General features: G+C 72.6%; 166 protein-coding genes and 7 pseudogenes. 71 read left to right on the forward strand and 102 right to left on the reverse strand.

The annotated features are described in order from the left end of the window. Positions 1-210: 210 nt before the first annotated feature. A complete protein-coding gene (locus tag J7F03_RS28195) occupies positions 211-1,095 on the reverse strand; it encodes a winged helix-turn-helix transcriptional regulator (RefSeq protein WP_214954363.1) in 885 nt (294 codons plus the stop codon). Positions 1,096-1,225: 130 nt separating this feature from the next. Here J7F03_RS28195 and J7F03_RS28200 point away from each other — a divergent pair, with 130 nt between their 5' ends. After that, a complete protein-coding gene (locus J7F03_RS28200) occupies positions 1,226-2,482 on the forward strand; it encodes an MFS transporter (protein ID WP_214954365.1) in 1,257 nt (418 codons plus the stop codon). 262 nt (positions 2,483-2,744) lie between these two features. Here the strand turns inward: J7F03_RS28200 and J7F03_RS28205 are convergent, their stop codons facing one another. The 4 genes from J7F03_RS28205 to J7F03_RS28220 form a co-directional block, all read right to left on the reverse strand. Further along, a complete protein-coding gene (locus J7F03_RS28205; RefSeq protein ID WP_251072622.1) occupies positions 2,745-3,323 on the reverse strand; it encodes a maleylpyruvate isomerase N-terminal domain-containing protein in 579 nt (192 codons plus the stop codon). 35 nt (positions 3,324-3,358) lie between these two features. Beyond that, on the reverse strand, positions 3,359-4,483 hold the full coding sequence (locus J7F03_RS28210; protein ID WP_308380001.1) for an IS630 family transposase: 1,125 nt from the start codon (positions 4,481-4,483) through the stop codon (positions 3,359-3,361). A gap of 94 nt (positions 4,484-4,577) precedes the next feature. After that, on the reverse strand, positions 4,578-4,862 hold the full coding sequence (locus J7F03_RS28215) for a hypothetical protein (RefSeq protein ID WP_214954370.1): 285 nt from the start codon (positions 4,860-4,862) through the stop codon (positions 4,578-4,580). Positions 4,863-5,321: 459 nt separating this feature from the next. Further along, positions 5,322-5,615 (reverse strand): hypothetical protein, encoded by a 294-nt coding sequence (locus tag J7F03_RS28220; protein ID WP_214954372.1) that lies wholly within the window; start codon positions 5,613-5,615, stop codon positions 5,322-5,324. 289 nt (positions 5,616-5,904) lie between these two features. Between J7F03_RS28220 and J7F03_RS28225 the strand changes: the two genes are divergently transcribed. The 3 genes from J7F03_RS28225 (at position 5,905) to J7F03_RS28235 (ending at position 9,454) form a co-directional block, all read left to right on the forward strand. After that, positions 5,905-6,057, forward strand: coding sequence for a DUF2191 domain-containing protein (locus J7F03_RS28225; RefSeq protein WP_214954632.1), 153 nt, complete (start codon positions 5,905-5,907; stop codon positions 6,055-6,057). Positions 6,058-6,188: 131 nt separating this feature from the next. Then, complete coding sequence (locus J7F03_RS28230; RefSeq protein ID WP_214954374.1) at positions 6,189-8,699, forward strand: glycoside hydrolase family 3 C-terminal domain-containing protein; 2,511 nt, start codon at positions 6,189-6,191, stop codon at positions 8,697-8,699. Between the two features lie 59 nt (positions 8,700-8,758). Continuing rightward, on the forward strand, positions 8,759-9,454 hold the full coding sequence (locus J7F03_RS28235; protein ID WP_214954376.1) for a DedA family protein: 696 nt from the start codon (positions 8,759-8,761) through the stop codon (positions 9,452-9,454). A 43-nt stretch (positions 9,455-9,497) separates the two neighbouring features. On the opposite strand, the gene J7F03_RS28240 is transcribed toward J7F03_RS28235, so the two are convergent. Continuing rightward, entirely contained in the window at positions 9,498-10,043 is a 546-nt protein-coding gene (locus J7F03_RS28240) for a gamma carbonic anhydrase family protein (RefSeq protein ID WP_214954378.1), read from the reverse strand. Positions 10,044-10,168: 125 nt separating this feature from the next. On the opposite strand from J7F03_RS28240, the gene J7F03_RS28245 reads away from it, so the two are divergent. Continuing rightward, positions 10,169-10,909: a DapH/DapD/GlmU-related protein gene (locus J7F03_RS28245; protein WP_214954380.1), complete on the forward strand. Its 741-nt coding sequence runs from the start codon at positions 10,169-10,171 to the stop codon at positions 10,907-10,909. Continuing rightward, complete coding sequence (locus J7F03_RS28250; RefSeq protein ID WP_308380002.1) at positions 10,906-11,532, forward strand: GNAT family N-acetyltransferase; 627 nt, start codon at positions 10,906-10,908, stop codon at positions 11,530-11,532. Before J7F03_RS28245 ends, J7F03_RS28250 begins: the two co-directional genes overlap by 4 nt. Here J7F03_RS28250 and J7F03_RS28255 read toward each other — a convergent pair. Continuing rightward, positions 11,529-12,398 carry a DMT family transporter gene (locus tag J7F03_RS28255; RefSeq protein WP_214954382.1) on the reverse strand — a complete coding sequence of 290 codons (870 nt, stop codon included), beginning with the start codon at positions 12,396-12,398 and terminating at the stop codon, positions 11,529-11,531. The genes J7F03_RS28250 and J7F03_RS28255 overlap by 4 nt on opposite strands. A 106-nt stretch (positions 12,399-12,504) precedes the next feature. Here J7F03_RS28255 and J7F03_RS28260 point away from each other — a divergent pair, with 106 nt between their 5' ends. After that, positions 12,505-13,086, forward strand: a complete 582-nt coding sequence (locus J7F03_RS28260) for a helix-turn-helix domain-containing protein (RefSeq protein WP_214954636.1) — start codon at positions 12,505-12,507, stop codon at positions 13,084-13,086. A 1-nt stretch (position 13,087) separates the two neighbouring features. Here J7F03_RS28260 and J7F03_RS28265 read toward each other — a convergent pair whose 3' ends face one another. Beyond that, positions 13,088-13,492, reverse strand: coding sequence for a CoA-binding protein (locus J7F03_RS28265; protein WP_214954384.1), 405 nt, complete (start codon positions 13,490-13,492; stop codon positions 13,088-13,090). Positions 13,493-13,585: 93 nt separating this feature from the next. On the opposite strand from J7F03_RS28265, the gene J7F03_RS28270 reads away from it, so the two are divergent. The 3 genes from J7F03_RS28270 to J7F03_RS28280 all read left to right on the forward strand — a co-directional run bounded on the left by J7F03_RS28270 (position 13,586) and on the right by J7F03_RS28280 (position 18,492). Beyond that, on the forward strand, positions 13,586-14,212 hold the full coding sequence (locus J7F03_RS28270; RefSeq protein WP_214954386.1) for a YigZ family protein: 627 nt from the start codon (positions 13,586-13,588) through the stop codon (positions 14,210-14,212). Positions 14,213-14,311: 99 nt separating this feature from the next. Further along, positions 14,312-15,484 carry an exonuclease SbcCD subunit D gene (locus J7F03_RS28275; protein WP_214954388.1) on the forward strand — a complete coding sequence of 391 codons (1,173 nt, stop codon included), beginning with the start codon at positions 14,312-14,314 and terminating at the stop codon, positions 15,482-15,484. Further along, positions 15,481-18,492: an AAA family ATPase gene (locus J7F03_RS28280; RefSeq protein WP_214954390.1), complete on the forward strand. Its 3,012-nt coding sequence runs from the start codon at positions 15,481-15,483 to the stop codon at positions 18,490-18,492. Before J7F03_RS28275 ends, J7F03_RS28280 begins: the two co-directional genes overlap by 4 nt. A gap of 183 nt (positions 18,493-18,675) precedes the next feature. Here the strand turns inward: J7F03_RS28280 and J7F03_RS28285 are convergent, their stop codons facing one another. From J7F03_RS28285 to J7F03_RS28300, 4 genes are all read right to left on the reverse strand, one after another. Then, entirely contained in the window at positions 18,676-20,400 is a 1,725-nt protein-coding gene (locus J7F03_RS28285) for a DUF885 domain-containing protein (RefSeq protein WP_214954392.1), read from the reverse strand. Positions 20,401-20,805: 405 nt separating this feature from the next. Further along, the gene (locus J7F03_RS28290; protein ID WP_214954393.1) at positions 20,806-22,278 is read right to left on the reverse strand and encodes a GNAT family N-acetyltransferase; all 1,473 of its coding nucleotides are present in this window, start codon (positions 22,276-22,278) and stop codon (positions 20,806-20,808) included. 1,230 nt (positions 22,279-23,508) lie between these two features. Further along, entirely contained in the window at positions 23,509-24,513 is a 1,005-nt protein-coding gene (locus tag J7F03_RS28295; protein ID WP_214954395.1) for an HNH endonuclease signature motif containing protein, read from the reverse strand. Between the two features lie 100 nt (positions 24,514-24,613). After that, a complete protein-coding gene (locus tag J7F03_RS28300) occupies positions 24,614-25,180 on the reverse strand; it encodes a Uma2 family endonuclease (protein WP_214954397.1) in 567 nt (188 codons plus the stop codon). Between the two features lie 84 nt (positions 25,181-25,264). Here J7F03_RS28300 and J7F03_RS28305 point away from each other — a divergent pair, with 84 nt between their 5' ends. Beyond that, positions 25,265-25,441 (forward strand): hypothetical protein, encoded by a 177-nt coding sequence (locus tag J7F03_RS28305; RefSeq protein ID WP_214954399.1) that lies wholly within the window; start codon positions 25,265-25,267, stop codon positions 25,439-25,441. Positions 25,442-25,486: 45 nt separating this feature from the next. Here the strand turns inward: J7F03_RS28305 and J7F03_RS28310 are convergent. Together J7F03_RS28310 and J7F03_RS28315 are read right to left on the reverse strand one after the other, a co-directional pair. Next, positions 25,487-25,882, reverse strand: a pseudogene (locus tag J7F03_RS28310) (PhoD-like phosphatase N-terminal domain-containing protein); the annotation flags it as partial. Positions 25,883-26,077: 195 nt separating this feature from the next. Then, complete coding sequence (locus J7F03_RS28315; protein ID WP_214954400.1) at positions 26,078-26,917, reverse strand: alpha/beta fold hydrolase; 840 nt, start codon at positions 26,915-26,917, stop codon at positions 26,078-26,080. 299 nt (positions 26,918-27,216) lie between these two features. Between J7F03_RS28315 and J7F03_RS28320 the strand changes: the two genes are divergently transcribed. Next, positions 27,217-27,975: a GntR family transcriptional regulator gene (locus tag J7F03_RS28320; protein WP_214954401.1), complete on the forward strand. Its 759-nt coding sequence runs from the start codon at positions 27,217-27,219 to the stop codon at positions 27,973-27,975. 1,116 nt (positions 27,976-29,091) lie between these two features. Here J7F03_RS28320 and J7F03_RS28325 read toward each other — a convergent pair. The 3 genes from J7F03_RS28325 to J7F03_RS28335 form a co-directional block, all read right to left on the reverse strand. After that, entirely contained in the window at positions 29,092-30,249 is a 1,158-nt protein-coding gene (locus J7F03_RS28325) for an ROK family transcriptional regulator (RefSeq protein ID WP_214954402.1), read from the reverse strand. Between the two features lie 120 nt (positions 30,250-30,369). After that, positions 30,370-31,020 carry a response regulator transcription factor gene (locus tag J7F03_RS28330; protein WP_214954403.1) on the reverse strand — a complete coding sequence of 217 codons (651 nt, stop codon included), beginning with the start codon at positions 31,018-31,020 and terminating at the stop codon, positions 30,370-30,372. Between the two features lie 4 nt (positions 31,021-31,024). Beyond that, positions 31,025-32,200 carry a sensor histidine kinase gene (locus J7F03_RS28335; protein ID WP_214954404.1) on the reverse strand — a complete coding sequence of 392 codons (1,176 nt, stop codon included), beginning with the start codon at positions 32,198-32,200 and terminating at the stop codon, positions 31,025-31,027. Between the two features lie 108 nt (positions 32,201-32,308). Here J7F03_RS28335 and J7F03_RS28340 point away from each other — a divergent pair, with 108 nt between their 5' ends. Then, the gene (locus tag J7F03_RS28340) at positions 32,309-33,220 is read left to right on the forward strand and encodes an ABC transporter ATP-binding protein (protein WP_214954406.1); all 912 of its coding nucleotides are present in this window, start codon (positions 32,309-32,311) and stop codon (positions 33,218-33,220) included. Between the two features lie 24 nt (positions 33,221-33,244). Further along, on the forward strand, positions 33,245-33,994 hold the full coding sequence (locus J7F03_RS28345; RefSeq protein ID WP_214954408.1) for an ABC transporter permease: 750 nt from the start codon (positions 33,245-33,247) through the stop codon (positions 33,992-33,994). A gap of 99 nt (positions 33,995-34,093) precedes the next feature. Here the strand turns inward: J7F03_RS28345 and J7F03_RS28350 are convergent, their stop codons facing one another. The 3 genes from J7F03_RS28350 to purB form a co-directional block, all read right to left on the reverse strand. Then, the gene (locus J7F03_RS28350) at positions 34,094-34,744 is read right to left on the reverse strand and encodes an HAD family phosphatase (protein WP_214954410.1); all 651 of its coding nucleotides are present in this window, start codon (positions 34,742-34,744) and stop codon (positions 34,094-34,096) included. A gap of 73 nt (positions 34,745-34,817) precedes the next feature. Beyond that, positions 34,818-35,366 (reverse strand): G/U mismatch-specific DNA glycosylase, encoded by a 549-nt coding sequence (gene mug / locus J7F03_RS28355; protein WP_214954638.1) that lies wholly within the window; start codon positions 35,364-35,366, stop codon positions 34,818-34,820. Next, positions 35,363-36,796, reverse strand: a complete 1,434-nt coding sequence (purB, locus tag J7F03_RS28360) for an adenylosuccinate lyase (protein ID WP_214954412.1) — start codon at positions 36,794-36,796, stop codon at positions 35,363-35,365. Before purB ends, mug begins: the two co-directional genes overlap by 4 nt. A gap of 198 nt (positions 36,797-36,994) precedes the next feature. On the opposite strand from purB, the gene J7F03_RS28365 reads away from it, so the two are divergent. The 4 genes from J7F03_RS28365 to J7F03_RS28380 are packed head-to-tail and all read left to right on the forward strand — an operon-like array spanning position 36,995 to position 38,119. Next, positions 36,995-37,270, forward strand: a complete 276-nt coding sequence (locus J7F03_RS28365) for a hypothetical protein (RefSeq protein WP_214954415.1) — start codon at positions 36,995-36,997, stop codon at positions 37,268-37,270. Beyond that, positions 37,267-37,485: a hypothetical protein gene (locus J7F03_RS28370; RefSeq protein ID WP_214954417.1), complete on the forward strand. Its 219-nt coding sequence runs from the start codon at positions 37,267-37,269 to the stop codon at positions 37,483-37,485. The genes J7F03_RS28365 and J7F03_RS28370 overlap by 4 nt, the downstream gene beginning before the upstream one ends. Next, on the forward strand, positions 37,482-37,847 hold the full coding sequence (locus J7F03_RS28375; protein WP_214954420.1) for a hypothetical protein: 366 nt from the start codon (positions 37,482-37,484) through the stop codon (positions 37,845-37,847). The genes J7F03_RS28370 and J7F03_RS28375 overlap by 4 nt, the downstream gene beginning before the upstream one ends. Continuing rightward, positions 37,844-38,119: a hypothetical protein gene (locus tag J7F03_RS28380; RefSeq protein WP_214954422.1), complete on the forward strand. Its 276-nt coding sequence runs from the start codon at positions 37,844-37,846 to the stop codon at positions 38,117-38,119. Before J7F03_RS28375 ends, J7F03_RS28380 begins: the two co-directional genes overlap by 4 nt. Before the next feature lie 338 nt (positions 38,120-38,457). On the opposite strand, the gene J7F03_RS41415 is transcribed toward J7F03_RS28380, so the two are convergent. From J7F03_RS41415 to J7F03_RS28460, 16 genes are all read right to left on the reverse strand, one after another. Continuing rightward, positions 38,458-38,868: a hypothetical protein gene (locus J7F03_RS41415; protein WP_251072624.1), complete on the reverse strand. Its 411-nt coding sequence runs from the start codon at positions 38,866-38,868 to the stop codon at positions 38,458-38,460. Between the two features lie 87 nt (positions 38,869-38,955). Further along, complete coding sequence (locus J7F03_RS28390) at positions 38,956-39,798, reverse strand: helix-turn-helix transcriptional regulator (RefSeq protein ID WP_214954424.1); 843 nt, start codon at positions 39,796-39,798, stop codon at positions 38,956-38,958. Next, the gene (locus J7F03_RS28395; RefSeq protein ID WP_214954426.1) at positions 39,795-40,331 is read right to left on the reverse strand and encodes a DUF6879 family protein; all 537 of its coding nucleotides are present in this window, start codon (positions 40,329-40,331) and stop codon (positions 39,795-39,797) included. The genes J7F03_RS28390 and J7F03_RS28395 overlap by 4 nt, the downstream gene beginning before the upstream one ends. A 2-nt stretch (positions 40,332-40,333) precedes the next feature. Then, positions 40,334-40,537: a hypothetical protein gene (locus tag J7F03_RS28400; protein WP_214954428.1), complete on the reverse strand. Its 204-nt coding sequence runs from the start codon at positions 40,535-40,537 to the stop codon at positions 40,334-40,336. A gap of 125 nt (positions 40,538-40,662) precedes the next feature. After that, on the reverse strand, positions 40,663-41,013 hold the full coding sequence (locus tag J7F03_RS28405) for a hypothetical protein (RefSeq protein WP_214954430.1): 351 nt from the start codon (positions 41,011-41,013) through the stop codon (positions 40,663-40,665). A 9-nt stretch (positions 41,014-41,022) separates the two neighbouring features. Beyond that, positions 41,023-43,518 (reverse strand): hypothetical protein, encoded by a 2,496-nt coding sequence (locus tag J7F03_RS28410; protein WP_214954432.1) that lies wholly within the window; start codon positions 43,516-43,518, stop codon positions 41,023-41,025. A gap of 73 nt (positions 43,519-43,591) precedes the next feature. Further along, entirely contained in the window at positions 43,592-44,398 is an 807-nt protein-coding gene (locus tag J7F03_RS28415) for a hypothetical protein (protein WP_214954434.1), read from the reverse strand. Then, positions 44,395-44,613: a hypothetical protein gene (locus J7F03_RS28420; protein WP_214954436.1), complete on the reverse strand. Its 219-nt coding sequence runs from the start codon at positions 44,611-44,613 to the stop codon at positions 44,395-44,397. The genes J7F03_RS28415 and J7F03_RS28420 overlap by 4 nt, the downstream gene beginning before the upstream one ends. Before the next feature lie 9 nt (positions 44,614-44,622). Continuing rightward, complete coding sequence (locus J7F03_RS28425) at positions 44,623-44,922, reverse strand: hypothetical protein (RefSeq protein WP_214954438.1); 300 nt, start codon at positions 44,920-44,922, stop codon at positions 44,623-44,625. Then, positions 44,919-45,323, reverse strand: a complete 405-nt coding sequence (locus J7F03_RS28430; RefSeq protein WP_214954440.1) for a helix-turn-helix domain-containing protein — start codon at positions 45,321-45,323, stop codon at positions 44,919-44,921. Before J7F03_RS28430 ends, J7F03_RS28425 begins: the two co-directional genes overlap by 4 nt. Further along, a complete protein-coding gene (locus J7F03_RS28435; protein WP_214954442.1) occupies positions 45,307-45,684 on the reverse strand; it encodes a hypothetical protein in 378 nt (125 codons plus the stop codon). The genes J7F03_RS28430 and J7F03_RS28435 overlap by 17 nt, the downstream gene beginning before the upstream one ends. A gap of 57 nt (positions 45,685-45,741) precedes the next feature. Then, positions 45,742-45,975, reverse strand: coding sequence for a hypothetical protein (locus J7F03_RS28440; RefSeq protein ID WP_214954444.1), 234 nt, complete (start codon positions 45,973-45,975; stop codon positions 45,742-45,744). A 190-nt stretch (positions 45,976-46,165) separates the two neighbouring features. Continuing rightward, positions 46,166-48,211 carry a bifunctional DNA primase/polymerase gene (locus tag J7F03_RS28445; RefSeq protein ID WP_214954446.1) on the reverse strand — a complete coding sequence of 682 codons (2,046 nt, stop codon included), beginning with the start codon at positions 48,209-48,211 and terminating at the stop codon, positions 46,166-46,168. Then, a complete protein-coding gene (locus J7F03_RS28450; RefSeq protein ID WP_214954448.1) occupies positions 48,192-48,485 on the reverse strand; it encodes a hypothetical protein in 294 nt (97 codons plus the stop codon). The genes J7F03_RS28445 and J7F03_RS28450 overlap by 20 nt, the downstream gene beginning before the upstream one ends. Next, the gene (locus J7F03_RS28455; RefSeq protein WP_214954450.1) at positions 48,482-49,021 is read right to left on the reverse strand and encodes a hypothetical protein; all 540 of its coding nucleotides are present in this window, start codon (positions 49,019-49,021) and stop codon (positions 48,482-48,484) included. The genes J7F03_RS28450 and J7F03_RS28455 overlap by 4 nt, the downstream gene beginning before the upstream one ends. A 143-nt stretch (positions 49,022-49,164) precedes the next feature. After that, the gene (locus J7F03_RS28460; protein ID WP_214954452.1) at positions 49,165-49,380 is read right to left on the reverse strand and encodes a DNA-binding protein; all 216 of its coding nucleotides are present in this window, start codon (positions 49,378-49,380) and stop codon (positions 49,165-49,167) included. Between the two features lie 139 nt (positions 49,381-49,519). On the opposite strand from J7F03_RS28460, the gene J7F03_RS28465 reads away from it, so the two are divergent. Beyond that, complete coding sequence (locus tag J7F03_RS28465) at positions 49,520-50,050, forward strand: helix-turn-helix domain-containing protein (protein WP_214954454.1); 531 nt, start codon at positions 49,520-49,522, stop codon at positions 50,048-50,050. 27 nt (positions 50,051-50,077) lie between these two features. After that, positions 50,078-51,265 carry a tyrosine recombinase XerC gene (gene xerC / locus J7F03_RS28470; protein WP_214954456.1) on the forward strand — a complete coding sequence of 396 codons (1,188 nt, stop codon included), beginning with the start codon at positions 50,078-50,080 and terminating at the stop codon, positions 51,263-51,265. A 186-nt stretch (positions 51,266-51,451) separates the two neighbouring features. Here the strand turns inward: xerC and J7F03_RS28475 are convergent, their stop codons facing one another. The 3 genes from J7F03_RS28475 to J7F03_RS28485 form a co-directional block, all read right to left on the reverse strand. Continuing rightward, entirely contained in the window at positions 51,452-52,243 is a 792-nt protein-coding gene (locus J7F03_RS28475; protein WP_214954457.1) for an SGNH/GDSL hydrolase family protein, read from the reverse strand. 153 nt (positions 52,244-52,396) lie between these two features. Continuing rightward, the gene (locus tag J7F03_RS28480; protein WP_214954460.1) at positions 52,397-53,416 is read right to left on the reverse strand and encodes a hemolysin family protein; all 1,020 of its coding nucleotides are present in this window, start codon (positions 53,414-53,416) and stop codon (positions 52,397-52,399) included. Beyond that, complete coding sequence (locus tag J7F03_RS28485; RefSeq protein ID WP_214954462.1) at positions 53,413-54,753, reverse strand: hemolysin family protein; 1,341 nt, start codon at positions 54,751-54,753, stop codon at positions 53,413-53,415. Before J7F03_RS28485 ends, J7F03_RS28480 begins: the two co-directional genes overlap by 4 nt. A gap of 208 nt (positions 54,754-54,961) precedes the next feature. Between J7F03_RS28485 and J7F03_RS28490 the strand changes: the two genes are divergently transcribed. Beyond that, positions 54,962-55,387 (forward strand): GNAT family N-acetyltransferase, encoded by a 426-nt coding sequence (locus J7F03_RS28490; RefSeq protein WP_214954464.1) that lies wholly within the window; start codon positions 54,962-54,964, stop codon positions 55,385-55,387. Between the two features lie 19 nt (positions 55,388-55,406). Here J7F03_RS28490 and bioD read toward each other — a convergent pair whose 3' ends face one another. From bioD to bioB, 3 genes are read right to left on the reverse strand one after another with little or no spacing between them, the layout of a single operon-like run. Continuing rightward, complete coding sequence (gene bioD, locus J7F03_RS28495) at positions 55,407-56,135, reverse strand: dethiobiotin synthase (RefSeq protein WP_214954466.1); 729 nt, start codon at positions 56,133-56,135, stop codon at positions 55,407-55,409. Between the two features lies 1 nt (position 56,136). Continuing rightward, on the reverse strand, positions 56,137-57,459 hold the full coding sequence (locus J7F03_RS28500; RefSeq protein ID WP_214954468.1) for an adenosylmethionine--8-amino-7-oxononanoate transaminase: 1,323 nt from the start codon (positions 57,457-57,459) through the stop codon (positions 56,137-56,139). Further along, a complete protein-coding gene (gene bioB, locus J7F03_RS28505) occupies positions 57,452-58,687 on the reverse strand; it encodes a biotin synthase BioB (RefSeq protein WP_214954470.1) in 1,236 nt (411 codons plus the stop codon). Before bioB ends, J7F03_RS28500 begins: the two co-directional genes overlap by 8 nt. Positions 58,688-58,841: 154 nt before the next feature. On the opposite strand from bioB, the gene J7F03_RS28510 reads away from it, so the two are divergent. Then, complete coding sequence (locus J7F03_RS28510; protein ID WP_214954472.1) at positions 58,842-60,014, forward strand: 8-amino-7-oxononanoate synthase; 1,173 nt, start codon at positions 58,842-58,844, stop codon at positions 60,012-60,014. A gap of 63 nt (positions 60,015-60,077) precedes the next feature. Here the strand turns inward: J7F03_RS28510 and J7F03_RS28515 are convergent, their stop codons facing one another. Continuing rightward, on the reverse strand, positions 60,078-60,299 hold the full coding sequence (locus J7F03_RS28515) for a DUF397 domain-containing protein (RefSeq protein ID WP_214954474.1): 222 nt from the start codon (positions 60,297-60,299) through the stop codon (positions 60,078-60,080). Positions 60,300-60,311: 12 nt separating this feature from the next. Further along, entirely contained in the window at positions 60,312-61,196 is an 885-nt protein-coding gene (locus tag J7F03_RS28520) for a helix-turn-helix transcriptional regulator (protein ID WP_214954476.1), read from the reverse strand. A 196-nt stretch (positions 61,197-61,392) separates the two neighbouring features. Between J7F03_RS28520 and J7F03_RS28525 the strand changes: the two genes are divergently transcribed. Then, positions 61,393-61,848 (forward strand): ATP-binding protein, encoded by a 456-nt coding sequence (locus J7F03_RS28525; RefSeq protein WP_214954479.1) that lies wholly within the window; start codon positions 61,393-61,395, stop codon positions 61,846-61,848. Positions 61,849-61,878: 30 nt separating this feature from the next. Here J7F03_RS28525 and J7F03_RS28530 read toward each other — a convergent pair whose 3' ends face one another. Further along, positions 61,879-62,271, reverse strand: a complete 393-nt coding sequence (locus J7F03_RS28530) for a VOC family protein (protein WP_214954481.1) — start codon at positions 62,269-62,271, stop codon at positions 61,879-61,881. Positions 62,272-62,587: 316 nt separating this feature from the next. Between J7F03_RS28530 and J7F03_RS28535 the strand changes: the two genes are divergently transcribed. From J7F03_RS28535 to J7F03_RS28565, 7 genes are all read left to right on the forward strand, one after another. Then, positions 62,588-62,890: an urease subunit gamma gene (locus J7F03_RS28535; RefSeq protein WP_214954483.1), complete on the forward strand. Its 303-nt coding sequence runs from the start codon at positions 62,588-62,590 to the stop codon at positions 62,888-62,890. A gap of 14 nt (positions 62,891-62,904) precedes the next feature. Further along, positions 62,905-63,216, forward strand: a complete 312-nt coding sequence (locus tag J7F03_RS28540) for an urease subunit beta (protein WP_214954485.1) — start codon at positions 62,905-62,907, stop codon at positions 63,214-63,216. Next, positions 63,209-64,930, forward strand: coding sequence for an urease subunit alpha (locus J7F03_RS28545; RefSeq protein WP_214954487.1), 1,722 nt, complete (start codon positions 63,209-63,211; stop codon positions 64,928-64,930). Before J7F03_RS28540 ends, J7F03_RS28545 begins: the two co-directional genes overlap by 8 nt. A gap of 32 nt (positions 64,931-64,962) precedes the next feature. After that, entirely contained in the window at positions 64,963-65,637 is a 675-nt protein-coding gene (locus J7F03_RS28550; protein ID WP_214954489.1) for an urease accessory protein UreF, read from the forward strand. Positions 65,638-65,765: 128 nt separating this feature from the next. Further along, a complete protein-coding gene (gene ureG, locus J7F03_RS28555; RefSeq protein WP_214954491.1) occupies positions 65,766-66,461 on the forward strand; it encodes an urease accessory protein UreG in 696 nt (231 codons plus the stop codon). After that, positions 66,458-67,303 carry an urease accessory protein UreD gene (locus J7F03_RS28560; protein WP_214954493.1) on the forward strand — a complete coding sequence of 282 codons (846 nt, stop codon included), beginning with the start codon at positions 66,458-66,460 and terminating at the stop codon, positions 67,301-67,303. The genes ureG and J7F03_RS28560 overlap by 4 nt, the downstream gene beginning before the upstream one ends. Before the next feature lie 206 nt (positions 67,304-67,509). Then, complete coding sequence (locus J7F03_RS28565; RefSeq protein WP_214954495.1) at positions 67,510-69,189, forward strand: alpha/beta hydrolase; 1,680 nt, start codon at positions 67,510-67,512, stop codon at positions 69,187-69,189. Between the two features lie 44 nt (positions 69,190-69,233). Here J7F03_RS28565 and J7F03_RS28570 read toward each other — a convergent pair whose 3' ends face one another. The 6 genes from J7F03_RS28570 to J7F03_RS28595 all read right to left on the reverse strand — a co-directional run bounded on the left by J7F03_RS28570 (position 69,234) and on the right by J7F03_RS28595 (position 74,492). Then, positions 69,234-69,944: a 1-acyl-sn-glycerol-3-phosphate acyltransferase gene (locus J7F03_RS28570; RefSeq protein ID WP_214954497.1), complete on the reverse strand. Its 711-nt coding sequence runs from the start codon at positions 69,942-69,944 to the stop codon at positions 69,234-69,236. Between the two features lie 71 nt (positions 69,945-70,015). Further along, entirely contained in the window at positions 70,016-70,174 is a 159-nt protein-coding gene (locus tag J7F03_RS28575) for a hypothetical protein (RefSeq protein WP_214954499.1), read from the reverse strand. A gap of 32 nt (positions 70,175-70,206) precedes the next feature. Next, a complete protein-coding gene (locus tag J7F03_RS28580; RefSeq protein WP_214954642.1) occupies positions 70,207-71,136 on the reverse strand; it encodes a cytochrome c oxidase assembly protein in 930 nt (309 codons plus the stop codon). Positions 71,137-71,275: 139 nt separating this feature from the next. After that, positions 71,276-72,304, reverse strand: a complete 1,029-nt coding sequence (locus J7F03_RS28585) for a 6-phosphofructokinase (protein WP_214954501.1) — start codon at positions 72,302-72,304, stop codon at positions 71,276-71,278. Between the two features lie 190 nt (positions 72,305-72,494). Then, on the reverse strand, positions 72,495-73,223 hold the full coding sequence (locus tag J7F03_RS28590) for a type 1 glutamine amidotransferase (RefSeq protein WP_214954503.1): 729 nt from the start codon (positions 73,221-73,223) through the stop codon (positions 72,495-72,497). A gap of 30 nt (positions 73,224-73,253) precedes the next feature. Then, positions 73,254-74,492 (reverse strand): MurT ligase domain-containing protein, encoded by a 1,239-nt coding sequence (locus tag J7F03_RS28595; RefSeq protein WP_214954505.1) that lies wholly within the window; start codon positions 74,490-74,492, stop codon positions 73,254-73,256. A 123-nt stretch (positions 74,493-74,615) separates the two neighbouring features. Here J7F03_RS28595 and def point away from each other — a divergent pair, with 123 nt between their 5' ends. Next, the gene (gene def / locus J7F03_RS28600) at positions 74,616-75,179 is read left to right on the forward strand and encodes a peptide deformylase (RefSeq protein WP_214954507.1); all 564 of its coding nucleotides are present in this window, start codon (positions 74,616-74,618) and stop codon (positions 75,177-75,179) included. A gap of 12 nt (positions 75,180-75,191) precedes the next feature. On the opposite strand, the gene J7F03_RS28605 is transcribed toward def, so the two are convergent. After that, a complete protein-coding gene (locus tag J7F03_RS28605) occupies positions 75,192-75,836 on the reverse strand; it encodes a TetR family transcriptional regulator (RefSeq protein WP_214954509.1) in 645 nt (214 codons plus the stop codon). A gap of 183 nt (positions 75,837-76,019) precedes the next feature. Between J7F03_RS28605 and J7F03_RS28610 the strand changes: the two genes are divergently transcribed. After that, a complete protein-coding gene (locus tag J7F03_RS28610) occupies positions 76,020-77,249 on the forward strand; it encodes an acyl-CoA dehydrogenase family protein (RefSeq protein WP_214954511.1) in 1,230 nt (409 codons plus the stop codon). A gap of 90 nt (positions 77,250-77,339) precedes the next feature. Here J7F03_RS28610 and J7F03_RS28615 read toward each other — a convergent pair whose 3' ends face one another. Beyond that, complete coding sequence (locus J7F03_RS28615) at positions 77,340-77,777, reverse strand: SRPBCC family protein (protein ID WP_214954513.1); 438 nt, start codon at positions 77,775-77,777, stop codon at positions 77,340-77,342. A gap of 155 nt (positions 77,778-77,932) precedes the next feature. Between J7F03_RS28615 and J7F03_RS28620 the strand changes: the two genes are divergently transcribed. After that, on the forward strand, positions 77,933-78,118 hold the full coding sequence (locus J7F03_RS28620; RefSeq protein ID WP_112449366.1) for a DUF5999 family protein: 186 nt from the start codon (positions 77,933-77,935) through the stop codon (positions 78,116-78,118). A gap of 147 nt (positions 78,119-78,265) precedes the next feature. Here J7F03_RS28620 and J7F03_RS28625 read toward each other — a convergent pair whose 3' ends face one another. After that, positions 78,266-80,287: an NB-ARC domain-containing protein gene (locus J7F03_RS28625; protein ID WP_214954514.1), complete on the reverse strand. Its 2,022-nt coding sequence runs from the start codon at positions 80,285-80,287 to the stop codon at positions 78,266-78,268. A 168-nt stretch (positions 80,288-80,455) separates the two neighbouring features. Further along, positions 80,456-81,463 carry a fibronectin type III domain-containing protein gene (locus J7F03_RS28630; RefSeq protein ID WP_308380003.1) on the reverse strand — a complete coding sequence of 336 codons (1,008 nt, stop codon included), beginning with the start codon at positions 81,461-81,463 and terminating at the stop codon, positions 80,456-80,458. A 295-nt stretch (positions 81,464-81,758) separates the two neighbouring features. Between J7F03_RS28630 and J7F03_RS28635 the strand changes: the two genes are divergently transcribed. Both J7F03_RS28635 and J7F03_RS28640 read left to right on the forward strand, forming a co-directional pair. Then, positions 81,759-81,953, forward strand: a complete 195-nt coding sequence (locus tag J7F03_RS28635; protein WP_214954515.1) for a hypothetical protein — start codon at positions 81,759-81,761, stop codon at positions 81,951-81,953. A 170-nt stretch (positions 81,954-82,123) separates the two neighbouring features. Next, the gene (locus J7F03_RS28640; RefSeq protein ID WP_214954516.1) at positions 82,124-83,692 is read left to right on the forward strand and encodes a hypothetical protein; all 1,569 of its coding nucleotides are present in this window, start codon (positions 82,124-82,126) and stop codon (positions 83,690-83,692) included. Between the two features lie 33 nt (positions 83,693-83,725). Here J7F03_RS28640 and J7F03_RS28645 read toward each other — a convergent pair whose 3' ends face one another. Beyond that, the gene (locus J7F03_RS28645) at positions 83,726-84,835 is read right to left on the reverse strand and encodes a PP2C family protein-serine/threonine phosphatase (protein WP_214954517.1); all 1,110 of its coding nucleotides are present in this window, start codon (positions 84,833-84,835) and stop codon (positions 83,726-83,728) included. A gap of 95 nt (positions 84,836-84,930) precedes the next feature. Beyond that, a complete protein-coding gene (locus J7F03_RS28650; RefSeq protein WP_374104405.1) occupies positions 84,931-88,425 on the reverse strand; it encodes a M28 family peptidase in 3,495 nt (1,164 codons plus the stop codon). 175 nt (positions 88,426-88,600) lie between these two features. On the opposite strand from J7F03_RS28650, the gene J7F03_RS28655 reads away from it, so the two are divergent. Further along, positions 88,601-89,560 (forward strand): LysR family transcriptional regulator, encoded by a 960-nt coding sequence (locus J7F03_RS28655; RefSeq protein ID WP_214954518.1) that lies wholly within the window; start codon positions 88,601-88,603, stop codon positions 89,558-89,560. Positions 89,561-89,615: 55 nt separating this feature from the next. On the opposite strand, the gene J7F03_RS28660 is transcribed toward J7F03_RS28655, so the two are convergent. The 4 genes from J7F03_RS28660 to J7F03_RS28675 all read right to left on the reverse strand — a co-directional run bounded on the left by J7F03_RS28660 (position 89,616) and on the right by J7F03_RS28675 (position 94,056). After that, entirely contained in the window at positions 89,616-90,212 is a 597-nt protein-coding gene (locus J7F03_RS28660) for a TetR/AcrR family transcriptional regulator (RefSeq protein ID WP_214954520.1), read from the reverse strand. Positions 90,213-90,292: 80 nt separating this feature from the next. Next, entirely contained in the window at positions 90,293-92,302 is a 2,010-nt protein-coding gene (locus J7F03_RS28665; RefSeq protein ID WP_251072626.1) for a discoidin domain-containing protein, read from the reverse strand. A 243-nt stretch (positions 92,303-92,545) separates the two neighbouring features. Beyond that, positions 92,546-93,322, reverse strand: a complete 777-nt coding sequence (locus tag J7F03_RS28670; RefSeq protein WP_308380007.1) for an alpha/beta hydrolase — start codon at positions 93,320-93,322, stop codon at positions 92,546-92,548. Beyond that, positions 93,244-94,056: an AraC family transcriptional regulator gene (locus J7F03_RS28675; protein ID WP_214954526.1), complete on the reverse strand. Its 813-nt coding sequence runs from the start codon at positions 94,054-94,056 to the stop codon at positions 93,244-93,246. Before J7F03_RS28675 ends, J7F03_RS28670 begins: the two co-directional genes overlap by 79 nt. Before the next feature lie 49 nt (positions 94,057-94,105). Here J7F03_RS28675 and J7F03_RS28680 point away from each other — a divergent pair, with 49 nt between their 5' ends. Next, positions 94,106-94,585: a DUF2000 domain-containing protein gene (locus J7F03_RS28680; RefSeq protein WP_214954529.1), complete on the forward strand. Its 480-nt coding sequence runs from the start codon at positions 94,106-94,108 to the stop codon at positions 94,583-94,585. A 143-nt stretch (positions 94,586-94,728) separates the two neighbouring features. Here the strand turns inward: J7F03_RS28680 and J7F03_RS28685 are convergent, their stop codons facing one another. After that, positions 94,729-96,558, reverse strand: a complete 1,830-nt coding sequence (locus J7F03_RS28685) for a serine/threonine-protein kinase (protein WP_214954531.1) — start codon at positions 96,556-96,558, stop codon at positions 94,729-94,731. Between the two features lie 324 nt (positions 96,559-96,882). On the opposite strand from J7F03_RS28685, the gene J7F03_RS28690 reads away from it, so the two are divergent. Continuing rightward, positions 96,883-100,821, forward strand: coding sequence for a Pls/PosA family non-ribosomal peptide synthetase (locus J7F03_RS28690; RefSeq protein ID WP_214954533.1), 3,939 nt, complete (start codon positions 96,883-96,885; stop codon positions 100,819-100,821). 84 nt (positions 100,822-100,905) lie between these two features. Continuing rightward, on the forward strand, positions 100,906-102,228 hold the full coding sequence (locus J7F03_RS28695; RefSeq protein WP_214954535.1) for a M1 family metallopeptidase: 1,323 nt from the start codon (positions 100,906-100,908) through the stop codon (positions 102,226-102,228). A gap of 47 nt (positions 102,229-102,275) precedes the next feature. On the opposite strand, the gene J7F03_RS28700 is transcribed toward J7F03_RS28695, so the two are convergent. Together J7F03_RS28700 and J7F03_RS28705 are read right to left on the reverse strand one after the other, a co-directional pair. Then, on the reverse strand, positions 102,276-105,182 hold the full coding sequence (locus tag J7F03_RS28700; protein ID WP_214954537.1) for an NACHT domain-containing NTPase: 2,907 nt from the start codon (positions 105,180-105,182) through the stop codon (positions 102,276-102,278). A gap of 9 nt (positions 105,183-105,191) precedes the next feature. After that, positions 105,192-105,605 carry a hypothetical protein gene (locus J7F03_RS28705; protein ID WP_251072648.1) on the reverse strand — a complete coding sequence of 138 codons (414 nt, stop codon included), beginning with the start codon at positions 105,603-105,605 and terminating at the stop codon, positions 105,192-105,194. 252 nt (positions 105,606-105,857) lie between these two features. Here J7F03_RS28705 and J7F03_RS28710 point away from each other — a divergent pair, with 252 nt between their 5' ends. The 4 genes and pseudogenes from J7F03_RS28710 to J7F03_RS42770 all read left to right on the forward strand — a co-directional run. Then, complete coding sequence (locus J7F03_RS28710; RefSeq protein WP_214954541.1) at positions 105,858-106,784, forward strand: hypothetical protein; 927 nt, start codon at positions 105,858-105,860, stop codon at positions 106,782-106,784. Further along, positions 106,781-108,253 carry a hypothetical protein gene (locus J7F03_RS28715; protein ID WP_214954543.1) on the forward strand — a complete coding sequence of 491 codons (1,473 nt, stop codon included), beginning with the start codon at positions 106,781-106,783 and terminating at the stop codon, positions 108,251-108,253. Before J7F03_RS28710 ends, J7F03_RS28715 begins: the two co-directional genes overlap by 4 nt. Positions 108,254-108,397: 144 nt before the next feature. Continuing rightward, positions 108,398-109,000 (forward strand): GNAT family N-acetyltransferase, encoded by a 603-nt coding sequence (locus tag J7F03_RS28720; protein WP_214954545.1) that lies wholly within the window; start codon positions 108,398-108,400, stop codon positions 108,998-109,000. Positions 109,001-109,065: 65 nt separating this feature from the next. After that, positions 109,066-111,285, forward strand: a pseudogene (locus J7F03_RS42770) (Rv1355c family protein); the annotation flags it as partial. A 168-nt stretch (positions 111,286-111,453) separates the two neighbouring features. Here J7F03_RS42770 and J7F03_RS28730 read toward each other — a convergent pair. From J7F03_RS28730 to J7F03_RS28775, 10 genes are all read right to left on the reverse strand, one after another. Further along, the gene (locus tag J7F03_RS28730) at positions 111,454-113,139 is read right to left on the reverse strand and encodes a carbohydrate binding domain-containing protein (RefSeq protein WP_374104402.1); all 1,686 of its coding nucleotides are present in this window, start codon (positions 113,137-113,139) and stop codon (positions 111,454-111,456) included. A 279-nt stretch (positions 113,140-113,418) separates the two neighbouring features. After that, positions 113,419-114,792, reverse strand: coding sequence for a pitrilysin family protein (locus J7F03_RS28735; RefSeq protein ID WP_214954547.1), 1,374 nt, complete (start codon positions 114,790-114,792; stop codon positions 113,419-113,421). Beyond that, on the reverse strand, positions 114,789-116,126 hold the full coding sequence (locus J7F03_RS28740; protein WP_214954549.1) for a pitrilysin family protein: 1,338 nt from the start codon (positions 116,124-116,126) through the stop codon (positions 114,789-114,791). The genes J7F03_RS28735 and J7F03_RS28740 overlap by 4 nt, the downstream gene beginning before the upstream one ends. A gap of 15 nt (positions 116,127-116,141) precedes the next feature. After that, complete coding sequence (locus J7F03_RS28745) at positions 116,142-117,494, reverse strand: MFS transporter (RefSeq protein ID WP_214954551.1); 1,353 nt, start codon at positions 117,492-117,494, stop codon at positions 116,142-116,144. After that, a complete protein-coding gene (locus J7F03_RS28750) occupies positions 117,479-118,462 on the reverse strand; it encodes a ThiF family adenylyltransferase (RefSeq protein WP_214954554.1) in 984 nt (327 codons plus the stop codon). The genes J7F03_RS28745 and J7F03_RS28750 overlap by 16 nt, the downstream gene beginning before the upstream one ends. Positions 118,463-118,488: 26 nt before the next feature. Continuing rightward, entirely contained in the window at positions 118,489-119,262 is a 774-nt protein-coding gene (locus J7F03_RS28755) for a 2OG-Fe(II) oxygenase (RefSeq protein WP_214954557.1), read from the reverse strand. Positions 119,263-119,317: 55 nt separating this feature from the next. After that, positions 119,318-121,261 (reverse strand): radical SAM protein, encoded by a 1,944-nt coding sequence (locus J7F03_RS28760; RefSeq protein ID WP_214954559.1) that lies wholly within the window; start codon positions 121,259-121,261, stop codon positions 119,318-119,320. A 1-nt stretch (position 121,262) separates the two neighbouring features. After that, entirely contained in the window at positions 121,263-122,027 is a 765-nt protein-coding gene (locus J7F03_RS28765) for a 2OG-Fe(II) oxygenase (protein ID WP_214954561.1), read from the reverse strand. Further along, the gene (locus tag J7F03_RS28770) at positions 122,024-123,520 is read right to left on the reverse strand and encodes an ABC transporter substrate-binding protein (protein ID WP_214954563.1); all 1,497 of its coding nucleotides are present in this window, start codon (positions 123,518-123,520) and stop codon (positions 122,024-122,026) included. Before J7F03_RS28770 ends, J7F03_RS28765 begins: the two co-directional genes overlap by 4 nt. A gap of 80 nt (positions 123,521-123,600) precedes the next feature. After that, the gene (locus tag J7F03_RS28775) at positions 123,601-123,762 is read right to left on the reverse strand and encodes a hypothetical protein (protein WP_214954564.1); all 162 of its coding nucleotides are present in this window, start codon (positions 123,760-123,762) and stop codon (positions 123,601-123,603) included. A 308-nt stretch (positions 123,763-124,070) separates the two neighbouring features. Between J7F03_RS28775 and J7F03_RS28780 the strand changes: the two genes are divergently transcribed. Then, positions 124,071-125,726 carry an ATP-binding cassette domain-containing protein gene (locus tag J7F03_RS28780; protein WP_214954650.1) on the forward strand — a complete coding sequence of 552 codons (1,656 nt, stop codon included), beginning with the start codon at positions 124,071-124,073 and terminating at the stop codon, positions 125,724-125,726. Between the two features lie 33 nt (positions 125,727-125,759). Here the strand turns inward: J7F03_RS28780 and J7F03_RS28785 are convergent, their stop codons facing one another. Then, positions 125,760-126,116 carry a VOC family protein gene (locus tag J7F03_RS28785; protein WP_214954565.1) on the reverse strand — a complete coding sequence of 119 codons (357 nt, stop codon included), beginning with the start codon at positions 126,114-126,116 and terminating at the stop codon, positions 125,760-125,762. Between the two features lie 146 nt (positions 126,117-126,262). Here J7F03_RS28785 and J7F03_RS28790 point away from each other — a divergent pair, with 146 nt between their 5' ends. Next, complete coding sequence (locus tag J7F03_RS28790; RefSeq protein ID WP_214954566.1) at positions 126,263-126,994, forward strand: intradiol ring-cleavage dioxygenase; 732 nt, start codon at positions 126,263-126,265, stop codon at positions 126,992-126,994. Between the two features lie 61 nt (positions 126,995-127,055). On the opposite strand, the gene katG is transcribed toward J7F03_RS28790, so the two are convergent. Beyond that, on the reverse strand, positions 127,056-129,245 hold the full coding sequence (gene katG, locus J7F03_RS28795) for a catalase/peroxidase HPI (protein ID WP_214954567.1): 2,190 nt from the start codon (positions 129,243-129,245) through the stop codon (positions 127,056-127,058). 334 nt (positions 129,246-129,579) lie between these two features. Here katG and J7F03_RS28800 point away from each other — a divergent pair. Then, positions 129,580-129,987 (forward strand): annotated as a pseudogene (locus tag J7F03_RS28800) (Fur family transcriptional regulator); the annotation flags it as partial. A 41-nt stretch (positions 129,988-130,028) separates the two neighbouring features. Here the strand turns inward: J7F03_RS28800 and J7F03_RS28805 are convergent. From J7F03_RS28805 to J7F03_RS28835, 7 genes are all read right to left on the reverse strand, one after another. Further along, the gene (locus J7F03_RS28805) at positions 130,029-131,591 is read right to left on the reverse strand and encodes a mucoidy inhibitor MuiA family protein (protein WP_214954570.1); all 1,563 of its coding nucleotides are present in this window, start codon (positions 131,589-131,591) and stop codon (positions 130,029-130,031) included. 8 nt (positions 131,592-131,599) lie between these two features. Beyond that, a complete protein-coding gene (locus tag J7F03_RS28810; protein ID WP_214954652.1) occupies positions 131,600-133,711 on the reverse strand; it encodes a DUF4139 domain-containing protein in 2,112 nt (703 codons plus the stop codon). A 137-nt stretch (positions 133,712-133,848) separates the two neighbouring features. Then, on the reverse strand, positions 133,849-134,226 hold the full coding sequence (locus J7F03_RS28815) for an FKBP-type peptidyl-prolyl cis-trans isomerase (protein ID WP_285440506.1): 378 nt from the start codon (positions 134,224-134,226) through the stop codon (positions 133,849-133,851). Between the two features lie 385 nt (positions 134,227-134,611). Beyond that, a complete protein-coding gene (locus tag J7F03_RS28820; RefSeq protein ID WP_214954572.1) occupies positions 134,612-136,135 on the reverse strand; it encodes an aldehyde dehydrogenase family protein in 1,524 nt (507 codons plus the stop codon). Between the two features lie 55 nt (positions 136,136-136,190). After that, entirely contained in the window at positions 136,191-137,561 is a 1,371-nt protein-coding gene (locus tag J7F03_RS28825; RefSeq protein WP_214954574.1) for a helix-turn-helix domain-containing protein, read from the reverse strand. A 128-nt stretch (positions 137,562-137,689) separates the two neighbouring features. Then, a complete protein-coding gene (locus tag J7F03_RS28830; protein WP_214954576.1) occupies positions 137,690-139,051 on the reverse strand; it encodes an SWF or SNF family helicase in 1,362 nt (453 codons plus the stop codon). Beyond that, positions 139,048-142,059, reverse strand: coding sequence for a DEAD/DEAH box helicase (locus J7F03_RS28835; RefSeq protein WP_374104403.1), 3,012 nt, complete (start codon positions 142,057-142,059; stop codon positions 139,048-139,050). Before J7F03_RS28835 ends, J7F03_RS28830 begins: the two co-directional genes overlap by 4 nt. Positions 142,060-142,240: 181 nt before the next feature. On the opposite strand from J7F03_RS28835, the gene J7F03_RS28840 reads away from it, so the two are divergent. Together J7F03_RS28840 and J7F03_RS28845 are read left to right on the forward strand one after the other, a co-directional pair. After that, positions 142,241-142,423: a hypothetical protein gene (locus J7F03_RS28840; RefSeq protein ID WP_112452614.1), complete on the forward strand. Its 183-nt coding sequence runs from the start codon at positions 142,241-142,243 to the stop codon at positions 142,421-142,423. A 23-nt stretch (positions 142,424-142,446) separates the two neighbouring features. After that, positions 142,447-143,001, forward strand: coding sequence for an MOSC domain-containing protein (locus J7F03_RS28845; RefSeq protein WP_214954578.1), 555 nt, complete (start codon positions 142,447-142,449; stop codon positions 142,999-143,001). Between the two features lie 102 nt (positions 143,002-143,103). Here J7F03_RS28845 and J7F03_RS28850 read toward each other — a convergent pair whose 3' ends face one another. Together J7F03_RS28850 and J7F03_RS28855 are read right to left on the reverse strand one after the other, a co-directional pair. Further along, positions 143,104-143,568 carry an SAM-dependent methyltransferase gene (locus J7F03_RS28850; RefSeq protein ID WP_214954658.1) on the reverse strand — a complete coding sequence of 155 codons (465 nt, stop codon included), beginning with the start codon at positions 143,566-143,568 and terminating at the stop codon, positions 143,104-143,106. 37 nt (positions 143,569-143,605) lie between these two features. After that, entirely contained in the window at positions 143,606-144,394 is a 789-nt protein-coding gene (locus J7F03_RS28855; protein ID WP_214954580.1) for a hypothetical protein, read from the reverse strand. A gap of 134 nt (positions 144,395-144,528) precedes the next feature. On the opposite strand from J7F03_RS28855, the gene J7F03_RS28860 reads away from it, so the two are divergent. Further along, positions 144,529-145,443, forward strand: a complete 915-nt coding sequence (locus tag J7F03_RS28860; RefSeq protein ID WP_214954582.1) for an oxygenase MpaB family protein — start codon at positions 144,529-144,531, stop codon at positions 145,441-145,443. A gap of 54 nt (positions 145,444-145,497) precedes the next feature. Here the strand turns inward: J7F03_RS28860 and J7F03_RS28865 are convergent, their stop codons facing one another. Beyond that, entirely contained in the window at positions 145,498-146,109 is a 612-nt protein-coding gene (locus tag J7F03_RS28865) for a class I SAM-dependent methyltransferase (protein WP_214954584.1), read from the reverse strand. A gap of 168 nt (positions 146,110-146,277) precedes the next feature. On the opposite strand from J7F03_RS28865, the gene J7F03_RS28870 reads away from it, so the two are divergent. The 5 genes from J7F03_RS28870 to J7F03_RS28890 all read left to right on the forward strand — a co-directional run bounded on the left by J7F03_RS28870 (position 146,278) and on the right by J7F03_RS28890 (position 151,372). After that, a complete protein-coding gene (locus tag J7F03_RS28870) occupies positions 146,278-147,099 on the forward strand; it encodes an MHYT domain-containing protein (RefSeq protein ID WP_214954586.1) in 822 nt (273 codons plus the stop codon). Between the two features lie 112 nt (positions 147,100-147,211). Continuing rightward, positions 147,212-149,893 (forward strand): nitrate- and nitrite sensing domain-containing protein, encoded by a 2,682-nt coding sequence (locus J7F03_RS28875; protein WP_214954588.1) that lies wholly within the window; start codon positions 147,212-147,214, stop codon positions 149,891-149,893. Beyond that, positions 149,893-150,336 (forward strand): roadblock/LC7 domain-containing protein, encoded by a 444-nt coding sequence (locus J7F03_RS28880; RefSeq protein ID WP_214954590.1) that lies wholly within the window; start codon positions 149,893-149,895, stop codon positions 150,334-150,336. The genes J7F03_RS28875 and J7F03_RS28880 overlap by 1 nt, the downstream gene beginning before the upstream one ends. Before the next feature lie 17 nt (positions 150,337-150,353). Then, positions 150,354-150,734, forward strand: coding sequence for a DUF742 domain-containing protein (locus J7F03_RS28885; protein WP_214954660.1), 381 nt, complete (start codon positions 150,354-150,356; stop codon positions 150,732-150,734). Then, the gene (locus J7F03_RS28890) at positions 150,734-151,372 is read left to right on the forward strand and encodes an ATP/GTP-binding protein (RefSeq protein WP_214954591.1); all 639 of its coding nucleotides are present in this window, start codon (positions 150,734-150,736) and stop codon (positions 151,370-151,372) included. The genes J7F03_RS28885 and J7F03_RS28890 overlap by 1 nt, the downstream gene beginning before the upstream one ends. A 29-nt stretch (positions 151,373-151,401) precedes the next feature. Here the strand turns inward: J7F03_RS28890 and J7F03_RS28895 are convergent. Further along, positions 151,402-151,686, reverse strand: a pseudogene (locus J7F03_RS28895) (PPOX class F420-dependent oxidoreductase); the annotation flags it as partial. A gap of 106 nt (positions 151,687-151,792) precedes the next feature. Between J7F03_RS28895 and J7F03_RS28900 the strand changes: the two are divergent. After that, the gene (locus tag J7F03_RS28900; RefSeq protein ID WP_112449847.1) at positions 151,793-152,191 is read left to right on the forward strand and encodes a roadblock/LC7 domain-containing protein; all 399 of its coding nucleotides are present in this window, start codon (positions 151,793-151,795) and stop codon (positions 152,189-152,191) included. Positions 152,192-152,287: 96 nt separating this feature from the next. Next, positions 152,288-153,277 (forward strand): DUF6397 family protein, encoded by a 990-nt coding sequence (locus tag J7F03_RS28905; protein WP_214954592.1) that lies wholly within the window; start codon positions 152,288-152,290, stop codon positions 153,275-153,277. On the opposite strand, the gene J7F03_RS28910 is transcribed toward J7F03_RS28905, so the two are convergent. The 3 genes from J7F03_RS28910 to J7F03_RS28920 form a co-directional block, all read right to left on the reverse strand. Next, a complete protein-coding gene (locus J7F03_RS28910) occupies positions 153,241-153,642 on the reverse strand; it encodes a YchJ family protein (RefSeq protein ID WP_214954593.1) in 402 nt (133 codons plus the stop codon). The genes J7F03_RS28905 and J7F03_RS28910 overlap by 37 nt on opposite strands. Before the next feature lie 32 nt (positions 153,643-153,674). Next, positions 153,675-154,580: an acyl-CoA thioesterase II gene (locus J7F03_RS28915; RefSeq protein ID WP_214954594.1), complete on the reverse strand. Its 906-nt coding sequence runs from the start codon at positions 154,578-154,580 to the stop codon at positions 153,675-153,677. 88 nt (positions 154,581-154,668) lie between these two features. After that, positions 154,669-157,191 (reverse strand): RNA helicase, encoded by a 2,523-nt coding sequence (locus J7F03_RS28920; protein WP_214954595.1) that lies wholly within the window; start codon positions 157,189-157,191, stop codon positions 154,669-154,671. A gap of 145 nt (positions 157,192-157,336) precedes the next feature. On the opposite strand from J7F03_RS28920, the gene J7F03_RS28925 reads away from it, so the two are divergent. The 3 genes from J7F03_RS28925 (at position 157,337) to J7F03_RS28935 (ending at position 160,058) form a co-directional block, all read left to right on the forward strand. Continuing rightward, a complete protein-coding gene (locus J7F03_RS28925) occupies positions 157,337-158,128 on the forward strand; it encodes a metal-dependent hydrolase (RefSeq protein WP_214954596.1) in 792 nt (263 codons plus the stop codon). Between the two features lie 108 nt (positions 158,129-158,236). Next, positions 158,237-158,584: a transposase gene (locus J7F03_RS28930; protein ID WP_214954598.1), complete on the forward strand. Its 348-nt coding sequence runs from the start codon at positions 158,237-158,239 to the stop codon at positions 158,582-158,584. Between the two features lie 250 nt (positions 158,585-158,834). Continuing rightward, entirely contained in the window at positions 158,835-160,058 is a 1,224-nt protein-coding gene (locus J7F03_RS28935; protein WP_214954600.1) for a hypothetical protein, read from the forward strand. A gap of 276 nt (positions 160,059-160,334) precedes the next feature. On the opposite strand, the gene J7F03_RS28940 is transcribed toward J7F03_RS28935, so the two are convergent. From J7F03_RS28940 to J7F03_RS28955, 4 genes are all read right to left on the reverse strand, one after another. Then, a complete protein-coding gene (locus tag J7F03_RS28940) occupies positions 160,335-162,116 on the reverse strand; it encodes an ABC transporter ATP-binding protein (RefSeq protein ID WP_214954602.1) in 1,782 nt (593 codons plus the stop codon). Beyond that, complete coding sequence (locus J7F03_RS28945) at positions 162,113-163,966, reverse strand: ABC transporter ATP-binding protein (RefSeq protein ID WP_214954604.1); 1,854 nt, start codon at positions 163,964-163,966, stop codon at positions 162,113-162,115. The genes J7F03_RS28940 and J7F03_RS28945 overlap by 4 nt, the downstream gene beginning before the upstream one ends. Positions 163,967-164,076: 110 nt before the next feature. After that, positions 164,077-167,013 carry an FAD-binding and (Fe-S)-binding domain-containing protein gene (locus tag J7F03_RS28950; RefSeq protein WP_214954606.1) on the reverse strand — a complete coding sequence of 979 codons (2,937 nt, stop codon included), beginning with the start codon at positions 167,011-167,013 and terminating at the stop codon, positions 164,077-164,079. A 105-nt stretch (positions 167,014-167,118) separates the two neighbouring features. After that, entirely contained in the window at positions 167,119-167,580 is a 462-nt protein-coding gene (locus J7F03_RS28955) for a MarR family winged helix-turn-helix transcriptional regulator (RefSeq protein WP_214954608.1), read from the reverse strand. A gap of 107 nt (positions 167,581-167,687) precedes the next feature. Between J7F03_RS28955 and J7F03_RS28960 the strand changes: the two are divergent. Further along, positions 167,688-169,517: pseudogene (locus J7F03_RS28960) on the forward strand (ABC transporter ATP-binding protein); the annotation flags it as partial. Positions 169,518-169,727: 210 nt separating this feature from the next. Next, positions 169,728-170,600 (forward strand): endolytic transglycosylase MltG, encoded by an 873-nt coding sequence (mltG, locus tag J7F03_RS28965; protein WP_214954610.1) that lies wholly within the window; start codon positions 169,728-169,730, stop codon positions 170,598-170,600. On the opposite strand, the gene J7F03_RS28970 is transcribed toward mltG, so the two are convergent. The 4 genes from J7F03_RS28970 to J7F03_RS28985 all read right to left on the reverse strand — a co-directional run bounded on the left by J7F03_RS28970 (position 170,597) and on the right by J7F03_RS28985 (position 174,441). Then, positions 170,597-171,691: an FAD-dependent oxidoreductase gene (locus tag J7F03_RS28970; protein ID WP_308380004.1), complete on the reverse strand. Its 1,095-nt coding sequence runs from the start codon at positions 171,689-171,691 to the stop codon at positions 170,597-170,599. The two genes, mltG and J7F03_RS28970, sit on opposite strands and share 4 nt — an antisense overlap. Positions 171,692-171,763: 72 nt before the next feature. Continuing rightward, the gene (locus J7F03_RS28975; protein WP_214954611.1) at positions 171,764-173,128 is read right to left on the reverse strand and encodes a cytochrome P450; all 1,365 of its coding nucleotides are present in this window, start codon (positions 173,126-173,128) and stop codon (positions 171,764-171,766) included. 103 nt (positions 173,129-173,231) lie between these two features. Continuing rightward, a complete protein-coding gene (locus J7F03_RS28980; RefSeq protein ID WP_214954612.1) occupies positions 173,232-173,909 on the reverse strand; it encodes an HAD family phosphatase in 678 nt (225 codons plus the stop codon). Positions 173,910-173,961: 52 nt separating this feature from the next. Then, positions 173,962-174,441, reverse strand: coding sequence for an Lrp/AsnC family transcriptional regulator (locus tag J7F03_RS28985; protein ID WP_214954613.1), 480 nt, complete (start codon positions 174,439-174,441; stop codon positions 173,962-173,964). A 163-nt stretch (positions 174,442-174,604) separates the two neighbouring features. Here J7F03_RS28985 and J7F03_RS28990 point away from each other — a divergent pair, with 163 nt between their 5' ends. Next, a complete protein-coding gene (locus tag J7F03_RS28990) occupies positions 174,605-176,095 on the forward strand; it encodes an SDR family oxidoreductase (RefSeq protein WP_214954614.1) in 1,491 nt (496 codons plus the stop codon). A gap of 43 nt (positions 176,096-176,138) precedes the next feature. Here the strand turns inward: J7F03_RS28990 and J7F03_RS28995 are convergent, their stop codons facing one another. Further along, positions 176,139-176,726 (reverse strand): hypothetical protein, encoded by a 588-nt coding sequence (locus J7F03_RS28995; RefSeq protein WP_214954615.1) that lies wholly within the window; start codon positions 176,724-176,726, stop codon positions 176,139-176,141. A gap of 372 nt (positions 176,727-177,098) precedes the next feature. On the opposite strand from J7F03_RS28995, the pseudogene J7F03_RS29000 reads away from it, so the two are divergent. Together J7F03_RS29000 and J7F03_RS29005 are read left to right on the forward strand one after the other, a co-directional pair. Further along, positions 177,099-177,362 (forward strand): annotated as a pseudogene (locus J7F03_RS29000) (deoxyribodipyrimidine photo-lyase); the annotation flags it as partial. 158 nt (positions 177,363-177,520) lie between these two features. Next, complete coding sequence (locus J7F03_RS29005) at positions 177,521-178,159, forward strand: B12-binding domain-containing protein (protein WP_374104404.1); 639 nt, start codon at positions 177,521-177,523, stop codon at positions 178,157-178,159. On the opposite strand, the gene J7F03_RS29010 is transcribed toward J7F03_RS29005, so the two are convergent. Beyond that, on the reverse strand, positions 178,083-178,766 hold the full coding sequence (locus J7F03_RS29010; protein ID WP_214954617.1) for an RNA polymerase sigma factor: 684 nt from the start codon (positions 178,764-178,766) through the stop codon (positions 178,083-178,085). The genes J7F03_RS29005 and J7F03_RS29010 overlap by 77 nt on opposite strands. A 166-nt stretch (positions 178,767-178,932) precedes the next feature. On the opposite strand from J7F03_RS29010, the gene J7F03_RS29015 reads away from it, so the two are divergent. From J7F03_RS29015 to J7F03_RS29040, 6 genes are all read left to right on the forward strand, one after another. Next, the gene (locus tag J7F03_RS29015; RefSeq protein WP_214954619.1) at positions 178,933-179,526 is read left to right on the forward strand and encodes a histidine phosphatase family protein; all 594 of its coding nucleotides are present in this window, start codon (positions 178,933-178,935) and stop codon (positions 179,524-179,526) included. 45 nt (positions 179,527-179,571) lie between these two features. Next, entirely contained in the window at positions 179,572-181,173 is a 1,602-nt protein-coding gene (locus J7F03_RS29020; protein ID WP_214954620.1) for an APC family permease, read from the forward strand. 36 nt (positions 181,174-181,209) lie between these two features. Continuing rightward, positions 181,210-181,638, forward strand: coding sequence for a universal stress protein (locus tag J7F03_RS29025; protein ID WP_112449695.1), 429 nt, complete (start codon positions 181,210-181,212; stop codon positions 181,636-181,638). 308 nt (positions 181,639-181,946) lie between these two features. Then, a complete protein-coding gene (locus J7F03_RS29030) occupies positions 181,947-183,455 on the forward strand; it encodes an FUSC family protein (RefSeq protein WP_214954666.1) in 1,509 nt (502 codons plus the stop codon). Positions 183,456-183,694: 239 nt separating this feature from the next. Further along, positions 183,695-184,843: a nitric oxide synthase oxygenase gene (locus J7F03_RS29035; RefSeq protein ID WP_214954622.1), complete on the forward strand. Its 1,149-nt coding sequence runs from the start codon at positions 183,695-183,697 to the stop codon at positions 184,841-184,843. A gap of 54 nt (positions 184,844-184,897) precedes the next feature. Then, positions 184,898-185,986 carry a lactonase family protein gene (locus tag J7F03_RS29040; RefSeq protein ID WP_308380006.1) on the forward strand — a complete coding sequence of 363 codons (1,089 nt, stop codon included), beginning with the start codon at positions 184,898-184,900 and terminating at the stop codon, positions 185,984-185,986. 89 nt (positions 185,987-186,075) lie between these two features. Here J7F03_RS29040 and J7F03_RS29045 read toward each other — a convergent pair whose 3' ends face one another. Beyond that, complete coding sequence (locus J7F03_RS29045; protein WP_214954624.1) at positions 186,076-186,990, reverse strand: hypothetical protein; 915 nt, start codon at positions 186,988-186,990, stop codon at positions 186,076-186,078. Positions 186,991-187,132: 142 nt separating this feature from the next. Next, complete coding sequence (locus J7F03_RS29050) at positions 187,133-187,819, reverse strand: uracil-DNA glycosylase (protein WP_214954626.1); 687 nt, start codon at positions 187,817-187,819, stop codon at positions 187,133-187,135. A gap of 179 nt (positions 187,820-187,998) precedes the next feature. Here J7F03_RS29050 and J7F03_RS29055 point away from each other — a divergent pair. Continuing rightward, a pseudogene (locus J7F03_RS29055) lies at positions 187,999-188,649 on the forward strand (von Willebrand factor type A domain-containing protein); the annotation flags it as partial. Positions 188,650-188,705: the final 56 nt, after the last annotated feature.

A 188,705-nucleotide genomic window follows, 5' to 3' on the forward strand; every position in this document is an offset into this window, starting at 1 on the left:
CTTCCGCGGAGCAGCACTAGTGCTGTGACCGGGAACGTTCACCGTGTTCGGAGTTGGGTGTGGCTCCTTTGCAGGGACTGCGGGGACCAGGGTGCACGGCAGGCTCCGTCGGGTACGGAACAACTCCGGGGGGCGGCTGGCGGGTGAGAGTGGCTGTCGCCGTGACGGACGCGGCGGGCATGCCTGGGGCCGTCGCCGCGCCCGCGCCCTTCAGCTCCCCGCCGCCACCCGCCGTACCACCGCCAGCGCCTCGCGCACTGCCCCCGGGATGTCCGTCACCGGGAAGCGCGCCTGGCGCACCACGCGTTCGCGGTCCACCACCAGCACCGCCCGCTTCAGCCGCAGTGCCTGCCCGGCGCGGAACACTGGTAGCCGCAAAGCGGCCGCGAGGCGCAGGTCGACGTCTGAGAGCAGGGTGAAGGGGATGCCCTCCTCGACCGCGAACACCCGCTGCTCGTCCGGGCGTTGAGTACTCACGCCGCGCACCTCGGCGCCCGCCGAGCGGAAGTCGTCGTACACGTCCCGGAACAGCCGGTTTTCCAGCGTGCAGCCGATGGCACCCGGGATGTCGGCCCAGCCGTCCGGCAACGGGCCCGGGCGACCGGCTGCCGGGTAGCAGAACAGGACGGTGGCCGCAGTCTCGGCCACCGGGTCCAGCGGCTCACCGCCCCGGTGCCCCGGCAGTTCGAGGCGCGGCAGCCACTCGCCCACCAGGCCCGCCACCCGCAGCGCCTCCGCACTCTCCTCGTCAGCCGTGCCGCTCAGCGAGCCGTCGCCGAGCAGCCAGCGGTCCGCCCAGTCCTGCATCGAGAGCAGCACGGGCAGCAGCCCCCGCCCGCTCTCCGTCAGCCGGTACTCGTACCGCACCGGGCCACTCTGATACGGAACCTTCTCCAAGACCTCCGCCTCCACCAGGTGCGCAAGGCGTTCGGTCAGCACCTTCCGGGAGATCCCCAACTCCTCCTGAAGCGCGTCGAACCGGTGGTGCCCGCGTGCGGTCTCCCGAACCAGGAGCAGGCTCCACCAGTCGCCGACCACCGCCGCCGCCTGCGCGATCGCGCAGGCGGCGTCCCGCTCGGGCACCGACCTGACCATGGGTCTCCTGTCTTGCGGATACAACGTCCGGTCTTCGAAACCATCTTGCGCCATGTGGTCAGTTCCGGATAGAAACTGAATCGCAACCAAGTAAGTTCCCATATGAGACTCACTGAAGGGTGGGCGTCGCATGAGCGAGACGCCGACGGTCCCGGAGCACGATCGCCGCAGCACCCACCATGCGACCTCGCCTCCGGCCGTCTTCTGGCGCTACTGGGCCGCGGCCACCGTCAGCAACGCGGGCACCGCCGTCACCGCCCTCGCTCTACCCCTGGTCGCCCTCACAGTCCTCGACGCCACCGCGCTCCAGGCCGCCCTGCTCGCCGCCGCCGGACAGATCTCCTGGCTGTTGCTCAGCCTCCCGGCCGGAGTGATCGCCCAGCGCGTCCCGCTCCGCCGCCTCCAGGTCACCCTCGATCTCGTACGGTTCGCCGCCGTCGGATCCCTCCCGCTCGCCTGGTGGCTTGACCGGCTCACCTACCCGCACCTGTTGCTCGCCGCTCTGGTCACCGGCGCCGCGACCGTACTCTTCGACATCGGCAACTCGACCTTTCTGCCCGCCATCGTCCCGGACCGGCAGCTCGCAGCCCGCAACAGCCTGATGTCCGGCACGCACGCTGTCACCGAGACCGGAGGGCCCTCCGGGGGCGGCCTCCTCGTGTACGCCGCGGGCCCGGTCGGCGCGCTCCTCGTGGACGCGGCCAGCTACCTGCTCTCAGCCGTTCTGCTGCGTACCCTTCCCGAGCGCCGTCCCGCCGCCCGCACCGGCGACGGCGCCCTCCGGCTGATCCGCGAGGGCTGGACGTACGTGACGCGGCACCCAGTGATGCTGCCCTGCATGCTCTGGGCTACCGCCACCAACTTCGTCTGCGCCGCCCTGGTCGCCCTCACACCCCTCTACCTGGTCCGTGAGGCCGGGCTGACGCCCGTACAACTCGGCATGGTGCTCGCCATGGACGGAGTCGGCGCGCTCGCCGGATCCGCCGTGGCGGTCCGACTGACCCGGCGGTTCGGCACCGCCCGGGGGCTGGTCGGGACCGCGCTGGCCGGCGGCGCTGCCGCCCTGCTGCCCCCGCTGACCACGTCCGCAGCCGACGCATACTGGTTCGCCCTGGGCAACGCCGGCTTCGCCTTCGGCGTCGTCATCGGGTCGATCACCACCCGCACCCACCGCCAGACCGAGTCCCCGCCTGAGCTCCTCTCCCGTGTCATGGCCACCGTCCGCTTCGTCTCCTGGGGCGCCCAGCCGCTCGGCGCCCTCACCGCCGGCCTGCTCGCCACGTACGCGGGGACGCACGCGGCCCTGTGGACGGTGTGCACGGCCGCGCTCCTGCCGCCGCTGTACCTGCTCGCGGTCCCGGTGGGCCGCCGCCGGGACTTCGCCTGACACGGACTCCCCAGGCTGGGAGGGAGCCCGCCCCCTCTCATCGCTGCCACAGCAACACAAAGGGCCATGAAAATCGCCGAGACGAGCCTGGAACCGGACGCGGACGGCGACGAGGAGAACGAGGCCAGGGGCAGGGCACTACCGCGTCCATGAAAGCTCTGACCGGGACGGATATACCCTCGCGGCTTGACCATCACAGTCCCCGAAGAAGAGCTACACCCTTCGGAGTTCGGGCTCATCTTGGCGAGCCCGTGTGGACCGATCAGTCAGAAACAGCTGCTTGCCAGCTCCACGAGGCGCGGCGGGGGCGGTCATCCAGCTCGCCGCGGCCGGTGCACCAGAGGAGGACCTGGGCCGGGTCGCCGGGCGGGGCGTGGGGAAAGAGACGGTGGAGGACCTTCGTGGACAACGGCGCTGGTGGCAGCCACGGCACGCTCAGCCCTTGGGTGATGTCGTAGGTGTGCAGGAGGACTTCGGCGACACCCATCGCCGCGAAACCCGTCCGGTCGCATGGCCCCCAGTGCCACGCCCGCAGCCCGGGATCGGCTGTGACCAGAGCACTGCTGAGCAGTCCTGCGCAGGCGGTGACCACCTGGAGCACCTCGCGCGGGGCGGTACCTGGGCGGACGGCCAGGTCGAAGGGGAAGTAGGCCCCGGTGGGGCGGCCGGCCACCTGCCCGGCGTAGGCCAGCAGGTCGTGCGCGATGTGGGCGGCCGTTGTCCAGCAGCTCCACTCCAACGAACCCGCCGGCACCGACCAGTCCTGCGTGTCGTGTGTGCCGAGTACCCCCGCCATCTCGGCCACGGCCTTGTCGACGTCTTGGTTGTCCAGGTAGTGCATCCCGAGATGCTAATGCTGTGGCCCGGGGATCGTGGTCAGGCTGCCGAGTCTGCGAGGGGCCGTCCGCCCCAGCGGATGCCTCTCTCGCTGCGGATGCGGGCGCGTTCTTTGCGCTGGGCGGCCAGGACATCGGGGTGACGGGCGTTCACGTTGCGCCAGCGCAAGTAGGCGTGCAGCTCGCGCGTCTGGACGGTGTGGTTCGGGTGGTTGGAGTTCGCCAGGGTGAACTGCCGCAGAGGCCCGAAGTGCGCTTCTATCGGGTTTGCCCAGGAGGCGTTGGTCGGGGTGAAGCACAGCTCGACCTTGTTCTTCTTCGCCCAGGTACGGATCTTGGCTCCTTTGTGGGCGGAGAGGTTGTCCATGATCACGTAGATCGGGGCGCCGTCAGGCCGGGCGGCACGGATCGATTTCAGTGCGGCCAGGGACTGGGCGCCGCCCTTGTGGCGACGGTTGACGCCCCACACAGTGTCGTCACCGACCGAGTAACAGCCGTGGAAGTAAGTGACCCCGTGGGTTCGGTGGTAGGTCGCCGGGACCCGGTCGGGGCGGCCCGGTTTGGCCCAGCAGGAGCCGCCGGTGGGGCGGATACCCAGCGGCCCGAACTCGTCGAAGGCGAAGACCCGGTCGTGGAGGTACTCAAGGACGTGCTCGATCCGGTCGAGTTTGGCATCGCGGTCGGGGTCGGTGGACTCCTTCCACGTTTTCGTGCGCTGGAAGGTGATCCCGTGGCGGGCGAGCAGGCAGCGCAGGGCCTCGCGGCTGATACGGATCGTCCGGCCGTGGACGCGTCGCAGGTAGCCGGCGAGTTTACGGATCGACCAGCGGGTGAAGGGCTGGCCGAGCTTGGTCGGGCGGGTGGTGGCCGTCGCCACGACGAAGTCCTCGTCATCCGGGCTGAGCTGGCGGGGACGGCCTCCCGCCCACCGAGGGTCCAGGCAGGCCAGACCGATCTCGTTGAACCGGTGGATCACGTCGCGCACGGTGTCCTCGTCCGCCTGGACCAAGCGGGCGATGACGGGGACGTTGTTCCCGCCGGCCGAGGCCAGCAGCATCATCGCCCGTCGGTAGCGCACCGTGCTGGTGCTGCCCCGCCGTACGATCCGCTGCAGCTTCTGCCCCTCCTGATCGGTCAGTCTGCGGACCTTGACCGGTTGTGCCACCAAGCCTCCCCACGCCGGTGGGACGTCACCGCGACATCCAACCGGCACCAGCCTGCCCCGCCACCACGACCAGCAACCCGGTGAACCTTCCCGGTCACAGCACTAGCAAGAATTCCTGTCGGTCGGTGGCGTTCTCTTCCTCGTTGGCGAAGTCCACGACGGCCTGGAGTGACTCGGGGAGGGTGGGTGACGCGGTCGGAGTGGGAGGGGTCGGCGTGGCCGCGGTGGGGCTGGGGGCGGGACCCGCACCGGTCGTGGCGCTGGGGCCGGTGGTCGGGGTTCTGGAAGAAGCGGCCGGTTCGCACGCGGAGAGCGCCAGGACGGCGGCTATGACGGTAAGTGCGCTGCTGGAGCGCTTTCTGGTGTGCGGGGTGGCCATGCGGATCTCCTGGTCTGCGTGTGGGAGCGGGGCTAAATTACACAAAGTGTTGAAAGTGTGATGCGCCGATCATGGGTTGAGATGGGCACGACGAAGGCCCCCGCCGGGATCACGGGGGCCGTGTCCGGTATGTGGCTTCGTTGCGTGCGCTACGCCCGGTTCGCTGCCCGCTCGCAGGGGCACGGTTCGGTGTACGGGCTGCCGTCCGCGTTGAGGACCGGACCGGCGAGGCGCCAGTGGGAGCCTTCGCAGACTCTGCGGGCGTGGCAGGGGCACGACGGGCACTCGTCCGGCGCCGGCCGTGCCCAGTGGAAGCCGTCGGCCCCGCCGAGATCCATTCGCCGTCGCCGGCGACCCGCCGGCCGGGCACCACACAGCCGGTGGTGAAGTCGACGACCTCGGAGCCGGCCACTGTGTAGCCCTGGCCGGGGGCAATGCGGCGGGGGTTGGCGGCCTGCTTTAGCGGCGGCCCGGCCCGTGTCGGTGAGCGCGTACGTGTTGCACTCCTTGACCGTCGAACTCGACCCGGTCGAACTGCTCGCGCCACTGCTCCAGGTCCGCGAACGCGGCCTGACGGTCGGGGGACTCGGAGGCCGAACCGACGTACTCGACCGCGCGGGCCCACATCCGGGCCAGGATCTTCTCGCCCTTGCCGGGGCGTGAACGGTCGATGTACTGGTAGTGCCTGCCGAGCTTGACTCCGGGGCAGAACATGACGCGCAGCCAGGCCGCCTCACTCCACCCGCGCGACACCGCGTTGACGGCGGGGCGGATGCTCAGGCGCCACTTAGCGTCCCGGGGTATCCCGCCTGGTCTCCGCCGGCGTCCAAACGACAGTCGTATGGACGCTGCGTCCCAACGCGTGACGCGGACGGCGCGCGCCGTCGAGTGAGGGCGCGCGCCGAGTGTGACGGCGGGCCGCAAGGCACGACGGGGCCCGGCCGGTCCCGCTAGAGTCCCTCCCACGACGGACGGAGGGGGTCCCGTGACAGGCCGAGCCAAGATCAGCATCAGCCTCGACGCCGAGCTCGTGGTGGAGGTGATGGTCCTCGCTGGCGTGGGGTCTCCCCAGGACGCCGTGGAGGCCGTCGTACGCGACTACATCGCGCGCGGCCACCGCACCGAGGTCCGGGTCCAGCGCCAGGACGAGCCCCGGCGGGACGCCGACATCGTGCAGCAGCCGCCGCAGGGCTGAACCTCGGCGGTGCGGTGGCGCGCCTGAGGCGGGCCCGCGCGGCTCGCGGCGCACAGTGGCCTGAGGGAGCGGTCCGGCGCGGGCCGCTCCCGCCGCCCCGCCGCCGATGCCCGCGCCTCAGGGAGCGCCCCGTGAGCGAGGCCGTGTCCAGACGCCGTGCCTTGAGCCTCCTCGGAGCGGTGGGCGCCGCCCTCGGCGCGGCCGGCTGCGTACCGGCGCCGCCGCCCGGCACGCGGCCCCGTAAGGCCGCCGCTGCCGCCGCGCCTCGGGCCGGCGCCGCCGCGCGGATCGACGCCCTCCTGGAACGGCTCACCCTGGAGGAGAAGACCGTCCTGCTGCACGGCGGACCGGACCCGGCCCCGCTCGGCCAGGCCGGCTATGTGCCCGGCATCCCGCACCTGGGCATCCCGGAGCTGCGCCTCGCGGACGGACCGGCCGGGGTACGCGTCGCCGAACGGGCCACCGCGCTGCCCGCGCCCGTCCTGCTCGCCTCCGCCTTCGACCCGGCGCTGGCCCGGGAGTACGGCCGGGTCATCGGCCGCGAGGGCCGCGCGCTCGGCCAGGACGTCCTGCTCTCGCCGATGGCCAACCTCATCCGCACCCCGTACGCCGGGCGGAACTTCGAGACCTTCTCGGAGGACCCGAAGCTCACGGCCGACCTCGTCGGCGAGGTCGTCCGCGGCATCCAGGACGAGGGACTCATCGCCGCCGTCAAGCACTTCGCGCTCAACAACCAGGAGAAGGGCCGCGACACGGTCGATGTGGTCGCGACCGAACAGACCCTCCACGAGACGGAGCTACGCGGCTTCGAGGCCGCGGTGGCCGCCGGCGCGGGCGCGGTGATGGGCGCCTACAACAAGGTCAACGGCGTCTACGCCTGCGAGAACAAACCGCTCCTGGACGAACTGCTGCGCGGGCGCTGGGGGTTCGACGGCTGGGTGATGTCCGACCGGGACGCCGCCCACAGCACCGTCGCCTCGATCGGCGCCGGACTCGACATGGAGATGCCGGGCGGCACCCACTACGGCGCCCCGTTGCGCGAGGCCGTGCGCGGCGGCTCCGTCCACGAGAGCGCCGTGGACCTCGCGGTCCGCCGGATCCTGGTCACGATGGACCGCTTCGGGCTGCTCGCCGAGCACCCCGCCGCCCGGCCGGCCCGGGACGCGGCGGCCGGGGCCAAGGTCGCCCGCCAGGTGGCCGTGGCGGGCGCGGTCCTGCTCCGCAACGAGTACGCGACGCTGCCGCTGACGGGAGCCGCGGCCCGCTCGGTCGCCGTCATCGGCCCGACCGGGCGGACCCCCTTCGTCAGTGGCGGCGGCAGCGCCCACGTGGTCCCGGCCGCGGCCGCCGGCCCCCTCGCCGCGATCCGGCAGCGGGCCGGGAAGGGCTCCACGGTGAGCTACGCGCTCGGCGAGGACCTGTACGGGCGCCCGCTCCCGGTGAAACTGCTGGCCCCCGGCACCGCCCTCGACGACCGCGGCGTGGAGCCCGGACGCACCTGGACCTACGAGGGGGCCTTCCGGCTGGCGGCCGACGACGAGTGGACCCTGCTGATCCACTACACCGGGAAGCGGCCGAGCGTCCGGCTCGACGGGGAGGAGCTGTTCCCCGTGCGGCAGGGCGTGGCCGAGCACTTCGCCGGCGGACTCCTCGGCAGTGCGCCCGACGGGCTCACCGTGCGCCGGCACACGCTCGCGCTCAAGGCGGGCGAGCACCGGCTCGCCGTCAGCGCCGAAGGAGGGCCGAAGGGACAGCGGCTGCGGCTGCGGCACACCACGAAGGCCACCCGGGCCGCCGACCTCGCCGAGGCGGTGAAGGCCGCCAAGGAGGCCCGCAGCGTGGTGCTGTTCGCCTACGAGGACGCCACCGAGGGCAGCGACCGCACCTCGCTGGGGCTCCCGGGCGGCCAGGCCGCGCTGATCCAGGCGGTAGCCGCCGCCAACCCGCGCACCACGGTGGTGCTCAACACCTCCTCCAGTACGACGATGCCGTGGCTGCCCCGTACCGGAGCGGTCCTCCAGATGTACTACCCGGGCCAGGAGGGCGCCGGCGCCACCGCCGACGTGCTCTTCGGCGACGTGGACCCCGGCGGCCGCCTCACCCAGACCTTCCCGGCCGACGAGCGAGTGACCCCGGTCGGCGCGGAGCTGATGCGCTACCCGGGGGTGGGCGGGCGGCAGGAGTATTCCGAGGGCGTCCACGTCGGCCACCGCTGGTACGACGCGCAGCGGGTGGCCCCGCTGTTCCCCTTCGGGCACGGGCTCTCGTACACGACCTGGGAGTACGACAAGCTCGTGGTCCGGCCCGGCGCAGACCATGGACGGCGCGGCGGGCTGCGCGTGGAGTTCACCGTCCGCAACACCGGACGCCGCACGGGCACCGAGGTGGCCCAGGTCTACGTGGGCCCGTCCCCGGACCTGAAACTGGACCAGCCGGTGCGGGCGCTGGCCGGCTACCGGCGGCTCACCCTCGCGCCCGGCCGGGCACAGCGGGTCGTCATGGACATCGACGCGCGCACGCTGTCGTCCTGGGACCCGGAGCGGGACGCGTGGGTGGTGGGAACCGGCCGTCGCGGTGTGTTCGCGGGCCGTTCCTCGCGCGAACTGCCGCTGAGGGCAAAGGCTGTGGTGGCGACCGGATAGGCTGCCCGTTCGGCCTGTCACAGGGGGCGGGCCGGGCGAAGACTCTGGAGGACGTACCGGTGCACATCCAGGAATGGCTGGAGACGATTCCGGCGGTCAGCATCTACCTCCTGGTGGGGCTCGTCATCGGACTGGAAAGCCTCGGGATCCCGCTGCCGGGGGAGATCGTCCTGGTCAGCTCGGCGCTCCTGGCCTCACAGCAGGGGCACATCGACCCCGTGGTGCTGGGCATCTGCGCGACGACCGGGGCGATCGTGGGCGACTCGATCGGCTACGCGATCGGGCGCAGGGGCGGCAAACCGCTGCTGGAGCGGCTGGGACGGCGCTTCCCCAAGCACTTCGGGCCGGACCAGGTGGCCCTCGCGGAGCGCTCCTTCGAGAAGTGGGGCATGTGGGCCGTCTTCTTCGGGCGGTTCGTGGCGCTGCTGCGGATCTTCGCGGGGCCGCTGGCGGGCGTACTGCACATGCCCTACTGGCGGTTCCTGGTCGCCAACGTCCTCGGCGGGATCCTGTGGGCGGGCGGCACGACGGCGGTGATCTACTCGATCGGGATCGTCGCCGAGCCGTGGCTGAAGGGATTCTCCTGGGTGGCGCTCGCGCTGGCGCTGCTCTTCGGACTCGGGGTGACGGTGGTCGTGCGCGGGCGGATGAAGAAGGCGTCGGAGGCGGCGCGCGCCGAGGCCGCGTCTTCGTCTTCGTCTTCGGCTTCGGAGCCTGATTCCGCTTCGGCCGCTCCGGCCGTGCTCGCCGACTGAGAACTCTTCCCCCGCCCCCTGTGGGAGGGCGGGGGAGGGACCGTCACGCGTCCGGGGCCACCGAGGCTCGGTGCTGCTTGGCCAGCTCGGTGTACATGAGGGCGTTGACCTTGATGCCCTCGCGCTCCTCCGCGGTCAGCTCGCGCCGCACCTTCGCCGGGACCCCGGCGACCAGCGAGCCGGGCGGGACCACCATGCCCTGCGGGACCAGCGCCTGGGCCGCCACCAGCGAGCCGGCACCGATCACCGCACCGTTCAGGACGGTGGCGCCCATGCCGATCAGGCAGTCGTCCTCGACCGTGCAGCCGTGCACGACGGCGTTGTGGCCGATGGAGACGCGCTCGCCGATGGAGACCGGGAAGCCGGGGTCCACGTGCACGGTGCAGTTGTCCTGCACGTTGCTGTCGGCGCCGAGGGTGATCGGACCGCAGTCCGCGCGGAGCACGGCCGAGTACCAGATGCTCGCGCCCGCGGCCAGGGTGACGTCGCCGACCACGACGGAGGTGGGAGCGGTGAACGCCGTGGGGTCGATCTCGGGGTTCTTCCCGCCGACACCCGCCACGAGTGCCTGGGCCGCCTGCTGCGTCATGTGTTCTCTTCCTCTGTCGTACGTCGTGTCGCGCTACGGGCACCGTAGGGCACGCCACCCCCGGGCCCGGAGATGGGGTGAAGATCACGGCGCGGTCCGGGCATCCGGCGCGCTACGGTGACCGGGTGGCGAAGAACCAGAACACGTTCTCATCTCTGACGGCCCTGCGCCGTCGGCTCGCCGGCCGCGCCGTCCACGCGGGCTGGCGCTGGATGCAGCGGGCCGGCGCGGTGACCGCGCAGACCCCGGGAGGGCTGCGCTTCGGCGCGATCGGGCACGGCACTCGGCTCGCCTTCCCGCAGGGCACCGTCTTCGGCGAACCCTGGATCCGGCTCGGCGACCACTGCATCATCGGTGAACAGGTCACGCTCACCGCCGGGATGATGCCGGACCTCGACCTCGGCGCCGAGCCGATGCTCGTGCTCGGCAACGGCGTGGTCATCGGCCGGGACAGCCACGTCATCGCCGACACCCGGATCACCATCGGCAACGACACCTTCTGCGGTCCCGGGGTGTACATCACCTCCACCAACCACAGCTACGACGATCCGCACGAGCCCGTCGGCAGGCAGTGGCCGCGCAGCGCGCCGGTGGAGATCGGCCCGGGCTGCTGGCTGGGCACGGGCGCGGTGATCCTGCCCGGGGCGCGGCTGGGCCGCAACGTCGTGGTGGCCGCGGGGGCCGTCGTACGGGGCGAGGTGCCGGACCACGCCGTGGTGGCGGGGGCGCCGGCGCGGATAGTGCGCCGCTGGGAGCCCGAGACGGGCTGGCAGCCGCCCCTGCGCACCCCGGCGCCGGTGCCGATCCCCGACGGGGTGACGCCGGAGCAGCTCCGCGCGCTGGCGGACCTGACGGAAACGGAGTGAATCCCGAGTTGCGCCCCGGGCTCCGCCCCGTGCTCCGGTCGGACGCGACCTCGGCCGCCGCCGGACTCGTCCTGCGGCCGTGGGGCGACGCGGACGCCGAAGCGCTGGTCGAGGCGCACCGGGACCCGGCGATGCGGCACTGGCTGACGCGGCACGTCGACGGAGTCGAGGACGCGCGGCGGTGGCTGGAGGAGCAGCGCCTCGGCTGGGAGAGCGGAGACCGGCTGGGTTTCGCCGTGTACGAGGCCCCGCGCGAAGGCTCGTACGAGGGTCCGCTGGTCGCCGGCGTGGCGCTGAAGCGGACCGGCGCAGGCCCGGCCCCGGTGGAGGCCGGCTACTGGACGGCGGCGCCCGCCCGGGGCCGCGGGGTCGCCTCCAGGGCCCTCGAAACCGTCACGGCCTGGGCGTTCGAGGCCTTCGCGGCCGAGGGGCTGGAGCGGATCGAGCTGCTGCACCAGGTGGACAACGCGGCGTCCTGCCGGGTCGCGGAGAAGACCGGCTTCGGCTTCGACCGCATCCTGCCCGCGACCGCTTCCTGGCCCCTGGACGGCCACCTGCACGTCAGGCGCGCGCCGGCCCGGCGGGCTCGGACCGGGCCTGAGGGTGCCGCGGGCACGACCTAGCCCGCCGCGAGCAGGACCGTGCCCGCCAGGGCCAGGCCCGCGCCCGCCGCCTGGACGGTGCGCAGCCGTTCCTTGAGGACGGCGAAGGCGGCCAGCGCGGTGATCACCGGGTAGAGCGAGGAGAGCACGGCGGCCACCGTGACCGGGCCGTGCTGGGCGGCGATGGAGTACGTGCCGTTCGCCGCGACGTCGGCGAGCCCGACGAAGGCGAGCGCCGGCAGCAGCCCCCACAGGAGCCGCAGTCCGCCCGTGCCCGCCGGGAGGGCCGGGGTGCCGCGCCGGGTCCGGACCCAGAGGGCGGCGCCGCCGACCGCGACGTTGGTGACGCGCTGTACGAAGAGCGCGAGGAACAGGCCGGGGACGGTGGAGGAGGCGGGGGCGATCAGGGCCATCACGGCGCCGAAGCCGAAGGCCGCGACGAGGGTGAGGACGACCGCCTGCCGCTGTACGGGGGCGCCGCGCAGCTCCGGTCCGCCGGCGAGGACGATGCCCGCGACGGCCACCGCGATGCCGGCGAACTGGCCGAGGCCTGGCCGTTCGCCGAGCAGCAGCCCGGCGCTCACCGGTACCACCACGCCGAGGGAGCCGAGCGGGGAGACCACGCCCATCGGGCCGAGGGCGAGCGCCTTGTAGAAGCTGAGCATCGCGACGGGCCCCACCAGGCCCGCTCCCACCGCGAACCAGAGCTGCGGCCCGGCCTCCCGCCAGGCACCCGTGCCCAGCACCACCGCGCCGAGCGCGGCGACGGCGAGGACCTGGGAGGCGACCACCACGGTGAGGGCCGGTATCCGGCGGGTGAGCAGCCCGCCGCCGAAGTCGGCGAGGCCCCAGAGGACGGCCGTGGCCAGGGCGAACAGGGCGGTCATGGCAGGCCTCGCAGTACAGTGCGTTGAACGGTGGAGTACACGGTGGAGTACGGCGCACGATAGTTCAGCCTATTGGACCCTGTCATCTAAAATATTGGACGCAACGGTGTCGGACCTCGAACAGCTCACCCAGGCGCTCGCCCGCAACCTCAAGCGCTGGCGCGGGGAGCGCGGATTCACCCTGGAGGCCCTCGCGGCCCGTGCGGGGGTGAGCCGCGGCATGATCATCCAGATCGAGCAGGCCCGTACGAACCCCAGCGTCGGCACGACGGTCAAGCTGGCCGACGCGCTCGGCGTCAGCATCACCACGCTGCTCGACTACGACCGCGGCCCCCGGGTGCAGGTGGTGCTGCCGGGTCAGGGGGTCCGGATGTGGTCCACCGAGGGCGGCAGTGGCGCGAGCATGCTGCTCGGCGACGACCGGCGCGGGCCGGTGGAGATGTGGACCTACCGCCTGGAGCCCGGCGAGGGCACCGCCTCGGACCCGCACCCCTCCGGCACCTTCGAGATGCTGCACGTCACGGCGGGGGAACTGACGCTGGTGGTCGGCGACGAGAAGTACGCCGTACCGGCCGGCGGGGCCGTCTCCTTCGAGGCGGACGCCCCGCACGCCTACCGCAACGAGGGTCCGGGCCCGATGGAGATGACGATGGCGGTCTCCATCCCCCCGGTGGCCACCCACGCGTGATTCAGAGTGCCGGGATCTCGATCGCCGGGCAGCGGTCCATGACCATGTCCAGTCCGGCCGCGCGGGCGCGGTCGTAGGCGGCCTCGTCGATCACGTTCAGCTGGAACCAGACCGCCTCCGCCCCCTTCGCGACGGCCTCGTCGGCGACGGTGCCGGCCAGGGCGCTGTTCACGAAGACGTCCACCACGTCCACCTTGAACGGGATCGCCTCCAGCGACGGGTACCCCTGCTCGCCGTGGACCGTCTCGGCCTTGGGGTGCACGGGGACCACGCGCTTGCCGTAGCGCTGGAGCACCCGGGCCACGCGGTAGGCGGCCCGGTCCTCGTTGTTGGACAGGCCCACCACGGCCCAGGTGTCGCCGAGCTCGGTGAGGACCTTGCGGATGGTTGCCGGATCGCCGTACACGTGTGCCGCCTCCTGCTGTTTCGCTTGCCTGCCGACTGCTGCCAGGTCGATCAACAGAAAAGAGGCATGTCCGATTCCCCGTAGGGTGGACGGGTGAAGGCAGACCAGTACGTGACGGTGGCCCGCGAGGGCGTGCACGAGTCGGAGATCAACCGCTCGCGGTTCCTGTGCTCGCTCGCGCCCGCCGCGACCGAGCGGGAGGCGCGGGAGTTCGTCGCCCGCGTCCGCAAGGAGCACCCGACCGCCACGCACAACTGCTACGCCTACGTCATCGGCGCCGACGCCTCCGTCCAGAAGGCCAGCGACGACGGCGAGCCCGGCGGCACCGCCGGGGTCCCGATGCTGCAGATGCTGACGCGCCGGGACATCCGCTACGCCGTCGCCGTCGTCACCCGCTACTACGGCGGTGTGAAGCTCGGAGCCGGCGGGCTCATCCGCGCCTACGGGGGAGTCGTCGGCGAAGCCCTCGACGCGCTCGGCACCGTCACCCGCCACCGCTACCGGCTGGCCACCGTCACCGTCGACCACCAGCGGGCCGGCAAGACCCAGAACGACCTGCGCTCCACCGGCCGGACCGTGCTGGACGTGCGCTACGGGGCCGCCGTGGAGATCGAGATCGCCCTCCCCGAAGCCGATCTGCCCGCCTTCGAGGCCTGGCTCGCCGACAGCACCGCCGGCAGCGCCACCCTCACCCCGGGCGGGGAGACCTACGCGCCCTGAGCCCCCGAGGCGGCCCGTGGGACGCCGGGGAAGCGTTAGCGTAGAGGGGTTCGGGGTTCATTCGGCAGGGGGAGACGGTATGCGCGGCGGGGCCGGCGAGTGAAGTTCCTGCACACCTCCGACTGGCACCTGGGGCGGTCCTTCCACCGAGTGAACCTGCTCGGCGCCCAAGCCGCCTTCATCGACCACCTCGTGGAGACCGTCCGCGAGCACGAGGTCGACGCCGTCCTCGTCGCCGGTGACATCTACGACCGGGCCGTGCCCCCGCTGCCCGCCGTCGCCCTGTACGACCAGGCCCTGCACCGGCTCGCCGACCTCGGCGTACCCACCGTGATGATCTCCGGGAACCACGACTCCGCGCGCCGCCTCGGTGTCGGGGCCGGGCTGATCGGCCGGGCCGGGATCCACTTGAGGACCGACCCCGCCGGGTGCGCCGACCCCGTGGTGCTGGCCGACGTACACGGTGACGTGGCGCTGTACGGGCTGCCGTACCTGGAGCCCGCGCTGGTCAAGGACGACTTCGGCGCCGGCAAGGTGAGCCACGAGGCCGTCCTGGGCGCGGCCATGGACCGGATCCGGGCCGACCTGGCCGGCCGCGCGCCCGGAACCCGCTCGATCGTCCTCGCCCACGCCTTCGTCACCGGCGGGCAGGCCAGCGACAGCGAGCGCGACATCGCCGTCGGCGGGGTCGAGGCCGTGCCCGCCTCCGTCTTCGACGGGGTCGATTACGCCGCCCTCGGCCACCTCCACGGCTGCCAGACGATCAACGAACGGGTCCGCTACTCCGGTTCCCCGCTCGCCTACTCCTTCTCCGAGACCGGCCACCGCAAGACCATGTGGCTCGTCGAGCTGGGCGCGGAAGGGGAGATCGCCGGCGCCGAGCGCCTCGACACCCCCGTCCCGCGCGGCCTCGCCCGGGTCCGGGGACCGCTGGAGGAGCTGCTCTCCGAAGGCGCCTACGCCGCGTACGAGGACTGCTGGCTGGAGGCCACCCTCACCGACCCCGTCCGGCCCGAGGACCCCATGGCCCGGCTCGCCGCCCGCTTCCCGCACACCCTCAGCCTCGCCTTCGACCCCGAGGGCCGCGCGCAGGACGGCCCGGGCAGCTACGCGCAGCGCCTCAAGGGCCGCAGCGACCAGGAGATCGCGGAGGACTTCGTCACCCACGTGCGCGGCGGCGGCGGTTTCGCGGACGAGGACGAACGGGCGGTGCTCCAGGGCGCCTTCGACGACGTACGGGTGGACGACGGCCGGCAGGAGACCCACCGATGAGGCTGCACCGGCTGCGGATCACCGCCTTCGGACCCTTCGCCGAACCGCAGGAGATCGACTTCGACGCCCTCTCCGGCGCCGGGATCTTCCTGCTGCACGGCCCCACCGGCGCGGGCAAGACCTCCGTCCTGGACGCCGTCTGCTACGCCCTCTACGGCTCGGTCCCCGGCTCCCGGCAGGCCCCCGGCACCAGCCTGCGCAGCGACCACGCGGCCGCCGACACCCCGACCGAGGTCACCCTCGAACTCACCGCCGGCGGACGCCGCCTGGAGATCACCCGGCGCCCCGAGCAGGACCGGCCCAAGAAGCGCGGCACCGGCACCACGAAGGACAAGGCACAGAGCGGGCTGCGCGAGTACGACGGGGAACGCTGGCGCGCCCTCAGCCGTTCCCACCAGGAGATCGGCGAGGAGATCGAGCAGCTGCTCGGCATGAGCCGCGAGCAGTTCTGCCAGGTCGTGCTCTTGCCCCAGGGGGAGTTCGCGCGCTTCCTGCGGGCCGACGAGGTGGCGCGGGGCCGGCTGCTGGGCAGGCTCTTCGACACCCGGCGCTTCGCCGCCGTCGAAACCCTGCTCGGCGAGCGCCGCCGGACCGCCGAGGCCAAGGTCCGCACCGGGGACGAGCGGGTGCTGCACACCGCCCAGCGCCTCGCCCAGGCCGCCGGGGACGCCGCCGACCTGCGGGCCTGGCCGCTGCCCCGGCACCAGCCGGGCGACCCCGGGCTCGCCGGAGCCGTCCGCGCCTGGGCGGCCGTCGCGCGCTGCTCCGCCCGTGAGCGGCTCACCGTCGCCGAGTACGCCCTCGCCGCCGTCGAGGGGCGCCACGCCGCCGCCCGGCGGGCCGCCGAGGACGCGCGCGAGCTCGACCGGCTGCAACGCCGGCACGCCGAGACCACCCGCCGGGCGGCCCTGCTCGCCGAGGCCGCTCCGGAGCGGGAGCGGGTGCGCGCCCTGCTCGACCGGGCCCGGCGCGGAGCCCTCGTCGCCCCCGCCCTGGAGCTGCGCGGAGCCGCCGCCGGCGCCCACATGGCCGCCGCGCACGCGGAGTCGGTGGCCCGCGCCGAGCTGCCCCCGCAGCTCGCCGAGGCGGGCGCCGAGCAGCTGGCCGCCGTCGAACAGCGGCTGCGCGAGGACCTGGGAGCCCTCGGAGCCGCCCGCCGCGCCGAGCAGCGCAGCGCCGAGATCGGCCGCGAACGGGCCAACCTGGAAAGGGAATCCCGGGCCGCCGAGGAGCAGCAGCAGGAGACCGCCGAGTGGTTCGGCCGCTGGGAGGCCACCCGGGCCGAACTGGCCGGGCGCGTGGACGCCGCCCAGCAGGCCGCGACCCTGGCCGAGCAGCTCGCCGGTAAACTGGAGCCCGCCCGGCTGCACCTGCACGCCGCCCAGCGCCGCGACGCCTTCGACGCCGACGCCGAGCGGGCCGGGGGCGAACTGCTCACCGCGCGCGAGGAGTCGACCGCCGCCCGAGAGGACTGGCTGGAGCTCAAGGAGACCCGGCTGCGCGGGATCGCCGCCGAACTGGCCGCCGCCCTGGTCGAGGGCGCGCCGTGCGCGGTGTGCGGAGCCGAGGAGCACCCCGATCCCGCCCGCCCGGCCCCCGGTCACGTCGACCGGGCCGCCGAGGACGCGGCCCACGCCCGCTTCGAGCAGGCCGAGGAGCGCAGGGCCGGCGTCGAGCGCAGGCTGGCCGCCCTGCGGGAGGCCCGCACCGAGGCCGCTGCCGCCGCCGGTGACGCCACCACCGCCGAACTCCGGGAACTCACCGCCGACCTGAGCACCCGTCACGCCGAGGCCCACGCCGCGGCCGCCGGACTGCACACCGCCCGAGAGCGGCTCGCCCGCGCCGAGCGGGAGCACGCCGTGCGCAGCTCCGAGCGGCTGGAGGCGGAGGTCCGGGCCGGCGCGCGGGCCTCGCGCCGGGAGGGCCTCGACCGGGAACAGGCCTCGCTGGAGGCGGAGCTGGCCCTGGTACGGGCGGACGCGCCCAGCGTCGCGGCCCGCGCCGGGGTCCTGGAGGACCGGGTCCGCATGGTCGCCGCGGCCGCCGCCTCGCTGCGCCGGGCCGAAGCCACCGCCGCCCGGCTGAAGGAGGCCGACGGCCAGCTGGCCGACGCCGCCTTCAAGGCCGGCTTCGACACCACCGAGGAGGCGGCCGACGCCGTGCTCCCGGAGTACGAACGCACCGCGCTGCAACGCCGGATGGACGCCTGGCAGGCGGAGGAGGCCATGCTCGCCGACCGCCTCGGCGAGAGCGACACCGCCGCGGCGGCGGTCCTGCCCCCGGCCGCGCCGGAGGAGGCCGAGGCGTACGCGGCCCAGGCCGCCGCGAAGCTTCGTACGGCCGGATCCGCCGTGGACGCGGCCCGCGTGCGGTGCAAGGACCTCGACGGGCTCTCCCGCCAGGCCGAGCAGGAGCTGCGGGCCCTGGGCCCGCTGCGCGAGGCGTACGACCGGGTGGCCCGGCTCGCCGGTCTCACCGCGGGCACCTCCGCCGACAACGAGCGCAAGATGCGGCTGGAGGCGTACGTGCTGGCGGCCCGGCTGGAGCAGGTCGCCGCCGCCGCGACGGTACGGCTCCTGCGGATGTCGGGCGGCCGCTACACCCTCGTCCACTCCGACGCCAAGGCGAGCGGACGCGGGCGTTCGGGGCTCGGGCTGCACGTGGTCGACGCCTGGACGGGCAGCGAGCGGGACACCGCGACCCTGTCCGGCGGCGAGACCTTCTTCGCCTCGCTCGCGCTCGCGCTGGGCCTGGCCGACGTGGTCACCGACGAGGCGGGCGGCATGCGGCTCGACACCCTCTTCATCGACGAGGGCTTCGGCAGCCTGGACGACCAGGCGCTGGACGAGGTCCTCGACGTACTGGACTCACTGCGCGAACGCGACCGCAGCGTCGGCATCGTGAGCCACGTCGCCGATCTGCGGACCCGGGTGCAGGCCCAGCTGGAGATCGTCAAGCAGCGCGGCGGATCGGTCGTGCGCCACCGCGCGGCCGCCGGGACGCACTGAATCCCGGTCGCGGGGGACATCCGGACGTGCGGATGCGTGGACGTGCGGACATCCGGACGTGTGGACGTGTGGACGTGTGGACGTGTGGACGTGCGGACGTGTGGACGTGCGGACGGACCGGCGGCTCCCGTGTGAAGCCGGCCGGTCCGTCCGTCTGCCGCGCACGGGCCGACGTGGTGCTGATCAGAGCTTCGACAGCTCGTCCACCAGGTCGTCCAGGCCCAGCGAACCCTGGGACAGCGCCGCCATGTGCCACGCCTTCAGGTCGAAGGAGTCGCCGTGCGCGGCACGCGCGTTGTCGCGGCCCAGCAGCCAGGCGCGCTCGCCCAGCTTGTAGCCGATCGCCTGGCCCGGCATCGAGAGGTAGCGGGTCAGCTCGCTCTCGACGAAGTCCGCCGGCCGGCCGCTGTGCAGGCCGAAGAACTCCTGGGCCAGGTCCACCGTCCAGTGCTCGCCCGGGTGGAACGGCGAGTCCGCCGGGATCTCCAGGCCCAGGTGCATGCCGATGTCCACGATGACCCGTGTGGCGCGCATCATCTGGGCATCCAGGTAACCGAGCCGCTGCTCGGCGTCCTTGAGGTAGCCCAGCTCGTCCATCAGCCGTTCCGCGTACAGCGCCCAGCCCTCGGCGTTGGCGCTGACGAGGCCCACGCTGGCCTGGTAGCGGGAGAGCTGGTCCGCGACGTGCGTCCACTGCGCCAGCTGGAGGTGGTGGCCCGGAACGCCCTCGTGGTACCAGGTGGAGACCAGGTCGTAGACGGGGAAGCGGGTCTGGCCCATCGTCGGCAGCCAGGTGCGCCCCGGACGGGAGAAGTCCTCCGACGGGTTGGTGTAGTACGGGGCCGCCGCGCCGCCCGGCGGGGCGATCCGCGACTCCACCCGCTTGACCCGCTCGGCCAGCTCGAAGTGGGTGCCGTCGAGGTTCTCGATGGCCTCGTCCATGAGGCCCTGCAGCCAGGCCTGGACCTCGTCCACGCCCTCGATGTGGGTGCCGTGCTCGTCCAGGTGGCGCAGCGCGTCCCAGGGACCGGCGCCCGGCAGGATCTTGGCCGCCTCCTCCTTCATCTCCGCGAGCAGCCGGTGGTACTCCGACCAGCCGTAGGCGTACGCCTCGTCCAGGTCGAGGTCCGTGCCGTTGAAGTAGCGCGACCAGCGGGCGTAGCGCTCGCGGCCCACCGGGTCGGGCTGCCCCTGGACCGCGGGGGCGTACACGTCGCGCATCCAGTCGCGCAGTTCCACGACGGCGGCGGTCGCGGCGGCGGCCGCCTCGTCGAGCTCGGCGCGCAGCGCCTGCGGGCCGCCGGCGGCGAACTCGGCGAAGAAGCCGCCGGTGGCGTCGCCCTCGGTGCCGGGCCCGCCGGGCTCGCCGGCCCAGCCGGTGAGCTGCTCGACGAAGGTGGCGGTGGGGCGCGGGCTTCCGTACAGGCCGCGGTCCAGGCCGAGCGCGAGACACTCGCGGTAGCCGGCGTAGGCGGCCGGGACGGCGCGCAGCCGCTCGGCGATGGCGGCCCAGTCCTCGTCCGTGTCGGCCGGGGTCAGGGTGAAGACCTCCCGGACCGCGTGCGCGGGGGAGTGGATGTTGCTGACCGCGCGCAGATCCTCGTCGGCTTCGTGGACCGCGAGTTCGGCGCTGAGGCGCTCGCGCAGCAGGCGGGCGCAGCGGCGCTCGACATCGCTGTCGGCGCCCGGCTGCCGCTCGGCGGCGTCGAGGAGGGCGAGCGTGGCGCGGGAGAGCTCGGCGGCCGCCGCACGACCCGCAGGAGAGAGGTCCGGGAGCTTGCCGGAGCTTTCGGCGATACCGAGGTAGGTGCCCGTGATCGGGTCGATGGCGATGAGCTCGTCGACGTAGGCGTCGGCGACCTGGCGGGGCAGCCGTGCGGAACCGTTGCTGGTGAGGATGTCTGACATGTGGACATCTTCTTACGCGGAACGGGTCCGCGTCATCACCAACCAGCCCTCAGCCTGCTGACGTAGGGGGGAGCAGGGGGGTCGGTCCCACTCCTGGACGATCAACCCGGTCTTGACGCGGGCGACTTCCCGGCGCGGGGTGAATGCGTCGAGGACCAGCCGCAGGAGCTCGCCGGGATCGGAAACGGTCACCTGTACGAGGTGGTCGTCGGGGCCGCCCAGGTGGAGGACCGCCCGCGACGCGGGGAGCGAGCGGACCGCCCGAAGGGGCCGCGACCGCGCCGGTTGCGGTTCGCGGCCGGCGGGTCCTGCACCCGCCGGCCGCGCACCTGCTGCTACGAGGGCTCTCGACGCTGCCCGTACCGGCCCGGGCGGCCTCCACGAGCGTGGAGGCGGACCTGGAGCTCAGTGCTGGGTACGGGGCTGGGTACGGGGCTGCGTGCTCGGCAGACCGTGTGTCTCGCGCGGGAGGTCGTACGGAAGCCGGGAGCTGACCGGGGTCGCGTCCAGCCTGGCCGTGATCACCAAGGTGCCCTCCTCGATCTGATAGTCGAGGGGGAGGCCGAGACCGCGCATCGCGGCGACCATGCCGGTGTTCGAGGCCTGGGTGACGGCGTACACGCTGTCGCACCCGGCCTCGACGGCCATGCCGATCAGCCGGCCCAGCAGCTCGGTGCCGATGCCGCGGCGCTGCCAGTCGTCCTCGATGAGCAGCGCCACCTCGGTCTCGTCGCCGTCCCAGAGCAGGTGGCCCAGGGCGACGAGCTTGCCGGACGCGGTGGTCGCGGCGAGGGTGCGCCCGAAGCGCGGGCTCAGCAGGTGGCCGAGGTAGCGGTCGGCGTCGGCGACGGGGCCGTGGTAGCGCAGGCCGAGCGTGCGCTCCGAGCAGCGGTCGTGCATCGCGCGGGCGGCGGCCTTGTCCGAGCCGTCGGCGCGGCGGACCGTGATCTCGTTGCCCTCGGGCAGGGTCAGTACGTCCTGGCTGCGCGGCACGCGCGGTCCGAGCCGGGCGTCGAGCTCGACGAGCGCGCGGGCCCGGGCGAACTCGGTCGGGGTGAAGGGCAGGTAGGGCCGCTCGATGGTGATCGCACCGCCGGACGGGTCGCGCAGCCGCATGGCCGTGGCCTCCAGGACCCCCTCGACCGGAGCGTCGGCGCCGGCGTTGGGCCGGCCGGAGAGGGTGGTCGCCGGGATCGAGTGGATGGTGCAGCGGCCGAGCAGCTGGCGCAGCGCGAGCGGCAGCTCGGCGGCGTCCAGTGCGGTGCGGGTGGCCAGGCCCAGGACGCGGGTCGGGGTGTCGACGAGGTCGTGGGCATCGGCCCGCTCGATCCAGGTGCTGTGGCCGCCGGCGTCGGCGATGGCCCGGGCGAGGTCGCCGGAGGGCAGCTGCTGCGGGGCGCGCAGCAGGAACTCGTCCACCGTGCCGCCCTCGGGGAGCGGGTGCGTCTGGAGGGTCAGGATGTCGACGCTGCTGCGGGCGAGGGCCGTGCAGATCGCGGCGAGGCTGCCGGGCTGGTCGCGCACGGTGGTCCGCATCCGCCACAGGGAGGTGGTGAGCGCGGTGTCGGCGGGCGCGGCCTCGGAGTGCGCGGTGGCCCCGGCGTCGGGCCGCGCCGCGCCCGGATGGGCGGGCGCGGCGTCCGCGGGAGGCGGCGCATGGCTGTGGCGCCGTGCCCACCAGGTGTGGAACGCCGCCGTGACCAGGAGAGCGACGGCCGAGGCGACGAGCAGGACCGGGCCGCGCGGACCGTGCACGACGAGGTTCGCGATGCCGTCGGCCACGGCGACGGCGCAGAAGAGGGCGGCGAGTTCGACGACGTCCCGGCGCCAGTGGTGGCGGTGGGAACGCTGGGCAGGGGCAGAAATACGCTCAGTCATGCAGACCACTGTGACGCAGGGGTGTTGCGTGATCACGAACGATCTGTGACCGACTGGTTAAGGATCGATCTGGCCGATTTCGCGCCGTTTTCCGGCTGATTTCAGATGGCCGGGGTGGGGGGCGTGGTCGTGGCCGGGGCCGGGGGCATGGGCATGGGCGAGGCGGGGGGCGTGGGCGGTTTCGGGATCATCCGCTACTGCCCCACCCGTCCGGGCCGGAGCGTCCGCGTGAGGAGGACGCCCCCGCCCTGGGCGCCGCAGCCGCACGGTGAGCTCCCCGCCGTCTCCGTCGATCTCCACCTCGCCGTAGTACGGCGGGTTCTCGGACGGCGACATGCTGGCGAAGGGCGCGGACTGGCCGAGTGGGGCGCCGGGATCGCCCTGGGCGACGGCCTCCAAGACCAAGCGCATCGCAGCGGTCCGGGAGACCGCAACACACTGCCGAGCCTACGACGCGAGCACCGGCAACATGATCCCGGCCACCGTCGAAGAGTCATTCGAGGCGTGGGCGGCCCGGGGACGGGCCACGCTCATAGAGCAGGTCCCGGGTGAGCGCTGGATGGTCCACGTCCACCAGAACCGGTTTTCCCTCCTGAACGTAGAGGCCCCCGAGGCCGTCGCCGAGGAGATCCCCACACCGCCGGCGAAAGCTGCGGCGGGGGTCGGGCCTGGACGCCACACGCCACACGCCACACGCCACACGCCGGGACACCGTCACCCCGCCCATCGCTCCGACCCGCTTGTATCTCGCTTATGTCGACCGTCGGTTCGGGCCGCTGCGGGTGCTCCCGGACGTTGAGGGCGCCACGATCACCCCGCGTGCGCAGCGCGGTTGGCGGGATGTCGTGATCGATGGGGACGGCGAGGGCGAGGGCGAGCGGTACGCGCTCACGTGGTCCCCGCAGATCGTGACCGAGGCCGGGGGCGGCGACCGCTGGTGTGTGCGGGGCGGCCCCGGCTTCATCCGGCTCGTGCGCTCCACCACCGACCAGGCGTCGATTGGCCCCTCTTCGGTGGTTCTATCGGGTTTATGGTCAACACGATCGGGTGCGCCGATGTCGAGGTCGTCGCCGACACCGCCGGCTTCTCCCAGGAGGTTCGCGCGGCGATCGAACGCGCCCCGGACAGGCTTGATGTCGAGCTGCGCCCGAGTGCTCAGAGGTTCCGGGCGAGAGTGCGGGAGCTGCTGCGGGCCCTGTCGGTAAACGTCGGCCTGAGCGCCGCCTGCACTCACCTCTCCCAGGAAGCCGTATGCCGCTCCCGCGCCACCACCGCGAGCGCCTCCCGCAGCTCCTGTGCACCGCGGCCGCGCGTCTTGAGGGCATGGCAGTTGGGACACAGCGCGATCATGTTGACCGGGAAGTCTTCACCGTCGTGCTGGAGATCGTGGACGTGGTCCACGTCGAGGATCGCCTCACCGGTCTCAGTGACCCCGCGAAACCCCGGACTTGTGCACCGAGGGTTCTCGCACCGGCCTTCGCTGCGCAGCATCACCAGCTCCCGCGCACGGTCGGAACGCTGCCTGCGGGTGCTGCTGACGCGCGTGGTGGCGGCGGCCCGGCCCGCCAGGTGCACCAGTTCGTCCACGCCCGCCCGGTAGGAGTTCACCCGGGAGCCGGATCCGGTGCTGTCGGGGGTGCCGCCGGCGTGCCCCGTCGCTGCACGGTGTTGTCCGTCGACGGCGACGATCAGGCTGGTGCGGGCCGCCGCTGTACGGTGTTCGCCGTCGACGGCAACGATCAGACCGGTGCGGGGTTCCGGAGGCTGGGCCTGCTGGGGGATGTCTCCGACCGCTGCGTTCTCGGTGCGTTCCTGGATGAACTGCTGCATCCGCTCGATGCCTTGGACGGTCCACTTCCGTACGGCGGCGCTGTACGCCCTCCTGGTGGAGGGGCCGGTGGTGTTCGCCAGAGACAGCACCAGTTCTCGGGGATTCCACCCCAGCATGCCGTTCAAGCCCTGCATGGTGTCTCCGGGCCGTGCCGCCTCGAATGCGGCTCGCCCGGCGGGGGAGTCGTCAAAGGACATGAATATGACCGGCTGCCCCCAATAGGTGGTGATCTTGTCGTGCGGGTCATGTGGGAGGGGCACCCCCTCCACCTTGCTGCTGCCGACCGTCAGGCGCAGTTGCCCGAAGGGGTAGCTACGGATGACGGTTCCTCCCGGGTTGTCGATCACACCGAGGGGATTGACGGCTCGCAGGAAGGCGAGGCGTACGGATGCCGTGGGGGCCATGTCGGTTTTCCTTTTCCGGTACGTCGCGGGCGAGTGGGCACAGCAGCGCCCCGCCGGTCGCGTGGTGCCCGGCGGGGCGCTGGCGTTCTCCGTCGGCCGGTTAGAGGCCGGTGGTGTCGATCTCGATGTTGAACGGCTCCGGGAGCCTGATGGGCTCGCCGAACGGGTGGGGTCCGTCTGAGGTGGCGTAGCCCTCGTGGACGGGCTCGGAGGAGAGGGTCCACGTGCCGTCGATGCGGTCTACGAGGAGGTAGAGCGGTACGCCGAACTGCCCGTAGCGGCGGCGCTTCTTGACCCGGTCGTCAGCCGCGTTGGACTCCGAGGTCACCTCGACTACCAGGAGCGCCTCATCCACCGTGAGGGACTTGGCGCCCTTGGCGATGGCCTGCGGGATGATCGCGATGTCGGGCAGGTACCAGTTCTCGGTACCCGGGAGGTCGAGGTTCCCCGACCCCTTGATGCATTTCAGCTCTCGGGCCCTGCGGGCGAGGCCGTCGCGGATCAGGTCCACGGTGTTCTCATGATCCCAGGTGGGAGCCATGATCTCGAATTCCCCCTCGATGAGCTGCGCGCGCACGCCGCTCTCGTTGAGTCGCTGGACGGCAAACTTGAGCGATGCCTCCCGGTCGACGGGGAGGTACTCGCGGTGCCGGTGCTGAGCGGACATCGTGGGTGCTCCCAAGGGGTCTACGCGGCGGGTACCGGTCGGGGGAATGTATGCCTGCCGGGGACGGGGCGTGGGTCCGCCGGCATGTTGATGATCGCGGTGATCGCGGTGTTGATCGCGGTGATCGCCGCGGCGAGGAGGCGGTGGACCCAGGGCGGTACCGGCCTGCCGGCGCAGTTGAATACGGCGGTCGGGGGCGGGTCGAAGCTGTGCAAGGTGGGGTTCCTCTCGTCCACCGCCCACGGTACCCGGCGCCTGTGACAGCGGCTTCGGATCCGGGGCGGTGGAGTGTTACGCGGCGAGGTTGTCGGCGGCGGCGGTGAGGACGAGCCGGTAGTGGACCTGCCGGCCGGGCGGGAGTCCGCGCAGCGTGGTGGTTCCGGTGAAGTCGGTGCCGGGACCGAGCAGCGGGCCGCGGTGGCGGCGGACGGCGTAGCGGAACGACTCGCTCGGGGAGGTCTCGACGTACATCCGCGCGGGGTGGTCGGAGCGCGTCCAGGCGGTGGCCGAGTGGGTGGTGATCTCGCCGGACTGGACGCCCCAGAGGGCGTTCGGGCGGCCCGAGCGCACGAAGGCGGGGGCCGCCGCCGCGTGAGCCGGCGCGCTGAAGGCGCCGGAGAGGGTGGTGGACAGGGAGGGGCCCACCGGAACGGCGAGGGATCCGCCGAGCAGGGAGCGCCGGGTGTGCGGCAAGGGTGCCATCGGTGCGTCACCAGAGGCCGGCGGGGACGGGCCGGACCAGTGCGCGGCCGTACACCGGCCGCACACCGGTCCGTCCACGTCGCGCACGCGAACCGTGCGTGAACACTGATGGGTACCGGTGGTCACCGGTACCGGTCCGTCAACTGGTCAACTGGTCAATGGGTCACTGGGGCAACGGCTCACTGGGTCAACAGGTCACTGGGCGCGGCGGATTGTGTCCAGGATGACCCGCGCGACCAGCGCCGGGTCGTCGTGCATCGGGACGTGACCGCAGCCGGGGAGCCGGACCAGGCGTGCGCCGGGGATGGTGCGCTTGGCGCGTATGCCCTGGCGGCGCAGGAGCAGCCGGTCGCGGCTGCCCCAGGCGATGGTGACCGGCAGGCCGGGCAGATCGTCGGTGAACCGCACGGAACCGCCCGCGGCCAGGGTCTCCTCGAATCCGGTGGCGTCGCGCAGGGCCAGGGTCTCGGCGACCACGGCATCGGGGGAACGGCGGCCCGGGCGCGCGTAGATGGTGCTGGTCAGCGCCGTGCGACCGGCGGCGCTGCGCGAGAGCCGCTCCACGGCCGAGCGGGGCAGCGCGGTGGCGCCGGCGCGCATCGCGCGGAGCGCGGCGAAGGCGTAGCGGCGCTCGCCTTCCGTCCAGAAGCCGGCCGGGGACAGGGCGGTGACCGAGCGGACCATCCGGGCGCGGCCCATCTCGAGCGCGAGCAGCCCGCCGAGGGAGTTGCCGGCGACGTGAGGGCGCTCGACACCGAGCGCGGCACAGAGCGCGCCGAGCGCCGGGGCGACGGTGCCGAGATCGTACGGAACCCCGTGCGGCAGGGGCTCCGAGGCCCCGAAGCCGGGCAGGTCGACGGCGATCACGTCGTAAGCGGCGGCCAGGACGTCGGTCACCGGGTGCCAGGCCTGGAGGTGGTGGCCGATGCCGTGGAGGAGGAGGAGGGGCTCGCCCGCGCCCTTGCGCTCGTAGGCGGCGGTGGTGGTGCGGGGGCCCAGCGGCGAATCGATCGTGAAGGAGACCGTGGCGGTCATGCTGCTCCTCGTCGGTGTCGGGCGGCGCGTGTGAGACAGGTTGTCAGGAGTGTCTCCCGCCATCATTACCGTCCGGTAGCCCCCGACGTCGGGACTTCGCCTTTTCCTGCCCCTCGCGAACATCCCGTGAACGGCTTGCCGCATATGCCCGATCTGCCCGACAAAGGGGCGAGGATTGGTCTTGACCAAGGGGGTGCGCCGTCCTATCGTCGCAGGGATAGTGCAGGAACCTTTAATAAACAAAGGCGCGGAACTGCCGCTGGAACACGGCGATTGCAGCGATTGCAGGAGGAGTCAGGGTGGGGACCACGCAGCTCGAATCGGTGCCGGAACCGAAGTACTGGCACCTCAAGACCGTCCTCAGCGAGGCGCTCGACCAGGACTTCGCGGTGGGCGAGATCCTGCCCAACGAGCGTGACCTCGCCGCCCGCTTCGGCGTTGCCCGGGCGACCCTGCGCCAGGCCCTGGAGCAGCTGGAGCTCGAAGGCCGCCTGCAGCGCCGCCGTGGAGTCGGCACCACCGTCGCCCCGCCCCGCGTGGGCGTCTCCGTCGGCAACGCGCAGCACAGCTGGCCCGGCGAGAGCGTCGACGGCTGGGAGCCCGTGGACGCGGTGGAGGCCGCGCCGGCCGCCGCCGTCCTGAAGCTGCTGGGCACCGCCGCCGGCGAGATGGTCCTCGCCGTGCGCCGGACCCGTGTCGAGCAGGGGCAGGTCGTCGCCGCCGAGATGCTGTACGTTCCGGCCTCCTCGGTGCCCGGCCTCTCCGCGATCGACGCCCCGGCCGGCCCGGCGCGCGCCCGCGCCGTCATGCGCGAGCTGCAGCGGCTCCCCCTCGACGGGCAGGACCGCTCGGTGGAGCTCGGCTCCGCCCGCGCCGACGACGCGAAGGAACTGGACCGCCTGCCCGGCGCCCCGGTCCTCCTGGTCACCACCCGCTACTTCACGGCGGAGGGCACGGCGGCCGTCTCGGTGGCCACCTACCGCGCGGACACCTGCCGCCTCACCTTCGGCGACTCGGGCGACGTTCAGATAACCCACGACGCCCGCGTGGCATCCTGACCGGCTGACCGGCTGACCGGCTGACCGGCTGACCGGCTGACCGGCTGACCGGCTGACCGGCTGACCGGCTGACCGGCTGACCGGCTGACCGGCGACCCCGGCCCGCCGCGACGGCGGCCCGCTCGGCGGTGGCCGGTCCGATGGTGGCTCCGCTTGGCGGTTGGCCGGTCCGATGGTGGCCCACTTGGCGGCCACGGACCCCCGCCCGCCGCTACGGCGGCCCGCCGGGCGGTGTCCGGTCCGGCGGTGGCCGGTCCGATGGAGGCCCGCCTGGCGGCTGCTGAACTCTGCCCGCCGCGACGGCGGCCCGCCGGGACGGTGGCCTGTCTCGTGGCGGCCCGCCTGGCAGCCACTGACCCCGGCCCGCCGCGGCGGTAGCCCGCCGGACGGTGGCCGGTCCGATGGTGGCCGGCCTGGTGGCGGCCGGTTCCCCGCCTGAGCCGAGAGCCGACGCGGCGCGCTCGGGTACGGGCATGCGCGCAGTCCCGGCCCGCCGCGGTCTGGCCGTTCCTTCCGGACGAAGTCCGGCCGAGGCCCGGTCGTCGAACGTCCAGGCCCTGTCCCCTCAGAGCTCCGGATCTCCGCTCGACGCGCCGCCGACTGCTGCGGGAGCTCACGAACGGACGCCGCACTCCCTTCTGCGGGAGCGGACGAGCAGGCCGCCGCCGTCGGCTGCGGGGAGCGGGCGAACTCGGGTCGCACTCGTCCTGCGCGGGAGGGAAGGGCCGACGCCGCATGCATGTCCTCCGCCGGGGCCCGCGATTCGACGTCACGCTCGCCCCGCCCCAGGTCGGCCCCCCCCAGGCTGGACCCCGCCCCCAGGCCGACCCGCTCCCGTCCCTGCTTGGCCCCGCCCCCTTGCTTGTCGCCGGCCCGGCGCAGGCCGCGCAGTGGGCCCGTGCCGAGCCAGAGAAGCAGGGGTTGAACCGGGGCCGGAGGGGGCGCGCCGGGCCGATGTCAGCTGAGGGCGGCGAGGGCCGCCGGGGCGGTAGGGGGCACCCCCGGGGGACCCGGGCCCATGCCAGGGCCGCGGCCTGAGCAGCGGGCCGCGCCGCAATCCGTGACGCCCCGCAGGGGATCCGCACTCGCCGGGACTCCGAACCACCCCGCAGGGAATCAGCGGCGGCGCGCCGTGACGGTCTTCTCCACGGCGAACAGCTCTTCCTCCACGTGGTCCAGCGCCAACCTCAGCGCTCCCGTGGCCACCGCCGCCTCGCCCAGCAGGGACAGCGCCACGCGCGGCGGGCGCAGACAGTACCGCTCCAGTTCACGGCGCAGGGGGTCCAGCACGCCGTCCATCCCCGCCGCCCAGCCGCCCACCACGACCAGCTCCGGATCCATCGCCAGGACCAGCGCCGCCACGTCGTGGACCAACCGCTGGATGAACCTCTCCACCGCGGCCACCGCCCGTTCGTCTCCGCGCTTGGCCATCGCGAAGACCTCGGCCACCGCCCGCTCGTCCAGGGGGTGCAGCGGTTCACCGGTCGTCGACAGCAGCCTCTCGGGCGTGACCTCGCGCCCCAGCAGGTGCAGCGCGCCGATCTCACCGGCCGCCCCGCCGAAGCCGCGGTGCAGGCGGCCGCTGATCAGAGAGCCCGCGCCGGGGCTGAGTCCAGCCATCACGAAGACCATGTCGTCGGTGTCCGTCGCCGCGCCCTTCCAGTGCTCGGCGACCGCCGCGGCGTTGGCGTCGTTCTCCACCTGGACGGGACAGCGGAAGGAGCGTCGCAGCCGTTCGCCGAGGGGCAGTCCGGTCCAGCCGGGCAGGGCCGTACCGAGACGGACGGTGCCGTCCGCCTCGACGATGCCGGGGCTGCCCACGCCGACCGCCCGCAGGGAGTCCCTGGGTACGCCGGCCTTGCGCAGCAGGTCGGCCACCGCGCTGCGGACCCGGTCCAGCCGTTCGTCGGCGGACGCCGTCTCGGCGACCTCCTTGGTGCCGGCGCCGATGACCCGCCCGTCCAGGCCGGACAGCAGCACCGCGATCCGGTGCGAGCCGATCTCCACACCGAGCAAATGCCCCGCTTCCGCGCGGAACCGGAACCGTCTCGCGGGCCGGCCCTGGCGCCGAGCGCCTTCCTCCGCGCCGGCCTCGACGACGAGCCCCGTGCCGATGAGCCCCTCGACGACGCCCTCGACGGTCGGCCGGGAAAGCCCGGTCACCCGAGTGAGGTCGGTGAGGGTCGGCGATTCGGCCGCGCGCAGTGCGCGCAGCACGACGGCGGAGTTGATCCGCCGGAGCAGAGAGGGGTCCCCGCCGGTCAGCTGCCCCAACGTGATTCCTCCCAGCTAGCGAGCTTGTCAGCCGGATCGTACTGCGGACCCGGTGCAACGGCGAGAAGCAGCCCCCCATCGGCCGGAATCCGCCCTTCCTCCCGTGCGGCTTCTCGGGACTCAGGCGGGGGCGACGAACCCCGACTCGTAAGCGGTGATCACGGCCTGGGTCCGGTCCCGTGCGCCCAGCTTCGCCAGGATCGCGCTCACGTGGGATTTCACCGTCTCCGTACCGACGATCAGCTCGCGCGCGATCTCGATGTTGGTCAGGCCCTTCGCCATCAGCCGCAGGACGGCCTCCTCGCGCTCGGTCAGGGCAGCCCGCTCCAGTGCCTTGCGTGCCTTCCGGTTCCCGTACTCGGCCGCGAGCGCCCGTACCGCCGCGGGGAACAGCAGCGTCTCTCCCTCCGCCACCAGCCGAACCGCGTGCACGATCTCCGACGGGCGGGCCCGCTTCAGGAGGAACCCGTCCGCGCCGGCCCGCAGTGCCTGGTAGACGTACTCGTCGTTCTCGAAGGTCGTGACCACGAGGATCTTCGGCGGCGAGTCCACGCTCCGCAGGACCGCCTTGGTCGCCTCGATCCCGTCGAGCAGCGGCATCCGCACGTCCATCGCCACGACATCCGGGCGCAGTTGCCGCACGAGGGGGACCACCGAGGCGCCGTCGGCGGCCTCGCCGACCACCTCGATGTCGGGCTGGGCGTCCAGGACGGCGCGCAAACCCGCGCGCACCAGTGGTTCGTCGTCGACGAGCAGTACGGTAACCGGCATCCGGTCAGCGTATTCGCTTCAGCGGCAGCCGCGCGCGTACCCTCCAACCCCCCTTGTGCAGTCCGGTCTCGACATCCCCGCCGAGCAGTGCGGCCCGCTCCCGCATGCCCCGCAGCCCGCTGCCGCTGCCGGCCATCACGGTGGGCCGGTCCGGCAGCGGATTCGTCACCTCCAGGTCCAGCCGGTCGGCGACCATGCCGATCCGGACCCGCACCGGCACGGGGCCGCAGTGCCGCAGCACGTTGGTGAGCGCCTCCTGGAGGATCCGGTACCCCTCCTGGGCGACCGGGCCCGGCAACTGTTCGAGGGGTCCGATCAGTTCCGCGTCGACGCTGGCGCCGGAGGCCCGCGCCGATTCGAGGAGCCGGTCCGCCTCCGCCAGCGTCGGCCGCTGGGACGGCCGCTGACCGGACTCCCGCAGGACGAGCAGGACCCGCTCCAGGTCCTCCAGCGCGGCCCGGCCCGTCTCCTCGATCGCGTTCAGCGCGCGGTCGGTGAACTCCGGGTCACCCGCCGCCCGGGCGGCTCCTGCCTGGACGACCGCAACGGTCAGCGCGTGGCCGATCGAATCGTGCAACTCCCGTGCGATGCGGGTGCGCTCCAGCAGCTGTTCGGTACGCGTCTCCAGGGCGGTGAGCCGCTCCGCCGCCGAAGGGCCCAGCAGCCGGCGGGCGATGACGGTGACCAGCTCGCCGAGCAGGACCACGACGACGAGCAGCACCACCAGGGGCACCGGAGCCAGCAGCCACGCCGCCCAGGGCGAGGGAGCGAAGGGCATGACGTTGTCCTTCGTGACCGTCCCGCCGAGCGCGGTGATGACGAGCTCGACCGTCAAGACGGGCAGCCACACGCTTGCGAACATGGTGGCCAGCGCGAGCACGAGCCGTATCTCCAGCCACAGCAGCGTCCGCCAGCGGTCTCCCCACCGCTTGGACGCGACCGTGCTGAAGCTTCCGCCCTCGGTGTCCTGGTCGTGGGGCGCCAGCAGGAACTGGGCCTGGAGCCCTTCGGCCAGCCGCATCCAGGGCAGCAGCCCCAGCGGTATGACGAGGAGCAGCGGCATCCACGGAGCCTCCGGCCCTATGAACATCCACACGGCCAGCATGAGCATGGGCACGCACAGGTGCACCCAGCGTGAGTAGGTCACGGGTCGAAGAGCGGCGCGGAACAGTCGGTACATCCCCTCATCGTGGCAGGCCACGGCAGCGTGGCGTCTCCCCCACGTGGGGGAGAGGGAACCCTCGCTTGGGGGAGGAAGAGGGGTGGGGCCGGCAGCGAACCTTGAGGCATGAACAGCATCGAGATCCGAGAACTGACCAAGGAGTTCGGCCGTACCCGGGCCGTGGACCACCTCACCTTCGATGTCATGCCCGGCCGCGTCACCGGTTTCCTCGGGCCCAACGGCGCCGGGAAGTCCACCACGATGCGGCTGCTGCTGGGGCTGGACCGGATCACCTCCGGGACCGCCACCATCGGTGGCCGGCGGTTCACCGAACTTCCCGACCCCCTCCACCAGGTGGGCGCCCTGCTCGACGCGCAGTCGGCGCACGGTGGCCGTACGGCCAGGGACCACCTGTGCTTCCTCGCGGCGGCCAACCGCATCCCGATGAGCCGCGTGGAAGCGGTCCTGGAGCAGGCGGGGATAGCCGCGGCGGCCAAGCGGCGGATCAAGACCTTCTCACTGGGCATGCGTCAGCGCCTCGGCATAGCGGCCGCGCTGCTCGCGGACCCCGGTGTGCTGCTCCTGGACGAGCCGACCAACGGGCTCGACCCCGAGGGCATCATCTGGATCCGCGAGCTCATGCGCGCCCTGGCCGCCGAGGGGCGTACGGTCCTCGTCTCAAGCCACCTGATGACCGAAACCGCCGCCCTCGCCGACCACCTCGTCGTACTCGGGCAGGGCAGGCTGCTGGCCGACACCTCGATGGAGGACTTCATCGACGCCCGCAGCAGCCCGAGGGTGAGGCTGCGCACGACCGACCCGATCCGGCTCCGCTCGGCCCTCGTCCGGGACGGACTCGAGCTGGTCACCGCCGAGGGCGGGCGGTGGACCGTGGAGGGCATACAAGCCGAGCAGCTCGGTGCCATGGCTGCCCGCGAAGGCATCCCGATGCTGGAACTGGTCGACGAGCGGGCCTCGCTGGAGCAGGCCTACCTCGATCTGACCGCCGAACACGCCCAGTTCGCCGCCACCCGCTGACGCACCCTACAAGGAGGCTTCCTCATGAGCACCGCTCTGCCCACCGTCCCCGTCCTGCACTCGGAATGGATCAAGATACGGTCCCTGCGCGGCACCTTCGGTGCGCTGATAGCCCTGTTCGTCGCCACCGCGGGAATCCAGACGCTGACGGCCGCGCTGATCGGCGAGGCGGAGGCCGGCAGCATGGGGGACGATCCGCTCCTCGCGGCCTTCTACGGAGTCAACTTCGGCCAGATAGCCGCCTTCGCATTCGGCGCGACGGCGCTGTCCTCCGAATTCCACAACGGAGCCCTGCGCACGTCGTTGACCGCGGTGCCCAGCCGCGCGCGGTTCTACCTGTCGAAGATGGCCGTGGTGGGTGGACTCGTCTTCCTGGCCGGCCAGCTCGCCGGCCTGGCCACCTTCATCGGCGGGCAGGCGTTCATGGGCGCTTACGCGCTGGAGCTGGGGAGCCTGGGTACCTACCGTGCGATCTTCGGATGCGGGCTGTACCTCACGCTGATGGCCCTGCTGGCCGCGGGGCTGACCGCTGTGCTGCGCAGTGCGACGGCAGTCCTGAGCCTGCTCATACCCCTCGTTCTGATGGTGTCGTTCGTGCTCGGCGCTGCCTCCGAGGGCGTCGCCCGGTTCCTGCCCGACCGCGCGGGTCAGATGATCATGCGGATGGAGTCGGCGGACGGCCTCGGTCCGTGGACCGGTATCGGGGTCCTGGCCCTGTGGGCACTGGTCGCGGTGGCCGGCGGATGGCTGGCGGTGCGGCGCCGGGACGCCTGACGCCGAGCCCGCCGCCGCGGGCTCCCGGATCGCCCGAGCGGCAGCGCCGTCCGGGACCGCCTGAAGTGCGTACGGCCGGCCGCGGCGGGCGAGCGGTGGTCACTGCTCGGCGATGAGGGCGGGGAGTTCGCGCATGTGGTGGAAGACGGTGGTGCCCGGACCTTCGAGCTGGTCGGCGCGGGTGAGCCCGCCGGCGTAGCCGAAGGCCCGCATACCGGCGGCCCGGGCCGCCTGGACGCCGGGCCTGCTGTCCTCGACGACCACACAAGCGGCGGGGTCGACGCCCATCCGCCGGGCGGCGTGCAGGAACAGGTCCGGGGCCGGCTTTCCGCGGGAGACCTCGGTGGCGCTGTGGATGCGGCCCTCGAACCGCTCGTAGAGGCCGGTGCGGCCGAGGGTGTGGCGCATCTTCTCGTGCGAGCCGCTGGAGGCGACACAAGTGGGCAGGCCGATCGCGTCGAGCGCCTCGGGCAGCCCCTCGACGGGGGACAATCCGGCGTCCACGGCCTCCCGGTGGAGCTCTTCGAACCGCCGCGACCAGTGGGCGGCCGTCTCCTGGCCGAGCCGGACGGCGATCTGTTCGCGGATGGAGGCATGGGAGCGGCCGATGAAGCGGTCGACGACCTCCTCCTCGGTCAGCGGCCAGCCGAGTTCCGCTCCCAGGGTGACCTGGACACGGGCGGCGATCCGTTCGCTGTCGACCAGCACCCCGTCGCAGTCGAATATCACGAGTTCAATCGGCTTGATCATCCAGGGAGCATAGAAGGCTCCATGATCACGCGGCGACGGTCACCCGCGCCCGCCGGGGATCAGGGGACAGCCCTTAGCTCGGCCCGGTGCATTCGGCGGCCGCGCGGAGGCGGGCGTATTCGTGGGACATGGATTCGGCGGTCCAGTGGGCGTTGAGGCCGCTGGGGTTGGGCAGTGCCCAGATACGAGTGGCACCGATGGTGCGGTCCTGGGGGCCGATCCGGGCCTTCCGCTCGCCGAAGGCGGTGCGGTAGGCCGTGACTCCTACCACGGCCAGCCATTGGGGGCGTAGGAGTTCGACCTTGGCGGTCAGGATGCGGCCGCCCTCGCGGAACTCCTCGGCGCTCAGCTCGTCGGCGCGGGCGGTGGCCCGGGCCACGACGTTGGTGATGCCGAGCCGGTAGGTCAGCAACTCCTCCTGCTCCGCCGGGGCCAGGCGGCGAGAGGTGAAACCGGACAGGTGCAGGACCGGCCAGAAGCGGTTGCCGGGGCGGGCGAAGTGGTGGCCCGTCGCGGCGGAGAGGAGACCCGGGTTGATGCCGCAGAAGAGGACACGAAGACCGCCCGCGACCACGTCCGGGAGGACGCGGTCGCGGGCGGCGTTCAGCTCGTCGGGAGTCAGAGGATCGACCCCGGGGTGTAGCCCGCGGCCTCCGGGTGCTCCTTGGTGATCGCTTCGATGCGCGAGACCACCACGGCGACCTGGTCGCCCGCGGCGCCGGTGAAGGACAGCTTGTCGGCCATCAGGGCGTCGAGCTGGGCCCGGTCCAGCGGCATCCGCTCGTCGGCGGCCAGCTTGTCGAGCAGCTCGTTGCGCTCGGCGCCCTGCTCGCGCATGGCGAGGGCGGAGGCCACCGCGTGCTCCTTGATGACCTCGTGGGCGGCCTCGCGGCCCACCCCGGCCCGCACGGCGCCCATGAGGACCTTCGTGGTGGCCAGGAAGGGGAGGTAGCGGTCCAGCTCGCGGGCCACGACGGCCGGGAAGGCGCCGAACTCGTCGAGGACCGTCAGGAACGTCTCCATCAGGCCGTCGAGCGCGAAGAACGCGTCGGGCAGGGCGACCCGGCGGACCACGGAGCAGGAGACGTCGCCCTCGTTCCACTGGTCGCCGGCCAGCTCGCCGGTCATCGACGCGTAGCCGCGCAGGATGACCATCAGGCCGTTCACGCGCTCGCAGGAGCGGGTGTTCATCTTGTGCGGCATCGCGGAGGAGCCGACCTGACCGGGCTTGAAGCCCTCGGTGACCAGTTCGTGGCCGGCCATCAGGCGGATCGTCTTGGCGATCGACGACGGGGCGGCGGCCAGCTGCACCAGGGCGGTGACCACGTCGTAGTCGAGCGAGCGCGGGTAGACCTGGCCGACGGAGGTGAAGGCCTGGCCGAAGCCGAGGTGGGCGGCGATCCGCTGCTCGAGGTCGGCGAGCTTCGAGGTGTCGCCGCCCAGCAGGTCGAGCATGTCCTGCGAGGTGCCGACGGGGCCCTTGATGCCGCGCAGCGGGTAGCGGCCCAGCAGGTCTTCCAGGCGCCCGTAGGCGACGAGCAGCTCGTCGGCGGCCGTGGCGAAGCGCTTGCCCAGGGTCGTCGCCTGCGCGGCGACGTTGTGGGAGCGGCCGGCCATGACCAGCTCGGCGTGCTCGCCGGCCAGCTTGCCCAGGCGGGCGAGGACGGCGACCGTGCGGTCGCGGGCCAGTTCCAGCGAGAGCCGGATCTGGAGCTGCTCGACGTTCTCGGTGAGGTCGCGGGAGGTCATGCCCTTGTGGACGTGCTCGTGGCCGGCGAGGGCGTTGAACTCCTCGATGCGGGCCTTCACGTCGTGCCGGGTGACCTTCTCGCGCTCCGAGATGGAAGCGAGGTCGACGGTCTCCAGGACGCGTTCGTAGTCGGCGAGGGCCTCGTCCGGGACCTCGATACCGAGGTCCTTCTGAGCGCGGAGCACGGCGAGCCACAGCCGCCGCTCCAGCGTCACCTTGTACTCGGGGGACCACAGGACGGCGAGCTCCGCGGAGGCGTAGCGGCCGGCCAGGACATTGGGGATGCGGGGCTTGGCAGTCACGTGGAGGGAGCATACCGGCTATCCGTGCTGGTCCCGAAGCGTCCACTACGTCCATGAGCTGCCTGATCAGAGGTACGCGATCCACCCCCACGCTCACCGTCTGTGAGACGTGTGTGAGACGGGGCGGCCCCGGGACGGTGACGCAAACACCGACCCAGGGCCTTGATCCGAATCCTTCTGATCAAGGAGTCCAGACCCATGCATGACCGTACCGCCCTGCCCGACGCGGACACCCGCGTCCTGCTCCAGCAGATCGCCGCACGACTCCTCGCCGAGCGCCCCGCGCACCCGATGCGCGAGGGCACCCGCACCGCGCTCGCCCTGACCTTCGCCACCCGCCGGCACGGCCACGGCACCGACCGGGCCGCCCGGGCTGAGGAACTCCTCCTCGCCTTCGCGCCGGCCGTCGAGGCCGGGCTGACCCGCCAGCAGTACGCGCAGCAGCTCCACGACGCCGCGGGCGGTGCCCGATGACGACGACCGACTACAGCCCCCTGGGCGACCCGGAGGACGACGGTGGCCGGTGGGTTCCCCCGCTGGACTTCGCCCTCGACCGGGCCCGCGACACCCTCGCCCAGCAGCAGGCCGCGAACATCTACGACAACCGGGCCATGCTCGGCGCCGCCGTGCACCTGGAGATCGCCCTCCACGACCTGCTCGCCGCGCTCGACAAGAAGGCCGGCCAGTGACCGGGGCCCGCACGGTCACCGTGCACACCCTCGACCACGGCCCGGTCACCGTGCCCGAGCCCGTGTGGTGCACCGGGCACCCGGACAACCTGCCGGTGGAGTACCGAGACGACGTCCACCACACCGGGCCCGAGCACATCGTTGACTACGACGCGCAGGCCGTCCTGTCCGCCGAGCTCGTCGCGTTCCCGTTCGGCCGCCACCCGGTGCCGCCGAGCGTCTACGTGGAGATCCTCGTCCCGGCGGCCACGCTGGACCTGGCCGCCCTCGACGGGCTCGCCGTGATCCTGACCGAGCAGGCGGCCGAGCTCCGTCGCCTGGCGGTCCGCCTGGCCGCGCTCCGTGCGGGAGGTGCGTGGTGAGCACCCCTCCGAAGGCCGGGAAGAGCCTGTCCGTCCGGATCGACGGGACTCTGTCCGACGACCTCGCCACGATCATGCGGACCGGTATGACGGCGTCGGACGCGGTCCGCTACGCAGTCGCGTTCCTCGCGCACGGGTACTCCTGGGTGTGGGAGTCCGGGCTCTACCCGGACGGCGTTCCACCTCGGTGTATGGCGTTCCGGGTGCCCTCGTATGACGGGCCCGCGGTCGCGTCCGACGGACGTATGACAGGCCCTCCACACGCCGGGTAGCAGCCGGTGGTGCTCGCTGCGTTCTTCGCTGTCGCGGCGGGTGGTTCAAGCCGTTCTGCGGCCACGGGCCCCGAGGTTCTGCAACAAAGTGCACAAGGCCCCCGCGGCGTGGATTTACGAACACGTCGCGGGGGCCTCGCGTTGTCTCGGCCGGTCCGCCCCGCGCCGCCGCGGTGACGGACAGGCCGAGAGTCATCCGATGCCGCGATGGCAACTGGGCTTGTGAACCGTCGCACCGCCCTCCGGGCCGCCAAGAGGTAGCGGCTTCTCACCACAGTTCGGGCACCCTCGAGGCGGGCCGGTCCAGCGGCCGGATGGGTACGTCGGTGACGTCGTGGTCATTCCTCGTCCTCCGGATTCGGACAGGACCACACCTCGACGTCGAGGACGTGCACGCCCTGCCGGCCGCGGATGGTGCCGCGCGAGACTGCGCCGGTGGTGAGCAGGCGGCCGCAGGCGACACAGGCCCGGCCGAGGTGCTGACCGTGCGAGAGCTCAGACACCGACGCGGGGAGGGGCCGCCGATGGCACGGTACGGCAGCGGCCTCCATGGCTTCTGCCAGCGTGCAGCGGGGGGTCAGGTCGCGCTGCTCGCGGCACGGAGCGCACGCGTACAGCAGGACGGGCGGGCCGGAGTCCGTTCTCCCGAACTGAATCGGAAGGGCGGTCTCTGAAGGGCCCATGTGCCAGTGGCACCACTGGACCGGGCTGGGGATGGTGGCGCTCGCGGCGCTCGCTTCTGTCGCCATGACCAGCACGTTAGGAAGCCAGCTGCAGCCCCGTCCTGGCGGTTGCGCCGGATTGCGCGAGCCTGCGGGCGGGTTGGCGCCGGTTGCTCACACGGGCGCGATCAGGTGCCTCGCGCGGGCGATGAGGCGGTGAGCCTGGGGCCCGTACGCAGCTGCCTCATTGAGGCCATCCCACACCCGCCCGTACAGGGCGAGGTCATCAGGCGAGTCGAAGGACAGCTCAGTGTTGATCGTCTCGACGATGACGCGCTCCTCGTCGAAGATCCAAAAGCCGTGCTTCGGGGTCAGTTCCAAGGGAGCGCCGAGGGGGACGATGCCAAGCTCGACCGTGCTCATGCCGATCAGCCCGACGAGGCGGTCGAGTTGGCCGGCCATGACCGTGCGCGGGCACACGAGCGCGTGGAGAGCGCCCTCCCACACCAGGACCCGGAAGAGCCTGCCCGCCTCGTACAGCACCTCTTGGCGGCGCATGCGGGCGGCAACTGCGGCCTCGGTGTCGCGCGGGGACTGCATCAGCAGGGCATTCTTCGCGAACAGGTGCCGGGCGTAGTCAGGGGTCTGGAACAGGCCCGGGATCACGGTGGCTTCGTAGCCGCGCATCGTCGCGGTTTGCTGGTACTCGACGACGTACCGGTCCTGTACGGGCCGGTTGCCCGCGGCGAGCTGGCGACGCCATGAGCGCTGCTGCGATTCGAGGCCCCGCAGGCGGCTCGTGAGGTCTCCAGCCTGCTCGGGCATTCCGGCCGCGGCTGCCCATGCGGCGAGGTCGTCGGCGGTGGCGGTCTGCTTGCCGTTCTCCAGCCGGGACACCTTCGAGCGTTGCCAGCCGAGGAGGGCGGCGAAGTCTTTGCCGTTCGCGCCGGCCTCGGCGCGCAGCTCCCGAAGGCGCGCGCCGAGGGCCACCCTGGCGCTCTGAAAGTCCGTGCTCACACGGACGAACGTACCTGCGCCCACGCCTCGGCAGTAGGGGCAGCGAGGGGCCAGGCCCGGTCTCGGGCCCGGCATGCGGCGAGCACTTCCGCCGGGTCGTCGATGACCTCCACTCCCGTTGTGACGTCCTGCTCGTCGATGTGCAGGCGCACCAGGGTGCGGGAGTCGAACAGCCACAGGTCGTAGTCGGGCAGCTCCAGCCGCACGGCCTCGGACCGAGCCAGTACCCGGATGTCCTCCCCTGCGGCTTCGTTGGCGGCGGCGGCCGCCATGAGGAACCGCTGTCCGTCGGTCGGTGGCTCGTCGATGATCCGGACGCGGGAGAACCGTGCGCCCTGCTCGACCTTCTCCCGGACGTTGACGTTCCAGGGGTGCTCGGGCTGCGGGTCGGGCTCGACGCCGCGCATGAACGCCTGGAATCGGGCGCCGGCTCGGTCGGTGGCGTAGCCCCGGCGGGTCTCCAGCCGGAACGCGGTGTGCTGGAACTCGGCGAACAGATGGGCGATGTCCTCGAAGGGCACCAGGCCGGGCACGGTCACTCCTTCGGGGCGAAGCGGGTGAGCAGGTCGCGCGGGATGACGACGAACGTCTCGTGCTCGCCGACGTCGCGCAGCTGCGCGAGGTGCTCGGGGTCGGTCAGGACGTCGCCCTGGACGACGATGTCGCCGGTCTCGACGACCTCGTACAGGGTGGGGCAGTTCCCGTACTCGGACGTGGTGCCGATGAACCGCAGAGTCATGGCGGGGCTCCGTTCAGGCTGAGTGGGAGACCAGCATGCGACGAACGGCACCGCTGCGGGGGCCGGTTGCGCGAGATTGTGCGCCCGACCGCCGAGACGCTTCTTTGCGCGCAACGCGGCACGGTTCAGGAGCGCAGCGTGATTCGGGCGGCCTCGGCTCCGTGGGCCCTCTCGTCGTCCGTCAGCGGCCGTACGGCGGTCGTTCCGACCCAGTAGCTACCCCCGTCGGCGCCGCCGCGCTCGTTCCACTGCCAGGCCTCCACGCCGCCCTGTATCGATGCGAAGCCGATCAGGGCCAGGGCGTCGTAGCGGGACAGCAGCGGAAGCGGAGCGGCGGTCACCGGCCAGCTTATGAGGACATCGGACATCGTGCCGTCCGTGTCGACGATGTGGAGGGTCCACGCTCCGTTGGGGTTGTCCGTGGTGCTGCACACCACAGCTGCGGTGTACGGGGTGCCGTCGTGCTTGATCTCCATCGGGGTCTCCTATCGTGAGCCGAATACGGTCTCGACCGTGCCGCCGGTCTTCTGGACGATGCCGCGAATGAGCTCCCGCATCTCCTGCGGGCCAGCCAGCTCGACGACGATCCGTGTGGGAGCCGCACCCCCGGACCTGCCTCCGCCGCTGGCGCCGAGGGCCATCCCCGGCATAGCCCCGGCGAGCATCATCGATTCGGTGGCCTGGCCAACTGCCCCCAGCTGACTGCTGATGCCGTTGGCGAAGGCCTCGCCAAGCGCCCGGCCGGAGTAGAGCGTCCACCCCTTCCCGGAGAAGGGGCCTTCCTTGGCCGGCGAGAAGGGGAAGAAGTTCCGCGCGGCTGAGACAACGCCAGACGCGGCATCTTTCACCCTGCCCACCTGCGACTTGATGCCGTCGATGAAGCCGCGGATCAGTGACGCGCCGGAGTTCCACAGGACGTGGCCGAGGTCGCCGAGAGCGCCCGCGGCCTGGGAGGGGATTTCCCGGATCCTGGCAATGGCCTCGTCGCGCTTCTGCCGCACGCCCTGGTTGAAGCGGCCGCCAGCCTCCTGAATGCGCCCCCACAGCACGGGCGCCAGGCTGGCGAGCGCCGCACCCGCCCGGGCGGGCAGTTCGACGAGCAGCCGGACGAACGAGTCGACGGCACCCTGAACCATGAGCTTCGCGGCCGCCCAGGCCCCGGAGAAGTCGCCCTGGAGCAGGGCCACGACGGCTTGGAGCCCGGGCATGACGACGGTGTTGATGACGTTGCCGAGTTCGCCCGCGAAGACGCCGGCGAGCTTGGACACCCAGCCCATGACGGTGATGAGCAGGGGCGTCATCTTCGTCAGGACGTTCGCGACCAGGATGATCAGCTGTGCGATGACCGGAGCCAGTGCTACGAGGAGCTGAGCGAACATTCCGGCGAGCTGGGCGATGAGCGGTGCGAACGCGGTCATCTGGGCCGAGATGATCGGCATGACGGCCTGTACGAGCACCATCAGGGCATCCACGATGGGCTGGATGACCGGGATGAGCGCGGCCAGGATCGGCTCCAGCGCCGACATCAGGATCCCGGCGAGTTGGGCCACCACCGGGGCCAGCGCCTTGAAGATGCCAGCGACCAGCCCGAGGAGGGGCGTCAGTGCGGGCAGGAGCTGCGCCACGAGCGACCCGATGACCGGGAGCAGCGGGGCCACCGCGTCCAGCAACGAGCCCACGGCCTGCGCAGCGACCTCAAGGACCGGCCCCAGTGCCGCGATGATCTGCCCGAGTAGCGGGCCGAGGAGCTGGATGATCCGCTGGATGGGCGGGCCCAGCGCGGTGAAGACCGGGGCGATGGCACGCAGGGCCTGCGCGAGGAGCGGGGCAAGCGTCTTCCCGAGCGTCGCCATCGTCTCGAAGACGGCCCGCATGCCTGCCTGTACGCCGGGGCTGGCGAACGCGGTGGCCAGGGCGCCCGACACGTCCCGCAGGACACCCAGCATGCCGCCACCGGACGCCTGCGCGGCCTTGAAGACGCTCCCCAGGATGGAGAAGACGTTCCCGGCCACCTCGCCGATCTGCTTGATGACGACGATGGCCTGATCGATGGCCCTGGTCATCGCGCCCGACTCGAACGCCTTCGAGATCTTCTCGGAGATGTTGTCCGCGCCGTTGCCTGCGGCGTCAGTGATGCGACGGAACGCGGGGGCGGCCGCGGCACCAACCTGGGTGAAACCGAGCATGAGTTGCGAGGGGATCCGTGACAGATTGGTCAGGCCGTCCGTGGCGCCCTTCAGGGCCTGACCGAGGACACCGGACTTAGACATTCCGATCGCAGTGTTCCCGATGTTCTTGCCCATGAGGTTCAGGGCGCCCGCAGCGTCGAACAGTCCGGCCCGCAGCACCGGCAGGGTGTGCTGCCCCATGCCCTTCAGGACCCCGTCCAGGCCGCTGAACAGACGCTGCTGCACGCCCTGTTGCAGCTCCTTGAAGGCGGGGGCAAAGCTCTTCACGACCCGCGCGAAAGCCTGCGCGGACGGCGCGAGGTTCTTGATGGCCTCCTCGAACGCGGCCGGGTTGCTGGGATCCATGGCGGCCTTGACGGCGTCCCCGACACCCTTCATGCCGAGCTTCATCGCCTGCGTGGCCAGCACCACCGCAAACATGCCCGTCGCTGCGACACCGGCCGCCGGGGCGATCTGTCCGATCGCGGCGGCGAGGCCCGCGGCGGCCGGCACAGCGGTCCCGAACATCGCGGCGATCTTCCCGACGCTGAGCACCGCACCGCCGAGGCCTCCGAGGGCGCCCACGATGCCCGAGAGATTCAGGCGGAAGCGGTGGCCCTCACGCCCCGCCTCGGCGAACCCCATGCTGATGCGCTCGGCTAGGCCCGCGAAGGTCCCGTCAAGGCGCCTGAGGCGGCCCTCGGCGTCCTGCTGAAAGCCGCGCATCTGGAGTTCGGCTGAGGCCAGACCTCGGCGCATGCCGCTGTCGTCCGCGTTGATGTTGGCGACGAGCTCGCCGATGGTCAGCGCCATCCGGGGTCCTCACCGATTGCCTGAGGCAACCATTAGTCGAAGAGAAAGCCCGCCTCTCCGAGGCGGGCAGGGGTCAGGCGGCACCAGTAGCGTGCAGGGCCGACTGCGGGTCGATCGGGTGATACGTCGCGCCAATCGGCGCCCGTCGTGTGGCCACCGCGTGAGCCTGTTCCTTGCGGTCCATCTGGGCCCACTGCTCCGTGGTGAACCGCCACTCCGCGGCCAGCGCGGGAGCGGCCTTCAGGACCCGGCCAAGGGTGCCGTCTGGGTGGCCGAATGCCTCGATCACCGACGACTCCGGGACGTCTCGCAGCCCCGTTCCGAGCCGTACAGCAGCGGCGATCAGCTCGGCCGCAGATAGGTACACGGCACTCGCATCGGGCCTGCTGACGCTCACGCCGTCGGCGCTGCGGCTGAGCCCGTACGCGGACACCGGAACCTGCGCGCCGGCTTGGGTGAGTTCGAAGTCGAGGTCCCGGATCGCGTTGCTGATGCCGCGGATCTGCTCGTTGCGGGGCAGAGCAACGGCCACCAGCGCGGCAACGGCCTCAGAGACGACACGAACGGCGTCAACGAGCGCATCCCGGTCTGCGTCCTCCGCGATGACGCGGGCCTGACCCGCCAATTGCTGCGCCCGCGCCTTACGGTCCGCCTCCTCGGCGGCCGTGAGCTTGCGCTGCGCGGCAGTGACACGCAGCTGCGCAAAGTCGGAGAGCTGCTGGGCTTCGGCGAGCTTCTGCGCGGTGACCCTGGAGTCTCCCTCCCGCGCACGCTCAGTCAGCGCCTCGACCAGTTCCTGAGCCTCGGCCTGCTCCTGGCGAACAGCGGCGGCGGCTTCGCGTGCGGCGGCGGGGGTGAGGGCGTCCTCGATGGTGGTCATCGATGCTCCTGTTCTGCGCCCGCGCGGGCGGCGTTGAGAACGCGTTGGGCCACGATGGCCCTACGGGATTCGGGGAGGGCGTCCCATGCGGGGGTGCCGTACAGCTTTGCGTCGGCGTCGATGCCAGCCACGAGGCTGGAGTCCTGCGGGCCGCGGGTCTGCTGGTCGAGGGCGGCCGCTACGGCGGCCTGCAATGCGGGGCGTTGGACGGTCACAGCGGCCTCCTACGGCCAGTAGTTGCGGAGGGGTTCGCCCGGCTGCGCGGCGTCCTGCAAAGTGACGGACTGGCTTCGCGGGTAGGTGCGGGTCTCCATGTCCTGCATGCGGGCGACCGCGGTTGTGTACGCGCCTGGGGCCCCGTCGGGGGCCGCCTCGATGGTGTAGCCGGCGGAGGTGAAGTAGGGGAGGTGCCGGTCGTTGTCGGCTACGTAGGCCTCGCCACGGATGAACCACACCGGTGCGGGTGAGGTGATGGCGTGCGGGCCGTGCACGACGGCCCCGGCGGGTGCTGTCACCTTCTTCATGCCGCGTCCCCTTTCCTGTAGGCCTCCAGCGAGGCCGCGTCTACGAGCCAGACCGGGCCGGCGCGGCGGGCCCGCAGCCGGCCCGACCGGGCCAGGCGCCGCGCGTACTCGGGGCTGCACTCCAGGAGTGCGGCGGCCTGCTGCGCGGTTAGTTCCACCGTGGCAGGAGCGACGGCAGGGGTTCCGGCGGCGGAACTGGCCTGCTGGTGCTGCTCGTCGGCCGCGTGCAGGGCGTACAGCAGGCGACGGACGGCCGGGGAGACCTCGCCCCCGTCGGCCCGTACACGGGCGGTCAGGTCTCGCACGAGGGCCCGGAGGACTTCACCGGCCACTGCGGCGGGCACCAGGACCGCGCCGTCGGGGCGGACGAGGCGGCCGAACCCCTCAGGCTGCGTCGTCACCGTTCTGCCCCTGCTGCTCGCGGCGCCGCTGCCGCTCGTCGAGGCGGGCCAGCAGGCGGGCGGCCCGCTCGTCGCCACGACGGGCGGCCGGGCGGAGCGTCGCCCGCATCTTGTCCTCGGCGGCCTTGAGCACGCGCTTGTTCCGGGCGCTAGAACTCTCTGCCGCCTCCAAGTCGCCGGCCAGGCGGCCGAGGTGCTCGGCGGCCTCGGCGACGATCGAGGACAGGGCCGGCATGAGGTTGGGGTCGTGCTTCACCGCCTCCTTGTGGAGGCGTGCAGCGGCCCGGCGGAAGCGGGCGTTGGCCTGGTCCAGCTCGGGCCGTCCGGGGTACGGGACGGGTCTTTCGGGGGTGTTAGGCACGGCGGGGTCCTCTCGTACATGTACGGGGGTGTTGTGCGCGAGGGGCAAGGAACCGGTTCAGCGGCGGAAGGTGTCCGGCACGCGGGCGGCCCGAGCAAGGTCGGGGGCTGCGGGGAGGGTGCCGGCCAGTACGGGGCATCCGTCGTCGTGTTCGATGCCGGCGTGCAGGTCGTTGCCGTTGGTTGCGAGGTGGGTGACTTCGCCGGTGCAGTGGCCGCATTGGTAGTTGCTGACCATGCGGGCGATGAGGTGTTTGTCGCCTGCGACGAACGTGCTGTGAGCGATGGGCATGAGGTCCTCCGGTCTGGGTCTCACGTCTCCCCCCCCTCTAAGGGGGGTGGGATTCGTGAGGGTTGGGCGTGTGAGGTGCGTGAGGGTCCGCGTGAGGCTCTGAGCTGGGAATCTCCTCTCGGCGTGAGGCTGTGTGAGGGGCGCGTGAGGGGTCACGCGAATCGGGGTGCGTGAGGCCCTGCGTGAGGGGTCAGGCGAGGTCCGCGCGACCGAGGTAATAGCGGGCGGGCTCGCCTGCGGTCTGGGAGTCGACTCGTGTCAGGTGCCCGGAGCGGGTGAGCTTGTCGAGCTTTCGGCGGGCCTTCTCGCGCTGCGCCGGGGTGACCTTCTTCGTCTCGAAGATGGCCTCGGCTGCGGCCATCGCGGTGACCCCGTGAACGCCGCCGCGCCGCGCCATGTCGAGGAGGTCCGCCGCGTGCTGGACGTCCGTCGTGCCGGCCTCGTGGTCGTGGACGAGGTGGAACGGGCCCACCTCGTCCATCGGCTGCTTGAGGTGGCGGAAGGAGACGAGCGGGTCGCCTGCCTCGCCCCAGAGGAGGACCACGGATCCGGCACCCGAGGTGATCCAGGTGGATCCGTAGATGTCGGCCATGGTGTTGGGGGCGGCGCCGTTGGGGCCGCGCTTGATGACGTGGTGGTTCTCCAGGACCTGTACGCCCTCGGCCAAGGCCTTCTGTCGGGCCCGGTTGTAGCCGGCGCCGACGGCGTCGTCGGAGAGGCCGATCGCGGCGTCCTTGATGCTGTCGATGACCACGGTGTCGGCCTTGGCCTTCTCGCACATCGCGGCCAGGATCTCCGGGCGCTTCGCGAGGTCGAAGGGCGGCGGCCCTTCCCAGACGACGAGGTGGTCGTTCAGGTACGCAGGATCGTCACGGCCGAAGATGCGCGCGCCCGCCCGGCGGGTCTGTGACGGCCTGTCCATGGCCAGCAGCAGCACGACCTTGCCCGGTGCTACGGGGAACCCCAACACGTTCTGTTGGAGCCCCAGGCGGGCCCGGATGAGCTGGTGCGCGAGCGTCGTCTTGCCGACGCCCTGCGGCGCGGCGATGAGCAGGGCCTCGCCCTCGGCCCACAGAACGTCTCCACCTGCACCCCACACGGCCGGCGGGGTGGCCGGGACGTCGTGGAAGAACGCGCCACCGCGCTTGAAGGACGTGACCGCGGCGCCCGGGGGTTCCTCGGCGGGCTCGGGCTCCGGCTCCCTGAGAGTGAAGGAGGTCCGCGTCCGGTCGTGCTGCGGCGGCGTCTCGTCGCGGGGCTCGGGTACGAGCAGCCCGGTGAAGTCGTTCCGGGCGTCCGCGCGGGCCACAGGCGGCCACGGCTGGCGGGGCTGTGCCATGCCGGCGCGGAGCCCGGATTCGATGGTGGCGAGCGCGCGGCCTTCGGGGTGGTTGCCCGCTCGGGCTGCGGCGAGGAGGTCCTCGCGGGCCTCGCCCTCGGTGAGGGCTCCGGCGCCGACGAGGGTGCCGAGGCTGAACGCGGCCGTGTTGATCGCGGTGTTCTGCTCGCCGTTGGCGGCCCGGGTGATCGCGTCGCACTCCGCCTGCACGACCTTGCGCGTGTAGACGTCGTGCCGGTCGGCCGGGATGACGATGTCCGTCGTGGGCCCGGCCGGGGCGGAGGCGCGCGCTTGGAGCGCTTCGAGGAGCCACGCGGGCGCCGCAACGGGCGGCTGATCGGGGTTCTCCAGGGTGTAGACGACGCCCGTCGCGTGGACGGAGCCGAGGGCGATCACGTAAGCGTTCCCGGCACGGACGTCCCCGTCGAACTTGCCTTTCAGGGCGCCGAGTCCGTTGCCGAGCTTGGCCTCGGCCGGGGCCCAGTAGTAGTCGTGGTGGCCTTTCGCAGTGTGTACCCGCATGGTGGGCGTGTGCTCGTACCCGAGGCCTTTGGCGGTGTCCTCCAGCGCCCCGGGGCGATCGCTGTCCATGACGAGCAGCTGCTCGCCGTTCGGGCCGGAGCACCCGCCAACGTAGACACCGACGTTGCGGGGCGGCCCGGAGAACAGCCGGCGCACCTCCTGCTCGTCGCGGAGCGGCGTCTTCGTGAACGGTTCGGCCGGGTGCTTCCCTCGGTCGGTGCAGGTGGCCGGGTTGTGGCCTTGGCCGATGCCCGCGCAGCGCTCGGCGCCCGGGTGGTCGGCCGCGAACACCTTGAACTGCCGCTGCGCGAGCCAGAGCGCGCCCGCGAGGGGCGTCTCGGCTACGGCCTGCGGGTCAATGGCGTGCGTGGTCAACGTGCTGCTCCGTCTTCTCCGTCGCGATCTCCTCTGCTAGGGCGAGGACATCCGCGGCCCAGTTCCGGGCGGCCGTGCGTACGGCGCGGGCGGAGGGCTGGTCTTCGAGTGAGGCTCGGATCGATCCGAGGGTGAGTTCGCGGCGGGCGCGTTCGGCGCGGGCGCGGATCAAGAACTCTTCGGTGTACGGGGCCGGGGGCCAGGCGCCGCCGGGCACGCCCGAGGGCCCCGCCACATCTGCGGCGGGGCGATCGGTCGTGCGGGTCGTCGTCACCGACCGGCCTCGGCGGCGGCCACCAGGGCCTCGACGGCGTCGAGGTGGGCCCGCAGCTCGGCGATCCGGCCGCGGGCTTCGGCTGGGGTGAGGTCCTCGTCCAGGAGGCCGATCTTCACGCCGTTGCCCCAGTCGATGACGTTGACGGGCAGGACTTCGCGGCCGTAGACGTCCGTGCAGGTCGCCGAGGTGCAGGCGCTCATGTGCTCGTCGTGGCGGCCGGTCTCGACGCACCAGCTGTGCACGTCACACGGCGTCTTCGGGGCCGTGGGCGTCTTCATCTTTTCGAGGATGGCGAGGACGTCGGCGAGGACGGCGGGGGAGTCTCCGGCCTTGCGGATCTCGCGGGCCACGGTGTCGAGGAAGGACCGGTAGTTCTCGTCCTGGCCTTCCTTGGCCTTTTCGAGGCCGTCCAGGACGCGGACGGCGCGGGCGGTCAGGGTCGGGGACGCCGGCGGAAGGTCCGCGAGGAGGGGAAGGGTCTTGCCGGTCGGCTCCGTGACAGTGGCGAGCGCGGTGGTGGAGGTGCGTGTCATAGTGGTGCCATCCGTTCTGTGTTGAAGCCTCGGGGTCCGTGTCCAAGCGGGGGCCTCGGGGCTTCGGCGTGTACGGGATTGGATAGGCCCTCAGCGCGGGATCACGTGGTGCGTCAACACCGCGCCCCTGCTGGGGGCCGCTTTCATGCGGCTTCGAGCAGCCGCACCAGCGAGGCCGTAACGACCCGCTTAGATCCGAAGTCGAGGACCCGTACGGGCGCTTCGTTCCGCTGGATCAGGGCGTAGAGCATGCTGCGAGAGATCCCGAGGGCACGAGCGGCCCGGGCCACGTCCACCGTGGCCGGCCAAGCGCGAACCTCATCAAGGGTGGGGGCCACCACCAGAGCGGCAGCGGGCATAGCTTCCTCCAGTGACTGGAAGGTCTGGCGTTCCCTGTCTGTCCACAGCTTCCACCCCCGTCCGTCCGCATGTCAAGTGTTGCCTGCCGGTCCAGAGTCATGTCATGCTGTGCCTACCATCAATAGGAGGAGACACCCGGTGCAGATCGAGAAGGTGATCGGCGGCAATATGCGTCGCATCCGCGAGCAGTGCGGCCTGTCTCAGACCGATCTCGGGGCGGCGCTGGGCCAGCACATCGGCCGAAGCTGGAGCCGGCAGGCTGTATCCGCGGCCGAGCAGGGGCGACGTTCGTTCACCGCCGCTGACTTGCTGGGTCTGTCGCTGACCCTGGACGTCTCGGTGCCCGAACTCTTCTTCCTCGCAGACTGGCGTAGTGAGGGGCGCGTGCAGCTGGGGGAGGGGGCGGAGATCGGGGCGGACGCCTACCGGGAGCGCATCCTGCATGAACTTGACGCCTCGAATTCGGCGCAGCTGATGATCAAGGCTGATGTGCAGGAACTGGGGGCCGCTGTCGTCAAGATGCGCGAGCAGCACGCCAAGGCTGGCGCGGCACTTGCTGGCCTGGAGGTGGGCCTTGTGTACGCGGCGAAGGTGGCCCAGCTCATGACGGAGGCAGAGGCGGCCGCACTGACTTCCGAGATGGAACGGCTGGACGCCGACGGCAAGTAGGCCACGGGGAGCCTGGGAGGGGGAGTCATGGCTGAGATCAAGAAGGTCGTCCTACAGAGCGGGAAGACTCGGTACCGGACCGTGGTCGACGCCGGCCACGACGAGACCGGCAAGCGTATTCAGCTCACCATCACCCGGGACACCATCACCGAGGTTAAGAACGAGCGGGCCCGGGTCCAGGCGGAACGGGCGTCCGGCACGTTCATCGCCCCGAACAAAATCACCCTTACTGAGTGGCTGGACCAGTGGCTGGAGTACAAGCGGCGCGACGTCGAGGAGACGACGATCCGCACGTACCGGCTCGCCCTGATCCACGTCTACGACCGGCTCGGCGGCATCCGTCTCCAGGAACTCACCGAGGACCACGTACGCGACTTCGTCGACGAGGTCATCGCCACGGGCCGGCGCAAGGGCGGCCAGCCCGGTACCCGCCTTGCCGTGTCGACGGTCGAGGGGATCCTGACCCGTCTCCGTGAGGCCCTCGGCCGTGCCGTGGTCCGCCGGATGGTCGGCGTGAACGTCGCCTCCGAGGTGCGGCCCTCGCTCGCGGACAAGAAGACCGACAAGCGGGAGCGCACCCGGGCCAAGCCCTGGAGCGTGGACGAGGTGCAGGCGTTCCTCCAGGGCACCCTGGAGGAGCGGTTGTTCGCTCCGCTGCTGCTGTCCCTGATGGGCCTCCGGCCGGCCGAGGTCTGCGGCATGAAGTGGGCGGACATCGACCTGGAGGCGGGGCTCCTCAGCATCACTCAGACCCGCACGATGATGGGCAACCACACGGTGCTGGAGAAGGACACCAAGACCGCGGCCGGCGAGCGGGCCTTGCCCCTGCCTCGGTGGCCCTGGGCGGCCCTCAAGGCGCTCCGGGCCCGGCAGGATGAGGAGAAGGAAGCCGCGGGCGACGGGTACACCGACACGGGGTACGTCGCCGTCAACGAACTCGGGATCCCGCTGAACACCCGCCAGTTCCGGGAGTACGCCTACGGGCTGATGGAAGCTGCGGGCCTGCGGAGGGTCCGGCTGTACGACGCCCGCCACTCGACCTTGAAGGCCATCGCGCTGAGCGGCGTCCCGGACGTCATCCTCGCCGCGTGGGCCGGCCATACCAATGCGGCGCTCACGAAGCGTAAGTACGTGTCCATCGAAGCCGAGGACATGCGAGCGGCCGCGGATGCCCTGGACGTCTTCTACGGAGGTGAACTCACAGCCCTAGCGTGAGAAATTGTGAGAGATGATCTCCCTGAGATCTCTCCCTAAGTCTCTGATCAGGCAAAACAGCTTGTGGCGTAGAACAGTGGAGGGATTCTACTTGGGCCGCCGCTGTGTGTTTACGCAGGTAGGGGCCCCACCCGGGATTGTGGCTTGCTACGAGAGCCGGCGGGGGAGCGCCGGGCCCCGGGAGGCCTACGGGAGCCGCTCGCCGGCCGCGGCCCCGTACGGCAGCAGCTCCGGGCGCTTGGACGGGAGGCCGTCCCCGCTGGAGCGGCCCGTCAGGCGGCGGCCGACCCACGGCAGCAGGTGCTGTCGCGCGAAGCTGAGGTCCTGCGCCCGGCGCACGGCCCAGCCCGGCGGGACGGCCGCGGGCAGCTCGGCGCGCCAGTCCTCCTCGGCCGGCAGGCCCAGCGCCTGCCAGACGGCCTCCGCGACCCTGCGGTGGCCCTCCGCCGTCAGGTGCAGCCGGTCCACGTCCCACATCCGGGGATCGGCGAGCACGGAGGCCCCGTACAGGTCCACCACGACGGCGCCGTGCCGCGCGGCGAGCTCCTCGACGATGACGAAGACCTCCTCCATGCGCGGGCGGAAACGATCCATCACGGGCCCGTCGCGCCCCGGGGAGCGCATCAGGACCAGCGTCCCGCAGGCGGGAGCCAACAGGCCGACGGCCTCCTCCAGGTGTCCGCGGACCCGGCCCATGTCGACCTTGGGCCGCAGGGCGTCGTTCAGCCCGCCGACCAGAGTCACCACGTCGGCGCCCATCGCGGCGGCCGCCGGCGCCTGCTCCTCGGCGATCTGCCCGATGAGCTTGCCGCGGACCGCGAGGTTCGCGTAGCGGAAGCCGGGCTCGCGCGCGGCCAGGCGGTCGGCCAGCAGATCGGCCCAGCCCCGGTAGGAGCCGTCCGGGAGCAGGTCCGACATGCCCTCGGTGAAGGAGTCGCCGACCGCGACGAAACTGGTGTAAGACGCATTCATCTCCATGGCGGGAGCGATGCTACCGCGCGGTACGCCTGCCCCGCAGGCGGGACCGGCGTACCGGGGAGACGCAGGCCGGACTTGGGCCCTGTCGTCGAAGTGGTGCCTGGCCCGCAGCGCCCGCCGCGGGCCTTACCGGCTCCGCTTCGACGACATGGCCTATGCCGAGGCCGGCCTGCCGAACAGCTCCCGCAGAACGTCCTCCATCGTGACCAGACCCGTCATGGCGCCGTCGGGGCCGAGTACCGCCGCCAGGTGCGTACGGCTGCGCCGCATCGCGGTCAGCACGTCGTCCAGCGGGGTCTCCGCCCGCACCTGGGCGATCGGCCGCAGCGCGGAGACCGGGAACGGCTCGTCCCGCTCCGCCACGTCCAGGGCGTCCTTGACGTGCAGGTATCCCAGGATCCGGTGCTGTGCGTCGATCACCGGGAAACGGGAGTACCCCGACGCCGCCGACAGCTGCTCGAGCCCGGCCGGCGTGATGCCCTCCCGGGCCGGAACGACCCGGTCCGCCGGCAGCACCACATCGGTCACCGGCCGCCGCCCCAGCTCCAGGGCGTCGTGCAGCCGCTCGCTCGCCCGGTCGTCGATGAGCCCCGCGTCACTGGAGTCCTTGACGATCCGGGCCAGCTCGTCGTCCGAGAAGGTCGCCCCGACCTCGTCCCTGACCTCCACCCGCAGCAGCCGCAGCAGGGCGCTGGCGAAGGCGTTGATCGCGAAGATCACCGGCCTCAGCGCCCGCGTCAGGGTCACCAGCGGCGGGCCCAGCAGCAGCGCGGTCCGCACGGGTTCGGCCAGCGCCACGTTCTTCGGCAGCATCTCGCCGAAGAGCATGTGCAGGTACGTGGCCAGCGCCAGCGCCACCACGAAGGAGATCGCGTGCGTCAGCCCGCCCGGCACCCCGAAGAAGTCGAAGGCGGGGGTCAGCAGGTGCGCGATGGCCGGCTCGGCCACCACACCCAGCACCAGGGTGCACAGCGTGATGCCCAGCTGGGCCGCCGCCATCAGCGCCGACACGTGTTCCAGGCCCCACAGCACGGCGCGCGCCCTGCGGTCGCCGCTCTCGGCATACGGTTCGATCTGGCTGCGCCGGACCGAGATCAGCGCGAACTCCGCGCCGACGAAGAAGGCGTTGACGACCAGGGTCGCCAGGCCGATCAGCAACTGGACGACGGTCATCGGGTCTCCTCCGCACCATGGCCACCGGTGGGCTCGACCGGCACGTGCAGCAGCACCCGCGCGGCCCGCCGCCCACTCGCGTCCACCACGTCCAGACGCCAGCCGTCGAGGTCCAGGCTGTCGCCGACCACCGGGATCCGCCCCAGTTGGGTCGCTATCAGTCCGGCCAGGGTCTCGTACGGGCCGTCGGGCACGCGCAGTCCGATCCGCTGGAGCTGGTCGGTGCGCGCGGAGCCGTCCGCGGAGTACAGCGCGCGCCCGGAGGCGTCCTCCCCGGCCGAGGCCAGATCGGGGGTCTCGTGCGGGTCGTGCTCGTCGCGGACCTCGCCGACGACCTCCTCGACGATGTCCTCCAGCGTGGCCACACCGGCCGTGCCGCCGTACTCGTCGATGACGACGGCCATCGTCTGCTTGCCGGACAGCCGGTCCAGCAGCCGGTCCACGGTGAGCGACTCCGGTACGAGGAGCGGTTCGCGCAGCAGCTGCGACACCGGGTGGCGGTGCCGCTCCTCGGCGGGCAGCGCCAGTACGTCCTTGATGTGGACGGTGCCGACGACGGTGTCGAGGCTGCCCCGGTAGACGGGGAAGCGGGACAGGCCCGTGGCGAGCGTCGCGTTGGCCACGTCCTCGGCGGTGGTCTGCACGTCGAGGGCGGTGACCTGGACGCGCGGGGTCATGACGTTCTCCGCGGTCAGGTCGGCGAGGTTCAAGGTCCGCACGAACAGCTCGGCGGTGTCCTTCTCCAGGGCGCCCGCCCTCGCGGAGTGCCGGGCGAGGGCCACCAGCTCCTGCGGGGTGCGCGCGGAGGCGAGCTCCTCGGTGGGTTCCAGGCCGAACCGGCGGACCATGTGGTTCGCCGTGGTGTTCAGATGGCTGATCAGGGGCTTGAAGGAGCGGCTGAAGACCCGCTGCGTCGTGGCGACGCGCTTGGCGACGGCCAGCGGTGAGGAGATCGCCCAGTTCTTGGGCACGAGCTCGCCGACGACCATCAGGACGACGGTCGACAGCACGGTGCCGAGGACGAGGGCGGTGGAGGACGCGGCGCCGGCGGACAGTCCCATGGCCTTGAAGGGGCCCTTGAGCAGGGCGGCGATCGAGGGCTTGGAGATCATGCCGATGACCAGGCCGGTCACGGTGATGCCCAGCTGGGCGCCGGACAGCTGGAAGGTCAGGCTGCGGACGGCGGCCATGGCGCTGTCGGCGCCGCGCTCGCCGCGCTCGACGGCCCGCTCCAGCTCGCTGCGCTCGATGGTGGTCAGCGAGAACTCGGCCGCGACGAAGATTCCGCAGACGACACAGAGCAGCAGGGCCAGGAGAAGCAGGAGCACTTCGGTCATCGGTCGGTCACCTCCGTCCCATGATCGGCCAGGAGGAGGCGTGTCGCGCGATGTCGCGTACCGGAATGAAGGGGGCTGGGAGGCTCGCCCATGGGCGGACGCTCACACCTTTCGTTTCGAGGTGAACCGTTGGCTACATGGTAAAGGAAGGGCAAAGGGATCGGATCATCCTTTTGGCGGAGCGAACCGTGCGTGATGGGATCCGCCCATGAACGATCTTCGTATCGAACCCGCCGCGGCGGCCGACCTCGCCACCGTCCTCGACTTCTGGAAGGCGGCCGCCGAGGGCACGAGTATCAGTGACGACCTCGACGGCGTCGAGCGCCTCCACGCCCGCGACCCGCAGGCGCTGCTGCTCGCCCGCCGGGGCGGCGAACTGGTGGGCACGGTCATAGCCGGGTTCGACGGCTGGCGGTGCCACCTGTACCGGCTCGCGGTGCACCCGGACCACCGCCGCCAGGGGATCGGGTCGATGCTGCTGGCCGCCGCCGAGGAGCGGTTCGCGGCGCTCGGCGGGCGGCGCTCCGACGCGATGGTGCTCAACCGGAACGAGCGCGGGCAGCGGGCGTGGGAGGCCGCCGGCTACCACCCCGAGGACCACTGGACACGCTGGGTCAAGCCGCTGGACGGGTGACCCCGCCCCCCGGCCCCGCCTACGCCGGCCAGCTGGTCAGGAAGGAGCCGGCGGACCAGGTGCCCGCCAGGGGCGCGGCCAGCCAGGAGGGGGCCGCCGCGCGGAAGGCGGCCGGGTCCCACGAGCCCGCGCCCGAGGGGATCGCGCCCAGGAGGGGGAGGGCGGAGACCGAGGGCAGGTCGGCCAGGTTGCACCGGGCCGCCAGGCCGGGGTCGGCGGGCCAGCTGCCGATCACCACGCCGAGAGCGTCGAGCTCCCGGGCCCGGAGGGCTTCCGCGGTCAGGGCCGTGGAGTTCAGCGTGCCCAGACCCGCCGGCGCCACGATCAGGGTCGGAGCGCCGAGGAGCCGGGCGGCGTCGGCCAGGGTGTTGCCGGCCTCGTCGAAGCGGACCAGCAGACCCCCCGCACCCTCGACCAGGACCAGGTCGTGGGAGCGGGCGAGGCGCTGCGCGGCTTCCGCGATCCGCGCGGGGGAGAGCGTCGCCAGGCCCGCGCGGCGGGCTGCCGTGTCCGGGGCCAACGGCTCGGGGTAGCGGGCCAGTTCCACCGCGGTGACGGCGGAGCCGGCCAGCCGGACGGCTTCCGCGGCGTCCCCGGGCTCGTCCGGGCCGACCCCCGTCTGGGCCGGCTTGAGGACGGCCACCGAGCGGCCGGCGGCGAGCGCCGCCGCCGCGACGGCCGAGGTCACGACCGTCTTGCCGATCTCCGTGCCCGTGCCCGAGATGACGAGTACCGAGGGGGCGGGCACGTCAGGCCTCCTTCGCGGCCGCGACGACGCCGCGGCAGATGCGGGCAAGGTCGCCGTCGCCGGTGACGAACGGCGGCATCGTGTAGATCAGGTCCCGGAACGGGCGCAGCCAGACGCCTTCCCGGACCGCCGCCCGGGTGGCGCTCGACATGTCGACTTGGTGATCGAGCTGGATCACGCCGATCGCGCCCAGGACGCGGACGTCCTTGACCCCGGGCAGGGAGGCCGCCGGGGTCAGGCCTTCGAGGAGGCCCGCCTCTATGCGCTTGACCTCGCGCTGCCAATCCTGGCCGAGGAGCAGGTCGATCGAGGCCAGCGCCACCGCCGTGGCGAGCGGGTTGCCCATGAAGGTCGGTCCGTGGGCCAGGACGGGGACTTCGCCCCGGGAGATGCCGTCCGCCACCCGCGCCGTGCAGAGGGTGGCCGAGAGGGTGAGGTACCCGCCGGTCAGCGACTTGCCCAGGCACATCACGTCCGGGGTGATCCCCGCGTGGTCCGCCGCGAACAGCGCGCCCGTGCGGCCGAAGCCGGTGGCGATCTCGTCGAGGATCAGCAGGACGCCGAACTCGTCGCACAGCTCGCGCAGGACGCGGAGGTAGCCCGGGTTGTGGAAGCGCATGCCCCCCGCGCCCTGGACCACCGGTTCCACGATGACCGCTGCCAGCTCGTCCGCGTGCGCCTCGACCAGGGAGCGCAGGTGGGCGACGTAGGCGGGGTCGACCGGTGCGCCGAACCCGCTCGGCGGGGCGTCCGCGAAGAGCTGGCGCGGCAGGACGCCCGACCACAGCTCGTGCATGCCGCCCTCGGGGTCGCAGACGGCCATCGGCTGCCAGGTGTCCCCGTGGTAGCCGCCGCGCCAGGTGAGCAGGCGGGTCTTCGCGGGGCGGCCGACCGACCGCCAGTACTGGAGGCACATCTTGACCGCGACCTCGACCGAGACCGAGCCCGAGTCGGCGAGGAAGACGTGTTCCAGGCCGGCCGGGGTGATCTCGACGAGCTTCGCGGCGAGCCGGACGGCGGGCTCGTGGGTGAGCCCGCCGAACATCACGTGCGCCATGCGGCCGAGCTGGCCGGTCACCGCCTCGTTGAGGGCGGGGTGGTTGTACCCGTGGATCGCCGACCACCACGAGGACATGCCGTCGACCAGCTCGTCCTGGCCCTCGGAAGGCTCGGCGAGCCGCAGCCGGACCCCCGAGGCGGACGCGACGACCAGCGGATCCTGCCGCCCGGGCATCGGTCCGTAGGGGTGCCAGACGTGCTGCCGGTCCAGCGCGAGCAGTTCGGCGGCCGGCAGCACGTCGGGCGAGTGGCGCTGATCAGGCATTGGGGGCGAGATCCGTTCCCGCGCCGCGGCGGCGCACGGCCACCAGTCCGGGCCGGACGTCGCCCGCCTCCGCCTGGGCCGGTACGGGGGCCTCGTGCTCGGCGTGCCCCGAGCAGCCGCCGCACGCCGAGCCGCAGCCGGCCTGGTCCGCCGGATCGGAGGATCCGCAGACCGAGGCGCCGCCGCCCTGGGAGCCGCAGCCCCCGGTGGCCGCCCCGACCTCGGAGCGGTGCGCGGGGAGGGTCGACGTACCGGCGCCCTCCACCTCGAAACCGGCGTCCGCGATCATGTCGAGGTCGGCCTGTCCGGCCTGGCCCTCGCTGGTCAGGTAGTCGCCCAGGAAGATGGAGTTGACCAGGTGCAGGGCGAGGGGCTGCATGGTGCGCAGGTGCACCTCGCGGCCGCCCGCGAGGCGGACCTCGACGTCGGGGCAGACGAAGCGGACCATCGCGAGGATGCGCAGGGCGCGCTGCGGGGTGAGGTTCCACTCCTCGGCCAGCGGGGTGCCCTCGAAGGGGATCAGGAAGTTGACCGGCACCGAGTCGGGGTCCAGCTCGCGCAGCGAGTAGACGACGTCGACGAGGTCCTCGTCGCTCTCGCCCATGCCCGCGATCAGGCCGGAGCAGGCCGACAGGCCGGCGGCGTGCGCCTTCTGCACCGTGTCGACCCGGTCCGCGTAGGTGTGGGTCTTGGTGATCTGGCCGTACGTGGCCTCGGAGGTGTTGAGGTTGTGGTTGTAGGCGTCCGCGCCCGCGTCCTTGAGGCGCTCCGCCTGGCCGTCCGACAGCAGGCCGAGGCAGGCGCACACCTCGACGCCCTCGTTCTGCTCCTTGATGGCCTCGATGGTCTTGCCGACGCGGTCCACGTCCCGGTCCGTCGGACCGCGCCCGCTCGCCACCAGGCAGACCCGCTTCGCCCCGCCGGCGACGCCGGCGGCCGCGGCCTGGGAGGCCTCTTCGGGTTTCAGCCACGTGTACTTGAGGATCTCGGCCTTCGACCCCAGCCGCTGGGAGCAGTACGAGCAGTCCTCGGGACAGAGCCCCGATTTCAGGTTGACCAGGTAGTTCAGCTTGACCCGACGCCCGAACCACTGGCGGCGCACCTTGCCGGCCGCGGCCACCACGTCGAGCAGTTCGTCGTCAGAGGTCGCCAGCACGGCGAGTGCCTCTTCGCGGGTCGGCAGCTCGCGCCGCAGCCCCTTGTCCACGAGGGTGTTCAGCAGGTCCATGACGCCGATCCTGGACCACGTGACCACTCCCGGCCAAGGAGGGATCGAACAACATGGCCGGAACGGAGTGTGTGTATCGCCACACCTGGCACTCGAGTCACGGCGGCTAGGGTCGGGCAGGTCTGTGGACTGCCGACAAACGCGAGGACCGCCGATGCCCCAGAACACCCCCGCCCCCGTGGACGTCTTCTCCTGGATCGACGACGCGGAGCGGGCCCGGGAACAGGCCGGACTCGTCCGGACGCTGCGTCCGCGCCCGGCCTCCTCGCCGCTCCTCGATCTCGCGAGCAACGACTACCTCGGGCTGTCCCGGCACCCCGAGACCGTCCGGGGTGCGCGGGAGGCGGCCGAGCGGTGGGGCGCCGGGGCCACCGGATCGCGTCTGGTCACCGGGACGACCGAGCTGCACGCGGAGCTGGAGCGCGAGCTGGCCGCCTTCTGCGGGTTCGAGGCCGCGCTCGTGCTCTCTTCCGGATACGCGGCCAACCTCGCCGCCGTCACCGCGCTCAGCGGCCGGGGCACGCTGGTCGTCTCCGACGCGGGCAACCACGCCTCGATCGTGGACGGCTGCCGGCTCTCGCGCGCCGAGACCGCCGTCGTTCCGCACTCCGACCCCGACACGGCCGCGAAGACGCTCGCCGCCCACGAGGGCCGGGCGCTGCTGGTCACCGACTCGGTGTTCTCGGTCGACGGCGACGCCGCTCCGCTCGCCGGCTACGCCGAGGTCTGCCGGACCGCCGGCGCGGCCCTGCTCGTGGACGACGCGCACGGGCTCGGCGTCCTCGGCGAGGGCGGCCGGGGCGCGCTGCACGCCGCCGGGCTCGCGGGCGCGCCCGGGGTGGTCGCGACCATGACCCTCTCGAAGTCCCTGGGCAGCCAGGGCGGGGCCGTGCTCGGCCCGGCCAAGGTGATCCGGCACCTGGTCAACACGGCCCGGACCTTCATCTTCGACACCGGGCTCGCCCCGGCCGCGACGGGCGCGGCGCTGGCCGCCCTGCGCCTGCTCCAGCGGGAGCCGGAGCGCGCCGACCGGGCCCGCCAGGTGGCCGCCGACCTGTACGGGCGGCTCACCGCGTCCGGCCTGACCGCGGCCCGGCCGGACGCGGCCGTGGTGTCGGTACGGGCCCCGTCGGCTTCGGCGGCACTGCGCTGGGCCGCCGACTGCCGCGAGGCAGGTCTGTCCGTGGGGTGCTTCCGTCCGCCGTCGGTGCCGGACGGCATCTCCCGGCTGCGGCTGACCGCGCGGGCCGATCTCACGGGGGACGAGATCGGCCGTGCCGTGGAGACGATCCTGAGGACCGCTCCGGCCGGAGCCGCGGACCGCTAGTGCCACGGACCGCTGGACGGAGCCACGGGCGCGGGTGCGCCCGTACCGTCCGTCCCCGGGTGCCTAGGCGCCCACGTCCGCTCGCACGCAGACGAGGAAGCCTTCCCAGGCCGGCCCGGTGACGAGCACGGCCGGGCCGTCCGTCCGTTTGGAATCGCGGACGGCCAGCAGGCCGCCGCCGAGGACGGCCGTTTCGACGCAGTTGTTCATTCCGGTACTGCGGCTGCTCCGCAGCCATCGCGCGCTGTTCAGAAGTCCGCCGGTGGATAAGGGGGTTGCGGACACGGGGGTGCCTCCTTACGCGTCGTCAGCGAGGGCGCTGATCAGATCCGACGAGTCGCGGGGCGGGAGGGCGTGCGCCTGGATCGTGCGGAACGCGGCGCTGTACGCCTCTAGGTCTTCCTTCCGCTCCAGATAGAGGCTACTCGTCAAATGGTCGAGTACCACCACATCCAGATCGGCGATGTTCGGAAATGAGAAAATAACGAACGGTCCGGTCAGGCCGAGATGTCCTCCCACGCTGAACGGCAATACCTGCAAACGCACTTGGGGCAGCCGGGACGCCTCCACGAGATACCGCAGCTGCTGCGCCATCACCCCCGGCCCGCCGATCTTCCGCCGCAGCACCGCCTCGTCCAGCACGGCGCTCAGCTCCAGCGGCGGATCCGCCCGCAGTACGCACTGACGCGCCAGCCGTACGTCGACCAGCGCGTCGACCTTCGGCTCCGGCAGCCCGCCCAGCGCGGCCCGGGTCACCGCGCGTGCGTACTCCGGAGTCTGCAACAGCCCGGGCACCACGGAGAGTTCGACCGTGCGGGCGGAGCGCGCTCCGGCCTCCAGGCTGATGAAGTCCCGGTACTCCTGCGGCAACAGGCCCCGGTAGTCGTGCCACCATTCGCGGCCGCGTCCGGTCTCGGCTCCCGGGGCGGGGCCGGCCGCCGAGACCGAGAGGGCTTCCAGCAGAGCGCGCTGCTGTGGACGCACGACGTCCCCGTAGGCGTCGAGCAGCAGCCGGATGTCCTCCACCTTGACGCCGCTGCGCCCCGTCTCGATGCGGCTGATCTTCGACTGGTGCCATCCCACGAGCCGGGCCGCCTCACCGCTGGTGAGTCCGGACCGGTCGCGAAGGGCACGCAGTTCCTCGCCGAGCTTGCGTCGGCGCACCGCGGGACCCTGCTGCACACCCGCCTCCTTCCACCGGCACAGCTCGCACCAGTCTGCCGTCCAAATACGCTCTTCCGTAGCAGAGTTCACTGCATCGAGCGACAGATATATGCATATCTTGGGGGATCGGCAGAAACGACGGGACTATGGGTGGCACTCTGGCGTCCAGCACAGATCCGGGGCGATTCGCCCCGGTGGGAAAGGGACCGTCGCCATGGCAGATCACCAGGAAGCATCCGTCACTCTGCCGAGCGATCCCGCCTCGGTCGCGACCGCCCGGCGATACGTCGCGCAGGTGCTGGACGGGTGGGGACTGACCGAGGGGACCGATGCAGCCGACAGCGTCCGGCTGATCGTCTCGGAGCTCGCCACCAACGCCGTGCAGCACACTTTCGGCCAGTCGCCCGCCTTCACCGTGGACATCCGCCTGGAGCGTGAGGAGTGGCTCCGCATCGGGGTCACCGACAGCCACCCGCGCTGGCCCAAGCGGCTCCCGGCCGCCGTCCAGCAGGACAACGGCCGGGGGATGGTCATCATCCGCTGGCTCACGGCGGAAGCGGGCGGCCGGCTCTCGGTCAGTCCGACCGAGGACGGCGGCAAGACCGTGTGGGTCGCCCTGCCCTGGGCCGTCGGAGCCGGAACGCCGGCGAAGAGCGCCACCGGCTGCTGAACCGGGCCCCGGCCTGCCGGGGCGCGGACCTCAAGCGGGGTTGCGTTCCTCCGCGCTGCGCTCGATGCACAGCTCGTTGCCCTCCGGGTCGGCGAGGACCACCCAGCCCAGGACGCCGTCCTCCGAGCGCCGGTCGTCCACGATCTTCGCGCCGAGTCCTACCAGGCGCTCGACGGTCTCGTCCCGCGTGCCGGTGGGCGGCTGGATGTCCAAGTGGACCCGGTTCTTGACGGTCTTGGCGTCCGGCACGCGGATGAACAGCAGTCCGGGCACACCGGGCTGCCCCGGCTCGAGCAGGATCTCGTCGTCACCTTCGACGTCGTCGGGGTGGATCGGGAAGCCGGTGACCGCAGACCAGAACTCGGCGATCTTGTACGGGTCGTGGGCGTCGAAGGTGATGTGTCGGACGGGGTTGACGAACATATGACTCCTCGCTGGGTGTTCTGTGAGTCCATGCGTATACGGAAGCAGGCCTGGCGGGCAACCGAGTTGAACCGGGTACCTGCTCGAAACGTGGGTTAACCCAACGGAAAAACACGGCACTTAGCGTGGCGGCCACGTTCGACCATCAATGATCACCCATGACCCGGCAAAGCTGCGGTGGTCGGGACGGAAAGCCTTTCTCTGCGTTGGGGCAAGACACGCTTGGCTCGGATATGCGCAGGTCAACACAGCGTTGACGACCCGTAGGGTCGGCTCGGCCCGATGCCGGTCATGTCCTGGAAGCTTGGTGATTCGAGTGCAACTGACCCCCCACGAGCAGGAGAGACTGCTCATCCACGTGGCCGCCGACGTGGCCGAGAAGCGCAAGGCGCGCGGCGTCCTCCTCAACCACCCCGAGGCGATCGCCCTGATCACCGCGCACATCCTCGAAGGCGCCCGCGACGGGCGGACCGTGTCCCAACTGATGTCCTCCGGGCGGACCGTGCTCACCCGCGCCGAGGTCATGGAGGGGATACCCGAGATGATCCACGACGTCCAGGTCGAGGCGACCTTCCCGGACGGCACCAAGCTCGTCACCGTCCACGACCCGATCGTCTGAGAGTGGGTATCCGCATGATCCCCGGCGAAATCGCCTACGGGGACGGGCCGGTGCGCCTCAACGCAGGCCGGACCGTCACCCGTCTCACCGTGCTCAACGCCGCCGACCGGCCCGTCCAGGTCGGCTCGCACTACCACTTCGCGGAAGCCAACCCCGGCCTCGACTTCGACCGGGCCGCCGCCCACGGGCTGCGGCTCGACATCGCCGCCGGCACCGCGGTCCGCTTCGAGCCGGGCATCCCGGTCGCCGTGGACCTCGTACCGCTGGGCGGGCTGCGCGTCGTGCCCGGCCTGCGCGGACAGACCGGGGGACCGCTCGATGGCTGAGATATCGCGCCGGGTGTACGCCGACCTCTTCGGGCCCACCACCGGTGACCGCATCCGCCTCGCCGACACCGACCTCTTCGTGGAGATCGAGCGGGACCTCGCCGGCGGCCCAGGCCTGGCCGGGGACGAGGCGGTCTTCGGCGGCGGCAAGGTCATCCGCGAATCCATGGGCCAGGCCCGCACCACCCGGGCCGAGGGTGCCGCCGACACGGTCGTCACCGGCGTCGTGATCCTCGACCACTGGGGCATCGTCAAGGCCGACCTCGGCATCCGCGACGGCCGGATCTGCGGCATCGGCAAGGCAGGCAACCCGGACACCATGGACGGGGTGGATCCGGCACTCGTCATAGGCCCCGAGACCGAGATCATCGCGGGCAACGGGAAGATCGTCACCGCCGGCGCCATCGACGCCCACGTGCACTTCATCTCGCCGACGATCATCGACGAGGCCCTGGCCTGCGGCACCACCACCCTCGTCGGCGGCGGCACCGGGCCCGCCGAGGGCACCAAGGCCACCACCGTCACCCCCGGACCCTGGCATCTGGCCCGCATGTTCGCCGCGCTGGAGGCGCACCCCGTCAACATCGGCCTGCTCGGCAAGGGCAACACCATGTCCCGCGAGGGCATGTACTCCCAACTGCGCGGCGGAGCACTCGGCTTCAAGCTGCACGAGGACTGGGGAACCACCCCCGCCGTCATCGACGCGTGCCTCACCGTCTGCGAGGAGACCGGCGCCCAGGCCGCCATCCACACCGACACCCTCAACGAGGCCGGGTTCGTCGCCGACACGCTCGCCGCCATCTCGGGGCGGACCATCCACTCGTACCACACCGAAGGCGCGGGCGGCGGGCACGCCCCCGACATCATCACCGTGGTCTCCGAGCCGAACATCCTGCCCAGCTCCACCAACCCGACCAGGCCGCACACCGTCAACACCGTCGAGGAACACCTCGACATGCTGATGGTCTGCCACCACCTCAACCCCGCCGTACCCGAGGACCTCGCCTTCGCCGAGTCCCGGATCCGGCCCTCCACGATCGCCGCCGAGGACGTCCTGCACGATCTCGGCGCCATCTCGATCATCTCCTCCGACTCCCAGGCCATGGGCCGGGTCGGAGAGGTGGTCCTGCGCACCTGGCAGACCGCCCACGTGATGAAGAAGCGGCGCGGCTTCCTGCCCGGGGACGGCCCCGCCGACAACCACCGGGTCCGCCGCTACGTCGCCAAGTACACGATCAACCCCGCCGTGGCCCAAGGCCTGGCCCGCGAGATCGGCTCCGTGGAGACCGGCAAACTCGCCGACCTGGTGCTGTGGAACCCCGCCTTCTTCGGGGTCAAGCCCGAACTCGTCATCAAGGGCGGCCAGATCGCCTACGCGCAGATGGGCGATGCCAACGCTTCCATCCCCACCCCGCAGCCGGTGCTGCCCCGCCCGATGTTCGGGGCCCTCGGGCGGGCGCCCGGCCTCAACTCGGTCAACTTCACCTCGCAGGCCGCCCTCGACGACGCACTGCCCGAACGGCTCGGACTCGGCAAGGAGTTCGTCGCGATCGAGAGCACCCGCAAGGTGACCAAGGCGGACATGCGCAACAACGACGCCATGCCGAGGGTTGAGGTCGACGCCGACACCTTCACCGTCACCATCGACGGAGAAGTGGTGGAACCGGCACCGGCGACGGAACTGCCCATGGCCCAGCGCTATTTCCTCTTCTGATGGAAGGGGCCTCTTCTGATGGGCACGCGCCGATGAGCATCGCCGCCCTCCTCGTCCTCGCCGACGGACGCTTCCCTGCCGGAGGCCACGCGCACTCCGGCGGGGCCGAAGCCGCCTGCGAAGCGGGCCGGATCCACGACGCCGCCACCCTGGAGGAGTTCTGCCGGGGCCGGCTGCACACCGCCGGGCTCGTCGCGGCCGCCCTCGCCGCGGCCGCCGCCCTCGGGATCGACCCGGCAGCCCTCGACGAGGCCGCCGACGCCCGGACCCCGGTTCCTGCGCTGCGCACCGCCGGGCGAAGGCTCGGCCGACAGCTGATGCGGGCCGCCCGGGCCACCTGGCCCGCCGCCGAACTCGACGCGCTGGCCGCGGCGTTCCCGCGCGGGGCACACCAGCCCGTGGTGCTCGGAGTCACGGCCAGGGCGGCCGGGCTCGGGGCGCGGGAGGCCGCGCAGGTGGCGGCGTACGAGAGCGTGAGCGGGCCGGCGACCGCCACCGTACGGCTGCTCGGGCTGGACCCCTTCGAGGCGAGCGGGGTCCTGGCCCGGCTCGCCCCCGCGCTCGACTCCGTCGCCGCGGAGGCTCAGCGGTGCGCCCTGCGAGCCCGCCTGGACGGACCGGGGGCCCTGCCCGCGGCCTCCTCGCCCCTGCTGGACATCGCGGCGCAGGCCCATGCCGACTGGCCGGTACGCCTCTTCGCCTCCTGAACCGCCGCAGAGCGGCCGCCGCCGGAGCAGTCACCCCAAAACCGAAACCCCCAGAGCAGAAACCGCCGCAAGATCCACCACCCGTGGCCGCGCCCGGTCCGCTTCCCGAGTACCCCCAAGGAGACTCCATGCACCTCGACCACGGCGTGACCTTCCCGCACCGCCACACCCACAGCGCCGAGCCCCTACGGCCGGACGGCACCCGCCGCGCCCTGCGCATCGGCCTCGGCGGCCCCGTCGGCTCCGGCAAGACCGCCACCGTCGCCGCCCTCTGCCGGACCCTGCGCGCCGAGCTGTCCATGGCCGTCGTCACCAACGACATCTACACCCGCGAGGACGCTGAGTTCCTGCTCCGCGAGGCCGTCCTGCCACCCGAGCGGATCAGTGCCGTCGAGACCGGAGCCTGCCCCCACACCGCCATCCGCGACGACATCTCCGCCAACCTGGAGGCCGTGGAGGAACTGGAGGAGGCCTTCCGGGAGAGCGGCCCGCTCGACCTGATCCTCGTCGAGTCCGGTGGCGACAACCTCACCGCCACCTTCTCCCGGGGCCTGGTCGACGCCCAGATCTTCGTCATCGACGTGGCCGGCGGCGACGACATCCCGCGCAAGGGCGGCCCCGGCGTCACCACCGCCGACCTCCTCGTCGTCAACAAGACCGACCTCGCCCCCCACGTCGGCTCCGACCTGGACCGGATGGCCCGCGACGCCGCCGAGCAGCGCGGCGCACTGCCCGTCGCCTTCCAGTCCCTGCGCGGCGGGGACGGCGTGGCCCCGGTGGCGGCCTGGGTGCGCGAGCGGATCGCCGCCTGGGCCGCCGCATGAGCCCTACGGGGATCAGCGCGGCCCCCGCCGGCCCTCCGGCGACGGCTCCGGCGACGGCTCCGGCGACGGCTCCGGCGACGGGCGGCCCCGCCGGACTGCGCGCCACCGCCCGGATCCGTGCCGCGGCCGACGGGCGCGGCTCCACCGCCCTGCCGCTGCTCGCCGGTGAGGGACCGCTCGCCCTGCGCCGCATCCGGGGCGAGGGAGCCGAGGCCGGGGTCATGCTGGTCGGCGCCATGAGCGCGCCCCTCGGCGGCGACCACCTCACGGTCGAAGCCGAGGCGGGTCCCGGCGCCCGGCTGGTGCTGCGCTCGGCGGCGGCCACCCTGGCGCTGCCCGGCCGCCGTGGTGAGCCCGCGCGGTACGACGTACGGCTCGCCCTGGCGGCCGGGGCGGCGGTGCGCTGGCTGCCGGAGCAGCTCGTGTGCGTGCGCGGCAGCGACCTGCGGGTGCTGACCCGCGCCGAACTCGCCCCCACCGCCCGCCTCGTGCTGCGCGAGGAGCAGGTACTGGGCCGCAGCGCAGAGGCCCCGGGCCTGCTGCGCAGCCGCCTCACCGTGACCCGGGAGGGGCGGCCGCTGCTGGACCAGGAACTGGCCTGCGGCCCCGGCGCGCCCGACGGCTGGGACGGCCCGGCGGGGCTCGCGGGCCATCGGGCGGTCGGTCAGCTCCTGGTGGTGGACCCGCGGTTCGCGGCCACCCCGCCCGAGGCCCGGATGCTGGGGGAGTTCGCGTCGGCCACCCCGCTGGCGGGGCCGGCGGTGCTGGTCACGGCCCTGGCCCCGGACGCCCTGCGGCTGCGCGAACTGCTCGACGAGGCCTGCCGCACCTACGGTTGGTGACGCCAGGTCGGGGGAGGCCGAACCCGGGACGAAGCAGGCACCGCTCAGCGGTACACCCACTTCCGGATATCGGGTTGGCAAAGAACGGGTCCGAGCTCTGTCGCCCGCTCCTGGTCAGGCGGAAGTATCCCCCTGCACGCCGACGAAACCCGACCCGCAAGAACCAAGCCGCCCATGGCGGCAGACGACGCAGGGGGAACAACCACGTGATACGCAACGCGGCGCTGGGGAGCGCCGCAACACTGATCACCGGCACGCTGGCGGCGAGCCTGCTGCTCGCCCCGTCCGCGTCGGCCTCGCAGACCTTCCCGTCCGGCCGTGACAACGGTATCGCCGAGGCGATCGGCACGCAGATCGCCGCCGCCCGCGCGGCGCGCAGCGGGATCGACTGGAAGGACTGTCCGGCCGACTGGGGCTACGCCCCGCCCATCCAGTGCGGCTACGTGAAGGTGCCGCTGGACTACAGCAAGCCGTTCGGCAAGACGATCGACCTCGCGCTCGACCGCGCCGTCAGCACCGGCACCAAGGAGGAGCGTCAGGGCGCGCTCATCTACAACCCCGGCGGTCCCGGCGGCTCCGGCATGCGCTTCCCGCGCCGCGTCACGACCAAGAGCCCGCTGTGGGTCAACACCGCGAAGGCGTACGACTTCGTGGGCTTCGACCCGCGCGGCGTCGGCCACTCCGCGCCGATCTCCTGCATCGACCCGCAGGAGTACGTCAAGGCGCCCAAGGCCGACCCCGTCCCGGACAGTGAGGCCGACAAGCGCGCCCAGCGCAAGCTGGCGGCCGAGTACGCGGACGGCTGCAAGGAGCGCAGCGGCGAGATGCTGCCGTTCATGACCACGCCGAACATCGCGCGTGACCTGGACGTCATCCGTGCGGCGCTCGGCGAGCAGAAGCTGAACTTCCTCGGCGTCTCCTACGGCACCTACATCGGCGGGGTCTACGCGACCCTGTTCCCGGACCACGTGCGCCGCATGATCGTCGACAGCGTGGTCGACCCGGACCGCGACAACATCTGGTACGAGGCCAACCTCGGCCAGGACGTCGCCTTCCAGACCCGCTGGAACGACTGGCAGGACTGGGTCGCCAAGAACGACGCCGTCTTCCACATCGGCGACACCCGCGCCAAGGTCGAGGCCAAGTGGCTGGAGCTGCGCGCCAAGGCCAAGGCCAACCCGCTCGGCGGGGTCGTCGGCCCGGCCGAGCTCATCGGCTTCTTCCAGGGAGCCCCGTACTACGACTCCTCCTGGGTGCCCGTCGCCCAGACCTGGAGCGCGTACCTGGCCGGTGACGAGCAGGCGCTGATCGATGCCATCGCCCCGGACATGGGCGACATCCAGGGCAACATCGCCTCGGAGAACGGCAACGCCGTCTACACCGCCGTCGAGTGCGCCGACGCCAAGTGGCCGACCAGCTGGTCCAAGTGGGACCGGGACAACAGCAAGCTGCACGCCAAGTACCCGTTCCTGACCTGGTCCAACGCGTGGATGAACCTGCCCTGCGCGACCTGGAAGTCCAAGCAGAGCAACCCGATCGAGGTCGCCGTCGGCCCCAAGCGCGGTCTGCCGCCGGTCCTGATCGTCCAGTCCGAGCGTGACGCGGCCACGCCGTACAAGGGCGGGGTCTCCCTGCACAAGCGCCTCGCCGGCTCGCGACTGATCACCGAGCAGAACGCCGGCTCGCACGGTGTCACCAACCTGGTGAACCCCTGCGTCAACACCCGGGTGGACACCTACCTGCTCACGGGGAAGGTCGACGCCCAGGACGTGACGTGCGCTCCGCACGCCGCTCCGGTGGCGCCGGCCCCGGTCGCCGCGAAGTCCCTCGGCCAGGCTCCGGCCGACGCCCTGCGGGCGGCCGACGAGCTTCCGGCCATCCGCTAGGCCCACGTGTGCGGCACCGCGCCGCACACGGCACGGGAGGAGGCTCAGCGCGACCTGCGCCGGGCCTTCTTCCGTGCTTCCTCTTCCTCGGCCTTGACCTCGCCCGCGTACCGGTCCACGTACTCCTGGCCGGACAGCGCGAGGATCTCGTACATGATCTCGTCGGTGACGGCCCGCAGCACGGACCGCTCGCCCTCCATCCCCTCGTACCGGGAGAAGTCCAGCGGCCGCCCGAAGCGGATCGTGACCCGGCGGACGCTGGGGATCTTCTGGCCGGGAGGCTGGATCTCGAAGGTGCCGACCATCGCGCACGGTACGACGGGCACTCTCGCGCCCAGCGCCATGGCGGCCACCCCCACCTTGCCCTTGTACAGCCGCCCGTCGTGCGAGCGGGTGCCCTCCGGGTAGATGCCGAGCAGCTCGCCCTCGGCCAGGACCCCGAGGCCCTCGCGGAGCGCGGCCTGACCCGCGTCCTTGCCGGAGCGGTCCACCGGGATCTGCCCGGCGCTGCGGAAGAAGGCCGCGGTGAGCCGCCCCTTCAGGCCGGGCCCGGTGAAGTACTCGGCCTTGGCGAGGAAGGTGATGCGCCGCTTGAGGATCGCCGGCATCAGGAAATGGTCGGAGAAGGACAGATGATTACCCGCGACGATCGCGGCCCCCTCTGCCGGGATGTTCTCCAGACCTTCGATCCGGGGCCGGAACAGCAGCCGCAGCAGCGGCCCCAGGATCACGTGCTTGAGCAAGTGGTAGAACACCAGGCCGCTCCCGTCGACATCCCGTTGTCACGGACATCTTACGGATGGTCAGGCCCGGGGGCGTCGTGCGGTCAGACGCTGCGCGAAGCCGCCATTCCGGCGGTCAGCAGCCCCAGCACGACCCAGCCGAACCACAGCCAGCCGTTACTGCCGAGAGCCACCGAGTACGTAGCGATCGCCACCAGAGCGGCGAAGGTCATCACTGCCATCGCCTTCACGGATCCGGTCATACCCCATGGTGGCGCGCGAAGGGGGTCCAGCGCTACTGGCCACGCGCCTGAAGCGAGGCGAGATACGCGTTGTACGCCGCCAGCTCCTGGTCCCCGCTGCGGTCCTCCGCCCGGTCGGAGCGCTTCGCGGCCCGCTGCTCCGAGTGGTACCACTGGTAGACCAGCGCGATCAGCACCAGCACCGAGGGGATCTCGCTGAAGGCCCAGGCGATGCCGCCGCCCCACTGCTGGTCGAGCAGCGGGTCGATGGCCAGGGAGGCCGGCGGGTTCGCGTAGGTCTTGACCATCGGCTCGCTCGCCATCATCAGCGCGATGCCGAAGAAGGCGTGGAAGGGCATCCCGGCGAACAGCTCCAGCATGCGCATCACGTAGCCGGGGCGGTGCGGGCCCGGGTCCACGCCCATGATCGGCCAGAAGAAGAAGAGGCCGACGGCGAGGAAGTGCACCATCATCGCGATGTGCCCGGTCGTCGACCCCATCAGGAAGTCGAAGAGCGGGGTGAAGTACAGGCCGTACAGGCTCGCGATGAACATCGGGATGGTGAACACCGGATGGGTGACCACCTTCATGTAGCGGCTGTGCAGCAGCATCAGCAGCAGCTCGCGCGGCCCCTTGTGGCCGCGGGCGGCCGGCGCCAGCGCGCGCAGCGCCAGCGTCACGGGCGCGCCCAGCAGCAGCAGGATCGGGCTGAGCATGCTGATCACCATGTGCTGGACCATGTGCACGCTGAACATGACCATGCCGTAGTCGTTCAGCTTGGTGCACATCACCAGGGCCACGCTCAGCACGCCGATGGTGAAGGCGACGGTCCGGCCGACCGGCCAGGAGTCCCCGCGCCGGCGCAGCCGCAGCACGCCCCACGCGTACAGGGCGAGACCCGCGAGCGAGCCGATCAGGAAGAAGGCGTCGAAGGAGAATTCCAGCCCGCGCCCGAGGGTGAAGGGCGGCAGGTCCATGTTCATGTCCATGCCGTCGTGCGCGAGGTAACTCAATCTCTTCACTCCCTTGACCTGTGGTGCCCCACCACAGTAATGCCGCCCCCGGACGGGAAATCGTCCGGGGGCGTCCATTACAGGAAAGACACGTAGAAGGGGGGAAAGATCACAGAACGTTCTGCGCCTCGGAGTACCGCTCGGCCGGAACGGTCTTCAGGGTCTGCACCGCCTCGGCGAGCGGCACCATCTCGATGTCCGTGCCGCGCAGCGCCGTCAGCATCCCGAACTGGCCGCGGTGCGCCGCCTCCACCGCGTGCCAGCCGAAGCGGGTCGCGAGGACCCGGTCGTACGCGGTGGGCGTGCCGCCGCGCTGGACGTGGCCCAGGATGACCGGCCGGGCCTCCTTGCCGAGCCGGTCCTCCAGCTCGACGGCGAGCCGGTTGCCGATGCCGGCGAACCGCTCGTGCCCGTACATGTCGGTGCCGCCCTCCTCCAGGGCCATCGAGCTGCCCTCGGCGGGCTTGGCGCCCTCGGCGACCACGACGATCGCGAACCGCTTGCCCTGCGAGAAGCGCTCGCCGACGATCGCTGTCAGCTCCTCGATGTCGAAGGGGCGCTCCGGTACGACGATCGCGTGCGCGCCGGCCGCCATGCCCGAGTGCAGGGCGATCCAGCCGGTGTGGCGGCCCATGACCTCCACCACCATCACGCGCTGGTGGGACTCGGCAGTGGTCTTCAGCCGGTCCAGCGCCTCGGTGGCGACGCCGACGGCGGTGTCGAAGCCGAAGGTGACGTCGGTCGAGGCGATGTCGTTGTCGATGGTCTTCGGGACGCCGACGATCGGCAGGCCGCCCTGCGAGAGCAGGTTGGCGGCCTTCAGGGTGCCCTCGCCGCCGATCGGGATGATGGCGTCCAGGCCGAGATCGGCGACGTGGCCGCGGGCCCGCTCCACGCCGTCGCGCAGATGGGCGGGCTGGACCCGGGAGGAGCCCAGGATCGTTCCGCCGCGGGCCAGGATGCCGCTCACGGCGTCCAGGTCGAGCTTGCGGTAATCGCACTCCAGCAGACCGCGCCAGCCGTCGTGGAAGCCGATGACCTCGTCCCCGTGGTCGACGACGGCGCGGTGCACGACGGAGCGGATGACGGCATTGAGGCCGGGGCAGTCGCCTCCGGAAGTGAGCACACCTATGCGCATGGCAGGAAGGACCTTTGCAACGTGGGCCGACGACCGGACCACGTCGTCCGGTTGGAACTACCCTGCACCCTACAAGTCGATCCCCGGTGGACTGAACCATCCTCCACATGCTGGTCAGCTCAGTCGTACGAAAAGACGTCGGCCCGGATCCCCTCGGGGAATCCGGGCCGGACGGCAGGCGTCGCGCGGGTTACGCGGGCTGGGTCGCCGCCGCGATCCGCTCGGCGCGCAGCGCCTCGTACCAGCGGTCGTCTATGGGCGGCAGCGCGTTCACGTCGAGGGCCAGTTTCAGCAGCAGGTCCGCGATCTGCGGGTTGCGCGCCATCACGGGACCGTGCATGTACGTGCCGAACACCGTGTCGTTGTACGCGCCTTCGGTGCCGTCTCCGGTGCCGTTGCCGCGCCCCATCGTGACCCGGGCGAACGGCTTCGCCGTCGGGCCGAGGTGCGTGATGCCCTGGTGGTTCTCGAAGCCGGTGAGCTGCGGCAGGCCGAGCTGCGGGTCGATGTCCGCGAGGACGTCGCCGACGCACCGCTCGCCCTCGCCGCGCACGGTCACCACGTCCAGCAGGCCGAGGCCCTCCTGGCGCTGGCCGACGTCGTTGACGAACTCCTGGCCCAGGATCTGGTACCCGGCGCAGACGGAGAAGACGATCGCCCCGTTCGAGACGGCACGCTCCAGACCGCCGTCGCGCAGGAGCCGCTCCGCGGCCAGGCGCTGCGGCCGGTCCTCGCCGCCGCCGATCAGGTAGATGTCGCCCGAGGTGGGGATCGGCTGGTCGCTGCGCACGTCCACGCGCTGCACGTCCAGGCCGCGCCGCCGGGCCCGGCGCTCCACGACGAGGGCGTTGCCCTGGTCTCCGTACGTGCTGAGCAGGTCGGGGTAGACCCACACCAGACGCAGGCTGTTGTCGCTCATGCTCTTGTCCTCTGCGGTTCTGACGGGGGGCTAGTTGCCGACGCGGCGGCGCACGTCCTGGAAGGCGGTGTAGTTGGCGATCAGCTCGATCTGTCCGGGCGGCGCCAGCTGCACGGCCTCGTCGAGGGTCTCGCACACCCGGAAGTCCAGGCCAGCGACCTCGAGGCGGACCGCGAGGTCCAGCTTGCGGTCGCCGATCACGAAGATCGGGTGGCCGGCCAGGCGCGGGTAGTCCACGTCCCACAGCCAGGAGGTGTCGGTGCCGTCCGCGCCGCGCGCGTTCACCGACAGGATGACCGGGGTCGGCGGCGGGTCGATCAGCGAGAACGTCTCGAGCCAGCCCGCCGGGTTCTTCGCGAGCAGCAGGCGCAGTTCGCGGCCCTGGAAGCTCACCACGTCGTAGCGTCCGGCGACGGCCTGCACCTGGTACATCCGCTCCAGCGCGACCTGCGGCGGAACGCCGAAGACGGCGGCCACGGCGGCCGAGGTGGCGGCGTTCGCCTTGTTGGCGCGGCCCGGCAGCTGGAGGTTGATCGGCCAGGCGCTGCCGTGCGGGTCGAGCACGTGGTCGCCGGAGAGCACCCAACTGGGGGTGGGACGCCGGAAACCGCACTCGCCGCAGTACCAGTCGTCGCCCGGACGCTGCATGACGCCACCGCAGGAGGGGCACGACCAGGCGTCGTCCTTCCACTCCTGGCCGGCCGCGACCCACACCACGTTCTGCGAGGACGAGGCGGCCCAGACGATCAGCGGGTCGTCCGCGTTCGCGACGAGGACGGCCTTGGAGCCCGAGAGGCCCTCGCGCCACTTCTCCGCGAGCATGCGGGTCTCGGCGGCGCGGTCCAGCTGGTCGCGGGAGAGGTTGAGCAGGGCGATCACCTTGGGGGTGACGTCCCGGGCCACTCCGGCCAGGTACTTCTCGTCCACCTCGATGACGCCGTAACGGGCGTCCGAGCCGCCCGCCAGGGCGGAGGTGATGCCCGCCGGCATGTTCGCGCCCAGCGCGTTGGAGACGACCGGACCGCTGGCCCGCAGGGCCTCCGCGATCAGCCGGGTCGTCGTGGTCTTGCCGTTCGTCGCCGAGACGAGGACGACGTCGAGATGCTGCGCCAGCGCGCCGAGAAGATCGGGGTCGAGCTTGAGCGCGACCTTGCCTCCGATCACCGATCCGCTTCCGCGTCCCGCGGCCCGCGACACCGCCGCCGCGGCCTTGCCCGCCGTCACGGCCAGCTTGGCCCGCGGCGAAAGCGGCTCTGTGTTGCCTGCCATCGTCCCTTGTCCTCCTTGCGTCGGTCGCCCCCAGCCTATCCAGTACCTGCCCGCGCCCCGACCGCGGCGCCCCCGGTCGGGCGAAGATCTCCTCATATAGTCGCCCGTCGTACCCTTACGGCCATGCGACAGCGCCCTCTCCCCGGTACCTCCGGCATCGTCCGCACCATGAGCCTGCTGGGCGACCCGGTGCTCCACTCGGCCTGTGCCGAGGTCACCGAGTTCGGCCCGGCTCTCGACCGGCTCATCGAGGACATGTTCGCCACGATGTACGCCGCCCAGGGCGTCGGCCTCGCCGCGAACCAGATCGGCGTCGGGCAGCGGGTGTTCGTCTACGACTGCCCCGACGACGAGGACGTCCGCCACGTCGGGCACATCGTCAACCCGCGCCTGGTGAGCGCCGACGGGGACGAGTTCGCCGGCCCCGAGGGATGCCTGTCCCTGCCGGGGCTGGAGGCGCCCACGGTCCGCTTCGACGAGGCCGTCGTCGAGGGCGTCACCTCGGACGGGGCGCCGGTACGGGTGTCCGGGACCGGCTTCTTCGCCCGCTGCCTCCAGCACGAGTGCGACCACCTGGCCGGGACCGTCTACGCGGAGCGCGTGACGGGGCTGCGGGCGCGCACGCTGCGGCGCCGGATCCGCAAGACGGACTGGGGCGCCGCCGGGATCCACGCGCTGGCGGAGTGAGCCCGGCGGGCCTCAGAAGCCGGGGCCGTCCTCGCGGTTGCCGGCCGTGGCCAGGCGGCCCCACAGCAGATCGGTGAGGCCGCTGACGAGTTCGGCGCGTTCGCAGGGGCGCTCGCCGAGCCACCAGTCGCCCGCCGCGTGCATCATGCCGACGATGCCGTGGCCCCACACGCGGGACAGGCGCTCGCCGCCGGGGCCGAGGTCGACGCGCTCGCCGATCACCTGCGCCAGCTCCTCGCCGAGGCGGCGCAGCAGCGGGGCCGAGTGCAGGCCGACGTCGAAGCCGCGCTCGACGGCCTGGGAGTCCTCGGCCGGGTGCATGAGGAAGCGGTAGACCTGCGGCCGCGCCTCGATGGCGGCGAGATAGGTGTCGAGGGTGGCCTCCACCCGGCTGCGCCGCTCGGCGGGGGCGTCGAGCGCCGCGCGCAGCGAGTCGAGGAGGGCGTCCGTGTGCCGGACGGCGAGCGCCTGGTAGAGGCCGGCCTTGTCGCCGAAGTGCCGGTAGAGGATCGGCTTGGTGATGCCGGCCTCGGCCGCGATGGCGTTCATGGACGCCTTGGGGCCGTCCCTGAGCACGACCCGGTCGGCCGCCTCCAGCAGCTCGCGCCGCCGGCGCTCTGCCGCTCCCGGCTCGCCCGTCTGCTGTGTGGTCTCCATGACGTGTCTCACTCCCCGCCCTTGCGATGTCCTGACGCCCACGCAACGTAACACTCCGCACACCCTGGCGATCTCATCGGAGGCCCGCATCGGTGCTGCTTGACAGTGCTTACCGGCCGGTAACAGACTGTGTCGCTGTTCGGGTTACCGGCAGTAACCATCTGCACGAAAGCTGGAGGGGACATGGCGGAGTTCACCATGGAGCTGAACGACGACCAGAAGCAGGTGCGGGACTGGATCCACGGCTTCGCCGCCGACGTGATCCGTCCCGCGGCCGCGGAATGGGACGAGCGCGAAGAGACTCCGTGGCCCGTCATCCAGGAGGCCGCCAAGGTCGGGATCTACTCGCTCGACTTCTACGCCCAGCAGTTCTTCGACCCCACCGGCCTCGGCATCCCGATGGCCATGGAGGAGCTGTTCTGGGGCGACGCGGGCATCGCGCTGTCCATCGTCGGCACCGGGCTGGCCGCCATCGGCGTCGTCGCCAACGGCACCGAGGAGCAGATAGGCACCTGGATCCCGCAGATGTACGGGACCCCCGACGACGTCAAGGTCGCCGCCTTCTGCTCCTCCGAGCCCGACGCCGGCTCCGACGTCGGCTCGATGCGCACCCGCGCCGTCTACGACCGGGCCAAGGACGAGTGGGTGCTCAACGGCACCAAGACCTGGGCGACCAACGGCGGCATCGCCAACGTCCACATCGTCGTGGCCGTCGTCGACCCCGAGCTCGGCACCAAGGGCCACGCCTCCTTCATCGTGCCGCCGAACACCCCCGGCCTGTCCCAGGGCCAGAAGTTCAAGAAGCACGGCATCCGCGCCTCCCACACCGCCGAGGTGGTCCTGGAGGACGTGCGCGTGCCCGGGTCCTGCCTGCTCGGCGGCAAGGAGAAGCTCGACGAGCGCCTCGCGCGGGCCCACGAGCGGGCCAAGGCGGGCGGCGGCGAGCGCGTGAAGAACGCGGCCATGGCCACCTTCGAGGCCTCCCGGCCGGCCGTCGGCGCCATGGCGGTCGGTACGGCGCGCGCCGCGTACGAGGTGGCGCTGGACTACGCGAAGACCCGTACGCAGTTCGGCCGGCCGATCATCGACAACCAGGGCGTCGCCTTCCAGCTCGCCGACATGCGCACCTCCATCGACGCGGCCCGGCTGATGGTGTGGCGGGCCTCGTGGATGGCGGTCGCGGGCAAGCCCTTCACCTCGGCGGAGGGCTCGATGTCGAAGCTGTTCGCGAGCGAGGTCGCCAAGAAGGTCACCGCCCAGGCCGTGCAGATCCTGGGCGGCAACGGCTTCACCCGCGAGTACCCGGTGGAGCGCATGCACCGCGACAGCGCGATCTACACGATCTTCGAGGGCACCAGCGAGATCCAGCGCCTGGTGATCGCCCGGACGATCTCCGGCATGCCGATCCGCTAGAGCGGGGCTTGAACGGGGAAAGGCCCCCGGGCCGCCGCGAAGGCGGGCCGGGGGCCTTTCGCGCGGCCGGGGACGGCCCCGCCGTGCCGTTCAGGGGCGCAGGAGGGCGTCCAGGGCGCGGGCGAAGAGGAAGCGGGCCGCCGCGGCGACCAGGGGGTCGAAGAGGCGGCCCAGGCCGCGCACGCGCAGTTCCTCACGCCACTCCACCTCGCAGCCGCCGGCGGGTGCGGGGCGGACCTCGATCTCCGCCCGGCCCGTGACCGCGCGACCGTGTTTGACCAGCCTGACCAGCCCCGTGGAGACGCCTTCCGGGGGTTGCCAGACGGTGACTTCCATCGGATCGTCGAAAGTGATCCTGCCCACGCCCGTGCGCGCCGTGAAGCGCGTTCCGACGCGCGTCGGAGGATCCGTCTCGATGATCGTCCGCGTGAGCGGAACCTCGGCGCCGTGGCGTTCCCAGTCAGTAAGCCTCAGCCACGCCCGCGCGGGGGTGAGGCGCGTTCGGCGAATGATCCGGATAGCGGGCATGAGCGCATCGTAATCGGGCATACACACCCTGAACTGGGCGGCGAATATGGCTTCCGCCCAGGGGTGGCGATCAGCAATACTCACCGCCACTGTGGATCGCGGATTCGACCGGGTGACCACCGGCCCTCCCGCCCCACTCTGCGAGGAGGTGCGCCATGTGCTCCCACCAGCCCCCCTGCCCGACCGCCGAAAGCGCCGACCACGACGCCGCACGCACCGTGGCCTTCCACCCTGAACAAGGCTGGAATCTGCTCTGCAACGGAGCCGTGGTCTTCGACGATACCGGCGAACTGCTCCCCGACGGCCGCACGGTGGAACCCCGCCGCCCGGCCCTGGTCTGAGCGAGGAGGCAGCATGCGCCAGCAGCTGATCCGCAAGCCCGTTCCCAAGCCCGCACCCCGAGACCTGGATCTGCGCACACCGTCGGGCAGGCCCCTCCCGTACTGACGGGAGCCCAGGAGTCACGGCGGGTCCCACCGGCGGCTTCCTCAGCCGGTGGGCGCTGCCGAGCCGGCCAGGAAGGCGCTCTCGTACGCCGCGTCGCCGATCGCCGCCCTGGCCTGGCGCTCGCCCTCGTCGCGCAGTGCCGTCAGCGAGGGTGAGCCCATCTGAGGCCGGCCCACCGTGCGCCACCAGGCGTGCCCGGTGCCCAGCAGGCGCGCCGCCAGCTCGCCGTCGCCCATGGCCGCCACCGCAGCCGCCAGCAGGTCGAGGCCCAGCGCGATCCCGAAGCGGTCGCCCAGCAGCCGCTTGCCCGACAGCATCGCCCGCACGTGCCGGGTCGCCTCCCCGTGGTGGCCGAGCCCGAAGGCCGCGACGGCCAGGACGTAGTCCGCGTAGGCCCGCAGCCAGCGCTCACCCAGCTCCTCGCACGCCTCGCGCAGGCCCCGAGCCTCCAGCTCGGCCTCCTCGAAGCGCCCGAGGTCGCACAGGGCGTAGCTGGTGGCCAGCCGGCACAGCAGCCAGCCCGCGCCGGTCGGCCGCCCGCCGTGGCCCCCCCGTGCCCGGGGGCCGGCGAGCGCGAGCGCCGTAACGGGATCGCCCGGCATCAGCACCGCCACCGCGTGCAGGTACGCCGCGCGCAGCTCCGGCTCCGGGTCGGCCAGCGAGGCCGCCGCGGCCGTGCACCGCTCGCCGAGCTCCCCGGCCGTGTCCAGGTCGCCCTGGAGCAGGGCCGTGAGTCCCAGCGCCCACAGGGCCTGGGCGTGCGCGGCTCCCACGTGCGGGGCGCCGTGCAGGGCCCGTTCCAGGAAGGCCCGGCCCTCGTGGACGTGCCCGCACGAGAACCAGAAGAACCACAGGCGGCCGGTCGTTTCGAGGGCCGCCGCGGGGTCCGAGCCGAGCAGGTGCTCCAGGGCGGTACGCAGCTGCGCGTGCTCGGTGGTCATCCTGCGGTACCAGTCCACCTGGCCGGGCCCCAGCCAGCCCCGGTCGGCGGCGTGCGCGAGCGCGGCGTACCAGTGGGCGTGCCGGTCGGCGAGGATCCGTACCTCCCCGAGCTCCGCCAGCCAGTCCTGGCCGTACTCGCGGATCGTGTCCAGCAGCCGGTAGCGGGCGCCCGTGCCCCGCTCGTGCGTGCACCGGACGACCGACTTCGAGACCAGTCCCTTGAGCACCCGCTCCACCCGGGTCGCGGGCAGCGGGCCGCCCGAGCAGACCGCGCGCGCCGCGGCGGCGTCGAAGTCCCCCGTGAACACCGAGAGCCGTGCCCACAGCAGCCGTTCGAGAGGCTCGCACAGCTCGTGGCTCCATCCGATCGCGGTCCGCATGGTCTGGTGCCGGGGCAGCCGCGCGGCAGCGGGGTCCGCCAGCAGGTCGAAGCTGATGTCGAGCCGCTGCGCCATCTGCTCCAGGGTCCACAGCCGCGTCCGGGCGCCGGCCAGTTCGAGGGCGAGCGGGATGCCGTCCAGGCGGCGGCAGACCTCGGCGGCCACGGCCACCCGGTCAGGGTCGGCGAAGGTGGCGTCGGCGTACGGGGAGGCGGCCAGGGCGCGGGTCCGGAAGAGGGCGAGGGCGTCGCTGTCGGGCCCGTCGCAGGGCAGCGGATTGACCTCGACCACGTTCTCGCCGGGGCAGCCGAGCGGCTCACGGGAGGTGATCAGTACCGTCAACCCGGGCGCGGACTGCAGGAGTTCGCCCACGAGGTGCCGGCAGGCGGACACCAGGTGCTCGCAGGTGTCGAGGACGAGCAGCAGCTCCCTGTCGGCCATCCAGGCGCACAGTTCCTCGTCGAGGGGGCGCCGGGACCGGTGGGCGAGGCCGACGGCGTGCGCGACGGTCGCGGTGAGCAACTCGGCGTCGCGCAGCGGGGAGAGGGGCACCCACCAGACGCCGTCGCGCCGGCGCTGGCGGGGATCCGCGGCGGCGCGCAGGGCCAGCCTGGACTTGCCCACGCCGCCGACGCCCGTGAGGGTCACGAGCCGCTGCTCACGCAGCATGTCGTACAGGAGGCCGAGTTCACGCTCGCGGCCCACGAAGCTCGCCGTCTCCGGCGGCAGGTTTCCCGGCACGGCGCCAGAGTCTGGCTCAGGGGCGCCGCCCGCGGGATCTGGCTGATTGTTGTTGACCGAGTACTCACCGAACACGAATGTATTGTGCGTGATCTTCTTTCTGCGCAGTGCCGTTCGGGGCAGATCGAAGGGACGGATTCCGGTCGGCGGGATGCGGCGGACCGGGGCTCAGGCCGCGAGCGTGACGCGCCGCTCGGCGGAGAAGGCTCCCCAGTTGCCGTCGGGCAGCCGCGCCCGGAGCTTCACCGTCCACACCGTGCCGGGCGGTTCGGCGACCGTGAGCCGGTGCTCCGCCCGGCCGGCCGGGACCGCTCCCGCGCCGAACTGGATGACGGTGGTGGGGCGGCCGTTGACGTAGAGCTCGTACTCGCTGGTCTCCCGGCCGGTCTGCGGGGCGGTCCATGACAGGGTGACCGCGCCGGGCGAGGCGGTCGCCGTGAACTCGGCGGGAGCGGTGTTCGGGCGCTGCCCGGGCCCGGCCGGGGTCGTCACGTCCACCGCGGGTCCGTCCGGGGAGGAGTTGTCCGCGCCGTCGCGGGCCCGGACGGTGAAGGTGTAGACGGTGTCGGGCTGAAGGCCCTCCAGGGTGGTTCCGGTGCTGCCCGGGCCGGCCGTGTGGATCCGGGCGTCGCCCTGGTAGACGTCGTACGCGGTGACGCCGGAGTCGTCGGTGGCCGGCCCCCAGGTCAGTTCCGCGGAGGTGGGTCCGAGCGCGCGGCCGGCCGTGCCCGTCGGGGCCGTCGGGGCCCGGTGGTCCTCGGCCTCGGCGGCGGGCGTGGTCGCCGATACGGCCGCGGTGGGCGCGGAGGTGTTCCCGGCGGTGTCCCGGGCCCGGACCGTGAAACCGTAGGCGGTCTGCGGGGTGAGGCCGGTGATGTCCACCATCGTCTTGTCGGCGGGGAGTTCGCGGACGAGGTGGTCCGACTGGAAGACCAGGAACGCGGCCACCTCGTCGGCGGGCGCGGGCGACTGCCACATGACGTGGACCGAAGTGGCGCTGCCGGCCTGGGCGGTGAGCCCGCCGGGGGCCGGCGGGGGCGTGGTGTCGGCCGAGGAGCACGCCGTCAGGGCGGTCGCCGCGAGGGTCAGGGCCAGGGTGAGCGCCGCCCGCCCGGCGGAGGGCCGCAGGAGGTGGCGTACGGGGTGCGGCGCGGGGCTTGGTGCGGGGTCGTGCACGGCGGGCGCCCTCTTCTTCCGGCTCCTCGGAAAGGTCTAGACATATATGGCATGCGGCGAGGCGGCCGGGCAAGACCCGCGCGGACCCTTCTCGTCGATGTGACCCGATTCGCGTCCTTCTGTTCCCGTCCGGCTCCGTCGCGAGCTCGCGGGTGCGAACGGACGGCCCGCCGGGACGAGATCTTCAAGGACCGAGCACCGGTCACGGACGGTCAACACCCGTTTGGCGGACGCGCGTTTGCCTCGAAGGACCCTCCTCCTGCGCCAACATGGCGCCGCGTAAGGAGGTGTTCCGATGGTGATCTCCCTCTCCGTCGTCGTCCTGCTCCTCGTCCTCGCGTGGATCTTCCTGCGCGGCGGCGGCCTCAAGCTGTCCCACGCGATCGTCTGCGTCCTGCTCGGCTTCTACCTCGCGAGCAGCAGCCTGGCGACGACCATCCACAACGGCGTCTCGGCCACGGCGAACGTGGTCGGCGGCTTCACGCCCTGAGGGCTGTCCGGTAATCCCCGGCGGCAACCCGCGCACGGTGATCGACTGTTGCGCCTTCGTGAATCATCCGGCTCCTCCATGGACTCCTCGGGCAGTGCGATCTAGCGTCTGGCGGCGGCGCGATGTCATACGCGATGTCAACAAAGCTGAAGACAAAGGAGGAAGTCCGGATGTTCCGAAGAGCGCTGAACTGCGCCGTGGTGCCGGCCCTCGTCGCCTTCGCGGCGATGCACGGGGTCGCCCCGGCCGCCGCCGGGGAGATACCCCTGGCCCCGGGCCACCGCCTGGTCGGCCACTACGACGGCGGGCCCGCCGCCGCCGTCCCGCTGCCCGGCGAGGCCCCGCCGCAGCACCCCTTCCTCGCGCCCAACGGCCGCAGCGGCATGCACTCCGACGCGGCCGGCAGCGCCACCTCGCCCTGGTCCGGGCCGCTCGGCAAGAACCCGCGGGTGACCAGCGAGAGGATCGCCGCCCTCGGCGGGGAATGCGCCACCGCCACCTTCGACTCGGCCGGCCGGCTGGTCACCGTGTGCGGAACCTTCGGCGGTTTCAAGGTCAAGCTCCTCGAGCCCCGTACGCTCGCCACGCTCGCGGAGTACCAGCTCCCGCAGCGCTCCTCGACGGTCCAGGCGATCACCTCGCTGGACTTCTCGAAGATCTTCAAGGACACCTCGGGCGGCGCCTACTTCTACCTGGACGACCAGGACCGCGCGGTGCTGGCCGACTCCCGCCAGCACATCCTGCGCCTCTCCCACGTCCGCGCCCCGGACGGCGGCTGGAAATTCGAGGTCGACGACGACTGGGACCTCACCGGCCAGGTGCCGCACGACTGCGTCGACTGGACCAACCTGTGGCCCACCGGCACCTGCGACCCCGTCACCTCGGTGATGCCCGACTGGGAAGGCCGCGTCTGGTGGGTCACCCGGCAGGGCCGCGTCGGCACCGTGGACCCGGCCACCTCGGTCATCCGCTCGATCCGGCTGGCCGGCGAGGAGATCCAGAACTCCTTCTCCGTCGCCGAGGACGGCGTCTCCATCGTCACCGACCACGCGCTCTACAGCTTCCGCGCCGCCGCCGACGGCACTCCCGTCGCCCAGTGGCGCCAGACGTACGACCGGGGTACGGGGACCAAGCCCGGCTCGGTGAACCAGGGTTCGGGCACCGCCCCGGACCTCTTCGGCGACGGCTACGTCGCGATCACCGACAACGCCGACGACCGGATGAACGTCCTGGTCTACAAGCGGGGCGTGGACGTCCCCGACGGTCAGCGCCTGGTGTGCAGGGTCCCGGTCTTCGGATCGGGTGCCTCGACCACCGACAACTCCCTGATCACCTGGGGCAACAGCATCGTCGTGGAGAACAACTACGGCTATGAGAACGTCACTTCGCTGCTCCTGGGCAAGTCGGTCGTCGGCGGCGTCAGCCGGATCGACGTCCGCGCCGACGGCAGCGGCTGCGACACGGTCTGGCAGAGCGCGATCCGCTCGCCGTCCGTCGTCCCGAAGCTCTCGACCGCGAACGGGCTGCTCTACTTCTACGAGAAGGAGCCCAGCGCCTGGGGGATCGACGCCTGGTACCTCACGGCGGTCGACTTCCGCACCGGCGAGCGCCGCTGGCGGCAGCTGACCGGCACGGGCCCGCTGTACGACAACAACTGGGCCCCGATCACCCTCGGCCCCGACGGGACCGCCTACATCGGCGTCTTCAACGGCATCGTCGCGGTCCGCGACGGCGGCTGAGCCGCTGCCGGGGGAGGGCTCCGGTGCCCCGCCTCAGCGCATCCGCTCGATGGCCACCATCGCCGCGTCGTCGCCCAGCCGGCCGGCGGAGGAGTGCGCGAGCAGGTCCGCGCGCAGGTGGCGCAGGAGTGCGTCCGGGCCGTCGCCGGGCCAGTCCGCGGCCCGCTCCGGCAGCGGGTAGAAGGCGCCCGAGGCGTCGCGCGCCTCGATGACGCCGTCCGTGTACAGGAGCACGACGTCGCCCGGCTCGAAGGGGAAGGACTGTGCGGAGAAGCCGGTGTCCACGAACTCCGAGAGGCCCAGCGGCGGCGCCGGGTGGTCCACCTGCAGGGGTACGACGCCGCCCCCGCGCAGCAGCAGCGGCGGCGGGTGCCCGCAGCTGACGACCCGCAGGCACGGTTCCCCGTCGGGTACGTCGAACACGGCCGCGGTGGTGAAGCCCTCCTCGGGCCGCCCGGGGCCGTCCGCGGCCCGGTCGGGGTCGGCGGCCACCGCGGCCTCCAGATGGGCCACCAGTCCCGGCAGGTCGGCCGCCAGGTGGGCGGCGGCCCGGAACGCGCCGAGGACGATCGCGGCGTCCCCGACCGCCTCCAGCCCCTTGCCGCGGACGTCACCGATGATCAGCCGGGTGCTGTCGGAGGTGCGGGCGGCGGCGTAGAGGTCGCCGCCGATCTGGGCTTCCGCCTCGGCGGCCAGGTACACGCAGGCGACGCGCAGCGGGCCCATCCGGTCGCGCAGCGGTCGTAGGACCACCTGCTGTGCGGCGACCGCCACGGAGCGCAGCCGGGTCAGCTGTTCCTCGTGGACCTCGCGCAGATGTGCGAAGAAGGTGACGAATATCGAGATCAGCACCAGCGCGATGATCTGAAAGGTGTGGTTGAGGTCCGTGAGGGAGGTGCGCGCGATGGCCACCCCCACCTGCGCGAGCACGGCCACGGCGCCCACGAGCCCGGTCGTGCGGGGCCCGGCGAAGGAGGCGGTCAGGGCCGGCGCGGCGATCAGGAACGGGCCCAGGTGGACCTCCGGCGGCGCCAGTAAGTCCACGACCGTGACGAGGGCGATCAGCGCGAAGGGGACCGACAGGAGCACCGCCCGCGATTCCCGGAGCCGGCGGGTGGGCGGGTGCGGCGTCGAGGGGTCCATGCCTCCTGCATACACCGCGCACGGCCGGGCGGCACCCGCTCCGGCGTGGGGCCGGGGCGGGTGCCGCCCGGGTGGGACTCAGGGTGCCGGGGGCGTCAGCTCACCTGGAGGGTGACGTCGTCCACGACGAAGGACGTCTGGAGGGAGGGGTCCTCCACGCCCTGGAACTTCAGCGTGACCGTCTGGCCGGCGAACTGGGAGACGTTGTAGGTCTTGAGCTGGTAGCCGGAGGCCGCGTTCACGTTGGACAGGGTCTCCAGCGTCTGGCCGCCCACCGAGACCGTGAATTTGTCGTAGACGGTGTTCTCGGTCTCGTCGGTGTCGATGTGCAGGTAGAAGCCGAGCTGGTAGGTGGTGCAGCCGGTCGGGATGGTCACCGACTGCGACGCGCTGTCCGTGTGGGTCTGGCCGTAGCCGTCCAGCCAGGCCTTGTACGAGCCCCCGTGCGGGGTCTGGCCGGCCTGGTTGGTGATGACGCCCGAGGTGGCCGTCCACGGGCTGCTGCCGCTCTCGAAGCCGCCGTTGGCGATGAGCTGGCGCGGGGTGCAGGTGCCGCCGCCGCCCCCGACGGTCAGGGTGTAGGTGGTGGCGTGGCTGACCGTGCCGGTGCCGGTGACGGTCAGGGTGTACGTGCCGGGCGCGGCGCCGGCGCCGACCTGCACGGAGAGCGTGGAGGAGCTGCCCGACTGGACGGAGGTGGGGCTGAGCGTCGCCGTCACGCCGGCGGGGGCGCCGGAGACCGACAGGGCGACGTTCTGGGCGGCGCCGCTCACGGTGGCGGTGTTGACGGTGGAGGTGACGCTGCCGCCCGGGTTCGCGCTGCCCGCGGCCGGGGAGGTGCTGATCGAGAAGTCCTGCGCCGGGGTGGTCCCGCCGACGGCCTGGTTCCAGATCGTGTAGGCGACACCGTCGGCGCTGCGGTCCAGGACCGTCGGGCTGATGTTGCTCGTGGTGTCGCAGGACCTGTGGTAGCAGGGGTCGTACGCCGCGTTCGCGGTGCCGCCCCACTTCGTGGCCTGCGCGGAGGTCTTGCTGGCGCTGGCACCGGCCGCGTAGCCGGAGGTGGGGATGCCGCCCTGCTGGAAGGAGTAGTCGTCACTGCGGCCCTGGCCCTCGGTGTTCTCCTCGGGGGCGAGGTTCAGCGAGGTCCAGTAGGCCTTGAGCGGCGCGGCGGCGGTGGAGTTGACGTTGTTGATGAAGTAGCCGCCGTTGGTCGAGCCGACCATGTCGAAGTTGTAGTAGGCCTTGATGGCCGACTTCTGCGTGCTGCTGAGCTGGTTGACGTAGAACTCGGAGCCGTTGAGGCCCTGCTCCTCGTCGGTCCACCAGGCGAAGCGGACGTGCTTGGTCATCGTCGGGTTCTTCTGGGCGAGGACCAGCGCGTTCTCCAGCAGGGTCGCGGAGCCCGAGCCGTTGTCGTTGATGCCCGGGCCGGCCGAGACGCTGTCGAGGTGCGAACCGAACATGATCGTCTGGTCGGCGGGGCCGCCGGGCCAGTCCGCGATCAGGTTGTTCGACGGGTAGGTGCACGAGGTGCAGTTCTGCTCGGTGACCGTGTAGCCGGCGGCCTGCAGCTTGCCCTTGACGTACGCCACCGACTGGGTGTAGCCGGCGCTGCCCGCACGGCGGTTGCCGCCGTTCTGCGAGGCGATCGTGTTCAGCTGGGTCAGGTGCGCCTGGACGGCGGCCACGTCGATGTTCGGCGCGCCGGGGGTGGGCGTGGTGCCGCCGACGGTCAGCGAGTAGTCGACGGTGTGCGAGAGGGTGGTGCCCTGGCCCTTGACGACGACCGTGGACGGCCCGGGAGCCGCGTTGGCCGAGGCGGAGAGGGTCAGCGTCGAGGACTGGCCGGCCGTCACGGTGGCCGGGTCGAAGGAGGCGGTTACCCCGGCCGGCAGGCCGGACGCGGTGAGGGTCACCTGCTGGGCCGTGCCGGTGGAGACCGCGGTGGCCACGGTGGTGGTCACCGAGGCGCCCTGCTGGACGGTGCCCGCGGCCGGGTTCAGCGCGAGCGAGAAGTCGTTGTTCTGGCCGCTCGGGGTACAGGTCGGGTCAGCGGACTGCGCGGGCACGCTGATGGCGTCCCAGGCGGCCTTGGTCTTGTTGAACAGGTTGCAGGTGGTGGGGTCCAGCGACTTGGCGGAACTCAGCGTCGCCGTCCGGTACTTCTTGTAGGACATGCTGGAGGTCTTCAGCAGCATGCCGCCGTAGAAGATCTTGCCGGCGTTCTGTACGCCCACACCGGTCAGCGTGGACTGGTTGCAGGTGCTGCTGTTGGGCTTGCCGCCGCCCGGGCTGGTGCCCTCGGCGAGCAGGTAGAACCAGTGGTTCAGCGGGCCGGCCGCGGCGTGCACCTCGGTACCCGGTATGGAGGAGCTGTAGCAGGCCGGGTCGTTGTTGACGGCCGCCGGGTTGTACATGTTGCGGATCGGGCCACTGCCCACGAGGTTGATCACCTCGCCGACGAGGTAGTCCGGGGTGTCGTACGGGGACGGCTGGTTGATGTAGGCCTCGGTCAGCGCGCCGAAGATGTCACCGGTGGCCTCGCCGAGCCCGGCCTCCTGGCCGCTGGTCCCGCCGGGGGTGTTGGAGTCGATGGCGTGCCCGTACTCGTGGGCCACCACGTCCACCGAGGCGATCCACTCGTTGGCCTGGTTGTGCCCGATGGTCACCGAGCTGCCGTCCCAGTACGCGTTCAGGTCGCCGAGGCCGACCTTGCCCGGGAAGCTGCGGCCGCTGCCGTTGACGCCGTTGCGGCCGAGCCACTGGCTCAGCATGTCCCACTGCTTCTGCGCGGCGAACATAAGGTCCGTGCAACCGGTTTCCTTGGAGGTCGGGTTGCCGGTGCCCCAGGAGTCCGAGGACTTCGAGAAGACGGTGCCGGAGCTGTAGTCGGCGCAGCTCAGACCGGTGCGGTTCGGGTCGCGCAGGGAGTACGTGGAACCGGACGCGGTGGTGTCGATGGTCAGCGGGTTCGGGCCGTTCCACTTGCTGTTGCCGCTGCCCGCGACCACCTCGTCGAACCGGTCGACGACCTTGCCGGTACGGGCGTCCACGAACACGTGGAGCTTGCTGGGAGCCGTACCGGTCCGGCCGATGAGCACGGTCTCCCAGGACAGCACCGGCTTGTCGTCCTTGAGCTTGACGACGAGCCGGCTGCTCTGCACCTGGTCCGTCTTGACCAGCTCGCCCCGCGAGGTGGCCTCGGCGGCCTTGGCGCTCACGGTCGGGGTGGTCGCCACGTCGATCACCGTCGAGGAGGCCGACTGGAGTGCGCGGACCCGCCCTTCGCCGTCGGCGAGGACGACCGCGTCGCCGCCGACGACCGGCAGGCCGCGGTAGCTGCGCTCGTAGGCGACCGAGTACAGGTCCTGCACCCAGGGGGTGACGAGGCGCCGGTCGTACTGCTGCTCGGGAGAGTTGACCAGGGTGTCGAGGCCGCTGCGCACGGCGGCGTCCGCCGCGGCGACCGCCCGTTCGGCGGACTTGCTCTGGCCGGGTGCGGGATCCGCCTGCTGCGTGGCGGAGGCCGTGCCGGCCAGCGTGCCCGCGAGGCCCGTGGTCAGCACCATGGCCGCGATGGCGGCCATCCATCTGGTGGGCTGCAAGAGTCCACTCCGATCGTATGTGGGGGGTGGGGAGGAGAGAGCGGAGTTCTGGCTTTCGCGGCTGAGTATGGACGTGTCCATGACGAGATCGGGACATCTCTGCGTGCATAAGACCGGCGTTATGGTGTCGTCGCATGACGCTGCGTAAGCTGCCGGAATGCAGCTGGAGTTGAGACATCTGCAAGCCGTCTGCCAGATAGCGGAAACGGGCAGCCTGGGTGGTGCGGCGCGGAGGCTGGGGGTCTCGCAGCCGGCGCTCTCCGCCCAGCTGCGCAGGATCGAGCGGGTCACCGGCGGCGAACTCTTCGTCCGGGGCCGGCGCGGGGTCGAGCCCACCCCCCTGGGCCAGTTCGTCCTCGCCAAGGCGCGCCGGGTGCTCAGCGAGATGGACGACCTGGGCGCCGAGACGCGGGCCCGGACGGTGGGCGCCCCGCTGCGCCTGGGCTGCATCCTGCTCGTGCTGATCGACGGACTGATCGCGCAGCAGGACCTGGTCCTGTCCGGCCGGGAGATCACCGTGGACCTGGAGGACTCGGTGACGGCCCTGGTGCGCATGCTCGGCGCCGGCCGCTACGACGTCATTGTGTACGGCGAGGTCAACGACCACGAGGTGCCGCTGCCCGCGGGAGTGCTGGCCAGGACCCTGGTCCCCAAGGAGCCGTTCTGCATCCGGATGTCCGCACGCCACCCGCTGGCCCGGCTGGAGGCGCTGGACCTCGCCGACCTCGCCGGCGACCCGTGGATGACGCTGGTGGAGGACGACGACGGCGGCCCCGAGGCGCTGATCGAGGCCTGCGCCAAAGCCGGCTTCGCCCCCTCGCTGCGTTACCGGATCACCGACCGCATGATGCAGTACGACCTGATCTCCGCCGGCCGCGCCGTCTCCCTCTGCCAGCCCACCGCGCCCGCCGTGGCGGGCACGGTGATCCGCCCCCTGATCGGCGCCCCCATCATGGGGCGGATCCGCCTCGCCTGGAACCGCTCGACGGTCTCGGCCCGGCAGGCGGACCTCTTCTACCGCTCGGCGGCCTGCGCGTACCTGGCCAACGTGGACAACAACCCCTTCCACCGGGCCTGGTGGGACGAGCATCCGGAGGTCCACCCGGCCCTGGACTGACCGCACGCCGTCCGGGCCGCCGGCACGGGCTCCCGCGCGGGGACCCGAGGGGTGATCAGCTGGGCCGGACGAGTGCGGCCACGTGGTCGGTGACCATGTCGAGGATCTCGGCCGCGGCCTTGTCGTCGCCGAGGACGAGGAAGTTCAGCGTCACCCCGTCCGTCATGGCCGCCAGGTAGCGGGCCAGCACGCTCACCGGAACGCTCAGCTCGAACGGCGTGACCCGGCGCAGCTCCTCGATCAGCTCGGCGTAGGTCTCGCAGTACAACTCGTACTGCCGGCGCGCCAGATGCCCGAACTCGGGCTGGCGCAGCGCGTACTGGGTGAGCTCGTAGGTGAGCATGTGCGCGCCGGGGCTGGCCGCCACGTGGTCCCAGTAGGCCTGGAAGCCCGCCCGGATGGTCTCCCGCAGCGTCGCCTTGGGCTGGATCGCCGCCTTCACGATCGTGACGTAGTGGGCGGTGATCGTCTCGATGACCGACTCCAGAAGCGCCTGCTTGGAGTCGAAGCAGTAGTGGAAGACGCTCAGGGACACGCCCGCCTCGGCGGCGATGGACCGGGTCGTGGTACGCGGCACGCCGTCGCGGGCCATCGCGCGGATCGCCGCCTCCGTCAGCTGCGTACGCCGGTCGGTCAACGGCATCCGTGCCATGTACGGGTCCCCCTTCGCTCTGGTGCCGCCCCGAAGGGTGTCCGGGAGCCGGCCGGCTCCCGGACACCCCTTCGGCGCCGTCAGCTGCTGTATACGCCGACTTCGTACAGGGAGTAACCCCATTGGGTGCCGCGTCCCGTTCCGTGGACGCGTACGTACCGGGCCGGGACCCCCGCGAACCGCGCCGTGTCCAGGCCGCCGTCACCGGTGGTCGTGGACCAGGCCGTCTGCCAGGCCGCCCCGTCCGTGGAGACCTCGACGCGGTACGACTTGCCGTACGCGCGCTCCCAGTCGAGCGTGACCCGCTTGACCAGGTTCTCGGAACCGAGGTCGAACTGGATCCACTGGTCGTCGCTCCAGTCGCTCGCCCAGCGGCTGCCCTTGTCGCCGTCCACGGCCTGGCCGGGCGCGTAGCTGACGAACGGGTTCCACTCCGAGGCGCTCGCGGAGGCGGCCGTGCGCGACGCGAGGTTCACTCCGGCCCTGTGCTGCTCGGAGGAGCCCCAGGTGCGCAGGTAGGACTCGGCGCCCTTGAACAGGTCGTCCACCACGCCCTGCCCGCCGACCAGCCGGATGTCCTCGATCCAGTCCGGCACCAGGCCGTAGTGCGAGGCGCCGTCGGTGTTGAGGTCCCACGTGCGCTGGCCGGTGGTCTGCTTGTCGATGACGGACCCGCCGTCGGTGCTGCGGAACGGGTACGTGACCGGGTTCGGCGCGCCCGCGCCGCGCGGGCCGGGCCAGCCGCCGACGCCGTTCATGTCGGTGCCGTAGCCGTAGCCGACGTTGTACTTCTCACGCAGCGCGTCCGTCCGCTTGGCCTCCGCGCTGAACCCCTCGGAGCCGCTCATGTACTGGGCGGCGAAACCGCCGAGCTTGTAGAGCCGCTCGGTCCAGCCGAGGTCCATCCAGCTGTGCGAGGAGATCACGCCCGGGTACGACTCGGACTCGAGGATGTCGAAGGCCTGGCCGGCCGCCTTCACGCTCATGTGGTCGATCTCGAGCATCATCTTGCGCTTCATCATGCCGCGCACCGCGTAGTCACCGAGCTCGGTGAGCCCTCGGGTGTTGCACTGGGCGCCCGAGGCGTACGAGGGCACCGTGACACCGGCCGGCAGCTCCTTCTCCGCCGAGGCCGCCGGGGCCAGGCCGATGGGGTTGTCGTGCTGCGGGCCCGCGCACTGCTCGGTCTTCCAGAAGGTGCCGGTCGACAGGAACTGCCCGACGTTGATGGCCGTTCCCAGCGCGCCCTCGTCGAAGCGGACCCCGCACAGGGCGTTGTCGAACTTGTGGCACAGGAACATGCTGCGCACGCCGAGCCCGTACAGCTCGTCGAGGCCGCGGTCGATGTCCTGCTTGCTGCACTGCGAGATGTCCAGGATCTGCTTGCAGCCGAAGGGCTCGGAGGTCTCGACGCCGAGGACCACGGCCAGCTTGCCCTGCTTGACGACCTCGCGGGCCTGCGCGGAGTCGGTGACGATGCGGAACCACCCCTTGCCGGGGCCGCCGTACATCTTGTCGACGAAGGCCTGCATGTCGTAGCTCTTCTTCGCCTCCAGACGGATGGCGGTCATCTCGTCGCAGCTGCGGTCCTTGAAGAAGTAGACCGAGCAGATCACGCCGTTGGTGACGAGGTCGTTGACGAGGACGCGCTGGCCGCCGCGCCAGGCGCGCTCGATCCAGGCGTAGTAGTTCTGCTGGTGGGTCAGCGAGTCGTGGGCGGGCCAGTCCTTGAAGGTGGGCCAGCCGTCGGGGTCGTGCTTGCCGTCACCGCCCTTGGTGACGAAGTCGAAGATCGCCAGGCTGCCGTCGGGGTAGTGCTCGGGGCAGTCCTTGAGCGCGTCGGCCACCCCGAGGTCGGAGAACGGCTTGCCGCAGATCAGCCGGCCGCCGAAGCCCTCGTTGGACATGATGTGGTCGTGGGCGTCCACGAAGCCCCGTACGTTCCCCTGGGCGTCGGTGCCCTTGAAGGGCTCGCCGGTCACGTTGATCTGGGAATCGGGCGCGGGCCTGGCGGAGGGGTTCCACCAGCCGTCGTCGGCGGCGGCGCCCGGGACGGGGCCGAGCGCCATGGCCAGCAGGCCGAAGAGCATCGACAGTATCGCGATCGGCCTGGCCGGTCCGCGCCTTCGCTGTGGTGGTGGTTGCGTCTCTCGGCTCATGGCCACTGTTCACGTCCTCGGTCGGCACGGGGCGCGGTCGAGGACACAGTCCACCCGGGGCGTGATCGGCCCTGGCGCCTGGTTGTCATGTCCCGCGCAAGCATTGCGTCGAGAATCGCTACTGCCGGGTACAGAGTCAAGAGTCCGGGTCAGATGACCTGATGGATCGTCACCCTACGCCCCCCGGCCGCCGTCCGGACCTCTTTCGACGCGATGGACGAGACCGGTGATCCGCTCGGCGAGCAGGGGCCACAGCGCGCGCGGCAAGTTGTGGCCCATGCCGTCGACCACCAGCAGCTCGGCACCCGGGACGGCCGTGGCCGTCGCGCGTCCCCCGCTGACGTCGCACATCGGGTCGTCGGCGCCGTGGATCACCAAAGTGGGCACGTCAACGCTCCGGAGCAGCGGCGTCCGGTCTCCCGAGGCGAGGGAGGCGACGGCCTGGCGGACGACGCCGGGCGGGTCGTAGGACCGGTCGTAGGCGCGCCCGGCGCGCGCGGCCGCCTCGGCCTCGTCGAACGCGAAGCCCGGGGACCCGGCAGTCCGCGAGATGCGGACCGTCCGGTCCACCACGTCCTGGCGGGTCACGGCCGGCGGACCGCCGAAGGCGCCGAGCATCTCGGGCCGGGCCTGCCCGACCGAGGTGTCGCCCGTCGTGGACATCACCGAAGGCAGCGACCGGACCCGGCGGGGGTGCTCGATCGCGGCGGTCTGCGCGATCGCACCGCCCAGCGAGCCGCCGACCAGGTGCGCGCTCTGCCATCCGAGGACGTCGAGCAGGCCGACGGTGTCGGCCGCCATGTCGGACAGCGTGTAGGACGCGGACGAGGTGTCGCCGGTACGCGCGGTGCCGCGCGAGCGGCCGCGCCGGATCAGCGGGCCGTCGCGGAACGGGCGTAGCGCCCCGGGGTGGTGCCCACTATGCGCTTGAAGTGCCGGGTGAAGTGGGATTGGTCGTAGAAGCCCGCCGCGACCGCCGCCTCGGCCGGCGGCCGGCCGTCGAGGAGCAGCCGGCGGGCCAGGGCGACCCGGCGCGAGACGACGTACTGGTGCGGGGCGATGCCGAAGGTGCCGCTGAAGGCGCGCACCAGGTGGGCGGGGTGCGCCTGGAGCAGGCCGGCCGCCTCCTCCAGGGAGACGCCCTCGACCGTCCGTTCGTCGAGGAGCTCGCGCAGGCTCCGGGCGACGCCGGTGCCGGGCGGTGCGGCGGGCGCGTCCGGGAGGATCAGGCCGGGCCGCAGGAGGGTGCGCAGCCGGTCGCTGATCAGGGCCAGGCGGCTCTCCGCCTCGAACTCGTCGCCCGGGGTCGCCAGGACCTGGTGGAGGTGGCCGACGCGGCTGCGCAGGACGGGATCGGCGAGATCGGGCCCGTCCACGGCGGCCCCGATGAAACGTTCGTCCAGCTGCGTCGTGTCGAGGTAGAGCACGCGCTTGCGGAAGCCGTGCGGGGTGGCGGACGAACCGTTGTGCGGGACCCGCGGCGGGAGCAGGCTCACGGTGTCGCGCGGGGTGCCGCGCTCGTGGCGGTCCAGGTCGTAGCGGATGACTCCGTCGTCGACGATCAGCACGGTCCAGGCGTCGTGGACGTGCATGGGGTAGGCGTGCGCGGTGAAGTGGGCGTGGAAGACCTCGACCACACCCGCGACTTGGGGGCGCCAGGCGGATACCTCCTGCTGGGGCTTCACGCAAAGAACGTACAAGATCGAGAAAGGGCGCGCCCGGCAGTCTCATGCCATGGACGACGAGAAGAAGAACTGCATCGACGCGGCCGGCGGGGCCGCGCAGGCGGACGTGGACGCGCCCGTCCGCTTCGACACCAAGATCGCGGTATTGCTGCGCGACGACCTCGAGACCTGGCAGCGGCTGAACGTGACCGCTTTCCTCGTCAGCGGGCTCGGTACGCGGTCCCCCGAGGTGGTCGGCGATCCGTACGCGGACGCCGACGGGACCGCCTACCTGCCGATGTTCCGTCAGCCCGTACTGGTCTTCGAGGGTGGGAGGGAAACGGTGACGGCGGCGCACGAGCGGGCGGTGCGGCGCGGACTGCCGGCCGCGGTGTTCACGTCGGACCTCTTCGCCACGGGCGACGACCGGGCCAACCGGGCGGCCGTGGCGGCGGTGGGCAGGGACCGGCTCGACCTGGTCGGGATCGCCGTGTACGGGGCGCGCAACGCGGTGGACAAGGTGCTCAAGGGCGCCCGCATGCACTCCTGAACGCGGTGGCGCGGCGGGGGCGCGCGGGGGCGGCGCAGGCCGCGACGCGCCCCCGTGCGTCGGACCGCGTTCCCGGGCCGCTTCGGCTGACCGGCCCCGGCCCCGGCCCCGGCCCGGCGGCCGGTACGCAGGGCCTCAGGGCCTCAGGGGATCCGCCACTGCTGGGCCTTGTTCCCGGACACGCAGGCGACCACCGTCAGCTGGTTGCCGGCGCCGTTGGACGTCAGGCAGCCGCCCTGGAAGTGGATGTCCTTGATGTAGTGGGCGCCCGAGGTCGGGGCCGTCTCCAGGTTCCACCACACGTCCCCGGAGAAGTCGCCGGAGAGCTCGACGCGAACGGTCTCGTTGAATTGCGTCAGCGCCCGGCTCATCGCGCGGCCGGACGTGCCGCAGGCCTTGAGGGTGTCGTAGTTGCTCTTCTCGTGCACCCAGCCGAAGGCCGTGGTGCCGCCCATGACCACCTTGGCGCCCCCCTCGGGGCTGCCGGTGCTCAGACCGATCTTGAGGCCGTTGCCGACGTTGGTGATGGCGCCCCAGCTCGCACCGCCGCAGCCCTTCGGCGGGGTGGTGCTGCCGCTGCCCGAGCCGCCGTTGCCCCCGCCGCCGGGGGAGGAGGCCCCGCCGGGCGTGCTCGCGCCCCCGGTCGGTCCCGTACTGGTCCGCCCGTCGGCGCCGGCGGAACCGCCCGCGCCCTGCGTCGTGTTGGACGCCGGAGGGGGCGCGGCGCCGCCGCCCTGCCCGCCGGGGTTCCCGCCCGGGTCCGCTCCCGGGTCCGCTCCCGGCAGCGGGGCCGAGGCGCCGGGCGACGCCTCGCCCGGGGTCCCGGAGGGGGACGCGCCGGGGCTCTGGCTCCCGCCGCCCGAAACCGGGGCGGACACCGACGCGGACGGCTGCCGTCCCGCCGTCGGCACGTCGGACTCCCGGCCCCTGGGGTCGATGTAGAGGACGGTGACGGCCACCGAGGTCGTGACCGTCACGGTGACCGCGATCGGTACGGCGATGTTGGCGGGGACGCGCAGCCACCTCGGCCAGTTCCGCCGCGGCTCACCGGCGGCCGTCGGCGCCGCTGCCACCGCGTGCAAGGCCGGGCCGGGCCGGGGGACGGTCGGTCCCGCCGGCGCGTCGAGCTCGCCGAGCGGTCGGCCGGCCGCGGCGCGCCGCGCCGCCGCCGCCATCACCGAGGCGTCGGCGTACCGCTCCTCGGGCTGCTTGGCCAGGGCCCGGGCGACGAAGGCGCGCACCGGCGCCGGGAACTCCTCGGGAAGGGCCGGGACCGGCTCCCTGATGTGCTTGAGCGCGATCTCGACGACAGACTCGCCGGTGAACGGCGGCTCGCCGGTGAGCAGTTCGTAACAGACCACGCCCATGGAGTACAGATCGGACGCCGCGACGGCACCGAGACCCTCCGCCTGCTCGGGGGCCATGTAGAGCGCCGTACCGAGCACCGCGTGCGAGTCGGTGATCCCGATGCTGGCCGCGCTGGAACGGGCGATGCCGAAATCGGTGACCGTCACCCGGCCGTCGTCGCCGAGCATCAGGTTCGACGGCTTGATGTCGCGGTGCGTCACGCCCCGCAGGTGCGCGGCGTGCAGCGCGTCCAGGGCCTGCCCGGCGATGTCGAGCACCTGTTCGGCGGGGAGCGGCCCGGCCGTCGCGCGGACCTCGTTGAGCGGCCGCCCGTCGATGAGCTCCATGACGATGTACGCGATCATCTCGCCGGATTCGATCCGGCTCTCGCCGTAGTCGTGCACGTCGACGATGCCCGGGTGGCTGAGCGAGGCGAGGACCATGGCCTCCCGGCGGAAGCGCGCCGCGAAGCCTATGTCGTCGAGCAGCGCCGGCAGCAGCACCTTCACCGCGACCTGCCGTCTGAGCACGCCGTCGTCGGCGCGCCAGACCTCGCCCATGCCACCCCCGCCGATCCGCTCGGCCAGTGTGTACCGGTCCCCGAGGACCGTCCCCCGTCCCCACATGTGCGCCCCTTGCCATCCCTGCTTGTTGGTGGTCAGCCAAAGTCGGTCGGGATGAGGGTACTTGGTGCCTGCACGAGCCCCGGGTGCGCCTCGTCACACAGGGCCGCCGGGGAGTCGGCCGGGCGTCGCGCGGAGGCCGCGGAGTTCTTCCGTAACCCTGTGGCCTCCTTACCGTTCCTTCCCGGCCACGCGCAAGTCTTCTACGGGAAAATCCTTGCCGGCGCACTAGACTGACGGGCTGTTTGGCGCCGGACCGGAACAACCTGGGCAAACCCGGGCTCCGCCGGCGACCCGGACGTTTCCGGGAGCGAGACACGAGGGCCGATGTCAGCCACACCTGAGCGCGGTGAACTCACTCTGCTCGACGACGGGAGCGTGATCGACGGGACCGTGCTCGCCGGCGGTGAGGGGTTCGAGGAGCCCGGCAAGTCCGCCCGGTTCTCCGCCGGGCCCGCCGCCCCGCCGCGCACCCTCGTCGACGTCTTCGAGGCCTCCGTACGGGCGTACCCCGACGACCTCGCCCTGGACGACGGCACCGCACGGCTGACCTACCGGGCGCTTGCCGCGGAGGTCGAGCGCCGGCGGCGCGCCCTCGCGGCCGCCGGGGTGGGGCTCGGCGACCGGGTCGGCGTACGCGTGCCGTCCGGGACCAACGAGCTGTACGTGGCCGTCCTCGCCGTGCTCGCCGCGGGCGCGGCCTACGTTCCGGTCGATGCCGAGGACCCGGACGAGCGGGCCGAACTGGTCTTCGGCGAGGCCCGGGTGCGGGCCGTGCTGGGCGCGGGAGCGCGCATCGACGTCACCGGTCTCGGGGATGTTCCCGCATCCGCCGCGCGGCCCGGCCCCGGGCACGACGCGTGGATCATCTTCACCTCCGGCTCCACCGGCAAGCCCAAAGGTGTCGCCGTCAGCCACCGGAGCGCCGCCGCCTTCGTGGACGCCGAGGCAGCCCTGTTCCTCGCGGAGGAGCCGATCGGACCCGGCGACCGGGTCATGGCCGGACTGTCCGTCGCCTTCGACGCCTCCTGCGAGGAGATGTGGCTCGCCTGGCGCTACGGCGCCTGCCTCGTGCCCGTCCCGCGCTCCCAGGTCCGCAGCGGCGCCGACCTCGGCCCCTGGCTGGTGGAACAGGAGATCACGGTGGTCTCCACCGTGCCGACCCTGGCCGCGCTGTGGGAGCCCGAGGCCCTGGGCGAGGTCCGGCTGCTGATCTTCGGCGGCGAGGCCTGCCCGCCCGAGCTGACCCAGCGCCTGGTCACCGAGGGCCGCGAGGTCTGGAACACCTACGGCCCCACCGAGGCCACCGTCGTCGCCTGCGCCGCCCTGCTGACCGGCGAGGAGCCGATCCGGATCGGGCTCCCGCTGAACGGCTGGGAACTGGCCGTGGTCGACGAGGCCGGTGAGCCGGTGCCGATGGGCGGCAGCGGCCAGCTCGTCATCGGCGGCGTCGGCCTCGCCCGCTACCTCGACCCGGACAAGGACGCCGAGAAGTACGCCCCGCTGGAATCGCTCGGCTGGCAGCGCGCCTACCGCAGCGGCGACCTCGTCCGCGCCGAACCGGAGGGACTGGTCTTCCTCGGCCGCGGCGACGAGCAGATCAAGCTCGGCGGCCGCCGCATCGAACTGGGCGAGGTCGACGCCGCACTGCAGGCTCTGCCCGGGGTCGCCGGCGCGGCCGCCGCCGTACGCACGGCCCGCGGCGGCAACCAGCTCCTCGTCGGCTACCTGGTCACCCAGGAGGGCTGGGACCACGCGGCGGCGGTGACGCGGCTGCGCGCCGAGCTGCCCGCGGCCCTCGTCCCCCTGCTCGCACCCGTCGACGAGCTGCCCACCCGCACCTCGGGCAAGGTGGACCGCGACGCACTGCCCTGGCCGCTGCCGGAACTGGAGACCACCGGCCCCGCCGAGCAGCTGTACGGAACCGAGGCCTGGCTCGCCGAGCAGTGGAGCGAGACCCTCGGAGTGGCCGTCACCCACGCCGCCGACGACTTCTTCACGATCGGCGGCGGCAGCCTCGCCGCCGCCCAGCTCACCACCCGGCTGCGCACCCGCTACCCGAGCGCGGCCGTACTCGACATCTACCAGCAGCCCACCCTGCGCAAGCTGGCCCGGCACCTGGAGAAGTCCGCACAGGACGACGGCGCGACCCGGACCGTCGCGCCCGTTCCGCTCCGGACCCAAGTGGTCCAGTCACTGCTGCTGCTCCCGCTGTTCACCCTGGTCGGCCTGCGCTGGACCGTGGCGCTGCTGGCCCTGGGCAACGTACTCCACCGGTTCGGGGCCTACCCGTGGGCGCCGGCCGCCTCCTGGTGGCTCGTCGCCGCCGGCGCGGCCCTGCTCTTCAGCCCGCCGGGCCGCCTCGCGATCGCGGCCGGCGGCGCACGCCTGCTGCTGCGCGGGGTGAAAGCCGGACGCCACCCGCGCGGCGGCAGCGTGCACCTGAGGCTGTGGACGGCCGAGCGGCTGGCCGAGTACGCCGGCGCGACCTCGCTCACCGGCTCCTGGCTGGAGCGCTACGCACGGGCCCTCGGCGCGAAGGTCGGCCCCGAGGTGGACCTGCACTCGCTGCCTCCGGTCACCGGCATGCTCAAGCTCGGCCGCGGCTGCGCCGTGGAGTCCGAGGTCGACCTCTCCGGGCACTGGCTGGACGGCGACCGCCTGGAAATCGGCCCGGTCAAAGTCGGCGCGGGCGCCGTGGTCGGCACCCGCAGCATCCTCTTCCCCGGCGCTCGGGTCGGCAAGCGGGCCGAGGTGGCCCCCGGCTCCGCGGTCGTCGGACAGGTGCCGACCGGCCAGCGCTGGGCCGGTGCGCCCGCTGTCAAACTCGGCAAGGCCAAGCGGAACTGGCCGAAGGAGCGCCCGCCGCGAGGGCTCCCCTGGCGGGCGGCCTACGGGGCGGCGGGCTTCGGCCTCACGGCCCTGCCCGTGCTCGCCACCCTGCCCGCGCTGCTCGTGGTGAGCCGGTTCGTGCCCGCCGACGCCGGGCTCGCCCACGCCCTGCGCGGAGCGCTGCTCGCCGTGGTCCCCGGGGCGCTCGCCTTCGGGTTCGCGTACGCGCTGCTCCTGCTGGCCTCCGTGCGCCTGCTCAGCCTCGGGCTGCGCACGGGAGTCCATCCGACGCACAGCCGGGTCGGCTGGCAGGCCTGGACGGTCACCCAGCTGATGGACCTGTCCCGGGAAACGCTCTTCCCCCTGTACGCGGGGCTGATCACACCGGTGTGGCTGCGGCTGCTCGGCATGAAGATCGGCCGGGGCGCGGAGGTCTCCACCGTGCTCGCGCTGCCGAGCCTCACCACCGTGGGCGAAGGCGCGTTCCTCGCCGACGACACCCTGACCGCCCCCTACGAACTGGGCGGCGGCTGGATGCGGATCGGACACTCCGAGATCGGCCGCCGGGCTTTCCTCGGCAACTCCGGAATGACCGCGCCGGGCCGCACGGTGCCGGAAGGAGGGCTGGTCGGCGTCCTGTCCGCCACCCCGAAGAAGGCCAAGAAGGGCAGCTCGTACCTGGGCCTGCCGCCGGTCCGGCTCCCGCGCTCCGCCGCGGACGCCGACCAGAGCCGGACGTACGATCCGCCCGTGCGCCTGTTGTGGGCGCGGGGTCTGGTCGAGCTGTGCCGGCTCGTCCCGGTGTTCTGCTCGGCCGCGCTGGCCGTACTGACCGTGGCGGCGCTCTGCGCGCTGACCGGGGCGGACGGGCCGGGGACCGTGGGAACCGCGCTGCTGTCCGGTGCGGTCCTGCTCGCCGGCGGCGCGGCCGCGTGCGGGGTCGCGGTGGCCGCGAAGTGGCTGCTGGTCGGCCGGCACCGGGTGGGGGAGCACCCCCTGTGGAGCGGCTTCGTGTGGCGCAACGAACTGGCCGACACCTTCGTCGAGGTGCTGGCCGTACCGTGGCTGGCCGGATCGGTGCCCGGTACGCCGCTGCTGGCCCTGTGGCTGCGCGCCCTCGGGGCCCGGATCGGCCGGGGCGTGTGGTGCGAGAGCTACTGGCTGCCCGAGACGGACCTCGTGGTCCTCGGCGACGCGGTCAGCGTGAACCGGGGCTGTGTACTGCAGACACACCTCTTCCACGACCGGATCTTGAGGACGGATACTGTGGTCCTCGGCGAGGGCGCCACCCTGGGACCGGGCGGAATCGTCCTGCCCGGGAGCACGGTCGGGGCCCGCAGCACGCTGGGTCCCGCCTCGCTCGTCATGGCCGGGGAATCCGTCCCCGCCGACACCCGCTGGCTGGGCAACCCGATCGAGGCCTGGCGGTCCTGAAGGGCGGCCCGGGCACGCCGCCCGAAAGAGTCCCGGTTCCGGCACGTCGTACGAACACGCACAGCGCAGGGAGCGGAAGCGGCAGTGAGCGGCCAGAGGACATCGGCACCGGACCCGTACTTTCCGGCCAACGGCGACCCCCGCTACCGCGTGCACCGGTACGAACTCGCCCTGGAGTACCGCCCCGGCCCCAACCGGCTGGCCGGGACGGCGCGGCTCAGCGCGATCGCCGGGCGGGCACCGCTCACCGAGTTCGACCTGAACCTGGCCGAGTTCAAAGTGGGCCGGATCCTGGTGAACGGCCGGGCGCCGCACTACACCCACCGGGGCGGCAAGCTCCGCGTCCGGCCGGCCAAGCCGCTGCCCGCCGGCGCCGCCTTCACCGTCGAGGTCCACTGGGCGGGCAACCCCAAGCCGGTGCGCAGCCCCTGGGGCGGCCTCGGCTGGGAGGAACTGACCGACGGCGCGCTCGTCGCCAGCCAGCCGGTCGGCGCGCCCTCCTGGTACCCCTGCAACGACCGGCCCGCCGACAAGGCCTCGTACCACCTCTCGGTCAACACACCGTCCGCCTACACGGTGGTGGCCGGCGGCCGGCTGCTCACGAGGACGACGAAGGCCAGCACGACCACCTGGGTCTACGAGCAGTCCGCGCCGACCTCCAGCTACCTGGTCGGCCTGTCCATCGGCATGTACCAGACGGTGCTGCTCGGCGACCCGGGGCTCGGCGGGGTTCCGCAGAGTGCCCACGTGCCGGCGCACCTGCTGCCGCTGTTCTCCCGCGACTTCGCCCGGCAGCCCGCCATGATGCAGCTGTTCGAGGAGCTGTTCGGGCCCTATCCCCTCGGGGAGTACGCCGTCGTCGTCGCCGACGAGGAACTGGACGTCCCGGTGGAGGCCCAGGGCCTCTCACTGTTCGGCGCCAATCACGTGGACGGCGTACGCGGCTCGGAGCGCCTGATCGCACACGAGCTCGCGCACCAGTGGTTCGGCAACAGCGTCACCATCGCCGACTGGCGGCACATCTGGCTGAACGAGGGCTTCGCGAAGTACGCCGAATGGCTCTGGTCGGAGCGTTCCGGCGGCCGCGGCGCGCACGAGCTCGCCGCCACCGCACACCGGTTGCTGGCCTCGCAGCCGCAGGACCTGCGGCTGGCGGACCCGGGCCGCAAGCTGATGTTCGACGACCGCCTCTACCAGCGCGGGGGCCTCGCCGTGCACGCGATCCGGCGTGCCCTGGGCGACGAGGCGTTCTTCCGGATGCTGCGCGACTGGGCGGCCGTCCACCGCCACGGCGTGGTGACCACCGCCGGCTTCACCGCCCACGTGGCCCGCTACGCGGCCGAGCCGCTGGACGACCTGTTCACGGCGTGGCTCTACGAGCCCGCCCTCCCGCCGCTGCCCGCGTAGGGGCGTGGAGCCCGGGGCCGGACGGCCCCGAGGTGCTCCGCGCGCCGTCAGCCGAGCTTGGCCACCACGATGCGGGCCAGGTCCTGGGTGATGGCGGCCAGGCGCCCGTACGTCCGGTCGTCCTCCCGGGCGACGTTCACGTCGTAGCCGACCGTGAACACCACGTTGTCGACGCGGACCGTGGTCTCGACCAGGGGGTGGGGGCCGGGGAACTTGACCACCGTGACGGCCTTGTCGCCGAGGCCCGCCGGGTGCGCGGTGGACTGGGGGAGGGCGACGGCCGAATCGTCCTCCAGTCTGAGATAGCGGTCGGCCGTTTCCGCCGCGCTCCTGCCGAACACGGGCCGGTGCAGCCGCGAGGTGAGCATCACGTTCGGCGCCGCCGCGCTCGGTGTGCCCTCGCTCCACCAGCACGTGCTCGAGTCGAGGTGGCTCGCGCTGCCTTCGTCGCCGCGACCGCGCGCGTCGGGTACGAGGGCGGAGAGGTCCTGCTCGTCCAGCAGCTCGCAGGCGGGCGCGATCGACTCGCGGACCCGCCCGAGCAGGGCCGGATCCGGCAGGCTCTCGATGCCGGTCCACACGGCTCCCGCGCCGAGGACGAGCACGAGCATCGTCGCGGCCCTCGCCACGGGCCGCACGGCCGGGCCGGCCCACGGGTGCCCCGCCCCGGCCCCCGCCCCGGCCGGCGCCGATCCCGGCGCCCGCTGATCGGCAGCGCCGGCGAGGCGGTCCTGGAGCCTGGCGTGCCGGAACCGGTAGGTGGCGCCGAACTGGCGGAGAACTCCCAGGCGATGGGCGTCGTCGAGGAACTCGACCAGCTTCCAGGGGATCCGCCCGTACGCCCACGGCCGCACCCGCGCGGCGGTGTAAGCGGCCCAAGCCGACATCGACACCCCGGTCGCGGCCAGGGCAGCGGCCGATACGCCGCCCGTCACGGCCCACTCCAGGTGGCCGACGGACTCGTGGCCCCCGTTCGCCTCCCACTGCGCCAGCGCGGCCATGGGGAAGAGTACGAGCCCGGCCGCTCTCAGGACCGCGCCGCCGCCCGTCAGGATGTTGACGAGCCCGAGCGACGTCAGTGTCGCGAGCCTGTCCCTGTTCAGCACCTGTGCGGGGCTGCCGCCCGCCGTGGTGGTCTTGAGGCCGGGGTGCAGCAGCGCGCTGAGCGCGAAGGCGCAGCAGAAGAGCACGAGGAGGAGCGGGTACTCCATCACCCGGAACCAGAGGAGGGCCGCAACCAGGGCCACCGCCGCGCCGAGCAGGAAGCGGGGCACCGACTCGGGGCGCCGGAAGTACCGGGGGGAGGGCTCCGTCCCCCGCGAGGCGAGCGTCAGGTCGGCGACCGACACCAGACACAGCAGCCCGAACCACACCCAGACCGGCAACTCCACGCCGGCCAAGGACTTCCGCTGGTCGAAGAGCCACCACATGACCGCCGTCGCGGCCCCCAGCGCGGCCGCCCAGCCGAGAGCCCGTGCCTTCTCGGCGGCCCTCGGGTTCAACCGCCACCACGCCAGCTCCTGGGTTCCCTGAGAGTCCAGCTGCCGGGCGAGGAAGGCCAGCCACCGGGTCGACCGCTCGGGCCGGCCGACGACCGCCGGGACCAACCGGTCCAGCAGATGGTCCTCGATCGCCTCCCGCGTCGGGAAGCGTCCGGCATCCAGCAACTCCGCGGGATCGAGGGCGCTCTCGCTGTAGGCGGTACGGGCCAGGCCCGTCATCAGCGGCGTCGACAGTACGCTCCGAAGGGCCTGTTCCTGTACGCCGTCCCCGTTCGCCCGCAGTCGGGCGAACACCGGGTCCCACTTGGTCGACGCCTCGGAGCCGCCGACACCCTTGCGTGCCGTGCGGCGCAGATGGTCCGCCAGCTCTTCCAGGTCCAAGGGTTCGAGGCGAACCGCCGCCGTGGCCGGCAACAGGGCGTCGGCCTCCTCGACGGCGGCCTCGTACTCGTCCACCCGGCTGGTGAGCAGGAACCGGTCCGCCCGGCCGAATCCGGCGCGCAGTCGGCACAGGGCCTCGGCCCGCGCGTCGGGGCGTATCTCGTCGAACCCGTCCAGTACCGGCAACAGCCTGCCGGTACGCAGGAGTTCCACCGCGACCCGGTCTCCGGAGACCGTCAGCGCCGCCAGGGCCGGGTGATCGTCGACCAGCCGCTCCGCGGCCCAGGACTTCAGATCCCGCGTCGCGGGGTCCCAGGACGCGAGCGGCAGCAGCACGGGGACTACGGGATCCGCGGGCGCGACCCGCCGCAGCCGCTCCACGGCGAAGCGCAGGGCGAGCACCGACTTGCCCGACCCGGCGTCCCCGAGCACGATCAGGCGGCCGGAGGGGACTTTGGCATACACCTCCGTGATGGCACCGATCCGGCCGGAGAGATCGAGCGGCTCCTCGCCGGCGCCGGCGCCGAGGATGCTGGACCAGTGGTCCGTGAGCCCCTCCTCGTTGACCCACCGCACCGGGAGCGGACTCGGATGGTGCGTCCCGCGCAGTCGTTCCTCGCGCTGCCACTCCTCGCGCAGTTCGTCCGCCAGCTGCTTCGCAGCCCCGTCCAACTGCCGCTCGAGGCGGCGTGCGCGGCGGGGGCTGCGGCGAAGCCGGGCCTGGCGCCACCGGTGCAGGCCGGGGCGCAGCATCGGAACCGCGGTCGCGATCGGGGCCACGCCCGCGAGCAGCAGCGTGCCGCGGGCGGTCCAGCCGCCGGCGACGTACGCCGCGCCGCCGACCAGGGCGACCCCGGTCAGCAACAGGAGGAACGGCGCCACCATCCGGGCGAGGGCGCGGCCGGACCCGCGCACGGCATCGGGGCCGTCGTCGGGGCCCGCGCCCGTGTGGACGTACACGTCCCGGCCCGCGACATAGGCGCGGCCGTCATCCGAGACGACCACCCGCGGCAGGACGTGGCTGCTGCCACCGCTGTGGTTCGGATTCGGCTCGGCGTCAGGGGTGTTCATTCCCGGCGGTCATTCCCCGGTGATGTGCTGGTCCCGCCCCGCCATGAACACCCGGGCGTTGTCGTGGGCCTCCGCCGTCATGACGATCGACCCGACCCGGCTCCGCTCGTCCGCTGCCAGCAGGGGTGCGAGGTGCTCGTCGAGCAGCCGCCGCAGCTCCGCGGAGAGCCCGGCGTCCGGGTCGGCGCGCAGGAGTTGCTGGAGGTGCAGCCGCCACGTCCCGGCCAGCGCCCGCTCGGTGTCCTCGTCCTCTTCCTCGCGCGCGGCGAGGACGCGGGCGCGCAGGGCGTCCAGCTCGGCTCCCATGGGGTCGGCGCTGTCCGGATGCACGCGCCGCCACAGGGCCACCGTGGCGGCTCTCGCCTGCTGCCAGCCGTCCGTTGCCATCGCGCCCACCAGTGCGGTCCCGGCTGCCAGTACCATCGGATCCACCCAACGCCCCTTTGCCGGACAGTGGTTCGGGACCAATGTAGACGGGCGGGCGTGTGCGGGCGAGTGCCTCTCCGCCGTCCGTCTCACGGTGCGTGCGGGGGATGGCATGTTTTGACAATTTGTGTAATTTGATGGCGCGCTGCCTCGTCGGCGGTGCGAGCGGGGGATGGTGGCGGGACCGGAGGGCAACGGCTGCCCGCCGTGCCGAGTGCGCCCAGTGTCGGCGCAGGGGGGTGGCTTGTCATGCCGGTGGCGATGGTCGAAGCGGTTCTGCTCGCGCGCAGGAACGAGCGGCGGTTCGAGGAGCTCGAGCGCCGGCGCAAGAAGCTGGAGCGGCACATCCGGCAGGAGGGCCAGGCGCAGGAGGAGCGCCGCCGGATGGTCTACGACCACGCCCTGGTCCCCTTCCGTGAAGTCTTCGGGCGGCTCAAGCACGTGGACCTGGCGGAGCTGGCGCCCGTGGACCCGGCAGGCTCGGGCGTCTCGGACGTGGAGCTGCGCGAACTGCGGCACGTGGCTGCCACGGCGGTGGCTTCGCTGGCCGGAGGCGCTGCCGCCGGCGCGGGCGTGGGGGCCGTGGCCTACGCGGCGGTGGGAGCCTTCGCGATGGCGTCGACCGGTACGGCGATTTCGGGGCTGTCGGGGGCGGCGGCCACCAGCGCCACCCTGGCTTGGCTGGGTGGAGGGTCGCTGGCGGCCGGGGGCGGCGGGGTCGCGGCGGGCACGCTGGTGATGACGGCGCTGGTCGCCGGCCCGGCGCTGCTGGCGGCGGGAGTCCTGCTGGAATGGCGCGGCCGCGCGGTGAAGGACGAGCAGAAGAAGTTCGCCCGCAGACTGGCCGAAGCCGGACGGGAGTTGAAGAAGACCCGGGCGGAGCTGTCGGCGGTGTTCCAGCGCAGCCGGGAGACGCGCCTGGTCCTCATGGACCTGGGCCGGGCGATGGAGGCCCGGCAGCCGGCGTTCGCCGAACTGGTGGACCGCTGTGAGGACTACGGGTCCTACGGCCTCGGCGCACGGGCCCTGGTGAAGGAGATGTTCGACCTGGCCGTGGCCACCGTCGCCGTGATGGGGGCGCCGCCGGCCGGTGAGGACGGGCGTGTATGCGAGCTCTCGGGCCGGGTGGTCGCGGACGCCCGGGCGCGGCTGTCGGCTCTGGAGGCCGCGGCGTGAGCGCGGAAGCGTCTCCGGGTCCCGGCAAGGCGGCGTCCGCCGCGTCCCGGGTGGCGGGTGAGGCGGCGTGGGCGGCGGCGGACGCCGCGACCCGCAGGTTCGCCGCGGCGACGATGGAGACCCTGGACACCAGGGAGACGGTGCAGCGCCTCGCCCGCCGCTATGCGGCCCTGGCCAATGCCCAGCGGGCGGGCTATCTCTTCGAGGTGGAGCACGCGCTCTCGTTCAACCAGGCCGCCGCCCGGGCGGGGGCCGGTGTGCGGGCGGTGGTGTCGGAGTGGATGGCGGGAGGATCGCAGACGGCTGCGGCGGACGTCCTGCTCGTCGACGGCGCCAAGACGGTCGGCCAGGTGCAGGCCAAGCTGATGGCCTCGGCGTCCGGCACCGCACATCAGATCCGCCGCGGTCACTACACGGGAATGACACGCCTGGTGGCCGGGGACAAGGTGGCCGCCGTGGACAGCCTCCTGCAACGGCGCCTGACCATGAACCCCGACGGAATCGGCTTCGCCGACTACGCCGACGCCCACGCCCACCTCGGCGACTCCATCCGGTACGGCGCCATCACCTCGCAGCCCGTGGACCTGGCCGACGCCCACCGCCACGCCACCGACCCGGAGAAGTGGATGCGCGGCCGGGTACGCCAGGCGGCCGGCCGGGAAGCGGCCGCGGCCGCCGCCACCGGGGCCGCGGCGGGCGCCGCGGCCGAGGCCGCCATCGCGGCCGCCGGGCAGCTGGCCCGGATCCGGGCCGGGGAGACCTCACCCGCCCAGGCCGCGCTCACCGCGGCCGCGGCGGCGGCCCGCGGCGCTGCCCGCTCCGGCTCCCTGGCCGGGCTCGCCTCCCTGGTCCGCACCGCGGGCCGCGCCGGGCAACTGCCCGCCGCGTTCGGCGGCGGGGAACTCGCCTCGGCCACTGCGACCGCGGCCCTCGCCGTCGCCGAAGCCGGTCTCCAGCTCGCGCAAGGGCGCATCGACGGCGGCGAGTTCGCCGCACGCGGCGCCGAAGCCGCACTGCACGCCTGCCTCACCTGGGCCTGCGGCGCCGTCGCCCAGAGCGTGATCCCGGTCCCCGTCGTCGGAGCGCTGGTCGGCGGGCTCGTGGGCCAGGCCGCCGGAACGGTCATCGTCCAGGGCCTGCAGGCGGCCGTCGTCATCGCCCGCGGCACCCGCACCACCGGGACGCTCACGCTCGAACACGAACTCCTCGCCGCCTCCCTGACCACCGGCCTGCTGGCCACGGCGACCGCCACACTGGGCCCGCGCACCCACACCGGCACCACCGTTCTGCCCGCCCTCGCACCCGTCCGCGAGCACCTCACCGGCACCGACCCCGCCCGAGCCCTGTCCTCCCTGGCCGCCCTCACCGCCCACCACGCCGGTGTCCCCCTCCACCTCACCCCCGCCGAGTTCGACGCCTGGATGACCGAGCCCGACGACCTCCTCCTCGTGCTGAACCCCAACTGGTGAACCGACGGCCCGCCGATCCGGTCCGCCCACACCCCGAGGCCCCCCCTGCACCTCAAACTGTTCGACATCCACTTCGACGACCCCCTCTACCAGGAGTTCCTCGCCGGGCAGGAGAAGGCGTACGCCCGGCTCGGCCAGGAGGAGATGGTGAGGTTCGGAAAGGGCGACCCGCGCGTCGGCGCCGACGCGCTCAGCTGTGTGGCAGCGGTCGACGACGACGGCCGGCTCGTGGGCGGTGTGCGCGTCCACCACGGCGTCGAAGGGGAGTTGCCCTCCGAGATCCACCTCCGCAGCCCGCACGTCGCCTCCGCCGTCGCCCGGGCCCGCGCCCGGGGAGAGGCCGTGGCGGAACTCTCCGGCGCGTGGGTGGCACCGCACTGGCGAGGACGCCATCTCGTCACCGTCCTGGTGGTCGCCGGGATCGCCGCCGCCGAAACCCTCGGCGCCACGGCGCTGCTCGGCAGCTGCTCGGACCGGCTGACGGGGACGTACGAACGCTGCGGCTACCGGTGGCGCCGTGAACAACCCTTGGCCGACGTCCCCTTGCCCGGCGTCACCTCGTACTACTCCCTCGACCGGATCGAGGCGTTCCACCAGCGGGAAGCGCGGCTGACGCGGGCCTTGCGTTCGCTGCGGCAGGAGCTGGGGAGCACGCCCGAGCGGATACCCGAGCCGGTCCTGCGCGCCTGCGTGGACCAGCTCGGCCTGCGGCTGTTCGAGCCCGCGATGCTCTCACCGGAAGCCTGACCGGACCCCGACCCCCACACCGGCCACGCTCCCTCATCCCCGATCACGACCGCCGGAGGTGCACGATGAGTCTGGAAGCGCACATCAAGTCCGTCGCCCGGACGGCCGAAGACGCGAACACCTGGCGTCCCCGGCTGTTCGCCGCGGGCGACCCCGCCCAACGGTCGGAGCTGACCGGGCTCCTGGCCCGCGGTGAGGCGACGGAGGTGGGGGACACCCTGGCCGAACAGGTGGCGGAGCTGCTCGCCACCCGCCGCCCTGCCTGGCGTCCGAGCGCCGGGGAACTCGCGGCGGCGGTCGAAGGGCATCTCGACGGGCGGTCGCCCCTGGAGTACGGGACGTGGGTCTGGTATCCGTGGTCACGCCGGCTCGCGCACGTCCTGCCCCGGCCCGAGTACCGCGAGCTGCGCCAGTCCCGCAACCAGCACAAGATCACAGCGGCGGAACAGGCCGGCCTCACCGGCAGGACGATCGCCGTGGCCGGCCTCTCCGTGGGCGCCGCCAGCGCGTTCACCCTCGCCCAGGAAGGGGTCGGCAGCCGTTTCCGCCTCGCGGACTTCGACCGGCTCTCCCTCTCCAACCTGAACCGGCTGCGTGCCTCGGTCACCGACATCGGCCTGTCCAAAGTGGTCATCACCGCACGGCAGATGTACGAGATCGATCCCTATCTCGACATCTCGATATGGCCCGAGGGCCTGACCGAGGACAACGTCGACGCGTTCCTCACCGGCGACGGCCGCGACGGCCGTGCCGATCTGTTCGTCGAAGAATGCGACGACCTCTACATCAAGGTCTTCGCCCGTGAGCGTGCCCGGGCGCACGGGATCGCGGTGCTGATGGAGACCAACGAGCGCGGCATGCTGGACGTGGAACGCTTCGACCTCGAACCGGACCGGCCCCTGCTGCACGGCCTGATCGACGGTGTGGCGGCCGCCGACCTCAAGGGGCTGTCGGTCCGCGAGAAGGTGCCCCACGTCCTGCGGATCCTCGGCCCGGAGAACCTCTCGCAGCGCATGGCCCCCTCGCTGATGGAGATCGGGCACACCCTCTCCTCGTGGCCCCAGCTCGCCTCGGGGGTGGCCCTGGGCGCCGCTGTGCTCACCGACACCGCCCGCCGTGTCCTGCTCGGGCAGTTCACCGCCTCGGGCCGCTTCTTCGTCGACCCGGCGGAGCTCGTACGCGACGGCGCGCAGGCCCACACTGCGCCCCCCGCGCCGCCCGCGGCGCGCACCGCACCAGGGCCCGGCGCGAAGACCCGTACCTCCCCGCTCGTGCTGCCCGACTCCGGTGCGGCCTTGGGCGAGGAAGGCATCCGCCGCCTCGTGGAGTACGGGATCCGGGCCCCCTCGGGCGGGAACGTCCAGCCGTGGAAGTTCGTGGCCCGAGGCCCGGTGCTGCACTGCCGCACCGACGACACACAGCCGTCGACGCTGCTCGACTTCCGGGGGGCCGCCACCCAGTTGGCGATCGGAGCGGCCGTCGAGAACATCGACCTCGCCGCCCGGGCCGCGGGCTGGGCCTGCCACGTACGGCCCTTCCCCGACCCGGCCGACCCCGGCGCCGTCTGCGAGCTCACCTTCTCCGAGGCCCCGCGCACATCGCGGCCCGACCTGGCCGACTGGATCGACCGGCGCGCCACCAACCGCCGGCCCGGCCCCGCCGTTCCCCTGGACGAGTCCCACCGGCAGGCCTTGACGCGCTGCGCGGCCGACAGCGGCGCACGTCTGCACCTGATCACCGATCGTGCGGACATGGAGGAGACGGGACGCATCCTGGGTGCCGGCGACCGGCTGCGCATGCTGTCCCCGCGCCTGCACCAGGAGATGATGAGCGAACTGCGCTGGACCCCCGAGGAGGCGCGGACGACCCGCGACGGCATCGACGTCGCCACCCTCGAAGCGGACGCCACCGACCTGGCGGGCCTGTCCCTCGCCCGGCACTGGCCGCACCTCGCCTTCGTCCGGCAGATGGGCGGCGGCCGCGCCTTCGAGGAAGGAGCCCGCGACAGCGTCGCGGCGTCCTCGGCGATCGGCTGCCTCACCGGCACCGGCACCGGCTCCCGGGCCTACTTCGACGGAGGCCGGGCCCTGCAGCGCCTCTGGCTCACCGCGACGTCCATGGGCATCGGATTCCAGCCCGTCACCGTACTGCTGTACCTCTTCGCCCGCGTCGAGCAGGGCGAGGGCGCCGGGCTCGACGCGACGGAGACCGCCACCCTGCACGCGCTGCGCGAGCGGCTCTCCGCCCTCGTCCCGCGGCGCCCGGACGAGACCGAACTGCTCCTGTTCCGCCTCTCCTACGCCCCGCCGCCCACGGCCCGTGCCCTGCGCCGGGGGGGTCGACACCGTACTCGGCTTCGAGGACCCCGACCCGCGCCGCTGACGCCGGACCGACGCCGAGCGGGGGCCGTCGCCGGTGTGCGGCGACGGCCCCCGGCCGGGTCGACGGGTGGATCAGCCGGTGAAGCCGGTCGTGATGGAGGTGAACTGCCAGTCGCTCTGGGCGATGCCGGAGCAGGTCTCCTGCAGTCCGCCGCCGGGGCAGCCGCGGTCGCGGTTCACCGACCAGAAGGCGAGGCGCGCGATGTGGTGGGAGTTGGCCCAGTTGCGGATGTCGGTCCAGTTCTGGATGGTCGTGGTCTCCTGCGTGTCGCTGACGCCGTTCATGCCGGAGATGCCGATGTGGGCGTAGGCGGTCGCGTCGTCCCAGCCGAAGGTGGACTTGAGCTTGGACTTGAGGCCCTCGGTCGCGCTGACGGTGCCGGCGTACATGTCGGTCGAGGCGTTGCCGAAGTCGAACGGCATGATGGTGAAGACGTCGATGCCGGCGTTCAGCGCCTTCGCCTGGTCTATCAGGCGGTTGCCCCAGCTGGTCGGGCCGGTGGTGCTGGTGCCGAAGGTCAGGATGGTCTTCAGGCCGGGGTTGTTCTGCTTGACGATCTTGAGCGCCCCCAGGATGCGGTCCTGGACCACGGCGTTCTCGAACTCGTCGGTGTTCTCGATGTCCACGTCGATGGCCTTGAGGCCGTAGGCGTCGATGACCTTCTGGTACGCACCCGCCAGGGCCTCGGGGGTGGAGCAGTTGGGGCCGAGCTTGTTGCCCTGCCAGCCGCCGATGGAGGGCACGATGTCGCCGCCCGCCGCGCGGATGGAGGCGATGGTGCTCTGGTCCACACCGCCGGTCAGCGGGCGCTGGCCGTCCCAGGACGGGTTGCAGCCGCCCGAGGAGAGGATGAACGCCATGGTGAACCACTTCGCGCCGGTCGCGTTCATCACGGTGGTCGCGCTCGGCGGGTTGCCCCACCCGAGGTAGAGGTAGGGCGCGGCCTGCTTGAAGCCGGTCGGCGTCGTCCCGTTGTCGGTGGTGACGTTGAGGGTGTTGGAGGCGGGTGAGGCGTTCCCGGCGAGGTCGCGGGCGCGGATGCTGAAGGTGTAGGCCGTGTTGGGGGTCAGGCCGGTCACGGTCACGCTGTTCGTGGCCGACGTGGCTACCTTGGCGCCGCCTTGGTAGATGTCGTAGCCGGTGACGCCGACGTTGTCGGTGGACGCGGTCCAGGCCAGGGACGCGGTGGTGGAGGTCTTGCCGGTGGAGGCGAGGCCTCCCGGCGTGGTGGGCGCCTGGGTGTCGGTGGTGCCGCCGCCGGGGCCGTCCAGGGCTACGTCGTCGGCGTAGTAAGTGCCCTGCCCGTACCAGCCGTTGAGGTAGACCTGGGCGCTGGTCTGGGAGGCGCCGGTGGTGAAGCTGACGGTCAGCTTGGAGTAGGCGCCGGTCGAGGTCGTCCAAGTGGAGGATCCGCCGGTGACCCCGAGGTAGACGTAGCTGCCCCGGACCCACGCGGAGAGCGTGTACGTGGTGTTCGGCCGCACGGCGACGGTCTGCGTGCACTTGGCGTTGTCAGAGGCGCCGGCCGCCCCGGCGAGCGCCTTGCCGCCACCGTGTACGGGGGAGCCGACCACGGAGCCAAGGCCCCCGGAACAGGACCAGCCGGCCGTGGTGCCGGCCTCGAAGTCGCCGTTCGTGAGCAGGTTGGCGCCGAACGCCGCACCGGGGGAGGTCAGCACGGCGGCCGCGCCGAGCAGTGTGGCGCCGAGGCCGCAGGCCAGACGAGTGCGAGTGCGGGTTCGGGTGGGGGTACGCAAGGAAGTGCCTCCAGTGGGAATGGGGGGACGGCGTGAGGCGCGAAGCCGGGGCGTGCGGCCGCGGAGAGGTCATGGGGAGGGCGCGGCGGAGAGGGCCCGCCGCAGGGCCGTACGCCGGTTCAGGTGGGGGGAGTTGGCTTCGTTGCCGCTTCGTGGCCGGGAACCTAATCGTCCGCATGGGTCGCCGTCAACAGGTCTGGACCAACAGGAAGTTGGTGACCTCAATCGGAAAGTTTCCTAACCGTGGGGGTTGACAAGGGTGCCACCCCTTCGGGAACCTCAGACGACCGTGAGCGGGCCGATGCCCAGGTCCTCCACCCCGGCCTGGAACGCGGCAGCATCCCCGACCGCCACCGTCACCATGGCCTCGGGCCGGAAGGCCGACAGGAGCGCGGCGGTCGCGTCCTGCGCGGAGAGCGCCGCGACCCGTGCGAAGGCGTCGGGCAGCGAGTCCGGGGCGCGCCCGTCCAGGACGAGCAGGGCGATCTCCTCCGCCACGTCCGCGGATCGCAGATAGCGGATGGGCGCCGCCGTGACGATCTGGGCCACCGCCGCGTCCCGCTCGCGTTCCGTCAGCCCCTGCGACCCCAGACCGCGCAAGATGCTCAACACCCCGTCCAGGGCCGCCGCCGTGGACGCGGCGGCCACCGCGCCCGTGGCCACCGCGAGGGACTGGCGGCCCATGGCCAGCAGCCGGCTGTGGAAGCCGTACGTGTAGCCCTTGGCCTCCCGCAGTTCGCGGTCGAGCCGCGAGGTGACGGAGCTGCCGAGGCAGTGGTTGCCGATCAGCAGCGGATCCCAGCCGGGTGTCGCCCGCCCGGCGGCCGCGCGGCCCAGGACCAGCCGTGTCTGCACCGCCTCGGGGCTGTCCACCAGCACGACGGCCGGACCGTCGCGCACCGGCGGGGCCGGGCGGACCTCCGGTGCGCCCGGCTCCCCGTGCCAGCCGCCGAGCAGCCGGCGCAGCGCGCGGTCGGCCGGATGCCGCGTGAGATCGCCGACCAGGACCACCGTGGTGACCGCCGGGCGCACATGAGCCGCGTGGAAGGCGGCCACCGCGTCCCGGTCGATCTGCCGCACGGTCTCCTCGGTTCCCCGGGCGGGGCGCGAACGCCGGTCCTGCGGGGCGAACACCACCCGGTGGAGTTCGGCCGACGCGCGGCGCTCGCTGTCGAGCCGCTCGCGAGCGCAGGCGTGCAGCCGGGAGCGGCGCAGGCGCTCGACGGCGGGTGCCGGCAGGAGCGGCTCGCGCAGCGCCGACACGACCAGCCCGAGGGCCCTTTCGAGGTACGGACCCGGCACGTCGAGGGTGACGCGGAGCCCCGCGTGGTCGGCGCCGACCCCCAGGGTGGCCCCGCAGTGTTCGAGCGCGTGGGCGAAGTCGAGGGCACTCGTCCCCCGCACACCCTCGGCCAGGGCGGACGCCAGGATGCCCATGACGCCCTCCACGTCCCTCGGCTCGCAGGCCAGGGGCGAGGCGACCACGATCTCCGCCGTGAGCAGTTCCTGGCCCGGCCGGTCGCAGGTCAGCAACGTCACGCCGTTCGCCAGACGTTCCTCGTGGATCCGCGGGAACTGCCAGGGGGGCACTGCCGCGGGCACCGGCCGGGGCGGTCGGGCGGGTGCGGTCCACGGCGGGCGCGGCGTGCTCATACGGCTGCTCCTCGTGTCCCGGTGGCCGACCCGGCGGATGCCCCGGCCGGGTGCTGGTTCTCGTAGGTGAGAACGCATGCGCGCTCCGGCGACAGCCACCGGGCCGCCGCCTGCCGCACCTCCTCGGCGCTGATGTCCATGGCCTGGTCCAGCCGGGTGCCGAGGGTCACCGCCGAGCCTGACTCGGCCTCGTGGGCGCACAGTTCCTCCGCCCGTCCGACCGGCGTCGCCAGCCGGTCGTACCAGTCGCGCCGGATCAGCGCCTTGGCGCCTCGCAGCGCCTCCTCGGTCACCCCCTTCTCGGTGAAGCGGAGGATCTCCTCACCGATGACGGCCTCGACCTCCGCCGGCCCGGCCCCCGGTACGGTCCGCACGTGGAGCCGGCCGAGGGACGGGGCCCCGTGCAGGGGCATCAGCGAGAACCGGGCGCTGTGGGCGAGCTGGTCGGTCCGGACGAGCCGGTGGTGCAGGGCGCTGCTGCTCATCCCGCCGAGCAGGGTCAGGGCGAGGTCCGCCGCGTCGCAGTCCCGGCCGCCGGACGGGGGCAGCTGGTAGGCGGCCATGAGGGCGGGGCCGGGCACGGCCTGCGCCGAGCGCCGACGGGTCTCCACGGGAAGCCCCGGCTTGGGGCGCCCGGGAAGGCGCGAGGAGCCGGCGAAGTGCCCGTCGCGGGCCTCCGCGGGGGATGGCGGGATGTGGCCGAAGTGCCGCTGCGCCTGCGCGATCACGCGGTCGGGAGCCACGTCGCCGACCACCGAGAGGATCGCCTGGTCGGGCGTGTAATGGCGGCGGAAGAAGGCGTGGCAGTCCGCCGGGGTCACGGCGGCCAGGTCGTGCGGACTGCCCGCCGGCAGGTCCCGGTAGGGGTGTCCGGGCCCGAACGACATCGCGACGAGCTGCTCCCAGCCGGTGCCGTACGGGACGTTGTCGTAGCGTTCCCGCCGCTCGTTGAGGACGACCTCGCGCTGGGTGTCCAGCGCGTGCGGCGTGAACGCGTCGAGCAGTCCGCCCATCCTGTCGGCTTCGAGCCAGAGCACGAGTTCCAGATGGGCGGCCGGGACGGCGCTGAAGAACGCGGTGCGCTCGAACCCGGTCGAGGCGTTGGTGAAGCCGCCCGCCTCCTCGACCGCGGCGGAGTGCCCGCCCGCCGCCACGTTCGTCGAGCCCTGGAACATCAGGTGCTCGAAGAGGTGCGCCAGCCCGGTGCGGCCCGTCGGCTCGTCACGCGACCCCGCGGCGTAGCGCAGACACACCGCGGCCACCGGGGTGGACGCGTCGCGGGACACCACCACCCGCAGGCCGTTGGCCAGTGTGTGACCCACCGGGTCCGACATCCGCACCTGTGCCTCCTACCGCTCGTCCGGGGTGGCGGTGTCGCTCGGGGCGGGTGCTTCCACGAGGTGGCGTACGGGGCTGAGCAGCGGCCACAGGGCCGAGGTGAACAGGCCCACTGCCGCCAGGAGCATGACCTCGGAGAGCCCGATCAGGCCGCCGATCCAGCCACCGAGCAGCGCGCCGACGGGCTGGACCCCCCAGCTGATGAACCGGGTCGAGGCCGTGACCCGGCCGAGGAGCCGGTCGGGGACCAGCGTCTGCTTGACCGTCTCGCTGATGACCAGGTTGATGATCACCGCGAAGGTCCAGGTGAAGGTGGACAGGGCCACCAGCGTGACGGCGAGGGCCTTGTTGTGGGAAAAGTGGGCCAGCGGGACGAGCACCGCGGAGAGGCCGGGAGAGGCGTAGACGAGGATCAGGGCACGGCCCTGCCCGAGGAAGCGGGTGATCGTGGTGGTCGAGGTGGCGCCCAGCAGTCCGGCGACTCCGCCGGCCATGCTGGTCGCGCCCAGCAGGGCGGGGCTGAAGCCCAGGACGCGCAGGACGTAGAGCGTGTGCACGGAGAAGAACATCGCGTGGAAGATGTTGAAGTGGGCTGCGGCCAGGACCATGGGGCGCTGGACGCGGTCCCGGAGCAGCAGTTCGAGCCCCTTGAGGACGGCCTTGCGGTGTGATTCCGGCTCCGCGCCCTCTGCGGCCCCTTGCTTGCCGTCGCCCTGCTCGTCGTCCCCCGCGCCGTCGGCGGCGCCCGGTTCGGCTTTGGGGAGGCCGGCGAGGGCCGCGGAACTGACCAGATAGCTGACCGCGTCCACGATGAGCGCGAAGGGGGCGCTCATGATCTGGATGAGCAGACCGGCGAGTCCCGGCCCGGCGACGCTGCCGACGGAAGTACTGGCTTCCATCCAGGAGTTGGCCGCCCCCAGCTGGTGGCGCGGCACGAGCCTCGGCAGGTAGGCGGACATGGCGCTGTCGAAGAGCAGCGTGAGGGCGCCGACACCGAAGACGACGGCGTAGAGCACCGGCATCGTGAGCGCGTCCAGCCAGAAGAGCAGCGGAACCGACAGGACGAGCAGGAACCGCCCGGCGTTGGCCAGCTGCATGATCCTGCGCCGCTCGTAGCGGTCGGCCCACACTCCGGCGGACAGCCCCAGCAACAGCACGGCCGCGGACTCCGCGGCCTCCAGCACGCCCATTTGCCAGGGTGTGGCCGCCAGGGTGGTGGCCGCCGCGATGCCCATGGCCATGAAGGTGACCTCGGCGCCCGCCAGGGACACCGTCTCGCCGCTCCACAAGCGCAGGAAGCCGGTGCCTTTGAAGGATGCCCTCCGGGGGCGCTCCTTGCCCTCTGTGATCACTTCTTCGGACACGTGCAAGAACTCTTTTCGCTGTGGGTGATCCGTTGCCGCACGAAGTCGAGCACCGCGCGCCGCTCCAGGGTCGGGCAGTCGCCGCTGCACAGATACTGGAGGATGTCGTGCGCGAGCATGGCCGCGATCGCGGTATTGCCGGGTCCGAACGAGAACGGCGCCGGGTCGGCCGACCGTTCCTCCAACTCCCTTTCCACCGCGGTGAACCGCGTCCTCCTGAGCTGTTCGAAGCAGTCCAGGCAGCTGCCCTGCCCCGGGTCGAGCAGCGGCCCCCAGAAACCGGACCCGACACCCACCGCCGCGATGGACATCGCGGTGCGCGTGACACCGGCCCACTCCCAGACGGCGGCCGCCAGGCCGGGCGGCCCGTCCGCCGCGACGACGACCAGGTCCAGGTCGTCCGGCAGCGCCGCGGACAGGTCCGCGGCGCCGGTCACCCGCAACCGGACCCCGGTGACCTCGGCGTCGGGCCGCACGCCGCGCACGTACCGGGCGAGGGCCTCGACCTTCGGCGCGCCCTCGTCCTGCGGCCCGTAGACGAACTGGCGGTTGAGGTTGTGCCCGGCGACCGTGTCGGGGTCCAGGAGCCAGTACGCCCCGACGCCGGACGCGACCAGGTGCTGGGTGACGACGCTGCCGATCCCGCCCACGCCGATCAGCGCCACCCGGCTCCGCAGCAGGCGTTCCTGGGCGGCGGCGGTGTCCGGGGTGAACAGCGCGAGATAGTCCGCCTGCCGCTCGTACGTCTCGCCGCGGAAGGTGCGGGGCTCCTCGGAGGTGAGCCATCCGAGGCGGTCCAGTTCCTCCAGCAGACCCTGCCCGGCACCGGATGCGGTGAGGGGTTCGCGAGCCGTGCCGGCGCGCAGCAGCCGCAGCGTCTCGCGCAGGGCGGACTGCGGACCGGACACGCGCAGCAGCCTGTCGCCCAGACTCAGCAGTGTCTCGTCCGCGCTCTCGTGGACGGCCACGGCCGTGACCAGGCGTACGAAGGGGCTCAGCTTCCCTCCAGGTGCTGTCCGATGGCGATCGTGTACCGGCCGACGCGGTCTCCGGCGAAGGGTTCCACCCAGTGCCAGCAGTCCTCGCGGATCGGCATGAGGGACACCGTGTTGAACAGGGGCGTGACATGGGATTCCGTGCCCTTGCCGTCGCGGAAGCCGAGCCGCCCGTCGTGTTCGGGGCGGTAGTCCTCGTCCAGGTAGAAGTTGACGGCCATCACCCGGCCGGGCACCAGGTCCTGGTGGGCTCCCAGGGCGTCCGAGTCCCGGTAGGCGGCCAGCTCCATGACGGTCCGCCTGCGCAGTTCCAGTCCGGTGCCGGCCTTGATCCAGCCGCGCAGGGCATCGGAGAGGACCGAGAAGACCATGAACTGCTCCAGCGTCTTTTGGTGGGCGGCGTCCATCGCCCCGTCGTCGAGCAGCGCGTTGATGTCGCGCACGATGAACTGGGAGATGGTGATGCGCGGGTCGTGCTCGACGTCCTCGCCCCAGAACTCCGTCTTCTTCAGGCGGCCTTCGTAGATCGCCGCGTGCCGGTCCCAGGCGGGGATCGCCCGCAGTGCGGCGGCCAGCGAGGTGGCCAGTTCGGGGAGCAGGAAGTTGCGCAGGGCCAGCGGTTTCTGCTCCTCCCCGTGGTACCAGGTGTGCAGGCGGTCGAGGGTGGCGGGTGTCAGGTGCTCGGGGGCGACGAAGGCGGCGGTCTGCGTCGGAGCCGCCGACGCAGGGCGGGCTCCGACGGGACGGCCGTGGTCCGTGGTGGCGTCGCTCATGCTTCTCCTTCTAGGGGCGGGGCCGGTGTGGTCCGGTGTTCCGGTGTGGTCCGGTTCAGCCGTGGAGCGTCCCGACCCGGGCGCTCCGGGCGGGCCGTGCGGGTGCGGCGGCGGGCATCAGCATCCGGGCCTCGACGAGTTGTCCCATCACCTGTGCCGCCCAGCCGGCGCCCCGCAGCTCGGCCAGCCGGCCGAGCGTCAGCGGTGATCCGTCGCGCCACGGTGCGAGGGCCGCGGCGACCACGGCCGGCAGGACGGTCCGTTCCCTGCGGAGGATGTGGGTGACGACCAGTTCGCCGCCCCGGGGCAGTACGTCGAGGTACTCGAGGCCGAACCGGACCGGCTCGCCGGGTTCGGGCATCCGGTCCAGGAAGGCGGTGCCGGTCTCCCGCATCCTGTCCGAGCCGTGCGCGACGCTGAAGTCCCGGAACGCCCGGTGTACGCGCAGGCGTTCGTGGTCGGTCATCGCCGGGTCGATGCTGCCGAGGTGGTTCAGGGCGTACTGGGCCTGCTGGTCGGTCCCGGCGATCTCCGAGGCGACGACGAGCCCGAAGCGCTCGGGGTTGCGGCCGATCTCCGAGGAACGCGTCGCCTCGAAGGGGAACACGGTGAACAATTCGACGCAGTCGGCCATTTCGGCGACGTCCCCCAGGGCCTCCAGCGCTTCCTCCAGAGTCGTCGACGGGAGGTCGGGGATGAGGTTGACCCGCAGTTTCATCCCGGCGTCGTGCGCCTCGCGCATGAAGCGGATGTTCTCGTCCCTGTCCGCCGACTTGTGGACGAGCTTGAGCACCCGGCTGTTGGTCGTCTCCATGCCGATGACCAGGTACTCGCATCCGGCCCGGACCATCAGGCGCAGCAGCTCCGCGTCGAACCGCCGGTCCACCATGGCGAAGGAGTTCCATGTGACGTCCAGACCACGGGAGATCACCTCATCGCAGAACCGGCGCGCGAAAGCGGGCGGGATCGATTCGGTGATCAGCTCGAAGTGCCGGACACCGTGGACCTCGACCTGGTGCTCCAGTTCGGCCACGAAGGTCTTCACGGAGCGGCCCCGGTAGGGCGGGCTGCCGTCGTAGAGCTCCACGAAGTCGCAGTAGTCGCACTTGCCCCAATAGCAGCCGCGCGCCTGCATGATGCCGATCTCTGCCCCCGCCAGCCGGCCCAGGAGCACCCGGTCGTAGTCGGCGTGCGGGAGGACGTTGGGGTGCAGTCCGGGGCCGGGGGCCGCGTGGACGACCGACTCGCCGGACCGGGCCGACGTCCCCGGCACGGCGGCCGGGTCCCACACCCCGCCGTCGCACGCCTGCTCGTACAGGCGGACCAGCGGCAGCTCCCCGTCGAACCGGATCACCGCGTCCACCTGGTGGTGGGTCCGCAGCAGTACGGACAGGTCCTCCTCCTGCATGAGGGAGAGCGTCGGGCCGCCGAGCACCACCCGCAGCTCCGGGCGGGCGCGTTTGACCGCCTCGGCGAGCAGCAGCGCCGGTATGAGCTGGGGCCCCATCGGCACCGAGATCCCGAACAGGCGGACGTCCCCGGGGATGCGGCGGCCGAGCCCGAGCCGTTCGTAGAAGGCGCGGTAGACCTCGGTGCGCCCCGAGCCGAGCAGCTCCCCGTCGCCGAGCCACTCAGGCTCGGGGTCCACGAGGTACGGCTTCGCCAGGGCGGACAGCAGGTAGGCGGCGCCGGTGTCCGCGGCGAAGGCGTGCCGGCCCTCGGCGTCGAAGAGCACCTCGGGGTGGGCGCCCAGCCACCGGCCGGCGACCGCGCTCATCACCTCGGCCGAAGTGGGCGGCAGGCCGGTGAGCCTGCCCTCCGCGGCGGCGCGCAGGTGCTCCTGATCGAGCAGGGCGAGGGCGAACTCCTCGTTGAGGTCCCACTGGTCGGCCGGTATGCCGCGGCTGCCCAGATAGCCGGCCAGTACGGCGAGTGAGGGGAAGTACCGGCCGAAGCTCGACTCCACCAGTGGGGGGAAGGCCAGGACCACACGGTTCATCTCAGGCATCTCCTCGGTGGACGGTGCGAGGGAGGGGTTCCGGGCCGGCGGCGATGCTCACGGTGTGCCGGCCGGGGCGGGCGACGCGCCAGGGAGAGACCCAGTGGACGCAGCCGGGGCGGATCGGCATCACGGAGACGCTGTTGAAGCGGGGCGGCATGGCGAACTCCTCGCCGTCCTCGTTGCGGAAGCCGAGCACTCCGCCGTCCGCTTCCCGGTACCGGGGGTCGAGATAGAGGTTGAGGACGAACAGGGTGTCCGACTCCGCGTCGGAATGCTCGCCGAGCCGGTCGCCGTGCCCGTACCGGGCGAACTCCATGTTGGTGCGCAGCGGCTTGCCCGGAGCCACCCAGGCGTCGAGGAGCGCACGCAGCTCGGGGCCCATGCAGGCGAAGACGAACAGGTCGGCGAGCAGGCTCCGGTACTCCGCCGGATAGCCGGACCCCTCGTCGAAGAGGGCCGGTACGTCCTGGGCGACGTCCCGGACGGCGGCGCGCAGCTCCGCCGGGGTGGCGTCCCACTCGTCGGCGCTCACGCCCCGGGTGGAGTGCCGGCCGGGGTTCCACACGACCGGCGAGGAGCGCCAGGTGGGCATCGCCTGCACGGTCTCGGAGAGCCGCAGGGCCTGTTCGCCGGGGAGGAACTCCGGCAGCTGCACCGGGCGGGCGGGCTGCCGGCTCAGCAGCGCGCCCAGCTCGGCCAGCTCCTGCGGCGTACGCTCGGCCGCCCGCAGGCCGGCCGGGTCGCCGCTGTTCTTCTGCGTCATGCGGTGGTGTCCCTCCGGTCGATGGCGGTGGGTGGGGAGCGGCGGAAGACCCGTTCCAGCGCCATCACGCCCGACGGGGCGATGTCCGGCGCCGCGAGCTGCGGCCGGACCAGCGTGATGCTGTTGACCTTGAACAGGGGTACGACCGGCGCGGTGCGCAGTACGGTGTCCTCCGCCCGCGCCCAGGCCCGGGTCCCGCCGTCGGGCCCGGGCTCCCGCAGGGCCCTGTCGAGTGCCGCGTCCGTGGCGGCGTCCGCGAACCCCAGCGAGCGGGCGGTCGCGGAGGTGCTGTGGAAGGGCGTGAGCAGGCTCGCGGGGTGGGCGACGGGGGCGGGATTGATGCAGTAGAGCAGCTCGTAGTCCAGCCGGGCCACCGCGTCGGCGAACTCCCGGTAGCTCAGCGGCCGGTGGCGGACGTCATGGCCGAAGCGTGCGGTGAGGTCCCGGGCGATCGCCCGCGCCACGTCGTCGTTGGGCGGGAAATCGGCGTAGGTCAGGGTGAGTTCGGACCGGCCGCCGGGTGGCGGGACGCGCCGCCGGAGCGGCCCGTCCGCCCCGAGCGGCCGGCCGCCGCCGGGCGTCCACAGCGCGCTGTAGCGGTGGAGCGGCAGGACGGTCCGGGCCAGGGCCGCGCTGACGGCCTCACGGTCGAATCCCGCGCCGAACTCGGCCCGCCCCGCGGGGAGGTCCAGCGGCGAGTCGGTCCCGGGACGCACCCACAGCTGGCAGGCCAGGGCCAGGGGCGTCACGTACGCCCGTTCGCTCTCCGCCAGCCGGGCGAAGTCGGCGGGCCGCAGGCCGGTGTTGAGGGACAGGTCGACCCTTCCGTCGGCCACCGCCGCCTCCGCCCGGCCGCGGTCGGAGTGGACCTGGAAGACCAGGGCCTGCGCCGATCCGGGCCTCGTGCGACGGGAATCGCGACGCCGCAGCTCGATGCGGCCGAGCCTGCGGTCCGCCCGGTACGGGCGGTACGGGCCCGTGGCCGTCCAGGCGTCGCCCGACTCCCGCACCGGCGCGGCGCCGGGGAAGGCCAGCACCTCGGGCAGGAACGGCAGGGGAAGGTCCGAACGGACCTCGATGGTGTCCGCGGCGAGGACCCGGCTCCGTACGGGCGATCCGCCGGCGCCCGGCGCGTGGGCGGCCGGCCACGGGAATCCCGTGGGCCCCCAGGCCCGGTGTACCCCGGCCGCGATCTCGCCGGCCGTCACCGGGCTGCCGTCCGGCCACGTCTGGCCGGCGGCGGGCGTGAGGCGCCAGGCCCGTCCGTCGTCCAGCGGCTCGAGGCCCTCGATCGCGGACGGGAGGACGCGCGGCCGCCCGTCGGGCCCGGCGCCGGAGCACTCGCGGGTGAGCGGGTCCACGAGGGCGTCCAGGACGAGCGCCTGGTTGAAGTCGACGACGTGGTAGGGGTCGAGGCTGAGGGGCCAGGCATCGAGGTCCACGGTGAGCGTGCCACCGCCATCCGCCCGGCGGGGCATGTTCGGAACAGCCACGATTCCCCCTGTAACCGTCACGGTGGTCGGGAAGGGACCGGACCGGCCCCGCCCCGAAGGACGGGGCCGGCCGGCGAGGATCAGCTCCGGACGCGGTTGGCCAGGAACTCGTTCAGCAGCTCGCGCTTGAAGACGAGGCCGTCGGACTCGACCTCGGCCCGCACCGCGCCGCCATCCTGCTGGTGCTGCATTTCGACGTCCTCGACACTCTCGTTCGCGGGACGCTGGGCACTGGCTTCCATGGTGGTTCCCCTCTGTTCAGAGTGGACAGGGACGCTGGAGCGGCACCGGTACACGACTGCCGCGGCGCACCCTGCGGTCTGCCGGCTGCCACACAAGCGCCGTGGTGACCGGTCTCCGGGGACTGTTTCACGCACTTCGGTCAGATCTCAGCAGTCGTGCGTTCGAATGGCTGGAACACCAACGGCTCCTGGCCCGATTTCGACCATCTGTCCGATCAGAGGCGGTTGTCGGCATAAATTCCTTTCACAGCCCGGGAGTCGACTGGATAGGCTGCCCCGCCATACCCCGACGGAAGGGCGTGTCGACCGTGGGATTCATCGAGGCCTCAGGGCTGGAGTACCGGCTGCCCGACGGCCGGGTCCTGTTCCACGACACGTCCTTCCGCGTGGGCGACGGGGACAAGGTCGCGCTGATCGGAGCCAACGGCACGGGGAAGACCACACTGCTGCGGCTGGTTTCGGGCGAGCTGAGCCCCGCGGCCGGAGGGACCCGCGTGGTCGGCGGTCTGGGCGTCATGCCGCAGTTCGTCGGCTCGGTGCGCGACGCGACCACGGTGCAGGAATTCCTCGTGTCCCTCGCCGGACCGGCGCTCCGCAAGGCCTTCGCCGCCGTCGAAGACGCCGAACTCGCCATGCTGGAGGCCGAGTCCGAAGCCACCCAGCTGCGCTACGCGTCGGCGCTCGCGGAGTGGGCCGAGGCCGGCGGCTACGACGCCGAGGTCGCTTGGGACGTGGTCTCGGGCGCGGCGCTCGACCTGTCCTTCGACCAGGCGAAGTACCGGGAGCTGCGCACCCTCTCCGGCGGTGAGCAGAAGCGCATCGCCCTGGAGGCCCTGTTCCGGAGCGACGCCGAGGTCCTGCTCCTCGACGAGCCGGACAACTATCTGGACGTACCCGGCAAACGCCACCTCGAACGGATGATGTCGGCCTCCCGCAAGACCGTGCTCTACGTCAGCCACGACCGGGAGATGCTCGCGGCGACGGCCACCCGCGTCCTCACCCTGGAGGCCGCCGGCGTCTGGGTGCACGGTGGCGGCTTCCGCGGCTACCACCAGGCGCGCGACGGCCGCCTGGAGCGGCTGGACGAACGGCACCGGCGCTGGGAGGAGGAGCACCAGCGGCTCAAGGACCTCGTCCACACCCTCCAGCAGCAGGCCAAGATCTCCGCTTCCATGGCAGGGAAGTACCGTGCGACGCAGACCCGCCTGGCCCGCTTCGAGTCGGCCGGGCCGCCGCCGGAGCGCCCGGTCCAGCAGAAGGTGCGGATGCGGCTCCAGGGCAGCCGCACCGGAATGCGGGCCGTCCGCTGCTCCGGCCTGGAACTGACCGGCCTGACCGACCCGTTCGACCTCGAGGTGTTCTTCGGGGAACGGGTCGCGGTGCTGGGGGCGAACGGCACCGGGAAATCGCATCTCCTGCGGCTGCTCGCAGCCGGCGGCAGTGACGGCGACCTCCACGAACAAGCCCGCCACGGCGACACCGTGGCCCACCGCGGCACCGCCAGGCTGGGCGCCCGGGTGCGGCCCGGCTGGTTCGCGCAGACCCAGGCCCGGCCCGATCTGTACGGCCGTACGCTCGTCGACATCCTGGGCCGCGGAGACGGCGACCGGGACGGCCGGCCACGCGGGGCCGCGATGTCGGCGCTGCGCCGGTACGAACTCCAGGCCCAGGCCGACCAGGCCTTCGAATCCCTCTCCGGCGGCGAGCAGGCCCGTTTCCAGATCCTCCTGCTCGAACTGCAGGGCTCGACGCTCCTCCTCCTGGACGAGCCCACCGACAACCTGGACCTGCACAGCGCGGACGCCCTTCAGGAGGCGCTCGACCGGTTCGAAGGCACCGTGCTGGCCGTCACCCACGACCGGTGGTTCGCCGCGGGATTCGACCGCTGCCTGCTCCTGTACGACGACGGCACGGTGCGGGAGAGCGCAGAGCCCGACTGGGGCACCGAGCCGGCGGGCGCCTGAGGGCAGAGCCTCCGGGGATCGGGCCCGACCGGATCAGGCGTGGCGGGAGGCCAGGACGCAGAACTCGTTGTCCTCCGGGTCGGCGAGCACGACCCATGTCACCTCGGCGCCCTGCCCGACGTCGGCGCGGCGCGCGCCCTGCGCCAGCAGGCGCCGTACCTCCGCCTCCTGGTCGTCGGGGCGGAAGTCGAGGTGGAGGCGGTTCTTCGACGTCTTGGCGTCCGGCACCGGTACGAAGACCAGCCCCGGCAGCCGTTCGGGGGCCGGGCGGATCTCGTACTCATCCGGGGAGTCGTTCACGACGACCCACCCCAGGGCCCGCGCCCACCAGAGACCCAGGGCGGCCGGGTCCCCGGCGTCGACGACGATCTGCTCCCACTCCAGTGCCATGCGCCGAGCGTAGGCCACGGGGTCACCGCCCGCCCGGAGCGGAGCCGGGGCGTGTCGGTGCTGGTCGCGACCCCCGCGGTCCGGCACGGTGGGCGCGGTCGGTGGCCGTCCCGTACGGCGGTCCCAGGAGCGCGCGAGGGGTTCGCATGACCGAGAACGGCATCTTCCGGACCAGCCGGCGCACGCTGCTGCTGGCCGCGGGATCGGCCGGGGTAGCCGCCCTGGCGGCGGGCTGCTCGGGCCCGGCCGGTATCCGGGGGGCGGCGGGGCAGCCCTCGGCCCCCGCGCCTGCGGCCACGACGCCCAAGCCGCTCTCGTCCTCGCCGTCCGGCAGCAGCACCCCGGCCTGTGTGCTCACCGCGGAGTCGGGCGCGGGCCCGTACTACCTCGACCTGGACCGGGTCCGCTCGGACATCACGGAAGGCCGCGACGGCGTGCCGTTCCGGCTGGACCTGACCGTCGTACGGGTGTCGGCCGGCTGCCGCCCGGTCGCGGGCGCCGCCGTCGACGTGTGGCACGCCGACGCCTCGGGCACCTACTCCACCGGCGGGGACAGCTTCCTGCGCGGCACGCAGGTGACGGACGCGGCCGGGCGGTGCGCGTTTCGCACGATCGTGCCCGGCTGGTACGCGGGGCTGGCGCCGCACATCCACTTCAAGGTGCGCCCCGACCACCGCACCGAGACGACCTCGCAGTTCTTCTTCCCCGAGGAACTCCTGCTGAAGGTGTACGCGCTCCAGCCCTACGCCCGCCGCCCCGCGCCGAAGCACCCCAACACCCGCGACAACCGCTTCCGGGACTCCGGCGCCGCGATGACGCTGGCTCCCGTACCCGACGGCGACGGTTACCGGGCGGCGTACACGGTGGGCATCGCCTGAGACCGGCGCGAGCACGGGACGTCCCGGTCGGCCGGTGAGCGGCCGGCCGGGACCATCGGGCTCAGGCGAGGTCGAACCGGTCGAGGTTCATCACCTTGTCCCACGCCGCCACGAAATCACGCACGAACGTCTCTCCCGCGTCCTCGGACGCGTAGACCTCCGAGACGGCCCGGAGCTGGGAGTGCGAACCGAAGACGAGGTCGACGGCGGTGGCGGTCCACTTGACCTCGCCCGTGGCGCGGTCCCGGCCCTCGAACACGTTCTCCGCCGAGGCCGACGCCTTCCACTCCGTACCCATGTCGAGCAGGTTGACGAAGAAGTCGTTGGTCAACGTCTGCGGCCGGTCGGTCAAGACGCCGTGCGGGGACCGCTCGAAGCCGGTGTCCAGGGCCCGCAGGCCGCCGGTCAGGACCGTCATCTCGGGTGCGGTCAGGGTCAACAGGCTGGCGCGGTCCAGCAGGAGGGTCTCCGGCGACAGCTTCTCTCCCGCCCGGAGGTAGTTGCGGAACCCGTCCGCCCTCGGTTCGAGCACGGCGAACGACTTCACGTCGGTCTGTTCCTGCGAGGCGTCCGTGCGCCCCGGTGCGAACGGGACCGTGATGGCGTGCCCGGCGTTCTTCGCTGCCTGCTCGACGGCCGCGCACCCGCCCAGGACGATCAGGTCGGCCAGCGAAACCTTCGTGCCCCCGGCCTGCGAGCCGTTGAAGTCCTGCCGGATCTGCTCGAGGGCCCGCACCACCTCGGCCACCTCGGGCAGGTCGTTGACCTCCCAGTCCTTTTGCGGCGCGAGTCGGATCCGTGCCCCGTTGGCCCCGCCCCGCTTGTCGGTGCCGCGGAAGCTCGCCGCCGACGCCCAAGCGGTGGTGACCAGTTGGGAGACGGACAGCCCGGAAGAGAGGATCCGGGCCTTGAGGTCGGCGATCTCCGCGTCCCCGACCAGTCCGTGATCGGCCTCGGGTACAGGGTCCTGCCACAGCTGCGGCTCGGGAATCCACGGGCCGAGGTAGCGCGAGAGGGGGCCCATGTCGCGGTGCAGCAGCTTGTACCAGGCCCTGGCGAACGCGTCCGCGAGCCTGTCCGGGTTCTCGTGGAAGCTCTTCGAGATCGGCCCGTAGACCGGATCCAGCTTCAGCGAGAGGTCCGTCGTCAGCATCATCGGAGCGTGCCGCTTCGACGGATCGTGAGCGTCGGGCACCGTGCCCTGCGCCGAGGCGTCCGTGGGGGTCCACTGGTGCGCACCGGCAGGGCTCGTCGTCAGCTCCCAGTCGTACCGGAACAGGTTGTCCAGGTAGCCGGTGTCCCACTTCGTCGGCTCGGAGGTCCATGCGCCCTCGAGCCCACTGGTGAGAGAGTCGGCGCCCTTGCCGGTGCCGTACGAATTCGTCCAGCCGATGCCCTGCTGCTCGATGGGGCAGGCTTCCGGTTCCGGACCGATGTACTCGGGGTCGACGGCGCCGTGGCACTTGCCGAAGGTGTGGCCGCCGATGATCAGGGCGGCCGTCTCCTCGTCGTTCATCGCCATGCGCGCGAACGTCTCGCGAATGTCCCGGGCGGCGGCGATCGGATCCGGATTGCCGTTGGGCCCCTCCGGATTGACGTAGATCAGTCCCATCTGCACGGCACCGAAAGGCCCGGTGAGTTCCCTGTCGCCGCTGTAGCGCTCATCTCCGAGCCAGGTGTCCTCCGGGCCCCAGAAGATTTCCTCGGGTTCCCAGATGTCCTCTCGCCCGAAACCGAACCCGAAGGTCTTGAACCCCATCGATTCCATGGCGCAGTTGCCGGCGAAGACCAGAAGATCGGCCCATGAGATCTTCCGGCCGTACTTCTGCTTGACCGGCCAGAGCAAACGGCGCGCCTTGTCCAGGCTCGCGTTGTCCGGCCAGCTGTTGAGGGGGGCGAAGCGCTGGGCGCCGGAGCCGCCACCGCCCCGGCCGTCTTCGATGCGGTACGTGCCCGCGGCGTGCCAGCTCATCCGGATGAAGAGCGGCCCGTAGTGGCCGTAGTCGGCAGGCCACCAGTCCTGCGACGCCGTCATCAACCCGAAGACGTCCTGCTTCAGCGCGTCGAGGTCCAGGGTCGCGAACTCTGCCGCGTAGTCGAAGTCCTCGCCCATCGGATTGGACCGAGGCGAATGCTGGTGGAGAACCTGAAGGTCCAGCTGATTCGGCCACCAGTCCCGGTTCGCCCTGGGGCGAGTCGACGCGGGGGCCGGGGAGGGGATTACCGGGTTCTCGCTTTCGCTGCCGGACACGTCCGTCCTTCTTCCTGTCTCGGTGTTTTCCTCTGCCGGCTGCGCTGCTCGCTCCTGACGCCGTCTGCTTTACGAGTCGAGCACTGCGGCCCACGCCGCCGACGAGACCATATCCTCACGAACGACGCCGACAATCGAGCGCGTATCGGCGTCCGTATGGTCGCGCACCGCAGAGCGCACCGCCACGAGAACACGCAGGGCGCCCCCGCGTAACAAACATGAGAAATCCAAAGGTGGCATCTTCCGATCATCGCGATCCCCGATCGCCGATATGAGAATCGGAAACGGAATCGACTACCGACCGGCCCGGCACGTAATGGAGAGGTGAACCGAAATGAGCGACCTGCTGGAGCGACTCCGAGGGCGCGGCTGGCGCATGACGTCCCAGCGGCGGGCCGTCGCGGAGGTACTCGACGGCGAGCACGTGCACCTCACGGCCGACGAGGTGCACGCCCGCGCGGCACGGCGGCTCCCCGAGATCTCGCGGGCGACCGTCTACAACACCCTGGGCGAACTGGTCGCGCTCGGCGAGGTGGTGGAGGTCTCCGCCCACGGCCGCGCGAAGCGCTACGACCCCAACGCGCACCACCCGCACCAGCACCTGGTGTGCTCCGGCTGCGGCATCATCCGCGACGTCCATCCGACCGGCGATCCGCTGGCCGGCCTGCCGGCGGGGGAGCGGTTCGGCTTCAGCGTGTCCGAGGTCGAGGTCACCTACCGCGGGCTCTGCCCCACCTGTGCGCGCGGTCTGCCGCGAGCGGCAGGTGCGGGGGACGCCCGAGCTCAGAGCCCGGCGACTTCGGAGCTCGCCGACAGCTCGTAGACCAGGGTGACCGTACGGCGGCCACCGGGCGGGAGGGCGACGTCCCAGCGGACGATGCCCTCGGCGTCGACCACTTCGGGCGCCGGGGAGCAGACGTCCTTGCGGAGGCGAACCTCCACCGCCGAGACCTCGGAGACCGGGATCCGCTCCCGCAGGACGACCACCCGATCGCCCCGCTCCCCGGGAGCGGAGAACCGGGACAGGTGCAACCGGACCGTGCGGGTGACCACGGTCTTGCGCATGAGCCCGGCGGAATCGCGGGACTCCTCGGCATGCCGGACCACCCCGTGGTCATCGCAGCTGCCGAAGGCGAGCTCGACGAGGGCGCCGGGGGCGGTGAACTCCAGCGTGCCGCGGCCGCTGAAGCCGCTGCCGCGGACCAAGTCCACGGGTCCGGCGAGCAGCGCGTGGCCCGACAGGTTGTCGAACCGCGCCACCTGGGTGACCAGCGGCGACAGCTCGGGCGAGCACGCGTACTCGCTGCTCGCGGCCGTGGTGAAGACGGAGAGCGGCACTCGGTGGGCACGGCCGTCCCCGGGCACGGAGACCGGCGCCGGGGAGCTCAGCACGCGCGCCTCGCCGCCGTCGTCCACCCCCGGCAGGCCGAGCACCGGGGCCGGGCCGAGGTCCCCGATCTCCTCCTCGCGCAGCTCGACGTCGACTGTGCGGCGCTCCGCCGCGGAACGTTCCCCCAGCGTCAGCCGGTCCTCGTCCAGCCGTGGCGGATCGGTGGCCAGCGCCGAGCGGGCGGTCGACAAGGTCAGCCGTACGTCCGACCAGTCCTCCCCGGTGCGCTGCCAGACCACCGCGTCGGTCTCCAGCGTCAGGGCGTCCCCGTCGAGCACGGCCCGGTAGGCCGGCCGCCACAACGCACACGGGATGAGGTGGCTCAGGCGCAGTCCGACCGGCCCGGCGGCCGCGCTCTCCACGGTCAGCTCGATGTGGCCGACGAGCTCGGCGGGCTCCTCCTCGGAAAGGTGCAGGGCCCTTTGCACCTCCCCCAGTTCGGTGGCGAGGGCGGTCAGCCGGGCCTCCACGGTGCGCAGTTGCTCCCCGTACGTGTCGCGCTCGCCGTCCACCCGGTCCAGTTCGCCGGCCCAGCGCGGCTGCTCGGTCTCCCCGGAGCCGGCGCCTTCGCCGATCTCCCGCAGCAGATCGGCGGCGAGGCGGCCAAGCAGGTCAAGGCGGGCCTGCAGCCGGTCGCGTCGCTGCCCCAGGACGAGCCGCTCCTCTTCGAGGGCGTGTACGCGGTGGCGCAGGGCGGAGTCGCCGGCGGCGGACGGCAGCGGCCCGCGCGGCGTCCAGGTGCGGACGATCCGTACGTCGAGCACGGCCGCCGGGAAGGCGGCGGTCAGCTCGGCATGGAGGGTCCGGTCGACGGCCAGCGCGCTGACCGGTCCGAGACGCAGCCGCTGGACGCCGGCCTCCAGGTCGAGGACGGCGGCGCGCTCGACATGGGCGCGGTCCTCGAGGCACGTGACGGCGGTGACGGGGAGGGCGATCGGCTTCGTGGCCGTGGACATGGCGGGTGTCAGCTCCTGCGGTTGCCGCCGACCAGGGCCTTGCCGGTCGGGATGCGGATCTCGTAGCCGCCGTCGAGGGCGGCGGTGGCGCCCGCGGGCAGGTCCAGGCGCCAGACGCGGGTGCCCGGGGCATGGTGTTCGTGCCCCGTGCCTTCCCCGGGGGCTTCCTCCGGTGCCGTCCAGTCGGCCCGTTCCTCGATCCGGACGTCCGGCTCGGAGGTGACCGGCACCCGCTCGCGGACTTCGACGGTGACGGGCCGAGCGAGGCGGTTCGCCAGCTCCACGTGGACGCGGTGGTCGAGCACGGTGGTGTTGTTGCGCAGGCCCGACGTCGACTCGCGCAGGTTCGTACGGCGGGTGACCCGGATGCCCTCGGCGGCCCCGAGACCCACCCGGCGGACACCGCCGGGGGCGAGCGTGGGCAGTGCGGCGGTCAGCAGGAACTCGTCGTCGACGATGACCTCCACCGGGCCGGCCAGCAGCGCCTGGTCGGTGGCGTTGGAGAGCAGCAGCGTCGCGTACACGGTCGGCTCCACGGACGGCACGCAGAGGTACTCGGTGCGCAGGCCGACCGGAACCTCGGCGACGGTGACGGTGTGCCAGGTGCCGTCCGACGGAATGTCGGCGCGGGCGGCGGCGTCGAAGCGGTGGTCGAAGGAACCCGCCGACTCGCGGGGCCGTACGGCCTGTCCGGGCAGCGGCAGCGCGGCCACCGCTTCTGCGCGGCGGCGGTGCTCGGCCGCCACCGCGTCGATGTCGGGGCCGGGGCCGGGGAACAGCCGGCCCCTGCGAGCAGCCTGCTCGTCGGGGCCGCACAGGACGAGGGCGGCGTAGTCGAGCTCGGCGCCGCTCGGCCGCGGCGGACCGGCCGCCGGTGCCGGAGGGGGCGCCGGCGCTGCCCCGCCGGGAGCCGCGGGAGCCGCGGGAGCCGCGGGTGCCATGGCGGCGGGGGCGCCCGCGAAGGACCCGCCGGCGTGCGGCCTGCCGCCCCGACGGAGAGGGGCCGGCTGGGCGGGGGCGGGCATCGCGCCGCCGAAGGCCTCCGGGGGAGGGCCGCCGGGCACCGGGAGCCCGGTCCACTGCCCGCCGTAGCCCTGCGGCGGCGGGGGAGGCGGCGGCGGTGGCAGAACGGGACCGGACGCGGAGCCGGGCCCGACAGCCGCGGCGGTCGTCGCACGGCGGGGGCCGGCCGCCTCGTACCCGGTGAACAGGCCGGCGAGCCCGGCCGGAGGCTCGCGCCACCCGGAAGGCGCGGCGGCGGGCTGACGGCGTCCGATCCGGATCGAGCGGAGCCTCGGCAGGTCGGTGCGGCGCCGCAGATCGGCGGTGGCCAGGGCGATGCGCACGCCGGTCCAGTCCTCGCCGGTCCGCTGGGCGACCGAGGCGCGTAGCACCAGACGGCCGCTGCCGTCGCCCTGACGGTGAGTGAGCCGGTAGGTCGGCACCCAGACGGCGCCCGGCACCCCGTACTCCAGCTCCAGTTCCAGCTCCACTTCCGCGTCACCGGTATCCGCGCCTGTGCCGTCGAGGGTCACGACCGCGCAGACCGTGGTCTCCACGTGCGCCGACGGTGCGTCGCCGGAGGCGCGGGCGAGCCGGTCGGCGGCGAGGGCGAGCTCGTGCTCGACGTCGCGCAGGGCCTCCTCCAGCCCGACGAGGCGGGCGTGCAGTCCCGTCAGCCGCTCCTGGACGAACTCGGCCAGCTCCAGCCACGCGTCCACCGGGGTGCGGCGGTGCGGGTCCTCGGGCAGGGGGGCGGGCGGGACCGGGCGGAGAGCCCTGACCTCCTCGATCAGGCCCAGCTGCCGGTCCCGGCGGCCCCGCGCCGCCGCGTACTCGTCGCCCAGCCGCTCGACTTCGCGCCGCAACGCGTCGGGTGTGCCCGTACCGACCGGCTCGGCCTCGACTTCCACCCGGGCCTCTGTGACGCGTACCCCTGGGGCGCCCAGGACCCGGGCACGCAGCGAGCCCGGGTCCAGCGAGCGCGGCAGTCCCGTCACCCGCACCCGCCCGTCGGGCGGCACACTGCCCCGGGCCAGGCGCCGGCAGACCGCGCCCCGCGCGTACACCACGACCGAATCAAGGGTCGATCCCCACCGCTGCGTCGACTCCACCGTCATGTGCTCCGCCCCCCGCCGCTCCACGCTGAGCGAAGCCTACGCCCGGACGCCCGGGTCGATCACGGGTCCTTCACTTCGCCTCTGGAAGAAGCCGAGCTTCTTCGGCGAATAGCCGACCAGAAGGAACCAGGCCTTCCTCAGACTACGGAGAGCAGGTCCACCACGAAGACGAGCGTGGAACCCGCCGGGATCAACGGCGAGGGGGACTGGTTGCCGTAGCCGAGGCGCGGGGGGACGATGATCTCGCGCCGACCGCCGACCTTCATCCCCCTGAGTCCCCGGTCCCAGCCCTTGATGACCCTGCCACCACCCACGGCGAACTTGAACGGCTGGCCCCGGTCCCAGGAGGCGTCGAACTCCATTCCGGACTCGAAGGTGACCCCGACGTAGTGAACCCGGACGACCCTGCCCGGCTTCGCCTCAGGCCCGTCCCCGACGACGAGGTCCCGGATTGTCAGCTCCTGGGGAGCATCACCCCCCGGAAGTTCGATCTCGGGCTTCGTCAGTTCACTCATCGCAGCCTCATTACTCTCCGCGGAATCCCTCGTACAGACCAGCCGGGCGCATGGTCACTCCATGCAGTAGATGATCACGCTACCGAGAACGCTGATCGACTGAAGTACATCAAACCCCACGGAGCACGGCGCGGCGTGACCGGGCGTGCTACGTCTTCGGTATGGCCATGGCGAGGCCTGAGCCGAGTCCGCTGAGCCCCCTCCCGGCGCCCGGTGAGTCTTCTGCTCTGGCGGTCGCTGTTGGCGCCGTTCACCAGCGTGCGGGCGCATCACCTCCGTCGGCACCACCCGCCGGAACGAGACCCGCAACTCGTCCGGCGCGAGTCGCTCGATGAGATCCGCTGTGAACGGTTTCACGAACGATCACGCCATGGGAAGGGACGTCTTAGAAGAAGCCGAGCTTCTTCGGCGAATAGCTGACCAGAAGGTTCTTGGTCTGCTGGTAGTGCTCCAGCATCATCTTGTGGGTCTCGCGGCCGATGCCGGACTGCTTGTAGCCGCCGAAGGCCGCGTGGGCCGGATAGGCGTGGTAGCAGTTCGTCCAGACGCGGCCCGCCTGGATCGCGCGGCCCGCGCGGTAGGCCGTGTTGATGTCGCGGGTCCAGACGCCGGCACCCAGGCCGTACGCCGTGTCGTTGGCGATGCGCAGGGCGTCGTCGAAGTCCTGGAACGAGGTCACCGAGACGACCGGGCCGAAGATCTCCTCCTGGAAGATCCGCATGCGGTTGTCGCCCTCGAAGATGGTCGGCTGGACGTAGAAGCCGCCCGCCAGCTCCCCGCCGTGCTCGATGCGCTGACCGCCCGTCAGGATCTTCGCACCCTCCTGCTGCCCGATCTCCACGTACGACAGGACCTTCTTCAGCTGCTCCTCCGACGCCTGTGCGCCGATCATCGTGTCCGTGTCCAACGGGTGCCCGGGCACGATCAGTTCCGTACGGGCGACGGCCGCGTCGAGGAAGTCGCCGTAGCGGCCGCGCTCGATCAGGGCGCGCGACGGGCTCGTGCACACCTCGCCCTGGTTGAGGGCGAACATGGTGAAGCCCTCCAGCGCTTTGTCCCGCAGGTCGTCGTCCGTGGTCCAGATGTCGTCGAAGAAGAGGTTCGGGCTCTTGCCGCCCAACTCCAGTGACACCGGCTTGAGATGCTCCGCCGCGTACTGCATGATCAGCCGCCCCGTGGAGGTCTCCCCGGTGAAGGCCACCTTCGCCACGCGCGGGCTGGAGGCGAGCGGCTTGCCCGCCTCCTCGCCGAAGCCGTTGACGATGTTCACCACGCCCGGCGGCAGCAGGTCCGCGACCAGGCTCATCCAGTAGTGCACCGACACCGGGGTCTGCTCGGCCGGCTTCAGCACCACCGTGTTGCCGGCGGCGAGGGCGGGCGCCAGCTTCCACGCCGCCATCAGGAGCGGGAAGTTCCACGGGATGATCTGCGCGACGACGCCCAGCGGCTCGTGGAAGTGGTAGGCCACCGTATCGTCGTCGATCTGGCTGAGCGCGCCCTCCTGGGCGCGCAGCGCGCCCGCGAAGTAGCGGAACTGGTCGATGGCGAGCGGCATGTCGGCGGCGAGGGTCTCGCGGATCGGCTTGCCGTTCTCCCAGCTCTCCGCGACCGCGAGGGCCTCCAGGTTCTGTTCCATCCGGTCCGCGACGCGCAGCAGGATCGTGGAGCGCTCGGTGATCGAGGTGCGTCCCCAGGCCGGGGCCGCCGCGTGCGCCGCGTCGAGCGCCCGCTCGACGTCCTCGGCCGTGCCGCGCGCCACCTCGGTGAAGGTCTCGCCGGTCACGGGGGAGGGGTTGGCGAAGTACCCGCCCAGGGCGGGCCCGACGTACTCGCCGCCGATGAAGTGGTCGTAGCGGGACGCGTACGACATGAGCGCGCCCTCGGTACCGGGCGCAGCGTAACGGGCCATGGTGGTCCTCCCCTTGCCGGGCGCCGGCCGCCGTCGGACAGCGCTCGCGGCGAGGCTAGGGGCGGGCAGGTTGCCGGTACGTTGCACGGCCGCGCGGCACACCGCCGGGTGGCGGGGCGGCCTGCGGCACGGCGGCGGGTGGCGGCCCGCCCGGCGCCGACCCGAGCTCCGCGTCGATGGCCCGTACGCGGGCCAGCGCGGCCGTCCGGTCACCAGGCGGCAGCGCCGCCGCCAGCGCCCGCCAGGCCTCCGGGTCGTCCGCGCCCCACGGGCTGCACACCCAGTCGGTCAGCAGCCCCGCGTCGGCCCGCGCGATCACGGCGGACCGCGCCTGGTCCTCGATGCGGCGGCGGAGCCGGACGATCCCGGGCGCGGTGGACGCGGGCAGCAGGGGGCCCGGATAGCGGGCCAGTGCCGCCGAGAGCGCGCCGGAGGCGAGGTGGCGGGTGACGGCGGTGAAGTCCGCTTCCAACGGCACGGCCGCGCGGTAGGGGCGGGAGAGCGGGGCCCGGGCACCCAACACCCCGCGCAGGCGGGACATTTCGGCGCGCAGCGTCACCGGTGACACCGACTCGTCCTCGTACAGGGCGATCGCCAGCTCGTCCCCCGACATCCCCTCCGGGTGGTGCGCGAGCAGCGCCATGATCTCGCTGTGCCGCCTCCCCAGACGGATCTCACGGCCCTCGCCGCCCCCGCGGCCGTCGCCGGACAGCAGCGCCTCGTCCCGGCCGAGCGCGGTGAGCGAGTCCCCGGCGGCCCGTCGGACCGGATCCAGCAACGCCAACTGCGCCTCCGCCGCACGCGCCACCGCCCGCACGAAGGCGAGGGAGTGCGGATGGGCCAGCCAGTCGTCGCCGGTGACGTCCACGGCACCGAGCACCCGCCCGGTGCGGGGGTCGCGGACCGGAGCCGCCGCGCAGGTCCACGGATGCACCCGGCGGCTGAAGTGCTCCGCGCCGAAGACCTGGACCGGCTCGCCGACCGCCACCGCCGTGCCCGGCGCGTTGGTGCCCATCGCCGTCTCCGACCAGCGGGCACCCGGCACGAAGCCGAGGCCCTCGGCTCGCCGCATCGTGGCGGGCTCGCCCTCCACCCAGAGCAGGCTGCCCCGCGCGTCGCACACCGCCAGCAGATGCTCCCCGTGCGCGGCGAAGGCCCCCACGAGGTCCCGGAACAGCGGCAGCACCCGGGCCAGCGGGTGCTGCTCGCGGTACGACCGCAGTTCCGCTCCGGCCAGCTCCAGCCGGGGTGCGCACTCGGGGCTGACCCGGGCCCGGGCGCAGCGGCGCCACGACCTCGCGATGACCGCCCGCACCGGGGTCTCGACCCGGCCGTCCTGGGTGAACGCGGCGTGGGCCCGGCGCAGTTCCCGCGTCCGCACGGCGGGATCGGCCCCGCCCGGCAGGGCCACCGAAGGATCGTCCATGTCACCCTCCCGTGGTGCCGTGGTACCCGCAGCGCCCCATCGTCGTACCGCCCCCGCGCCCCGGCAAGCGGTACACCGGCCACTACGCCGGCCAGTCCCCGCCGAAACCCGGGCCGGCGGGAGACCGGCTAGTCCTCCGGGTCGAGCGCCGCCAGCGCCGACGCCGGGTCCGGGCAAGGCGGGCCCGCCGGAAGCCAGTGGCCCGCCGTGCGGCGGTACGGCCACCAGCGGCCGTCCCGGCCCAGCCGGAGCTGGCGCTCCCCGCCCGGCTCCGTCCAGCGGGCGCGGACCCGGCGCAGCACCGGGGCGGCGGTGCCGGGGGCGGAGTCCGCGCCGGTGTCCGGCGGGGAGTCCGTTTCCGTGTCCGTCGCGGTGTCCGCCGCCTCGGACCAGGCCGACGCGAGCAAGGCGCGGGCCCGGGCCAGGGCCGCCCGGTCCGGGGTCCAGTCCTCCTCCAGTACTGCGACGGCCTGGGCCCCGCCGAAGCCCCAGGCGAGAACGGCCCGGTCCATCCCGGCCCGGTTCCTGTCGGCAGCCACCGCCAGGCGGGACCGGACCCGAAGGTCATCGGCCTCCGCCGTGAGGCGTACGGCGTCTTCGGCCGTCGTCGGTTCGGGCTCCGGGGCGCGCTCCGCATGGGCCGGAGCGAGCGCTTCCGCGAGCAGCCGGTACGCCCGGGTCACCGCTGCCTGCGCGAGGAACTCCACCGCGTCGACGTCCAGGCCCGGCGGATGCGACGACGATTCCGTGTCCAGCGTCGGGGCCTGCCCCGGCGCGTCCGGCAGCCGCGCGGGCGGCGGCAGCGGGGGCAGGGCGGCTGCCGCCGCGTAGGCCGCGGCGGCCGGGACCCCCTCGTCGGCCGGGATCCGCGGCGCCCCCGCCTCGGCTTCCGCGGCGCTGCGCTCCTCCAGTTCGTCCACGAGATCGGCCTCCGCGCGCCCGCGCAGCAGCAACAGCACGAAGGGGTCCTGGTCCAGCAGCCGCGCCACCTGGTAGCAGAGCGCCGCCGTGTGCGGGCAGTGGTCCCACTCGTCGCAGTCGCAGCGCGGATCGAGGTCCCCGATTCCGGGCAGCAGCTCGACGCCGGCCGCCGCCGCGTCCTGCGCCAGCTCCGGCGGCACCTCCCGGTCCAGCAGCGCCGCGATGTGCCCGGACTCGGCGGCCGCCAGGCCGAGCAGCCGGTCCCACTGCGCCTCCGTGAACTCCTGTACCAGCACGTCCGTCCGGTGCGCCGTTCCGTCCCGGTCCCGCACCACGGCCGTCAGCCCGCCGGGCCGCACCGACACGGCCCCCACCGCGCCCGAACGCGCGTACCGCCGCCCCTGCTTGACCTGCTCGCCGTCGAGCGCGCTGTCCTCCAGGGCGCGCAGCCAGGCGTGGCCCCACCAGGTGCGGGCGAAGCCCCGGCCGGCCGGGGGCGGCAGGGCCGGGAAGGTCTTCTCGTACGGATCGTACGGATCTTGTGCATCATGTGGATCGCGCGTGTTCATCCGCGGCGCTCCCCGGCGGTGGTCGGGCGGAGGGCCACCAGCTCGGCCAGCTCCGCGTCGGTGAGTTCGGTCAGCGCCGCCTCTCCGCCCGTGAGGACGGAGTCGGCCAAGGCCCTTTTGCGCGCCAGGAGTTCGGCGATCCGGTCCTCCACGGTGCCTTCCGCGATGATGCGGTGGACCTGGACGGGCTGGGTCTGGCCGATGCGGTAGGCGCGGTCGGTGGCCTGCTCCTCGACGGCCGGGTTCCACCAGCGGTCGTAGTGGATGACGTGGCCGGCCCGGGTGAGGTTGAGGCCGGTGCCCGCGGCCTTGAGGGAGAGCAGGAAGACGGGGGCGTCGCCCGCCTGGAAGCGGTCCACGAGCTCCTCTCGGCGGGCCACGGGCGTGCCCCCGTGCAGGAGTTGGCAGCCGATGCCGCGCGCCGCGAGGTGTCTCTCCAGGATCCGGGCCATCGCCACGTACTGCGTGAAGACCAGCACGGAACCGCCCTCGGCGAGGATCGTGTCGAGCAGCTCGTCGAGGAGTTCCAGCTTGCCGGAGGCCGCGGCGGTGTCCTGCCTGAGGCTGGGCTCCTTCAGGTACTGCGCGGGGTGGTTGCAGATCTGCTTGAGCGAGGTCAGCAGCTTGACCACGAGGCCGCGCCGTTCCATCCCGTCCGCCTCGGCGATCGCGGCGAGGGTCTCGCGCACGACCGCCTCGTACAGTGCGGTCTGTTCGCGGGTCAGCGATACGGCGTGGTCGGTCTCGGTCTTGGGCGGCAGTTCGGGCGCGATGCCGGGGTCGGACTTCTTGCGCCGCAACAGGAACGGCCGTGCGAGCGCTGCCAGGCGGGCCGCCGCCCGCGGATCGCGACCGCTCTCGATCGGCTCGGCGTAGCGCGTGCGGAAGGTGCCGAGGCGGCCGAGGAGGCCGGGCGAGGTCCAGTCGAGGACGGCCCACAGCTCGGACAGGTCGTTCTCGACCGGTGTGCCGGTGAGGGCCACCCGCGCGGCCGACGGGATGGTGCGCAGGGCCCTGGCGGTCGATGAGCGCGGGTTCTTGACGTGCTGCGCCTCGTCGGCGACGACCATGTCCCAGGGCACGGCGGCCAGTCGGGGCGCGTCCAGGCGCATCGTGCCGTAGGTGGTGAGGACGAACCCGTCGTCGAGTCCTTCGAGGCCGCGGCCGGATCCGTGGAAGCGGCGCACCGGGGTGCCGGGGGCGAACCTCTCGATCTCCCGCTGCCAGTTGCCCAGCAGCGAGGCCGGGCAGACCACCAGCGTCGGGCCTCCGTGGAGCTGCTCCCGCCGGTGGAGGTGGAGGGCGATCAGGGTGACGGTCTTGCCGAGGCCCATGTCGTCGGCGAGGCAGGCGCCGAGGCCGAGCCCGGTCATCCGGGCCAGCCAGCGCAGGCCGCGGAGCTGGTAGTCGCGCAGCGTGGCGCGGAGGGCGGCCGGCGGCTGGACGGGGGCGGCGGCCTCCCGGCCGGCCTCTCCTTCGGCCCGCCGGCCGGCCTGTTCGCCGGCCTCTTCGCCGGCTCGCTCCGGGTCGGCGGCGAGCAGCGCGCGGAGCCGTTCCAGCGGACCGGTGGCCTCTACCTCGTACCGTGCTCCGTCGAGCTCCGCCGAGCCGGTCAGTACGGCGGCCAGCGCGTCGGCGGTCGTCACCTCGCGGTCCTGATGCAGGCGGGCACTGGCCCGGCGGGCCTCGGCCGGGTCGATCAGGACCCACTGGTCGCGCAACCGGACCAGGGGGCGCTTCGCCTCGGCGAGCCGGTCCAGTTCCTCGGGGGTCAGATCGCCCTGGCCGCCGAGGGCGTAGCGCCAGGTGAGGGGGTGCGCGCCGGCGGGGGAGAGCAGGCCGGGCAGGTCGCCGCCGCCGGCGGTAGCGGCCCGTCCCACAACGGCACGGGCGGTGAGCGTACGGGCGAGCCCGCGCGGCCAGTGCACCTGCACCCCGTCGGCGGCCAGGGCACGGGAGGCCTCCCCGAGCAGCTCCGCGACCTCCTCGTCGGCGAGGTCCACGGAGTCGGGCACGGCCGCGGCGAGCAGCGGCGCGAGCGGCGGCCAGAGGCGGGCGGCCCGCCGCAGGGCCCGGAGCGCGTCCATGCGGGCACGCGGCGGGAAGGCGGCCGCGGCGGGGCCGGCTCCGGCCCAGACGTCGGCGGCGTCCGCGACGAGCGCGGCGTCGGCCAGGCCGTGCATCTGCAGGACGGCGCGGAAGGCAGGGGGTTCGCAGGAGGGGTCGAGCTCGATCCGGAGCGAGACGCGCACGCCCGCGTCGTGCTCGGCCGCGACCTCGGCGGCCCAGTCGCGCAGCTCGGGGTGGAGCCGGGGCGCGCGGGCCGCGTAGGCGGGCCCGCCGGCGGCTGCGGGCGCGGCGGGTGTGCGGGGGAGGGTGTCGGCGACGGCGTCGAGGAAGGCGCGCAGCAGCGGTTCCGGCGCGGGCAGCCGCGGGGAGCCGTGGGCGCCGCCGTCCCCGCCAAGGCCCGCGCCTGGGCTGTCGTCCCCGCCTGTGCCGCCTTCTGGTTCTTCTTCTGCTTCTTCTGCTTCATCGTCTTCGTCTTCGGCGAGGCCGAGCGGCACGCAGTGCGCGGTGGGAGGCATGGCGGCCGCCAGCTCCCGGACCTCGTCCAGGTCGGCTGCCTCCAGGGGCCCGAGCCGCCAGGCGTCGTATCCGGCGGGGCTGAGCCCGGGCAGCAGCAGCCCGCGCGCGGCGAGGCGCAGGGCCAGCAGGGCGGCGGCGCCCCAGAAGGGCGCGGCCCCGGACGAGGCGGCGGCCCGGACCCGGGTGAGCAGCGGCAGGGCTTCGGCGACGGTCAGGACCAGGGCGCTGACGGTGGTGCGCCGCAGGTCCGCGGTGATGACGGTGAGGTCGTCGACGGGGCCGAGTCCGTGGAGCCCGTCGAGTCCGTGGAGTCCGTCGAGGCCGGTGTCCGGCTGCCAGAAGGCGATTCGGCCGTCCCGGGGCGGTTCCGCGGGTAGGAAGACGGCGGAGCAGTGGATCAGGCCGGAGATCGTCGAGAGCACGCGATCCTCAAACTTGACTACCGGATACGGGGCGGCCGAGATTAACCCACCGGCGGCGGCCGAAGGCCGCGGCATCGCCGTGACCCGGGTCACTCCGCCGATCGTTCACGAGTCCGGGAACGCGCGAGCGGGAGCAGGCGTTGAGTGGGGTAGTGGCCGACGGAGAAAGAGGTGTCCGCAGATGTCCACGAGCGGAAAGGTCGCGGTTGCCGGAGTCGTGGCAGCCATCGTGCTGTTCTGGGCGGTCGGGTTCTGGGCGGGACTGCTGGTCCTGATCGGTGTGCCGACGGCCGCCTACCTGCTGTTGGACTCCTCCCAGCGCCGTAGGCTGCGGGGCATATCCAGGAAGCAGATCGGCCGCTGAGGCCGACAGGGGGGTAGAGATCCATGAGTACGGCACGTGCGGCACAGGTCGCGGCGGTCAGCAGCAACGGCGTCTATTCGTTCACCAAGCCCACGCGCGAGAGCATCACGCTCCTCGAGGGGCTCGGGGTCGAGGGCGACGTTCACGCGGGAGTCACGGTCAAGCACCGTTCGCGTGTTGCCCAGGACCCGACGCAGCCGAATCTGCGGCAGGTGCACCTCATCCACCGGGAACTCTTCGAGGAGGTCGCGGAAGCGGGCCACCAGGTCGAGCCGGGCCAGCTCGGCGAGAACGTGACGACCGAGGGCATAGACCTGCTCGGCCTCCCGACCGGCACCCTGCTGCGCCTCGGCGAGGACGCCGTGGTCGAGGTGACCGGACTGCGCAACCCGTGCCTGCAGATCGACACCTTCCAGCACGGGCTGCTCAAGCAGGTCGTGAGCCGGGACGAGGAGGGCAACCTGCTCCGCAAGGCCGGAATCATGGGCGTGGTCCACCGGGGCGGCACCATCCGGCCCGGCGACAGCATCGAGGTCACGCTCCCGCCGGCCCCCCACGTCCCGCTCGAACGGGTCTGACCTAGCCGGATTCGCGCGGGCGGGCCGCAGGCCCGTCCGGCGTCATACGGTGATGACGACCTTCGCGCGCGCGTGCTCTCGGCTGTGCCGCGCGGCTCCGGCTCAGTAGTAGTCGCGCATCAGCACGGTCGCCCACTGCGGCTGGCGGTGGTCGCCGCGCGGGCCGAATTCCGCCATGTACGGCTTGAGATCGAGCACCGGGGTGCCCGACACCGCGTCCAGCCCCTCCACGTGCACTTCCGGACCGCCGACCGCCAGACCGTCCACCTTCACGACGCGGCAGCGCGAGACGCCCAGCCGGTTCGGCCGGTTCTTGCCGCGCTGCGCGAAGATGCCGACGAGCGGCCAGTCCGGATTGCCCCGGGGGTGCCGCGCGCCCGTCTCGATCTTCTCCTGCGGTACGCGGTCGAAGTGGTAGACCACCTCGACGTGCGAGAAGTCCTCCAGCCCGTACAGCGCCTCGGGCCCGAACCGCTCCCCGTCCAGGCGGATCACCGCCGTCTCCCGCCCCCAGTCGTCGTCGGCGACCTCGTCCCGGCCGCCCACCACCACGCCCACCGGGACCATTTCCACCGGGTCCACCGTCACAACATCCCCCTCGTGTTCAGGCCGGCCGCACCGCGACGCGGTCCAGTGCCGCCAGCAGCTCCGTCAGCTCCGGGATCTCCCCGTCCGCCTCGTGCGGGACCGCCAGCACCTCGCTCGGCTCCTCGTCCAGCAGGACGAAGGCCGCCCCGCCGGTACGGGCCACCAGTGACCATCCGGGCCCGTCCACGCGCAGCGTGCGCGCCTCCTCGCCCGCGAAGGACGACCGGACCCGGCCGGGCGGCGGCGCCGTCCGGGTGTACCCCAGCGCCTCCTTCAGCGCCCGTGCCAGCCCCGGGTGCGAGGCAGCGGCCGCCCCGCCGTCCGAGGCCACGCGCTCGCTCCAGTCCGCCCATTCCCGGGCGATCTGGTCGGCGCCCATCCTCCGCTGCACCGGCCCCCAGGCCTCGGCCGACGGCGGCGCCAGCGGCACCCGCCCCGTACCGTCCGCGCCCTGCTCCGGATCGTGCGGCTCCGGGATGCCCGCCGTCGCCACCGCGAGCTCCAGCGGCCAGCCCGCCAGCGAGACCACGATGGACCGTTCGTCGGGGGACAGGTCGTACTCCATCCCGCAGTCCCACGAGGCGATGGCCATGGCCACGAGCGAGACGTCGTCGATCACGACCGTCCAGCGCGCGCCCTCCTCGTCCTGGCCGAGCACCAGGCCGTACCCGGCGGCCGCCGGCGGCACGCCGAGCAGCGAGCAGGCCTCGGGAAAGTCGTCTCCCAGGATGCTCGGGAACTGCGCGGGGGTCAGCAGTACGGCAGTCAGCACGTACAGCGAACCGCCGTCCTCCTCGTCGGACACGTGGCCTCCCGGTCGTTCTCTCGTCGGCGCACCCTAACCAGCGGGTAACCGCCACGTCGAGGGCTCGCGGGAGGCGATTTCCAAGCCCGCTACCTGCACGTAGAGTTGGCACCCCGCCACAGAAAGGGACTCCGGTGCAGCGTTACGACCGGCTGAGGGAGATCCTCCGGCTCGATCCGGACAAGGACTTCCTCGCCATCTACCGGCTCACCGCCACCTACGAGTTCCCCTGGGACTTCGCCCGTGCCCTGGAACTCGCCCTCTTCCGGACCTACGCCGTCCCGAGCATCGGCCGGCTCCTCGCCGAGACCGCCGAGTTCACCGACCGCTCGCAGAAGCGCTACGACGACACCGCGCTGCTCCTCGACGCCGTCGTCGAGCACGGCTTCGAGTCCGACACCGCGCGCACCGCGATCCGCCGCGTCAACCAGATGCACCGCAGCTACGACATCACGAACGAGGACATGCGCTACGTCCTGTGCACGTTCGTGGTGATTCCCGCGCGCTGGATCGACGCCTACGGCTGGCGCTCCCTGACCCACCACGAGCGCCGCGCGTGCGCGAACTACTACGCCACCCTCGGCCGCCACCTGGGCATCACGGACGTTCCGGGCTCCTACGAGGAGTTCGAAACGGCCCTGGACGCCTACGAGGAAGCCCACTTCGGCTGGGACGAGGGCGGTCGCGCGGTCGCCGACGCCACCATCGAGCTGATGGCCTCCTGGTACCCGGCGCGCCTGGCCCCCGCCGTCCGCCGAGGCAGTCTCGCCCTCCTCGACGAGCCGCTGCTGCGCGCCTTCCGCTACGAAGCCCCGCGCCCCGGTGTCCTGCGGCTGGTCCGCGGAGCCCTGCGGCTGCGCGGCCGGGCGGTCCGGCTGCTGCCCCCGCGCCGGGCCCCGCAGTACGCCCGCCAGAACCCGGAGATCAAGGGCTACCCCGGTGGGTATGACGTGGGCGAGCTCGGCACGTTCCCCGTGCCCGGCTCGGGCGGGTGCCCCGTACCGCATCCACGCCGCCCGGCCGAAGCGGAAGCTCAACCTCCGGCCTGATTCGGATCGACCCCGCGGGCCCCGGGCAAGGGGGCGACGTACGAGGTCGTTCCTTCAGGGGGTGCGGACGGCCAGCGCGAGGAACCGGGCGTCCTCGTCGGCGTAGGAGGTCATCCGCCAGCCCGAACCGGCCAGCAGCGGGCCGAGGTTGTGCTCGGCCCGCATGTCGTCCCCGGTCAGCTCGCGGCCGTGGCGCGCCGCCAGGGCCGCGCGCCCGATCGGGTGGAACAGCGCGAGCCGGCCGCCGGGGCGGACCACGCGGGCGAGCTCGCGCAGGTTGGCCCCCGGGTCCGGCAGGTGCGCGATGAGACCGGCGGCGAAGACCGCGTCCAGCGCTGCGTCGCGCAGCGGCAGCCGCGCCACGTCCGCGAGCAGCAGCGCGCCCGCCGCACCCCGGCCGGCGTCCCGCGCGGAAGCCAGCATCTGCGGGGTGAGGTCCGCGCCGATCACGGTCCCCGACGGGCCCACGGCCGCGCGCAGCTCGGTCAGCGCCCGGCCGGTGCCGCAGCCCGCGTCGAGCACCCGGTCTCCGGGCCGCAGTCCGAACTCGGCCACCGCGGTCTCGAAGGCGGGCCCGTCCCCGGGGAACTTGCGGTCCCAGTCGGCCGCGCGGGCCCCGAAGAACTCCTGGACGCGGGTGTGATCCTGTGTGCGGTCTTCGCTCATGCGCCCATGATCCCCCACCGGGGCACTGGCACATGCCTGCGGAACGTGTGCAAGGTGGTACGCGGGGTGATCGGAGATGAACGTATCTCTGTCATATTCCAGCAGTTCCAGTGGCTTTCGAAATGCTTCCCTTGTTCGCGCCCTCACCCGGACTAGCGTCCCGTGGCCATGGGACACCTGGACCACGCCGCCTATGGCTGGCTTACACCCGCGCTGTCATACGTGATGGCTTCGATCGGCGCCGCCCTCGGGCTGCGCTGCACCGTCCGCGCACTCGCCGCCACCAACGGAGCCTCCCGCCGCAACTGGCTCCTCACGGCGGCCTCGGCCATCGGGACCGGGATCTGGACGATGCACTTCGTCGCGATGCTCGGCTTCCACGTCACCGGGACCGAGATCCACTACAACGTGCCGCTGACCATCCTCAGTCTCCTCGTCGCCATGATCGTCGTCGGCGCCGGAGTGTTCGCCGTCGGCTACGGCAAGGACCGCGGCCGGGCCCTGGTCCTCGGCGGCCTCACCACCGGCCTCGGCGTCGCCAGCATGCACTACCTGGGCATGGCCGCCCTGCGCCTGCACGGCTCGGTCTCCTACGAGCCGTTGACGGTCGGGCTCTCCATCGCCATCGCCGTGGTCGCCGCCACCGCGGCCCTGTGGGCGGCGCTCAACATCAAGTCCCCGCTCGCCGTCGCCGTCGCCTCGCTCGTCATGGGCGCCGCCGTCAGCAGCATGCACTACACCGGAATGCTCGCCGTCGCCGTGAACGTCGTCCCCTCGGACGAAGCGCTGCCGGGCGCGACCGCCATGCAGTTCATCTTCCCGCTCGCCGTCGGCCTCGGCTCCTACCTCTTCATCACCTCCGCGTTCGTCGCGCTCTCCCCGACCGCCGACGAACGGGCGGCTTCCGCCGCCGCCTCGGCCGACCGGCGCCTGGGGGAGCGGGGCGGGGCGGGCCCGGCCACCGCCTCCGCACCGGCCCCGATCCGCTGAGGCCGCGCGGTCCGCAGACCGCGCCGTCCCGTCGCGGCCGCCGCCGTCACCCCGCACTTCCACGTATGCCGCCACCGTCACGTACGTACGCACCGCCCGGAACGAGGAGCCCATGCGCAGACCCCGCAGAACACCGCAAGCAGCGGCGCCGCGGCCGCCCGCGCCCGCGGACGGCCGCGGCAAGGGGACGGGTCGCCGGGCGCACGCCGGACCGCCCGCCGAGGAGCCGGCGCACCACGAGAACCCCGGCGCCCCGCCGGGGACGCCGGCCGCCACGGGCGCCGGCGCCGGCGGGCCGAGGCTGCGGCTGCGCCCCGCCACCGTCCGCGCGAAGATCGTCTCGCTGCTGATGGTGCCGGTGGTCTCCCTGCTCGCCCTCTGGGCCTTCGCCACCGTCGACGCGGCCCAGGACATCGCCCGCCTCGGCCGCGCCCAGCAGGTCGACCGGGAACTGCGGGCCCCGGTCGCCGCCGCCGTCACCCAGCTGCAGGCCGAACGGCGCACGGTCGTACGGCTGCTGGCCGACCCCGCCGCCGGTCAGGCGGCGGCAGTCCAGGCCCCCGGGCAGGCCGAAGCCCTCGATCAGCAGGCGCGCCGCACCGACACCGCCGTACGGGCGCTGCGGCTCGGAGACCGCAACACCGTCGCCGACTCCGGCGACTACCGCAGCGACATCGTCGTGCGGCTGCGCGCCTTCGTCGCCGCCGCCGAGGGGCTCGGCCCGCTGCGCGCGGACGTCGCCGGGCGTCGCGCGACCCCCGAGGCCGCCTACGAGACGTACACCCGGGTGATCGATTCCGCGTTGGAGTTCGGCGGCGCCCTCTCCGGCGGCGGCGAGGACGCCGAACTCGGCCCCGACGCCCGGGTCCTGCTGGAATTCGCGCGAGCCGGTGAGCAGCTCTCCCGGGAGGACGCGCTGCTGACGGTCCCGGGCCCGCGCACCGGCGAATCGCTTCGCCGCCTGGCCGGAGCGGTCGAGACCCGCCGGGCCCTGACCGACTCCGCCGCCCGGGACCTGCCCGCCGCACAGCAGGGCGCCTGGCAGGCGGTGGCCAAGAGCGCCGTCTACGCCGAGCTCACCGGGGCCGAGGAACGGGCACTGTCCGCCGCCGGCGGGGGACCCGCCGAGGCCGCCGCCGCGAAGGACACCCGCGCCGCCGGCGCGCCCCCCGGCTGGGAGGCGGCGTACACCTCCGTCGCCGCCTCGATGCGCGACATCGAGAACGCCGCCCACGCCGAGGCCGCCGACCGCGCCGACCCCTTCGGCGCGGGCGCGCTCAGCCCCGCCGGAGCCGCCGTCGTCCTGGGCTTGGCCGCCGTGGCCGCCTCGCTCGTCATCTCGGTGCGCATCGGCCGGGCCCTGGTCGTCGAGCTGGTCTCGCTGCGCAATACCGCACTGGAGATCGCGCACCGCGAACTCCCGCGGGCCATGGACCGGTTGCGGGCCGGCCAGGACATCGACGTGTCCGCGGAGACCCCGCGCGGCCCGGCCGCCGAGGACGAGATCGCCCAGGTCGGAGAGGCGCTGGCCACCGTCCACCGGGCCGCGCTCAGCGCCGCCGTCGAACGCGCCGAGCTGGCCAGCGGCGTGAGCGGAGTCTTCGTCAACCTCGCCCGGCGCAGCCAGGTCCTGGTGCACAAGCAGCTCACCCTGCTCGACTCGATGGAGCGGCGGGCCGACGATCCGAACGAACTCGGCGACCTCTTCCGCCTCGACCACCTCACCACCCGGATGCGGCGGCACGCGGAAAGCCTGATCATCCTGTCGGGTGCGGCCCCGGGCCGCGCCTGGCGGACGCCGATCCCGCTGACGAACGTCGTACGGGCCGCCGTCTCCGAGATCGAGGACTACCCGCGCGTCGAGGTCCGCCAGCTCGCCGAGGCCGCCGTCATCGGCGGCGCCGTCGCCGACCTCACCCACCTGCTCGCCGAACTGATCGAGAACGCCACCCAGTTCTCCCCGCCCCACACCAAGGTCCGCGTCAGCGGTGAACCCGTCGGCGCCGGCTACGTCCTGGAGGTGGAGGACCGCGGGCTCGGCATGGGCCGCGAGTCCCTCGACGAGGCCAACCGGCGCATCGAGCAGTCCGAGGCGCTCGACCTCTTCGACAGCGACCGGCTCGGGCTCTTCGTGGTCAGCCGGCTCTCCGCCCGGCACGGTGTGAAGGTGCACCTGCGGATGTCACCGTACGGCGGTACCACCGCCGTGGTGCTGCTCCCGAACTCCCTGCTCCAGGGCGCCATCACGGCCGCCGCCCCGCAGCCGGCCCAGCACCGGTCCCCGGCGCCGGAGGCGGAACAGGCTCTGGAAACGCAGGCCCCGGCGCGGTCCGCGGCCATGAGCGTCGTACGGGACGACCTGCGCGGGACCCCGGCCCAGGAGCGGTACCCGGCGCGGGAGGAGCCACGCCCCGCCGCCCCGGTGGCCTCGCTCCGGCCGCGCGGATCCGGCGGCGGGGTTCCCCGTACGCCCGTCCCGGCGGTGGCGCCCGTACCGGTGGCGCCCGTACCGGTGGCGGCAGCGCCGGGAGGCTCGTCCGGCCCGCCCGGCTCCGTCACCGAACTACCGCGCCGGGTCCGGCAGGCGAGCCTCGTCCCGCAGCTGCGCGAGGCCCCCGCCCCCAAGGCCCCCGCCGGTGTGCGGGGGTCCGAGGACCCGCCCGGGCGCAGCCCCGAGCAGGCGCGGGACCGGATGGCGGCGTACCGGGCGGGCTGGGTGCGCGGCACCCGGGCGGGCGCCCACGAGAACTCCCCTCACGCAGGCAGTGAAGGCGAAGGCGAAGGAGAACGGTGATGATCGAGCATCAGAGGATCGACCTCGACGGCGTCCGCAGGTCCGGCGAGCTGGACTGGCTGCTGGACGACCTCGTGGTCCGCGTCCGCGAGGTCCGGCACGCGGTGGTCCTGTCCAACGACGGCCTGGCGGTGGGCGCCTCCAGCGCGCTCAGCCGCGAGGACGCCGAACACCTGGCGGCCGTGGCCTCCGGGTTCCACAGCCTGGCCAAGGGCGCGGGCCGGCACTTCCACGCCGGGGGCGTGCGCCAGACGATGGTGGAGATGGACGAGGGCTTCCTCTTCGTGGCCGCCGCCGGTGACGGATCCTGCCTGGCCGTGCTCAGCGGTGCCGGAGCCGACATGGGGCTGATCGCCTACGAGATGGCCCGGCTGGTCAAGCGCGTCGGCGAGCACCTGTACACCCCGCCCAGGTTCGCGGCACGCCCGCCGGCCGCCGGTTGAGGGCGGCGGCCTTGAGCATGAACGGCCAGTGGTACGACGCCGACGCGGGCCCGCTCGTCCGTCCTTACGCCATGACGGGCGGGCGTACGAAGCCGGGACCCCACGGAGTCCGCTTCGATCTCATCGCGCTGGTCGCCGTGGACCCGGCGGGGACGGACGAGGCGGCCGAGTCGCTGCTGGGCCCCGAACACCGGGCACTGCTCGGCCTGTGCCGCGACGAGACCCAGTCGGTGGCGGAGCTCGCGGCGGACGCGGACCTGCCCGTGGGTGTGGTGCGGGTGCTGCTGGGGGACCTGCTGGAGGCCGGGCACGTCAAGGTCAGCCGGCCGGTGCCGCCCGCGCAGCTGCCGGACGAGCGGATTCTGCGTGAAGTCATCGAGGGATTGCGAGCGCTGTGATGGGACTGCACGACAACGGGCCGGCGCCGGCCGACGAGGGCGGAGAGGAACTGGCCGCGCTCGCGCTGAAGATACTCGTGGCGGGCGGCTTCGGCGTGGGCAAGACCACCCTGGTCGGCGCGGTCAGCGAGATCCGGCCGCTGCGGACGGAGGAACTGCTCAGCGAGGCCGGGGAACTGGTCGACGACACGGGCGGGGTCGACAAGAAGACGACGACGACCGTGGCCATGGACTTCGGGCGGATCACCATCCGGTCGGGGTTGTCGCTGTACCTGTTCGGGACGCCGGGGCAGGACCGGTTCTGGTTCCTGTGGGACGAGCTGTCGCAGGGCGCGCTGGGCGCGGTGGTGCTCGCCGACACGCGGCGGCTGGAGGACTGCTTCCCGGCGGTGGACTACTTCGAGCACCGGCGGATCCCCTTCGTGGTGGCCGTGAACTGCTTCACCACCGCGAGGCGGTACGGGGCCCACGAGGTGTCGCGGGCGCTGGACCTGGACCAGGGGACGCCGGTGGTGCTGTGCGACGCGCGGGACAAGGATTCGGGGAAGGAAGTGCTCATCCGGCTGGTGGAGTACGCGGGCCGGGTGCACACGGCGCGGCTGCTGGACTCGGTGGAGCCGCAGGCCGATTCCGTGTGAACCGGCCTGCGGGACCCGCTCGGTCGGTGATGCCGAGCGCCGAGACCACCGATCTCGGCGCGGCCGCGGAGGATGAGGTGAGAGAAGGGCGGCCGGTCGTCGTCCACGCAGAGCGCGACCCGGCCGTCGCGGGCCAGATTGCGCCCCTTGACGGTGTCCTTCCCGGTGTTGAACACGAAGGAATCACCGTCGAGAACGAACCGGATGGGAGCGATGTGGGGGCTTCCGTCCTCTCGGACGGTGGAGAGCTTTCCGGTGCGGGTGGCACGGGAGACGGACTCCCGCCATTCCTCTTGAGTCATCTTCTTCACCATGGGCCCGTCCTCCTTGCCGGAAAGCCCCTGGTGGGGAAGGCTGGCGGCACGAGTACGCGGGGTGGGGCGCGGCCGTGTCGGCCGCGTCGACGGGGAGGGACTTGATATGGCGCTGGACAAGCAGCTCGACTGGCTGCTGGACGATTTGACGCGGCGGGTGCAGCAGGTCCGGCACGCGGTGGTGCTCTCCAACGACGGCCTGGTGACGGGGGCGAGCGCGGGCCTGGCGCGGGAGGACGCGGAGCACCTGGCGGCCGTCGCGGCGGGGCTGCAGAGTCTTGCGAAGGGGTCGGGGCGGCACTTCCGGGCGGGTGAGGTGCGCCAGACGATGGTCGAGTACGACGAGGGGGTCCTCTTCGTCATGGCGGCCGGCGCGGGCAGCTGTCTGTGCGTGCTGAGCGCCGCCGAGGCCGACATCGGGCACGTGGCGTACGAGATGACCCTGCTCGTGAACCGGGTGGGCGAGCACCTGGGTGTCGCGGAGCGGCGGATCACAGGCGGCTGACCTGGGATTCCATGGTTGTCCACAGGCCCCGCGCGATGCCGTCGCTCTCGGTTACGGTCTTCACACACAGTAATCACTTCTGGTGGGGAGAGCGTGATGGCACAGACGACGCAGTTGACGCGGATGACACAGGCGACGCGGGTAACGCAGGTGACGCCGGCGGTGCGGGCGGCGGAAGGGGTGCGGACGGCGCAAGCGGTCCGTACGGCGCAAGCGGTCCGTACAGCGCGTACGACGCGTGTGGCGTGTGCGGCGAGGCCCGCGCGGCCGCCTCGGCCGGGCACCCCGGAGCGTGATGGGACCGTCGTACGCGGGGGAGACACGGACGGACTGCTCGGCGGCGGACAGGCCGCGGGGGAACTGGGGCTGAGCCGGGCAGAGTTCGCCCGCGCCGTCCAGCTGGGCATCGTGCGCGCCGGTCCCGCCGGGCCCGGCGGGGCCGCCCGCTTCACCCGGACCGAGCTGGACCGGGTCCGATCGGCCGGGGGATTCCCCCAGGCGCTGCGCGAGCGCGTGGAGACCGTTGCGGGGGCGGAGGCCGCGGCAGCCACCCTGGGAGTGGGCCCGAGCCGGTTCACCCGGCTCGCGCGCTGTGGCCACATCACTCCGGTGGGATACCGGATCAACCGGTACCGGGCGGTGGTGTGGCTCTATCTGGCCTCGGAGCTACGGGACTTCGCGGCCCGTGAGCCCGGGATGCTGCGCGGGAGCGCGCCGCCGGCGGACCGGGAGCTGATGGCGGCCAAGGCCGACCTGCGCCCGGCGCGGTGGCGCGAGCGCCACGTCGGGCTGCTGCTGGGCCGCACCGCCGACCCGTGGGAGCGGGCGGCCGTGCTCGCCTCGGTACTCCCGGAGGAGGATCTCCGGGAGGCCGTGCCCGATCCGGCGGAGCGGATCGTGCTCGCCGCGCTCGCCCCGCCCGCGCCGTACGGGCATCCGCAGGTCCCGGCGGCGGCCGCCGTGGCCTCCCGGCTGCTGCGGGCGGAGCCGCCGGACGAGACCGGCCGGTACCGCACCAGCCTGGAGTTCGCGCTGACCGGTGCCCGAGGTCAGTCGAAGTCGACGGGCGAGAGGGGGCCGACGTAGACCCAGGCCCCGTCCTCGCGGGAGAAGGCGCTGTGCTCGTGCAGCGAGCCGGTGTGCCGGCCCTCGCGGTAGTGCGCCCGGAACTCCACCGAGCCCTCCGTCTCGAACATCCCGCCGCGCTCGGTCGCCAGGATCTCCAGCCGCTCCCAGCGCTGCCCGGGGTCGAGGTCGAGCAAGCCCGGCCGGGTCGAAGGGTGCCAGGACCGCAGGAGATAGGCGGTGTCCCCGACGGCGAAGGCGCTGAACCGGGAACGCATCAGCAGCTCGGCGGTGGGCGCTTGCCGCTCACCGGAGTGGAAGCGGCCACAGCACTCCGGGTAGGCGGCGGGCAGCCCGCAGGGGCAGGGGAGGGCCGGGGTGGGCATGGGTGCACTCAGTTCTCAGGGGAGGAGTCGGACTACTGCGGTGACACGGCCGGCTTGAACGCCGCCTTGGCGCCGTACGGGCGGAACAGCCCTTCCTGGACCACGGAAACCAGCAGTCTGCCCTCGAGGTCGTAGATGCGGCCGCGGGCCAGGCCCCGGCCGCCGTGCGCGATGGGCGACTCCTGGTCGTACAGGAACCACTCGTCCGTCCGGAAGGGCCGGTGGAACCACATCGCGTGGTCGAGGGAGGCCATGTCGAAACCGCGCATGCCCCACAGGGGTTCCACGGGGATGCGCACGGCGTCGAGGAGGGTCATGTCACTGGCGTAGGTGAGGGCGCAGGTGTGCACGAGCGGGTCGTCGCCCAGCGGGCCGACGGCGCGCATCCACACCGCGCTGCGCGGATCGGCGTCCTTGAGCTGCTCAGGGGTCCAGCGGAGCCGGTCCACGTACCGGATGTCGAAGGGCTGGCGGCGGGCCATCCGCTCCAGCGCCTCCGGCAGCGCGCCCAGGTGCTCGCGGATCTCGTCCACGACCTTCGGGAGCGTGTCCGGGTGCGGGAAGTCGAGGCGGGGCGGCAGCTGGTGCTCGATGCTGCCCTCCTCCGGGTGATGGAAGGAGGCGGTCAGATTGAAGATGGTCTTGCCCTGCTGGACCGCGGTGACCCGGCGCGTGGTGAAGGAGCGCCCGTCGCGCACCCGCTCCACCTGGTACACGATCGGCACCCCGGGGATACCGGGCCGCAGGAAGTACGCGTGGAGGGAGTGGACGGGCCGGTCGCTCTCCGTGGTGCGGCCGGCCGCCACCAGCGCCTGGCCGGCGACCTGGCCGCCGAAGACGCGCTGGAGGGACTCCTGGGGGCTCGCGCCCCGGAAGATGTTGACCTCGATCTGCTCCAGATCGAGCAGATCGACCAGCCTCTCGGCGGGGTTCGTCATCAGAGGATCTCCACTGTCGGGGCCGGCGGCCACGGTGGCGCCGGTCGGTTGCTGGCGGGGGCCCCGCCCGGACGCGGTCCGGGGCAGGTCAGAGCTGGCCGAGCTCGCCCACCGAGGTGACGCGGATGACGGCCTTGGCCTCCTCGTCGGAGGCGGCGAGGTCGACCTCGGCGCTGATGCCCCAGCCATGGTCCCCGTTGGGGTCGGCGAAGGTCTGGCGGACGCGCCACAGACCGTGCGCCGCGTCCTCCTCGATCTGGAGCAGCTTGGGGCCGCGCGCGTCGGGGCCGGTGCCCAGGTCGTCGTACTCGTCCCAGTAGCCGTCCATGGCGTCGCCCCAGGCGTCGGCGTCCCAGCCGGACTCGGCGTCCAGCTCGCCCAGCACGTTGACGTGGTCCAGGGCGGCCAGCTCCACGCGGCGGAACATGGCGTTGCGGACCAGGACGCGGAAGGCGCGGGCGTTCGCGGTGACCGGCTTGACCTGGTCGGCCTTCTCCTGGGCCTGCTCCGCCGTCTCCACCTCCGGGTTCGCCAGCTGCTCCCACTCGTCGAGCAGACTGGAGTCGACCTGGCGGACCAGCTCGCCGAGCCAGGCGATCAGGTCCTCGAGGTCCTCGGACTTGAGGTCGTCGGGGATGGTGTGGTCCAGCGCCTTGAACGCGCTCGCCAGATAGCGCAGCACGATGCCCTCGGTACGGGCGAGTTCGTAGTACGAGGTGAACTCGGTGAAGGTCATCGCGCGTTCGTACATGTCGCGGATGATCGACTTCGGGGACACCGGGTGGTCGCGGACCCACGGGTGGCTCTTGCTGTACACGTCGTAGGCGTGCAGGAGGAGCTCTTCGAGGGGCTTGGGATAGGTGATGTCCTGGAGCCGCTCCATCCGCTCCTCGTACTCGATCCCGTCGGCCTTCATCGCGCCCACGGCCGTGCCGCGTTCCTTGTTCTGCTGGGCGGCGAGGATCTGGCGCGGGTCGTCCAGCGTCGACTCGACGACCGAGACCATGTCCAGTGCGTAGGAAGGGGACTCCGGGTCCAGCAGGTCGAAGGAGGCCAGCGCGAAGGTGGACAGCGGCTGGTTCAGCGCGAAGTCCTGCTGGAGGTCGACGGTGAGGCGGATCGTGCGGCCCTCGGCGTCGGGGGTGTCGAGCTTCTCGACGACACCGCCGTCCAACAGCGAGCGGTAGATGGCGATGGCCCGCCGGATGTGGCGCAGCTGGGCCTTGCGCGGCTCGTGGTTGTCCTCGAGCAGGTGGCGCATCGCCTTGAAGGCGTCGCCGGGCCGGGCGATGACCGACAGGAGCATGATGTTGGTGACCTTGAAGCGCGAGGTCAGCGCCTCCGGGTCGGCGGCGATGAGCTTCTCGAAGGTGATGTCCGACCAGGCCACGAAGCCCTCGGGAGCCTTCTTGCGAACCACCTTGCGGCGCTTCTTCGGGTCGTCGCCCGCCTTCGCCAGGGCCTTCTCGTTCTCGATGACGTGCTCGGGCGCCTGCGCCACCACATAGCCGGCGGTGTCGAAGCCGGCCCGGCCGGCGCGGCCGGCGATCTGATGGAACTCGCGGGCGCGCAGCGTGCGGACGCGGGTGCCGTCGTACTTGGTCAGCGCGGTGAACAGCACCGTGCGGATCGGGACGTTGACACCGACGCCGAGGGTGTCGGTGCCGCAGATGACCTTCAGCAGACCGGCCTGGGCCAGCTTCTCCACCAGGCGGCGGTACTTGGGCAGCATGCCCGCGTGGTGCACGCCGATGCCGTGGCGGACGTAGCGCGAGAGGTTCTGGCCGAACTTGGTGGTGAAGCGGAAGTTGCCGATCAGATCGGCGATCTTGTCCTTCTCCTCGCGGGTGCACATGTTGATGCTCATCAGCGACTGCGCCCGCTCGACCGCCTGCGCCTGGGTGAAGTGCACGATGTAGACCGGCGCCTGCCGGGTCTCCAGCAGCTCGGTGATGGTGTCGGTGATCGGCGTCGTGACGTACTCGTACGACAGCGGGACGGGCCGGGTCGCGGAGCGGACCAGCGAGGTGGGCCGGCCGGTGCGCCGGGTCAGGTCCTCCTCGAACCGCTTCATGTCGCCGAGCGTCGCGGACATCAGGACGAACTGCGCCTGCGGCAGCTCCAGCAGCGGGATCTGCCAGGCCCAGCCGCGGTCCGGCTCCGCGTAGAAGTGGAACTCGTCCATCACGACCTGGCCGATGTCGGCGTACTTGCCGTCGCGCAGGGCGATCGAGGCGAGCACCTCGGCGGTACAGCAGATCACCGGGGCGTCCGCGTTCACCGAGGCGTCGCCGGTCAGCATGCCGACGTTCTCGGTACCGAAGAGCTTGCAGAGGTCGAAGAACTTCTCCGAGACCAGCGCCTTGATCGGGGCGGTATAGAAGGTGACCTTGTCCTGGGCCAGCGCGGTGAAGTGCGCGCCCGCCGCGACCAGGCTCTTGCCGGAGCCGGTCGGCGTGGAAAGGATCACGTTCGCGCCCGAGACGACCTCGATCAGCGCCTCCTCCTGAGCCGGGTACAGGGTGATGCCCTGGTCCTCCGCCCACGAGGAGAAAGCCTCGAAGAGGGCATCGGGGTCGGCGTTCGGCGGGAGCTGATCAATGAGGGTCACACCCCCCATCTTGCCTGGCTTCCCCCCGGATGAGGGAACCGGCGGACGGAAGGAAGATCATCGACGGTACGCTGTGCCGTCGATGCGGTCCGAACGACACCGTCGACAGGACCCGACCAGCACACCACCGGGGCGGGGAACGACCATGATGGGTCCGGCGCACTCACTGTCAGGAGCAGCGGCCTGGCTGGGGGTGGGTGCGGCGACTGCCGCCGCCGGGCACCCGATGCCCTGGCCCGTCCTCGTCGTCGGCGCGCTCATCTGCGCCGGAGCCGCCCTCGCTCCCGACCTCGACCACAAGTCGGCGACGATCTCCCGGGCCTTCGGCCCGCTCTCCCGGGGCCTGTGCGAGGTGGTCGACAAGATCTCCTACGGGGTCTACAAGGCCACCCGGGCCCCCCGCGACGCCCGCCGCACCGGCGGCCACCGCACCCTGACCCACACCTGGGTCTGGGCCGTCCTGATCGGCGCCGGCTCCTCCGCGATCGCCGTCACCGCCGACCGGTGGGGCGTGCTCGCCCTCCTCTTCGTCCACCTGGTCCTCGCCGTCGAAGGCCTGCTGTGGCGGGCCGCCCGCATGTCCAGCGACGTCCTGGTCTGGCTGCTCGGCGCGACCAGCGCCTGGATACTGGCCGGCGTGCTCGACCAGCCCGGCAACGGCTCCGGCTGGCTCTTTACCGGCCCAGGCCAGGAGTACCTGTGGCTCGGCCTGCCGATCGTGCTCGGCGCCCTGGTCCACGACATCGGCGACGCCCTGACCGTCTCCGGCTGCCCGATCCTGTGGCCCCTGCCCATCCGGGGCAAGCGCTGGTACCCGATCGGCCCGCCCAAGATGATGCGCTTCCGGGCCGGCAGCTGGGTGGAGCTCAAGGTCCTCATGCCGGTGTTCATGCTGCTAGGCGGCGTGGGAGGGGCCTCGGCCCTCGGCTTCTTCTAGCCCCCGCGAGCAGCCCCGCGGCCTCGGCAGCCGGTTCGCCGCCCGGCCCGGCAGTGGGCCGGCGGGGCGCGAGTTGAACGCGGCCGGCCGGCTCGACTGGTCCAGGGCGTGCGTGGATGGCTCCCACATGGGGGTGCCGACACCGGTCCGTCGCCGGTCGACCGGCGCAAGACGGGCAGCAAACACCACCTGATCTGCGACGGACGCGGCACCCCGCTCAAGGTCGTCACCACCGCGGCCAACGTCAACGACGTCACCCAGACCCTCGCCCTGGTCGACGGCATCCCACCCGTCGCGGGCAGGCCCGGCCGGCCCCGCCGACGCCCCGAAGCCCTCCTCGGCGACAAGGGCTACGACTCGAACCCGAACCGCGAAGAGCTCCGCAAACGCCGGATCCTGCCCGTCATCTCCCGCAAGGGCTGCCCGAACATCAAGGACATGGGCAATCTCCGCTAAGTCGTCGAGCAGACCTTCGCCCTGCTCCACCAGTTCAAACGACTCGCCGTCCGCTGGGAACGCCGCACTGAACTCCACTACGACACGGCACGTCGCCGCTTCCACGAGATCACCGACCTTGCGCTCGACCAGCGAAGACACAGTCCTCAAGCCCGGAAAGACAACGGCGACTTGCGCTGGCCACTGCTCAGAGAAGAGGACTGCGGCATTTCGGGGGCATAGCACAGAGAGGGCCGCTAAAATTTTCCGCATGGACGTTGGCACGGCGATGCGCGTCATACGTGAGCAGGACAGAGTGGCGCGGTACCGGTTGCGGCCGCTCCTGGACGAACAGGGAAGGCGCTGTGATGCGGTCGCAGCATCCCTTGAGCCATGGCTGGGCAAGGCGTGGAAGTGGAGCCGGGGGCAGGGGAGCCTCTTGGAGCCGCGCGGATTTCTCAGGCCCGAAGCGTATACCGCTCTCCGCGAGGCCCAGACGCTGATGGACAGGAGGGGCCGCACGCGTCCCCATCCTCTATGGCAGGACCTGGAGAAAGCTGTCGATTGCCTCGACTATCGCCCTCCTGCTCTCTGGATTATTGAAAACGAACACGGAGCTCGTTACCAAATATTTTCGACAGAGAGTAGCCACCTGCCCAAGGATAGGGTCGATCAGGCCGTAGCAGAGCTCATCGGAAACATCAGAAAGCTTGCCACGGCATATAGGGAAGATAATCCGGCGCGCCTTATCAAACTTCCAGAGGAGATTCATCCGCCCCGGCATGCAGTCTTCGCGGAAGGTATTCTCGCACGGCTCTTCGTCGAGGATCTCAACGCCTGGATAGAGAACTGCAGGGAGATAGAAGAAGCCGTTGTCACCGCTACTGCCGTTTCACCCGCCATCCTGGAGTGGCGCGACAGTACGTCCCTATTTCTGGGGCGCCACCTAGGGTCGGAGGTGAAGCTCGGGTTCGATTCCCTTATGAAATCCGCCCCAGCGTGCGGCAGTCCCCTCATCGCCGATGTGCATGCCCTGGGACGAGCCTGTATGGCTCTGGGTTTGGCCTATCTGGAAGAGGTGCGAGGACGTATGCCTGATTATGTAGAGGCATCCGGGCAGGCAACTCCGGAACCGCGGGTTTCGCTGACGTTTAGCGGCGGGAACTACTACGGCGGGCAGTTCGCCGCGCAGATCTCCAACATCCACTCGTCCGTCGCCGGTGTTCACCAGGACGGCGGCGCCGGCATAGCCGATGCGCTGACAGCGCTGGGGCAAGCGGTGTTGGCCCAGGAGAATCTTGACGACGATCAGCGCCGGGACCTGCTCGACAATGTCGAGTACCTCGCTGGGGCCGCAGGGGAACCCCCGGAGCGGAGGAACCGAGGAATCATCAGGTCCGCTCTCAACGCACTGAACGCAGCGGCAGTCGCCGGTACCGGACTGGGCGCAGCAATGGAGGCCTGGAGCGGAGTGCTGCATCGGCTCGCGCTCTGACAGCCGATTGGACCCGCAGTCGGAGACGGAGACCGTTCCGGTGGTGCCGTTTCGGGCCGACAGTGACTCGATGTATCCGTGGTGGATCGAGCAGGTACCTCGACCGCGGCTGCGTGGTGCGGTGAGTGCTCTCCGAGGGTGAGGGCGGGTCTTGTCATTCTCGCAACATCGGTAGTTACTGTCCGAAGTCATTGCGCAATGACTCCCGGAATTGCGCATCAGGTGCCGACATTGCGCATCGATTCGCGGATCCTGGAACGGCGTCGGCCGTGCGGGTCACCCGTGCCAGGAGCGCCACAGGGCGGCGTACGCGCCGTCGGCCGCGACCAGGGCGTCGTGCGAGCCGAGCTCGCTGATCCGGCCGCCCTCGACGACCGCGATCACGTCCGCGTCGTGCGCGGTGTGCAGCCGGTGCGCGATCGCGATCACCGTGCGGCCGTCCAGCACCCGGGCCAGCGAGCGCTCCAAGTGCCGGGCCGCACGCGGGTCCAGCAGCGAGGTGGCCTCGTCCAGCACCAGCGTGTGCGGGTCCGCCAGCACGAGCCGGGCCAGCGCGATCTGCTGTGCCTGCGCCGGCGTCAGCGCCGAGCTACCCGAGCCGACCTCGGTGTCCAGACCGGCGTCCAGCGCCCGCGCCCAGTCGTCCGCGTCGACCGCGCCGAGCGCCGCCCACAGCTCGTCGTCACCGGCCTGCGTACGCGCGAGGCGCAGGTTGTCGCGCAGCGAGCCCACGAACACGTGGTGCTCCTGATTGACCAGGGCCACGTGCTCGCGCACGCGTTCCGCCGGCATCTTCGACAGCCGCGCTCCGCCGAGGGTGATCTCGCCGGTCCGGGGCGCGTAGATGCCCGCGAGCAGCCGGCCCAGCGTCGACTTGCCCGCGCCCGAGGGCCCGACCAGGGCCATCCGGGTACCCGGCGGCACGGACATGGAGACCTGGTGCAGGACGTCGACGCCCTCGCGGTAGCCGAAGTGCACCTGGTCCGCGCGGACGTCCCGGCCGTCAGGGGAGACGGCCGCGTCCCCCGCGTCCGGCTCGATCTCCCGCACGCCCACCAGCCGGGCCAGCGAGACCTGCGCGATCTGCAGTTCGTCGTACCAGCGCAGGATCAGGCCGATCGGGTCGACCATCATCTGCGCGAGCAGCGCGCCCGTGGTCAGCTGCCCCACCGACATCCAGCCCCGGATCACGCAGTACCCGCCGATCATCAGCACGGAGCCGAGGATCGTCATGTACGTGACGTTGACGACCGGGAAGAGGACCGTCCGCAGGAACAGCGTGTACCGCTCCCACGCCGTCCACTCCTTGATCCGCCGCTCCGACAGCTCGATCCGGCGCGCGCCGAGGCGGTGCGCCTCGATGGTGCGGCCCGCGTCCACGGTCTCGGTGAGCACGGCCGCGACCGCCGCGTACCCGGCCGCCTCCGAACGGTAGGCCCGGGGCGCCCGCTTGAAGTACCAGCGGCAGCCGATCACCAGCACCGGCAGCGACAGCAGCGCCGCCAGTGCCAGCGGCGGCGCGGTCACGGCGAGCGCCCCGTAGAGCAGTCCCGTCCAGACCACGCCGATGGCCAGCTGCGGCACGGCCTCGCGCATCGCGTTGGCCAGCCGGTCGATGTCGGTGGTGATCCGCGACAGCAGGTCGCCGGTTCCCGCGCGCTCCAGGACGCCCGGCGGGAGGCCCACCGACCGCACGAGGAAGTCCTCGCGCAGATCGGCCAGCATCTCCTCGCCGAGCATCGCCCCGCGCAGCCGGACCAGCCGGACGAACACGGTCTGGATGCCCAGTGCCAGCGCGAACAGCAGACCCACACGCCCCAGATGGAGTTCGCGCGCCCCCGCCGTGAGCTGGTCCACCACCTGGCCCAGCAGGTACGGGCCCACCATGGAGGCGGTGACCGCGACCGTGTTGACCGCCACCAGCACCGCGAAGGCCCGCCGGTGGCGGCGGAACAGGCCGCGCACGTAGCCCCGTACGGTCGCCGGCGTGCCCACGGGCAGGGTCGCGGCCGTTTCGGGGGCCGCCGGATCGTATTGCGGCGGCGCCACGCCGATCATGCGGATTCCTCGATCTCTGTCAGTACGGATTCCAGTCGCGAGAGCCGCTGTTCGTCCTCGGTCTCGCGGGTGACGACCGCGCGGTAGCGCGGATCGCCGTGCAGCAGCTCGCGGTGCGTGCCGCTCGCCGCCACCGCGCCCTCATGGACGAGGACGACCCGGTCGGCGCGGTCCAGCAGCAGCGGCGAGGACGCCAGTACCACCGTCGTGCGCCCGGTGCGCAGGGCCGCGATCCCGTCCGCGATCCGCGCCTCGGTGTGCGAGTCGACGGCGGAGGTCGGCTCGTCCAGCACCAGCACCTCCGGGTCGGTGACCAGGGAGCGGGCCAGGGCGAGCCGTTGGCGCTGCCCGCCGGACAGCGACCGGCCGCGCTCGGTGATCCGGGCGTCCATCGGGTCGTCCACCTCGTCCGGGGCGGACTGCAGCAGGGCGTCCAGCACGTCCGCGCACTGGGCCGCCGCGAGCGCCTCCCGCGGGGCGACGGAGCCGGAAGCCGGTACGTCGAACAGCTCGCGCAGCGTCCCGGACAGCAGTACCGGGTCCTTGTCCTGTACGAGGACCAGCGTGCGCGCCGTGCCGAGCGCGAGCTCGTCCAGCGCGACTCCGCCCAGCAGGACCGAGGGCCCGGCCGCGGAGTCCATCGGATGCCCGCCCAGGCGCTCCGCGAGCCGGCCCGCCAGGTCGGGGTCACCGCACACCACGGCGGTGAACCGGCCCGCGGGGACGAGCACACCCGTCTCCGGGTCGTACAGGTCGCCGCCGGGGGCGGGGGCGGGGACGGTGGCCTGCGCCACGGCCGGCGGCCGAGCGCCGGAGCCGGAGCCCTCCGTCCCCTCCGCGTCCGCGTCCGCGTCCGTCCGGGTCAGCGACAGCACCCGGGCGGCCCGCTTGGCGGAGGGGCGCGAGAAGGAGTACGCCATCGCGATCTCCTCGAAGTGCCGCAGCGGATAGAGCATCGTCGCCACCGCGCTGAAGGCCGCGACGAGTTCGCCGACGTCCAGCCGGCCGTCCAGCACCAGCGCGGACCCGTACCAGACCACCGTGATCAGCAGCGCGCCAGGCAGCAGTACCTGGATCGCGGAGATCAGCGCCCACATGCGGGCACTGCGCACGGCCGCCTTGCGGACCTCCTGCGAGGCCTCGCGGTAGCGGCTGAGGAAGAGTTCCTCGCCGCCGATGCCGCGCAGTACCCGTAGGCCGGCGACGGTGTCGGAAGCCAGCTCGGTGGCCCGGCCCGCCTTCTCCCGCTGGATGTCGGCACGCTGGGTGGCGCGCGGCAGCAGAGGCAGGACGGCCAGCGCGAGCACCGGCATGCCGATGGCCACGACCACGCCGATCGTGGGCGCGTAGGCGAGCAGGACGACGCAGCCGATGACCAGGGAGAGAGCGGCGGCGAGGAAGCGGGAGACCGCCTCGACGAACCAGCCGATCTTCTCCACGTCACCCGTGGACACCGCCACCACTTCGCCCGCGGCGACCCGCCGGGTCAGGGCGGAGCCCAGTTCCGCGGTCTTGCGGGCGAGCAGCTGCTGGACCCGCGCGGCGGCGGTGATCCAGTTGGTGACGGCGGTCCGGTGCAGCATCGCGTCGCCGAGCGAGATCGCGGCGCCGAGCAGTGCGATCAGGCCGCCGACCCACAACAGGCGGGCGCTGTCGCGGTCCACGACCGCGTCGACGCCCAGGCCCACGGTGTACGGAAGTCCGGCCACGCCGCCGAAGTGGAGGAGCCCCCAGCACAGGCTTTTGGCCTGTCCGCCGAGTTGGCCCCGCCCCAGCCACAAGAGGAAGCGGGGGCCGGATCGAGCGTCGGGTACCCCTGGGTCCCGATACGGAAGATCGCTGATCTGCATGACGCCCCATGACTGGTCGAGTGGTTCAAACCGTGCAAGGTTCGCGTTCCGGACCGGTCCAGGGCAATCGATTTTCTGTCGGCCGAAGCCTTTCGGCCAAGTGCGGGGCGTCAGGGGCGGGTGGCGCGCTCCAGTTCCAGCAGGACCGAGTAGTAGCTGCGGCCGGTGGCCCGGTCCATGCCCACCTCGCACATCCGGTTCGCCGACAGGTGCGCGTCGAACTCCCGCGCCGTCACCTCGGCCGCCTCGCGCGCCGTCGCCGACTCCGTCAGCTCCGGGTGCAGCATGCCGCGGTCGCCCGCGAAGGCGCAGCACCCCGCGTCGTACGGGACCACCACCTCGTCCGCGCAGGCCTCGGCCACGGCCCGCAGCTGCGCCTCGTCGTCCAAGTGCCGCATCGAGCACGTGGGATGGAGCACCGCCGAGCCGACCGTGCGCCGGATCTCCAGGTGCGGCAGCAGCTCCTCGGCCGCCCAGACGACGGAGTCGACGATCCGCAGCTCGGCGTGGAGCGCCCGGTTGTCGTCGGTCAGGTACGGGACGACCTCGTGCGCGATGCCGAGCGTGCAGGAGGAGGCGTCGACGACGAGCGGGAGCCGCCCGCCGGCCGTCCAGCCCCATGCGGCCGCCACGATCCGGTTGGCCATCACGCGGTTGCCTGCGTCGTACCCCTTGGAGTGCCAGATCGTCGCGCAGCAGGTGCCGGTCACGTCCCCGGGGATCCACACCGGCTTCCCGGCCCGCTCCGACACCGCCACGACGGCCTCCGGCAGGGAGGGGCCGGTCGTGCCGTCCGGTCCGCCGAAGATCCGGTTGACGCAGGCCGGGTAGTACACGGCGGCGGCGCCCACGCGCCGGGTCGCGGGCCGCTTGCGGGCCGCGGCGCCGGGGATCTGCGGCAGCCACTGCGGAACCAGGTCCGGTCGTACGGCCCTGCGCGCGATCCCCGTCACGGCCTCCAGCAGCCGGTCCCCGACGGCGTCGGTGATCTTGTCGGCGGCGGCCACGGCGAGCCGGGCGGCGGCTTCGACCGTCCGGAACCGCCGGGCGGCCAGCGCGGCGGTCCGCTCCTCGCGCGGGCTGTGCCGGCGGTGGCGGAAGTCCTTCATGAGGGCCCCGGTGTCGATGCCGACGGGGCAGGCGAGCTTGCAGGTGGAGTCGCCCGCGCAGGTGTCCACGGCGTCGTAGCCGTAGGCGTCGAGGAGCCCGGCGAGCACGGGGGAGCCGGGCTGCTGGCGCATCATCTCGCGGCGCAGCACGATCCGCTGGCGCGGAGTGGTCGTCAGGTCCTCGCTGGGGCAGGTCGGTTCGCAGAACCCGCACTCGATGCAGGGGTCGGCGACCGCCTCCACCCGGGGGATGGTCTTCAGGCCGCGCAGGTGCGCCTTCGGGTCGCGGTCGAGGAGGATCCGCGGGGCGAGCACGAGGTCGGGGTCGAGGACCCGCTTGGTGCGCCACATCAGTTCGGTGGCCCGGGGCCCCCACTCCAGTTCCAGGAAGGGGGCCATGTTGCGGCCGGTGGAGTGCTCGGCTTTCAGGGACCCGTCGAAGCGCTCCACGGTGAGGTGGCAGAAGGCGTCCATGAAGGCGGCGTACCGCGCGACGTCGGCGGGTTCGGCGGCGTCGAAGGCGAGCAGGAAGTGCAGGTTGCCGTGGGCGGCATGGCCGGCGACGGCGGCGTCGAAACCGTGCTCCGCCTGGAGTTCGAGGAGAGCCTCACAGGCCTCGGCGAGCCGGGACGGGGGGACCGCGAAGTCCTCGGTGATCAGGGTGGTGCCGCAGGCGCGGGCGCCGCCGACGGCCGTGACGAAGGCCTTGCGGGCCTTCCAGTAGCCGGAGATGGTCTTCGCGTCGTGCGTGAACGCATTGGTCACCGAGGCCACCGGCGCCACCAGGTCCAGCCCGGCGGCCACCTCGGCGGCGCGCCGCTCGTACTGCGAGCGGCCGGCCTCGTCCGGGGCCCGGAACTCCACCAGCAGGGCGGTGGTCTCCTTGGGCAGCGCGGCCCAGTCGGCGGGCACGCCGGCGACGCTCACCGAGGCGCGCAGGGTGTTGCCGTCCATCAGCTCGACCGCCAGCGCCCCCGCCTCGTTGAAGAGCGGCACGGCGGCGGCCGCGGCGGGCAACGAGGGGAAGAAGAGCAGCCCGCTCGTGAGCTCGCGGTCCAAGGCCAGGGTGTCGAAGACGACCTCGGAGATGAAGCCGAGCGTGCCCTCGGAGCCGACCATCAGCCCGCGCAGGATCTCCACGGGGGTGTTGCCGTCGAGATAGGCGTCGAGGCGGTAGCCGGTGGTGTTCTTGATCTCGTACTTGGCCCGGATGCGGGCGACGAGCCCCGGGTCGGCCTCGATCTCCTTCTTGATCTCCATGAGGCCGTGGCACAGGGCGGGCTCGGCCCGCGCCAGCTCTTCGTCGGCGAGGGGGCCGGCGGTGTCGACGACGGTGCCGCTCGGCAGCACGAAGGTCAGGGACGACAGGGTGCGGTAGGAGTTCCTCGTGGTCCCCGCCGTCATGCCGGAGGCGTTGTTCGCGACGACTCCGCCGAGGGTGCAGGCGATGGCGCTCGCCGGGTCGGGGCCGAGCACGCGGCCGTGGCGGGCGAGCGCGGCATTGGCGCGCAGGACGGTGGTGCCGGGCTGGATCCGGGCACGGCGGCCCTCCTCCAGCACCTCTACGCCGGCCCAGTGGCGGCGGACGTCGACCAGGATGTCCTCGCCCTGGGCCTGGCCGTTGAGGGAGGTCCCGGCGGCACGGAAGACGACCTCGCGCTGCTTGCCGTGGGCGTAGGACAGGACGGCGGAGACGTCGTCGATGTCCTCGGCGATCACGACGACCTGGGGCAGGAACCGGTACGGGGAGGCGTCCGATGCGTAGCGGACGAGGTCGGAGACCTTCCACAGCACCTTGTCGGCGCCGAGCAGCTCGGTCAGCTCCCGGCGCAGCGGCTCGGGGGTCCCGCCCGCCTGCCGGTCGGGCACCCGGTCGGGGGCGGGGCCGCTGATGCTGCGCGGGCGCAGGGCCCCGGGCTTCGGTTCCAGCAGCGGCATGTGCGTCCCTTCGACAGGCTCGGCCGGGCTCGGACTCGCGCGGACTCGGGCGCGCTCACCCGTTCGGCGCAGTCCCGGCCTTCTCGCGGCCGGCCCTCCGCCTGGTCAGCAGCCGCGCTCCGCCGGGGCGTCCGCCAGAGCGTTCAGCAGGCCGCCGAGCACCTCGCGCTGATCGGCGGTCAATGGAGCCAGGATCTCCTCTGCGGCGCCGGTTCGCGCGTTGCGCAGGTGGCGCAGCGTGGCGCGGCCGGTGTCGGTGAGCTCGATCCTTATGACGCGCCGGTTCGCAGGGTCGGGCACGCGGCGCACGCAGTCGGCGCCCTCCAGCCCGTCGACCAGCGTGGTCACGGCGCGGGGCACGACCTCCAGGCGGGCGGCGAGGTCGGCCATCCGGGGCGGCTGCCCGGCGGAGAGGTGGGCGACCGTGCGCAGCAGGCGGGACTGCGCCGGGGTGATTCCGAGCGGCTCCAGATGGCGTTTCTGGATGCGGTGGAGGCGCCGGGTCAGGCGCAGCAGCTGCTCGGCCAGGATGCCGTCGGTGCTGTCGGTCTCGGAAGCGGTGCTCATGCTGCGGTCCTCATAATGGGAACAGTAGCAGGACCAGATTCATTGTGAGTATAGGTAACAATGAGCTATGCTCATGCGAGTCTCGTCCGCTGTCATGAAGGAGGCCCATGCGCCCCAAAGAACCCGAGTGGACTCCATCGAAGGAATCCCTGGACCCCGGAGGTCCCGCGCCTGCCGAGCGGCCGCGGGAGCTGCGCCGCATCGTCGGCCTCTTCCGGCCCTACCGCGGCCGCCTCGCCGTCGTCGGCCTACTGGTCGCCGCCTCCTCGCTGGTCGGCGTCGCCTCGCCGTTCCTGCTCAAGGCGATCCTCGACATCGCGATCCCGCAGGGCCGCACCGGGCTGCTCAGTCTGCTCGCCCTCGGCATGATCGTGACCGCCGTCGTCACCAGCGTCTTCGGCGTGCTCCAGACCCTGATATCCACCACGGTCGGCCAGCGGGTCATGCACGACCTGCGCACCGCCGTCTACGCGCAGCTCCAGCGGATGCCGCTGGCCTTCTTCACCAGGACGCGCACCGGTGAGGTGCAGTCCCGCATAGCCAACGACATCGGCGGCATGCAGGCCACCGTCACCTCGACGGCCACCTCCCTGGTCTCCAACGCCACGGCCGTCATCGCCTCCGTCGTCGCGATGCTCGCGCTGGACTGGCGGCTCACGATCGTCTCGCTGCTCCTGCTGCCCGTCTTCGTGTGGATCAGCCGCCGGGTCGGCCGCGAGCGCAAGAGGATCACCGCGCAGCGCCAGAGGCAGATGGCCACGATGGCCGCGACGGTCACCGAGTCCCTGTCGGTCAGCGGCATCCTGCTCGGCCGCACGATGGGCCGCGCCGACTCCCTCACCAAATCCTTCGCCGAGGAGTCCGAGCAGCTCGTCGACCTCGAAGTGCGCTCCAGCATGGCCGGGCGCTGGCGGATGTCCACCATCGGCATCGTCATGGCCGCCATGCCCGCCCTCATCTACTGGGCGGCCGGCATGGCCATGCAGACCGGCGCGCCCTCGCTCTCGGTCGGCACCCTCGTCGCGTTCGTCTCCCTCCAGCAGGGCCTGTTCCGGCCCGCCGTGAGCCTGCTGTCGACCGGCGTCCAGATACAGACCTCCCTCGCCCTGTTCGCCCGCATCTTCGAGTACCTCGACCTGCCGGTGGACATCACCGAGCGCGAGGACCCCGTCCGCCTCGACCGCGCGAAGGGAGAGGTCCGGCTGGAAGACGTGCACTTCGAGTACGACGCCAAGAGCGGCCCCACCCTGACGGGCATCGACATCACCGTCCCCGCCGGCGGCTCCCTCGCCGTGGTCGGCCCGACCGGATCCGGCAAGAGCACGCTGAGCTATCTCGTCCCCCGGCTCTACGACGTCACCGGCGGCCGGGTCGCCCTCGACGGCGTGGACGTGCGCGATCTCGACTTCGACTCGCTGGCCCGCTCCATCGGCGTGGTCTCCCAGGAGACCTACCTCTTCCATGCCTCCGTCGCCGACAACCTGCGCTTCGCCAAGCCGGACGCCACCGACGAGGAGATAGTGGAGGCGGCCCGCGCGGCCCAGATCCACGAGCACATCGCGTCCCTGCCCGACGGGTACGACACCCTGGTCGGCGAGCGCGGATACCGTTTCTCCGGCGGGGAGAAGCAGCGCCTGGCCATCGCGCGCACCATCCTGCGCGACCCGCCGGTGCTGATCCTCGACGAGGCCACCAGCGCCCTGGACACCCGCACCGAGCACGCCGTGCAGCGCGCCATCGACAACCTCTCCCAGGGGCGCACCACCATCACCATCGCCCACCGCCTCTCCACCGTCCGCGACGCCGACCAGATCGTGGTCCTCGACGGAGGCCGGATCGCCGAGCGCGGGACCCACGAGGAGCTGCTGGAAGCCGACGGCCGGTATGCGGCCCTCGTCCGGCGGGACCGGGAGACCGCGCTCAAGCCGGAGACCGCGCTCAAGGCGGAGCTCGCACTCAAGGCGGAGCTCGCGCTCAAGCCGGGGGGCCTCGCGCCGGAGAACCTCACGTCCGACGGCCTCAAGCCCGGGGGCTTCAAGCCTGAAGCGCTGCGAGGCGCCGGGCCGACCCCGGTGAACGTGTGATCGTATGACCGGCGCACGAGTCGGATGCCGGAAATGTGATGCTTCACGGGTTAGCGTTCCCGTATGCGTCATGAGAACCGGCCGCCGTCACCGCGCCGTTCCCGGCTCACCCGCCGGGGCCGGCTGGCGCTCTTCTTCGGCACGCTCCTGGGCCTCGGGGCAGCCGTCCTGATCCCCCTGCTGCCCGGCGAGAAAGCACCCGAGAAACCGCGCCAGTTGCTGATCCCCGAGGGGTGGCGTGCCCCGCAGGTCTACGCCGCCATCGACCGCGAGCTGAAGCTTCCTCCCGGCTCCGCCAAGGCGGCTGCCGCGACGGCCGCCCTGCCCCTGCCCGCCGAGGCGAAGGGCAATCCGGAGGGGTACCTCTTCCCGGCCACATATCCGGTGACCTCCGAAGCCACCCCGGCCACGCTGCTGACGTACATGGTCGAGACGGCCAACACGAAGCTCGCCACCAAGGCCGTCGCGGACGGCGGCCAGGCCCACGGGATGACCCCGTACCAGACGGCCACCCTCGCCAGCATCATCGAGGCGGAGGCCGACACCCGCGCCGACATGGGCAAGGTCGCCCGGGTGGTGCACAACCGGCTGGCGAAGTCGATGCCGCTCCAGATGGACTCCACCATCAACTACGGGCTGAACCGCGCCACGGTGGACACCAAGCTGAGCGAGACGAAGATCGACAGCCCCTTCAACACGTACGAGCGCCAGGGCCTGCCGCCCACGCCGATCGACAGCCCCGGCCTGGCGGCCATGGCCGCGGCGGTCGCGCCGACGCCCGGCGACTGGCTCTACTTCGTCACCGTCAAGCAGGGGGACACCCGCTTCTCGGCGACGTACGAGGAACACAAGCGCCACGTGGCCGAGTTCAACCGCCTCCGGGCCGCCTCCCGCAAGACCTGGTCGGCCCGGAAAGATCCGAAAGAGACAGCCTAGGCGCCCGCGCCGATGGCCGCGCTGACGTCCGCGGCGGTGCCCGCCGGAGCGCGGGTGAGGAGGCGGTGGATCTCGCGGACAGCGGCGCCGCCCGCGCGGTTGGCGCCGATGGTCGACGCCGACGGCCCGTAGCCGACCAGGTGGACCCGTTCGTCGCGGACCGCGCGGGTGCCGTCGAGCCGGATGCCGCCGCCCGGCTCGCGCAGGCGCAGCGGAGCCAGGTGGTCGACGGCGGGGCGGAAGCCGGTGGCCCACAGGATCGCGTCCGCCTCCACCCGCCGCCCGTCCGCCCAGGTGGCTCCGGTGGCCGTGAGGCGGTCGAACACGGGCAGGCGCGCCAGCACCCCCGACGCCAGTGCGCCCCGGACGGCCTCGTTCAGCGGCAGCCCGGTGACGCTGACCACGCTCTGCGGGGGCAGCCCCCGCCGTACGCGGTCCTCCACCAGGGCCACCGCCGCGCGGCCCTCGGCCTCGCCGAAGCCTCCGTCTCGGAACACCGGGGGCCGGCGGGTGACCCAGGTGCTCTCCGCCGAGACCTCGGACACCTCCAGCAGGTGCTGCACCGCCGAGGTGCCGCCGCCCACGACGATGACCCGGGCTCCGGCGAACTCGGCCGGCCCGGGGTAGTTCGCGGTGTGCAACTGGCGGCCCCGAAAGGCCTCCTGCCCGGGGTAGCGCGGCCAGAACGGCCGGTCCCAGGTCCCGGTGGCGTTGATCAGCGCCCGCGCCGACCAGGTGCCGGACCCGGATTCCACCAGCAGGCGCCCGTCCGCCCCGTCGCGTACGGCCGTGACGTCCACGGGGCGGCGTACGCGCAGGCCGAAGCGGTCCTCGTAGGCGGCGAAGTACTCGCTGATCACCTCGGAGGACGGCCGCAGCGGATCGGCTCCGGTGAGCTCCATGCCCGGCAGCGCGTGCATGCCGTGGACCTTGCCGTAGGTGAGGGAGGGCCAGCGGAACTGCCAGGCGCCGCCGGGGCGGGGCGCGTGGTCCAGGACCACGTGGGCGATGCCCGCCCGCGCCAGGTGGTGGGCGCTGGACAGGCCTGCCTGCCCGGCGCCCACGACCACCACGTCCACGATTGTCCGCACACCGCGTTCCGCGAATTCATTCACGGTTCTACTAACTGAGGGCGGCGGCGAGATCTTCCCGGACCGCCCGGCTCACTTCCCGGTGGCGCGGAGCGTTGCCAGGACCGGCCCGACCGGCTGGAGGGTCAGGCCCGGGAGGACCTTCGCTCGGCCGGGTCCGCTGTCCAGGTGGAAGCGCCGGGCCAGGACGGCCAGTACGAGGGCGGCCTCGACCAGCGCGAAGCGGGCGCCCAAACAGGCGCGGGGGCCGCCACCGAAGGGGAACCAGGCGTGTTCCGGCACCGGGTACGGGGCGTCCGCGTCCCACCGCTCGGGGCGGAAGGCCTCCGGCTGCGGGAACCAGCGCTCGTCCCGGTGCATCGACCACGGGCTCGTCCACACCGACAGGCCGGCCGGGACCGGCCGCCCGCCGAGCGTCGCGCCCTCCTTCGCCACCGCGGAGATCAGCCAGATCGGCGGATAGATCCGCAGCGCCTCCTTGACCACCTGCTGGGTCCAGGGCAGCCGCGCGTAGTCCTCGTACGTCGGCAGCCGGTCGCCCAGTACCCGCTCCAGCTCCTCCGTCAGCCGCTCGCGCGCCTCGGGCGCTCCCGACAGCAGCTGCCAGGCCCAGGTCAGGGTGGTCGACGTGGTCTCGTGGCCGCCGATGTAGAGGGTGATCGACTCGTCGCGCAGCTCGGTGCGCGACAGTGGCGCGCCGTTCTCGTCCCGGGCGGCGAGGAGCCGGCTCAGCAGGTCCGCCCGCTCCTCGCCGGCCGCCGAGGCCACCTCGTGCTCCCGTATGACGTGCTCGATCTCCCGGTCGAGGACGGCCACCGCCGCCCGCATCCGGCGCCGGCCCGGAGTCCGCACCCACGGCGGCAGGAACAGGGTCAACCCACGGAACTCCGCGCCCAGTTCCCGCTGGGCCGTGGTCATGGCCGCGCTGATCGGCGCCTCCCGCCCGGCGGCGTCGCTGCCGAACAGGGTGCGCACCGCGATCCGTTGGGTCAGCCCGGCCATCTCCTTGTGCACGTCGATCCGCGCGCCCTCGGTCCAGCCGGAGACCAGCGCGTCGGCGCACTCCACCATCGTGGCCGCGTACGAGCGCACTTGGCGCGGGCGCACCGACGGCTGGACCAGCGCCCGCTTGCGCCGCCAGTCCTCGCCGGTGGCCACGACCACCCCGTTGCCGAGCAACTGACGGAAGGCCCAGCCCAGTTCGGTCGGCTCGAAGGTGGACTCGACGGCGCCGAGCAGCTCGCCGGCGTGCTCGGGCAGCGAGACCAGCACATTGCGCTGGGGGCCGAGCGCCCAGGGCACCCAGTCGCCGTAGTCGTCGCGCAGCGACTCGAAGAAGGCCAGCGGATCGCGGGCGAAGGCGGGGAGGTTCCCGACCAGGGGCCACCGGCGCGGCCCGCGCTCGGCGCCCGGAGGCGGCTGGGTGGCGGTCACCACGGCATGGTGACAGCGCCGCCTCCAGGGCGCCAGAGCGTCAGCGGAGCCGGAGCGTCAGGGGCGCCGGAGCGTCAGCGGAGCCGGCGCCGGAGCGGCAGCGGCGTCAGGCCGCCCGGCGCTCCGCCAGCCAGTCGTACGCGGTGTCCGCGCTGAACTCCGGCTGGCCGGAGCGGAAGAGCAGCCCGGCCGACGCGAAAGCGGGGTCGCCGGCGGTGGCCGCCACGTAGGGGATCGCCACGCACCGCATGCCCGCCGCGTGGGCGGCCAGCGCGCCCGGCGCCGCGTCCTCGACGACCACGCAGTCGGCGGGCTCCGCGCCCAGGCGCCGCGCCGCCTCCAGGAACACGTCCGGGGCGGGCTTGCCCTGCGCCACCTCCTCGGCGGAGACCACCGTGGTCAGCAGGGCGTCCAGTCCCGTGCCGGCCAGGACCGCGTCGATCGCTTCGAGGGAGGACCCGGAGGCCACCGCCATCGGGACGCCGTCGGCGTGCAGCCGCTCGACGAACTTGCGCATCTCGGGGTAGGCCTCGGTGTGGGTGCGGGCGAGCTCGAGATAGGCGGCGTTCTGCTCGGCGAGCAGCTGCTCCACCGGGGTCTCGATCCCGTAGGACTCCCGGAGGATCTCCAGCGTCTCCAGGGTGCCGATGCCGATGTACCGGGAGTGCTGCTCCCACGTGAAATCGGGGACCCCGTGCCGCTCCAGGGTGCGCCGCCCGGACTCGTAGTAGTTGGGCTCGCTGTCCACGAGGGTGCCGTCGAGATCGAATATGACGGAGATCATCCGTTGCGCCCGTCCTGCCGGTGCCGGTCCTGTACCTGTCCCGACCATCTTGTCAGGATTTGCGCGCCGCCCGTCCCACGGACTCGACCAGCGGAAGCAGCCGGTGCGACACGCGCTCGCGCAGCGCGACCTCGGTCCGGGTGCGGACCACCCCGGGGAGCCGGATCAGCCGCTGGATGACGTCCTCGAGGTGCGCGTTGTCCCGGGCGGCCACCCGGGTCAGCAGGTCCCCGCCACCGGTGATGGAGAAGGCCTCGATGATCTCCGGTACGGAGGCCAGCGCGTCGCCGACCTCGTCCAGGTGCCCCTGGGTGACCTCGATGTGCACGAAGGCGAGCACGGGGTGGCCGAGCGCGGCGGGGGAGAGGACGGGCCCGGTCCCGGTGATCACACCGGTGCGCTCCAGCCGGTCGATCCGGGCCTGGAGGGTGCCGCGCGCGACGCCGAGGATCCGGGCGTACTCCCGGACGCTGGTGCGCGGCTGCTCGATCAGCAGGCGCAGGATCCGTGTGTCGAGCTCGTCCACCGCCATGCCGCGACCCTATCAACGGGCAGGTGGCCCGCCACGGCGACGCCGAAGGGGGACTCGGACGTGCCGTCCGGGGGAATCCGCATCCGATGGGGTGCGCCCCGGGGAAGGGGAGGTAGGCGGCCGGGAGCGGCGTGCGGGCGGGCCACGAGGAGCGGAGAGAGCCATGACGGGCAAGAACTGCCTGGTCACCGGAGCCACCGGCTACATCGGCGGCCGACTGGTGCCGGAGCTCCTCGATGCCGGACACCGCGTCCGCTGCCTGGCCCGCTCCCCGGAGAAGCTGCGCGACCACCTCTGGGCCGGCCGGGCCGAGGTGGTCCGGGGCGACGTCACCGACCCGCGGTCCGTGGCCGCCGCGATGTCCGGCATCGACGTCGCCTACTACCTCGTGCACGCCCTCGGCGCCGGACGGGGCTTCGAGGAACGCGACCGCACCGCCGCCCGGACCTTCGCGGAGCAGGCCCACGCCGCCGGGGTCGGCCGTGTCGTCTACCTCGGCGGGCTCACCCCCGCCGGCATCCCCGGCCGGGCACTCTCCCCGCACCTGCGCTCCCGCGCCGAAGTCGGCGAGATCTTCCTCGCCGGACCCGTTCCGGCGACCGTGCTGCGCGCCGCCGTGGTCATCGGATCGGGCTCGGCCTCCTTCGAGATGCTGCGCTACCTGACCGAGCGGCTGCCCGTCATGGTCACGCCCAGCTGGGTCGGTACCCGCTGCCAGCCCATCGCCGTCCGCGACGTGCTGCGCTACCTCGTCGGCAGTGCCGCAATGGCGCCCGAGGTCGACCGGGCCTTCGACATCGGCGGGCCCGACGTGGTCACGTACGAGGAGATGATGCGCCGCTACGCCGCCGTCGCCGGACTGCCCCCGCGCCTCATCCTGAGGGTGCCGATGCTGACCCCGCGGCTGTCCAGCCACTGGATCGGCCTCGTCACACCCGTGCCGAGGGCGCTCGCCCGGCCGCTCGCCGAATCCCTGCGCCACGAGGTGGTCTGCGCGGAGCACGACATCGCCGTGCACGTCCCGGACCCGCCGGGCACCCCCATCGGCCTCGACGAGGCGCTCGCGCTGGCCCTCCAGCGGATCCGGGAGGCCCGGGTGACCACGCGCTGGTCCTCGGCCGCGGTGCCGGGCGCACCGAGCGACCCGCTGCCCACCGACCCCGACTGGGCGGGCGGCAGCCTCTACACCGACCATCGGGAACTGGCCGTCGAAGCCCCGCCCGAAGCGCTGTGGCGGGTGGTGGAGGGCATCGGCGGGGAGAACGGCTGGTACTCCTTCCCGCTGGCCTGGGCCGTACGGGGCTGGCTGGACCGGCTCGTCGGCGGAGTCGGCATCCGCCGCGGCCGCCGGGACGCGGCGCGGCTGCGGGTGGGGGACTCCCTGGACTTCTGGCGGGTCGAGGAGATCGTCCCGGGCCGGCTGCTGCGCCTGCGCGCGGAGATGCGCCTGCCGGGGCTGGCCTGGCTCGAACTCCACGCCGACCCGCCGTGCCCGGGGGAGGGCGGCTCCCGCTACCGCCAGCGGGCGCTGTTCCATCCGCACGGCCTGCTCGGCCATCTGTACTGGTGGAGCGTGTCACCGTTCCACGCCCTCGTCTTCGGTGGCATGGCCCGCAACATCGCCCGCGCGGCGCGGCGCCCGGATGGCGACTAGCCGGCCCGAGTCCCGTCCGCCCGGACGGGACCCGGCGCGTGGGTCAGCGGCCCGCGGCTGCCGCGCGGCGGCGGCGGAGCAGGACGAGGAGACCGAGACCGGCGGCGCCGCCCACCGCGATCAGTGCCGTGTCCGAGCCGCCCCGCCCGTACTCGGCGCCGGCCGCCACGCTGCCCTTCGGGACGACCGTGGTCTGGCCGCCGGAGCCGGTGGCGTAGGTGAAGGAGCAGCCCTGGGGGAGCTTCGGGAAGTCCTTGACGCTCGCCTTGTGCCCGCCGCCCTCCATGTTCGTGCGCAGCTTCGGCGCGGGGCCGTTCGGCTCGAGGATCTCGGCGAGGAAGCGGTCCGTGGGGAGGTTCGGGTGGGTGCGGTCGAGCCGCTCGGGCAACACCTCGCCGCTCCCCGCGTCCTTGAAGGTGACGGACGGCCCGGAGGGGGCGATGGTCATCACCGCGGTGGTTCCGGCGCCGATCGACGCCTCCTTGACCGCCACGCACGTCGACGGAGTCTTCGAGGGGGAGGGCGTGGTGTCGGCGAAAGCGACGGCGGTCGGGGCGAGGACCGCCGAGGCGAGGGCGGTGGCGGCGACGGTCGTACGCAGGACGACGCGGCGGGATGTGCGCAAGGACATGACGACTCCGTGGAGAAGGGCCTCGTGGGCCGGAGGGCAGCGGGAAGGCCATGTGCCGATCGCTCGGTGGGGGGTCACGAGTCGGGGCGGGCTCTGCCGAGGAATCTAGGCAGTGCGTTCGATGGACGCGTCCGTTCCCTGTCACGGCCATGTGACAGGGCCCCGCGCTCGCCCCGCTCTGTACGGCCCCGCCCTGCCGCGCACGGCCGCGACGCGACTCGCCCCGCCGCGGCCCCGCACACCGCGCGGCGCGTCCGGGTCCGGATCCTGGGCAACGCGCGGCAGCGCCCCCGCATCCGGGACGGGGGTCCGTGCCGAAGTACCTCACGACAGCCCGTCCCCGCCCCCACAACCCCCACGCGGAGCGAACCCATGAACGTCGCGGTGGTCCTCTACACCTCCGACCTGCGGCTGCACGACCATCCGCCGCTGCGGGCCGCCCTGTCCTCCTCCGGGCAGGTGGTTCCGCTCTTCGTACGGGACCCCGCGGTCCCCGCCCCGCCCAACCGGCCGGCCTTCCTCGCCGACTGCCTCGCCGACCTCGACGCCGGGCTGCACGCCCGCGGCGGCCGTCTCGTCGTGCGGTCCGGCGACACCGTCGCCGAGGCCCTCGCCCTCGTACGGGAGGCAGACGCGAAGCGGCCCGGGTCGCCCGGGACACGGCGGCCGCCGCCCCCGCCGGACCGCCGGCCGCGGCCGCGACACCGGGCGGCCCCCGCGCGCTGCGCCTCGGGGACGTCCGCCCGGAGTGCCGGGGGCTCGCGCGGGCCGCCGTACGACTGGACGCGCCGGCCGTGGAGGACCTGCTGGCCGGCGCCCTCGCGGAGCTGGGCCTGATCGCCGCGTGGGAGGAGGTCATCGCGCCGACCCTGCACGCGGTGGGCCGCAAGTGGGCCTCGGCCGGGGAACGTTACGTCGAGGTGGAACACCTGCTGTCCTGGTACGTCTCCTCGGCCCTGCACCGGATGCGCCCGGCCACGCGGCCGTTGCCGGCCCCTCCCGTGCTCCTGGCCTGTGCGCCGGGGGAGGAGCACACCCTGCCGATGGAGGCGTTGACCGCTGCCCTCGGCGAACGGGCCCTGCCGGTAAGGATGTTCGGCGCGGCACTGCCGCCGGACGCCCTGCGCGAGGCCGTGCGGCGCACCGGCCCGCGAGCCGTCGTCCTGTGGGCGCAGTCCCGTACGACCGCAGACGCGTCCCTGGCCAGGTCGGTCGCGGGCATCGAGTGGGGCCCCCGCGGCGCCCGGGGCCGCTCCGCGCTGCTGCTCGCCGGGCCCGGCTGGGGCGCCGGATCCCCGGCCGGCCCGCCACACCCGCGCACCGAGCGGCTGTTCGGGCTCCGCTCGGGGCTGGCGGTCATCGAAGCGGTGGCGGCGGGCCGGCCTCCAGCGACTGCCGCAGGACGTGCAGAGCCCGGCGCATGTGGCTCTTGACGGTGCCGAGCGGGAGCCCGGTGCGGTCCGCGATCTGCGACTGGGTCAGGTCCGCGAAGAAGGCGAGCCGCAGCACCCGCTGCTGCGCCGACGGCAGCCGGGCCAGCTCCCCGAGCACCAGCACCCGTTCCACGGCCCGCTCCGGCCCCGATTGCGCTTCGGACCGGACCTGGGCGCAGACGCGCGCGGCCTCGGCCACCCTGGCCCGCCGGGTCCGCGCCTCCAGGGCGTCGGCCACCTTGTGCCGGGTGATCCCGGTCAGCCAGGCGCCGAAACCGCCCGGCCCGGGCCGGTAGCCGCGCCGGCCCCGCCAGGCGGCGAGGAAGACCTGCTGGGTCACGTCCTCGGCCTCCCGCTCGTCGCCGAGCGAGCGGCGGGCGAGCGCGTGCACCAGCGGCCGCCAGCGCCGGTAGACCGCCGCCACGCAGTCCTCGTCGCCGGCCGCGAAACCCGACGCGACGCGTGCGCCGACGAGCGCGGCGTCGTCCGCCCCGGCCCCGGCCCCGGCCACCGCCAGGTCGGTCCGTACGCCGGCTCGCGCTTCGGTCCGTACGCCTGCCCGTGGGTCCGTGGATGCGCCGGGCTGCTCGAAGTCCTGGTCGTCCATCCCCCGAGCCTCGCGAGAGCCGCTTCCCGGGCCAACTTGCATCGTTTGCGCAGCGATTTCAGCGATTTCCCCCGCGCGACCGGTACGACGCCGGACGCCGCCCGGCAGAGGCGGGTCCGCCCCGCTCGCCCGGCGCCGGCCCGCCCCAGGGATTAGGGTCCGGAGGGTGAGCGACCTGCTGCTGGTGAGGCACGGCGAGACGGCGTGGAGCGCGACCGGACGGCACACCGGGCGCACCGACGTGCCGCTGACCGCGCGCGGGGTCGAGGAGGCCATCTCGCTCGCCCCGTTCTTCCGGGACCGCCATCCCGCCCTGGTGCTGACCAGCCCGCTGCGCCGGGCCGCGGCCACGGCCGAGCTCGCGGGGCTGACCGGCGGCGTCGCCGACCCCGACCTGTACGAGTGGGACTACGGCGGCTACGAGGGCGTCACCACCCCGGAGATCCTGCGGGACCGCCCCGACTGGTCGCTCTGGACCGACGGCGTGCCGCCCGGCGCCCCCGGCCACCCCGGCGAGAACGCCGCCCAGGTCGGCGCCCGCGCCGACCGGGTGCTGGCCCGGGCGGCCGAGGTGCTGGGCGCGGACCGGGGCAACGTCGTCCTGGTGGCCCACGCCCACCTGCTGCGGGTGCTGACCGCCCGCTACCTCGGTCTGCCGCCCGAGCACGGCCGGCTCTTCCTGCTCAGGACGGGCACCTACAGCGTGCTCTCCACGGAACACGGCCTCCCGGTCGTCGCGGGGTGGAACAGCCGGCCTTGAGGCGCCCGCCTCGCGCGCCGACACGGTCTGCGTGAGGATGCGTACATGGCCCACCAAGGTGCGGGCGGCGGCCCGGGGAACGGAGTTCCGGACCCCTCTGAGCTCCCGGAACCGGAACCGCGACCGGAACCGCGACCGGAACCGCGACCGCAGGCGCAGGCGGACGCCGGCACGGCGGCGGACGCGGGGCTGAAAGCCAACGCGATCGGCTTCCTCGACGCCCTCGTCATCGGTTTGAACTCGACCTCGCCCGCATACTCCCTGGCCGCCGTCATCGGGCCGATCGTCGCGCTCGCCGGCATCTACGCGCCGGGAGTCATGCTGGCGTCATTCGTGCCGATGGTGCTGATCGCCGCGGCCTTCTACTACCTCAACAAGGTGGACCAGGACTGCGGGACCACCTTCTCGTGGGTCACGCGCGCCATGGGCCCCTGGGCCGGCTGGCTCGGTGGCTGGGCCATCGCGATGACCGGCGTCCTCGTCATCGGCTCGCTGGCGGACGTGGCCGTCCATTTCGGCCTGCTCGCCGCCGGCCTCGACGACTGGGCGACCAATGCGTTGATCCGCCAGAGCCTGACCGTCGTCGTGATCCTGGCCATGACCGCCGTCTGTGTCATCGGCACCGAGATGTCCGCCCGGCTCCAGGACGTGCTGATCCTCGCCCAGGTGTTCTTCCTGCTGGTCTTCGCCGTCGTCGCCATCTACCGCGTCTACGCCGGCACCAGCAGCCTCGACGGGACCAGACCCTCGATCGAGTGGCTCAACCCCTTCGGCGCCGGCGGAGCCGCCCTCACCGGCGGCCTGCTGCTCGGCGTCTTCATCTACTGGGGCTGGGAATCGGCGGTCAACCTCACCGAGGAGGTCGAGGACTCCGCCACCGCGCCGGGCAAGGCCGGCATCTGGTCCACCGTGGTGCTCCTGGTGACGTACCTGTCAGTCGGCTTCGCGGTCGTCGGCTACGCCGGGACGAAATTCCTCGCCGAGAACGCGGGCGAGGAGGAGGCCGTCTTCGCCGTCCTCGCGCACGAGGTCATGGGCGGCTGGGACTGGGTGGTCCTGCTCGCCGTCTGCACGTCCGCCCTCGCCTCCACGCAAACCACGATCATCCCCGCGTCCCGTACCGCCCTGTCCATGGCCCGCCGGCACGCGCTGCCGCCGCACCTCTCGCACATCCACCCCAGGTTCCGGACCCCGGACGTGAGCACCTGGTGGGTGGCCGCCATCGCCATCGCCTGGTACCTCGCCGTCAACCAGATCAGCGAGAACGCGCTCTTGGACTCCCTCACCGCCCTCTCCCTGCTCATCGCCTTCTACTACGCGCTCACCGGCCTGGCCTGCGCCGTCTACTACCGCCGCCACCTGCTGGAGAGCGTGCACAACTTCCTGCTGATCGGGCTCGGGCCGGTTCTCGGCGCCGCCCTGCTGGCCTGGCTGCTGGTGGAGTCGGTCGCCGACATGTCGGACCCGGAGAACTCGGCGAGCGGCGCTTCCTGGTTCGGCCTCGGACCGCCGCTGGTCATCGGGATCGGGATCGGCGTCGTGGGCGTACTGGTCATGTGCTTCTGGCGGGTCCGCGACGGCCGCTTCTGGCAGGAGAAGCGCGGCGTCGCCGACCCGGCCCTCGTCCACGCGATCAAGAAGCCCTGACCGGTACGAGAAGCCCCGACCCCCAGAGGAGCCCCGATGTCCGTCGTCCTCGGCTACGACGAGTCGCCCGGAGCCGAGCGCGCCCTGCGCGTGGCGCTGGAGGTGGCCACCGCCTTCGGGGAGCCGCTGGTCCTCGTCTACGGGGCGGCCGCGCCGGGCTCCACCGGTGAGGAGTACCGCGCGCACCGGGAGGCCGTCCGCGAGGCGGGCCGCAGCGCGCTCGCGCGCGCGGTCGAGGCCGCCGACGAGGCGGGGGTGCCGTCCACGGTCGAGGTGGTCGACGAGAAACCGGCCCAAGCCCTCCTCGACGCCGCCGAACGCCACCAGGCGCGGGTGATCATCGTCGGCAGCTGGGGCGACAGTCCGATCCGCGGTGCCCTCCTCGGCTCCACCCCGCACAAGCTCCTGCACCTCTCCCCGGTCCCGGTCCTGTGCGTCCCGACCGAGCAGGGCCCGAGACCGTAGCGCAGAGGCCCGCGAAGCCGTCGGCGCGGTGCGCGCCGCCGACTGGTCCAGTGGCATCCAATGGCCGAAAAACCTGAGCCATGACCGTACCAATGGCCCACTCCATGACCGGTCGGTTGAGCCAACAGGCCTCCGGATGGTTATCTGTGTCTTATCCATGTATCTACGGCGCCACGCAGCGCCGGACGGCAACGAGGCCGCTCCGGACCGTGGCGCCTTCGCCGTGCCCTTCGCCGCCCACCACCCCCGGGCCGAGGACGGACCGGCGTGCTCCATCGCAAGGGGGGCGGCGCACCGCCGTGAAGAGGATGTTCGTGGCTCCGGATCCGGGGCGGGCAAGACTCAGGAACTCGTCGCGGGCCGTCATCGGCGTCGCTCTCGCCGTGGCCGTGGCCGAGATCTGCGGGCTCTCGCTCGTCGCGTCGATCACCGGCGGACTGGCCGCCCTGCTGGCCCTCTTCACGGTGACCGACGCGACCGTGCGCGCCCAGCGGGTGACCACCGCCCTGCTCCCGGCGGCCGGCTTCCCCGTCCTGGCCCTGGCCACCACCCTGCACGGTGTGCCGATGGCCCGCGACGCCGCCTTCGTCGCCGTCGTGTTCGCCGGCGTCTACGCCCGGCGCTGGGGAGTGCGCGGGCACGCCCTCGGCATCTTCGCCTTCATGAACTTCTTCATCACCCAGTTCCTGCACGCCCGGCCCGGGCAACTGCCCGAGTTGTACGCGGCCGTCGGGCTGGCCCTGCTCTCGGCCGGCGCGGTGCGGTTCGTGCTGTGGCCGATCGAGAAGCGCATCCCGCCCGCCGCCGTGCCGCCGGCGCCGCCCGGTACGGGACTGGCCCGGCCGACCACCCGGCAGGCCTTCCAGGCCACCGCAGCCTGCGCCTTCGCGCTGGGCATCGGCCAGGTGCTGTCCGAGGACCGCTGGTACTGGGCGGTCGGCACCGCCTGGTGGATCTTCGTCAACACCGCGTCGCGCGGCGAGACGCTGGTCCGCGGCTTCCGCCGGGTCCTCGGCACGGTGATCGGGATCGGCGCCGGCCTGTTGGTCGCCATCCCGCTGCACGGGGCGCCGGCGCCCACGGCCGTCCTCGTGGCCGTGTGCGTCTTCGCGATCTTCTACACCGCCGCCGTCTCCTACAGCTGGATGATGCTGGCCGTGACGGTGATGGCGGGCCTGCTGTACGGACTGCTGGGGGTGCTCGATCCCGGCCTGCTCGTGCTGCGCCTGGAGGAGACGGCGGTCGGTGCCGTGTGTGCGGCCCTCGCCGTGGTCCTGGTCCTGCCGGTCACCACCCACGCGACGAACGACCTGTGGATCCAGCGCGCGCTGCGGTGCGTGCGCACCTGCACGGCAGAGGCCGCCGCGCGGCTCGCCGGCTCACCGGTCGCCGACCCCGCGCCGCACGCCGCGCAACTGGAGCTCTACCTGGGGCGCGTACGGCTCTCGCTGGCCCCGCTGGTCCATCCGCTCAGCCCGTACCGCGGCCGCAAGGCCAGGGCCCGTCGCGTGCTCGCGCTGCTCGACGAATGCGCCGTCGAGGTGCGCGGGCTGGTCTCGGTGGCCGCGGACCCGGACGCCAGCCACGACGCCCGGCTCGCGGCGGCCTGCTGGCGGGTCGAGGCGGCCGTCGAGGCGCTGCTCTCGCCGGAAGCGGAAGCGGAACGCGGGTCGCAGGACCGCGCGAGGGCGGCCGTCGTGCCCGGCCGGCTCGCGGGCGAGCCCGCGCTGGCGCATCTGCACGGCCTGGAGCGGCTCCTCGCCCAGCTCGACGGGCCGCTGCGCAGCGCGTCGCGCTCCCCGCTCGTGGGTGCCTGACCCGAAGGGCATGGCAGGGTCCAGGACTTGGGCCCTCGGCCACGACCGGGACTCGGGCGGATGCTACGCCGCGCCACGGTCCGTCCGCAGTCATACCGATGAAGATCACACGGAGGAGTGTTCCGGGCGCGCCACAGGCGCAGCGCTGATCTGCGGCATGTACAACGGGTGATTGTTCATTGCATATTCATCCGGCACGTACAGGGTGGATCTGGTCGGACAGGGGGTAACCGCCCGGAATGGAAATACTTCAACAGCGCTCCACCACCGCTCAGGTGTGGGAAGCGGCCGAGGAGTTCATCCGACTGTTCCACAGGGAGAATCCGGACGCCGGTGATCCGCGCGAGCGGCTCACCGCCGTGCGGGCCGAGCTCGCCGAGACGGGCACCTACCGGCACACTCCCGAGGAACTCGCGCACGGCGCCCGGGTGGCCTGGCGCAACAGCAACCGCTGCATAGGCAGGCTGTACTGGAACTCGCTGCGCGTCCGCGACCGCCGCGAGCTCACCGACGCGGACGAGATCGCCGAGGAGTGCTTCGAGCACCTGCGGGAGGCCACCAACGGCGGCCGGGTCCGGCCGACCATCACGGTCTTCGCCCCCGACGCCCCGGACCGTCCCGGCCCGGTGATCTGGAGCGAACAGCTGGTCCGGTACGCGGGCTACGGCGACCACCACGCGATAACCGTCGGGGACGCCCGCAATGCTCCGCTCACCGGCACGCTCCTCGCCCTCGGCTGGTCCGGCGGCGCCGGCACCCCCTTCGACCTCCTCCCGCTGGTCGTCCAGGGGGTCGACGACAAACCCCGCTGGTTCGACGTGCCGCAGGACGCCGTGCTGGAGGTGCCCATCGAGCACCCCGACGGGGTGCAGGGCGGCGACGGCTGGACGGACTGGGGCCTGCGCTGGCACGCGGTACCCGCGATCTCCAACATGTGCCTGGAGATCGGCGGCATCCACTACCCGGCGGCCCCCTTCAACGGCTGGTACATGGGCACCGAGATCGGAGCCCGCAACCTCGCCGACACCGACCGCTACAACCTCCTGCCGGCCGTCGCCCGCCGGCTGGGCCTCGACACCGCCAGCGACCGTTCGCTGTGGAAGGACCGCGCGCTCGTCGAGCTCAACCGCGCGGTGCTGCACTCCTTCGACCGGGCCAAGGTCACCATCGCCGACCACCACACCGAGTCCAGGCGGTTCTTGACCCACATGGAGAAGGAGGAGAGGAAGGGGCGCGACGTGGGTGCCGACTGGTCCTGGATCGTGCCGCCGATCTCCGGTTCGGCCACCCCGGTCTTCCACCGCACCTACGAGGACCGGCCGAGCGCGACGGCGTACGTCCACCATCCCGGCGCTCAGGAACGTGCCCAAGGGCGGGACATGGTCTAGACCTTCTGTTAACGTCGCTCCCGACGGATCCGGAACGGCTGAGAGGGATCTCCCGTGGGCGACGCGAACAGTGGTGTGGGCGGTACGGACCGTACGTCCCACGGCGGCGAACACCGGGCCTGGATCGGCTCGTTCACCTCGGGGGGCGGCCGCGGTGTCACCACCGCGGCCGTGGATCCGGCCACCGGAGCGCTGACCCCGCTCTCGGCCACGGACGCCGTCGCGGACCCCTCGTACCTCGCCCACGACCCGGGCACCGGCGTGCTCTACGCCGTGAGCGAGACCGAGGACGGCGCGGTGGGCGCCTTCCGGACCACCGCCGAGGGGCTGACCGCCCTCGGCCCCGCCGTCCGCGTCGGCGGCGCCGGGCCCACCCACCTCAGCGTGGCCGGGCGCCGGCTGCTGACCGCCAACTACACCTCCGGCAGCGTCAGTAGCCTCCTGCTCGCCGCCGAAGGCTCCGTCGAAGGGCCCGCCGCCGTGCTCGCCCACCACGGCTCCGGCCCGCACGCCCGCCGGCAGGAGGGCCCGCACGCCCACCAGGTCCTGCCCGACCCCACCGGCCGCTGGGTGCTCAGCGTCGACCTCGGCACCGACTCGGTACGGGTCTGCGCGCTCGACCCGGCCACCGGAGCCCCGCGCTTGCACGCCGAGACCGCGCTGCGCGCCGGGACCGGCCCCCGGCACCTCGCCTTCCACCCCCTGGGCGCGGTGGTCTACGTACTGCACGAGCTGGAGCCGCAGCTGACCGTCTGCCGCTGGGACGCGGAGTCGGGCGAACTCCAACCGGTCGCAGAGGTTCCGGTCGCCTCCACGGGCTCTCCAGGGGCCGTAGCGGCCTACCCCTCGGCGATCGTGGCCTCGCCCGACGGCCGTTTCGTATGGGCCGCCGTCCGCGGGGCCGACACCATCGCCACCTTCTCCCTCGCCGGCGGCGCCGAGAAGCCCGAGCTCACGGGCGCCGTGCCGTGCGGGGGCAAGGGGCCGCGCGACCTCGCCGCCGACCCGTCGGGCCGCAGGCTCTACGTGGCCAACGAGCGCTCCGGGGACGTCACCTGGTTCGACGTGGACCAGCTGACCGGGCAGCCGCGCCGGGCCGGCTCGGTGGCCGTCCCCGCCGCCACCTGCGTGGTCTTCGGCTGACACCCGGGCCCGCGCCCGTATGCGAGTCGGCCCGCGCCCCGGAACTCCGGGGCGCGGGCCGACTCGCGTACGGCATGAGCGGGAGGGTGTCAGTGGGCGGCGGCGCCCTGCGGGATCCCGAGGGCCGCGGAGTACTGGGTGACCGCCAGCTTGCCGAGCGCCGGGTACGCGCCGAGCACCTCGGCGGCGCTGCAGCCGGCCTCCTTGCAAGCGGTGTCGAGGAGCCCCTCGGCTGCCTCCGGGCCGATCAGGTACGGGGCCAGCGCCAGCTGGGCGGAGCCCTCGCGGCGCAGCTGGTCGGCCGTCGCGGCCACCGAGCCTTCCTCGTCCAGCGCGGCGGCCATGACCGGCACCGCGAGGCGGGCGGCCAGCAGCATGCCGGTGATCCCGGCGGCCTTGACGGCCTCCTCGCCACCGGTGGTGGCCAGGATGATGCCGTCGGCGGCCGTGGTCACGCTGAAGAGCCTGGCCCGGTCGGCGCGGGCGAGCCCGGCCTCGGACAGGCGTACGTGCAGCCCCTCGGCGAGCAGCGGGTGCGGACCGAGCGCGTCGGCCAGCTCGGCGGCCGCCGAGGAGTCCATCAGGGCCTGGCGCATGCGGCGCAGCAGATCCCCGTCGGGACCGGCCAGCAGGGGTACGACCACGGCGTCGGGGCCGGTCGGCGCGGGCACCTCGTGCCCGGCGGCGCGGGCGAACTCCGCGCGCGCGGCACGGTCCTGCGCGACGGCGGTCAGCACGCCCGACAGGGACGGGAACTCGGTGGCGTCGTCACCGTCGAGGAAGCCGACGCGGGCGTCCAGGCCGGGCAGCTCGGAGCGGCCGATGCTGATGATCTCTTCCGCGAGCCCCAGCGAGGAGGCCGAAGGGGCACCGGGCACGGCGAGCACCAGCGCGGGCGCGCCCTCGGGCGCCACCGCGGGCTCGGGCCGGCGGTGCCGCCCGGTCTGGCGGGGTCGCGGCATTCGTACGGGCAGGCCATTTGCGGGCCCAGTGGGGGAGCTCATGGCGCCGCATGCTACTGGCTTATCGGAACAAGGTGTTCGGGCAGGGCCTTCTCGGGCGGCATCTGTCCGTATTTATCCAAGGAATGTCGTATACGGTTCAACCGTTCCGTCACCCACGCGACCTGTCCGGTCACCCGTCGGGTCAGCCGGCGGAGGGCAGTCGCCAGTCGACCGGCCGCGCGCCCTGGCGGACCAGCAGGTCGTTCGTCCTGCTGAACGGCCTGGAGCCGAAGAACCCGTTGTCCGCGGACATGGGGGAGGGGTGCACGGACTCCACGGCCGGCAACTCGCCCAGCAGCGGCCGCAGATTGCGGGCCTCACGCCCCCACAACACCGACACCAGGGGCTTTCCGCGCGCCGCGAGCGCGCGGATGGCCTGCTCGGTCACGGCCTCCCAGCCCTTGCCGCGGTGGGCGTTGGGCTTGCGCGGGGCGGTGGTGAGCGAGCGGTTGAGCAGCAGGACGCCCTGCCGGGTCCACGGGGTCAGGTCCCCGTTGAGGGGCCGGCCCGTTCCGAGGTCGGCGTGCAGCTCACGGAAGATGTTGTCGAGGCTCGGCGGCCACGGGCTGACCTCGGGCGCCACCGAGAAGGACAGGCCGATCGCGTGCCCCGGAGTGGGATACGGGTCCTGCCCGACGATCAGCACCTTCACCTCGTCGAAGGGCTGCTGGAACGCGCGCAGGACGTTCGCGCCCGCCGGGACGTACGTCCTCCCGGCCGCGATCTCCGCGCGCAGGAAGTCGCCCATCAGGGCGATCTGCGTCGCCACCGGCTCCAGAGCGCGGGCCCAGCCCGGCTCGACGATCTCGTTCAACGGTCGTGCTGCCACGAGCGATCACTCTACTGGCCCAGTCGGACGTCCAGTACCCCCGCCCGCACGCCCGGCACGTCCGGCAGGTGCCCGGCCTGCCGTTGTCGCTTCGATACCCGTTCGCAACAGCTTCGAATGGTCCGACTCCCCTTCGCCGACGTCACATTCAACACGGATGACGCTTCGAGGGAGACGGCATGAAGCCGCATGAGGACCGCACGCCCGGCACGTCCCGCACCGCCGGCACTGCCCGTACAGGCCGCTCGGCCCGGAGGAGAACGTACGGCAGGCTGATCGCCGCGCTCGCCGCCGGCGGCGTACTGCTGACCGGCTGCGGAGGCGGCGGGGGAGGAGGCGGCGGCAAGAACCCGACCGCCGACCGCGGAGCGAAGGGCGCCGACGCGTGGCCGCGGCCGGCCGCCTCCTCCCCCGCGGGGGGCGGCTCGGAGGGGGAGAGCGGCGGGCGGCGCGCCGCACCGCCCGCCGACTACCTCTCCACCTTCGCGCTCGACGTGGACACCGCCAGCTACGGGTACGCCCGCCGCACCCTCGCCGACGGCGGTCTTCCCGACCCCGCCACCGTGCGCCCCGAGGAGTTCGTCAACAGCTTCCGGCAGGACTACCGGGAGCCCGACGGCGACGGCTTCTCGGTCACCGTGGACGGAGCCCGCACCGCCGACGCGAACTGGGCTCTGGTCCGCGTCGGACTCGCCACCCGCTCCGTGAACCACGGGGCGGACACCGCGGGTTCGCAGGACCGCAGGCCGCCCGCGGCGCTCACCTTCGTCGTGGACGTCTCCGGTTCCATGGCCGAGCCCGGGCGCCTCGACCTCGTCCGCACCTCCATCCTTTGATCTTCGCAGGGAATCCCGGCCTTTAGGCCAAGGCCGGGAGGGAATGCGCT

The organism is Streptomyces sp. ISL-43, from assembly GCF_018614195.1.
In the GTDB taxonomy this organism is placed as follows: domain Bacteria; phylum Actinomycetota; class Actinomycetes; order Streptomycetales; family Streptomycetaceae; genus Streptomyces.

What these genes read in the sequence shown, in the direction of transcription:
- J7F03_RS28195 (WP_214954363.1), bottom strand. Translation starts at nt 1,095, where the DNA reads ATGGTCAGGTCGGTGCCCGAGCGGGACGCCGCCTGCGCGATCGCGCAG.
- J7F03_RS28200 (WP_214954365.1), top strand. Translation starts at nt 1,226, where the DNA reads ATGAGCGAGACGCCGACGGTCCCGGAGCACGATCGCCGCAGCACCCAC.
- J7F03_RS28205 (WP_251072622.1), bottom strand. Translation starts at nt 3,323, where the DNA reads ATGCACTACCTGGACAACCAAGACGTCGACAAGGCCGTGGCCGAGATG.
- J7F03_RS28215 (WP_214954370.1), bottom strand. Translation starts at nt 4,862, where the DNA reads ATGGCCACCCCGCACACCAGAAAGCGCTCCAGCAGCGCACTTACCGTC.
- J7F03_RS28225 (WP_214954632.1), top strand. Translation starts at nt 5,905, where the DNA reads ATGGTCCTCGCTGGCGTGGGGTCTCCCCAGGACGCCGTGGAGGCCGTC.
- J7F03_RS28240 (WP_214954378.1), bottom strand. Translation starts at nt 10,043, where the DNA reads ATGACGCAGCAGGCGGCCCAGGCACTCGTGGCGGGTGTCGGCGGGAAG.
- J7F03_RS28255 (WP_214954382.1), bottom strand. Translation starts at nt 12,398, where the DNA reads ATGACCGCCCTGTTCGCCCTGGCCACGGCCGTCCTCTGGGGCCTCGCC.
- J7F03_RS28280 (WP_214954390.1), top strand. Translation starts at nt 15,481, where the DNA reads ATGAGGCTGCACCGGCTGCGGATCACCGCCTTCGGACCCTTCGCCGAA.
- J7F03_RS28285 (WP_214954392.1), bottom strand. Translation starts at nt 20,400, where the DNA reads ATGTCAGACATCCTCACCAGCAACGGTTCCGCACGGCTGCCCCGCCAG.
- J7F03_RS28290 (WP_214954393.1), bottom strand. Translation starts at nt 22,278, where the DNA reads ATGACTGAGCGTATTTCTGCCCCTGCCCAGCGTTCCCACCGCCACCAC.
- J7F03_RS28295 (WP_214954395.1), bottom strand. Translation starts at nt 24,513, where the DNA reads ATGGCCCCCACGGCATCCGTACGCCTCGCCTTCCTGCGAGCCGTCAAT.
- J7F03_RS28300 (WP_214954397.1), bottom strand. Translation starts at nt 25,180, where the DNA reads ATGTCCGCTCAGCACCGGCACCGCGAGTACCTCCCCGTCGACCGGGAG.
- J7F03_RS28305 (WP_214954399.1), top strand. Translation starts at nt 25,265, where the DNA reads ATGTTGATGATCGCGGTGATCGCGGTGTTGATCGCGGTGATCGCCGCG.
- J7F03_RS28315 (WP_214954400.1), bottom strand. Translation starts at nt 26,917, where the DNA reads ATGACCGCCACGGTCTCCTTCACGATCGATTCGCCGCTGGGCCCCCGC.
- J7F03_RS28330 (WP_214954403.1), bottom strand. Translation starts at nt 31,020, where the DNA reads ATGCCGGTTACCGTACTGCTCGTCGACGACGAACCACTGGTGCGCGCG.
- J7F03_RS28335 (WP_214954404.1), bottom strand. Translation starts at nt 32,200, where the DNA reads ATGTACCGACTGTTCCGCGCCGCTCTTCGACCCGTGACCTACTCACGC.
- J7F03_RS28340 (WP_214954406.1), top strand. Translation starts at nt 32,309, where the DNA reads ATGAACAGCATCGAGATCCGAGAACTGACCAAGGAGTTCGGCCGTACC.
- J7F03_RS28345 (WP_214954408.1), top strand. Translation starts at nt 33,245, where the DNA reads ATGAGCACCGCTCTGCCCACCGTCCCCGTCCTGCACTCGGAATGGATC.
- J7F03_RS28350 (WP_214954410.1), bottom strand. Translation starts at nt 34,744, where the DNA reads ATGATCAAGCCGATTGAACTCGTGATATTCGACTGCGACGGGGTGCTG.
- J7F03_RS28365 (WP_214954415.1), top strand. Translation starts at nt 36,995, where the DNA reads ATGCATGACCGTACCGCCCTGCCCGACGCGGACACCCGCGTCCTGCTC.
- J7F03_RS28370 (WP_214954417.1), top strand. Translation starts at nt 37,267, where the DNA reads ATGACGACGACCGACTACAGCCCCCTGGGCGACCCGGAGGACGACGGT.
- J7F03_RS41415 (WP_251072624.1), bottom strand. Translation starts at nt 38,868, where the DNA reads ATGGCGACAGAAGCGAGCGCCGCGAGCGCCACCATCCCCAGCCCGGTC.
- J7F03_RS28400 (WP_214954428.1), bottom strand. Translation starts at nt 40,537, where the DNA reads ATGACTCTGCGGTTCATCGGCACCACGTCCGAGTACGGGAACTGCCCC.
- J7F03_RS28405 (WP_214954430.1), bottom strand. Translation starts at nt 41,013, where the DNA reads ATGGAGATCAAGCACGACGGCACCCCGTACACCGCAGCTGTGGTGTGC.
- J7F03_RS28410 (WP_214954432.1), bottom strand. Translation starts at nt 43,518, where the DNA reads ATGGCGCTGACCATCGGCGAGCTCGTCGCCAACATCAACGCGGACGAC.
- J7F03_RS28415 (WP_214954434.1), bottom strand. Translation starts at nt 44,398, where the DNA reads ATGACCACCATCGAGGACGCCCTCACCCCCGCCGCCGCACGCGAAGCC.
- J7F03_RS28425 (WP_214954438.1), bottom strand. Translation starts at nt 44,922, where the DNA reads ATGAAGAAGGTGACAGCACCCGCCGGGGCCGTCGTGCACGGCCCGCAC.
- J7F03_RS28440 (WP_214954444.1), bottom strand. Translation starts at nt 45,975, where the DNA reads ATGCCCATCGCTCACAGCACGTTCGTCGCAGGCGACAAACACCTCATC.
- J7F03_RS28455 (WP_214954450.1), bottom strand. Translation starts at nt 49,021, where the DNA reads ATGACACGCACCTCCACCACCGCGCTCGCCACTGTCACGGAGCCGACC.
- J7F03_RS28460 (WP_214954452.1), bottom strand. Translation starts at nt 49,380, where the DNA reads ATGCCCGCTGCCGCTCTGGTGGTGGCCCCCACCCTTGATGAGGTTCGC.
- xerC (WP_214954456.1), top strand. Translation starts at nt 50,078, where the DNA reads ATGGCTGAGATCAAGAAGGTCGTCCTACAGAGCGGGAAGACTCGGTAC.
- J7F03_RS28475 (WP_214954457.1), bottom strand. Translation starts at nt 52,243, where the DNA reads ATGGAGATGAATGCGTCTTACACCAGTTTCGTCGCGGTCGGCGACTCC.
- J7F03_RS28480 (WP_214954460.1), bottom strand. Translation starts at nt 53,416, where the DNA reads ATGACCGTCGTCCAGTTGCTGATCGGCCTGGCGACCCTGGTCGTCAAC.
- J7F03_RS28485 (WP_214954462.1), bottom strand. Translation starts at nt 54,753, where the DNA reads ATGACCGAAGTGCTCCTGCTTCTCCTGGCCCTGCTGCTCTGTGTCGTC.
- J7F03_RS28490 (WP_214954464.1), top strand. Translation starts at nt 54,962, where the DNA reads ATGAACGATCTTCGTATCGAACCCGCCGCGGCGGCCGACCTCGCCACC.
- J7F03_RS28500 (WP_214954468.1), bottom strand. Translation starts at nt 57,459, where the DNA reads ATGCCTGATCAGCGCCACTCGCCCGACGTGCTGCCGGCCGCCGAACTG.
- bioB (WP_214954470.1), bottom strand. Translation starts at nt 58,687, where the DNA reads ATGGACCTGCTGAACACCCTCGTGGACAAGGGGCTGCGGCGCGAGCTG.
- J7F03_RS28510 (WP_214954472.1), top strand. Translation starts at nt 58,842, where the DNA reads ATGCCCCAGAACACCCCCGCCCCCGTGGACGTCTTCTCCTGGATCGAC.
- J7F03_RS28525 (WP_214954479.1), top strand. Translation starts at nt 61,393, where the DNA reads ATGGCAGATCACCAGGAAGCATCCGTCACTCTGCCGAGCGATCCCGCC.
- J7F03_RS28530 (WP_214954481.1), bottom strand. Translation starts at nt 62,271, where the DNA reads ATGTTCGTCAACCCCGTCCGACACATCACCTTCGACGCCCACGACCCG.
- J7F03_RS28540 (WP_214954485.1), top strand. Translation starts at nt 62,905, where the DNA reads ATGATCCCCGGCGAAATCGCCTACGGGGACGGGCCGGTGCGCCTCAAC.
- J7F03_RS28545 (WP_214954487.1), top strand. Translation starts at nt 63,209, where the DNA reads ATGGCTGAGATATCGCGCCGGGTGTACGCCGACCTCTTCGGGCCCACC.
- J7F03_RS28550 (WP_214954489.1), top strand. Translation starts at nt 64,963, where the DNA reads ATGAGCATCGCCGCCCTCCTCGTCCTCGCCGACGGACGCTTCCCTGCC.
- ureG (WP_214954491.1), top strand. Translation starts at nt 65,766, where the DNA reads ATGCACCTCGACCACGGCGTGACCTTCCCGCACCGCCACACCCACAGC.
- J7F03_RS28560 (WP_214954493.1), top strand. Translation starts at nt 66,458, where the DNA reads ATGAGCCCTACGGGGATCAGCGCGGCCCCCGCCGGCCCTCCGGCGACG.
- J7F03_RS28575 (WP_214954499.1), bottom strand. Translation starts at nt 70,174, where the DNA reads ATGACCGGATCCGTGAAGGCGATGGCAGTGATGACCTTCGCCGCTCTG.
- J7F03_RS28580 (WP_214954642.1), bottom strand. Translation starts at nt 71,136, where the DNA reads ATGAACATGGACCTGCCGCCCTTCACCCTCGGGCGCGGGCTGGAATTC.
- J7F03_RS28585 (WP_214954501.1), bottom strand. Translation starts at nt 72,304, where the DNA reads ATGCGCATAGGTGTGCTCACTTCCGGAGGCGACTGCCCCGGCCTCAAT.
- J7F03_RS28590 (WP_214954503.1), bottom strand. Translation starts at nt 73,223, where the DNA reads ATGAGCGACAACAGCCTGCGTCTGGTGTGGGTCTACCCCGACCTGCTC.
- J7F03_RS28595 (WP_214954505.1), bottom strand. Translation starts at nt 74,492, where the DNA reads ATGGCAGGCAACACAGAGCCGCTTTCGCCGCGGGCCAAGCTGGCCGTG.
- def (WP_214954507.1), top strand. Translation starts at nt 74,616, where the DNA reads ATGCGACAGCGCCCTCTCCCCGGTACCTCCGGCATCGTCCGCACCATG.
- J7F03_RS28605 (WP_214954509.1), bottom strand. Translation starts at nt 75,836, where the DNA reads ATGGAGACCACACAGCAGACGGGCGAGCCGGGAGCGGCAGAGCGCCGG.
- J7F03_RS28610 (WP_214954511.1), top strand. Translation starts at nt 76,020, where the DNA reads ATGGCGGAGTTCACCATGGAGCTGAACGACGACCAGAAGCAGGTGCGG.
- J7F03_RS28615 (WP_214954513.1), bottom strand. Translation starts at nt 77,777, where the DNA reads ATGCCCGCTATCCGGATCATTCGCCGAACGCGCCTCACCCCCGCGCGG.
- J7F03_RS28620 (WP_112449366.1), top strand. Translation starts at nt 77,933, where the DNA reads ATGTGCTCCCACCAGCCCCCCTGCCCGACCGCCGAAAGCGCCGACCAC.
- J7F03_RS28635 (WP_214954515.1), top strand. Translation starts at nt 81,759, where the DNA reads ATGGTGATCTCCCTCTCCGTCGTCGTCCTGCTCCTCGTCCTCGCGTGG.
- J7F03_RS28640 (WP_214954516.1), top strand. Translation starts at nt 82,124, where the DNA reads ATGTTCCGAAGAGCGCTGAACTGCGCCGTGGTGCCGGCCCTCGTCGCC.
- J7F03_RS28645 (WP_214954517.1), bottom strand. Translation starts at nt 84,835, where the DNA reads ATGGACCCCTCGACGCCGCACCCGCCCACCCGCCGGCTCCGGGAATCG.
- J7F03_RS28650 (WP_374104405.1), bottom strand. Translation starts at nt 88,425, where the DNA reads ATGGCCGCCATCGCGGCCATGGTGCTGACCACGGGCCTCGCGGGCACG.
- J7F03_RS28655 (WP_214954518.1), top strand. Translation starts at nt 88,601, where the DNA reads ATGCAGCTGGAGTTGAGACATCTGCAAGCCGTCTGCCAGATAGCGGAA.
- J7F03_RS28660 (WP_214954520.1), bottom strand. Translation starts at nt 90,212, where the DNA reads ATGGCACGGATGCCGTTGACCGACCGGCGTACGCAGCTGACGGAGGCG.
- J7F03_RS28665 (WP_251072626.1), bottom strand. Translation starts at nt 92,302, where the DNA reads ATGCTCTTCGGCCTGCTGGCCATGGCGCTCGGCCCCGTCCCGGGCGCC.
- J7F03_RS28680 (WP_214954529.1), top strand. Translation starts at nt 94,106, where the DNA reads ATGGACGACGAGAAGAAGAACTGCATCGACGCGGCCGGCGGGGCCGCG.
- J7F03_RS28685 (WP_214954531.1), bottom strand. Translation starts at nt 96,558, where the DNA reads ATGTGGGGACGGGGGACGGTCCTCGGGGACCGGTACACACTGGCCGAG.
- J7F03_RS28690 (WP_214954533.1), top strand. Translation starts at nt 96,883, where the DNA reads ATGTCAGCCACACCTGAGCGCGGTGAACTCACTCTGCTCGACGACGGG.
- J7F03_RS28700 (WP_214954537.1), bottom strand. Translation starts at nt 105,182, where the DNA reads ATGAACACCCCTGACGCCGAGCCGAATCCGAACCACAGCGGTGGCAGC.
- J7F03_RS28705 (WP_251072648.1), bottom strand. Translation starts at nt 105,605, where the DNA reads ATGGTACTGGCAGCCGGGACCGCACTGGTGGGCGCGATGGCAACGGAC.
- J7F03_RS28710 (WP_214954541.1), top strand. Translation starts at nt 105,858, where the DNA reads ATGCCGGTGGCGATGGTCGAAGCGGTTCTGCTCGCGCGCAGGAACGAG.
- J7F03_RS28720 (WP_214954545.1), top strand. Translation starts at nt 108,398, where the DNA reads ATGGTGAGGTTCGGAAAGGGCGACCCGCGCGTCGGCGCCGACGCGCTC.
- J7F03_RS28735 (WP_214954547.1), bottom strand. Translation starts at nt 114,792, where the DNA reads ATGAGCACGCCGCGCCCGCCGTGGACCGCACCCGCCCGACCGCCCCGG.
- J7F03_RS28740 (WP_214954549.1), bottom strand. Translation starts at nt 116,126, where the DNA reads ATGTCGGACCCGGTGGGTCACACACTGGCCAACGGCCTGCGGGTGGTG.
- J7F03_RS28755 (WP_214954557.1), bottom strand. Translation starts at nt 119,262, where the DNA reads ATGAGCGACGCCACCACGGACCACGGCCGTCCCGTCGGAGCCCGCCCT.
- J7F03_RS28760 (WP_214954559.1), bottom strand. Translation starts at nt 121,261, where the DNA reads ATGAACCGTGTGGTCCTGGCCTTCCCCCCACTGGTGGAGTCGAGCTTC.
- J7F03_RS28765 (WP_214954561.1), bottom strand. Translation starts at nt 122,027, where the DNA reads ATGACGCAGAAGAACAGCGGCGACCCGGCCGGCCTGCGGGCGGCCGAG.
- J7F03_RS28775 (WP_214954564.1), bottom strand. Translation starts at nt 123,762, where the DNA reads ATGGAAGCCAGTGCCCAGCGTCCCGCGAACGAGAGTGTCGAGGACGTC.
- J7F03_RS28785 (WP_214954565.1), bottom strand. Translation starts at nt 126,116, where the DNA reads ATGGCACTGGAGTGGGAGCAGATCGTCGTCGACGCCGGGGACCCGGCC.
- J7F03_RS28790 (WP_214954566.1), top strand. Translation starts at nt 126,263, where the DNA reads ATGACCGAGAACGGCATCTTCCGGACCAGCCGGCGCACGCTGCTGCTG.
- J7F03_RS28805 (WP_214954570.1), bottom strand. Translation starts at nt 131,591, where the DNA reads ATGTCCACGGCCACGAAGCCGATCGCCCTCCCCGTCACCGCCGTCACG.
- J7F03_RS28810 (WP_214954652.1), bottom strand. Translation starts at nt 133,711, where the DNA reads ATGACGGTGGAGTCGACGCAGCGGTGGGGATCGACCCTTGATTCGGTC.
- J7F03_RS28815 (WP_285440506.1), bottom strand. Translation starts at nt 134,226, where the DNA reads ATGAGTGAACTGACGAAGCCCGAGATCGAACTTCCGGGGGGTGATGCT.
- J7F03_RS28820 (WP_214954572.1), bottom strand. Translation starts at nt 136,135, where the DNA reads ATGGCCCGTTACGCTGCGCCCGGTACCGAGGGCGCGCTCATGTCGTAC.
- J7F03_RS28825 (WP_214954574.1), bottom strand. Translation starts at nt 137,561, where the DNA reads ATGGACGATCCTTCGGTGGCCCTGCCGGGCGGGGCCGATCCCGCCGTG.
- J7F03_RS28830 (WP_214954576.1), bottom strand. Translation starts at nt 139,051, where the DNA reads ATGAACACGCGCGATCCACATGATGCACAAGATCCGTACGATCCGTAC.
- J7F03_RS28840 (WP_112452614.1), top strand. Translation starts at nt 142,241, where the DNA reads ATGTCCACGAGCGGAAAGGTCGCGGTTGCCGGAGTCGTGGCAGCCATC.
- J7F03_RS28845 (WP_214954578.1), top strand. Translation starts at nt 142,447, where the DNA reads ATGAGTACGGCACGTGCGGCACAGGTCGCGGCGGTCAGCAGCAACGGC.
- J7F03_RS28850 (WP_214954658.1), bottom strand. Translation starts at nt 143,568, where the DNA reads ATGGTCCCGGTGGGCGTGGTGGTGGGCGGCCGGGACGAGGTCGCCGAC.
- J7F03_RS28865 (WP_214954584.1), bottom strand. Translation starts at nt 146,109, where the DNA reads ATGAGCGAAGACCGCACACAGGATCACACCCGCGTCCAGGAGTTCTTC.
- J7F03_RS28870 (WP_214954586.1), top strand. Translation starts at nt 146,278, where the DNA reads ATGGGACACCTGGACCACGCCGCCTATGGCTGGCTTACACCCGCGCTG.
- J7F03_RS28875 (WP_214954588.1), top strand. Translation starts at nt 147,212, where the DNA reads ATGCGCAGACCCCGCAGAACACCGCAAGCAGCGGCGCCGCGGCCGCCC.
- J7F03_RS28880 (WP_214954590.1), top strand. Translation starts at nt 149,893, where the DNA reads ATGATCGAGCATCAGAGGATCGACCTCGACGGCGTCCGCAGGTCCGGC.
- J7F03_RS28885 (WP_214954660.1), top strand. Translation starts at nt 150,354, where the DNA reads ATGAACGGCCAGTGGTACGACGCCGACGCGGGCCCGCTCGTCCGTCCT.
- J7F03_RS28890 (WP_214954591.1), top strand. Translation starts at nt 150,734, where the DNA reads ATGGGACTGCACGACAACGGGCCGGCGCCGGCCGACGAGGGCGGAGAG.
- J7F03_RS28900 (WP_112449847.1), top strand. Translation starts at nt 151,793, where the DNA reads ATGGCGCTGGACAAGCAGCTCGACTGGCTGCTGGACGATTTGACGCGG.
- J7F03_RS28905 (WP_214954592.1), top strand. Translation starts at nt 152,288, where the DNA reads ATGGCACAGACGACGCAGTTGACGCGGATGACACAGGCGACGCGGGTA.
- J7F03_RS28910 (WP_214954593.1), bottom strand. Translation starts at nt 153,642, where the DNA reads ATGCCCACCCCGGCCCTCCCCTGCCCCTGCGGGCTGCCCGCCGCCTAC.
- J7F03_RS28915 (WP_214954594.1), bottom strand. Translation starts at nt 154,580, where the DNA reads ATGACGAACCCCGCCGAGAGGCTGGTCGATCTGCTCGATCTGGAGCAG.
- J7F03_RS28925 (WP_214954596.1), top strand. Translation starts at nt 157,337, where the DNA reads ATGATGGGTCCGGCGCACTCACTGTCAGGAGCAGCGGCCTGGCTGGGG.
- J7F03_RS28935 (WP_214954600.1), top strand. Translation starts at nt 158,835, where the DNA reads ATGGACGTTGGCACGGCGATGCGCGTCATACGTGAGCAGGACAGAGTG.
- J7F03_RS28940 (WP_214954602.1), bottom strand. Translation starts at nt 162,116, where the DNA reads ATGATCGGCGTGGCGCCGCCGCAATACGATCCGGCGGCCCCCGAAACG.
- J7F03_RS28945 (WP_214954604.1), bottom strand. Translation starts at nt 163,966, where the DNA reads ATGCAGATCAGCGATCTTCCGTATCGGGACCCAGGGGTACCCGACGCT.
- J7F03_RS28950 (WP_214954606.1), bottom strand. Translation starts at nt 167,013, where the DNA reads ATGCCGCTGCTGGAACCGAAGCCCGGGGCCCTGCGCCCGCGCAGCATC.
- J7F03_RS28955 (WP_214954608.1), bottom strand. Translation starts at nt 167,580, where the DNA reads ATGAGCACCGCTTCCGAGACCGACAGCACCGACGGCATCCTGGCCGAG.
- mltG (WP_214954610.1), top strand. Translation starts at nt 169,728, where the DNA reads ATGCGTCATGAGAACCGGCCGCCGTCACCGCGCCGTTCCCGGCTCACC.
- J7F03_RS28980 (WP_214954612.1), bottom strand. Translation starts at nt 173,909, where the DNA reads ATGATCTCCGTCATATTCGATCTCGACGGCACCCTCGTGGACAGCGAG.
- J7F03_RS28985 (WP_214954613.1), bottom strand. Translation starts at nt 174,441, where the DNA reads ATGGCGGTGGACGAGCTCGACACACGGATCCTGCGCCTGCTGATCGAG.
- J7F03_RS28990 (WP_214954614.1), top strand. Translation starts at nt 174,605, where the DNA reads ATGACGGGCAAGAACTGCCTGGTCACCGGAGCCACCGGCTACATCGGC.
- J7F03_RS28995 (WP_214954615.1), bottom strand. Translation starts at nt 176,726, where the DNA reads ATGTCCTTGCGCACATCCCGCCGCGTCGTCCTGCGTACGACCGTCGCC.
- J7F03_RS29010 (WP_214954617.1), bottom strand. Translation starts at nt 178,766, where the DNA reads ATGGACGACCAGGACTTCGAGCAGCCCGGCGCATCCACGGACCCACGG.
- J7F03_RS29020 (WP_214954620.1), top strand. Translation starts at nt 179,572, where the DNA reads ATGGCCCACCAAGGTGCGGGCGGCGGCCCGGGGAACGGAGTTCCGGAC.
- J7F03_RS29025 (WP_112449695.1), top strand. Translation starts at nt 181,210, where the DNA reads ATGTCCGTCGTCCTCGGCTACGACGAGTCGCCCGGAGCCGAGCGCGCC.
- J7F03_RS29030 (WP_214954666.1), top strand. Translation starts at nt 181,947, where the DNA reads ATGTTCGTGGCTCCGGATCCGGGGCGGGCAAGACTCAGGAACTCGTCG.
- J7F03_RS29035 (WP_214954622.1), top strand. Translation starts at nt 183,695, where the DNA reads ATGGAAATACTTCAACAGCGCTCCACCACCGCTCAGGTGTGGGAAGCG.
- J7F03_RS29045 (WP_214954624.1), bottom strand. Translation starts at nt 186,990, where the DNA reads ATGAGCTCCCCCACTGGGCCCGCAAATGGCCTGCCCGTACGAATGCCG.